The following is a 230,686-nucleotide window of genomic DNA, read 5'->3' on the forward strand; positions in this document are numbered from 1 at the left end:
ATGTCCACGACGACCACGTCAAATGCCAACTTTATCACGCAAGTGACTGCCCTTGCCGATTGCGTCGGTCAAACACCATTGGTGAAACTTCAGCGTCTACCTGAGCAGGAGCACATTACAAACGGTGCGGTTTTGCTCGCCAAACTTGAGGGCAATAATCCTGCTGGCTCTGTCAAAGACCGCCCTGCTTTTAATATGATTTACCAAGCGGAACAGCGCGGCGACATAAAGCCTGGAGATATGCTGATTGAAGCCACCAGTGGCAATACAGGCATTGCGTTGGCTATGGTCGCTGCGATGCGTGGCTATCCGATCACCCTACTGATGCCAACCAACTCGACTCAAGAACGCAAAGACGCCATGATTGCTTATGGTGCGACGTTGATTGAAGTGGACGAAGGTATGGAAGCAGCGCGTGATTTAGCATTGCAGATGCAAACGGATGGCAAAGGTATCGTCTTAGATCAATTTAATAATCCTGATAACAGACAAGCTCATTATCTAACGACTGGCCCTGAGCTATGGGCGCAAACTGCGGGTAAAATAACCCACTTTATTAGCTCAATGGGCACGACTGGCACCATTACTGGTGTCTCACAATACTTAAAAGAACAAAACCCAGCGATCAAAATCATCGGTCTGCAACCTGACGAAGAAGCGTCTATTGCCGGTATCCGCCGTTGGCCTGCCGCTTATATGCCAGGTATTTTTGATGCAGACTTGGTCGATGAAGTGATGGATATTGACCAACATATCGCTGAAGTTTATATGCGCAAACTGGCCAAAACCGAAGGTATCTTCGCGGGTGTATCTTCAGGCGCTGCTGCATGGGCTGCCGTACAGGTGGCTAAAGAAAATCCTGATGCCGTTATCGCCTTTATTGTCTGTGATCGTGGAGACCGTTATTTATCGACGGGGCTGTATAGTGTCGATGACAGCGTAGACAATGCAGCACCATAATCTCGAAACTAATTAGGTTTATCTATGTCACACGCCCTACCCTCCGACCCTATATTGGTCTTTGATATTGAAACTGTCGCGGATACAGCTGCCGCGCGCCGTATTTACCCGCAGCTGGCCGATCTAAATGATGCGGACGCACTGAGCGCATTGACAGCGCTACGTACACAAGAGGCTGGGCACGATTTTATGCGTTTGCCGCTGCAACGTATTGTTTGTATTTCGGCGTTATATATAAAAGATGGCAAGTTGTCGTTATTTTCGTTGACTGCAGATAAATTCAGCGAAAAGGAAATTCTCGTTAAATTCTTTCGAGCGTTTAGTGACATTGAAAAATTGCCACAGCTGATCAGCTGGAATGGTTCAGGTTTTGATATTCCGGTATTGATTTATCGCGCCATGCAGTATGACCTTTCAGCACCATGGCTGTTTGAAGAAGGCGAACGCATCAAAAACATGCGCTTTGATAATTATGTCAATCGCTTCCATACTCGCCATCTTGATTTGATGGACAGATTTAGCCAATACGGTGCCAGTCGCCGCGAAGCGATGGATATCGTCGCAAGCTTGTATGGACTTCCCGGCAAAACCAGTGTCGATGGCAGTATGGTTGGCGATCTTGTCAGCAATGATGATTGGCAGACGCTGTCTATTTATTGCGAGTCTGACGTGATGAATACCTGGCTAATCTATCTACGCTGGCTGCGTTTAACGGGTCAACTGTCCTCACAAGATTTTGATGCTTGGCAGCAGCAAAGCCATGACTATCTAGCAAAATATACCCAAGCCGATGGCAGTGCACGTCATCAAGAATTTATTGCTGATTGGTCATTTACGCCGTCAGTATAAGCATGATTCTTTGTACCAATCTCTGTACTCACCTTTTAGTTATTTATTATTTATTTAAGGCAGGTTTATGCAACCCACCGATTCAAAAACATCTACCGCAGCTGATGCAACGCTGCAGGCGAACGAGACCCAAACCATTACCATTCCACCTAACAAGAAAAAATCCAAACCGTCATCAAAGACCCGTCGCCGTCTAAAAGAAGCTGAACCCTTACCGTTTAATATTGATGGGTTGTCGCATGATGGTCGCGGAGTGGCAGTATATGGCAATGGTTTAGGTGAAGCAGAAGGTCATGCCATAGACAAGCACGGTAAAAAAGTCTTTGTCAGCTTTGCTTTGCCGGGTGAAAGCGCTTTGGTCAAGCTTACCAATAGCCGAACCAGCTTTGAAGAAGGTGACGCGATCAGCATCACTGCCAACCCAAATCCTGAACGCGTGGTACCGCCCTGCCCACACTTCGGTGTCTGTGGTGGCTGTAACTTGCAGCATTGGCAGCCAGATGCCCAGATTAATTTTAAGCAGTCTGTCCTTGCTGAAATGCTGATGCATCAAGCCAAAGCCGAGCCTGATCATTGGCTAGCACCTGTAATCGGTGATCGCCTCGGTTATCGCACCAAAGCAAGAATGGGTGTGCGTTATGTGACCAAAAAAGAAACCGCCTTGGTAGGCTTTCGTGAACGCTCAAGTAACTTTTTGGCTGAGCTAAATGAGTGTCATATCCTAGATCCCCGTATTGGCTTTGAGCTTGAAAATTTAAAAACTCTTATCAGCACTCTAGAGAGCCGTGACAAGATTGCCCAGCTTGAATTGGCGATGGGTGAAGAGATGCCAGACCTACCAGATGGCAACCAGCCAGTCGCCCTCATTGTACGCAACTTAGCGCCGTTATCTGATGCTGATGTAGAGAAGCTAAAGGTGTTTTTTGCCGCGCGCAATTGGCAGCTGTATTTACAGTCAAAAGGCGTTGACAGCATCCAGCGTATCGCCTTGACGGATGCTGATGACCTGAGTCAGAAATTTGGACGTTTGTATTACCAACTACCAGAATACGACCTTACTTTTGAATTTATCCCAACAGATTTCACCCAAGTTAATCTGTCAGTAAACCGTCAGATGACCAAACTTGCTTGTGATTTATTAGATCTAAAAGCCGGTGAACGAGTACTTGACTTATTCAGTGGTCTAGGTAACTTTAGCTTGCCATTGGCACGATTGGTTGGCGAGACTGGCTCTGTCGTCGGTGTTGAAGGTAGCGAGGCAATGACCGCACGCGCCGCTGACAATGCACGTCGTAATGGTATCACTAACACTGAATTCTATAGCCAAGACTTAACGCAAGACTGTACTGATAAGCCTTGGGCCAATCAGGGCTTTGATGCGCTATTGATCGATCCGCCTCGCTCTGGTGCGTGGGAGATTATGCAGTATCTGCCGAAATTTAACGCCGAGCGTATTGTCTATGTTTCTTGCAACCCTGCAACGCTTGCTCGCGATACAAAAGCATTATTAGAGCAGGGCTACCGTCTGACTCATGCTGGCGTAATGGATATGTTTTGCCATACTGGACATGTTGAGTCTATTGCGCGCTTTGAAAAGGTCGCTAATTAACATTCATTTTTTTCGCATATGTCCTTGTATGTATTGATAGGCATGCTATCAATACACTTTGCTTACTCATAGATTAGGTCAAAGTATGCTATTAAAGTAGCCGATATGTTAATCGATATGTTAATCATAGTGACATGAGCATTACAGAGCCTCTCTTGATTTGTCCTATTAAAATGAGATAATAATAGTCGTTCTTTCTATGCTTATAGAATTCGCATGTAGCAGTTATTAACACTCATAATCTTACATATTCTACGTACAACTCTATGGCTGCTAAAAATGGATTTTTAGCGGCTGTATTGATTTCTAGTTGCCCACTTATATATTGTATAAGTTTGGGTTTCGTACGTAGTAGATGAGGTTATAATCAATTCGAAATAGCTAAGAGGAGTCGGCTATGGTAAAAATTCGTGAAGGATTACCGTTGGTAGATGGACAGACCACACAAGCCGACAGCGCGACGTTAGCGGCACAGCTGGTTGCGAGTCAACGCTCTCATCAGTCTGCTAATAGCTATGCTCAAATTCCACTCGATATCAAATACCAACTGGCCACTCATAAGCTGCATACGACTTTTGATCGCTCTGCACAGCATGCTTACCACAGTCATGACCCAAATCTTGAAAATGAATATTTGGACAATCAGCTTTTAGATGATGCTCATATTCTCTCAGAAGAGGAGCTTGAAGCAATCGATCTAGACAATGCCAATATTGATGTACCTGCGTGGTTAGATAACGTGGCCAAGCGTATCGGCCAAGAGTCTGTGCCCAACCTCAGCGCTGCCTGTGACTTTATTCGTAGTCATATGAATACCAGCGAATCTGAGCGCTCCGGTGCTTATGTCACTGGTATCGGTATGACTGATATATTGACCTACCTTTATCAAGATGAAGATGCACTGGTTGCTGCGATGCTCTATCGCAGTGCCCGCAAATCAATCATCAGTCTGACTGAAATTGAGCAAAAATTTGGCAAAGACATCTCCACCTTGGTCAAAGATACTTTGGCAATGGGTAAACTGTCGGAAATTATCGAAAGCAACAAACGCTTAGAAGATCACTTCGTAAACAATCAGCGTGACCAGTTATCAAACATCTATAGCATGCTCATCTCCGTCACCAATGACGTGCGCGTAGTACTGATCAAGCTGGCTGAACGTACCTTCGCCATGCGCGAATTGACCTTTTCTCACTTAGAGCGGCAAAATCGAGTGGCACGTGAGGTCATGACGATCTATGCGCCACTGGCCCATAGATTGGGTATCGCCCAACTAAAATGGGAGCTTGAAGACCTCGCCTTTCGATATCTCGCCCCTGAGCGTTACAAAGAAATAGCCAAGCTGTTGTCAGAAAAACGCAGCGAACGTGAGTCTTATATTCAGCGTGTGCAAGATAAGCTCAATGAAGCCTTGGCGGAAGCAGATATCGCGGGTGAAGTGTCAGGACGCGTCAAGCACATCTATTCTATTTATCGAAAAATGAAGCTCAAAGGCTTATCCTTCGATCAGCTTTACGATATTCGTGCGCTGCGTGTGTTAGTGACCAATCCTTCCGACTGTTATCACGTTTTAGGATTGGTACACGGTCTGTGGCGCTATATCCCTGAACAGTTTGATGACTATATTACCAATCCTAAATCAAATGGCTATCGCTCGCTGCATACGGCGGTGATTGCCGAAAACAAATCGCTTGAAGTACAGATTCGTACCCATGAGATGCACTTTGAGGCTGAGCTTGGCATGTGCGCGCATGTCAACTATAAAGAAGGGCTAAAAAACAAAAAAGACAATTATCTCAACCAGAGAATCAGCTCACTGCGTCAACTGCTTTCTATCAATAATGAAACACGCAATCAGCCACGCTCATCCATGTTGACTGGTGATGAGCTAGAAGAAATAGAGTTCGACGAAGAAGAGCAACTGGTTGATTTTGATGAGCTTGAGCGCATTTACATCTTTAGTCGTGACGGTGATATTACCGAACTTCCAAAAGGCGCGACCGTCCTTGATTTTGCCTACTATGTACATACCCAAGTCGGTAACCGTGCGCAAGCCGCTCGGGTCAATCAACGCTATGTGCCTTTGACTTATCAGCTCAAAACTGGTGAGCAAGTTGAGATTATTACCAAAGCTTCTCGCGAGCCCAATCGTGATTGGCTGGTTGCCTCACTTGGTTATATTCATACCAATCGAGCACGCTCAAAACTGCGCCAATGGTTTAACAAGCAAGACCGCGACAAAAATATTGAGATCGGTCGGCACATGCTGAGTAAAGAGCTGGAGCGTTTATCCGTCCACCCCAACAGTATTGATTTAAATGATTACACTCAGTTTTTTCACGTCAATAATACAGACGACGTCATTGTTGGTTTGGTCACAGGTGATATCAGCCTAAACCAGCTGACCAGCCATATCTCTCGTCAGCTACACTTAGAACCAGAGAGACCTGAGGAAGATTTCACACCCAGTGTCGATGCTAGAGACGCTGGCAAAATTGATGCCTATAAAATTCATATCGACGGTCTGGACAATATCGAAGTCAACTTAGCAGGTTGTTGTCATCCTGTACACGGTGAGCCGATTGCAGGTTACATCACTTTGTCACGCGGCGTTAGTGTACATAATCGGGGCTGTCCAGAATATTTACGCCTTATTGAACGTGACCCTGAGCGCCAGATAGATGCTGCTTGGCGCGTAAAATCAGGTCGTTACCAACCCGTAGACATTCATGTAGAAGCTTATGATAGACGTGGATTGTTGCGCGACTTAACTCAAATTATTGACAAAGAAAATGTCAATATTCGTCAAGTTGAGACCCTGAGCAATGATGACAATATTGCCTTTTTAAAGTTTCATATTGAGGTGTCAGGATTGGCGCATTTGTCCAAGCTCTTAGCCAAACTTGAACAGCAGCATGGCATATTACATGCACGGCGTGCGGTTGCTTAAGTAAAACGCTAAGGCTTTGCGCAAACCTATCCATTTAATAATCGAGTTATTACCAAAAATACTATGCCTGAATTGCCTGAAGTAGAAACAACCAAAACCAGCTTAACCCCTTTATTGGGGCAACAAGTGATTGATGTAAAAGTATTCCAGCCAAAGCTGCGTTGGTCTATGCCTGACGACTTAGATGCCTTGGATGGTTATACCTTAGGCAGCATCGAGCGACGAGCGAAGTATTTGATATTAGAATTTTTACCTCCCTTATCTAAGAATAACGCTACTGCTGAGCTTGCTACATTGGCACCGCGGCAGCTTCTCATTCATTTGGGTATGTCCGGTAGTTTACAGCAGCACAGTAAGGGTACAGAGAAGCGAAAACATGACCATTTGGTGATGGTATTTGGTAGCACTGATAAAAAGCAAGTACAATTACACTATCATGATCCTAGACGCTTTGGCTCGGTGCTGTGGCATGAGGATTATGGTGCTAAGCTGTTAGATCACTTGGGTACTGAGCCTTTATCAGAGGAATTCACTGCTGATTACTTGTATCAGCTCATCCAACGCACGGATCTATCTGATAAAACCGCCATTGAAACTACGGCTGGTAAAAAAACAGCGAGTAAAGCAAAATCGAAAAAGCGGCCAATCATGCGAGCCATCAAATCCGTCATTATGGAACAGCAAGTGGTCGTTGGCGTTGGCAATATATACGCGACCGAAAGCCTGTATCTATCAGGGATTCATCCTGCGACCCCTGCTCATCAATTATCGTATGATGATATTGTTATTTTGGTCGATCATATTAAAACCATTCTACAAAAAGCGATAGCGCTTGGTGGCTCGACCTTACGAGATTTCACGGTCGCTAGCGGGCAAACCGGATATTTTCAACAGACTCTAAATGTCTATGGTAGACAGGGTGAAGCTTGTCCACACTGTCAAACGACGCTAGAAAATATCAAGCTAAATGGACGTGCTAGCGTTTACTGCCCCAACTGCCAGCCCTTAGCGTAGTAAGAGAAATGCTACGACATACTTGATAAGTATTAATGCTATCAAGCCTCACTGATACAGTAGAAAATATTTTTTAAGGTGAGTAAGATTGATGATTACCGTGGCTTTATCACACGCATTTTTGTTGCTTATTGGCCTACGTCTTGCTTTAATAGTGAAAGAGCTTACATAAATAGTGCAAACCATTTATTTATCTGTAATAATTAATCTATTTATCGTTGCCGCATTGCTTGTATAGGGAAATTGTCTCTGTATGAAAATAGCAGCAGCCATCCATTATACTGCTTACGAGTTTTAGGATATCATTATGACTGTTAAAGCCCATACACAGCGCACCGTCAAGCGCAAAATTTTTACCCTGATTACAAGCGTAAGCTTGATTGTGGCCAGTATGCAACCTGCTTTGGCAGCGATAGAAATAGATGAAGATGACTTTGGGCCTTCTTATGGCACTATGGCAGTAGATACTATCGTTGGCAAGCCACTGGGTTTAGTGACTGCCGTGGCTGGTACGGCAGCTTATATTGTCAGCCTGCCTTTTTCTCTAATCGGTGGTAACGCGGATCAAGCTCAGCAGAAGCTATTTGTAGAGCCTTGGGATGCGATGGGACGGTGTTTAGGCTGTACGGTTGCCGAAGACAACTACTATAAGTCACAAGTCAGCGATAACAATATCGTACGTATTGTCGTTGATCAACCGTCAGAGATTTTGATCAATACAAATGATTATGTGATAGTTACCCCTTAAGACAATCACTCCATCAAGCGATCATTCTACAAGATGAGCATCTGCTAAATATTCAAATTTATTTCAACACTGTCTAATTACTACTTACTGCCAACTAATTACTCCTAACAATTATTTATAGACCGACAATAAAAAAGGCTAACATGATGTTAGCCTTTTTTTTAGAAATTTATTGGTACTAATATAAGCTACTAAGCACCTTTCTTACGACCATGACGCTTACGCTCACTTTCAGTCAAGTAACGCTTACGTAGACGAATCGCTTTAGGTGTTACTTCAACCAATTCGTCATCTTGGATGAACTCAAGTGCTTGTTCAAGCGTAAACTTAACTGCTGGAGTCAACGTCAATGCTTCATCAGTACCACTAGCGCGAACGTTAGTTAACTGTTTAGCAGTCGTTGGGTTAACAGCCATATCATCGTTACGTGAGTTAAGACCAACGATCATACCTTCATATACTTCAAGCTGTGGCTCAGCAAATAATTTACCGCGCTTTTGCAAGTTGAACAATGCAAAGCCTAGGCAAACACCTTTAGCCATAGAAACGAGTACACCGTTAGAGCGGCCACCAACATCACCAATTTTCTGTGGACCATAATGTGAGAAGCTTGACGTCATGATTCCTGAACCTGATGTTAAGGTCAAGAATTCAGAACGGAAACCGATCAAACCACGTGCTGGCATAGTTGCTTCAATACGCATACGACCTTTGCCATCAAGTTCCATGTTAGTCATCTCGCCTTTGCGTAGACCAACCTGCTCCATGATAGAACCTTGATGCTCATCTTCAATATCGAACACAACGTTTTCATACGGCTCTTGTAATTTACCGTCAACTTCTTTAACGATAACTTCTGGGCCTGAAACACCCATCTCAAAACCTTCACGGCGCATGTTTTCGATAAGTACAGATAAGTGAAGCTCACCGCGACCTGATACTTTAAATTTATCAGGAGACTCAGTGTCTTCTACACGTAGTGCAACGTTATGAATCAATTCACGCTCAAGACGCTCACGAATATTACGTGAAGTCACAAACTTACCATCACGACCAGCAAACGGTGAGTTGTTTACTTGGAAGTTCATTGATACGGTTGGTTCATCAACCGTTAGTGCTGGTAATGCTTCAACGTTAGCTGGATCACAAATCGTATCTGAGATATTAAGTGCATCAATACCAGTGATACAAACGATATCACCAGCTTGTGCATCTTCAACATCAATACGATCAAGACCATGATAGCCCATGATTTTTAGAATACGGCCATTACGCGTGTTGCCATGCTTATCAATAACAGTTACTTGCGTATTAAGTTTAACTTTACCACGCTGGATACGACCAATACCGATGACACCAACGAAGCTATTGAAGTCAAGGCTTGAGATTTGCATGCGGAACGGTGCATCTGCATCCACTTGTGGTGGCTGCACAACATCAACGATTGTTTTGAACAGTGGCGTCATATCATCAGCTAAATCATCAGCTTCTAAACCCGCAATACCATTCAATGCTGATGCATAAACAACTGGGAAATCAAGCTGCTCATCAGTTGCGCCTAGGTTATCGAACAAATCAAAAATTTGATCCATTACCCAATCAGGACGCGAACCAGGACGGTCAATTTTGTTGATAACAACAATAGGCTTTAGACCTTGCTCGAACGCTTTTTGCGTTACGAAACGAGTCTGTGGCATTGGACCATCAACAGCATCAACCACTAGAAGTACGCAGTCAACCATCGACATGACACGCTCAACTTCACCACCAAAATCGGCGTGACCTGGGGTGTCAACGATGTTGATGCGATACTCTGTATCCGAAGATTTATCTGTCCAGCGAATAGCTGTGTTTTTGGCCAAAATGGTAATGCCACGTTCTTGCTCAATATCGCCTGAATCCATTGCACGTTCAGCAATGTTTGCACGATCGCCAAAAGTGCCAGATTGATGTAATAGTTTATCAACCAAAGTTGTCTTACCGTGATCAACGTGGGCAATAATTGCGATGTTACGCAGGTGTTTGATATCGTTCGCCATATAAAATGCTCTTTTCGTCTTAAAAAAAATGCAGTAGCAGTAAGCACCGCTGGATAAACTTTTACCATCAACCAGAGAGATATGACTACAGGACTTGTAAATGAGTACACAATAGGTGAATTCATTTAATTAATAGTAGTAAAATCAAATACCTATGCTGGAAAATCCATCGTACAGATAGCTATGCTAATGTACACTTTGTCAATCTACAAAGTGTTTGGGTCGATAGTATAACATTATTGCACGATAAATTTATGTAATAACTTACTTTTCTCAGTACATAAATAAAAAAAAGCCACCCATTGGGTGGCTTTTTTTGTAACGATATAGCTTAGAAGATAACTATCTAGCTATTATTTACTGAACAACCATATCTTTAGTTTGTTCAACAGTCATAGTTTTGTCACCAGTAATGATGGCATAAACACGACGGTTCATAGCGCGACCTTCTTCAGTGTCGTTTGGTGCGATTGGTTGGTCATAACCATAACCAACTGTTGATAGACGGTTTGGAGCAATACCAAATTCGTTAGTCAACATAGACTTCACAGCAACAGCACGGGCTTCAGACAGACGTTGGTTGTAACGTGCTGAAGGACCAGTTTTAGAAGCATGACCTTCTACGCGTGCAGTTGAGTTAGGATACTCACGCATTTTCTCTGCTACTTTAGCGATTTCAGGCTTGTACTGGTTTTTGATAGCTGATTTGTCGTTATCAAAGAATACACGAAGTTCCATTTTCAGTTCGTCAGTAATATCTACTGGTACTGGGCAACCACGCTCATCAACAACAACATTCATTGGAGTGCCTGGGCATGCATCGATGCTATCAGGTACGCCATCACCGTCAGAATCAAGATCAGATTCAACAATAACGATTGGTGCAGTATCAACCATAGGCTCTTCCATTGGAGGAACAGCTACTGTAGGTGCTAAATGGCCACCAAGTACAACTTCTAGACCGGCTAGAGCCATGCCTTCCCACCAGTTGTTGTCGAAGTTATGAATCGCACGAGCTTCACCACGTAGGCTTAACGCGTCGTTGATGCGATACATAGCACCTAGACCTAGGTTACCGATAGTGTCTTTTGAGCTTGATACTTCAGTACCAGCAGTAACTGTATTACCGTTAGAGTCGTCATACTGTTCTTGGTTTTCTACTTCGATTTTAGACTGACCAGCACCAACTAATACATAAGGCTTAAGTGCGCCATCAGTATAACCAGTAAATTCTTCAGTACCGATTAAGAAGTTACCAGAGATCATGGTTTGTTCAACGTCAAAACGGTTGATACCAGCATCTGCAGAATCTTCAGACGCTTCGCCATTCGTATTTGACACACCATACTCTACTTGGAACTGAGTAGAAGGAGTTAGTTCAATACCTAGTGCAGCACCAGTATATAAACCACTTTCTTTAGCGATGCCGCCGTTGCTGTTACCACGTGAGCCGTCACCGATTTGATTGCCATTGGCATCTTCATAAAGGTTTTTACCAGTACGTAGGATTTCACGCTGTTTGTCAGCTGTATCACTGATATCGTCAGTAACATGATAACCAAGTAACAATGGGCTAATAGTAACGCCAGCGTTAGCTGCTAGAGGCGCAGCTGCTACGGCAACCAGAGCTAGAGCGATTTTATTCAATTTCATGGACTTCCTCCAAAGGATAATTTTAGTGATGCGTTAAGCAAAACCACTTCTCAAGATGCTCCAGAATAGACATCTTTTACGAATTTTAAATGACAAAGCAAAACTAATTTAGAAGTAGCTTAGCGATTATCGATTCAGTTTACAACTTTTTTCGTTAACGAGCTACACATTATTACACGATAATGTCGTAACTAAAACACAATAACCAGCTTGAGTTACTGAGAACAAACACACCTTACGTTTTTTGCCTTTTATGTATGAGCTCGCAATAGACTTTCAACCGAAGTGTCTCTGTTGGTTGAGGGTATTTTAATACAACTGGTACTTTTTCTCTATTGTTAAAACTACCTATTCACTAATTGAAACATTTTTTGACAGTAGACATATATTCTGTTTATATTGTAATAACAAACATTAATCTAATTTTTATCTTTGGCTAAAATGATAAGTACATAGAATGATTAATATCTCAGCAACCTAAATATTATTGACGAGAATATTTAAGGACTTGAATGACAGCTATCAGACACACGCATTCTGACATAGAGTCAAATACATTATTTGTTACAAGTAATAATCCTATGGCTATAGTATATAAAATATCGTCAAATTACCAACAACTATCTGCATGTAGTTTACTTAAATTGGTTTTGGGTAGAAATAAGCTTACTAATCCAGCCGTCATGATGCAAGCGCCAAAGATTTGCTCTATAAGCACTGAACAGACTATCTTAAACGAGAAATCCACACTCGATAAGCGCGTTTTTAAACACTCACATCAAAATGGCTTTACATTAATAGAGCTCATGGTGACCGTAGCAGTATTAGCAATTATCATGATGATTGCCGCACCCGCTATCTTGACACAATTGGCACGCATGGAAGCTCAGCGTATCAGGTACGGAATAACAGACACGCTAAAATTAGCGAAAGCGGAAAGTGTCATTCGTCGCCAAAACTTATTAGTGTGTTTGTCGGACGGCAATGGTTTATGTCATAAAAACAGTAATAAAACCTTGTTGCTCTTTGTAGATAACAACGATAACCAGAATTTTGATAAAGGGACAGACGATTTGTTAGAAGAACAAACCTTAAACCCTAAATATGGCACTTTGCATCTGCGTGCAGGAAAACGTCGTTACGTCAAATTTTATGGTGATAGCGGTAAACCACGCGGGCATTTTGGGCATTTTAAGTATTGTGCAAACTCTACATACAGCCAGGTGATGTATCAAATATCATTCAGTCAAGGCGCCAATATTACTTTTAAGCCTAATGACAGCCATCCGACTGGGTGTGGTGACTAACATGCTTTGAGGTTAAAGCTTTTAAATTTTTTCATACTTTAGCTATAACTGATAGCGCTGTTGCTGCTGCCAAAGCAAGCGACTTTGTAGCGGCTGATAATCTAGGAGGTGGTCAATCAGTTGTCGATGCAAACGCGACCAAGCATTAAGTGTGACATCGCTTATTCCTTGCTCCACCATTATCACTATCTCACTACCCTCAAAAACGGCTCGCCCCATATCAGCACTTTCTAAAAACTCACCTTGCACAATCGGCACCAAACCGGCATCGGGTAAGAATCGATAAATACTCTGAGGCTCGATACTATCTTGAACATTATCCTGCGTTAGTGTCAAGGCAAAACCCAATTCGTTAAATAGATACTGCTCAAACTGCCGCAAACACAAGCGCAGCTCATTAGCCGTCAATGGCTGTTTTAGCCTATCTAAACTGTCTTGGTAATGTTGCCATAGTTTTGGCATCGGATCTTCGGTGGGCAATAAGCGCCATAGTATTTCGTTTAGATACAAGGCAGCATATTGATGTTGACCAGTGATGTTTTCGTAGGGAACGGCTTTTAACGTTTTCGCGGCATCGTCTTCTGGAAGCACGTCTGTCTGTACGACATGCTGAGGTGCAATATTAATCTGACTGAATGTCTTTAAATCCCGCTTACCCGTGGCAAACAGTTGTAAAGGCATAAATAAAGGCGCGCCTTTTTTACCAATCCCATGTATGACACCATGCTGCTGAGAAAATAAATAGTATAAGGCACGTTTTTCTTGATAAGGGCGCTGGTGTAACAAATAACCAATCAATGCTTCATTACGCATCTATCATTACCTCAGCGCTGATTATAAAAGGCTAATTTTAATCGCTATTAATAGCCCAAACTGGTCAATGCACGTTCGTCATCAGACCAACCACGTTTCACTTTCACCCACAGTGTCAGCATAATTTTTTTATCAAACAACTGCTCCATGTCTTTACGAGCATCCATACCCACTTGCTTGATGCGTTGACCTTTATCACCGATGACAATGGCTTTTTGACCACTACGCTCGACGTAGATAGTTGCATCAATAAAGGTACAAGCCTTACGTGGACGCCCTGTTTTTGGATCAGTGTGCGCAGGCTCATCTTTGAACCCATCAATCTGTACCGTTAAGTCATATGGGACTTCGTCACCGGCGCTACGCATGATTTTTTCGCGGATAATTTCACTGGCTAAGAAACGCTCTGAGCGATCAGTGATTTGCTCGGTATCATAAATAGGGGCAGCAATAGGTAGATGTGAGGCGATTACTTCTTGCAGGCGATCTAAGTTTTGGTTTTTCAAAGCAGATACTGGTACGATGTCGGCAAAATCAAAGCTGTCATTAAAGGTTTCCATCAGCGGTAAAACACTGCCTTTGTCCTTTAAGGTATCCGCTTTATTAATCACTAAAACTACAGTTAGATTAGTATCGCCAAGCTTTTGTAAAACTAACAAATCATCATCACGCCATTGATCTGAATCAACAACGAATAATACCAAATCAACATCTACTAATGCAGATACTGCGGCTTTATTCATACGCTCATTAATAGCACGTACTTCATTGCGATGAATACCTGGTGTGTCAACGAATACTGCCTGCATTTCATGATTGGACAAAATACCGTGGATGCGGTGACGAGTCGTTTGCGGTTTACGTGATGTAATGGATAATTTTTGACCCAATAAATGGTTCATCAAGGTCGACTTACCCACGTTTGGACGTCCAACGATTGCCACATAGCCAGCTTTAAAATCATCAGCCATACTCGCACTATTATTTGGCGAGAAAAACTCTTCGATGGCCAGATCATTTTCTACATCGTTGCTTTCTGCCTCATTATTTTCTGAGTGCTCGGAATTTAAGTCAGCACTTTTTAATTCAGCATTTTCTAGTATTGGTTTTACGTCTGTTTTTTGGGTCATAGCGTTGGTATTATCTTCATTGTTTGATGGCAAGTCAGTATGATTGCTCATAGGTTTATCCTGTGGGGTTTATCATCAGCTCAACAGTTTTACTGCTATCTAAAATAAAGTAGTATCAAATAAGATAGCAGCACCATGCTCGGCTTGAGAATATTTGCGGTTTTAAAATAAGTATTATTTAAAAATAACCCTTACTTAAAAAATATTATAAATTCATTTTTTGGTTAGAACATGCTTGGGATATCTAGATTACGAGCGAGTTTTAGGCAAGCTTGGGAGCTTATGCAGCTGATTAATCATCAGCTCTGCTGCTTTTTGTTCAGCAATACGGCGACTCTCACCCGATTCAGTAATATCAGGGCAGTTACTAATGTTTACCTGACAGCGCACCACAAAAATTTGATGCGGTGCATTGCCACGGGTTTCCATCAGCTCATAATGCGGCAAATCAAATTGCTTAGATTGTAGCCATTCTTGCAAGCGGCTCTTAGCATCTTTTAGAGCTTTCTGGTCATTGACATTATCAATCAGGTCTCCATACCATGAGAGCACGCAATCACGAGTAATAGTCATATCCTGACTGTCTAAGTAGATAGCACCAATCAGCGACTCTACGGCATCTGCTAATATAGAAGCACGATTACGACCACCACCTTTACGCTCACCTATCCCTAGTATCAAATGATTGGAAAGCTCTAGATTTTGAGCAATGATGACCAGCGATTCTTGGCGTACCAAAGTGGCACGCATACGCGTCAAACGCCCTTCGTTTTGACTGGGATAACGATGATATAGAGCCTCACCCACAATCATACCCAATAGTGCATCGCCCAAAAACTCTAAGCGCTCGTAGTTTTTTTTGCTATCAAACGAGCGATGAGTCAGTGCCAGCTTGGGAAGTGTTAGATTATTAAACACATAACCCAGCTTGCGCGTTAATATGGCCAAGCGTTGGATGAATTCTGAGCTAACAATAAGCGTGTCGACAGACGTGTTATTTGTTTGGGGAGTAGGAACCGCCTGAGAGTGCTGCGAAGTTGGTTTCATGCGTGGCTTGTGGTTATCCCTTTTGTTTTACTGAGGTAATTGGTTAATAATGACTGGTTAATAACGATTAGTTAATAAAAAAATATGGTCGTAAATTATGTTTGACGAATAAATAAGAAATGAGCTATACACTCATTCAGGCTACTCTGCCATGGTTGCGTCAATATCACCTTCGAAGCGATTGACAATATCGACATTACCGAAAAGGTTATTGGTTTGTTCGTATTTCTTATAGATAGCTAGCTGACCCGTCTTTTTATTAGTGAAAGTAAACACGTCTTCTGCATTGGTATCATAATCAGCATTGATAGATAACTGCCGATTCACACGCTCGACGAATTGCTTGGCCGTCTCACCTTTGTCATTGGCTTCTTTAAGCTCCATTCCTAAAAGCTTAGTCAGCTGATAATCACCGATCTGTGCTGGTACAATAGCAATCATCAACTTGACAGCAATACCGAGAACAATGATAAATAATACAATGCTAGTCACGCTAGCGCCGCGCTGGGTAGACAAACCAGATAACTGCTGCACCATAACACCTCTCAACGGGTAAATTGCTATATTTTTATTAGATACCTCAATAACACTAAGTATCCATTTATTAAACTATTAGACAGTCACAATGATTGGATATTTAACATTATCGGATCATCATAATAGTAGCACGAAACTATTGTCTATAAATAAACACGCTGTTGTTCCATGACTTTAATCAATAGAGCCATTACGCGAAAAGGTGGGTACGTTGAGACCGGGTGGCTTATGCATCCAAATATAAACGGCCTTGCCTGCTAGGTTTTCATCAGGGACAAAGCCCCAAAAGCGACCGTCAGCACTGCGATCACGGTTATCACCCATCACAAAGTAATTACCTTCAGGAACCGTAATACGCCACTCGTTCCCTTCTGAGCTAACCACTTCTGGTGACTGCTGCTGCAAAAACGGCCCGTACTGCGAACTATTCATACCATTCAAGTAGCGAACGAGATGCTCATGCTCACCTTGTGTTTCTTGAAAATATTGCGCCTCACCTTCTTCTTGTTGACCCATTGCTGCAGCGTTTTCTTCCGTAAGTACTTGCCCTGGTGCAATTTGTCCTGGGGGATACAGCTGTGCAGTAAGCTCAGCATTGGCATCAAAATCGATTGATTTGGTTGCTACCGGTACGTCATTGATAGCAAGCGTGCCTTGATCATAGCTGACCGTATCACCCGGTAAGCCAATGACGCGCTTGATATAATAAATACTTGGGTTTTCTGGGTAACGAAATACGGCCACATCGCCATGTTCAGGCGCGCCTGTATCCAATACTTTATTATAAGTCAGTGGTAAACGCACGCCGTAGGCATACTTGTTGACCGCAATAAAGTCGCCTGTATATAACGTCGGCACCATAGAAGATGATGGGATATTAAAAGGCTCAATCAAAAATGAGCGCACTATTAATACCACTGCCAATACAGGGAAAAAATCATAAGCCCAGCGTACCAATAAGCTCTCTTGACCGCGACCACGTGTTTTGCGCTGTTTAAACGCTAGCTTATCTAATAGCCAAATAATACCCAAGCCAATAGTTAATGGCACTAAAATCAAATTAAAATCGAAATCCATACTAAATTGCCTATTAACGAGCTGCTTATCTGACTATTTTAATTTATAAGACTAGCGATGATTATACGTATGTCAATATCTTAATCGACTTGCAATACTGCTAAAAAGGCTTCTTGTGGAATTTCCACATTACCCACTTGCTTCATGCGTTTTTTACCTGCTTTTTGTTTGGACAGCAGTTTCTTTTTACGAGAAACATCACCACCATAACACTTGGCCAATACATCTTTACGCATGGCTTTGACAGTGCTACGTCCAATGATTTGACTGCCAATAGCAGCCTGAATCGCTACATCAAACATTTGGCGTGGTATCAATTCTTTCATTTTAGTAACAAGCGCATTACCACGGTAACGAGACTGGGTTTCGTGCACAATCATGGCTAGGGCGTCGACTTTGTCGCCGTTAATCAGCACATCTATTTTGACCAGCTTGTCGACTTGGTAACGTTCAAAGTTATAATCAAGCGAGGCAAATCCACGTGACACAGACTTTAGGCGATCAAAGAAATCCATCACCACCTCGCCCATCGGAATATCAAATATCAGCTGAACTTGACGTCCCATAAAGCGCATATCAACTTGGACGCCGCGACGCTCAATACATAGCGTCATAACGTTACCCAAATAATCTTGCGGTACTAAAATCTGACAGCGGGCGATCGGCTCACGAAACTCTTCAATGTTATTAGGTTCAGGCAGTCTTGACGGGTTATCGACATAAATAATACTGCCATCTTTTTTTACAATCTCATAAATAACCGACGGTGCCGTGGTGATGAGATCCAAGTCATACTCACGCTCTAGGCGCTCTTGGATAATCTCCATGTGCAGCATACCCAGAAAGCCGCAACGGAAACCAAAACCAAGCGCATCTGAGGTATCTGGCTCAAAAAACAACGAGGCATCGTTAATTTGCAATTTTTGCAACGCTTCACGAAATTTTTCGAAGTCAGTAGATTCGACAGGGAACATACCGGCATAGACTTGCGGCGTTACCTGCTTAAATCCAGGAATACGATCAACATCAGGCGTTTTGGCATGGGTAATCGTATCACCAACGGGCGCACCAGCAATATCTTTAATCCCGGCAATAATAAAGCCAACTTCACCAGCTTCCAAAACACCCGTATCTAGAGGTTTTGGTGTGAAAACACCGATAGAGCCGACCAAGTGCGCCTCTTTGGTGGACTTGATATAGAGCTTGTCACCTTTACGTATGGTTCCTTGACGCACACGTACTAAAGAGACCACACCCAAATAATTGTCAAACCATGAGTCAATAATCAACGCCTGTAGCGGGGCTTCACGGTCACCGGTGGGTGCGGGAATAAAAGCAACCAAAGCCTCTAGTAATTTATCCACACCAAGACCAGATTTCGCTGATACACGTGGGGCATCGACAGCATCGATACCAATGATGTCTTCAATCTCTTGAATAACACGCTCAGGCTCAACTTGTGGTAGGTCAATTTTGTTTAAAACTGCCATCACTTCTAAGCCTTGATCGACTGCGGTATAGCAGTTAGCGACCGATTGTGCTTCCACGCCTTGCGCCGCATCTACGACCAATAGCGCCCCTTCACAGGCAGCCAATGAACGCGAGACTTCGTAAGAGAAATCAACGTGGCCTGGCGTATCAATAAAGTTGAGCTGATAGCGCTCGCCATTTGGGTGGTCATAAAACAAAGTCACTGACTGCGCTTTGATGGTGATACCACGCTCACGCTCAATATCCATTGAGTCGAGTACTTGCGCCTGCATTTCACGGTCTTGCAAGGCACCGCACATTTGAATGAAACGATCGGCAAGGGTCGATTTGCCATGATCAATGTGGGCAATGATAGAAAAGTTACGAATATTGGCTAATGCAGTCACAAAGCGCCTACTAAATTAAGGGTGATAGAATAATGATCGGTTCGCAAAAAGGGCTATAACATCCATTGCTGCGACGTACCGATATATGCAGGTATTCTAGCAGTTTTCCACTGTAAAGTAAGGCGATTTTATTAGTAGGAATTGGAATGGCTGCTGACACTAACGACTGAATAGCGTTAATGGTTAAATAAGCGCTTAATTTAGCTTTTTATAACGCAACGTTAAACGCTGTAATGAATCAAAGAACATTGATAGCCAACTCCTGCTTGATGAGCTATTTAGCCGTATCAGAGATTGCGCTGGTGTCTCTATTTGTTTGCTTTAGATATTTGTACATCCATGGCGATCGACCATAAAAAGCCCCATTGATTTGTGTCTGCTCGATCAGATACTCACGGAATCTTAAATAGAACTCATTGTCTGGGTCTTTAGGATGCTGCCAAAAATCATCAAGCGGCTTTGGGTCGGTCAGTTTTGGGGTGTCGTAAATCGCCCGACCCATCACCTTAGTAGGTTTTTTGTGGTATACCGACTGCAATCCTGTTGTACTGTTAATCGTCACCATGCCGATACTATGCTTCATCAAGGTTGGTAGATGCATATCGCAGCCATAAAAAACGCGGTGACTGACCTGATAGCGTGTGGCTAAACTGGAGACCAATTCACGATAGTCTCGATGACCACGATCTAAGGGATGGTGTTTAAATACCAATAACTGTGTCTGATTCGCATGACTTGCAAAGCTTGCAATGGCTTCATCAATAAACTGTACTATGTCATGATAATCACTATGATGGGTAATCTGCGAGTCATTATGGACTTGTAAGCTGATCAAGAAATAATTATCACTTTCTTGATTGGTCAGCCTCTTTTGTAGTTGTTTATCAGGTAAATACCCTCGCAATTTACGCCATGGCGCTTTGAGCCACGCGATTGCCTCTTGCCATGCCGTCATGCCACGGTAATGTGAATAATGCGGATAGCGGCTTTTGTATAGCCAAGCGATAATATAATAAACAATAGCGGCAATACTTAGCCGATAAAAGCGATTGTGCGTATAGATTGGATGGTCATTGGCCTTTTTGAGCGCTTTAATATCTTCAGTATTTAAGCGTGAATAGCCATTAATACCATACTCTTGCAAGGTAATATAATCAGGTCGTAAATAGCCTTCTTCAAACACAAAAAATGAGGTGCCTAATTTTTCACTGATACAGGACGCTTGCGTATGATGTGGGCGACAGTCGCCAAAACATACAATCGCATCAATATTATGCTCAGCAATAAAAACCTGCAACCAAGATGAAAAGTGCGCCAAAGTACCCGTATATTCATGCGTATTGGGATGGCTATAAAAAAAAGCATCGCCTGCATTAAAGTTTACTTTACTCACTTGAATATTTTGAGTTTGCAAAAATGTAGAAAAACGGTCAAAAAATCCGCCCATCTTTCCCTGTAACAGCAAAACGTGTCGATGAGTAAGCAAATGAGACATCGAAGCTGCCATAGTATTGAATTACCATTAATTGAAGGATAAAAGAGCAAAGCAAGAGTGGTCGTTAAACCGCGTGAATAGACATTAATTATCAATGATTATACCGAAAAAGCCCATACTTGTCGCAGTGGTTTTACATCACGTGTTTAGAGCAAATTAACGAAGCACGCTACGTAGACGCTGCTGCCATTGATGACGCTGCTGCATAAAACGGGTGGCAGCTTGGCGCTTCAACTGACTGGGTACGGCTGAAAGTTTCTTAGAAATAGAGATTGTTTTGACCGAATTATTATTTATTTCATTTTGAGTTGCGGCAAAAGCGTTATTTTTTGGCGGGTACAAGTAATCAATGACTTGCTCAACTTGCGCCAGCCCATAACCATCGGGAAGTCGATATAAAGGATAGTCTATCAACGTGCAATGCAGCAGTTGTTCAAGTGTCAATGCTGTGTCTCGTTTGCGCCTGCTTAGATACTCAGCTTTTAATGGTAGCTGTGCATCAATATCAGTCGTTAGGCCCCAGCCTGCATAAAACGGTAAACCGTAGCAAGTCACTTTTAAGCCACGTAACAAGGCTTCAAATCCCGTCAATGAACTCATGGTATGCACCTCGTCGACACCCTCTAAACAGTCCGGCATCGCTGTATCATAAGCGACCGCTTGAACTTGTTTTAGATGCGCCTCTCCTACCTTACCTACGCGCAATCCCGCCTCAACATCTGGATGAGGCTTGTAAATCAGATAAGCCTCTGGATTGTCTCGCTGTACACGCTCAATCAAGCCGCTATTGGTCTTAATTTCTGAACCACAATATTGCACCGATAAATCATCTTCGACTTGTCCAACGATAAGAATGCGGTGTTTTCCAGATACCTTTGCATTATGTACCCAAGAAGTATGCTGGCTATCAGCATTACCGATATCGGTCCCAACATTGTATTTACTCACCCGCTGACTAAGCAACTTATCTTGAAGTTGTTTTATACGCCTACTTTGCTGTGGGCTCATCGCCTGACAATGACGTAATAATGTTTCCAAATCTGACGGCTGCGTCGCGTCATAGTAGATACCTTGCTTGTCTATAACCACTGACAATGGCGCCAGCAAGGTCGCACCCAAACCGTTTGAGCGAATAAACCCGTCTTCCATGCAGTAAATAGATGGCATCTGTAAATGCTGTTGCTTGGAAAGCTTGGCCTGTAGTTTTTTTTGTATTTGTTGACGCTTCGCTAAACCCCATACTAATAGCGGTTGCTGATAATTGACGCGTAAGTGATCAGGGTGCAGCAAATTCTTGAGGCGTGGTTTGGGTTTTATAAACAGAGTGGTACGGGGCAGATGAACGAAAGCCTTCACAAACGGCAGCTTCCAGCGGCTAAACTCATATACCGTCAAATTACCCTCAAGGCGTCCTTGCCAATAGCGATTAGTCACTAGCCATTTAATAGCCGTGTCAATCTCGCAGGCTTGCTTGGTGGCTGGATCTACATAGCGACTGTAATCGATATAGGCGCTATAAAATAACGTTTCTAGCGTCGCAGATATTTTTTTAGCAAATGATGTAGGAAATGATTTAGGAAATAATGCAGGAGTTGAATTCCCCTTAGCCTCTCGTAGTTTGGTGGCAAGTTTTTGACGACGTTTCTCGACCGCTTTAAGCAGATTTTTGGGTGCACCGCTGTCATCGGTCAGTCCCCAGCCACTATACCAATTAACACCAAAGCAATGCACTATCTTACCAAGCATCAATGCTTCAAAGCCCATATGCGAGCTAACGGTATAAACATCGCTAACTTGCGTTAACAATTCGATAGGGTTAAGCGCCTGAGTTAATAGTCGGACGTTTTTTGGTAACTTTAAATTGGTCAGATATCCTGATTTTGAGGCAGGGTGAGCCTTGATCCAAATATGAGCATTTGGATGACTACGGCATGCAGATTTTAACATCTTCTTAAACTGACGTTTGTTCGCACCAGCACCTTTAATAGACGCGTCGCCAACCACTTGGTCAATTAATAAAACATGCGATGTTAAAGTGCTTTCTTTTGGATTTGGATTTGCTTCATTAGCCAACTTGTCCAATGATGGACAATCGATAACTGAGTTGTACTTGCTAAGCTTTTCGTCGCATATACGTACCATCAGTTGTCGAGCGCGTTCTTCATCTATACTTTTATTATTGGTCGTAATAGCCTTTTTAGTACGCTCAATAATCAGTTGATCAAGGCGTGAGCGCTGCGTTAAATCAAAGTAGATACCAATATCATCAGTGACGACGCTCAGCCCATAGCGGCTACTGAGCCCTGAATCTAACGACCGTAAAAAACCATCCTCGATACTTAATGTAGGAATATCTTGGCGTTTGGCAGCATGCTGTGCTCGTTGATAGCTTTTCTTATGACCCCAACCGATAAAGGCATCAGGGGCTTCAATGCCTATATTAAGGCGTTGTTGCAAGCTTGACCAAGGATACCAACGCTGAATGTCTGCTCGTAGGACGCTCGATAATAAAAGGTTATTACGGCGCATACCTTTACCGACTACCGCCAGACGTTTTGGTGCTTTGGGTTTTAATACCTCAGGTTTCAATACTTCAGGCTTCGGTAATGGCGACAATAGTGCATCATCAAAGGTAGACATTCCTTGCATCTCATCCTTATGCTTTACACTTTTTGCCATTCTCGATACCTTTATTAGTCATTATTAGTCATTGATGTCTCAATCTACATAACCAGTATGAACCGTTATAGATCTAATACAACCTTAGCCGCAATTGCCAATTGATAGATAATTTGCGATAAGCCACGAGCAATTTCCACACGCTTGGTTTTGACTTTCGGGAGCACCATAATCTCATCACCCTGCTGAATACGGTAGGCAGTGTTGACCACTTCACTAGCGCCATTTTGATGAATAATCAAAATTTCTTTAACGTCGGCATTATCAGAGAAACCACCAGAATTGGCAACATAATCACCAACGGTATAATCAGGATTAAAGGTAAGTGCGCCTTGTGCTCGTACTTGACCATTAACTGTAATGACTGATGTTTGCGCTGGTATCTCAATAATATCGCCTTGTTGCAGAATAATATCCTGCCACGAGTTTGGCACAACAACAATCTGACCATCAGTCTGTACATTACGCGCCTTGGCGACGAACTGCTTAACCAGTGCAGCATCATCTTGGCGTAGTGCTGCTTCTTCACGAGTCGTTGACTGAGTGGCTAGTGTTAACTCTTCCAAACGATCAAGCGATTCATTAATCATGCGTTTTTGTTGTTCAGCAACAGATTGACGATATATGGTGAGATGCGTCAGTTTCGCCAGTGGACTCGGCTGCAATTGAGGGACGATATCTTTTAGGCGAGCACCGTATGGTACAACCATCGCGCCATTACCCGTATGCGCACCTTTCACCTGTACAGCGATGGTGCCTGCATAGCGATCTGAGGTCACTACCATTTGATCGCCATTATAGACAGGGACATTCTGCGCTTCTGCAAGGGAATAATACTCTGCCGTTTGCGCTCGTCCTGCACTGCGAGTGATACTAACGTTGGTGGCATTCGCTGCTGGACTGGCCACTTGTAATACGTCACCAATGGTCAAATCATTCACATCAAATTCAAAGGTGTATTCATTCTGAACTTGCCCACCCACTACAAACGTTTTTTTCTGCGGCGCAACCGTAATCACATCGCCGTCACGAAACGCAAATGATTGTAATTTGCCCGCTAATAAAAAATCATATAAATTGACTTGCTGTAGCATCTGACCATTGCGTTTGATTTGGATATCAATGTAACTACCACGTGTTGGGTCGACACCACCTGCACGATCTAAATAAGACAACACCGAATCTGCGGCAAGCCCACCGTAGTAACCAGGTTGTTTGACAAAGCCAGTCACGAAAACTTTAACCGGTTGTGCTTGCTCTAAAGATGCATAAACACCAACGTTCGAGCGGTAAATGCGACTGACAGCACTCTTGACCACGTTTTGTAGACTGCCATTTTGCACACCAGAAATACGGACTGGACCAACATTAGGCAAAAAGATATTGCCTTGCGGATCAACAGTTGTCGTTGCCGCATATTGATAGGCACCCCACATCCGCACCTGTACATTATCACCAGGGTTGATCACATAGCTGTCGTTAAAGGTAGAGCCAGAAGTCGTCGAGAACGCACCACGAAATAACTGTTCGCCAAACATCAAATCTTGGGTATTGATGTCTTGATAAGGGCGTGTGGTGTTAATAACCGACTGACTCGGTAAGCTTGCTGCAGCGACTGCCTCTTGAGTCGTTGCTTGACCTGGCACACCGCCAGCAAAAGCTTGCGTTGAGACATTGATATTGCTGCGGTTTTGGTCTTGACTCATGCTATTGCTACTAGTGCCAAAGCTAGATCCTGATATTTGATCCGCATAACTGGTCGCTGCGAGTGCTGAGATGCTGGTCGCAGCCATCGTCAAGCTCATTACCTTAATCATCGTCACGATAGGACGTGGTTTTATGTTCATGCGTTGTATTCCTTTGCAGATCTGTCGATCATTACTGGTATCTGGTTTGTCAAAACTGCCTTGATCAAATCTAGCTACGATGGTCACGAACCACTGCCATCACTAAACGTACGAAGCCATAAAGCATCAAAAGCAATGCAAGCGATGTCCAAATGATATAAATGTGACGTGGATATGATGACTCTTCAGCCTCATAAGGGGTTGAAATCACAATCAAGTTTTTCATCTTTTTAAAGGCTTCTAAACGTGCCTTTTCAAGCGATGATAGTGACAACTTATATAGTTCAGTGGCAAACTCAACGTCGGCTTTAATCGTCTCAAACTGTACCGCTTGACGGTTCAATTTGGTGGTGTTTGGTGACGTCAATTTGGTTTGTTCTTGATTGATTTGCTCTTCAACCGCTTTTATCTGACTTCTTAATGACACCACTTGCGGTGCATCTGGATTCAAATAGCTGAGCAGTTGTCGCTCTTCTGTGCGTAATGAGCTAAGCTGCGCTTGTAAGCTACCAATCAGCTGATTAACAATTTGGGCATTGGCTTGCGGATCATAAATCTCATTTTCGTTTTGATAGTTAAGTAGCTGCTCTTTGGCATCATTCAAGCGATCTTGTGACTCATCGAGTTGCGTCTCTGCAAATACTAGCTGATCACGAGCAACTTCTTGTGAGATACGGTTTACAAACTGCTCAGACTCACTCAAAATCGCTTTATTAAGCTCAAAAGCATAAGCCGAATCAAAGGCCTCTGTCGATACTGAAAGCACATAGCTTTGTTCGTCAAGATTGATATGGACACGGCTTTTGAAATATTCGAGTAAATCTTCTTGCGAGGCATCAGGGTCAATTTCATTGAGAGGATCTGAGCCATCAACATGATAAGCTTCTCGGAACTTGAACTTGTTATCGAGGCGCTTCACAATATCGTTAGACAAGATATATTCAGTCAGATAGGTTGCATCTTCTTTACTGGTGCTATTCACACCCAATAAGGCCGATAAACCGCCACCAGATGGCACGCTAGATTCGCTCACTTGTTTTACGACCACATCAGCCGTCGAAATAAACCGCGGATGTGCAAGGGTCATGACATAAAATATCACTAGCACCCAAGGGAGGACCACCAAGCCAATAAACAGCGAGAAGTCAATTATCTTATTTTTTCGCTTTGTGGACATGCTCTTCATATACCTCAATCGCTTCTGTTGTGTCTTCAAAGACGTGTGCTGTTTGATCCATTAGCACAATACCAATATCGCAATTACGCTTAATATCACCGATGTTATGCGATACTATTAAAAACCCTGCTTGTGCACGTCTCGCTGCCAAAATCTCTTCACTACGCTTACGAAAAGCTGCATCACCAACGGCACCTGCCTCATCGAGCATATAGTAATCAAAATCAAACGCTAAGCTTAAGCCGAACGTCAAGCGTGCTTTCATTCCTGATGAGTAGCTCTTAACCGGCATATCGAAATAATTACCAATATCTGCGAACTCTTCAACGAAACGAATCTTTTCATCAATATAAGGACCACTAGAATAAAGACGACAAACGAAACGGACATTTTGACGACCTGTCAAGCTTCCTTGAAAACCGCCGGCTACCCCCACTGGCCAAGAAATAGTCGAGTTGGTGATAATCTCTCCGTGATCAGGCTTATCTAGTCCGCAAATAATACGTAATAAAGTTGACTTCCCCGCGCCATTACGACCAAGTAAACCGACACTTTGTTTATCACCAATGGTCAGATTTAAGTCTTTGAATAAATAATGCCGACCTTGCTTTGTCATAAATGACTTAGAAACACCTTTAATCTCAATCATTCGCTTGCCCTAAGTTAAAACGGATATCACACTTGATGATTTATTTAGAGCGTATTAGATCTCTTTCTACTGCTTTATACATCAATAAACCTAAGAAGTTTACTGCCACCATCCACTTTAAAAAATAACCTATATCAATATGATATGCAGGATAAGTAGGCGATAGTGCATTCCTCATTAACTCAATATTATGAACAAATGGAACATATAATAAATAACTAAAATACGGCTCTGGGATAATATGAATAGAATACATAATACCGGACGCAAAATATAAGATAGTAAAAATCAAACTGATAATTTTGCTAATCTCACCACCATAGTAGCCAACAACCATCATTATCATGGCCAAACCAAAACCAAATAAAAACAAGGTCAACCAGCAAAACAAGACTATATTTAAATGCGCAAGACTAATAGGGATACCGATAAAAGCAAGTATGACTAACAACAGTATAAAGGTGAAAAAATAAATCACTAGCTCTAAACATGAACGGGCAATAATGACATCAATGTGCCGTACCGAGCGATACATTAATAGACCTTGGTTGGCCTCAACTGCTCCTAACGATCGTATTGCTATCGTACTCATCATGCGAAATGGTACCAATCCTGCGACCAAAAACAGCATGTAGTCCATTCCTGGCAATACACGAGTCATAATAGCGCCAAATATTATTAAATAAATAGCAACTTGGAACATTATTTCTAATGGCGCCCAGAGATAGCCCAAGCGATAACCACCAAAGCGAGTTTGTAGTTCACGCATCAATAATGCATGAAATGCGGCACCCATGACTTTGAGGCCACTACGATGCTTGATCGGACGATAAGGAGGTAATTGTACAGACATGGCGTTACAGGACTTTACCGAAAACAGCCCCTATGATAAGTAAGCGCGACATAAGTTACAACAATTAATCTGTGTCTAAACAGATAAGCCTATGATTTAGTAAGAAATCAGCAAGTAATTAAAGTCAAAAACTCGATTTACCTACCATTGATAGATACTCACGTCACATATTTTAGGCAAAAAAAAACCAATCACGAAGGATTGGTTTTTTTTAATGTTACTAGTCTTGCTATAAATGGTGGCGATGAAGAGACTTGAACTCTTGACCTCACGATTATGAGTCATGCGCTCTAACCAGCTGAGCTACATCGCCATTTTAGGCTCGGTATTATGCCCAAGTTGACTAACCTCGTCAACCCCCAAAAGGCATTTTTTTCGAAAAAATATGGCATTTTCTGCAAATAAATACTCACCAACATACAGTAAGCATTTTATAAATACAATTTCAGCCATTAAAAAGGTTTGGTAAACCGATAAGCCGGGTTCTGTCGTGGACAATCATTCCTCTAGGCGTACAATCGCTCGTACGCTCAAGCAACCTACCCGCATCGAACGCGGGCCGCGCCATGCCGATGCCTATTTGGTCTTGCTACGCGCGGAGTTTACCATGCCGTGAACTGTTGCCAGCCACGCGGTGCGCTCTTACCGCACCCTTTCACCCTTACCGATGACATGAATATCTTGCGATACCTATATAAGCCAAAGGCGGTCTACTCTCTGCTGCACTGGTCGTCAAGTTACCCTGCCCAGCCGTTAGCTGGCACGCTGCCCTATGTAGCCCGGACTTTCCTCCCCTGCTCATCTGTTGCCAGTGTGCAGCGGCGATTGCCTAGTCTACCAAGCGCGCTAGTATAGCAAATCTAATCGCCGTCTAGGAATATCTTTTACGCTTATTTGTATTCACAAAGATATTATTCATAAACTACTTAAATAAAGTCCTTTGGCAAAGACCATGTCTGATACTTAAACGCTGTTTTAGTATCAGACATTGAATGGTTTTCTAAATGGGGTAACTGTAGCCAGTGTGTCGTTGGATAATATTGCTGTAGATGATTCTGTAAAAACTCAATCGTGCTATCGGCTATCTCGACATCAGTATTATCGGTATCGTCATGGATATGATTATAGACAACAGTATGAACCTGTAAGCCTCGCTGGGTAATAGCTTCGAGACTAAGTAAGGTATGATTGATACTACCTAAGCGACCCGAAGTAACTAAAAGAATCGGATAGCCTTGAGCAGCAATGTAGTCTAAGACGAATAGCTGCTCAGTAATGGGCACTAGCAATCCGCCTGCGCCTTCTAATAACACTACTTCATAATCAGCTTGCAAGCTTTTTGTAGCGTTCGTAATAACTTCAGGATCGAGTGTTTGTTTGGATAGTCTACTCGCAAGATGCGGTGAAGCAGGTTTTTTATAACGATAAGGACAAGTAGTAAAATCCAAATCACAAGGCTGTAGCGGTATGTCCATCAACGCGCGGTGCGTGATGATATCATCAGCAATACCCATTTCACCGGTCATTGGATTGACACTAACGCCCGTTTGGACTAACTTTTGAGTGATAACGTTTGTGCCTTGCTGCATTAAGGCTTTTGCAAGCATTCCAGTGGCATAGGTTTTGCCAATATCGGTATCGATACCAGAGATAAATAGCACGCTCATAGCAGAACTCTATCGGTCGTAGAAATTTGACCCAAGTAAGCAGTGACGACGGTTAGTAATGACTGGCATAACGTTACCAGCTCATCATCAGTGATGATGTAAGGCGGCATAATATAGACCAACTTACCAAAGGGTCTGACCCAAATACCATTTTCAATCAGCAATGTTTGAAAGGTCGGCATATCAACGGCTTCTTGCAGCTCAATCACTGCTACCGCACCCAAACAACGCACCTCAGCAACACCATTTAACATAGCAGCTGGAGCAAGTTGCTGTTCCATGACAGATTGCATATTGGCTGTACGCGCTTCAATATCATAGGACAATATTAAATCAATGGAGGCACAAGCAACAGCACATGCCAGCGGATTACCCATAAAGGTTGGGCCATGCATCAGTGCTGGATAATCGCTTTGGCTAATGGTATTAGCAATATGGCGCGTACATAAAGTCGCGGCAAACGTCATATAACCGCCCGTCAAGGCTTTACCAATCGTCATGATATCAGGGCTGATACCCGCATGCTCACAAGCAAACAGCTTGCCACTACGTCCAAAACCAGTGGCGATTTCATCCGCAATCAATAGCACATCATGTTCATCGCACAGTTGACGAAGCAATTGCAGATATTCAGGGCTATAAAAACGCATGCCACCAGCGCCTTGGATAATCGGCTCGATAATAAAGCCTGCCAGCTTATCGCTATGCTCATCAAAAAACGTTGTCAGTGCGGTGCGTTCTTCTTCCACTAAAACACGCTCAAACCCTAATGGCGGGGCAGGAACGAAGTACTGCATCGGTAATTGTTTGCCATACAAGCTGTGCATACCATTAATAGGATCGCAAACACTCATCGCATGCCACGTGTCGCCATAATAACCAGAGTGGGTTGAAGCAAACTGGCATTTTTGTGGACGCTTGGCGGCAATCTGATATTGCAATGCCATCTTAAGTGCAACTTCTACCGCAATACTGCCGCTGTCCGCATAGAAAATAGCCTCTAAACCATCAGGAACAATATCGAGCAGCTTTTTGCCTAAATCTATCGCTGGCTGGTGCGTCAAACCACCAAACATGACATGCGCCATTTTGCCCAACTGCTCAATCATCGCCGCATTTAGTTTGGGATGATTATAGCCATGTGCACTCGCCCACCACGACGACATGCCATCGATCAGGCGCGTACCATCTTCGGTGATGATATAGATGCCCTCTGCACGATCAATAACGATATTGGGATAAGTCGGTGGTAGGCTGGCATACGGGTGCCAAAGATGCTGCTGGTCAAAGTCGCTCGTTATCTGGCTTGCATTTATCGTCATTACATTGTCCCTAAAGCGCTTTAAATCCAGATGTTATCAATAGTATATGAGTCACTTATTGACCAGTAATGCGTTTGTATTTAGACATCAAATCACTTTCAGTTTCGACATGGTTAGGATCATGAGGAATACAGTCAACCGGACAAATAACCACGCATTGCGGCTCATCGAAATGACCGACGCATTCCGTGCATAAATCAGGATCGATGACATAGATATCATCGCCTTCTGAGATGGCTTCGTTTGGGCAGGCAGGCTCGCACACATCACAATTGATGCATTCATCAGTAATTAATAGCGCCATAAACTGCTCCTTATTGTTTATTATTAGCCTATATGCTGTAGCTATGAGCTTATTAAAGGGCTAGCTGTCTTTAATAGACAGTTTTTTTGTAAAAGCCTGTGCCACACACGGAGGGACAAATTTATTGACATCGCCGCCAAGTCTGGCTATTTCGCGAATCATCGTCGACGAGATAAATGAATAGTTTTGAGAAGGGGTCAAAAACACCGCTTCAAAGTTTTCGTCGAGCTCGCGATTCATATTAGCGAGCTGAAACTCATATTCAAAATCCGACATCGCCCGTAGACCACGCAATACCGCAGTGGCGTTTTTTTCACGCATAAAATCTACTAACAAGCCTTCGAAACCAATGACCGAGACTTGCGGTAAATCTTCGAACACGGTCTCTACTAAAGTGACGCGCTCTTCGAAATTAAATAACGGTTTTTTATGATGCCCTGAGGCAACGGCGATGACGACCTCATCAAACAGCTTGGTTGCACGCTTGACCAAGTCCACATGACCATTGGTAATCGGGTCAAAAGTGCCAGGATATAAAATTTTGGTGTGCAGCTTTGAGGAATTGGAAGTAATAGAGTGGCTCATAACATGGCTAATATAGTCGGTAATATTACGCCATATGCTAGCAAATTTTGCCCGAACTTAATACTTATCTGCTACATTTGTCCTAACAGCTGACTTACATTTTTGTGAGGTGCTTTGCTACAATAGGCGGTTCGACTCATCCGTCTTATTATTCGAATGTAAGATAATCCAATTAAACGGGTTAGGATGAGGAATTAGTAGGACTGGTCAGATAAGAACACGATACTTTTGAGTGATTCTTATGGAGAAATTATGTCAAAAAAATCAAAAAAACCGGAAAATCAAATTTGTGCGAACAAAAAAGCTAGACACGAGTACTTCATTGAAGAAACGTTTGAGGCAGGATTGTCGTTACAAGGTTGGGAAGTCAAAGCCATTCGCGCGGGCAAAATGACCATTACCGAAGCTTATATCATCTTCCGTAATAATGAGGCTTTTATATTTGGTGCGCATATTCAGCCGCTACTATCCAGCTCTACGCATGTCAGTCCTGATAGTATCCGTACCCGTAAACTGCTGCTCAATCGCCGCGAAATCGAAAAATTGATGGGTGCAGTTAACCAAAAAGGCTATGCCTGCGTGCCATTATCCTGCTATTGGAAAAACTCGCTGGTGAAATGTCAAATTGGCTTAGCATTGGGTAAAAAGCAGCATGACAAACGCAAAACGCTTAAAGATCGTGATTGGGAACGTGATAAGCAACGTGGCTTTAAACAGCATTTAGATTAATGGACGAATGAAATAATTCACTTTAATCTAAGGTAAAAAGGACGGCTCGATTAATTGAGCCGTCCTTTTTATCGCTTATCCATATTGTCAATCGTAGCTCCTACGCAACTTGTTTTTTGACTGAAGATGATAAGTTTTTGCGAGCGCGGCGCAGTTGACGAATACCATGAGTAACCAAACAAGCAATACCCAGCCAAATCAAGCCATAGCTATAAATCATTGCTGATTCAAATGGATTGCCCAACACGGTGATTGCCAATATGAATAATAATGCAGGCTCCAAATAACTCATCATACCGTAGACATTTACCGGCAGGATTTGACTGGCATCCACGTTGGTTTTCATGGCTAACACGCTCATGACACCCAGACCTGCCAGCATCATGATAAAAAAACCAGAGCCACTAACAAGCATTAAACTACTCGGTGCTATCAAAAACAAATAAGCCAAAGCAAATGGCGCGAATATCGTCAAATCGACCAATAATCCAGTCACAGCACCGATTCCTTGCAAACGACGCAAGATATAATAAATAGGATACGTACCGCAGACCCAAAGCGTTGCCCAAGAGATACTTTGCGTACGGATAATTTCACTGCCGACCCCTAATGCGGCAAAGCCAACCGCCAACCATTGCAGACGGCTTAACTTTTCGCCAAAAAAGACGCAGCCAAATATAACCATCATTAGTGGGAATAAGAAATAACCCATCGCAGTTTGTACACCTTGCCCATTCACGGGTGCCCACATAAATAACCAAAACTGACTTAAGAATATCGGCGTTGGTAATAACAACCACACCCATTGCTTCACAGTACCTAGCACTTTTAACTTATCAATATGAACACCTAAGCGCCCACTAATCAGCAAATATCCTATCAGTGCCGCCCACATCGCTAGCATACGCCAGATAAACACTTGCGTACCTGATAATGGCGCTAAAAAGCTGCTATAAGCATAAAGCACACCAAACAACAAATTCGACAGCACGGCCAACGCTACGCCTAACATTAATGTGCGCTGCTGTGCGCTACCTGCTGTCCAAATATTAGGCAGTGGTAAGCGCGAAACAGTCGTTGCGAGCGTATTTGCAAAGACAGTAGAAAGGATGGAAGTAGACATAAAAGCACCGTACATTTAAATAGATATTAGGAGACCAGCTATTAGCTTTGATTTGTCATGACTAAGCTTTTTTGAGCTCTAGGCTCTGATTGCTAAGCTTTGATTGTTGATCTTGATTAACAGCATCTATTTTACGAATTAATGATGAGATATTATTGCTATAACAACCTATTTATAAATAAATTTATCTTTTTGAGCACTCAAAACTGAATATTTTCTTATCTTTTAATTTATAGTGATAATAATGATAAAAACGAATAATGAAAGCATTTCATAGAAGGGAGAACATAATGAGCCAAATTTTAGATGATATCGATAAAGCTATTTTAAATCTATTACAAGACGATGCGACCTTGCCATTAAAAACGGTGGCAGAACAAGTGCATGTGTCTATCGCTACTGCCCAGCGCCGTATCCAAGCATTAATCAGCAACGGCGTCATTACCAAGCAGGTCGCTATCGTTGACCCAAATAAGGTGGGTTACGGACTGACTGCCGTGGTGATGATAGAGATGGCGCGCTCAAATACTTCGATGCAGCATCGATTTGAGCGCTTGATGAATACACAGCCACAGGTCATGAGCTGCTATGAAGTGTCAGGTGACGCGGATTTTATGTTGATGGTCAATGCCAAAAATATGAGTGATTACCATCGATTCACGACAGGTTTGCTCACTTATGAGAATAATGTGCGCAACTTTAAAAGCCAATTTGTGATGAATTTCACTAAAAGTGGTACAAAGATTTTATTGGATTGACGCTAGCATGATGATTTGTTTGCGATGAATAGAATTTTTATAAAATATTAAAATTGAGCGTTAGAGCGCGTCATGAACTAGCATAGGAACTCCTTCATAACGCGCCCCAGCACTAGATCAAAACAGCTTTTCGACCACTGCTTTTGGATGACGTTGTTTGGCAATCTCCGCCACCTGAAATAAGATGTTATCGGCCTCAACGGGCCCTGCAATATCGCACAGGCAGACGTAAGCCAGTTGAACCACATTGTTTAAAATATACATGTCATCGGGTACTACAGGACGACCACCATCTAAAAACTGACTAATGTTAAGCGTATGCCCTTTGAAGGTGCGTTCTTTCGAAACAGTTTGGTGCAAGGTTTGAAACAGACTGCGATTATCTGGTGCGGTCAATTGATTGCTAAACGCTTCCATTACCGTATAAAATGCTTGAACCGCTTCGGATTCAGACTTTTGTCCATTAACCGTCTTAGCCTCAGTAACTGCCTCAGTCAATTGATGACTGTCTGCTTGCATCGTATCCCAAAAACCTTTACGAATATCAGACTTATAGGCTTTTAGCTCAGGATAGCGTCTCGTTGCCTCCAAAACGCACTGCTGCATCATTTTTACGGAAACCGTAGAATACTGTCGCCATTGAGCCGTGAGAAGCAAGACTTCCTCAGGATTTAAATATTTTGCCAGTACTATCGCCATCGCGGACACGGTTCGTTCTACTGATTGAGTTTTAATAGTCATCAGTTTTCTCCTATAAATGCCGCTCTGTTAAACTTTTAGAATCAAACATCTGCTTTTGAAACTCGGGATAGCCTATCTCTGCATGCTCGGTATAGTCAAGGCCACGTTGCTCGTGGAGGCGACTGGCTTTTAAGCCGAAAGTCATATCAATGAGTTTATACATCACCAAACCTAAGCCCAAGGCCCAAGCGAGCGCCACACCCACACCTAGGGCTTGCACACCCAAGCGTGATAAGTTGAACAAATCCCCTGAATAGAACAATCCGGCCGCCAGTGTGCCCCATGCCCCGCCAAAGCCATGAACCGCAACTGCTGATACCACATCGTCGATTTTTAGCTTCAATAAAGCTTGGGTCGCTAGGATATAGACCACTGAGGCGATCGCACCAATGATAATTGCGAACACAGGCGTCGTCGTTGCACACCCTGCAGTAATGGATACTAGACCGATTAAACTGGCGTTGACACTATCGCTGAGCAAAATAGCTTTGTCTAAAACCCTCGATATGATCATATAGCTCACCACAGCACTGACAGCTGCGACGAAAGTATTGACTGCTATCAAACCAATATTCCCAGTAATTGATAATGTCGAACCGGCATTGAACCCGAACCAACCGAACCACAATATAAAGCCGCCAAGAGCCAGTAACGTCATGTTATGTCCTGCTATCAATCTAGGCGTGCCATCAGGTGCAAAACGTCCCAATCTCGGGCCAATGACCAAAATACCAGCCAGCGCCAACCAACCTCCAATAGAATGCACAACGGTAGAACCCGCAAAATCAATAAAACCAAGCTCGGTAAGCCAGCCTGTACCACCAAAATAACCACCCCAAACCCAACTGGCGAACACCGGATAGATAAGCAGGCAAATAAGACAGGCGGCTACCGCGTACCCAATAAATGACACGCGCTCCGCCATAGCGCCACTAGCAATCGTCACCGCTGTCGCTGCAAACATCATCTGAAAAAACATTAGTGCCCAATCAAGGTTAGACAGCTCTACTGGCATAAAATGATCAGTACCAAAAAACCCAGAGTCATTGGTGCCCATCATTAGCCCAAAACCTACCAAATAAAACGCCAGACCACCAATACACATATCAGTATAGTTTTTCATCATCACATTCACAGCATTCTTCGCCCGTACTGAGCCACTCTCTAGCAAGGCAAATCCTGCCTGCATAAAGAACACCAATACTCCGCCCCATATAATCCAAGCAATGTTTTGATATTCGAGCAATTGCGTCACCGTTAATGTGGCCTCCTCAGCAGAATTGGCACTATTGGTTGCCCCAGCCAGTAAACCGATCATCAACAGGATCTTGAATAATGACGACTTAAATAAAACAGATATCGCATCCAGCCTAAAAGATAATTTCTTCACACACTTCTCTCCAAACAATTATTCAGCAAATCAACATCTATTAATGCTCTACTCTTGCTAATCCATATAGACAAGTAGGCTCTAATAAAGAGAGAGAGCAAAACGTATGCCAAAATGCACTTTTTTCGTGAGGGAAATCACACTGCAATACTAAAATAGAAGCCCCCAGTATAAAGACCGTCTTTAGACCTACCGTCACCCCTAATACTAAATCTGGATTAGAATTAATCAACTATCCCATTTTGAATCATATTTATGAGAATAATGTGCGCAATTTTAAAAGCCAATTTGTGATGAATTTTACTAAAAGTGGTGCAAAGATTTTATTGGATTAGCAATCTCGACAAGCATTGGTTATTGAGTTAATTAAAAGTAGCTAAGTCGCGCTCAAACAAGGTACGATACCAACGAAAGTTTGGCCATAAACAATAGATACCACCTCAATAGTCCGTCGGTAGTAGACAAGGAAGCCTTAGCATGACTAAAAATACCCGTGCCATTAAAAAAGAAGAAAGTAATAATCCAGCACTAAAGGCATTAAGCTTCAAAACAGTGATAACAGGGGCGTCACTCGCAGCATTGCTCATCACCTCAGGCTGTGCCACCAGTTCATTATTAGACAGTGACAATCGAGTCAACACCACAACGACTAAGAGTGTGTTGTCTGAAGATCAAATTGTGGCTTTTGGTCGTCCTGCACAGGCATTGCCAAAAACGCCAAATGCGACAATGGTGATCGTCGGTGAAAAGAACAGCTATGTGCTGACCCAAGGCGGGACGGAAATGGTCAATTTACTCACCAATCTGACGCCAAAGAACATCCAAGTCGATAATGACATGAGCTTTTCTGTGCCCAATAATGACGGCTATTTTCAAGGAGAAATGAAGCTTTCTTACGCCAAACTAAAAGATGAGTTTAAACGTTCTGATTACCAGTTCTTTTTGCAAAATAATGGTCGCGAATGCACCTCAGCAAGCGATCAACGTATTCAAGCTCAGCGCTTTTGCTTTAGCGTTCCTGTCAAAGGCGCTATCTATCCGCAGGTCAGCAATTTAAGCCTAATTCAGTCGAACTATCGCGCCTTGACCAAACCTTATATGGTTAGCTTTCATACAAAGACACAGCAAGACCAAATCACTCGTAGTGGCGCAAATACGGCGCAAAAATTGGTCTTATTACCCTTTGCCCTAGCTTTTGATGTTGTGACTTTCCCATTGCAATTGTTAGACAATTAAAAAACTTGTCAGCCAATGCATTGATTACTTCCTGACTCATACTAACTCATAATCTAAAGCAAGAATGGTTCTGCATTTCCCAAAACCATTCTTGTTGATAGGCTGATAGATTGTCTTACACTATCAATAACTTATCGCCAATCGCCCCTCATAGAATAGGTCGCATAGTGAAGGCAATTCATGTTAAAATGAGCGCTTTTAAATTCGCCTTTATTATCAGTGAGTAATAAGGGACGTATTTTTAGTGCCATTTTCTAATTAACAGGTCCGCCCATGTCTGCCGATACCATTGCCCGCACTGCCTTTAAGCAAGGCACCAAGCCACTTTATGATTATGACAAACATTGGGCGAGCTGCTACGAGCCTGCGCCTTATCTACCGATGAGCCGTAAAGAGATGGACGATCTGGGCTGGGATGCTTGTGACGTCATCATCATCTCAGGTGATGCCTATGTCGATCATCCAAGTTTTGGTATGGCGATTATCGGTCGCTTGTTAGAAGCACAAGGCTTCCGCGTCGGTATCATTGCTCAGCCAGATTGGAAGAGCAAAGACGCCTTTATGGAACTGGGTAAGCCTGTCTATGCCTATGGCGTGACGGCGGGTAACATGGACAGCATGATCAACCGCTACACGGCAGATCGCAAAATCCGTAGCGATGACGCTTACTCACCAGGTAATGTCGCTAATAAACGTCCCGACCGTGCTGCTATCGTTTATAGCCAGCGCTGCCGCGAAGCTTATCCTGATGTACCGATTATCCTAGGCGGTATTGAAGGCAGCTTACGCCGTATCGCGCATTATGACTATTGGTCAGATAAAGTCCGTCGTAGTATCTTGCTGGATGCCCGTGCTGACGTCTTATTGTATGGTAATGCTGAACGCGCTATCGTCGATGTGGTGCATGGCTTGTCAAAAGGCTATAGCTTTGAGCAAATGAGTAAATTGCGTGGTACGTCTTATCTGTTGACACCGACACGCCGCCATTGGCAAGCTGGCATGACCGAAGTTGCCAGTAATGATGTCGATACCGTCGGCCGTGTCGATCCTATTATTAATCCATATGTGATGACTGAAGATATCGATAGCTGCTCAATCGAGCAAGACAAACCTAGCGACTCACCCGTTGGTCAAGCCATGACTGGAATGTCTGCTCAGTATCAAGGCTTTGTCGCGGAACCTGTCACCAATAAAGTCATCAACGCTGAACAAGTCGATGAAGAAACGCAAGTAGTACAAATGCGTGGCTTTAATAAGCCCATGACGGCGCGTAAACATAAACTCAAAATGCCACCACGTGAGCAAACGGTGATTCGACTGCCTGATTATGAGCACGTCAAATCTGACCCTGTGCTTTATGCCCATGCCAGCCGTATTTTGCATCTGGAAACCAATCCAGGGAACGCTCGTGCGCTGGTACAGCGTCATAGTAGCGGTGCTGGTAACTCGCACACTTCGATTGACGTGTGGCTGAATCCACCACCGATTCCACTCTCAACCGAAGAGATGGACTACGTGTTTGACTTGCCGTATGCCCGCCTGCCACATCCAAGCTATGGCGATGCGCGCATCCCTGCTTATGACATGATTAAGTTTTCGGTCAATATCATGCGCGGCTGTTTTGGTGGTTGTACATTCTGCTCGATCACTGAGCACGAAGGCCGCATTATTCAAAGCCGCTCAGAAGACTCTATCTTGCGTGAAGTGGAAGCGATTCGTGATACTGCACCTAACTTTACTGGCGTAATATCTGACCTTGGTGGCCCAACGGCTAATATGTATCGTCTCAGCTGTAAAGATGAAACGATTGAAAAGAACTGCCGCAAGCCGTCTTGCGTCTATCCTGATGTCTGCGAAAACTTGATTACCGATCACAGTAATTTAACCAAGCTGTATCGCAAAGCACGTGATATCAAAGGCGTGAAAAAAATCCTTATTGCCTCAGGTCTGCGTTATGACTTGGCAGTAAAAGACCCTGAATACGTCAAAGAATTGGTCAGTCATCATGTCGGTGGTTATCTAAAAATCGCCCCTGAGCACTCTGAAGAAGGCGTGCTATCGAAGATGATGAAGCCGGGCATGGGCAGCTATGATAAATTCAAAGCCATGTTTGAGCAGTACAGTCAAGAAGCAGGTAAAGAGCAATATCTGATTCCTTACTTTATTGCCGCGCATCCAGGCACGAAAGATGAAGATATGATGAACCTTGCGCTTTGGCTAAAAAGTCACGGCTACCGTGCTGACCAAGTGCAGGCATTTTATCCAAGCCCGATGGCGACAGCGACCACCATGTATCACACCCATAAAGATCCGCTACATAAGGTCAGTCGTGATGAAGGTGACATGGATATCGTCAAATCTGGCAAGCAGCGTAAATTGCACAAAGCCTTTTTGCGCTTCCATGACCCAAAAAACTGGGTAATGTTGCGTAAAGCATTGCAAGATATGGGTCGTAGCGATTTGATTGGTAAAAATCGTGGTTGCTTGATTCCACCATTTAACGCCAGTTTAGAAGGTCGCGATGCCGCACAAGACAGTTACCAATCGGCGCGCAAAAAGAACAGCCGCTTAGGTAATGATTCGGTGAAGCGCAGCAATGGCTCAATCAATAACAATGTCGTTAGTAAGAATACCAAAAAGAAAGTGAGCAAAGGTAATTTCCAGACACAGCATACGGGTCTGCCACCACGCAAAACTAAGTAACTAATTCCGCTGACCAAACTTATAAAGTGAACTTGGTCAGCGACAGCTTAGGTATCCTTATCAATAAAAATCGCCCATCGGCTCTCAAGCTGATGGGCGATTTTTATTTGCCTAGGTAATTGTGAGTGTCTATAGTCAGTGAAAAAGTCAGTGAAAAGTAATATCGACACATGACGCACTGGTGATATCAATTTTTCTTGCTTGCTTGCTTGCTGTGCCTGTGCCTGTACCTGTGCAGACAAAGGCTACAAAAAATTAATATCAGCAGCATCGTATTTTTTTTGGGGTATTTTAACTATGGGGCGTCCCCTAAATGACTTATTATCCGAATAACGTCTCACTTAAATTAGAAATTACATTAGTCATCGGTTAAGTAAGAAAGCTAATAGGTAACAAACAATTTCTAACATTGTGCTGACTGTATTTTCGCTACTATGGCGCCATATGCTTAACGCATTATTAAGAACAGTTAAATGAATCAAGTTAATACTTTGGAGAAAACGATGAAAACGATAACTAAAATTGTAACCGCCCTACCAGCCCTTGCCCTACTGAGTGCTTGCGCCACTACCGCACCGACTACCCCAGATACCACTGACACCCTTGTTCCAGAAAAAGTGACAGCCGCTTATGATCGTATGGCATCAGCGCCTTATACTTGTACTGATGACAGCAAAATCATGGCAAAGCAGTCTATTAATAAAAAACAAGTGATGCTAAACGCGACATTGCCTAAAGCAAATTGGGCAGATCAACCAATCATCTTAAATGGTGAGGTAAAAGGCGATGTAGCAAGTTACGTCAATGAATCAAATCCAGAAGCTGTCTATGCATGGCACATGAAAGGCGACAAAGGTATCTTTGCCATCAAATGGGCAAATGGTAAAGAATACCAAGTAAACTGCCAAATATAGTCAGTAGCCACAAGCAAAAGCTATCATAAATAGTAAATAAATAAGCGAAAAAACAGTCATCCTATGGTGGCTGTTTTTTTGTGCGCATTTTTTAAGAATATACCAGTTGCTTCGATATTTTCATATTCAATATTTTTACAACAGGCGCTCGTTTGCTGCATTTCGCTAGAGAACCATACAGAAAGCTGTCAAACTAGGGCATATTAATCATGACCAATAATAAAAAGGATAACTCGATGGCTAAGCGTCTGATAAGTATGATGGCAATTGCAAGTATATGGGCGCTGACAGGCTGCAATAACGCTGCCGATTCTGTTGATGCTACCGACCAAACCCCTGAGGCAGCAGCAACAGAAGCAAACTCATCGACGCCAAAAGGCGAACCAGCAGCCGATGCGATAGACTGGTCATTGGTAGACAGTGGTGAAAAGCCTGCTGATCCCACTAACTATCAGTATCCGTTTGCGCTCGATAGTCAAAACGTCCGTGATTATGCGGATTACTTCAAAGTGGATGCTGCGACTGCTCAACACAACCTCACAATAAGTATGGCAAGTAACGAAGCACTATCGAAAGCCTTGGATCAGCTGAGTGAGACCTATGTCTCACATGAAGTAACCGATGGCAATGAGATGACGCTTATCATTCATACCACGCCCGATGTCGCTGCTAGCAGCTACGATTATGTGCTGTCTGATGACTTTGCTAAAGGGTTAGTGCTACCTATCGTGATACAGCCAGATGGTAAGAAAGGTGATGCGAAGGCGCATAGTGAGATGGTGGAGTAGAAGTTAATAGCGTGTGTTTTTATTTATATGACACACGCTATTAAAGAAGATTAAGTCTGACGATATGGATTGTTTGAGAGTTCAATTTTTATATTGGTATCGCATAACAGCTTTGCTAAATAAGGTTGATACTGAGTAGCTGCTGGGGCAATATAGATTTTATCAAGATGTAACTTTACATCTGCTTCATATTCAACGTATAGAAACCTACCAAACTCCATTTTAACTTCAGGTCTATCAAGTGAAGTAATATAAATCATTCGACACTCTTGCTCCTCCTGAAAAGCTATATGCTTAATTAAATACTTTATTGGTAGTAATATCCTATCTAGTAAAATATTTATTTCTGAAGTTTTCGATTGATCTAGCTTACTTACAATGTCCATAGCTTTCTGATACGTACCTTTCAAACACTCAAACCATATCAAAAACTCATTTGTCTTTTTATCAATATACTTTTTATACTTTATCCATTTTATATCAGCTTCAACACGGTCACTAAATTCTCTATAAAAAGTAATCTGATTGCGTTGTGCTAAATGTATAAATTGAGAACTAGGATCTATATAAACACAACGTATTACTGGCTGTTGACTAATTTTTTCCTTAGATACTTCTTCATCCAAGCTTCTTTCAGTTGCGATAAATGACACTTGATCAGGGTGATCATTTTCTTTAAAGAAATCTTTATTGAATATCAAACTAACACCAGAAGCTTCCTTATAGTCTTGCTTACCATAAAGTCTGAACTGGTTTAAACTATCATGATTAAAAGTAAAGCATCCAATAAATGTCTGATATTCACCATCAAACCTTACTCCACTATCTCCATCTTTACTCTCGTTCTTTAGATAACCCTCAAGTAACTTACCTTCACTAGGGTCATTAACATTATGAATAGTGTTTAGTCGAAAAGAATTAGTATTTGGATTATGTAGTAAAATGTTGGCCACTTCAGTTGAAGTATAATGTGCAAGCTTACGCTCTGCATGCAACTGTTTCTTTCCTATACTATTGATATCAATCTTTAATATAGATAATATCTTATATACAAGATTAGATATTTCAAAGATATTTCTACCCAGTTCCTCAAAACTTCTATCTAAAATTAAATTGCATATATCTATTTTATTTTTTGCTTCGTAAGGGAACTTGTTTTTTACGAAGACGAAACTGCTCTTAGCATGTTCTATATCTACTAAGCTATCACTTTCTAAAAGTATATCTCCTATAAAGAACTGAGCATTCTCATAAATACTTTTATTCTCTTCAAGTCTGATACTATTGAACACCTCTAGTGCTTCTTCCTTGTAATTTTTATTCAACAAAATAGTAGCTATGAGAAATTTCGCATTCGCTATACTTATTTTATTTCCATCACCGCTTATTATTATTCTTGCTAATTTCTTAATTATTCCACGAGTATATTCATCTGGAATTTCTTTTAACTTATCAATGATTTTTCTATCACTTTCAGTCATACCCTACTCCCCAACCATCGCCAAAAACTCTTCCTCACCCACGATTTTCACATCCAGTTTCTCTGCTTTGGTCAGTTTAGAGCCAGCCTTATCCCCTGCTAGTAGCGCAGTCGTTTTTGCCGAGATGCTGCCTGATACCTTCGCGCCTAACGCTTGCAGTTTAGCCTTGGCTTCATCACGTGCCATTTTTTCAAGTGCACCCGTAATCACCCACGTCTGCCCATCAAGTGGCAAGTCTTCAGCAGCTTTTTGCTCAACCTTATCCCAATGCACACCCGCTTCAAGCAGCGAATTGATCACTTCGATATTGTGTGGCGCACGGAAGAACTCGTAAGCCAGCTCGGCAGTGATAGTGCCAACGTCAGGGGTTTTAATTAGGGTTTCGATACTGGCTGCCATTAGGCTATCGAGGTCACCAAATTGCTGTGCAAAGTTTTGTGCCGTGCCCTCACCCACACCGCGAATACCAAGTGCATAAATGAATCGTGCTAGCGTGGTATGTTTGCTGGCTTCGATAGCGCTAATGATGTTTTGTACGGATTTTTCACCCAATTTTTCTAGCGTGACGAGCTCGTCTTGGTGATTGTGCAATTGGTAAATATCTGCAACCGTCTTGACCAAACCATGCTCAAAGAAGCTGATGAGCCAACTCGCACCAAGCCCATCGATGTCCATCGCACGACGCGAGACAAAGTGAATCAGCGCTTCTTGCTGCTGCGCGGGGCAAAATAGGCCGCCCGTACAGCGTGCCAGTGCTTCGTCTTTTGGCAGGACGACAGGAGAGTCGCAGACAGGACAGGTAGACGGCAGCGTCACTGGCTTTGAGTCTGCTGAGCGCTGGTCATGCCACACGCGAGTAACTTTTGGGATGACATCCCCTGCACGGTGGACGCTGACCATATCGCCTGCACGCACGTCTAAGCGCTGAATCTCACCAAAGTTATGTAGAGTGACATTACTGACGGTGACGCCGCCGACTTTGACGGGTTCAAGCTTACCCACTGGGGTAATCGCGCCGGTACGTCCGACTTGCCATTCGATATCGTTTAGACGCGTCATGACCGTTTCGGCAGGGAATTTATAAGCGGTGGCCCAGCGTGGCTCGCGTGATAGAAACCCAAGCTGCTGCTGCAATGACAGGTTATTTACTTTAATTACCATGCCATCGATTTCAAACGGCAAATCACTACGCATATCGATCACAGACTCATAATAAGTCTGTGCCGCGCGTGGGTTTGCGACCACTTCTACCGCACTGACAGTAAAGCCAATGGTTTTTAGCCACGCCAAGCCTGCTGACTGCGTTTCGATGGTTTCAGGCAATCCCTGATTGATAGAGTAAGCATAGAACGCGAGTGGACGACTGGCTGCTATAGCTGGATCTAGCTGGCGCAAACTTCCGGCTGCAGCATTACGTGGATTGGCAAAGGTTTTATTTTCACTCTCTTCTGCTAGGCGATTGAGACGATCAAAACCTGCCTTGGGCATCAGTACTTCACCGCGCACTTCTAGCAACTCGATGTCAGCAGCATCCGCGAGCCAAAGTGGTAAGTTGCGAATGGTCTTGGTATTTTGGGTAATATCCTCGCCCGTTTGCCCATCACCGCGCGTGACGGCTTGGACAAATTTGCCATGCTCATATTTTAGCGACACGGCCAATCCATCGAGCTTTAGCTCCATTTCATACTCAGGGTTTTTTTGCGCATCATTTAGACGGTCATTGACGCGGCGCATAAAGGCATGTAATTCGTCATAGTCAAAAACATTGCCCAGTGACAGCATGGGGATGTCATGAGTGACTTGAGTAAAGGCAGATAGCGGCATGTCACCGACTTGATTAATCGGACTATCAGGCTGTACCAACTCAGGATGCGACTCTTCTAACGTGACCAAGGAACGACGCAACTGATCGTATTCGCTGTCTTCTAAGATGGGATTGTCGAGCACATAATAGGCATAATTGTGCTGCTTAAGAGCATCTATAAACGTGCGCATTCGGATGACGATATTATCGCCAGTATCATGAGCCGCATTTTTATTGGTTTCAGTTTGAGCAGCGCTCGGTAAGATAGGGTCAGTCATAGTCGGCGTCTTTTATTTGCAATTCAAGATGTCGATATAATAACAAGTTTGCAGGATACTCGGTATAGCCAATCCTATATAAATCAGATACTGTGTCAGGCTCGCTCAGTCTACTATGTGTAGTACTTTCACTCACCTTCCTTGTATCTAAATTATCTTGAAGCGACTCTAGCATTTTGCAGAAACTAAAGCCCATTAAAAAAGGCAAATAACGTTAATCGCTATTTGCCTTTTTTAATGCTACTCATTTAATGCTACTCACTCATTGTATGAACTGGCGTTTAGCCCTCATAGTCGCGGACTTGGTTGCGTAGTTGCTGCTTGTATTCAGAGGTGATTGGTTCGTTCTCTTCATCCAGCATAATGGCATCCAAATCGCTTGCCATCATATAAGCAATGCTCATCATACTATCGAAGCTGCGCAATGCTTGTGGGTGTGGCAACGATAAAAATACCACCACACCAGTATAGGTATTGGTCGCGACACTATGCGGGTCAAATGGTGCGATACCACTATCGGTGATACCCATCATGCTAAACCACAGCATACCGGTGCCGTCTTTTTGCTCGTAGCGATGGAACATATTCATCGCGCCATAGCGCAGACCATATTTGTCAATCAGCGCCAATAAATCACGGCCACGGATAGTCGCCGTTGGACGGTCACGATATTGGTGCGGCAAGATGGTGATATTGATATTGTCTTTGGCATTGATCAATGGACCGTTTTGCGCGTCGTCGCCTGACTCTGATAGATGCTGATCCAGTATCGGGCTGTTGTCATCGAAGCTAGGCTCTTCTGCCGTGTCAATCGATGGCATCAGATTATCCGTTGCCGACATAAGGCTTGAAAACGCATCAGGCTCTTGCTCGATATGCATCTGATCAGCGGCTTCTACAAATTCAGCACTATCGGCACGGCGTTGCTCATCTTGCCAGCGCGCATAGTCAGCTTCATCGATGACGTCATGGTCGTCAGTTACGGTACTGCTATGCTCGGCTGTTAGCTGGGCGTCGACATTGGTATGCGTTTGCGTCAAAGGCTCTTCTTCAACGACGGCATCCAAGTAGCTACGATCTGGACCGATGCTCGTCTCGCCAGCGACCGTATCATCAAGGTCTGGCTGATCGACGATATTACGCTCGTGACGCGGTATGATGGGAATACCATTTTTGTCATAATTGACCACAGCAGCTTCGGTAGCAGCGCGGCGCTTAAAGCTACGAATGACCATAAACAGCCCTGCGAGCACGATAAACGCGGCAATGGCAATCAATATAAACTGAATAACGGTCATGATAAATACATCCTAGTATATATAACAAAAGGGAATACACAAACGAGCATAAATGGCAATATTCTAGCATGGCTGACCTATGTCGTCACCACATTGTGTACTTTATAACCAGTAAGCTTGGCTGAGGTCAAGCTTATTTTCATTTATGCCAATTGATTGATTATATTTGCATCTCGCTGATTCTCATAGCACTTTTAGTATCAGATTTTTGAGTCTTAGCTCTCTACATAACGCGCGGCTTCATCTAGCGAGACGCTGACTAATGTAGAAATACCTGCGCTTGGCATAGTAATGCCTTTTAGCTCGTCAGCAATCTGCATCGTCAGTTTGTTATGACTGATAAAAATAAACTGTAAATCATCTGCCAGCTCATGAATCAAACTGGTAAAGCGTTCGACGTTGGCATCATCGAGCGGCGCATCGACTTCATCGAGCACACAGAATGGTGCGGGATGCTGCTTAAATATCGCAAAAATCAAGCTCAGCGCAGTGAGGGTTTTTTCGCCACCCGACAGCACAGCTAGGCGACTATTACGCTTACCCTTAGGCTGTGCCATTAAAGTAAGCCCTGCTCGCCATTGCTCTGACTTGTATTTGTCAGCGGGGATATTGGCTGGCATATCGTCTGTGTTCAATGTCAAACTAGCTTGACCACCACCGAATACTTTGGCAAATAAATTGGCAAGCTCAGTATTGACCGCATCTAGCGTCTGCATAAACAGGTTCTTAGTCGTCTCATCAATAGACTCAATCGCTGCTGTCAACGTCTGCATACTAGCCGCAATATCTGCTGTCTGCTGCGCCAATGGCTCTAGGCGTTCATTGACCTCAGCCAACTCTGCCACTGCGGCGAGGTTGACTGGGCCAATTTTGCTTAGCTGCTGCTCAAGCTTGCTACGCTCAGCCTCAAGCTCAGCGATTTTGTCTGGACGTACACGGCGATCATGCGCAATAAAATCCGCGAGTAGGTTTGAGACACTCATCATTTGTTGCTGATGCTGCGGGTGCTGTGTTGAATGCGACTCCGATTTATATTTATGGCTCACCTTATAGTACGCTTCTAAAGCGTCATGAGTATGAGTACTCGCATCATCCAAACGCGCCATGCTTAGTGCCAACTCGGTGGCATGATTCGCAAGTTTACCCTGCTGAAATTGTAACGTATTTTGCACGCTATCCAACGCTGTCTGCTGCTGAGCATAGTCTTGTTTGAGTGCAGCCAATGCAGTATCACGCTCGGTCAATAGCACCTGCTGCTTATCTCGTGCTGTCTGCGCAGTTTGTAATAATGCTTGCAAGTCTGGTAGCTTATTCTGCTGCTTCTGATGACTTGCTTTTAGCTGCTGCTCACTCTGTAGCAATTGGTCATATTGCACAGTCGCCCGCGCAAGGCTACTGACACTATGCTCTAAGCGCATCTCGCTCTGCTGGATACGCAGCTGCAATGCTTGCCATGCATCATCATCGGCTTGGCGTGTACGATTTAGCTCACTGCGCTCAGCCTGTAGTTGCTGACTGGTCGCACGGGCATCAGATATTTGCGGCGTTAACGCTACTATCTGACTTTGAATATCTTGCTGCTCATGAGTGAGCGTTTTTAACTCTTGTTCTAACTCTTGTTGCTCTTGCTCAAGGGCAGATTTGTCCGCCATAAGACGCTGGCTATCTGCTTGTAGACGCTCAGCATTGGCGCGCTGAGTCGTTAGCTGCTGCTGATATTTATGTTTATCACGGGTGAGCTGATCCGCTTGTGCACGGGTTTCTTCTAGATTGACCGTTAACGCATCATAGTCGCGTTGATTCTTTGCAATGGTCTTTTGCGTTTCTTGTATTTTGGTTTCAAACTCATCTAGCAAATCTTCTAATGCTTGCAAACGGCTGCGCTGCTGCAAACGCTGTGTTAAAAACTGGCTATTGCTCTCACCTTGACTATCTTGCTCACCTGTAAACTTACTCAAATTAATCGTACCCTGACGACTGATGAGCCAACCGTCTGCGGTTAACAAAATAGCTGACGATGGCAATGCTTTTAAGATACTAGCAAAGTCTTCAAGAGTCTGCTGATTGCTCACTTCTGATTGCGCAATATACAAGTAGCACTGCTGCCAAAGCGCCAATGCTGGCTGCTTAATCAGCTGTGATAACGGCAAGACTTTATCAATTAAGCTGTCTGGTAAATGATTGATAAATGGCGTTGTAGCTACCTCATTCTTAGCAGGTAACCACAAGCTATGACCACTCTCTATTGAAGACTTATATTCTCTATTAGCCTGCTCATTTTGTGCTGTCTGATAAGTAACGATATCCGTTAGGTCACTCTCAAGCACTTGCCATAAGCTGTTCGCTTCCTGAGAAGCATCGTTCGTATTATCAACGTTTAATTGATTGGATTGGTTAGAGAACAGTACATGACTATCTAGCCATAATGCCAAGACACTATCGAGTAATGCCGCGTGCTGATGCCCTTTTTCACTCAGCTCAATCTGCTCACGTAAGGTGGTAATAGCCAACTCGTTATAGCGATTGACGACATTGCTTTCCGAGCTATCGTCTAGATTATCCGCTGTAGAGACAGAGGCTTGCTGTTGATTTTGCGGCGTAGGTTTTGGATGCAATATCTGATGCAGGGTATCATACTCACTGGCCAATACCGCGTGACGCTTCTCATGCTCACTCAACTCACGCTGCTGCGTATTCAAGCGCTGCTGTAAATCATGCGCTTGCGGTTGTAGTTCCGACAGACGCTCATCGACGCTGTCTTGTTGGCGCTCTATCTGCTGCAACTGTTTGTTTAGCTCTGCAACTTGCGTCTCTAACGTCTGCTGTAGATTTTGTGCGTCCGTTGGCGCTTGTTCATCAGAGCGCTTATCAGAGTCCTTATCAAAACCCTTATTATTGCTAGAGGTTGATAGCGACTGTTGTAATTGCTGCCATAGATTTTGCCAGTTTTGCTGGCGGCGCTGCCATTTGTCATGGTTCTGCTGATGGCGTTTTTGCGCTTGGCTATTAATGGCTTGCTGCTGCTCAAGCATGCGCGCATTATCTTGCAAGCGTGATAGCTGGTTTTGCGCGTCATGCCATGCGCGTTGTAACGGTTGCTCATTGCGTTTATGCGCGTCACGTTTACCCGTCAACTCACTGAGCTGTGGACGCAAATCTACCAAGATAGCCTGCTGCTCAGCTTGCTCGGCTTTTAATCGATCAATCTCGCTCACTGCTTGCTCACGCTGCTGATCCAAGCTCGTGAGTTGCTGCTCAATCACATTCAATTGTGATTTGGCATCGCTCAGCGCGTGCTCAGCTTGTTGATAGCCTAGCTGCTGCTGATAGTGAGCGCTTTGGGCATCGTCCTTGAGCCATTGCTCTTGGTTAATGTGCGTGGCGAGCTTATCTTGTTGCGCTTTTAGCGTCTCATATTCGGCTTGCAATGTAGCAACTTCGGCGGTGCTGCGCTCATGGGCTATTTTTTGCTGCTGCTGCGTATGCTTGGCTTGGTACAGCTGCTGAATGGCCAGTTTCTGCTTGATATCAGCAAGTGTTAAGGCCAATTCTTCATAACGCTGCGCACTGGCGGCTTGCTTCGACAAGCGCTTTTGTTGGCTGACCAGCTCGCTTTGCATGTCATGCAGACGTGCTAGGTTTTCTTGTGTTTTTTCTAGCTTCTTTTGCGTTTCTTCACGGCGCGCTTGATAGCGAGACACCCCTGCGGCCTCTTCAATGAACTCACGCAGCTGCATGGGACTAGATTCGACAATACGCCCAATCATGCCTTGTTCAATCACCGCATAACTACGCGCACCAAGCCCTGTGCCCAAAAACACATCGACCACATCACGGCGACGACAACGTGTGCCATTGATAAAGTAATCCGAGCGCCCATCCTTATTTACCTGACGGCGAACAGACAGCTCTTGGTACAGGTTAAACTCATGACGAATGCCGGTATGCTCATCTTGCGTATGCTCAAACGTCAGCTCGACACTGGCGACACTTTTGGCAGCTTTATCTTGCGTACCAGCAAAGATGACATCGCTCATCGCGCCGCCACGCAACTGCTTGGCAGAGGTCTCACCCAGTACCCAGCGAATGGCATCAATCACGTTGGATTTGCCACAGCCGTTCGGCCCGACAATAGCAGTGATACCATGGCGAAAGGTAAAAGTCGTTGGATTGGCAAAGGATTTGAAGCCTGCCAGCTTTAGAGATTTTAAACGCATGAAGAGTCAGTAAACTTAGCAAAAACAGGCGGCTATTCTACCTGAAATTGTAGTGGGTTTTTAGGGTTTGTGAACTGTTAGGTATAGTCTGATTTATATTTTTGAATCTCACTATATAATTCATCATATCTTTCATCAAACTTTACTTTTAGCGACTCCAAGTTATCTGAATTACTATTTGTAGAGTTATGATGGCGATTATATTGTGATACGAATAACGGATTCGCTACTTCTAAGAACCTCTTGCATTCATCAACTAATTTAGGAAAGTAGAGCACAGTAATTACCTCTATCTGTCCGCCTTTCTCGATAAACTCATTGATATTAATTTGCCTTGTTCCTTGCTGCTGTACATTTAAATCTAATGATCTTAAGATCATAGAAAAATCAATAAGTCTAAACACCAAGTCTTCATACTTTTGTCTTAGGAAAATTTGTTGCTCATAATCATACTCAGTTTTTTGCTTAGCAAGATTATGATCGTGGTCAGAGTTCTGTTTTTTAGTATCCTGCTTATACCTTTGAACATTCAAAAAGTAGTTTGCTACAAACGAAACTCCTCCTCCAGCTATCACACCGATAACACCAGCTATTAATGCGTCCACTCATATTTCCTAAAATTATGTCATCTAAAGTAGACGGAAAATTGGTATCCTTAAATCACCCCAATCCCACTCAATAATAACTGTCCACCAGCAAACACTAACAACACGCCAAACGCACGTTTAAGCATCAGCGCAGGCAATACATGGGCGAGCTTGGCACCGACTTTTGCCATCGCAAAGCTCGCCACTGAGATGCATAAAAATCCCGTGATATGGACAAAGCCTATCGTGCCCTCAGGTAGGTTGACCACGTCTTGACCAAACCATGCAAACCCTGCCGCGCCAGCCAATGCAATCGGTAGACCGCACGCCGCTGACGTGCCGACTGATTGTTTCATCGGGAGTCCCGCCCAGTTCAAAAACGGCACGGTCAAACTACCACCGCCAATACCAAAGATAGACGACGCCATACCAATACCTGTACCAGCACCAAACTGGACACCAGCAGAAGGCAATGGCTTGCCCAACTGTTCTTTGTTAGAGAAAAACAGCATCTTAATCGCAACCAAAAGCGCACCGATACCGATAATGGCTTGTAGTACCTTGCCGTCAATCATGTCCGCAACACCCGCGCCCACCAGACTACCGACGACCAAACCCAGTGCCATTTTTTTCCATACTTCCCAGCGTACACCGCCGCGCTTATTATGAGCAGTGAGTGAGCTAATCGAGGTCACAACGATGGTCGCCAGTGACGTACCAATGGCCAAATGTGTCACGACTTCTGGCGAAAAATCATATGCGGTAAAGATCCAGACCAGTGCGGGCACGATAATCATGCCGCCGCCAACGCCAAACAAGCCAGCACTTACGCCAGCAAACGCCCCTGCAATCACAAACCACACATATAGCATCATCGAATTAGCCTTTTATCTTGCTTGTATTTTGAACGGTATTTTTATCTTACTGATTTGCCTGTTTATGCACTTAGTGGCATCTTCTTAATTGCATTTGCCAAATCACACCCCAATCTTTATGCTGTCTGTTCGCGAAAACCGTCCAGTATATCAAAGATTATCCCAGCGACATTACTCAAGTAGAATAAACTTATGCCGATACTTAATCAATCATCTCACTCTGTGTCTGAGTCATTAACACTTGAGCATTTACCTGAGCTGAATCATCGCCATCTTACCAGTAGCGCGTCTACGAATAGCGAGCTAATAGCGAACGTACAAAATGGCACATTGAATGCGACCGAGATGCACCTGCTAACGGCTGAAACCCAAAGCGCTGGTCGCGGACAACACGGACGCTCATGGCAATCACCGCGTGGCAATGTCTACCTGTCTCTCTATCATCCTGTTCACATACCGGTTAGTGGCTTACTGTCATTAATCATCGGTGTAGAGCTGGCAAAAATGCCTGTCATCCAAATGCTAAATGAGCAATTGCACACGGATGGGCTGACGCCAATCGGTGTGAAGTGGGCAAATGATTTGGGCTTTTACCAAAGTCAAAATCAAAGCCAGAATCAGCCTCAAAGCCAATCTGCCTTAGATAGCGCTGATGTGCATAATACGGAATTAGACCAGCAGACGCTGCCGTTTAATAAACTTGCTGGGATTTTGATTGAACCCGTATCGCAAGCAGGCAAACTGGTTGGTTTGGTGATAGGTGTGGGTCTCAATGTCCAAGCCACTCCCACGCTAACTGCGCAAACCTCTGAAGGCATGAGTTATCAAGCCATCAGCTTACAAGATATTGCTGAGACTCTACAGCCAAAAGCGCAGGCTGCCAGTCTACCGAGCTTACGTGTGCTCTATCAGCAAATGAGTAAAGCGTTAATGGCTGCTATGACGCGCTTTGAGCACCTAAGTATAGAAAAGCCAACGGGACATCGTTATTATCTGGACAGCTTTTTGAAGCAGTTTGACTCGATGGATGCACTGAGCGATCTACGATTACGTGTGACCCAAGAGCATAACGGTCAAACGAATATACTCACAGGCCACGCTTGTGGTATCGATACACATGGATGTTTGCAATTGCGCCAAGATAACGGTAAGATTTCTGCACTTTTCACCGGACGCATCGACGTTATTCAAACGACTTAATCGTTTAATCAACGAGCACTAAAGTGCAGTAGCTATCAGGATAGGATGTTGATAATTGCTGCGCTATATAAAGGGAATTTTATGCTCTGGCTTGATCTTGGAAATACCCGCCTGAAATACTGGCTCACTGATGATATCGGTCAGATAGTCACACATGATGCCAAACAACATTTGCAGGCACCAGCCGAATTGCTGATGGGTCTGACGGATCGCTTTGAGCGTTTTGCTCCTGACTTTATTGGTATCTCATCTGTACTAGGTGACGAGCTGAATGCCAAGGTATCAGAGACCTTAAGCCGTCTAAATATTCCGTTTGAATTCGTCCATGTCGATGCCGCGCATGCGCTGATGAAGAGTCAATATAATGATGATCAGCTCGGCTGTGATCGTTGGTTACAAATGCTAGGCGCAGTCGATAAGAAAAAGCGTCAATGTGTGATTGGTTGCGGTACAGCAGTGACTATTGATTTGATCGATCACGCTGAGCATTTGGGTGGTTATATTTTCCCTAGTATCTATCTGCAACGGGAGTCGTTGTTTTCTGGTACCAAGCAAATCACCATCTCTAATGGGACTTTCGACAGTGTCAGCCAAGGTGTGACCACACAAGATGCGGTACATCGCGGCATACTATTATCAATCGTCGGTGCAATCAATGAAATTAGCCATCGCCATCCTAACTTTGAAGTTATCATGACGGGTGGTGATGCAGCCATTATCTCGCAGCATGTTAATCGCCCTGTACGCCTGCGTGATGACTTGTTATTAAATGGTCTGGCACGATATTTTGATCATAGTAAATAGCCAGTAGCAGGTATTATGAGCTTTCATAAGTTAGAAAAAAAAGCAGTACGTCTGAGGCGTACTGCTTTTTTATTTTACGATCAGAAAAGAGTTAAGGTCTTGCTAGTTACTGCCCTAATCCTTTCTTATTTAGTCTCGTTAAACAACTCACGACCGACTAACATACGGCGGATTTCACTGGTTCCTGCGCCGATCTCATACAGCTTAGCATCACGCCAGTAGCGACCAAGTGGGTACTCATTGGTATAGCCGTTACCACCAAATATTTGAATACCCTCGCCTGCCATCCACGTGGCTTTTTCAGCACACCATAAAATCACACTGGCACAGTCTTTACGTACTTCTCGACTATGACCGGCACCGCGGGCGTCCAACATATCGAGGTTTTTACCCACGGTGTACAAGAAGCTACGACCTGCCTGCAATATCGTATACATGTCTGCGACTTTGCCTTGGATAAGCTGGAACTCACCGATGGCTTGTCCAAACTGCTTACGATCATGGATATAAGGCACGACATTGTCCATCACTGCTTGCATGATACCGATAGGACCTGCGGCCAATACGGCACGCTCATAGTCTAGACCACTCATCAATACCTTAACGCCTTCATTGAGACCGCCTAAGATATTTTCACTCGGCACGGTGACATTGTTAAAGGTCATCTCACCCGTATGGCTACCACGCATGCCGAGTTTATCCAGCTTTTGTGCTGTGCCGAAACCTTCCATGCCTTTTTCAACGATAAAGGCTGTCATGCCTTTGCCGCCTAGCTCTGGATTGGTCTTGGCATAGACCACCATCACATCCGCATCTGGGCCATTGGTGATCCACATTTTGCTACCGTTTAAAATATAGCTGCCGTCTTTTTCTTCAGCTCTGAGCTTCATACTGACCACATCTGAGCCAGCACCAGTCTCACTCATAGCCAATGCACCGATGAACTCACCGCTGACCAGCTTTGGCAAGTACTTTTGTTTTTGTGCTTCACTGCCATTACGTTTGATTTGGTTGATACATAGGTTTGAGTGCGCACCATAGCTCAATGCTACCGATGCCGAAGCACGGCTAATCTCTTCCATCGCGACCATGTGTGCGACGTAGCCCATGTTAGAACCGCCGTACTCTTCAGGAACGGTAATGCCATGTAGACCGATGTCACCCATTTTTTGCCATAGATCCATAGGGAACTCATCGCTGCTATCAATCTCGGCAGCACGTGGGGCGATTTCATTGGCTGCAAACTGCTGTACCATATCGCGTAGGGCATCAATATCTTCGCCAAGCTGAAAATTCAATCCAGGTAAACTCATAACCATTCCTTGTGTTTTGATATTTTTAAATTTCGAATTTCAATCTGTTTTTTAAAACCACTGTAACTGTATTTATAATGTCATTTTTGAAGTCGTAGTCAATTCAATGTGAAAGTCTGACAAGGCAACCGAGTGTCGATATATATTGAATATTTCAAGCGAGGTTAACGCTGTCATACTTTTATAGTGGATTGACTATACTCATTAAGACTGGCGTTTATTGATGATGGCACGTGCCACGTTTGAACCATTTGGACGCTTTAAGAACGCACTGATACGCTCGCCTGCCACGACCAGTTTATCCAAGTCGATACCAGTGTGAATACCCATACCATGCAGCATATACACGACATCTTCGGTCGCGACATTACCCGTTGCGCCTTTGGCATAAGGACAGCCGCCCAGTCCAGCTACCGAGGTATCAAACTCACTGACACCCATTTGTAGTGCGGCTAGCGTATTACTCAATGCCTGACCATAAGTATCATGAAAATGACCCGATAGCATAGAGATATCAGCATATTCTAATGCAGCTTGTAACGCGCGCTGCACTTTGAGCGGTGTACCAACACCAATGGTATCAGCGATGCCAATTTTCTCTGAGCCAATCTCTATCAGACGCTTGGTCACATAGGCTACTTGGCTTGGATCAATCTCGCCTTCATAAGGACAGCCGACCGTACAAGAAATCACGCCTCGTACTTTGATCCCTTGCGCTTTTGCTGCTGCTGCCACTGGTGCAAAACGTTCGATACTCTCGTCGATACTACAATTAATGTTTTTTTGACTAAAGGTTTCACTAGCTGAGCCAAAAATTACTATTTCATCAGGACGATGCAAAATAGCGTTTTCAAAACCGCGCATATTGGGCACTAGGACTGAATAGCAAACCTCCATCTGCCGCGTAGGCGCTAGCGCGTCAAGCAGCGCGCTATTATCACCCATTTGCGGCACCCACTTTGGCGAGACAAAACTGGTCGCTTCCAGCTTTTTGACACCTGCCGCAATCAAATCATTGATAAGCGCTTGCTTAACCTCAGTCGGTACCGTCGTTGACTCGTTTTGCAAGCCATCGCGTGGACTGACATCAACGATGGTGACGTGTTTTGGGTATGCATTTTTCATACTTATCATCCTTTTTAATGCTGGCCTTTCTATAGTCGATTCAATTTAAAATAATACCGTATTGCTGGGATAGATTTTGCGAAGCCTCTGGAGCGCGAAGCGCACAGCAAGCGAGGAAAATGTATACCAGCAGAAAGCTATGTTGAACGTACTTCTTTTATATTGCACTGACTATATTATTCTTCCGTCAGCTATTCGCTTTCACTATCGATGCGTAATAGCTCGTCACCATCAGCAACCAAGTCACCTGCTGCAAATAGCAATTCTGCCACAACCCCATCCGTCGGCGCAGTAATGGTATGCTCAATCTTCATGGCTTCGATGACTGCTAACGGCTCACCTTTTTTCACGGTATCACCAACCGCCACTTTAAAGGCAACAACCTGTCCTGGCATCGGCGATTTTAAACTGCCGACCGCTGCGGACTCTTCGCCTACGTGCGCCATGATATCAACAAGCGTAATCTCGTCACGACCACTGTCTGTGAACACATAAACGGTCTCATTAAGTACCCAACTTTGCGCGCTAGTACGTGCACCATCTAACCATAACGTATGATTATTTTCGTCACTACTGGCATAGCTCACCTGACCTTCATAGACTGTTTCGGTCTGAGCAGCTATGTTAATATTGTCATTATCCTGCGTGTTAGCGATTTCTTTTTCAATAACGAGCGTAAAGCTGCTGAGATTTTCAGTGCCTTTTTTACTATCAGAACAATTCGCATTATGCCAATTGCTCAGGCGAGCCGTATAAGCATTCTCATCATAAACCAAGCTGAATGAGCGAGTGTAATCGTTATAAGCACGGAAGCCAGTAGGTTTGCTAAATGGATCGATATCTGACGCTTGCGTCGCCATCTCGCTCGCAAGCTGACGAGCAATGGCGGTCACAACTAGCGTGGATAAAGCTAAAGGCTGCTGATTAAAAATCGCATCACGCTCGTGCTCAATCAGAGCAGTATCGAGATTGGCTTTGCTAAAAGACTCTGTATTTAAAATATAGCGTAAAAATGCCGCGTTATTCGGCAAACCCACGATACGCGTTTGCGCAAGTGCTCGATCGAGCTTGGCTAATGCTTGCTCTCGCGTCGGCGCATGAACGATGAGCTTGGCAATCATAGAGTCATAAAACGGGCTAATCACATCACCTTCGCGCACGCCATCATCGATACGTACACCAGTACCGTCTTTATCAATCATAAAAGTGCTGTGTTCAGGTTTTTGATACGTAAACAACGTACCTGTCGCTGGCAAGAAGCTATTGTCAGGGTTTTCGGCACAGATGCGTGCCTCAATTGCATGACCGTTGATAGTTAGGTCCGCTTGGGTTTTTGGCAATGGCTGACCTGCCGCGACCAACAGCTGCCACTCGACCAAATCGACACCAGTGATCGCTTCACTGACTGGATGCTCAACCTGCAATCGCGTATTCATTTCCATGAAATAAAAATTCATAGAATCTTCACGCTGCTCAACGATGAACTCGACCGTGCCTGCGCCAACATAATTGACCGCACGAGCCGCTTCGATGGCAGCCGTTCCCATCGCCTCACGCATCACAATATCAACGCCCGGTGCGGGCGCTTCTTCTAATACTTTTTGGTGGCGGCGCTGTACGGAACAATCACGCTCAAACAAATGCACATAGTTGCCATGCGCATCACCAAATACTTGAATTTCGATATGACGTGGTTTCAGCGCGTATTTCTCAACCAACACTTTATCATCACCAAAGCTGGTAATGGCTTCACGGCGACAGGAGTCTAGCAAGTCAATAAAATCGCTGCTTTTTTCAACGATACGCATGCCTTTACCGCCGCCACCTGCACTGGCTTTAATCAAGACAGGATAGCCAATAGAGTCTGCCTGCTGCTGCAAAAATTCTGCATCTTGATTGTCACCATGATAGCCCGGTATCAGCGGCACGCCAGCTGTTTCCATCAACCGCTTGGACTCAGACTTGCCGCCCATGGCGCGGATAGCGTCGGCTGAAGGTCCGATAAATACCAGTCCTGCATCCTGACAGGCTTGCGCAAAATCAGCATTTTCGCTCAAAAACCCATAACCCGGATGAATCGCTTGTGCGCCAGTCTCAAGCGCTATCGCAATAATGGCATCGCCTTTTAGGTAGCTGTCTTTCGGTGCCGAGCCGCCCAAATAGATAGCCTCATCACAGACAGCCACATGCTTAGCTTCACGATCCGCATCAGAATAAACAGCGACGGTGCTGACACCCAGACGCTTGGCAGTCGCGGCTACTCGGCAGGCAATTTCACCACGGTTGGCGATTAGAATTTTAGAAAACATAACTATCCCTGTGTCTTGTCATTGTTATTTGACGTCTTGTCTATTTACCCATTTATATCGTTAGTCTGCTGTCAGCCAATCAGGCTTACGTTTTTGCAAAAACGCTTGTACACCCTCTTTGCCTTGCTTTGATGAGCGGATATCAGCGATACCTTTGACCGTATCGGCAATCAGTTCATCTGTAATAGGCGCACCAGCAACATCGTGTAATAGCTGCTTGCAGGTTTTGACCGCATCAGGGCTGTTTTTAACGACCTTATTACAGAACGCAGCTACTTCATCACTTAGCCACTCTTCGCTAACACGCTCATGGATAAAGCCAAGCTGACGTGCTTTTTTGGCATCAAATACTTCAGCACTTAAGACATAACGCTGTGACGCTCTAGCGCCTAGTGCTCGGATGACATAAGGGCTGATAGTGGCAGGTGCCAACCCTAAACGCACTTCGCTTAGGCAAAAATTTGCAATCTTAACGGCGATAGCCACATCACAGACAGCCACTAATCCCATGCCACCTGCATAAACATCACCTTGAATAGCTGCGACTGTTGGCTTCGGACATTCATAAATAGTTTTGAGCATTTGTGCCAATTTGTCCGCGTCTGCTAGATTTTCTTCATAGCTATAATCCGCCATGGCCCGCATCCAATTCAAATCAGCACCTGCACAAAATGCTTTGCCAGCAGCTGCTAGCACAATGACACGTACATTATCATCAGCACCAAGCGTACTGAATGCATCGGTTAGCTCAGCAATCATTTCATCGTTAAAAGCATTGCGTATCTCAGGGCGGTTTAACGTCACCGTAGCAACGTGCTGCTCCACTTTAACCAGTAGACTTTTATAATTTTTATCACTGTCTTTTTGCATAACTTTCTCTATATTTTTATGTAAATACTTAAACCAACGCTTGGTCAATCCATAATAATGTTAATACAAGGAAACCGAATGTAGATGTACAAATCGTACTTCAAATGAGGTTGATGCAGTAGTCGCTTATTATGGGAAGGCCTTAAAATTATTACATTCTAAAAACACCAAACGTCGTCTCTTCAATCGGTGCGTTATACGCAGCGCTCAATCCTAAAGCCAATACATGACGGGTATCAGCAGGGTCAATTACGCCATCATCCCACATGCGTGCGGTAGCATAATATGGATGACCTTGCTCTTCATACATTTCACGAATCGGCGCTTTAAATGCGGCTTCGTCTTCATCACTCCACGCCTCGCCTTTGCGGTCAAAATTATCACGTTTGACCGTTGCCAGTACCGATGCGGCTTGCTCGCCGCCCATCACAGAGATACGCGCATTTGGCCACATCCACAAGAAACGCGGGCTATAAGCGCGGCCACACATACCGTAGTTACCAGCACCGAATGAGCCACCGACAATGACCGTGAACTTTGGCACTTTTGCATTGGCGACTGCCATGACCATTTTGGCACCATGACGGGCAATGCCTTCGTTTTCGTATTTACGACCGACCATAAAGCCAGTGATGTTCTGGAGGAATACTAAAGGAATTTTGCGTTTACAGCACAGCTCAATGAAGTGTGTTCCTTTTTGCGCTGACTCACTGAACAAGATACCGTTATTAGCGATGATACCAACAGGCATCCCTTCGATATGAGCAAAACCACAAACCAACGTCGTACCAAAGCGTGCTTTAAACTCATCAAAGGCACTATCATCAACGACACGTGCAATTATTTCTTTGATATCAAATGGCTTGCGTTTGTCCGTTGGAATCACACCATATAGCTCTTTGGCGTCATAACGCGGCGGACGCGGTGTGATTTGATTAGGAATATTTTTCGCAGGGCGATTTAGATGACTAACGATATTACGTGCGATCGATAGCGCGTGGGTATCGTTTTGCGCTAGGTGATCGACCACGCCTGACAGTCGAGTATGCACATCGCCGCCACCTAAGTCTTCTGCAGTGACCTCTTCGCCAGTCGCTGCTTTGACCAGTGGCGGACCACCCAAGAAGATAGTGCCTTGCTCTTTGACGATAATAGATTCATCGCTCATGGCAGGCACATACGCACCGCCAGCGGTACAGCTGCCCATGACCACGGCAATCTGCGGAATACCCGCGGCACTCAGGTTAGCTTGGTTAAAAAAGATACGGCCGAAATGCTCTTTATCAGGGAATACATCGTCTTGATTCGGTAAGTTTGCGCCACCTGAATCGACTAGATAAACGCATGGCAGATGATTTTCTTGCGCAATCTCTTGTGCTCGCAGGTGTTTTTTGACCGTCATTGGATAGTACGTGCCGCCCTTTACTGTGGCGTCATTACAGACAATCATGCATTCAATACCATTGATACGGCCGATACCCGCAATCACGCCAGCCGCTGGAATCTCTTCGCCATACATATCATGTGCGGCCATCGGTGCCACTTCTAAAAATGGTGTACCCACATCAAGCAAACGCTCGACACGCTCACGTGGTAGCAACTTGCCGCGTGCTAGATGCTTGGCTCGTGCGCGCTCTGAGCCGCCTTGAGCGACTTTACGCAAGTGTACATACAAGTCATCGACTATCTCTTGCATCGCGGCACTGTTTTGCTGAAAGTCGCTTGAGTTTGGACTCAGTTTACTGGTTATGATAGCGCTCATGATATCCCTTTTTCTTTAATACGTAGATGCAAGTAGCTTTTTATGCAAATGATTCTAGCTACTGGTTATTTTAGTCTGGATTCGTATTCTTATTCGTATAGTCAGTTCAATTTATAATCGATACAGCGAGATTTGGGTGAATTTTTTGTAGTCTCTGTCGGCATAGGCACAGCAAGCTAGAAAAATTAATACAAGTCTCGCGTTATACCATAACGTATTTATTCCACTTGGTATCGACCATAACTTTTAATAAATTAGACATAATAGTCAGATTAACTATAATCCCAGCTCTTCTTTCATCTGCTCAATGATTTTATATTTCTGAATTTTGCCAGTGATGGTCATTGGGTATTCAGTGACAAAGCGATAGTAAGCTGGCACTTTATAATGAGCAATATGCTCACTACAGAATTGGCGTACTTCTTCTTCAGTCAAACAGCCAGATTCCTTAGGAATAATCCATGCAGCCAATACCTCGCCATACTTTTTATCAGGAATTCCGACGATTTGTACATCACGAATCTTTGGATGACGATAGAGGTAATTTTCAATTTCTACTGGATAGATATTTTCGCCACCGCGAATCACCATGTCTTTACTACGGCCAACGATTTTGACATAGCCATCTTCATCCATGGTTGCCAAATCACCCGTATGCATCCAGCCATCTTGGATGGCTTCGCGCGTTTTAAAGCGACTGCCCCAGTAGCCTTTCATTACTGAATAACCACGCGTGAGTAGCTCACCTGTTTCGCCCAGCGCCACGATTTCACCCGTTGCGGTATCGATTACTTTGACTTCAAGTGCAGGCTGTACCAACCCCACCGTCGATACTTGCTTATCAAGCGGCGTATGTTCATTGGTCTGGCAAGATACGGGACTGGTCTCTGTCATACCATATGCGATGGTAACTTCGCTCATGTGCATCTCATCAATGACGCGGCGCATGACTTCAATCGGACAGCTAGACCCCGCCATGATGCCAGTACGCAAAGTTGATAAATCAAAGTTTTCAAACTCAGGATGGTCGAGCTCAGCGATAAACATCGTTGGCACACCGTGCAGACCCGTACACTTCTCTTCTTCAACTGCTTGCAAGACTGTCAGTGGCTCGAAGCCATCGTTTGGATAAACGATACAACCGCCATGCGTGAGAATCGCTAAGTTACCAAGCACCATACCGAAGCAATGATAGAGTGGCACTGGAATACACAGCTTATCTTCTTCGGTGAGATTCATAGCCTCACCGATAAAGTAACCGTTGTTAAGAATATTGCGATGGCTTAAGGTTGCACCTTTTGGTGTACCAGTTGTACCACTGGTGAACTGTACATTGATGGCATCCGTATTTTTAAGCTGCGCCTGGCGCTCGGCAACACGGGGATCGTTGGCATCGCCTTCCGCCATCCATGCCGAGAACTTCTGCATAAAGCCGAACTCTTCATCAGAGTCTGGCTCATCAATCCAAATAATGCGCTCGATCGTCGGAATCTCAACCAAATCAAGCTGCGTATAGTCTTTATGATAAATCTCAGGGCACAGCTCGCGGATTAAACTGGCGTAATCACTGCTTTTGAAATGACGCATGAGCACAAGCGCCGAGCAGCCCAATTTATTCAGGGCATATTGCAGCTCAAAAGTACGATAGGCGGGATTGATATTGACGAGAATGACGCCAACTTTCGCGGTTGCCAATTGCATTAATAGCCATTCAGCATTGTTGTGTGACCAGATGCCGATACGATCGCCAATCTCAAGTCCCATCTCAATCATGCTACTGGCCAGCTGATTAACATGCTGCTGTAGCTCACGATATGTCCAGCGGATGTTTTGATGGCGCACGACCAGTGCTTCGCGCTCTGGATACTTGGATACGATAGCATCAAAAAAATCACCGATAGTCGCTTCAATCAGCGGCACATCAGGACCTTTGTCATAGCTTTGAGTTAGCGGTGCATTCGCTGAGCGTGCGCCCATGTTGATACTAGGAATATTATTTAAAATAGCATCGAAATCAACGTGAGTCGCATTCAAATCGGAATGTTGAGTCATAACGAGTCCTTTCGTTTTACTTTTTATAGTATTTATAGATAGTGCTTATTGATAGCCTGTGGGCAAGCTTTCTTCCTTGATCAGGTCTTACATAGCATTCAGCTACTATAACGCCATCAATGAAAGCGTGTCAACAATATCAATACAGTATGTATCATTTAATTAGTCATTAAATACTTGCACTTGGTAAAAGGTAGCATAGAATCATGGCAAATATTTGACATAAAAAAAACCAACCATACAATAGGTAGTATGGTTGGCCTCTTTAGCAATTAATGGCATCAATGCTTGATAGTTGCACTGCATAAGCCTTTCACACTGGATAATAGCTACTGCTCAAAATGCCAAATCACTCTAGACCCAACTCTTCAATCATTTGCTCAACGATTTTGTATTTCTGAATTTTTCCAGTCACGGTCATCGGATATTCATTGACGAAGCGAAAATAGGTCGGCACTTTATAATGAGCAATATGATCCTGACAGAACTGCTTTACCTCTTCTTCACTTAAGCTGTTCGGCTCTTTTTCAATAATCCACGCTGCAAGCACTTCACCGTACTTTTTATCAGGAACGCCAACGATTTGTACATCGCGAATCTTAGGATGACGATAGAGATAGTTCTCGATTTCTACGGGATAGATGTTTTCACCGCCACGAATAACCATATCTTTACTGCGCCCAACCACAGTGATATAGCCATCTTCGTCCATCACTGCTAAATCACCAGTATGCATCCAGCCATTAGAGATCGCGTCGCGTGTTTTAAATCGGCTGCCCCAATAGCCTTTCATGACTGCATAGCCATACGTGAGTAGCTCGCCCGTCTCGCCAATCGGGACGACATTGCCTGTTTCAGTATCGACAATTTTGACCTCAAGCGCTGGCAGCACCATTCCGACGGTAGAGACTCTTTTTTCGAGCGGGGTTTGTGAGCTGGTCTGACAAGACGCTGGACTGGTTTCGGTCATACCGTACGCAATAGTGACTTCGCTCATGTGCATCTTATCCATGACACGGCGCATGACTTCTATCGGACAGCTAGAGCCACCCATGACGCCTGTACGCAAGCTGGTCAAATCAAAACTATCAAAATCTGGATGATCAAGCTCCGCGATAAACATCGTCGGCACACCAAGCAAGGCGGTACATTTCTCCTCTTCGACCGTTTGCAATACGGTTAGCGGATCAAAACCATCATTAGGATAAACGGCGCAACCACCATGGGTTAAAATGGCTAAATTACCACCCACCATCCCAAAGCAATGATAAAGCGGTAATGGAATACACAGCCTATCATCGCAGGTCAGCTTCATTCCTTCGCCAAGAAAATAGCCATTATTGAGGATATTACGATGGCTTAAGGTGGCACCTTTTGGCGTACCTGTCGTCCCACTGGTAAACTGCACACTGATAGCATCGGTGTTCTTAAGCTGGGCTTGGCGCTCCGCTACACGAGGGTCGTTTGCATTACCCTCTGCCATCCAAGCAGAGAACTTTTGCATAAAATTAAAGTCCTCATCACTCTCTGGCTCATCAATCCAAATGATGCGTTCAATCGTTGGAATCTCAACCAAATCAAGCTGTTGATAATTTTTATGATAAATTTCAGGACATAGCTCGCGAATCATTTGCGTATAGTCGCTGCTTTTGAAATGACGCATCAATACCAATGCCGAGCAGCCCAATTTATTCAAAGCATATTGCAGCTCAAAAGTGCGATAAGCAGGATTGATATTAACGAGGATAACGCCGACTTTTGCCGTGGCTAATTGCATGAGCAGCCATTCAGCATTGTTATGCGACCAAATAGCGATACGATCGCCAATCTCAAGCCCCATCTCAATCATGGCACTCGCTAACTGATTGACCTTCTGCTGTAGCTCGCGATACGTCCAACGGATATTTTGATGGCGAGACACCAAAGCTTCACGCTCAGAATATCTATCAACAATCGCATCAAAGAAGTCTCCAATGGTCGCCTCAATCAGTGGCATATCAATGCCTTTATCATGGCTTTGGGTAAGTGGTGCATTTGCTGAGCGTGCGCTTATATCAACTTTTGGAACAGCATTGAGAATATTATTATTAATATCGAAATTGGTTAGCTGGGTCATAACGAGTCCTTTCGTTTTGCTATTTGGTGTTGGTCTTACTATACAGTTGCTTATGACATATCTATCTATAATCGTAGAAAGCAGAAATGCGCTACTAGCGTAAATACGATATTCTTCCTTGAATATTGTTTATCACTAGACATGATAGTTAAATCATACCTATCCAATATAGCGCCTTAAACAAAAGACTGTCAATCATATAGATACGGTATGTATCGATTATGATTGAGATAAAAAGCAAGATAGTCAAAGAAATCTAAAACAGCTACAAGGCAGCCGACCGCGGATTGTACATATAGTACCTCTAGGAAGGGTAACACCGTAGCGGTTTACTAGTTCGCTGACTATAGATATAAAAAAACCAGTGCTGCATTAAGATGGCAACACTGGCTATGATTTGTAATACTTTTACAATTATGCTTTAGGTATTACAGGTGCTTTGATCGTTACCGTTGCGCTGACAACCTCATTGTCGTCAAGCAAATCCATAATCAGCTCATCGTCGCTTTCTGTTTTAACTTGCCAATTACCCGTTGCTTGCGGTACACCCGTCACCATCACAGAGATGGCTTTATTTTTTAGGCGAATCATCGGTGGCTTATGCTCATAACCGCTGTGTTCATGACCTAAGATATCATCGGCAATAGTAGCAGCCTGCGCGCGTAATGGCGCAACATAACGACAAGCGACACCGTTGATAGACATACAGTCACCGATAGCATAAATGTGTGCTGCATTGGTACGCAATGTCGCTGCATCAGCCACGATACCAGTACGACGGTCGAACTCAACACCAGCAGCGGCAGGCAGCTTATCATCAACTGTTAGACCTGTACTGGCAATCACATGATCTACCATTAATGGTTCGATTGGCTCAGCAGTCGTACTGCCTGTCGCTGATGCTAGCGCCTCGTAACTGACCTGTAATTTTCCGTCACTGTCGCTACCATTGCTGCTATCACTGATACGAGTAATACCAGATACCTGACACCCTCCTAAGAAGTTAATCCCTTGTGACTTCACTGCTTGAGCGATACGAGCAGTCGCTTTTGGCGGTAGCATTTGTGAGAGTGGCGCATCGTTTAAATCAATGAGTGTCACCTGATGACCAGCTTTAAGTAAGTCCTCTGCAATCTCGGTCCCAACCATACCCGCACCGACGATGGCAACATGTTGACTGCCAGTGGCTAGCTTTTCTTGCAACTGTCCAAAGCGCTCAATATGATTGACATGCCAGACTAGATCCTCTGGCAAGCTTTTTGGGAAGATAGGATGCGCACCCATCGCTAGTACTAACTTGCCATAACTGATTGTGGCATAATCTGTGTTGGCTGGATCTGAGCGCTGTGCAGAGACTAGCTGCAACTGTTGAGTGGTCGTGTCAACATCCGTTACTTGCGTATTGGCAAGTAGCTTAACACTTGCAGCTTCTGCGGCATCAACGCCAGTGGCTCTTACCAAGTCTGCCGCACTTTTTTTTTGGCTAATGGCCATCGTCAGCATTGGTTTATGGTAACGATCGCCGCTATCAGCTGTTACCAACGTAATCGGAATGTCTTTATCTTTTGCACGAATGGCATCAATCACATGCCAACCTGCCAAACCTGCACCAATGATAACAATACTGTTGTTTGATACTTCTGAGTTTTCAGCGCTCATATTAGCTCCAATATAAATAAGAGATTATTTTAGTTGTTAGAATATTGACCGCTATTGTATCAGTAAACAGCTATTCACTCATCTACTCACTTATGTAACCAATCATATCGATATCACCATGAGATGCATCAAGTTATCACGCACAAAAAAAGCGCCTATTCGTTAATAGACGCTTTATATTTCATAGAGCTACATAATAAGAGCTACATAAATGGTTAGTGATTCAAAATCTTCGACAAGAACTGCTGTGCTCGCTCACTTTTCGCGCCTTCAAAAAACTCATCCTTACTACAGTTTTCTACAATATGACCTTCATCCATAAAGATAATACGATTGGCTACTTGACTAGCAAAGCCCATTTCGTGCGTCACACACATCATCGTCATGCCATCACGAGTCAGCTCTACCATGACATCAAGCACTTCTTGAATCATCTCAGGATCGAGTGCTGAGGTTGGCTCATCGAACAACATCGCTATGGGATCCATCGCAAGCGCACGCGCAATGGCAACTCGCTGCTGTTGACCACCTGATAGTTCCGCAGGATATTTATTGGCTTGAACCGTTAGGCCGACGCGATCTAGATACGCCATCGCCTTTTTCTTGGCCTCGCTCTCTTTACGACCCAATACTTTAATTTGTGCGACCATTAAATTATCGATGATGGTCAAGTGAGGGAATAGCTCAAAATGCTGAAACACCATGCCGACACGGCTACGTAGCTTCGGTAAGTTGGTTTTTGGATCACCGACAGAGATGCCGTTGACCATGATATTGCCTTTTTGAAAAGGCTCTAGCCCATTCACGGTCTTGATCAAGGTTGATTTACCGCTACCTGATGGACCACAGACCACGACGACATCGCCTTTGTGGACGTGAGCGGTACAGTCAGTCAGTACCTGAAAGTCGCCGTACCACTTGCTAACGCTATCTATCTCAACGACCATCTCACTGCTAGCATGACCACTATTTGTGACCAGTCCACCAAAGTCATTTGTAAACGTTTTAGCATCATTCATCATTGGCTCCTAGCCTTATTCTTACTCTTGCCCAATTGCAGTCGTGCAAAATATATTAATAATTAACGCAGTTAAATTTTGAAAGAGTTAGAGCCTATTAAATGAGATCAGATAACCATGTTCAGATAACCATGCATTGATCGACTCTAACGCTTAACAGTCCTTTATTAAAACCTTAACCTTTTCTGTACGCGTTGTACGCCTACCGAAGCCGCCAAGCTCAAGACAAAATACACCGCGCCAGCTCCTAAGATGTAAGGCGTCAATAGTCCCATTAGCTCACCACGTACGTATGCCGCTCGGAAGAAGTCGGTCAGACCAATAGCGAACACCAAAGTCGTATCTTGGAATAAGATAATACATTGCTGCAAAATCAATGGCAGCATTTTGCGAAAGGCTTGTGGCAAAATCACCAAACGCATCGTCTGCCCATAAGTCATGCCTAACGCTTTAGCCGCATTAACCTGTCCACTACCGATAGATTGAATACCCGCACGAACGACTTCTGAGAAGTAAGCCGCTTCGAACATCATAAAGGCGACCACACAAGAGGCAAAGGCCGCATCTAGTTGTAAATACTTACCCGCCACCCAAAAATAAATCATCGGTACGGCAAAGTAGAACCACAGTAGCACTAACAGTAGTGGTACCGATCTAAAATAATTAACATATAGCTTAGCGGGAATCTCTAATGCTTTGATACCTGATAAACGCATGAGCGCCAATACGGTACCTAAGCTGATACCACCGACAATAGCCAAAAATAGGACTTTTAGCGTGGTAATCATGCCACCCATTAAGCCTGGATAAGCGGTCGCAAGTTCGGTCATCATACTCATTTCTGACTCCCTGCGATAAGCCCTGGTACTCTTAATTTACGTTCGATTAGACCCATAATAGCGATGAGTGAGAGATTAAAGACGAGGTAAATAATCGTCGCATAAGTATAAATCTCAAGGCTATTCTGTGTGTATTCGCTGATGGTTTTGGTTTGACTGATGAGCTCCATGACACCAACTAGTGAGGCGACAGAGGCGTTCTTAAAACAGTTGGTCAGCTCAGAGCTAAGCGGCGGTAAGATAATACGGAATGCTTGTGGTAGCAGTACTTGCTTGTAAGCTTGTGGAATAGTAAAGCCTAGCGCATACGCTGCATTTATCTGTCCTTTTGGTAGCGACTCGATACCCGTACGTACTTGCTCGACGATACGTGCTGCTGTGAATAAGCCAAGCCCAATACTCGCTGAGAGCATCGCGGATGTATTCGGCGATAGATCTCTAAACCACCATTCTTGTAGCGCTGGCGTCAACCAACCAGGTGCCACATAAAACCAAAAAAATAGCTGCACGAGCAGCGGAATATTACGAAAAAAAGTCACATAGGCGGTGCCAATGCGACGAGCTGTTTTGTTAGGTAAGGTACGCATAATACCGAAGACAGTACCGACGACCATAGCAATGGTCCAAGCAATACTACCAATCAGTAATAACCAACCAAGACCAGTAATCATCCAGTGGATATAGAGCTCGTTGCCAATACCCGTATGCTCAAAGAGCACACCCCAGTTCCAGCTATAATTCATGATTGTCTCTCCGAACAGCGATTGAAAAACTTACGTATCAGATGAGCGATAAGTTCGATCTGAACACGTAAGCAAGCTAGATTGAAGGACAAATACTACTGTGCTGCTACTTTAGGCTGATCGCTATCATGTGGATTGGCGATAAGTGCTTTTAGGTTGTCTGACATCTCAAAGTTCAAGTTGACGTTCTTTGGTGGAATTGGGTTTAGGAACCACTTGTCATAGATGCTATTGATTTCGCCTGAGCTAAAGGTTTTGTTCAGCGCGTCGTTTACGACTGTTTTGAATTCAGGATCGTCTTTACGCATCATACAACCATAAATTTCAAATGATTGCGGTGTACCAACGATAACCCATTCATCAGGATTTTTAGCTTTGGCTTTTTCGCCTGCTAGCAATACATCATCCATCATAAAGGCATCAGCACGGCCACTTTCTAACATCAAGAAACCTTCGCCATGATCTTTAGCAGAGATGATATCGGTATCCATTTTTTTCTCGTCATTGTACTGACGAATATAACGCTCTGACGTCGTACCAGCGGTAGTCACCAGTCGCTTACCTTTTAGGTCTTCAAAGTCTTTGATACCAGAGTCTGCTTTGGTCAATAGACGTGTACCAATCTCAAAGAAACCATTAGAGAAAGCCACTTGCTCTTGACGCTCGACATTATTGGTTGTTGAACCACACTCGAAGTCGACCGTGCCGTTTTGAACCAAAGGAATACGAGTTTGTGAGGTGATCAGGTTATAACGAACTTCTAGATCTGGCATGTTGAGTTTTTCTTTAATACCCTCAACCACTTTCATCTCTAGATCATGTGCATAGCCCATAGGTTGGTTAGGATCATCGGCAACATATGAAAAAGGAATAGAAGAGTCACGATAGCCGACCACGATAGTGCCAGAATCTTTAATTTTTTGTAGCGTACCGTTCATAGTCTCTGACGTCGCTGCATCATCTGCTGGCGCATCGGTAGTGGTCTCGCTGCTGTTGCTACAGCCTGTTAGGCCCAATGCCATTAACACAGCTAAAGTCAACGGTTTGGAAAATGAGTAGGTCATGAAATACATCCTTTTATCACAAGATTAAATGAGTGCTTGGACGACATAGGTCTGGCTGACCTGACTGCCCCGCATCCGTACGGTTGTTGCTATTGTTTAACACAATGCAACTTAATGTTACTGTACAACAAATTCACGGTAGAGGGTGATTTTTTTTTGAGGGAAGTGTTATTTTGGAATCTATTTATTTTTTGGTTAAAACTCGATGGCTCACAGCTATTACACCACCACAGAGGTTCACAGATATCTGACGAGTCTATAAGGGCACTTATCGATCACTATTACCCGTAAGTGATAAAACAGTATGGTAACTGTGATTGATAAATCAGCAGTAATCCCCATAAAGCTAACAACTTCTTAATACTATAAATGACTTATGACACAAGATACTCAAGTCCCAAATACGGACAGCCAAACTGCTGGCAATCATGGTGACAACGACGTACGCCAACGTTTTTTTATTGAAGATTCGCCTGTACGCGGTGATGTGGTACGCCTATCACGCAGCTATGCGAGCACGATTGCCCAAAAGCCCTACCCTGAAGCCATTAAACGCCTATTGGGCGAGATGTTGACGGCAGCGAGTTTGCTTATCAGTACGGTTAAAATAAACGGTCGCCTGTCTATTCAGTTGCAATCATCAGACAGCGATAGCCTGCTGAATTGGGCGATGGCAGAATGCGATCAAGACGGTATCATCCGTGCGCTTGCCAGCTGGAAAAGCGAGACCGATGAGCAAGTGCAAGCTTGGAATGATATGACCCATGCCAAAGAAGCCTTTGCTGAGCTGGGCGCAACTGGACAAGGCGTCTTGTTTATCAACATTCAGCCTGAAGGTGGTGAGCCGTACCAAGGTATCGTCGAGCGTAGTCATGACAACTTGGCAGACTGCTTGGCACATTATCAGAAGCAATCTGCACAGATTCCGACGTTGATTAACCTCGCATCTGACGGCTTGCAAGCGGGCGGTATATTGGTACAAATGCTACCGCGTACGGCTGAAGAAACGGCTGAAGTCGAGCAAAATGAAGATGCTGGTATTGATGATGATTTATGGACGCGTCTGAGCGTTTTGACACGCACAGTCAAGGCGGAAGAGCTAACCACACTGGATGCTAACGAGATTCTATATCGCTTGTATCACGAAGAAAACATCGTCGCACCCGACCCTGCTCCCCTAGCATTTGGTTGCACCTGCTCGCGCGAAAAATGCGAGATGGCAATCGAACAAATTGGTGAAGCAGAGGCTTTAGACATCGTCGAAGAGCAAAACGGTACGTTTGAGATGGATTGCGGATTTTGCGGTGAAGTCTATAAGTTCAATAAAGATGATGTAGCAGCGATATTCGCTGAGTAAGTTTTTCATCACTATGGATTAGCCTTTATAGAAATAAAAAACCCCTCAAGTGTGATGCTTGAGGGGTTTTTGTTTTTGAGACGCCGTATATTTTATAACCTCAAATGCTGTAAAAATTTAAGACAATAACCTCTACACTGCCACATCTAAACTTCTAGGGTAAGAATATATGCGCGTTCTACCAGCATAGTCACTTCGTCCATTATCGAGCAACCATTCAACGACTTGCTCACGCACCCTTCTACTATGAATTAAGTTCATATGATTGACGCCATAAAATATTGCTTTGTGACCGTCTGGTACAAACAAAGCATGCTCGGCATCATCCTCGCCCAGCGCTGATGCGACCGATACCAAGCTGTCCCCTAGCAAATCTGTCACTTTAGACTCGTAATGCGTCTCGATCAAAGCACTGGCGACAAAATAGGTTTTGATACCACTTGGCAACCGTGCAGGGTGACGAAAGTCTTGCGGCAGCACATTACGACCTTCTAGAGAATTCCAGTCAGCATCACGAATACTACCATGACGCAGATCAATGATACCCGCACTACGCATATCACCAAGCTTGGCAAGCGAGCCTGCAAATGGCAGCTTGGCGATGATGTCTTGCACATAATTACCGATACGCTCCAGCACGGCGCCATGATGCGGCGAGCCTAGCGTGATGAGATTGCCCACTCGTTTTATCCAGTCTAGGCGCTCTTGCTCGCCATAAAACAGCGCGCTACGAGAGACCAAGCCGCCCATACTATGACCGATCAAATCTATCTGACTGATATTGGGGTTATTGTCGACCAAGTCTTGTAATAATTGACAGAATTTACGACCGCTGCGTGAGATACGTCTGCCTGTATTGTAGTCCAAGTACAGAACCGTGGTATCAGGCTGACTGGTATGAATGGCCGCGCCTAAGTCATTATTTTCTTGAGCTTGCCAGCTTAAGTGACTCATACATAGACCATGGCACAAAATAGCGACACGCCCTGATAGCGTTTCGCGTTGTAGATTGCCGTCTCTGTCGTATAGCACCATCGGAACAGCAAGCGCATTGTCATTATTAACGAGGTGATCACCCATGACGCCATTGATGACATTGACCAATTTCTTTAAAGAATCCGGCAATGGTCGTGAGCTTTTTTGATCGATCGCCCTTTTATAGATGCGTAGCACTGATGCGAGATTATTACCAACCATCAGCATAATATGGCGTATCGTCCCATAGATGCGTCCAGTGATACCACGTTGCCAATTGTTAACATTGCCTTCGTTAAAACGCCCTAGAGGACGCAAAATAACCTCACGGTGGATGGCTTCTACGATGTCAGTGACTTCAACCACACCCATCGTCGCCAGTTGGGCTAAGCCCTCAAAAAAATCAGCCAGAGAGACAGGCTCACGCGGCGTCGTCACATTATTATCATCTGCCAACAATTTGACCAGCTCATCGACATCGATGGCTTCAAGTTGATCTATTTGCTCGTACAAATCACCGTGCAGCGGCGGCATGTTATCGTCTGAGACGAAATGCGCCTCAAGTTCATGACGGGTGCGGGCATTACTGTAAGCGCTATCAGGGATAACACTATCAGCATAAGATAAATTTGGACGATTCATAATATTGAAACATTCAGCAAAGGGGATAGTTTTACATACTATCCTTTAAATGAGACAAATAGAAGGGAAATGATTTGACTTTCGGGTACGTTTCTTAGCAAATAACTTAATAATTTTATAAAGATAGGCCTTAGATGATGTCATTGATCTCATAAAACAAAAAAATCCCAAGCCATTACTTGGGATTTTTTAGACTGATTAATTTTTTATAAATCTGCTATATAGTGTTAATTGTTTATATAAATGACTCGGCCAGTATGACATCGCCATCCTCGCGCGTAATCATAACCGTAGCTGAGCGCGGCGTCTTGCCGCCAGCAATAGCACCCCATGTATTGCCAGGATGTTGAATATTGATAAATAACGTTTTGAAGTCTGGGGTCATGGTAATACCCGTCACTTCGCAGCCTTCGGGACCAACGAAAAAACGTTTGATATTGTCATCACTAGCAAGCATGCCGACTGGCGTTTGTTGCCCAGCCGAAGTGGTGGTCAGCGCACCATCACTCACCTTGCCCGGTAGCGCCGCCAGTAACATGCAGTTCGTGGTATCGGTATAAGCACCATCATCGGTCTGAATCCACAACACGCCACGTGGGTCAAAGTACAGGCCATCTGGCGAAGACAAATCATTGCTGGCATTTAACTGCGATAAATTCTCTGCGGACAAACCACTAGGCGCAGCAAACAGATAAATATCCCATTCAAAGGTCGTTGCCGCATGATCGCCGCCCGCTTCTGCCCAGCGGATGATATGCCCATTGTCATTGCCACGCGCTTTGCCACCTGCTTCATAGCTGCGCGGATTGGACGCTGAAACGGGCTGGTCGTCACGCTCGCCGCGATATTTATTATTGGTCAAGGTCACGTATACCTCGCCAGTCATGGGGCTGACTGACACCCATTCAGGTCGATCCATCTTGGTTGCACCTAGCGCGTCAGCAGCAGCACGGGCAAAGATTAAAACCTCATCCTGTCCATTGAAAGGCAGGTCGCGATTAGAAGCGTCCAGTCCATTTTGACCATGAATCAGTGCCTTCCATTCACCTCGACCATTTTCATTAAAGGTTGCAACGTAGAGCGTGCCTTCATTCATATACTTGTCGCCAGCTTTTAGGCCGCCACCGATATCCGAATTTGACCATGTGGCTTTGGATACAAACTTATAAATATATTCACCGCGAGCATCATCACCCATATAAAAGACCACGGGCTTGCCTTGCTCAACAGGCGCATAGGCACAGTTTTCATGAGCAAAACGCCCCAGTGCGGTACGTTTTTGAGGTACAGATTTTGAGTCAAATGGGTCGATTTCTGTGATATAACCAAAGGTATTAAAACCATTGCGGTAATCATCGGCAGCGCTTGCCCCAACAGCGGTCATGTCCCAACGTGAGAATTCGTCAGGGATTTTGGCGTCTTTGGCCTCTGGTGTGTGCCACAGATACTCCCAACCCGGAAAATTCTCCATAGCCCCGTAGCGTTCGCGCCCGTAGTTGTACCCAGCGCTCAATTGACTGGCATCTTGTCCACGCGCAAATACACCTAGGAAGTTCTCTTCGGTGGTCAGATACGTGCCCCAAGGCGACAATCCTGCACCGCAGTTATTATTGATGCCACGAGTCTGAAGGCCTGTCGGATCAAATTTGGTCTTGACCAAATCAGAACCAGCGACAGGACCAGCTAACTGCGCGGTCGTACTGCTGGTAATACGGCGATTGTATTTTGAATCAGCCACCATCTCATAGCCCGTACCGTCAGCACGTCTACTCATCTCGACCACCGCAACGCCATGGCAATTGACCTCTCGGCGCACATCGCTAGCAAGGCGACGATTTTGAAATATCGGGGCGGCAGTATCATCTTGGGTCACATAGTAGCCAAACGGACTCAATTCGTTACTATTCACGTATTCATGATTCATGACCAGCAGGCCATTGTCTGACGCTTTAGCATCATACGCACCGCCTTTCTTACCAAAGAACCACATGCCATCATGGTTGTCACCCATGCGCCATTCGAACGACTCGGCAGACTGCTCACGATTGTCTTTCCACTCATCGATACCAGAAATCAGTGGTGTACCCAGTGGCAATATCATCTCCGCTTTGTAGCCTTCAGCGACGCTCATCGTTTCGGCAGTGGAGTGTGCCACTGCGGTAAACTTCAAAGCTTCCGGACGCTTGAGATCACCCTGTGCAGGAATAGCAGCATTGTTGCCTGCGCTATTATTGACAGTATTATCGTCATCATCGTCACTACAGCCGACCAACGGTAACGCGCCAAAAAAAGCGGCTGCCGTCAATCCTGTGCCACCTTTTAAAATACTGCGGCGGTTCAAGCGGCGGCTAATAATGGTTTGAAAGTCGATATTATCGCTAGGGTTAGAGTCCTCAACGACTTCGTGGGCAAGCAGTTGCTTATTATTCAATACTGTCATTATCAGTCACCTTGCTGTTAGGCTGGATTGGCGTAAAAAAGCTCGTTGCGGCTGTATTTTGTCCGCCACAACAATACGAATTACACTTAAGTCTACTGAGCATTTATGACAGTACGTTGAAAGCTAGATGACAATTTGATGACAAGCTTTCTGATGATAAAATTTTACGGCAACAGATAAAACAAAAAATCCCAAGCGTTAACTTGGGATTTTTGATACTTGATACTTGATACTAATCTTAGCAAGTTTATTGCACTTGCGCCTGCCATTCATGCGCGTCCAATTTTAGCATGAGCTTATCGCCTGCGTGCAATATGCCAACGCCACTTGGCGTACCTGTCATAATCACATCGCCTGCTTGTAAGCTAAAGGCATGACTGATATTTGCCAATAATTCATAAACTGGAAACAACATCAAAGCGCTATCGCCGTCTTGCTTCAGCGTATCATTAATGGTCAACTGATAATGCACCTCAGTAAAATCACCGAACGCTTGCGGATCGATCCAGTCGGCGAGTACACAAGCACCGTCGAAACACTTGGCACGCTCCCATGGATGACCTTTTTCTTTTAGCTCAGTTTGCAAGTCACGCAAGGTCAAATCCAGTCCCAATGTCACCCCGCCGATCGCTTGCTGTGCTTGCTCAATCGTCGCGGCTGATAGGTCTGCCGATAGCTGAACACATAGTTCCGCTTCATAATGCGTATCGCCAAATACTTCTGGATTTGGGCGGATAACGCCTTGACGAATAGAAACCACCGCAGAGGCTGGCTTCATAAATAGCATGGGCGCGGCTGGCACTTCGTTGCCCAATTCGTGAGCATGAGCGGCGTAGTTACGACCAACGCAGACGACCTTTCCGATGGGCGCGCGTAAGCTCTGATTGGCATTCTCAGCGCTGTCATCATCATTGACACTTGCGGCAATGGCATTGACTAAAGACATATGTGGTGATTGGCTCATAATAGGGCGGTTCCTCAATTCAAGTGATTGTATCTAAATGGGCTAAAAATGGCTAAAGTTTGTCAAACATCGTCAAATAGCTGATTAATATCACGATATTATTTGCGCTATTTTCCTCGTTTGACGGCAACTTATCTCATTTTTAGCCCATTTTTAAAATGAGGACACGCCCCAGGCTCTCACAGCAAAATTATCAGATTGTATTAGCAAATTCAGCACTATCTAGCATAACGTTAGCGTTAAATCGTTTCAATAATAAGCCATCTGGACAAATAACTAAGGAATCGTATTGGTCATCACATCTGGTGGCACATAGCTGGCATGACGGTTCATTCTTTTTTCAAACAGTCTAAAGCTAAATAAGATCACCCATGACAATAACAAATAGACGATACCAGCCGCAAAGAACAACTCCATTAAGGTATAAGTACGCGCACTAATCGTACGAGCAACACCCGTGATATCCATCAAGGCAATGGTGGATGCAAGCGCACTACCCTTTAGCATAAAGATAACTTCGTTACTGTAGGCTGGAATCACAATACCAAAAGCACGCGGCAGGGTAACACGTGTCAGTTTTTGCCATTTTGACATGCCAATCGCATCGGCCGCTTCTAGCTCACCAATAGGAATGTTTTGAATCGCACCGCGAATGATTTCTGCCAAATAGGCACTGGTGTTGAGCGTAAAGGCAATAATAGCGCACCAATAGGCTTTGCTCAGTACCGGCTCCCATAAGAACGAATCACGTACCGCTTCGAACTGACCAAGACCATAATAAATCAAAAATATCTGCACCAGCAGCGGTGTGCCACGGAAAAAGAAAATATACAGAAAAGGAATTATCTGTACCACCCAGCTTTTAGACAGTCTTAACAAAGCTAAAACCAAACCAAAGAGCAGCCCGATAACACCTGATATTATCACTAGTTGAACGGTCAAAACCGCGCCGCCTAGTAAGTCAGGGATATGCTCAAAAATAACCTGCCAATTCCAATCCATAGTATCTCTCCTCTACCCTATGGTCGATTGACGTTGAACGGATTGACGGCTCAGCTTTTTGGCATAGCGCGCCGCTGGATTGGCACGCCATTCAAGCCACATCATAAAGCCCGTAATCAGCATGGTTAAACCCAAATAGATAATCGCCGCCGCCATATAAAAAGTAAACGGCTGCTGTGTTGACTGCGCTGCGCGCGAGGACTGATACATGATATCTTTGAGACCAACCACCGATACCAATGCCGTGTCTTTAAGCAACACCAAAAACAAATTGCCCAATCCTGGCAAAGCAATTTGCCAGACTTGCGGCAAAGTAATGCGATAAAAAGTCTGAAAAGGACGCATGCCAATCGCTTGCGCCGCTTCACGTTGCCCTATCGGAATCTCTTGAATCGACATGCGAAAAATTTCAGTCGCATAAGCACCAAAAGCAATCGACAATGCCATGACACCGCCCCAAAACGCACTAATCTCGACATAGTCGTTATAGCCGAACTTTTTGAGAATGCTCATCAGCAGTATAGAACCGCCATAATAGATAAACAGTACCAAAAGTAGTTCAGGAATCCCGCGCATCGTGGCGGTATAGACAGTCGCAAGCTTACGTAGCAGCCAAATATTCGACAGCTTCGCTGTGGCACCGAGCAGACCAAAAAACATACCGATGACCAAACTGGTCATGGCAAGTTGTATGGTGACGGTAGCGCCGCTTAATAAAAGCGCACCAAATCCTTGTAAATCAAACACAATTATCCACTCAGTCTCTTTATATTAGCAATGTTAGCAAAATATGAGTTAAAAGGATCAGCATCAATAGCTGAGCGCGGCCTAAAACCGTATCTTATATCAAATTGATACGGACAACCTAGTTAATAGCACAAAAAAAATATTTACACGATTATAGACGCGGTAATTGACACAGTAAAAATGAGCGCTGATTTTATCATACTCGCTGGACGCTATGTTAATACTGACACGTAAAAGCGCGCTCTAAATAGCTACTTATCCCTGCAAGAAGAAGAAAAATAAGCGAGATTTGACCAAAGTTGACAGTCGATAACCATTTAAACAACAGGAGGTCTTAATAACACTCAAATAACGGTATAAAAAACATAAGGCACTTCGCCAGCAAATAAAAAAGGACATTGCCATGATGGCGATGTCCTCGTTATTCATACTGCAATAGCGAATAGCACCATGATAGCAAATGGTTATTGCGCTGTGCTATCTGCTGCTGGTTGCTCAGTGTTTTCTACTGTCGCTGCACTGGTGCTGGCGGCTGATACAGTAAAGTATTTTTGATTGATTTTGTCGTAAGTACCATTGGCTTTTAGATTGGCTAATGATTCATTGAATTTCGCTTGTAGCGGATCGCCTGGGCGTACGGCTATGGCAAAATTATCATTGATATCAATCTCTTCACCTTTTAGCACATAGTTACTGCCTGATGGTGAGCTGAGCCATTCTATGGCTGGCAGTTTGTCAGATATCATCGCATCGACGCGACCTGAACCTAAGTCTAAGAACGCATTACTCAAGGTATCATAGAGCTTCATATTGGCTTTTGGATAGGTATCCTCTAACCACTGTGATGAGATAGTCGAGCGCTGCGCGGCAATAGAGTGCGCATTGATATCATCGCTATTGCTTGGATTAAAGCTACTGTCTTTTTTAGCCAAAAAAACCAAGGCATTGCTAAAATAAGAATCCGTAAAACTCACTTGCTGCTCGCGTTCAGGTGTCACCGACATCGCCGCGACGATGGCATCATATTTACCAGCCTTGAGGCCAGGAATAATACCATCCCAATCTTGAGCGACAATCTCGCAAGTGACTTTCATATCGTCGCAGATAGCATTTGCTATATCTACATCGAAACCACCCAGTGTGCCATCTGCATTGGTATAGTTAAAAGGGGCATACGCGCCTTCAGTACCAATACGTAATACTTCTTTTGTATCAGCAGCGGTGGCCTCGGTAGCTTCTGAACTGCTATCGTCAGCACTATCTTGACTATTGCTACAACCCGCTAACATAAAGACCGATACCATGCCCAGTAGCGACATTGACCAGCGGCTGGTCGTTACCAGTTTTTTGACTGGGGCACAAGTCATACTGCTGGCTGGAACAAGATAGTTGCTCATGATCATCCTTGATTTTTATATTAGAAAAACAACTTCGTAAAACAATGCTTGCCTGATACAGGCAAGCCTCGTATTAGTTGGTCGCGGCTTCTGTTTGCTCTTCTTCAGCAATCATCGCATTGGCATCGACATTGCCTTCGTCAACAACGACTACTTGCTCAACACTGCCAATAGCAGTCGCTTTTTGCGCGGCAGCCGTAGTGCTGGTGCCAAAATAACTGCCAGTGATTTGATCATAGGTGCCATTGGCTTTTAGCTCGGCCAACGCTGCATTAAACTTGGCGACTAATGGATCGCCTTTACGGAAGGCAATACCCATGGCATCATCGTTGGTGCTGATTTCTTGGCCTTTGACTTCGTAGTCTTTACCTGCTTCAGTTTTTAACCAGTCGATACCCGTTACTTTATCCGACATCATCGCGCGCACACGACCTGAGGTCAGATCCAGATAGGCATTGTCTTGAGTGTCATAAAGCTTGATATCAGCATTGTCATGTTCATCTTGTAGATATTGCGAGGCAACCGTTGAACGCTGTGAAGCGACTGGCTGACCTTCGAGACCTTCTACGCTGATATCATCACCTTTTTTACCGATTAAGATGATACCACTGTGAAAATAAGGGTCGCTAAATTCTACGACTTCTTTGCGTTCAGGGGTGATTGACATACCAGCGATGGTTGCATCAAACTTCTGTGCGTTCAGTCCTGGAATCAGACCATCCCAATCTTGCGAGATAACTTCACATTCTGCTTTCATTTGTGCACATAATGCGTCAACCAACTCAATCTCATAGCCAATCAGTTTGCCATCGGCATCTGTGTAGCTAAAAGGCTTATAGCTTGATTCGGTCGCAATTTTGATATTCAAAGGCGTATCGCTCGCTGCATCCGCTTCGGCACTGTCTGCTGGTGCTGAGCTATTATTACACCCCGCCAGCATTAGCATTGCTGCGCTTAGCGGCGCAAGCCACAAAGCTTTCTTAGTCATTGATGATGTCATTGAAATTGTCATACCTATTGTTCCTTAATATAGTTACCAGCCGTGTATTAACCCACTACTCGTTGATCGATACTGATTAATCAACGCACTTTCTTGCAAGCTCATTTATCAACGCTTACTGACCGAAGTTGATTTGCTCAAGACGTGCCAGCTCACCGTTACTACGGATTTCGCTAAGCGCTTTGTTGAAGTCGTCTCTGAGTGGGTCGTCCTTACGGACGGCAATGGCAATATTATCGTCATTGTCAATTTCGTCACCAACAACACCGAAACCTTCTGGATTGTCTGCTAACCATGATTTGGCTGAGACTTTTTCAGCCAATACTGCGTCACTACGTCCAGATTTTAGATCCAAATAGGCATTGTCATAATTATCATAAAGCTTAACGGTGTTGCCATCTTTGCCTTCATAATTATCTTGTAGATACGCACCAGGCGTCGTTGAGCGTTGACCGCCAAGCGTTAGGCTTTTGATCGAAGTAGGATCAAAGCTGCCTTTGGTATCGGTCAGCCATACCATGGTATTGGCGAAGTAAGGCTCACTGAAATCAACTTTTTCTTGACGCTCAGCAGTGATAGACATACCAGCGACCACAGCATCATATTTTTGTGCCAATAGCCCCGGAATAATACCGTCCCAATCTTGGGCAACGATTTCGCATTTGGCCTGCATTTGGTCACATAAGGCATTAGCAACGTCGATATCAAAACCTGCCAACGTGCCATCGGCATTGGTATAGTTAAAAGGAGGGTAAGCGCCTTCAGTTGCGATACGAATGGTCTTGCCAGCCGTTTCTGCCGCGGGTGCATCAGCGTTGGCACCAGCTGTTTCATCGGCAGGCTGACTACAAGCACTCAGCATTAATGCTGCAGTGACGGTCATCGATGACCATAATAGGCGAGAATTAGACATCATACATTCCTTAAATTCTAATGGGTTTTATAGGCGAGAATTAGACATCATACATTCCTTAAATTCTAATGGGTTTTAATGTAGGGCTCTGATATTTTGTTCTCTGACTTCCCTGCCAGACAAGAAATATAGATAGCAGAAGATACAAGCAGCCGTCATTATTGACCGCCTGTAAGCCTTTTGATAATACCTGAGTAAAATATCAAAAACAAACGTTTTGCATACCGACTGTTATTATTGGGTAATAAATAGCTAACGACAATTACCAATCAGAAAGTTGAGTGGCATGAGCGATATGTCATAAAAGATAGTCCACAATAAGCGGCTAACTGTTTTGACGATGCGATGCCATAAAGTCTTTGACACGCTCAGAGGTAGGATTGTCAAAAATTTGTTCGGGCGTACCCATCTCTTCAACGACTCCTTGATGTAAGAATACGACTTGGCTAGACACTTCGCGGGCAAAACGCATCTCATGCGTGACGATCAGCATCGTGCGCCCTTCTTCTGCTAACTCACGCATGACTGCCAGCACTTCATTCACTAGCTCAGGGTCTAAGGCGGACGTTGGCTCATCAAATAACAATACCCGTGGCTGCATAGCAAGGGCACGGGCAATGGCGACACGTTGACGCTGACCACCAGATAGATTGGCAGGGTAAGCATCTTTTTTGTCAAGTAAACCCACTTTATCAAGCAGCTGCTCGGCATCACTGATCGCTTGATCTTTTTTAATCTTTAAAACTTGCGTTGGCCCTTCGATGATGTTTTGCAAAATCGTTTTGTGCGGCCACAAGTTGAAGTTCTGAAAGACGAAGCCCACACGCGCACGCAAACTCTCCAGTTGCTTGATATCTGAGGCTTGTAGCTCACCTGATTTGCCAGGCTTTAACATCAGCTCTTCATTACCGATGATAATGCGACCTTGATTGGGCTTTTCAAGCAAATTAATACAGCGCAATAAGGTGGATTTTCCAGAGCCAGAAGAGCCCAAAATAGAGATCACATCACCATCATAGGCAGTGAGCGATACCCCTTTTAGCACTGCCAATGAGCCATAGCTTTTATGGACGTCTTGTAGATCTAAGGCGATAGGACGAGTCGGGTTTTTTGCAGTATCAAGCATGGTTCAGCAGGCTTCCAATATATATGAGTGAGAACGAAAATAAAAAACAGCATCGTATAGAGTATAAAGCAATGCCTTACATACCACCTTAATAGGATAGCGCGATGGCTAAGACACCATAAGAGAGGTATTGTCTCCTATAATGCAGAGAAAACGCAAACTTTGCGCAGCATTAGCTCATGAATCGTCCAATCGACTGCTGGCACAAAAAAAGCCCAAACCGCATTTAGGTGCTGAGCTTTATTTTATCACTTTAGTGTACTAGGCGTTGTTTTATCTGATGGTAACCTCGCATCTTAAATAGTGTTTATTGATAGTGTTTATTAATAGTATTTATCGATAGCCTGCGATTAGTACGTTGAAACATGCTCTGAGCTTTCAGTACCATCCAATACTTCTGCATCATCTGCGGTTGCTACTGCCACATCATCATTTGCACCAACAGCCATGCCATCATCGGCACTTGCAATGGCAATATCGTCAGAGCTACTTACAGTCGCGCTCTCCTCTACTGCTGTTTGTGCATCTACTGCCGGTTCAGTTTCCATTGGTGACTCATCTTTTTTGCCGCAAGCACTTAACGCCAGTGCCCCTGCGACCAGCCCAACTGTCAGCCAGCTTTTATATGCATATTGTTTAGTAGCCATGTCAATTCTCCATTATCTATGGTCTTTTGATTCAACACTATCTATCGATAGCGTTACTGTCTTAGTGCTTACTATACTGACGATACATCACGGCTACCTTAGTATTTACAGCACATTTCTGTTAAAGACACGTAAAGATAGAGTAGTGTATTGATAACAGTTATCCAATAAGAAACGCAGAATAAGACGAACAAAACAGCACCAGATAAGTCCTCATAAGCGCTTTGTAAAGCGGGCTCTGTTCACAAAATCATCTTTACTATCGCCTCAATCTCCTCTATGTTAAATAGCATAATGCCATATGGGCATCCAAAGCTGCTTTTTTTGCTAAATTTTCGCCTCTTTAGGCGCTTTTATCTATTTAGAACATGTATCACTATAAGGAAAAATTTATGACTCAATCAAACATCACAGACGTTACCACCTATATGCAATCTGTTGGTAAGCAAGCACGCGCGGCATCACGTGCCCTTGCAGCAGCCAATACGAGCGACAAAAACACCGCCCTTATGTCAATCTATGACGTATTGCTAGAGGCGAAAAAAGATATTTTGTCTGCCAATAAAATCGATATGGATAACGGTCGAAAGAACGACTTAGACGCCGCCCTACTTGACCGTCTAGAGCTAAACGATGCGCGCTTCGATGGTATGTTACAAGGTCTAAAAGACGTATCGGCGCTACCTGATCCTATCGGCGAAGTCACCGACATGACTTACCAACCATCGGGTATTCATTTGGGCAAAATGCGAGTACCACTCGGCGTGGTCGGTATGATTTATGAGTCGCGTCCTAACGTAACACTAGAAGCCGCCTCTTTAGCCTTAAAATCAGGCAATGCGATTATCTTGCGCGGTGGCTCTGAAGCTTTTGAATCCAATCAAGCAATCGCCAAATGTATCTTAGAAGGTCTAAAAAAAGTCGGACTGTCTGAGCACAGTGTGCAGGTATTGCAAACGACTGATCGCGCTGCTGTCGGCGAGCTGATTACGATGACTGATTATGTTGATGTCATCGTCCCACGCGGCGGTAAAGGTTTGATTGAGCGTATCAGCCGTGATGCCAAAGTCCCTGTGATTAAGCATTTAGACGGTAACTGCCACACCTTTATTGACAGTGATGCCGATCCTGAGATTGCTATCAAAGTCAGCGTCAATGCCAAAACGCATCGCTATGGCACTTGTAATACCATGGAGACACTATTGGTCGATGAATCAGTCGCGGGTGAGTTATTACCAAAAATTGCTGAAGCCATCATTCAAGCCGATGATGCCATGCAACTGCGGCTCGATGACAAGTCGCAAGCCATCTTGAATGACAATGCTGCGCTCAAGGGTCATCTATCTGCCGCAACTGCTGAAGACTGGGATACCGAATATTTAGCCCCTATCTTGGCGGTAAAAGTCTTGTCAGGTATCGACGAAGCCATCGAACATATCAATACCCATGGCAGCCATCATACCGATGTCATCATTACTGATAACTATACCAAGTCGCAACGCTTCATCCGTGAAGTCGATTCTGCCAGCGTCATGATTAACGCCTCTAGCCGCTTTGCTGATGGTTTCGAATATGGTCTAGGTGCTGAGATTGGTATCTCAACGGATAAAATCCATGCGCGCGGTCCTGTGGGTCTCGAAGGTCTGACTTCACAAAAATGGATCGTTTATGGTCATGGTGAGACACGCGCTTAGCTTATGGCGTCCCACCCTATCATCTACCGTTTAACTTAACGTATAATCCAAAAAAACGTCAGCTTAATTGCTGGCGTTTTTTTATGAATGACAATATGTTATATATGCTGCATACCCGTTATTTTGTATACAAATAATCTATAGGAAAACTGACCCATGCAAAGTGGCAAGATTAAGCACTGGAACCAAGATAAAGGCTATGGCTTTATCGATGTGGACGATCAAAATGAGGATGTGTTTTTTCATGTCAGTAAAGTTCGATTGTCACAGCCGATAACCGTCGGTCAAAGCGTCTATTTCAATAGTGTACGTAATGATAAAGACCAATTACGAGCCACTGAAGTCACGTCATCTTCACTGAGCATTGAACCAGACACTGACAATGACACTGCGTCAAATGTGCCCAAGCACATACCTAATAATGCCAAACGAAATAGCCAGCACAGCAGTCGCGTCTCAAATCGCAGTAGTCAAAACAGTAGTCAAAATAAGAGAAGCTTAGGCTCTACCCTATTTAGCCTCATCGCTATTATCGCCGTCGCGTTTTATTTCTTTGGTGACTTAAAATCTACTTTCTTTGCTGATGGTGTTGAGTCGACGACGATATCGGCATCTAAAAGCTCAAGCCCAGCAACCAACTCTGGTGTAACGGGTGATGCTCAGATAGCTAGGACGGTAGCACTCATTCAGCAAGGCGGGCCTTTTCCTTATCCAAATAAAGATGGCACGACGTTTTATAATCGTGAGGGCAGATTACCCGCGCAGTCGCAAGGCTATTACCGTGAATATACCGTACCTACCCCTAATGTGTCACATCGCGGCGCGCGGCGTATCGTTACCGGAGGCTATCCACCTACCGTTTATTACTTGACGGTCGACCATTATGAGAGCTTTAGAAAATTGGAGGTCAATTAAGATGAGTGAAGCCATCCACTATGTTAATCAAAACCACATTAACCAAAACGGTACAGCACTACATGCGGTCATTCCTATTGAGGCTGTTACCATACCCGTGGGTGACGCACTGGATAAAACCACGCTATTGACGAGTCTAGCCCGCGCCTGTGACTTCCCCAGTTATTTTTCGCACAACTGGGACAGCGCGTGGGACTGCTTGATAGATAGCGAGGTGGTGCATTTAACGCTTGATTTGACGGTGATAAAAAGGATTAATACCGAAGATTTCAATGTCTTTAAGAGCATCATTGAGGATGCCTATAGAGAATTTGGCAAACCACAACTGTGGCTCATTGTGCCGTCTGAGGACGAAGTCTAATCACTGAGCGTAGCTGATAGTCACCGATAATTAGTCGTAATCATAGAAACCTGAATTCGAGATAAAGCCATATTTATCCCGAATTCAGGTTAATTTATTTTATAGAAAGGATTAACCTATGGAGATTACCTTAAACGGTTATTACACATTGATATTAGCCACCTTGGTGCTGCTACTTGGCCGATTTTTGGTGAAGAGAGTCAAGTTTTTAGAAGATTTTAATATTCCCGAACCGGTTGCCGGTGGTTTGGTCGCTGCTATTATCGTCTATATTCTCAATATGGTTTGGGGGTATAGTTTTAATTTTCACCAAGGATTACAGACGGCGACCATGCTGATGTTCTTTGCATCTATTGGCTTAAGTGCTGATTTTGGCAGGCTAAAAGCCGGTGGTACACCCTTATTAATTTTCACTGTCGTAGTCTCCGTCTTCATCATTTTACAAGATATCGTTGGCGTGGCAATGGCAAGTGCCTTGGGGCTTGATCCTCTGCTCGGTCTAGTCACCGGCTCTATCGCCTTGACTGGTGGGCATGGTACGGCAGGTGCTTGGGGCATTACTTTAGAAGAAGACTACGGCGTGGTCGGCGCCACAACGCTTGGTATTGCTGTTGCTACTTATGGTTTGGTCGCAGGTGGTATCGTCGGTGGCCCTGTTGCCCGTCGTTTAATTAATCGACTTGGACTAAAGCCCGCACCTGCCAACCCACACCCTAGTGATATTGAAAAAGTCGCGGGCGCACAGTCGTTATATAGTACCAAGCATGACGAGGATAACGCGCACAGTGATAAAGAAATCTTTGAGAGACCAGATAGCATGCGCTTTATCACTGCGTCTTCTACTATCGAAACATTAGCGCTCTTTGCTGCGGCATTGGCTTTTGCAGAAGTGATGACACTGGTAGCAGAGGGCACATGGTTTGAGTTGCCAACCTTCGTTTGGGCACTGGCAGGCGGCGTTATCATTCGAAATGTACTAACGATGGTCTTCAATTTTGATATGTTTGACCGTTCGATTGACGTGTTCGGTAACGCCTCTTTGAGTCTATTTTTAGCCATGGCGCTGCTGTCTTTGAAGCTATGGCAATTGACTGATCTAGCCGGCCCTGTATTGATTATCTTGTTGGTGCAGACAGTCATCATGATTATTTATGTCTATTTTATTACCTTTAAAGTCATGGGTAAAAACTATGATGCGGCTGTTTTGTCAGCGGGACATTGCGGTTTTGGTATGGGTGCAACCCCAACAGCGATTGCCAATATGCAAGCAGTAACTGACCGCTATCTGCCTTCGCCCAAGGCCTTTTTGATTGTGCCAATGGTTGGTGCTTTCTTTGTTGATATTGTCAATGCCACGGTATTGCAGATATTTACGAAGTTACCGTTTATGTAGGCTGATGCTGTCACAGAGCAAAATTTAATAACTATCTAGCAAATAACGAATGTCAGACATCGAAAAGCCCGCCAAGACTAATCTTAGCGGGCTTTTTTAATTATCAAGTTATAATAGAATGTTCCATCAAACCCATTATTTAAACTTTTTAATTTCACCACTCTTCACACGAGCAACAAAGGAATTAACCTCTTTTTTCACAATTGGCATCAAGAAGTATAGACCGATGATGTTAAAGATAGACATCGCGAAGATGGCTGCATCTGAGAAGTCAATAACAAAGCTGAATTGTATAATGGTACCGATAACGACGAAGATAAGAAAGATGAGTTTATATATCACCTCGCCAACTTTACCTTCACCGAAGAGGTAAGTCCAAGCTTTTAGACCATAATATGACCATGAAATCATTGTTGAAAAGGCGAACAATACCACAGCTACGGCTAGGAAGTACTGGAAAATTGGTGCTGTTTCCATGAAGGCAGCACGGGTTAGATCCACACCAGTGAGCGCTTGAGTTTGTAGATTTGCTGCTGTATTCACGCCAGATATAGTAATAACCAACGCCGTCATAGTACAGATAACAACCGTATCAATGAAAGGCTCTAACAGCGCTACTAAACCTTCAGTAGCAGGTTCATTCGTTTTTACCGCTGAGTGAGCAATAGCGGCTGAACCAATACCTGCTTCGTTAGAAAAAGTCGCACGTTTCAAGCCTTGGATTAATGCCCCAATAAAACCACCAGCCACGCCAGCACCAGTGAAAGCACCAGTGAAAATCTCGCCAAATGCGGCGCCGATATGATTAAAGTTTGCAACCAGTACGATGACACCCATTGTGATATACAACAAAGCCATAAAAGGTACGACTTTTTCGGTAACGGTTGCTATGCGAGGCATACCACCAAGAATGACTGAACCGACTAAAATAGCTAAGCCAATACCGAAAAATAAACTGTAATCAGCAGGAATGCTAAAAGTAGAACTCATGACTGCAAAGGCTTGGTTACCCTGAAACATGTTACCAGCGCCAAACGCAGCCAATATACACATAAGGGCAAAACCGACGGCTAATACCTTACCCAATCCACCCATACCACGTTCAGCCATACCGCGACTTAGGTAGTACATAGGTCCACCTGATACGGCACCAGAAGGCAGGATCGTACGGTATTTGACACCTAACGTACACTCTACAAACTTGGAAGCCATACCGAACAGACCAACTATAATCATCCAAAAGGTAGCACCAGGTCCACCAATAGCAAGTGCCGCACCCACACCTGCAATATTACCAAGACCAACCGTACCTGACAAAGCAGTGGCTAGTGCTTGAAAATGGCTGACCTCGCCTTCTTCTTTGACAGCAGGGTTTGGATCAGTATATTTGCCTCTGACAATATCAAGAGACAACCCTACTTGACGAAACTGAATAAAGCCAAAATAGAAGGTAAAGACTAATGCGGCAACTAATAACCAACCCACAATTAGCGGAAAGCTTACGTCGCCAAGAGGTACTGAAAAGAAAATAAGATCGACGAACCAACCAAATATATTGGCCATAAAGCCATCGAGACCTGCTCCAAAAGCTGCTAGACCTGATTGTTGTTCTGCTGCTTGCGCAAAAGTAGTGCTAAGTAATAGCATCGTTGCGACTAAATATTGTTTTTTCATGTAAATCCCTTTAGTGAAAATCATATTTATATAATTATTTAATCAATTACAGCGATACTGGTACAAAGTGTAATTATTTATTGTACTTTGTATCAGTATTATTACTAAATGTTCAATGCCGACTATATACTAATACTTTTGTATAAACAAAAACATTTACACATTTTTCTCAATTAAACATCAACTTAGCGCTTTAAAGCTGATAGCCGAACTCAGTCAAGCTCACTATAATTATCGAAAAATGTCGGTAGTATTTTTTACTATAAATGACAGACTTAAATATAATTAAAAGAGCTAAATGACAATATCAACACAGGTTTGCGTTACATGATCTAAGACTTGTAGAGAGTAATAACAAAAAAACCGCTAAGCAAAAGCTTAGCGGTTTTTTTTATTACCATTCTAAAGTTTACTGATTCTTAGCATAGACTGGCAATTCTGCACAGATCGCCTCTACTTTACCACGTACTTCAGTAGCAACCGCTTCATCACCACGGCTGTCTAGTACATCACAAATCCAACCTGCCAAATCACCCGCTTGCGCTTCGTTGAAGCCGCGAGTAGTGATGGCTGGTGTACCGATACGAATACCAGACGTCACGAATGGTGATTTTGGATCGTTTGGTACAGCGTTTTTGTTCACAGTGATGTGAGCTTCGCCAAGCCATTTATCGGCTTCTTTACCCGTCATTTCTTGCTTAACCAAGCTGATCAGCATGAGATGATTTTCAGTACCACCAGAGATGATTTCATAGCCACGCTCTTGGATGACTTTTGCCATTGCTTGTGCATTTTTCACGACTTGCTGCTGATAGGTTTTGAAGTTGTCTTCTAACGCTTCTTTAAAGCAAACTGCTTTTGCCGCAATGACATGCATCAACGGGCCACCTTGGTTGCCCGGGAATACGGCTGAGTTTAGTTTCTTAGCAAGCACTTCATCACGAGCCAAAATCATACCTGAACGTGGGCCACGTAGGGTTTTGTGCGTGGTGGTCGTCACGACATCAGCGAACGGTACTGGGCTTGGGTAAACACCACCAGCGATAAGACCAGCGACGTGCGCCATATCGACCAATAAGTAAGCGCCGACTTCATCAGCGATTTCGCGGAAACGTGCCCAATCGACCACTTGTGAATACGCTGAAAAACCAGCAATAATCATTTTTGGCTTGTGCTCACGCGCTAAACTCTCTACTTGGTCATAATCAATAAGACCAGTACCATCTACCAATCCGTACTGTACGGCATTGTAGTTCAGACCTGAGAAGTTGATGTGTGCGCCATGCGTTAAGTGACCACCAGCGTCTAGGCTCATGCCCAATACCGTGTCATTTGCTTCTAGCAATGCTAAAAATACCGCAGAGTTTGCTTGGCTACCAGAATGTGGTTGAACGTTCACATACTCTGCACCGAACAATTCTTTTGCACGATCAATGGCCAATTGTTCAACGACATCAACATGCTCACAACCACCATAGTAACGCTTGCCAGGATAGCCTTCTGCGTACTTGTTAGTAAGGTCAGTACCTTGCGCTTCCATCACTGCTTGTGAGCAGTAGTTTTCAGAAGCAATCAATTCGATATGATTTTCTTGACGAATGCTTTCTGCAGCCATCGCTTCAGCAAGTACTGGATCAAACTCTTTGATAGAAATATCTTTAAACATAGTGATGTCCTAGGTAGTGACTTTCGTTAAAAGACGTTATTAAAAAACGTCATTGAAAATAAGCTATAGCCTACCCGCAATAAAACCATTACTGCGCCAACATCGCTTAAAGTACATTGGCACTTTTGTGCGTAGTTTACCAGTATTAGAGTTATTTTAGATTGGCTGTATTAGCGAAGATTAATAGGAGTAAGCGAGGAAATCGGTCTGTCATTGGCTTATCCAGTTCGGCAATAAATAAGATACGAGTGGGTATCGCTATCATCGCTTTAGACTAAGTGTAACATGAAATTTCATGCTGCGAGCGCAAAAAATCTCACCTTAAGATGAGTGAATTAAATGACCATATAACACAGATAAATAGCCAATAAAATAAAGGATTTACCCGCTCTAAATCAATAGAAAGCTGTCTATAACTCAAAAAACAGCCACCTGAAGATGACTGTTTTCAAATCTATTTTTTAATCTACAGTCATATGCATTTAATTAAAGCATGGCGCTAATGAACTATTGGATGCTGACCAATGGCTTAGAAACCCAACCTTCACCTTTATCACTTTGTACATGATAGTAGCCATTTTGTTCAGTGCCCATGTAAATCATAATTTCTTGCTGAGATAAGATAGCGATTGGGTTTGAAGCTTTATTGGCCTGTGAATGCAGTTTGGTACTTTGTAATTTGCCAGACAATATAGAACCAGAAACCAGCTTTCCCGTATTGCTCTGAGTGTTTTGAGCCACCGTTTCTGTAAAGCCTACTTCTTCGCCTAAGTCAGACACCGCTTGTTTGCTACCTCTGATGGTATCGGCCGTTCTACCAATTGAGCTGATGGTGTTTTGCACCTCATAAATACTATCCAAAAAACCAGCGTTTGCGTTAACAGATAAAGCAAGCAATGACGTGCTGACCGCTAGCAAGACCATGGATTTTGACGATACAGATAGCAACGGCTTTAATAAACTCATAAGAAGTTCCTGATGTTAAGAAAAGTATAAAAATGTTACCCGAATGTATTTATACCATATTCTTAAATTACCAAACAACTGTTAATTCCATAATAGTGCCAATTTGTCTTTTATGTATCATGCTTCACTTGTCATTTTCATAGCCACTCCAATTTGCTATGCATCATTGGCTAAGAATGCTGGCAAAAAGGTTTCGCTAATCATTAGCGTGCGCCCATACCAATCATAACGCGTTTGTCGTTGCCAGCCAGCATCGGTATGACTGATAAAACGCTGATTGGGTAGAGTGCGACGACGTTTAAATAAAACATAGCCGATGGGCGTGCCTTTTAGCTGTTGCAGCCGCCGCGCGTTGCCTTTTAGAGTCGATAAAGGAAAGATACTTTGCGCTTCTACCCACGGCTGCTCATCATTACCATATAACTGTACTTCACGTATCCACGCCAGTAATGGACGATTCAGCATTGAGCCTTGTAGCCCTAGTTGTCTTTTTTGTTGCAACGTTAAGGGTCGAAAGCCCTCAAAACTGCGTTCTACGCGTAATGGCTGCCCTGCTCTTTTTTCTAATACGGCAGTTAGAGAACCTTCGGCATTGAGCCAAGGCAATAGCTCAGAGGGCGGGATAAAAGTGGCAGGACAAGCATAAGAGTTACTGGACATAGTTAACGGCTAATAGTGAGAATTTAGAAATAAACGGCTGCGAGTGTCTGTTAATAAAGCGACATTAATAAAAGTCAATATTCGTAAAATCGAGCATTAATGATTGATATCAAACTCAGGCATATTATCGGCGTTAAATGGTAATGCTTCAAATGCCTGCTGACGATACTGTGCCATATGCTCACGATCTTTGGTACAAAAATCACCAATCGCAGGTACAAAGCGTGGATCATAGATACGGTGCAGCGAGTGTGTCGTCGTTGGAATAAAACCACGAACCAGCTTATGCTCCCCTTGCGTGCCGGGATCAAAATACCTCAAGCCTTGCTCGATGGCAAATTCAAGCCCTTGATAATAGCACAGCTCAAAGTGCAAGCTATCATACTCACCGAGCGCGCCCCAATAACGACCATATAAGGTAGCATTATTATCAACATCACCATCAGCCTTGTCGCTGTCGGCTTTATCGTATAAAAATAAGCTACTCGCGATAATTTCACCGTCGACATCCATGGCTTGCGCCAACATAATATGCTCAGGTAGGCTATCGGCTAACGCCATAAAAAAATCGAGCGTCAAATAAGGCTTTTGCCCGCGTATCGCATAAGTCATCACATAACAATGATAGAACGCTTGCCAGTCTTCATCCGTGATGTCATTACCACACTTACGCTGACAGCTAATGCCTTGCTCAGCGACCTTACGACGTTCAGCGCGGATGGTTTTGCGTTTTTTGGCTCTTAGTGTCGCCAAGAATCCGTCAAAATCAGCAAATGGCTGACTGTCTTGGCTGAGGTTTTGATTTTGCCATAAAAACTGACAGCCTTGACGCTCAAGTATCGGCATCTCAATAGGAGTGGACTCTACACCACTTTCTTGGGCAGCTATCGCAAGCTCTATATCGATTTCAGTGGGCATAGACGTGGTGGCAATAGATGCCAACTCAGGCGTGACAAACAGACCATGCCAGCTTGAGGCGCCCACTTGCTGAGCGAGATCATCAACACCAGCAATGGCTGTTTTGAGAATATCATCATTCAAATGCTCACCAGCTGCCAACCAAAGACGCTGACCTGTAATCGGTGTATAGGGCACGCTGGTGACCAGCCGAGGATAGTAATCGATGCCATAGCGTGCATAAGCCTCCGCCCATGAGTGATCAAACACAAACTCACCGCGATGATGACCCTTTATGAATACTGGCATGACTGCGACAGGTTGCAGGGCTGTGTCTGCCGCACTGTCTGTTACGCTATTGGCGCTATCAGCATAATCGGCAACACGATGTACCAGAATAAATATCGGTAGCCACCCTGCCTGCTCACCAATCGCTCCCGTGTCAGTCAGTATTTGCCAAAAAGCAAATGACATAAAAGGGGTATCTGGCGTTTGCCACTGTGCTTGGCTCTGCCAGCTGGTATCATTGAGTAGCGCATATTGTAAAGTCATAGTACCTACACTGTTTTTCGTAATGGTCTAGCCTACCAAATGTGAGTGCTTTTGCTGTCACAATTTGCAAAAATAACAATATTTCTTGAAATATTACGCAGCATGCCTAACTATCAAAATAGCATAAAAAAAGCCAGCCACACGAATGTAGATGACTTTACTAAACTAGGGCGTCCTCAATCTGAACGAAAATGCCTAAATGGGTTAAAAATGAGGACACGCCCTAACCGTTCTATTTTTATAAATAATGTGGCAAACCATTTGTCTGTTAATTGCCTTGATATTATGACTGTCGGTATCCGCTTTAACACTTCAAAAAAACGGGGTTAAAAAACGGGGTTAAAAAACGGTAATTGTACAGAAAAGATGATATCAAAGCCCATGACTGGTAGAATAAGGCTATTATTAGCTTAATATAATTTGTATACATGAGATATGAATAAAAATAGTACAATTGGTTCATTATGCGAGATTGACATCGCATAGGATCTATAGTGGGTTAATGATAACCAGCCAGCTATTTTCAGGCAGTTCTGCACAGAGAGTCTCAAAGAGGCGACTCATGATACATTTGATTCAATCACGATTCACTATCGCATAGAGTCTCTATAGAAATACCCATTTGTTTAAGCGTTAATATTAACTACAGCCTAAAGGGATACACTACTATAATGTCAAAAATTATTTATACAAAAACTGATGAAGCCCCAGCGCTAGCAACCTTGTCCTTCTTACCTATTGTCAAAGCATTTACCCAAACCGCAGGAGTTGAAGTTGAAACCACTGATATCTCTGTTGCTGCGCGTGTGTTGGCTGAATTCCCAGAATACTTAAATGAAGATCAGCGCGTTCCTGATAATCTAGCTGAGCTTGGTCGACTGACGCAAGATCCTGACACTAATATTATTAAACTGCCAAATATCAGTGCCTCTGTTCAGCAGCTAAAAGCCTGTATCAAAGAACTACAAAGCAAAGGCTACGGCATCCCTAACTTTCCAGAAGACCCAAAAACCGACGAAGAAAAAGAAATTCGTCAGCGTTATGGTAAGAGTCTAGGCAGTTCGGTTAACCCTGTATTGCGCGAAGGCAACTCAGATCGCCGTGCACCAAAAGCTGTTAAGAACTTTGCGCGCAAGCATCCGCATTCTATGGGCGAGTGGAAGCAATGGTCAAGTACCCACGTATCGCACATGCACAGCGGTGATTTTTACGATGGCGAACAGTCGATGACTTTGGATAAAGCCCGTAACGTGCGTATGGAGCTGTTACTTGATGATGGCACGACGAAAGTATTGAAGCCAAAAATTGCTTTGCTTGATAAAGAAGTCATTGACCTGATGGTCATGAGCAAAAAATCGCTGCTAGAGTTTTATGAGCAAGAAATGGAAGATTGCCGCGAAGCTGGTATCTTGTTCTCATTGCACGTAAAAGCCACCATGATGAAGGTTTCGCACCCTATCGTGTTTGGACATGCGGTTAGAATTTATTATAAAGATGCATTTGACAAGCATGGTGCTTTCTTTGACGAGCTAGGCATTAACGTCAACAATGGTATGGCTGATTTATACGACAAAATATCTGCCCTACCATCATCTAAACGTGAAGAGATCGAGCAAGACTTGCATGCCTGCCAAGAGCATCGCCCACGTCTAGCGATGGTTGATTCTTCAAAAGGTATTACCAACTTCCATTCACCAAGCGATATTATTGTCGATGCGTCAATGCCTGCCATGATTCGTAATGGTGGTAAAATGTGGGGCGCTGATGGCAAACTATATGATTGCAAAGCTGTCATGCCAGAGTCCACCTTCGCCCGTATTTATCAAGAAATGATCAATTTCTGCAAATGGCATGGTAACTTTGATCCAACCACCATGGGTACGGTTCCTAACGTAGGCCTCATGGCACAAAAAGCAGAAGAATATGGCTCACACGACAAAACCTTTGAGTCTAGTGCTACCGGTATTGCCCGTATTGTAGATATCGATACCGATGAAGTATTGCTTGAAAAGGATGTGGAAAAAGGCGATATCTGGCGCATGTGTCAAGTTAAAGACGACCCTATCCAAGACTGGGTGAAGCTTGCCGTCCGCCGTGCACGTGATTCAGATACGCCTGTCATCTTTTGGTTAGACCCGTACCGTCCACATGAGAACGAGCTAATCAAAAAAGTTAACATGTATTTGAAAGATCATGACACTGACGGTCTGCACATTGAAATCATGTCACAAGTTCGCGCCATGCGTTATACCTTAGAGCGTGTCGCTCGCGGTCTAGATACTATCTCTGCCACAGGTAACATCTTACGCGATTACCTAACAGACTTGTTCCCTATCCTAGAGCTAGGAACCAGCGCTAAGATGCTATCAGTCGTGCCACTAATGAAGGGCGGCGGTTTGTTTGAAACTGGTGCTGGTGGTTCTGCACCCAAGCACGTTGAGCAGCTGGTAGAAGAAAACCATCTACGTTGGGATTCATTGGGTGAGTTTTTAGCTTTGACTGAGTCGTTGGAGCATTTGGCCAAAAACGACAACAATGCTAAAGCGCAAATCTTAGCAGATACGCTTGATAGAGCCACTGAAACACTACTGCTAAATGACAAGTCACCGTCACGTAAAACAGGTGAGTTAGATAACCGTGGTAGTCACTTCTATCTGGCGATGTACTGGGCTGAAGAGCTTGCTGAGCAAGACCAAGACGCTGATCTAAAAGCGCAATTTACCCCATTTGCGCAAAAGCTGAAGAGCAATACAGACGCCATTATTAAACAATTTAATGAAGCTCAAGGCAAAGCGGTAGACATCAAAGGCTACTACTTCGCGGATGAAGCGTTGGCTGAAAAAGTCATGCGTCCAAGCACTCTATTCAATGAAGCGTTAGCATCGTTGTAATAGATTTAACTGGCAGGTCTCAAGTAACGTTACTTCTTCATACTTTTGCCGCTAGCGTCAGTTAAAAACAATAAAACACCCCACAGCTCTATAGAACTGTGGGGTGTTTTTTATTATCCGCAGATAAAGAGATATTAGTGCTTATATAGTCAGTGAAAAGTAATATCGATACATCACGCACTGCTGATATCAATTTTTCTTGCTTACTGTGCCTGTGCAGACAGAGGCTACAAAAAATTAATATCAGCAGTATCGTAGCCATTCTAAAATTCCTTGACCCTAGTTATAACATCAGCATAGAAAAATTTACCATAAAAAAGCCACCTACATGATTGTAGATGGCTTTTTTAACAGCTTATATCAAATTGCTTTTAGCTCATGATAAAGCGATGACTACGCATCCATATGCTTAATAATCGCCTTACCAAACTCAGAAGTACTGAGCAAGATAGCATCAGGCATCAAACGCTCAAAGTCATAAGTGACCGTTTTATTAGCGATAGCGCCTTGGATACCACTAATAATAAGATCGGCTGCTTCGACCCAGCCCATATCACGTAACATCATCTCAGCCGATAAAATCAACGAGCCGGGGTTTACTTTGTTCTGACCAGCATATTTAGGAGCAGTACCATGAGTTGCCTCATAGACAGCGATTGCGCCGCCTTTGTTAGCACCCGGTGCGATACCGATACCGCCCACTTCAGCCGCTAGGGCATCAGAGATATAATCCCCGTTTAGGTTAAGTGTGGCGACGACGGAATAATCAGCAGGACGCATCAGAATTTGCTGCAAGAATGCATCAGCAATGACGTCTTTGATGATAATGTCATTACCCGTTTTTGGATTTTTCATCGTCATCCAAGGGCCGCCATCTAACAACTCTGCATCGAAGCGCTCTGCGGCTAATTCATAGCCCCAGTCTTTAAATGCGCCTTCGGTGAACTTCATGATGTTGCCTTTGTGCACCAAAGTCACACTCGGCAAATCGTTATCGATAGCGTGTTGAATGGCTTTACGCACTAGACGCTGCGAGCCTTCTTTTGAGACGGGTTTGATACCAATGCCGCAATCTTCAGGGAAGCGAATGCTGGTTACACCCATCTCATCTCTTAAGAAATTGATAACTTTTTTGGCATCATCGCTGCCCGCTTTCCACTCGATACCCGTGTAGATATCTTCTGTATTTTCACGAAAGATAACCATATCCGTCAGCTCAGGATGCTGCACGGGGCTTGGCACGCCTTCAAACCAGCGTACTGGACGCTGACAAACATACAGATCAAGGTTTTGGCGTACAGCCACATTTAACGAACTAAAGCCACCGCCTACTGGCGTAGTTAATGGCCCTTTGATACTGATCACGTAATCTTTTAAAATCTCTAGCGTTTCGCTTGGTAAGTAATCACCATCGTAAATTTTAGCTGCTTTTTCACCTAAATACGCTTCCATCCAAATGATGGATTTTTTGCCGTGGTAAGCTTTATCAACTGCGGCATCAACCACCTTAACCATAACTGGAGTGATATCCACCCCAATCCCATCGCCTTCAACGAAAGGAATAATTGGATGATTGGGGACATTCAACGATAAATCAGCGTTGACGGTTACTTTTTCGCCGTCTCTTGGTACGATAACTTTATCATAGGACATGGATAAAACTCCTTGGTTGTATGTTGGACATCGCAAGTATACTGAGCACTCTGTTATGCTTTCGCCATTCTATTATAGGTATGCGTAATTAACGCCTGTTAGCTGAGCAAGCATAAGTGGCGCACTTACGACCTTATGTTTAATAGCCTTGTATCTAACCGTTTTACAAAACCGCTTTACACTCAAAGCTTCGAAATAAAAATTGGCAAAATAATACAATTAATAAGAAGAGAAAAACCCCTCTCACAAAAGTACCTGAAAATATAATGCCATGGACATAAAAAAAGAGAAACGACAAAAAAGCTGAGATAAAGTTAATAAATATCAATGCTCTGTAAGCTTGAGTACGCAATGAATGTCACATGTTATCCTAGCCATTGTACTAAGCTAAAGGTCTGAGCAATGATTTTTCTTGTGCATAGCTCATGTACAGATATCAATGTTATAAATACCACTATAATAACATGGTTTTATATTGAATATAAATTTTCATATCTATAGCCTACTTATGACAAGTTAATACATTATTTTTTATGTGTTTCCTTTTCATTAAAATGCCGTTAATTAAGTCATCAACCGTCTTATAATTGATCTGCAATCAGGGCGTGTTGAATACCTTTTTTTTGATTACTACTTTTCATCTTTCGCAATGATTCATCAATATCTTTATTTAGGAAATGCTACTTTATGTCGACCACCAATCTCGTTCTGTTCAATAAGCCTTACGGTGTGCAAAGTCAGTTCCGTGATGACAGCAACAACGACCACACCACCCTATCAGAGTATTTTACTGACAAGTCTTTGCGCGTGGCTGGTAGGCTGGATGCGACGTCTGAAGGCTTACTGATTCTGACGAGTGATGGCAGGGTTAACAAAGCCATTACCCATCCACCAAAGGCCAATGCTGGACGTAAGCAAGGTAAGACTTACTTAGTGCAAGTTGAAGGCATGCCTACTACTGAGCAACTTGATAAGCTTGGACAGGGCGTCATTCTCAAAGATGGCAAAACCCTACCTGCCGACATTAAACAGCTTAGTGAAGAGGATTTGCCTATGCCACTCTGGCAACGTGAGCCACCTATCCGTGAGCGTAAAAGCATACCGACATCATGGTTGATGCTGACGATTTATGAAGGAAAGAATCGCCAAGTCAGACGCATGACGGCTCACGTTGGATTGCCTTGCCTGCGTCTTATTCGTTGGTCAGTGGCAGGCTTCGAATTGGAGGAACTGGCAGTTGGTGAGTTTGTACGTATTCATTTAGACAGTGCGAAACTGAGGGAGTTGGGTGTCAGTAATTAACTTGCTCTGTCATCAGGCGTATTGACTGATGATAATGTACATAAGACCATAGACACATCGAAAAACGTCTAGGGTCTGTTGAACATTCAAATGTGGTACTGGCAGTGGCTACAAAAAATTTATACCAGTCACGCTGCATCTCTTTTATATTGACCTGACTATGCCTGTTTTATGTAGATTAGTGGTTTTATATAGATTAGTAATAAAATCTAGCAAATATATTACGACCTGTTAAACATAGCGTCTCGAACTGGTAAGGTTTATCTGTTAAGATTCAGCACTTTACTGCCTTGCTGTCATATTAGTGCCGTATTTTGCGTTTATTTACTGTTTAGCTTGTCTCTATAAGGATATGTCATGATTGCTTCTCGTCGTTTTGCCTTGTTCGCCACCAGCATTTCTGCTGCTTTTATTCTGAGCGCCTGTCAGCCAGCAACAGATAGTAGTGAGGTGATGCCCGCAGAAGAAGTGGCGGCACCAGCAACTGAGATGACGGCTGATCAAGAGAATATGGATGGTCATAATATGACAGACGGCGATGCAATGGCAGATGAGCAGCAAATGACAGACATTCTCAAAGACTACACTAAGTCGATGACAGGAATGCATGATGAGATGATGGTCGGTATGGCATACAACGATCCCGATACCGCCTTTGCGAAAGGCATGCTGGGGCATCATCGCGGCGCCATCGACATGGCAAAAATCGAGCTGAAGTATGGTACTGATGCAGCCATGCGAGAACTTGCGCAAAAAATTATGGTAGCGCAGCAAGCTGAGATAGACATTCTGAATAAATGGCTTGCTGGCCATCCTGATGCTGCCAAACCTAAGCCTAATACCCAAGCCATGCAACAAGCCTATGCCAAGAGTATGGACGGGATGCATGGTGATATGATGCTCGCTATTACCGATCCGCTACCTGATATGGCTTTTGCACGCGGTATGTTGCCACATCATATTGGCGCTGTAGACATGGCAAAGATACAGCTCAAATATGGTACGGATGAAGAGATGCGCAAGTTGGCTCAAGATATCATCGACGCCCAGCAGCCTGAGATTCAAGTGATGCAAAATTGGATTGCCGCTAACAAAATCGACAAGCTCAACAATGACACTATTAGTAATGACGCAACTAGCAATGACGCAACTGTCGAAAACGAAGTAGATGCTAAAGAACCTGCTGAGTAGTAGCCCACTACCTAGATACGGTCAATCAATATCAATAAATGTAAAACCCATAACGTCAAACCCCTGCTAATCATAAATGGTTAGCAGGGGTTTTTATCGAGTTGATACAGCTATACTTTTGATATATTTATACTTGCTGACGCTCCATGATATTAAGCCATGTCTGCCAGCCCGCCGGTAGTGGTAAACGGTCACCATTATCATCGAGCACTGGATCTGTCTTTGCCAAGTGTAAACTTACTTTATGCGGAAAGGTTTTCTCAGTCATGCCTTGCTGCTGTCCACTACTAAGCGCTGCTTTAGGTAATACGCTGACGCACATCAACTCATCACGACGAAACAGGTAACATTCCACATCATGCTCTGCCGTACTAAGCGACGCTAACTGCTTAGTGTCTGCCTTGATACCATCAATGGCGACAATAACATCATGCGCCGAAATACCAGCTTTGGCAGCCACACTGTCACGTGTCACGCGATTTACCTTGAGTCCAGCTGGTGTCTCATGACAGCGCATGCCCCAAGGCACATACTTGTCAGCAGTTTCCTTGGTATTGGTACGCATTTTTATACCATTTGCAGTCAATAGTGCTTCAATCGGTAACTCATCAACGCCATTAACATAGCGGCGCTCAAACTCTTGCCAATCGGCAAGCGACATAAACTGCCCGACAACCTTAGCCATATCGGCACTGCTGATACCAATCCGTCGGTTGTCATTCTGCGTTGCTTGGCTATAAAAAGCCTTAACCACATCAAATAAACGATAACGACCGTTGCTCTTTTCGAGCAAGGTTAAGTCCAAACAAAGCGCCACCAATGCGCCTTTATTGTAGTAACTGATCCCAGCATTACCTGTGTTTTCATCATTCCGATACAGCTTAATCCACGCATCAAAACTCGACTCAGCGATACTTTGATAGGCGCGTCCAGGCGTTTGATAATAGCGATTGACTTGCTCAGCCAGTAGCTTGAGATAGCTTGGCTTATCGATCACGCCTGATGCTTGCAACATAAAGTCATCGATATAAGACGTAAAACCTTCAAATACCCAAAGCAGTGGTGTAAAGGCTTCACGGCGCAAATCTACCTCTAACATAACATCTGGGCGTACGGTTTTGACCCACCACGCATGAAAATACTCATGACTACATAAGCCTAAAAAACGCTGATAATCACTGCTGGGTACTTTTGGTTCGTCAATACTCGGCAAGTCGCGACGCGGCGTAATCAGGCTGGTCGAATTAATGTGTTCAAGACCACCATAATCTTGTCCACTGGCAAAAGTCATAAAAGTATACTCATTAAAGGGTGCCTCACCCAGCCAATCTAGATAAGTCTGACAAATTTGAGTGACGTCTTGCTGTAGCCTGCCCATATTGGCATTATGCTTACCCGACAGATAAAAACGGTGAGGTAAGGTCTGATGCGCGTGATCTTGGACGATAAAATCAAATGTATCCTGCTCAGCGATTTCAAAAGGATAATCAATCAGCTCGTGATAGCTGTTTGCTTGTAGCTCATAACTGTATTGTCCATCCTCTTTCTGCTCATCCTCTTGCTGTTCATCAAGGCGCAGTTGCGTAGCGTCTAAACCACAGGATAAAAGCACGTGGCTTTCTTGTTTATCCGCCCAAAATGCGGCTGGCACTATTAAGCTGACTTGTACAGGCGTCTGCTCCTGCCCATCGACTGCTAATGCTAAAGAGGTGAAATTCCCGTATAGACGCTGCTGATCGACATAAGCGGTGCGCACGGATAAATCATAGCAGTAAACTTCATAATGAACATTTATTGTCTGAGCCGCCTTGACTTGTGGCAACTGCCAAGTGTGTTTGTCTGTCTTTATCGCGCGGTGCATCTCAGCGCTTTTATTATCGTCGTCCATAACTTGATAATGTACCGCAGTAATGTTTCGGGCAAACTCGCGCATCAAATAGCTACCTGGTATCCATGCTGGCAACCAAAGATTTGGAGCGTCTACGTTTGTAGTAAAGGTGAGCGACACATCAACCAAATGCTCAAAAAAACGCTCAAAATCGAATCGATAGCTAATATTAGGCACAGGTCGAGCAGCCTTACTGATTGAGGCAGTTTCTGTTGACTCATTATTAGCAGTGTTGGCGTCAGAAGTAGGCACGTTAGCGTTATTGGTCAATGAATTCATCGTCTTTCTCATCCTTATTTTTATCGTTATGGTAGAAGTCCTTGGCCGAAAATGCAACTGGCAGACCCTTTACAAGCAACCAGCTGTACGGTAAAGCATAGAAAATAGCGCTTATTTTCATAAATTATGACATTAATTGGCATTTTTTATGGTTTTTCCCTTGAAAGTTATGTGGGCCATCGCAATTAAAGATGCTAACTGCTAAAGTTACTTTAATAAACTGATGATAACTGACTAATGACGTGGCTATCTGGCTTGCCGATTGGCTTTTTTAGGTTTATTGCAACCGTATTTAATTTTTTACACAGATATATTTAGGATAATTTATGACTACTATCGCAAAAGACACTGCCGTCAAATTCAATTACACGCTAAAAGACGACGAAGGCAACGTGCTTGACCAATCACCAGAAGGTCAGCCACTTGCTTATCTACATGGTCACAGCAACATCATCCCAGGCCTAGAACAACAACTAGAAGGCAAATCTGCTGGCGAAAAAGTTAACGCTGTCGTTGAGCCTGCTGATGGTTATGGCGAATATCAAGAACAAGCCGTACAACATGTACCACGCGATAACTTCCAAGGCGTTGATGATATCCAGCCTGGCATGCAGTTTCAGTCAGAAGCGGGTGGCCAAGTAATGTTGGTTACGGTTACTGAAGTGAATGATGACGAAGTAGTTGTTGATGCTAATCATCCACTAGCTGGTAAGCGTTTGACTTTTGATGTTGAAATCCAAGAAGTACGTGCAGCGACTGAAGACGAACTAAGCCACGGCCATGTACATGGCGCAGGTGGCGTTGAACACTAATCTCTATTAGAGCATTAGTAAAACGCTTAAACGACAAGTAAGTAAGATGAAGCTTGTCGTTTATTCTAAAAGGTCAGTAGATACGTCTACTGACCTTTTTTTGTGTTCTATAGCTTATGGATTTCTATGGCTTATTGATAGAAAAGCACGTTCTTCCAAACGTAACAAAGCCGCGTAACGACGAGCGCTATGCGGCTTTTATTACCAACCATCCATGTTAACGCTATATGATACTTAATCCCGGAGTATCTTATAACTAGCAGGCATCCAGCCTTATTGTCCTTAATCAGCAAACCATCTATCCCTGACGCGATTTTAAGATACCAATCCCTAGTATCAATGAACCGTTTCGTTCAATCGTGCCGTACAGTTATAATCGCAGATTGATGATAAGTTAGTAAGAGGTCTAAGCGTCAATCCGTGTAAGCCTATGCTTACACGGATTTTTATTTGACCGCTTTTCTAGCTCACAGTGATACGCTTGCTAGAGACTGTCTTCAGGGCTGATCATTTTTTTTGAGTCCGCGCTGAGCATAATATAAGCCGCTTCATTGATAAAAGTTTCATCTTCAGGTAGCTCTGGGCGTTCATTGGCTTTCATTTGACTACGCTCTTCAAACTTCGCATCCATCGCGGCTTGATAGGTATTCCAATTGGCATACGGACGCTCACCTGTGGCGATGAGACGTTTATTCTCCGCCTCTAATGAACGCTTTTCGATCAGCTGCATCTTGGCGCGTCGGCTATTGATATCGAGCTTGACAGGTTTTTTCTCATCATCCATATTGCGAATATCGTTCAACGTTGATAAGTAAGTAAACTGTGGGTCTTTTTGCTGACGGATTGTAGACTGCTGATTCAGCGTCGCTAACGTATCGTTGGTAAATTTGCCTTCAGGCTTATAAGGTGCGGTTTTGATGGTATCCCAAGGCAGTGCTTTTTTCTGTGCGCGCTCACCAAAGGTCGCATCATCATAGATATTGACCAATTCGACATCGGGAACAACGCCTTTATTTTGCGTACTACCACCGGTGATGCGATAGAACTTGCGCTGAGTTAAAGTCGCAGAACCTAGCGCTAAATTGTCCAGTTGAATCTGAGCAGAGCCTTTACCCGTAGTGGTGCTACCGACTACCAAGCCACGGCCATAATCTTGGATAGCAGCAGCAAAAATTTCACTAGCAGAGGCAGATGCTAGGTTAGTAATGACGACCACCTTGCCATCATAGAGTTGTTCGCCACCATCATCATCACGGTACACCTGGATGTTGCCGCGATTGTCACGAATTTGTACCAGTGGTCCACTCTTGATAAAGAAGCCGAGCATTTTGGCCACTTCGTCTAATGACCCACCAGGGTTATTACGCAGATCGACCACGAGACCATCGATATTTTCTTTATTCAATTCTTTGAGTGCTTTTTCAGTATCGATACTGACGCTACGATAATCTTCTCCGTTACGGCGCGCCCGATAGTTCAAATAAAAGCTTGGTATCTCAAGGACACCAATACGTTTTGGCGTTTTATCGATATTAGGGCGCTGTACTTCTACAACGCGCTGGGTCACGCCTGACTCTTCTTGCTGAATGATATCCCGAACCACAGTGACGGTACGAGCGCTGGCTTCTGGGGCACTAGCCTGACGTAACTTGAGCGTGACTGAAGTGCCGCGCTTACCGCGAATAAGACTGACAATCTCACGTGTCGACCAACCAACCACGTCGATCATGTTTTTACCGTCTTTGGCGATCCCTACAATCAAATCATTGGGTTTAATCTGACCAGATTTGGCTGCTGGGCCACCATCCACCAGAGTCACAATACGCGTGTAGTCTGGGTTTTTACGATCAGGACGGATAGAGACGCCAATACCTTCTAACTGTAGGCTCGATTGGATTTGTAACTCGTTTGCTTGAACCGGTGCATAATAGTTACTATGCGGATCATAGGTCAGCATGGCAGTGTTCAAGATTGTCTCCATGATTTCATCATCTTTGAGACGCTTGAACTGCTCTTGTTGACGTGACAAACGATTGAGTAAAATCTCACTGGGCGTACGCTCGTCATTACGTACTAAATCCTGTCCACGAGTGATGTCTGGATTATTCAAGAATACTTGCTCTTTGGCTTTTTCGTCTTCTTGACCTAACGTGATACTCATCAACTGAAACTTCAACTGACGCGCCCAGTAATCACGCTGCTCTTTTTTGGTCTTGAAGTGACCGAGCTTTTCACGATCAAGTACGATAGTCTCATTGCTGGTCAAATCCAGATCCGTTTTTAGCATTTTGCTTGCCATGGCAAAATATTCGTTTGAGCGTTTACGATAGCGCTCAAATACCTCTATACCTGCAGACAGATCACCACGCTTGAGACGATCACCGAATTCGGCGGCATACTTTTTCTTTAGCTCATCGACATCAGACTGCAAAAACAAGGTATGGTTTGGATCAAGGCTATCAATATACATAGACAGAATCTCGCTGCCTGTTTTGCTATCGAGCGGCTGATTGAGATAATGGCTGCGATCCAGCAAGGCGGCTACTTGACGAGTGGTGACTTTTTGTTCAGGTGTTTGGACGAAACCTTCGGTGTTAGTATCTGCCACTGCAGTGCCGTAGCTTTGGGTGAGAATAAGACCGGCGATGCCCACTGACGCTGCACTGAGTAACCACTGTGCTGGTTGTTTTTTCATCATATATACCTAGTTATTTTAAGTTGAAAGTATTATCAATTGTCATCGAAAGTATTTGCTTGGTGAGTCCCTATCCATCAAATTTATACCAAACCAAAAAAGTACGATTAGCGGTGTCAAACTCGTTTAGTCTACAATGCGTAGCACTTACACTCGTTTTCCTTGCTACTCTAATTTTTGTGAATGGTATTAGTTATTTTTTTACGGCGCAGCCTTTTAAATACTTGGCTTTTTAGCGATATTAATTATCGGAAAAATACGACTCGCGTCTTGCGAAAAATCACTCAATACTAGCATGACCATAAATGCGTCATTGTCTCAATCTGTATAAGCAATATTACACTTTACCGCGGTACATACCAAACTTTCTATCACATTTATTGCTCGTGGCTACTGATCGCTATTTAACAGTTAATAGCCATTATTTTTGACCGATTTGACCAGCAGATTATACTCAATTCATAATAGCTGTCATAATATAACACTGAACAGTCGGTTGTATTTGAATCTGATATAAATGCAACTGCTGATATAACATAATAAGGATTACGCGATGTACGGCGTCTTAATGATTGATATCGATAGTACCGCACTGACTGCTGAAGATGTGAGTTTAATCAAGCAAGCTCAAGTTGGCGGGGTCATCTTGTTTGGGCGAAATGTCAAAGATGCCGCACAAGTACGCGCACTGTGTGACGATATACGCTATCACAATGCTGATATATTGATCGGTGTTGATCAAGAGGGTGGACGCGTCGCAAGGTTACGTGATGGGTTTAGCCCACTGCCAGCTATGGGGCGACTGGGTGACTTATTTAATCAAGATCCCAGCCATGCGCTTAGCTGTGCCTACGATTGCGGCTATCTGATGGCAGCAGAAGTGCTGGCCGTGGGCATTGATCTGAGCTTTGCCCCTGTACTCGACAGAGGTGGTATCAGCCAAGTCATTGGTGATCGTAGCTTCCATAAAGACCCGCAAGCCATTACCGCTTTGGCATCCCAGTTTATGCACGGCATGAAAGCGGCTGGTATGGCAACCACTGGGAAGCATTTCCCCGGTCACGGTGCCATCGCTCCTGATTCCCATGTATCAGAAGCCATCGATAGCCGTAGCTTAGATGAGATTATGAACAGCGATATGCAGCCGTTTGCCCAAACGCTGCCATGGCTTGATGCGCTGATGCCAGCGCACGTGATTTTTTCACAAGTGGATAATAAGCCAGCGGGATTCTCTAAAATTTGGCTCAAAGACATCATCCGTGATGCACTTAAATTTGATGGGGTTTTATTCTCTGACGATTTATCTATGGCAGGCGCGCAGGCAGCTGGAGATATTAGCGCGCGCGTCAAAGCAGCAATTGAAGCTGGTTGCGACATTGCCTTGGTATGTAATGATAGAATTGCCGCCCATGAAGCAGCTAAAGCAGCGCAAAACCTACCCTATCCCAATCAAAAACGCATCAAAACCATGTGTGGCACTATCCCCGTTTGGCAAGGTGACCTTGACGCTACTTGTCAGCAGTTTGACTACTGGCAGCAAGCAAAGAAAAACGTGACTCAGACCTTTTTTAATACGTCAACAGAGAGTACATCTGAGGCTAATAGTGAGCTAAAAGATCCTACTGTCTATAAATAACAGTCGCTCATTTTTTGGCAAATAAAAAACCGCACCTTTTCAGATGCGGTTTTTTGTATTAATTATTTTCTTACTATCAATAATTTTTTAAAGATTACCGACTAAAAACTACTGAGTATTCACTTGTGGATCTACTGCTGTACCACGACTTGCATCATCACTATCTGGCAATAGGTCATCATTGTTGCTGTCTAATGGATTCAAGTCAGGATCAAGCGCATCGTTGCTCATAATCATACCATCATTTGCACTGGTGGTCTCATCATTGACCACGAACTCAATACGGCGGTTGCGAAAACGACCTTGTTCTGTCGAGTTATCAGCGATAGGATCTGTTTCACCCATGCCTTTAGTGCTTAGTTTACTTGCATCAATACCTTGAGATACTAAGTATTCTTTTACAGATTCGGCACGATCGCGAGACAGTTTCATGTTGTAAGCGTCATCTGCTTGGCTATCAGTATGACCGATAATCATCAAATTCATATTCGGTACTTCAGTGATTATCTTAGAGGCACGGTCAAGGAATGATTTGTTGGCATCAGGAATAGACGCCGCATCTACTTCGAAGTTAATAACCTGCAAGCTCAAGGCGCGCGCCACATCACGTGGATCAGGGTTTTCACCAAGGTTGCTCATCGCGGTGTCGGCAGCAGTTAAGCTGTTGTCAATCTCACTTTGTGCGTCTAATGCACCTTCGGCTTTTACTGTCATCGCAGGCGCTGCTGCTTGCAAATCAGCGACCAGCTTGTCTAAAGTTGCCGCATCAGGTGCATTGACCGTAATGGTATCACCTTTTATGAGCATACTGGCATTCGGTACGTTTTTGACGATAGGCAAGATAGCAGCCAGCTGGGCGGCGGCAGGCATATCTATCGCAAAATTATCATCGACATCGGCACGGCAATTATTGGCTTCATCACCAAATGCACTGGTCAAGGCATTCATGACATTGGTCTGTAGCGTCTCGTTACCAACGTTCATACGGCAAGCATATAATTCACCGTTCTCACCTGTGGCGATACGTAATGACGCAGGCTCAACATCAGCGGCAACCGCTGTTGCATTACCTTCGGCGGCTTGCTCTTGGGTGATAGCAGGCGTAGCAACGGGCTCAGGATTTTCTTGGCAGCCTCTAAGCAATGCCCAAGCCAAAGCGCCTAAAATAATCAGACCAATGATGGGCAGCAGCGCTTTCATAAAACTGCCTTCTGTTTCTTCTTCGCGCTGAAGTGGTGCAGTGCTGACCGTATCAGAAATTCGTGCACCTGCAGGCGCAGCGGCAATCATACCTGCTGGCAAAACTGTGCTCGCCCAAGCAGGAATATGATGTTGGTAGCTAGCCGAATTATCGTTTAAAAACTGTGGCACAGGTGTCGTCCCTGCCAAGCTCTTTATTTCATGGTACGCAAGTGGTGCTGCCATCGCGATTAAACCGCGAGAAGCAGTGACATCGACATTGTGTTTGCCAGCAAGCTCACGAGCTATTTGGTCACGGTGTGTGCTGTCCGTCCATACGCGCTCATGAAATCCATGATCATCACGAGCGATATTCTCGTTAGAAAAGCGATCATGAGTATCTTTGTCTGCCAAGCGAGCGGCAAAAATAGCATAAAATTGCTCAAGCAAGTTTTTCTTAGCTGGGCTACGGTCATCTCCCAATACTGCGGGGCTTACCGTTCGCGTCAAATGGCTGATAACATCCATAATATAACTCTCCTATTAATACTTATTAGTATCAATCTATATAATTAAAATACTCAAAAATTTTGCTAAGAGATAAGAGCCGTAACCGTTAAAACCATCTTGGCAATATTCAATTTTCATTATTATAAAAGTATTAAGTAAGTGTTAACAATCAACACGTTGTTGTGCAAATGATACGTTAGGTAATGTTTCAGTTGTTACGCGTAACTAGAAAGACGACAAAGTACAAATCCCTAACATATCAATAGTGCTTTCGGTAGAAACAGAACTGTTTATTAAACAATGAAGTTAATATAGTAGATTCACTTTGAAACAAATACAGTGTGACTGGAATGAATTTTCGTAGCCTCTGTGATAGCAGCAAGCAAGGAAAATTTATACCAGTCGCACCTAACTGGTAATGTATCGATTTTATTCAGAACCGACTATAGCAATAAAACGACTTCATCTGATTGCTTATAACCATCACCTTTAGCCATCACTTTTTATAAAAGTATTGAGATGTAATATGACTCATACTACATCTCAATGGTCGGTCTAATCAGTTTCTTACTTGCGCGGGCTCAGCCACAATAACATTGCTGGCCATATTATCTACTTCAGACAAGGAGATAGGGCCTGATGGTCTACTATTTGTATTGTTTGTAAGCGCACGGCTATTGGAGTTATTCGGTAAATTGCTAGGCACATTAGTAAGATTGCCGTTATTGCTACGCACTGGTGTATTGCGGGCTGGTGCGGGCATCATACTATCACCAGTATCGTCATCTGTTGCTTGATACTCTCCAGCACCATTATTGTTTGCATTGTCGGCAAAATTATTACCATTAACGTTACTGTTACTGTTACTGTTACTGTTACTGTTATAAGCATTGTTTGCAGCGCTGGCATCGGATTCAAACTGAGGATTCTGACCATTCATAGCCGTCATATCACCTACTCCGTTACTATTATTGGGCAACGGTAATGGTGCTACACTATCGATCATCAGCGCTGGCGCTAACATACGTATGTCAGTGACCAAGCGTTGTAGGAGCATATTGTCTGGCGCTTCCAAGGTCACTCGCTCATTTTGTAAATGCAGTCGAGCAAATGGTGTTGATCTCAACATAGTCAGGATATTGGGCAGCACCTCTGCTGGTATACTATTCATACTACTGGCCACGCCTACCTGTATGGTTAACTCGCAAATACTTGCCTGCTCACCGAAACTTGTATTGAGTGCCTGTTGTAGTATGCTTTGCAACGCTTCATCCCCGACCGTTGCGCTACAAGTATATAGACTACCACTATCATCTACCCCAACGATTAGCTCAACTGGCGTTAAAACCTGTGCTGCTGGTTCAATGGTAGGCGGAACAACGACTGGGGCGGTGGCCACAGGTTCTACTGGAGTCATGTTAGGCTTAATTAACAGCGCCCATGCCGCAAAGCCTATCGCTACCATTGCCAGTATCAATAAAAACACCCGTACCAATAAATCATTGCGTTGATTACGGCTACGGACTTTCTCTCGCTTCATGCTGCCATTTTCTGCCAAATGATGGTCAGCAGGACTGGTATGCATAACATCAGTAAGATTGTTTAAATTGCTATTGCTATGCTTACTTAAATTCACACTAGTATTTGGATGAACACTGCTATTCTCTACGGCAGCTGCTGTCGACGGCGTTATCGCGGTTGTATCAGAAGCGCTGACTTTGTCCTTTGGCATATCTGGTACGGCTGCTATAGTAGCATCCGCTCTGACACTCGGTGCACCGGATGGTTGATGGATACTTTGAGAGGCCGTGATAAAAGGTGCTGACCATGTGGGTAAATACTGGCGCAAGGCAGATTGTTCTCTTTGCAAAAACGCAGGCAAAAACTGTCCATTCGCCAGTACTTTTAGCTCACGGTAGGCCAGTGGCGCAGCATTTATAAGTAACTGTACGGTAGCAAGCTCATCGATATGATGTGTGGCGGCAAGTTCCTGCACTAGAGTTTGCCGCATACTTGGGGCTTGCCATAGCTGCTCAAAGAGAGGAGTTTCTGGCACGCTATCAGCAACCACGACTTGATCCGATCTTAGCAACTGCGAATAAACTTCTGGCAAAGCCAAGCGGGCTACCAAAATCGCATAAAACTGCTCGAGGAGGCAGACATGGGCGACGCTGCTATTATCACCCAACACAGCTGGCGTGACATGTTGTTCTAGTTGCTCAATAATACTCATAACTGACGGCCTCTACCGGCTTTAATGTTTAAATATATAAAAGAAGTAAATCGTTTTTTTATCCGCTTTGCTTAATGCCTGTACTTTAAATGTCTGTACTTTATAAGTCGCGCCCTATAAAACGGCTGCGCTGTTGGTAGTTATTGCTATGCGTCGCTTATATGAACGACTTTATCTTATCTCAAATATATATGCAGACTTAAGTTTATTTTTAAGGCGCGGTAGACTGCTTGCTACAAATACATTTAGCATTAACGTTACGGTCAGTATACGAAGCATTACTTACTCTCTTTTATACACTGTTATATTGTTAATAATAAATGATTATTAAAGCACAGTTCTCTACATAATGGGTTTTTGACTTACCCTGATCGTTGCTGAATCGATGATCAGCAATCATTATGGGCACTGTCATATCACTACTTATTATTGATTGTCTTACCCAGTGGTTATTTAGCCATCGCATTTAGGCGGTTCACCCTGTTGTATATACCACAATCACACACTAGGCTCGGCCTAAGGATTACCCTTTGCTTAACCATACGACCCTTATCATCATTATCACTGTTATTGTCAGCTTGTTGGCTTGGCAAAACAAGACACTATTCAATCGACTCATTTTTTATCCACCCGCGGTAAATAATGGTCAATGGGATCGTTTTGTGACCCACGGTTTTATTCATGCTGACAGTATGCACTTACTGTTTAATATGTTTACCTTGTATTTTTTCGGTCGTGCTATCGAAGGGTTATATCAATCATTTTTATTCGGTTATGGTTTCGTGGTGTTTTATGTGTTGGCTATCATTATCGCGATGATTCCAAGTTATATTAAAAATAAAAACAATGCCAGCTATCTCAGCCTTGGCGCATCAGGCGGTGTATCAGCGGTATTATTTGCCTTTATCTTGCTGGCACCTTGGGAAAAAATCTATTTATTTGCAGTCGTTCCTATCCCAGCGATATTATTTGCTGTCGCTTACGTGGCTTATAGCATTTATGCGGACAAACGCGGTGGCTCAAACATCAATCACATGGCGCATCTGTGGGGCGGCGCGTTTGGCATAGTCGCCACTATTATTCTGGAGCCACAAGTGCTCCCGCATTTTTTAAACGCGTTATTATCGCCAAGCCTTTAAAGTATGATTTTTAGAGGTCTGTTTTAAGAAAGAAGCGTCACCTGGTTAAACCACTTAAGTAAGTGACGCTTAAATCTAAATCAGTTAAAAAAATTTAACTCTTTTTTAATTTCGTCGCGTTGCTCGGCATGTCGAGCAATTTTATACTTTAAGATTAGACAGTGACTTATGATTATAGATATTATCGGTGATATTCACGGTTATGCAGACAAGCTAGTGGGTCTGCTTACCCAGCTAGGCTATCGCCATAACGGACAGTACTTCGTGCCGCCAGCAGGTCATCGGGCATTATTTATCGGTGATTTGATCGACCGTGGGTCGCAGCAGTTGACCACGTTAGAAATCGTTTTTGCCATGCTGGATGCGAATGTTGCCGATGCAGTGATGGGCAATCATGAATACAATGCTTTAGCCTTTGCGACTCTCGACCCTAACAATCCTCAGGAATATTTACGCTCACACAATGAGACACATACGCGCCAACACGAGGCTTTTCTCGCAGAAGTGCCTTTTGGCTCCAAAAGCCATCGCTATTGGCTTGAGCGGTTATATGAAATTCCCTTATGGCTTGAAACTGACTATGCTTGCTTTGTGCATGCTTGTTGGGATGTGGACAGCATGGCGGTATTAGCACCCTTATTGACTGCTGATAACTGCTTAACACCCAAAGGACTTGTCGTAACTGCCCAAGAGCATAGCGAGAATTTTGAAGCGTTGGAGAGAGTATTAAAAGGTGTAGAGACACCGCTACCTGATGGCATGGTGATGGTTGATAAAGAAGGTACCGAGCGCACACGAGTGCGGGTACGTTGGTGGCTTGAAGGTCTTAACGAGCGTACGCTATATGAGGTTGCACGTGCCCCCTCCTCCGCATTGGCACAAATTCCAGTAGATGCTTTGGCAGAAAATATCAATTTTGCGCTCAAAACCGATAAACCTGTATTCGTCGGTCATTATTGGCTAACTGGGACACCTGAACCATTGAGTCCACAAGTTGCTTGTACTGATTATTCGGCAGCGGTAGATAGTGGTTATCTAACAGGCTATCAGCTCGATACCGAGCAGCCTTTGCCACTTAAAGCCAACAATTTTGTGCAATATCGCCATGATAAAGACCCAGTGATACAGTCATAATCGAAATACCATTTCACTCGCTTTAGCATTAATCGGCAAACTTGGCTTTACGAAGGCGGCAAAACTTTTGTATGATGGTCGTTTTGAGGATATCAAAGCATGAGTACCCAATCAGCTAGTGTTAACTCTGTTGAGCAAAACAGTCCAATCGCCTCTCCTGCTGGTCAACCAAAAGTTGGCATTATCATGGGCTCGCAGTCTGATTGGGCAACCATGAGCGCCGCTGCGCAATTGCTTGCAGACTTTGATATCGCTTTTGATTGTGAAGTGGTATCAGCACACCGTACGCCTGACCGATTATTTGACTATGCCAAAAATGCTAAAGGTAATGGTTTACAAGTTATTATCGCTGGGGCTGGTGGCGCTGCTCACTTGCCGGGTATGTGTGCCAGTCAAACGCCGCTACCAGTATTTGGTGTCCCTGTAAAATCCTCGATGCTCAGTGGTTGGGACAGCTTGTTATCTATCGTACAAATGCCAAAAGGTGTTGCGGTTGGTACTTTAGCAATTGGGGCGGCAGGTGCTTATAATGCAGCATTGCTGGCGATTCAAGTCTTGGCCTTGCATGACGACGCAATCGCTACTAAGCTGGATACTCTACGCCAAACACAAACCGAAACCATCCTTGCCAGCCCAACACCGGGCATTATCAACAGTTAAAAAGTACAACTGAGTTGATGATAGTTTCTAAAAAAACACGAAGACCCATTATCTGATTATAAATGTTCTAAACTTGATATTTATGCTTAGATGAGTTCTACTAAATACAAGGTGCATACAGTGCACCTTTTCCTATTTTAATAGATTAGATTTCAGATCTAAATAGGGTCTGTTGAACATTCAAATGTGGAACTGGCAGTGGCTATTTTTTAGACAATACGCAGTGAAATTTTTGACGCCTAGTCGTTCTAGGGTAGACAATTTCGCCATGTATTGGCACAAAATAGCCCTGCCCTGAAAGGCTGATGCTAAAATCACCCCAAACGTTGTTGTAAACCTAGCTAAGGTCTCGACATTATCGTCGGTTTACGCCTGATTTGATAAAACGTTTGATACGATTTTAGCGATCAGCAATCCTAATATTTGAATGTTCAACAGACCCTAAACCGAATACCCTTTATTCATTTTTAATTCAAAGAGCCTGCCATGACCACAGCGAACGCTTATCCTGTTACCCAAACCATTCGTACTATCGGTATTTTAGGCGGTGGTCAGCTTGGCATGATGCTTGCCGAAGCGGCCATGCCTCTAGGCTATCAGTGTGTGTTTTTAGAAGACAATGCCGACTGCCCTGCCAGCCTTTACGGGCGCGTCTTTCATAGCGAGCAATTAGAAGCCTTTATTGCCGCGGCCGATGTATTTACATTGGAGTTTGAAAACACACCGACGGCGACGGTTGAACAACTGGCCAATTTATCAACATCTGGTAGCAAGCAAGGTATGTTTCCGCCACCGATTGCCCTTGATATCGCCCAAGATCGCTTAAAAGAAAAGCAGATGTTTAATGCCCTTGATATCGCCACCGTCCCTTTTAAAGCAGTCAACTCGGAAGCCGAGCTACAGCAAGCTTGCAGTGAGCTTGGACTGCCCATCGTCCTCAAGACCAGCCGCGGCGGTTATGATGGCAAAGGTCAATTTGTCATTAAGCAAGACAGCGATATCAAAGCCGCCTGGCAAGACCTCAAAGACGCTGTCAGTGGTAAAGGTGAGCTGACACCAACGCCCGCGCCATTGATTGCAGAAGGTTTTATTCATTTTAGTCGTGAGGTCTCTATTATCGCGGCACGAGGACAGAACGGTCAGGTACGCTGTTACGATTTAGTTGAAAACCATCATCATCAGGGTGTTTTGGCCAAGACCCAAGCACCCGCGGTTGGGACTAGCCATTTATTTAAGCAAGCGACCGATGCGATTACCACGGTCATGAATCATTTGGGTTATGTGGGCGTGATGGCGCTTGAGCTGTTCGTTACCAAAGACGCGCGTGGCAATGACGCTGTACTCGCCAATGAGATTGCGCCGCGTGTACACAATTCTGGACACTGGAGTATTGAAGGCGCTGTTACCAGTCAATTTGAAAACCATATTCGTGCCGTGGTCAATTTACCATTAGGTGATACAGACAATGTTCATCCAGCGATTATGCTCAACGTCTTAGGGCAATATCCTGATATCAGCGCCGTGCTAGCTATCGATGGCGCACATTATCATAGTTATCATAAGGCTGAACGCGAGGATCGAAAAATTGCACACATCACATTGATGCCCAATGATGTTGCCGATTTAGAGCCTGCATTAGCCAAACTCGTCGCGGTACTTCCCAATAAAGTTGGTCTTGATAAAAAATTAGCCTCTGGTGTCATCGATAATCAGCCAAAAGTGACAGATCATTCGGCGGTTATAGCAGCTGATAAAACGTCTAAAGACAGCAACGACACGGTTAAAAATGATAACGCTATTAAAGACAGCCAAACTAAGCCAGTTATAGAGGCTAAATCAAAAACAGAGAAGGCTAAAAAATAATGCAAATTTGGGTGGATGCTGATTCGGTGCCATTAATTGCCAAAGATTTGATTATCAAAACGGCTGAACGGACGCAGACAATGGCTATTTTTGTCGCCAATCAGCCAATTAAGCTGCGTAAGTCTCCGTTGCTCATCATGACGGTAGTGCCATCAGGATTTGATAAAGCGGATGACTATATCGTAGAACAAATACAGCCAGGCGATCTTGCGATTACCAGTGATATTCCTTTGGCCAATGACATTTTGGACAAAGGTGGCATGGTACTGACCACACGCGGTATGGTCTATGACAAAAACAATATCAAGCAAAAGCTCAATATGCGCGATTTTATGGATACCATGCGCGGTACTGGTGTGCTAGAGCTACAAGAGATGAGTGGACAAAAACCATACGGCGACCGTGATAAAAAAGCCTTTGCCGATGGTCTAAATCGTTTAGTACGTTAATTTTTAATAATGCTATTTCCCTTCCACCCACTCTAAACCTCTCATAGCCTGTGCTCTTTGCAAACCGTATACAATCATAACCAAACACTATGCAATCGGCACGCTTCATAACGAAGTGTGCCAACCATTCTTGTTACGCTACATTCAGTTTTTACAACAACAGTAACGTACATAAGAATAGGAATGACTATGAAAATTTTAGTAATTGGCGCAAGCGGTCGAGTAGGAACAGATTTGGTCAAGCAGTTATTGGCTGATAATCACCAAGTGGTAGGCACGACCCGTCAACAAGAAAAATTGTTCAGTGATGACAATTATAGCCAGTTGGATTTAGACATTACGGCTCAAAAAGACGCGATTCAGAAGCAAATCGATCAAGATATCGATGCGGTTTATTTTGTAGCTGGTTCTGGTGGTAAAGATATCTTAGAAGTCGATTTACATGGTGCGATCAAAACCATGCAAGCGGTACAGGACAAAGGTATCAAACGCTACATCATGCTCAGTACAGTGTTCTCATTAGACACCAAAAAATGGGACGAGCTAGGACTTGGCGACTTAAAAGGCTATTACATCTCTAAGCACTATGCCGATCAGTGGTTGGTAAATAACAGCAGCCTTGACTACACTATCGTACAAGCAGCGGCGCTAAAAGAACGCGAAGCGACTGGCAAAATTATCGTCAACGACAACAATTCTGGTGAAAATTCGATTGCAGACGTTGCCGCTACTTTAGTGGCTGTATTAAACGCGAGCAATACAACCAAAAAAGTCTTTGGTATGCATAACGGTGAGACAGCAATCGATGAAGCTGTAGCCAGTGTATAAGCTTATTTGATAATAGCTCATAAAAATCTAACAATATTAGATTTTTAAAAAGCTTAAAAGAAGGGTCACTTATTTATTGGCGAGCGTTCAAACAGCCAATCGATAAGTGACCCTTTTGCTTTATACGGTATTCAAAATCAGTAAGGAAAGTGATTATTTAAACTGGGTACGCCTAACACTTTATCTCATTGATACATATAGTAAGAGCACTTTTAAACCGCTACGGTGTTACCCGTCCTAGATGTACTCAGTTTACTATCTGCGGTCGGTCGCCTTGTAGCGATTCCAACATTCCTTGACTATACAGTGTCGGCTATATTACGCCAAACCACTCGGAAACGGAATGACGTCCTCTAAGCTATTCGCCCCTGTTATCACCATGAGCAATCTATCGATACCGACGGCGATACCGCTACAGGGTATCAAGTCATCGGATGCTGCCAATAAGTGCTCATCGATTGGCATGACTGGCAGGTTATGACGCTGACGCAATTGATTGTCTTGCTCAAAGCGTGCCCTTAATGCCTGCCCATCTGCCAGCTCGTCATAAGCATTGGCAATCTCAATACCACTGATATATAACTCAAAGCGCTTAGCCACCTTATTACCGTCTTTATCTAAAGCCGTTTTTGCTAATGCTGCCGTTGCTGGCGGATATTCTATAATCAAAGTCGGTAGATCGTGACCCAAGTTTGGCTCGACTGCATGGCTGAACAATAGGTCCAACCAACTTTGACGAATATCTTCTTCACTATTGGTTGCGCTGCTTTCTACACTATTAAAATCAAAACCGGTCAACCCTTTATCCTCTGCCACTGCTTGTAGAGCGGCTAGACTAGCCGTCAGCGGATGTATGCCGACGAAGTCCATAAAGGCATCCACATAGCGGTAATGGTTCATCACAATCGGATAGCCATAGAGCGCTTCTAGTAGTTCGCCAAGCTCAGCCGCCATATCGGCTAAGCTATAATGTGGCTGATACCATTCCAGCATAGTGAATTCAATATTGTGACGTACGCCTATCTCATTATCTCGAAAAACGGGACAAATCTGATAAATAGGCACTTGCCAGCTAGCCAGTAAACGCTTCATGGCAAATTCAGGTGACGTATGCAGGTAATAAGTACAAGGTCGATCTTGATAGGTAACTTGCGCAGCGACGGACTGCAAAAAAGTATCTGTATTGCCAGCTTGCGACAGTAGCGGCGTTTGCACTTCTAGTACTTGCCGCTTATTAAAAAACTGACGAATATCCTGCATGAATTGCGCACGCTGCTGCGCCATACCTAGCGTCATGGTGGGTGCGTAGCTGGGCTTAGCATCTGGCTTAACAGAAGAATTGATTGATTGATTCATGACTATTTACTGTGGCTGATGAATAATAAAAATAGGTTTGCAAACTGAGGGTTGGCTTTAAAACTGCCATTCACGGCGCAAATGATAATCACGGCGCAGTTGATCAAAATCAGCGCCATTAACTTGTCCATCAACCGCCTGACTCCGCAGAGAAGCATCATCTTGCATAATGTCGTAGAACTTAATCAATCTATCTGGATGCGCCTTCAACTCAGACCATAAAAACATATTTAGTGGTAACAGTTTTTGCATAGACTGAGCAGGTGCGACCGCCAGTTTTTCACATAACGCATCATAAATAATTTGCGTGCCGCGCAGCTTCCCTTCTACGGTATAGCCAGCGATGTGCGGCGTGGCGATAGCCAATTTGGCCAACAAGCCTTCAGAAATCTCTGGCTCGTGCTCAAACACATCAAGCACCACTTGCCGCTCGTTACGCTCAATATCTGCTTCTAAATCACTCGCATTAACAACAGGTCCACGCGCGCTATTAATGAGCATGGTATGCGGCGACATCATTGCTAGAGCCTCGGCATTGATTAAATGACGCGTTGGATAATCACTGCCATTACTGCTTTGAAAACTTTGTCCAGCCGCAGCCTTTTTATGCGTACTTTTTTTGTCCGTGAGGGGCACATGTAAACTGACAACGTCGCTTTGGCTAAGCACTTGCTCAAAACTGGCATTATTCGTATCTGAAGGGTGTAATAACGGGTCATAGCCCAGTACTTGCCAGCCCAAAGCAGTCGCATACTGAGCGAGTGTACTGCCAATATTACCAAGCCCAATGATGCCCAAGGTTAATGGTGGCATTGATGATGTCATTAATAGCGTCGTTGATGGCTGCCAATACTGCGGACGCAGCGTTAAGATAGCCGTCAGTACATATTGGGCGACCGAATGTTTGCTACAGCCAGCAGCATTGGCAAAAGTGATATTGCGTGCAGCCAAATAATCTTGATCAACATGATCGGTACCGATCGTTGCAGAGCCAACAAACTCCACACTTTCATTATCAGCCAGTAACGCTTCGTTTACTGACGTTACAGAGCGTATTAACAATATAGTTGGCTGTAATTCGGCAAGCAATTGCGCATTGATATCACGTCCAGCCACTTTGATAATACTTACCGTCTGCTCAGTCGCCTGACCAAGCATAGTGGCAGTAAAAAACTCATCAAGGCTGGCGATATTACTATCCGCCAAAATAGTGATTCCTGTTACTGTATCCGTCATCGCGTTAAGCCTTATTAAATATCTTTATCGATCGGTATTTTATTCTTTATGACTCAGCTGCTTTCACTTTACTCATCAACCGCTGATTGTGTGTTTTTATCGCTCAGCATTATTTCTTGTGGGGCGAATATCTCATTTTTGTGTTGCGATATCCACTCACGCCATACCGCAAGACCGATAGCCAATACCACAGGACCGATGAACAGACCAACGAAACCAAAAGCTGTTAAACCGCCCAAGACCCCGATAAAAATAATGATGAAAGGAATCTTGGTGGCACCGCTAATCACGATAGGACGGATAAGATTGTCGACCCAGCTGATGACCAACACGCCCCACAATGCCAAACCAATACCTTCTACCGTATGACCCTGACTTAACAACCAAATCGACACCCCGCCCCACACAAATGGCGTACCAAACGGGATTAGGGCAATGATGAAAGTAATAATTGTCAGTAAAATAGGACTTGGCGCACCAGAGAAATAATAACCAATACCAGCAAGTATCGCCTGTGCCAATGCGGTCAGCCCAATGCCATATACTACAGCGCGAGTGGTCGTACCCACAGAGTCAATATAACCATCGATACGATTGCCAATGATGTTACGTAAGGCTTGACGGATTTGGCGAATCAAGCTTGTGCCATCACGATAAAAGAAAAACAGGGTCATCAGCGCCATACCGAGCTTGGCAAGACTACTGAACACCACATCAAAGGCGATTTTGCCATAATATAAATGGGACTGTACCCAAATACGAAACGCTTCTAGCGTCCCTTCAGGGTTCTTATTGATGCGCCACAGCACATCTTTGACTTGTTGACCGATAATCGGTAAATCTTTGACAGAATCAGGCACGTCCAAATAACCTACTTTAATACGATAGATTAAGTTGCTGATGATACTTAAGGCTTCCTGCTGCAAAATAAAGATACCGACCACGAGCGGCACGCCGATCATAAGAGAGATGTTCACGGTCATAATAGCAGCGCTAACGTTTGAGCTGAACTTTACGCGTTGGTGAAAAAAGTTATAAATAGGAAAAGTAACGTACGCTAAAATCGCCGCCCATAGTGCCGGTACAATAAAAAACTGTACCACTTGAAAACATAATATAAACAGCACAACCAATAAAGTAATGGCCAATAAGCGCTGAATAATAAATTCTTTTGTCCAGTTTTCTATCATAGTGTATAAACCAAAAGCGGACAGCAAAACCTCATACGGCATTGCTGCAAAGTTTATAAATAGGTGAACAGCAATCTACGGGCAATTTCCGTAGAGGGTATCCATTAGCGAGGGTGGTTGGCTATAAATATACAGGTCAATATTGGCTACAAGTAAGCTTGCCTCACGTCAACCGTAACACAGTTGATGTCAATAATGTCTTAGAAAATAGGACAAGAAGCAGACTACCTACCGACAGGTATTATGCAACAAAGTAGGTCAAATAAATAACCCTATGTTGTAATCTTTCCTTACAATTTTTTTGGGCTAACTTCACTGGACCGTTACGTTGTTAACCAAACCATCATACATAGAATGAATGCCGAAAAACAATAACCATTGAGTACTATTTGCTGTCACTTTATGAGTCACTATCTAGCAAGGTAAATCACTGGCGCGTTCTATTAGTATCAACAATTGATGTTATACTAGAATAATTGTTTTGAAATTTTAAGTGCCGCTACTTTAATTTGACCTTATTTATTTTCGTCATTATTAGAGCGCACCCTTTATCATAACCCTTCTTTATTCTTCCTCTCTAAACGCTATTAATGTCTAGTTTTTTAGAGTAGTGCAGCATAATTTGGGTCTGCTATATAAGCATTACATTGATGCTTATACAAGCGTTGTACGCATCATGCGAGTTCGATATACGAACTCACGGTTAAAAACAATGTAAAAAAAAACATGACTGACGCGCAATGCTTTGATGTAATTTCGGATTAATTTTTATTTTAAACCAACACTGATCCACCAAATTTTAAATACTATATTCATAGGAACAATAACAATGTCAAAAGACAATGATAACCCTAACCTTACTGCCTCAAATGAGGCGAGTAAGACCACTAAAACCAAAGACAGTGTTACTTTTGCTTTAGCCCAGTCACACTTCTTGGTCGGTGATATTACCGCCAATGCAGCAAAAATGCGCACGCTGGCACTAGAAGCTCGCGAGCAAGGTGCTGATGTGATTGTCTTTCCAGAGCTCGCACTATTGGGCTATCCACCCCAAGACTTACTGCTGCGCCCAAGCTTGTCAGGTCGCATCAAAAGCGCTTTATCTAGCTTAAGTGATATCGATGACATCGTCATGATCGTTGGCTATCCGCACGTCGATCACCATGGTACGTTCAACTCAGCAGCCATCCTGCATAATGGGCATCAAAAAGGCTTTTATCATAAACAAATATTGCCAAACTATGGCGTGTTCGATGAGCGCCGTTACTTTGACAAAGGTCGCAATCAAGTCCTATTTGATTATAAAGGCATCACTATTGGTCTACTCATCTGTGAAGATTTGTGGGAAAAAGGCCCTATTTCTGATCTCAAAAAGCAAGGCGCGGATCTGGTCATCAGCTTAAATGCCTCACCTTTCGAAATTGAAAAACAAGACAGTCGTAAAACCATGCTGACCAAACGCAGCCGTGAGAATGGCCTCCCCATCATCTATGTCAATGCTGTTGGCGGTCAAGATGACTTGGTCTTTGACGGTGGCTCTATGGCAGTGCAAGCTGATGGTAGCGTTGCCCACGAAGCGCCACGCTTTATGAACCAATTGCTACTCGCGACCTTAGATGTCAAAACTGCCAAATTCAATGCGCAGTCTAAAGCACCTTTGACCCTCAGCCGCGAATCAGAGATGTATCAAGCGCTGGTGGTTGGCTTGCGTGATTATGTCAATCTTTCAGGATTCTCTGGCATTATCGTCGGTTTATCAGGTGGTATTGATTCGGCATTAACACTTTGTATCGCAGTCGATGCCTTGGGTGCGGATAAAGTTTATGCGGTCATGATGCCCTACGAATATACGTCACCAATCAGCTTAGAAGACGCACAAGCACAAGCCCGTCGTCTAAATGTTTCTTATACGGTTTGTCCAATTTTTGATGCGGTCGAAGGCATTCGTCATACCCTTGCCCCGCTATTTAATAAATCACCTGCGGACACCACTGAAGAAAACATCCAAGCACGTGCGCGCGGTGTTGTATTGATGGCACTGTCCAATAAATTTGGACATTTGGTCATCACGACTGGCAATAAATCAGAGCTGGCAGTCGGTTATTCAACCTTATATGGTGATATGGCAGGTGGCTTCGATGTGCTAAAAGATGTTTATAAATCACAGGTTTATAAACTGGCCAGCTATCGCAACCGTCTAGAAGACACGCCTGTGATTCCTGAGCGTGTGATTACCCGTCCCCCATCAGCCGAGCTACGCCCTGACCAAAAAGATCAGGACAGCTTGCCTGACTATGACATCTTAGATGGCATTTTGATGTCTTATATCGATGAAGACATGGGCTACCAAGATATCGTGGATAAAGGGTTCGATGCTGACTTGGTCGCCAAGGTTATCCAAATGGTCGACAATAACGAATTTAAACGCTGTCAGGCACCAATTGGCACGAAGATCAGCCATAAAGCCTTTGGTCGTGAGCGTCGTTACCCATTGGTGAATAAATGGTCGATAAAAGGCTAGGTTGCAACCATTGTCTGACTGCTACAGTAAAGAAGTCAGACAATGACGACCTCCTTGTTTAAAAATCAATCTTTAATTATTGGCTGGGTGCTTGCCCAGCTTTTTTAGTTTCTGACTAGAATGTGTTGAACATTCACAAATAAGCTTTTCGCGTCCACAAATTGAACCCTTTATTTTTAACCTAACTACCCTACCTATTTCTATCCGAGTATCTCATGAGCTTGCTAACTGCTGGTGTGTTTATCTTTTTATTAATTGCGCTCAGCGCCCTTGTCTCCAGCTCCGAGCTAGCACTAGCCTCCGCCCGAAAAATCAAACTACAAGTGATGGCCAAAGAAGGCGAAGTGCGCGCGCTTGATGTTCTCAATATGCAAGAGCATCCTGGCAGTTTTATTACGGTGGTACAGATCGCGCTCAATGCGGTGGCCATTTTGGCAGGTGTTATCGGCGAATCAGCCATCAGTCCTTATTTAGAGCGTCTATTCGGTCATGAAGCGCTCGCCTCTGTTGTGTCATTTATCATCATCACCAGTGTTTTTGTGCTGTTTGCCGACCTGATGCCCAAACGTCTCGCCATGTCCAACTCTGAACCGATTGCTATCAAAGTTGTGCGGCCAATGATTTTTTTAATTTTTATATTAAAACCGATTATTTGGGTCTTTGATGGTGCAGCGAACCTGATTTTTAATTTATTGGGTATATCGACTGTCCGTCAAGATGAGATGACATCAGAGGATATCTACGCAGTGATGGATGCTGGTGCAGAAGCTGGGGTGATTAAACATCAAGAGCATCATTTGATCGAAAATATCTTTGAGATGCAAGAGCGCACAGTGACCTCAGTGATGAATCCACGCGAACACATCGTTTACTTTGATACCAAGGTCAGTACGGAACAAGTGGTTGAAGTCATGATCAAACAGCCACATAATAAATTTTTGGTCTGCCATGACGATGATCTAGAGCATATCATTGGCTATGTGGAGTCACGCAGTTTTTTAGCCTTGGTGCTTAACCAGCAAGAGGTCAGCTTAACAAACAAAGCCTTATTAAAACCGGCGCTGTTTGTGCCTGATACTTTATCTTTGTTTGAAGTGTTAGAGATGTTTAAATCAACCGGTGCTGACTTTGCCGTTATCATTAACGAGTATGCGTTGGTCGTTGGAGTAATTACCTTAAAAGACGTCATGAGTATTGTCATGGGCGAGCTGGTCACCCTAGAAGATCAGCCCATTGTTCAGCGTACTGATAACTCTTGGCTCATTGACGGCATGACCCCAATCGAAGATGTGATTCGCTCACTTGGTATCGTCAATCTACCGCACAGCCAGAACTACGAAACGATTAGCGGCTTTATGGTGTATATGCTACGCAAAATCCCGAAGAAAACTGACAGTATTGAATATGCCAATTATCGCTTTGAAATTCTTGCGACTAATAACCTCAAAATTAACCAGCTACTAGTGACTAAGCTCGAAGAAGTGGCTTAATCGACTCAACATGCACTAATCTCTACTACCAAATATGGCGGTGCCGACTCGCACCATGGTCGAGCCATTGGCAATCGCCTCTGCCATATCATCACTCATGCCCATACTAAGCGTATCCCAGCCAGTTAATTCTGGATGGTCACGCTTGATGGCTTCAAATAATTGCTTGGTGCGGCTAAAAGCGTCAGTGTTGGTTTTAGCAGGGATAATCATCAGTCCACGCAATTGCAGACGCTCATAACCTTTCATTGTGGTTATCAATTCCGGTAACTGCGCTGGCAAACACCCTGATTTGCTGTCTTCATTATCAATATTAAGTTGAATCAGAACGTTCAATGGCGGCAACTCGCTTGGACGTTGCTCATTCAGACGCTTCGCAATGATGTCGCGCTCAACCGTTTGTACCCAATCGAAATACTCGGCAATATCACGCGTTTTATTACGTTGGATACTACCAATATAATGCCAAATAATAGACTCGCCTATTGCTTGAGATTTTAGGGTGCTGATTTTTTCGATGGCTTCTTGCAGATAATTCTCCCCGAAGTGGCGTTGTCCTTGCTCAGCTAAAGTAGCAATCATCTCGGCAGGCTTGGTCTTAGAAACCGCAAGTAAAATAACCTCGTCTGATGCGGTATCTTTGGCTTGTTCACCTGCCTGCGTCATTTGTCGTGTGACCTGCTGCCAGTTATCAATAAGGCTTAATTTATCAAAATTATTTTCAGTATCTTTCATATACAGCTCACAAGGATAAAGGGTTCGATTATTTGTTTTGATTTTTATTAGGACTTTCATGAAAATCTTGCCATGAGCAAAATTTACACAATAAATAAATGACTGTCTAATTTTACATTTTCTTAGCCTAGTAGATGGTTAAATGCCAAGAGTCTTGTTATGATATTGTTACATGGTTTAACATATACTGCTAAAAATAATAGTAATAGTAACAACCATAGCCCAGCTCATCGCTAAATAACTGATCTAGCAGAGGATGATTGGTAAGGTTATCGTTTACAGCCTGCTGCTATGCTCTTTTTGTCTTACCCTTATTCATTGATAGGAATGCCTGATTATGGCTGAAAAAAACAATCTAAGCATCGAAGATCTGCTGCGCTTTACGGTCAAACATAAGGCATCAGATCTACATATTTCAGCCGGTATGCCAGCGATGATTCGGGTCGACGGTGAGATGACACGCATCAATATGCCCACGATGACACATCAAGTCGTGCATCAGCTGATTTATGACATCATGAACGATAAGCAGCGTGCTGACTTTGAAGAGTTTTATGAGACGGATTTTTCTTTCGAGATTCCCAACTTAGCGCGTTTTCGGGTCAACGCTTTCAACCAAAATCGCGGTGCAGGCGCTGTCTTTCGTACCATTCCTTCCAAAGTACTGACTATGGAAGACTTGGGTATGGGTGAGGTGTTCAAGCGTGTGTCAGATCTCAAACGTGGCGTCGTCCTAGTAACAGGTCCGACAGGCTCAGGTAAATCAACCACGCTCGCTGCTATGATTGATTATATCAATGAAACCCGTAAAGAGCATATTTTAACCATCGAAGACCCGATTGAATTTGTCCACGAATCTAAAAAAAGTCTGGTTAACCAACGTGAAGTACACCGTGATACCTTAGGTTTCGAGCCAGCGCTACGTTCAGCACTGCGTGAAGATCCTGATATTATCCTTGTTGGTGAGCTACGTGACCTTGAGACCATTCGTCTAGCCTTGACTGCTGCTGAGACCGGTCACTTAGTTTTTGGCACCCTACACACCAGCTCAGCGGCTAAGACCATTGACCGAGTGATCGATGTATTCCCTGCAGCGGAAAAAGACATGATTCGTGCCATGCTGTCGGAGTCGTTACAAGCGGTCATCTCACAGACTCTATTGCGTCGTCAAACTGGCGGACGAATTGCCGCGCATGAGATTATGCTGGGTACGCCAGCGATTCGTAACTTGATTCGTGAGAATAAAATCGCCCAGATGTACTCGGCTATCCAGACAGGTGCCGGTGATGGCATGATTACTCTAGATCAAACGCTTAAAAATCTTGTGACAAAAGGCACGATTAGCAAAGACGTTGCTCGTCCTTATGCCAAGCAGCCTGACGCATTTTTATAGCAGTGCTGATCTGATCAGAGCTACTAACTACTACTAATAGCCAGTGACTTTTTTATATACCTTTTTATACACCTTATTTATTTTTAATAGTCATGATTATTGATCTTTAAAAATGGACTTTAGACAATTTTTAATCGATTTACACCGAATGTAGGTAAGATATGGATATTGATAAACTGTTACAGTTAATGATCAATAAAAACGGCTCCGACCTTTTTATTACCGCTGATGTAGCGCCTTCCATGAAAATAAATGGGAAAATTCTACCCGTTGGTAAGACGCCCCTGAGCGCTGAGCAAACCATGCTATTGGTCAAAGGGGTAATGACGCCAAGTCAACAAAAAGAGTTTAAAGAGACGAATGAATGTCAATTTGCCATTACTGATGAAGCACAGCAAGCACGCTTTCGAGTCAGTGCCTTTGTACAGCGCGATATGGCGGGCATGATTTTACGGAAAATTGAGAATAAAATTCCAACCGTTGAAGAACTACGATTGCCGCCAGCATTGAAGGAGCTGGCCATGAAAAAACGCGGTATTATTTTATTGGTTGGCGCAACTGGCACCGGTAAATCAACCACTCTGGCTTCCATGATCGGTCATCGCAATCAAAACTCTCATGGTCATATTATTACTATCGAAGACCCGATTGAATTTGTTCATAAACACCGTGGTTGTATCATTACTCAGCGTGAAGTTGGTATAGACACCCACTCTTTTGAGGCGGGTCTAAAAAACACCTTGCGCCAAGCACCAGATGTTATTTTGATTGGTGAAATTCGTAACCGCGAGGTCATGAGTTATGCGATCCAATATGCAGAGACTGGTCATTTGGTATTCGCCACCTTGCACGCCAACAATGCCAACCAAGCAATTGACCGTATTATTCACTTTTTTGAAACCAGTCGCCACAATCAGTTATTTATGGATTTGTCGCTTAACTTACAGGCCATTATCGCCCAGCAATTGATTCCAACCCCAGACGGTAAAGGTCGGCGGGCAGCCATTGAGATTTTGCTAAACTCACAGCTGATCAGTGACTATATCCGTAAAGGCGAAGTCCACGAAATCAAAGATGTCATGACGCGCTCCCGTGATAGTGGCATGCAAACCTTTGACCAAGCGCTCTTTGATCTATACGAACAAGGTGAAATCACTTATAAAGAAGCCATTCTCCACGCTGACTCTCCTAATGACTTACGTCTCAAAATTAAACTGAGCAGTAAAAATGGTACGGCTAATTTAGACGAAGGTGCTGATAGCTTATCGTTGGATGTCAGCTAATCTGTAGCAAGTAAGCAAGTCACACAATAAAAACAGCCCTCATGATTGAGGGCTGTTTTTATTGTGATACCGCTGCTGTCTGCAAAAATAAATACTCTTAAGGCTATTATTTTGCGCTGTCGCGACATTCTTGATTGTTACAAATGCCGTACAACACCAGAGAATGACCCGATAGCTTAAAGCCATGCTCGGCGGCTACCTTGAGTTGTTGTTCTTCGATAATCTCGTTATGGAATTCGATAATCTTGCCGCAAACATCACAAACCAAATGATCATGATGCTCTGCCTGAGTGATCTCAAACACAGATAGATTGTTCTCAAAGTTATGGCGCTCAACAATACCTGCTTGTTCAAACTGCGTCAGTACTCGGTAGACGGTCGCCAGTCCCACATCTTCACCTTGTTCAATCAGTGCTTTGTACACCTCTTCTGCACTCATATGATGAAGCTCTGCGCACTCAAGCAACTCTAAAATTTTGATACGCGGTAACGTTACCTTTAATCCTGCTTTACGTAAATCTTGATTGGTAAAAGAAGCCATAATATCCCTTCTGACTGTTAAGTCTTAGCAAATAAAAACTAAAAAATATGAGGTAAATAATCGCCAGTGATTATTATTAATTAAATACTAAAGATCCAAATCTCAGTAGCCCAGCTTGTCTTGCATAAATTTTTAGCGTGGTTAAGGTATATAGATCTCACCGCAAGTCTATGAATTTAAAATATAAATAATCCAATGCCTTAGGTAGTGTTTGGTAAATAATGTCGTAAGTGGTAGGCAATTGCAAGTAAATGACGTATCATTTGTCCAAGATTGTCGGCAAGACCAGCACCAACACCCCTTGACCGTACCTAATCCATTTTTTATGAGTCATCTTACCATGATAAAGACATTAAATTTTCGTCCGTTAAGCCGTGCAAGTACATTACGCAAGATTGTCATGACCGGTATGCTTAGTGCCTCGGTTGTGATGTCTGGCTGCTCATTACTGAGTGTTTATAAAATTGATTTGCCTCAAGGGACAGCCATTACCCAAGTGCAAGCTCAAAAATTGCAAGTGGGCATGAATCAAAACCAAGTCCTCTATATTTTGGGTAGCCCAGCGATTAAAGACACGCTGGAGCCTAAACGTTGGGACTATATTTATGATTACAAAGCAGGCACAGAAGGCAGCCGTAAAGGCATCGCTGATGTCAAAAATGCCAGCCAGCATTTGGTTATTTACTTTGATGACAACGGCTTAGTCAGTCGCATCGAAGGCATTGAAACCCTTCCTGCTCAATAAATCTGATTATAAGTTTATGCTTAATGATTGTTAGGGTGTGTCTTCGTTTCAAAATAGCAGACTTAATAATGCTTAAGCTAAATAACAGTCCGGCTAAACCGTTAACTTCGAGACTTAGTTTTGCGCTGAGACATAGGATCAGCGCTTAAGCTGCGATAGACTTCTATTCGGTCGAACGGCTGCAATGGATAACTGAGCGGCTGCTTTTGGGCATATATCCCTACATGCCAACGCTTAGCTGCTGGCGTTGGCACTTGTTCCACTTCCTCACACCACCTTGCTAATGCTGGAAATTTCATCAACCAGCCTGCTTGCGCGAGTGCCTCGTACAAAGTAGTCCCTTCAGCGACTGATAACGTCAAATAATGCTGACGCTGCGCCTCTTCAGCATACGCCAGATAGACCGTCATTAGCTTACCCACTGTATCACCCAACCTATCAACGCCAATAATAGCGCCACTGGTACAACCAAACGTATCGCTATCCGCCATAGATTATAGAACGCTTCATTGCCAAAGTTTAGAGACTTGCGCAAATGACTGATCTTCATCTGCCAACCGGCGAAGATGGACAACAACAATACCGCGATACTACTGATAATAACCAATAGACCTACCAGCCATATAGTGGGTATGGCGATGACTAGTACCAGTGCTACCGAAAAAGTGACCACTAAGCTGACCAACAGCCCAAACTTATGCGCTAACTGCTGTACGCTATAATGTAGCAAATAGCTGGCCACAAACAACACCCCTAGCCAATATACCAGCTGTCCGATCGGTGGTAATGCCATACCACTGATAAATAATGCCACAATCCCAACCAACAATTGCACTATCCAGATGGGCAATACCAATTTGCTCGCACGATATTCTTGATTGGCACGAGTGCGTGCTGGTTTTTGTGCATTGATATTATTCACATCTACCGCTGTGACGACTTGCTTGGTTGATAAGTGTTGACCGAACCAATATAGCCCTGTACCTGCCCCCACACTGACCAACGCTAAAGCAACCGCGCGCGCCCATTCACCTAAGCTGATACCAGTCATCGCAAAATTAATATTTGGCAAACCATTTGCCACGCCTAGCACCAAACCTACTAGCATTAAACCTAAACCAATCGGTAAAGGCGTAACACCGAGTAAGCTCAATAAGATAGCAATGACCATCAATCCCGCAGCGATCGCAAAGCTGGGGACGTCAGGTGCACTATTAAGGTCAGTAAGTGCCGATACAATACCAGTGCTAGCACCTGATATAACTAGCGCAGCAATAACAATCGAAACCAGCGCTGCCAACCAACCAAAGCTGCGCCATAATGGACTTGCATCAGCCTCACGAGTGAGTTTCTGCATACCTGCGAACGGCGCATCGACACTACGATAGGCGAGCGCAATCTCGGCATATACCACGGGCAGTGATACTAGGACCATCGCCAAGAGCCAAAGCAACCAAAAGTCGATTTCACCAATGGCTGCAGGTGCAAACCAGCGAAACAATAATAGTGGTAACAGCGCTGCGATAAAATAAGAAGCATAGCGGGTCATCATAATCTAAATCCAAACGATCTAAAGTGAATAACGATAATTAATAATTATACAGACCAAGCAAAAGCATCTGTAGGTAGGCTTATAATCGTCTATATAATATAAAGGTATGTACAATATAAGGGACTGGCAGTTATAAAAAAACCCCGAAATCGGGGTTTAATAACTAAATAATGACTGACACGTAATCAGCGGCTTAATGGCAGTGTGCTATAAAGCAAACGCTGAAAATGCTTGCACTTAGTGAACAGCACTCACATAATCTGCCAAAATACGGATATCGCGATCTGATAGCTTAGAGGCTACCGTCTGCATCATACCTTTTTCGCCTTCTTTTGCCGCATCATTGGCACGTTTTTGATCATCGCTATCGATGTCATCTTCACGTCCAGCTGCACGGAACAGTTTTAGCTGAGTGGCGATATATTGAGAGTGTTGTCCACCTAAACGTGGAAACGCTGCCCATGTATTACCAGCCGCATCTGGACCATGACAACCTGCACAGCCAATAATGCCACGAGATTTGTCACCACCTAAAAACAGCTTGGTCGCTTCTTGGTTGGTTGCCGGATTACCGAAGCCAACTCCCCAAGGCGCTTGGCTAGCATAATAGCCTGCCACATTGGCCAAATCTTGCTGTGATAAGTTCGCCACTTGCGACTGCATAATACCGTTCTTACGGTAACCGGCTTTAAAGTTGACCAACTGTTTATAGAGATACTTAACATTTTGGCCGCCCAAATTAGGCTGAGCAGGAACCACACTGACACCATCAACACCATGACAAGCAGCACAGACTGTTTCTGCAATTTGCTTGCCAGCGTTAACGTCATATTCGGGAACAACAATAGCAGCTTGTACGCTGAAACTTGCAACGCATAAGCTGGCAGCAGCGATTAACTTTTTCATTGATACAAATCCTACTAACTCGGCGTAAGTATTATTTAGAGTGATTGCATCGACAAGCACATTGATATACGTCGCGCTACTATATAGCGAAGTCAGCATATATTTTATGGGTTGGTCACAAACAGTCTGAAAGTACTTACTAACATCAGGGTTTATTTTGGATTATTATAGCAAGACTTTATAGTATTTGCCTACTTAATCGTAGTAACCGCTGGTTTTTCTATTGGCGCTACTATAGGATGCTGCTTGAAAAACAAAAAGCGCATGAAGTGAGTGCTTCAAGCGCTTTATTTCTTTTATCTAAAATTTTGATCCAGCAGCTGTTATTTACTCATGTAGTCAATCAGTTTACGGTAATCATCATTGCTACAGTTATCACAAAGTCCGCCAGCTGGCATCTGTGTCATACCACTTTTGACTGAGTTAATTAGAGCTGGCATGCCTTTTTGTTGTATTAGCTGCTGCCACTTAGCACTGTCGCCTTTTTTGATAGCATTTAACGCGCCACTATCGTGGCAAGCTGCACATGAATTGTCGTAGGTTGTGGCAATATCAGCAGCACTGGCGCTGGTTGTCATGGCTGTCGTTAGGACAAGCGCTGCACCACTGCCAATTAGTAGACGGCAAGTTTTGGTAAAAAGTGTGGTGATTGCAGACATAGGGCACCTCCTTAATTTTTTCGTACGCTTAATTAGATATCAACTTAATTAAATACTATAATAAACGTTTTCCATTAAACATTGTAACAATATATGTCAATTTAGTATAAATGAATCGAGTTTGACTTTAGTAACGCTTTTTTATGCGAGGAAAACTTTCGCTAAGCGCTACTACACTTTAATGGTATGCTGTCATTTATATAAGACTAATCACCGTAATTTCAATAAGTAAGACGGTTAATAGTATAGAATAGTCACTGGTTTAAAACAGCGATTGTTATCAGCAAGAGCCACTCGTATTCTATCTATTTAATGCGTCGCTTTGATGATTAGCCAACCACCAATTCTCACTACCGTATCCAATTTTTTGCAGATTAATGAGCCATTTATGAGTACCCCGTTTACAGATGTCGCCGCCGAACATGCGGTGTTTAATACCAAATCACGCCAACGAATTCAGCAAACTGAGTTTATGACGTCAGCGCCTACTTTTCGCCTTTGTCCGCCTGATGTCGGGTTAGAGGTTGCTTTTGCAGGACGCTCAAACGCGGGTAAGTCCTCGGCCATTAATGCATTGACCAATCAGCGGCAGTTGGCGCGCTCGTCCAAGACCCCTGGTCGTACGCAGATGATTAACTTTTTTAGTATTGGCGACAAGCACAGACGTCTGGTGGATTTACCAGGCTATGGTTATGCTGCTGTGCCGCTGGAGATGAAAAAAGAATGGCAGGTCGAGTTGGAAGAATATTTGGTATCACGCTCAAGCCTAGCAGGCTTAGTGCTGATGACAGATATTCGTCATCCGCTCAAATTCTTTGATGAGCAAATGCTATTTTGGGCCAAAGAAGGTGAGCTACCCGTCCATATTTTGCTAACTAAAGCAGATAAATTGAAGTATGGTGCTTCTAAAAACGCCTTACTCAATACCCGTAAAAGACTGAAAGAGTTAGGTCTTAAATGTACCATTCAGTTATTTTCAGCCTTGAGAAAAGAAGGCCTCGATGAATTGGCTGGTGTGATGGGCAATTGGTACGATTACCAGCTTAATGACAACAAAATCATTGAATCCTCTTTTAATCTGCTTGATGATGACCCGCTCGAAGAAGAATTGCTCGAAGATAACGAACAGTCTGATAGTGGTCAGCCTGCTAATGAACAATCTAATAATGAGCTGCCAACTGATAAATAAATAGCAGACCATTAGTTAGGGCGTGTCATCAATTAGCACATTGATACATTTAGTGGTCTTAAAATGGTTAAATTTTGCCAAACATCGTCAGAAATCTTGTCAATATGTTCATATTTACGGTAATTTCTTTCTTGTTTGGTTGCAATTTTCCTCATTTTAAGCCTCACAATCTAAATGAAGACACGCCCTAGTAGCATTTTATAAAAATTGATAAAAAAAAGGGTTTATCGCTAATAGTGATAAACCCTTTTTTATTGTCATTTATCTGTCTGCTCTGAGTCTAGCCACACAACAGCTCAGCTAACGCTTGCGGTGTGTCAACTTGATAAGTAGGTAACTGGGCAGCCAACTCAGCGCTGGATGCTGTCCCGTAGTTAACAGCAATACTAGTCATGCCAAGTTTATTTGCCATTTGAATATCATAAATACTATCACCGATAAATACGGCGTCAGATACTGGCTGCTGCGTATGATTCAAGATATCCGTCAGCATCTGCGGATCAGGCTTTGAACCTGACTCATCGGCACAGCGGGTAATATCAAAATAATCATGACTTGCCGAAGCGTCCAGTACGCGATCCAGTCCACGCCGCTTTTTGCCAGTTGCAACAGCAAGCTTACGACCCTGCTGTTGCAAAGTCTTTAGCATGGTTTCTGTAGGGGCAAAGAACGGTGTGCGGTGGCTGTTTGGAATATAATAGTCAGCGTAGCTTTGTTGAATGGCAAGCTTTTGCGCCTCACTGGCCTGCGGATACAAAATCTCAATACCATTCATCAGGCTAAGACCAATGATGTCTTTGACGGCTTGATCGGTGGTTTGAAAGCCATGTGCCTCTCCTGCCACATGCATGGACTCAACAATCAGACCGATTGAATCCATCAACGTACCATCCCAATCAAAAATAACTAGTGTCTTGTCGGCTAAGCGATGATCAGACTGTTTATTCATGAGTTTGCCTTAGTAAATGGTGCGCATTTATTACAGATGCTAAAACGTCACACCGACTTATTGGTAGAAATAAATAAGTGAGCATGACGTTTAGAATCGATATTCAATTCTAGCTTATTCAGGCAATTTGGTTTGCTCTGGCAGCCAGTCAACCATCTCATCGGGCAATGGTGCCGTGATAGTTTTATAACCAGGAATGTCTAAGCGCCATGCATGCAAGCACAGACGATGCACGCCAGACTTGTCATGGACGTTATACTTACTGTCCCCTAGGATAGCATGACCAATATGAGCCAAATGCACACGAATTTGATGGGTACGACCCGTCAGCGGTTTAGCTTCTATCAAGCTGACTGGTTGACCGGCAATCATAAAACGTTCATGGACAATAATATCTGTCTGGCTTTCTTTGGACTGTACGTCCTGAGCCTCTACTTTAACGCGGCGCTCACCGCTATCAAGTGTGTAGCGTAGCAATGGCGCATCGATACGTTGCTCATTCAGGGCAGGTTGTCCTTTGGCAATACATAGATAATGTTTTTGAATAGTCTTATCGACCAAATACTGCTGCAATGTCTTTAGCGCTGAGCGTTTCTTAGAAATCATCAGCAGACCTGAGGTATCTTTGTCGATACGATGGATCAACTCTAGATATTTTTTACCAGTCACTTCACGCATGGCTTCGATGACGCCAAAATCAAGACCGCTGCCACCATGTACTGCAATGCCAGAAGGCTTATTAAGCACCAGCAGGCCATCATCTTCGTAGACCACACGTGCTAATAAGCTTTTGGCAAACTCGGTGCTGATGATGGGTTTTTCACGGGTAGCGAGTACCACCGGTGCGATACGTACCACGTCTTCACGCTGTACTCTATCATGGGCTTTACAGCGTTTATTATTGACTCGAATCTCATCTGAGCGAATCATTTTATAGATATGCGGTTTTGGCAAACCTTTTAGGCGGTTCAGCAAAAAGTTATCCAAGCGCTGGTCGTGCTGATGGCGAGTGACTTCAAGGTAATTAACCTTTCCAAAGTTACTAATCTCATCGTCGGCGCTTTGCGGACGGGTTTTGCTATTAAAAATAGCAGGAGCTTCATGGGTAGTTGCGTCGTCAGTCATTTTGGAGTTTGTCATTTTTAGTTAGGTATTTACACAAAGATTTGTTATAGTTTAACATGTTGAGCGCCAATTAAGCAGAGGTTGCGGCAATAATCCTTATTGTCTCAAACGACCGGTCGTCATCTTTACTACTTGCTAGTAACGAGGCATGCCTTGTTCCTCAAGCTAATTTTGCACGCATCATCTAATTTTTAGGACTAGATGCCAAGTAATACACGGCGTAGCGTCCAATAAGCGGTATTTATACCAAACATAATTGCTTTGATAATAGTGACAAACAAGTCCGTTTATCGAGCGATAGCAGTACACAACTACTCATTTAACGCACGACCACGACTTGATTTTTAATCATATTAGGCAAGCGCAGTTGAGCAAGTGACGGTAGTCCGATATTAAGAGTTTAGAGCTGCCTGAATATTGGCGGTCAAACAGATAAAATAGATGCATTATAAAAGAGATATACCCAACCGAGCTAATGAGCCGGTTACCTATTCTGTTTGCCAAGTACGCCCCGCTGAGCAACAGCGCAGTGGCACTCTTAAAATCAGATACCAAAATATATAGATGTTATAAGTTAAAATAATAGATAAAACAATTGAATTGATTTGAGCTAATATTGAGAGGTTCGCTGAATTTAACGGTTTGAAGTATAAACAGTACAGCGAATAAATTGTAACCATGTGGCAAGCGCTTCGATAGACTCTTACAAAGTATATTAAACGCCCTTCACCACTTTACATGTTAATCATCTTGGTAAAATTTATGGTGGCAAGGATGTTAATAGCCAAGCCTCTAAATCGATACAAAACGATTGGCATTCGGTGTTAATACTTTAGCGGCAATCATTGCGAGCCACTAAAACATTAACAGTAGATAACCTTACAGCCTTACACCCTGTATTAGTAGCTACTTAGAACCATCTGTCTGGTACGCTCAAACGTAGTCAATTCATTGTGAGTTAACAGGTAAGTTTTTTATGAGCGCCTCTTAATGCTCCTTTTTATTTATCCAACTTTATCTGAGCACGACGCTCCTCTCACATCTGGTATTTTTAGCTGATATCAATATTAGCGTCACTTGATACTACTACCTTCTTGCTTTGGTTATTTTTATATTGATCGCTGTCCAATTGGCAGTCTGAATACATCGTGAATGTGGCTTGCTATAAAAGTCATTTAACGTAAAAGTTTATCATTCAGAGTTTTTCAATATAATAGCCCTTCTTGTCGTTGTCCTGTGTACTCATAGGATAATAGTATGAAACGTATTCTGATCAACGCCACTCAAAACGAAGAAATTCGTGTCGCCTTATGTAAAGGCAACCATCTTTACGATTTCGATTTAGAAAACCGTACCCGCGAACAAAAAAAATCTAACATTTATAAAGGCCACGTCACCCGTGTCGAGCCATCGCTTGAAGCCGTGTTTGTCGAATATGGCTCACAGCGCCAAGGCTTTTTGCCAATTCGTGAGATTTCTGCTGAATATCTAAGCGGCAATCCTCGTGACGAAAACATCAAAAAATTGATCAAAGAAGGCGATGAGCTAATCGTCCAAGTCGAAAAAGAAGAGCGCGGCAATAAAGGCGCTGCCCTATCGACTTACGTATCATTGGCTGGACGCTATCTGGTATTGATGCCCAATAACCCTCGTGGTGGCGGTATCTCTCGTCAAATCTCTGGTAAATTACGCGAAGACATGAAGCGTATGCTGGGCAGTTTGGATTTGCCAAAAGGTATGAGCGTCATCATTCGTACTGCTGGTATCGGCAAAACCCAAGAAGACTTACAACATGATTTAAACCATCTGCTAAATATCTGGCAAGCCATCCAAGAACAAAACCAAAAATATCCATCACCGCGCTTAGTCCATCAAGAAGCGGGCGTCGTTACACGCGCCGTGCGTGATTATCTGCGTGATGATATTGCTGAGATTTGGATCGATAACGAAAATGCTTATATCGAAGCGGCAGGTTTTATCGATGCGGTCATGCCAAAACAAGCGGAAAAACTGCGCAAATACACCGATTACGAGCCGATGTTTTCGCGTTTTAATATCGAGAAACAAATCGAAACGGCTTATCAACGCGAAGTTCGTCTGCCATCAGGTGGTTCGATCGTTATTGACCAAACTGAAGCATTGGTCTCTATCGATATCAACTCTGCCAAATCTACTAAAGGCTCAGACGTCGCCGAGACCGCTTACCATACCAATTTAGAAGCAGCAGACGAGATTGCCCGTCAACTGCGCTTGCGTGATATGGGCGGCTTGATTGTCATTGACTTCATCGACATGAACGATAATAAGCACCAAAAAGAAGTTGAAAAACGTCTGGTTGATGCCACCAAATATGACCGTGCCCGCGTTCAATTTGGCGATATTTCTAAGTTTGGTTTGATGGAAATGAGCCGTCAGCGTCTGCGTCCGTCATTAGAAGAGTCGACCGGTTATATCTGCCCACGCTGTCATGGCAATGGCATGATTCGTGACTTGCGCTCGTTGTCACTATCGATTATGCGTCAGATTGAACAAATTGCGCTAAAAGAGCGTCAAGGTGAAGTGCAAGCAGAAGTACCGACAGATATCGCAGCATTTTTATTGAATGAAAAACGTGATGCCTTAGTATATCTTGAGCAAGACAGTGGTACGCGTATCACCATCTTGCCACACGCACATTTAGAATCACCGAACTTTAAACTGCACTTCAACCGTGACGGTTTTGCCCCTTCAAGCTACGAGCGTATCACTGATACTGCCCAAGAACACAGTGATCTTGGCTATAATGTTGATTGGCAAACGGCTGAAAAGGAACGTCCCGAACAGCAGCCTACCCGCCAGCCTCGTCAAACAAGAGATAGCAGCGCTACGAACCAAGCAACTAGCCCTACAACTACTGCACCACAGAATAGTGCTGAGCAGCAGAGCAGCACCGTCAATCATAGCAATGACCGCCGTAATAATACGAGCACTAATAACGCTTCATCGACGCACGCGCCACAAGATAATAAAGCGGCGAACGTTGCTGTTGCAGCACCTGCCGCTGCTATAACGACTCCGTCTCCTAGCGTCACGACGACTGCCCAACCACAAGCTGTTGCTTGGTTGTCCAATCTATTTGCGCAAGCCCCGCAGGCACAAACAACTAATAGCATCAGTAGTCGTGATGCGGCTGAAGCCATCGAAGCGCTGGTGAATAATGGTGCGCAAAGCTTAGGCTCTTTTGGACAAGTGGATAGCAGTGCGCTGACTGGCAATGCTCAGAATCCATCGCAAACGACTCAGCAAGACAATAGTCAAAAAAGCGACAATCAAGCGCCGAATAATAATACTAACCGTCAACAAGCACGTCGCAACACGGACGGTGATACTGACGACAACAGTGCTGAGGATAGAAGAAGACGTAAGCCACGCAAATCGAGATCTTCTAAGCCGCATCAAAGAAAAGAGCCGCGTGACGACACAAGCAATGATAACGTAGCCAGCAGTAGTGCCGATAGCAGCGCTGCCAGTAGCACTGATGACAAATCAGCTGACACCCAAGACAAACGTCAGCAGGATAATAGACGCACGAGTGATCGCAACCGTAATAATCGTCAAGATAACAGCCGTAATAGTAATAACAACGGGCATAACGATAGCAACCGCGACGATGCTGAGCAAAAAGACAGCAACACGGCAGATGAGCAAACCCGCTCTAAACGTAAGTCAAACACTCAGCGTAGTTCACGCGGTAAGCTTGAGCGCGGCGAGACGTTAACCGCTGATAATGCTAAACAAAATACTCAGAAAACGACTACCAGTGCTAACAAAAACCAAGCGAGCACACGCCGTAATCAAGATCCTAACGAAGTGGTGCTACAGGTCAATGAAGCAACCAATGAGCTTAAGAAACCAGAAGTGGTTCACTTATCTCTGGATGATAGTAAGCCTGCACAGGTCACTCATCAATCTGCTGAAAAACCAAGCTCGGCGCGTGACACTACGGAAGATGAAGCTACAAAAGAACGTAGAGAAGACAGTGCAACTCAGCAGAACGCTGCTAAAGAGAGTACTAACCAGCAAAACAGTCCAGTGGAAAGTACTGACAAGCATGGCACTAATGAGCACGGTACGAATCAGCACGGTAATAGCCAGAAAAGTACTCAGGTAAAAAGCTCTGAAGAAAAAATCACTGCAGAAAAAAGTACTGATATAAAAGATAACGCTCAACAGGACAATGAGCCTGTTAGTGATACGCAAAAAAGCAGTACACAAGCAAATACTGCCGAAAGCACTGATGCAGAAGTGAGCACTACGGCAGATCCTGCGCAACAGGCTGCACCTACAGACGACCGTAAAGCCGATGACAAAACAGCGTCGGTAGATGAGCAAGCAGCGTCTAAAAGCAATAGTGACAGTCAAGCTGATAGTCAGAAGCCAGTAACTACTGAGGCAGCTAACGTAGCAGCAGCACCAAGCGCGCAGAAAACTGACGATGACAACGCGACTACGGCCGCGACGCATACTAGCAGCCCTAGTAACTCAGCACTTGAGCTGACACATGACGCATTGTTTGCCAAACGCTACGTGACAGCTAAGAAGTTCGGACAAGCGAGCAATGACCCGCGTGTCGTTCGTAGTCAGCAAGCGCAATCTGCTGAGCAGCCTCAAGCAACTGAGCAAGCAGTAGCAAGCGCACCAACCATTCGTGGTTCGGTTGGTGATTTTGTTCGTAAAGCATTAACGGATGCAGAAAGTCGTTTAAAAAGTGATGGCGTCATTAGCTGCTTTATTGCTGCTATTGAAGCACATACGCAGAAAGCTCAAACGGCTGGCAATGGCACTAACGTTGAAGGCGATTCAAGCGAAAACAAAGGCGACGACAATGACTTTGCCACTCGTCGCTTTGACTTTAGCAACTACGGCTATCAGCCTTTAGCAGCGGATTACCTTGCCCGCTTTGAAGCAATGACGCAAGCGGTCAGTCAGTTTGCAGCGGCACAAGGCAAAACAGCCGTTGAGCCACGCGCTATTGGCAAACGTGCCAGCAACGATCCACGCGGTCAACATCCTGATTATCAGCAACCAGCTGTACTCACTATCCCTGATGAGCAAGCAGCGGAACCAACCGTTTCTGCTAGCGAGCCAGTCACTGAGTCTGAGCAAATCAGTAATGACGTTGATGCGCACAAGGTAGAAGCGACAGCCTTAGCCAATCAAACGCAAGCAGATGATGTTAGCGCTGATAGCGAGCAACTGCTAGAGGCAGAACAAGCGTTAGAGGAAACAAGCGTTGAAAGTCCTGACACCAAAAGCAATGATGTTGAAGAGGTTGAGGTGAAAGGTGCTGAGATGAAAGGTGCTGAGGTTGAACTTGAGCAAACTGAGCAGCCTATAGTAGAGCAATCAACGAAAGAAGAAATTCAGGCGGCCAAGTCAAAAACGACGATAGCCAGTTATAAGAACATGATTGAGAATGTAGCAGAGCAACTACTGCCACAAACTGGCATGTTTAATTTAACCACGCCCAAAGTACCAAAAGCACGCAGTCGTAAGCCAAAGACTGACCATAAAAAGCCGACGCAAGCTGAAAAGCTAGAGTCTGATGAGTCAGACAGCGAAAGCTAATCGTAGAGCTTCAACGTAAAAGCCCCAAAGCTATTCGTAGCTTTGGGGCTTTTTTATGTTAGATACTGACTGCTTGGAGCAAGCTATACATTAGTATGATCAGCGAGGTTGACGCTATAGTGATTTTATAGTGGGCAGGCTCCATATGCCAATCATGTTCAGTGCAATACCTTTAATGCGCAGAAGATGCGTCTTTATCCTTACCGCGTATTTTGCCAATGATGGTAAGAATGGCGACCATGACCACCCCTACTACTAAGCCAACTAGGCCATTTAACAGCGTCGTTGTCACACTTTCAAACATTCCAGTTAAATGCGCCAAGTTTTCGACACCATGGTATAAAAAGTCGATACCGTGTACCAAAATACCACCACCGACCAAGAACATAGCCAACGTCCCAGCGATAGATAAAAATTTCATCAGCTTAGGTGCCGCCGATACTAAAAATGCGCCCACCTTCTGCTTAATATTGCCCGATTGCTTCATCAGATGCAGACCAACATCATCCATTCTGACAATCCCAGCCACCAAGCCATACACCCCAACGGTAATCGCTATCGCAATAATGGAGAGTACCAAGCTTTTTTCTAGCAAGCTTGCCCCTGCGGCTGAGCCTAACGCAATGACAATAATCTCAGCAGACAGGATAAAATCCGTCCGGATAGCACCTTTGATTTTTCCTTTCTCAAAAGCGACTAAATCGACGGTTTCATCTGCATTGGCTTGCCGACGCGCATTTTGCTCCTCGTCGTGCGGTAAAATATGCGGCCAAAACTTATGGATGACTTTTTCAGCACCTTCATAAGCCAAGAATAGACCACCACACATGAGTAAAAACGTGACCAAAGGCGGATAGATAGTACTGATTAATAACGCTGCGGGTACTAAAATGAGCTTATTAATGAACGAGCCTTTGGCGACCGCCCAAACCACGGGGAGCTCACGACTGGCTTTGACACCTGTTACTTGCTCAGCGTTAAGGGCTAAGTCATCACCTAGCACACCAGCGGTTTTTTTTGCGGCCACTTTGGTCATGACCGAAACGTCATCGAGTATTACACTGATATCATCGAGTAGGGTTAATAAACTTGCACCTGCCATACGCGTTCCTTAGCGTGAATTCGCTTAAATTAGTAAATGTTGCAAAATGACGTTAATATTGTCATAAAAGTGATTATAAGCAATAGATTACCTAGACATGAGGCGATATTAAATAGTACAAATGTATTTTATTTTGTAAGGTTTAGCCGCTATCGATGCATTGTATTTACGAGTGGCATAAAGAACAGCCTTTAGAGATTATTAAAAAAAATATGTTAATATAACCTATATTATTACTTATCCTTTATGATCAATACATGCTATAAAACCAGTCAATGTTGCCCTTCTTATCATGCGACTTACTCGTCATGATGGATGGGTCAGAGAATACAAAAAATCCTTTTATTATGAACCCTTGATTAGGCGTGACTGCCTAAAGGAAACACCCTATGTCCTTCTCTCCTTTTTCTAAAGCCATGCCAACTGCTGATAAATTTTCACGCAACCCTTTGTCTCGGGTCATCATGGGTGCCTTATTAGTCATCGTCGCAGCCGGCTGCTCAAACAATAGCGCGGATGCCACCAATAATAATGCCAGCGTGGTCAACAGTGCTCAAGCCAAAACGAGCAATACCCCAACCGCTACTGGCAATGATGCCGCTGTAGTCACAGCGCTTCAGGCCAACTTAAACGCTTCTGGCATTGAAGAAAAAATCGTCTCAGCTGTACCGACAGATATGGATGGTATTTATTGGGTGACTGCTGAAGGACTGCCTGCTTTCTTTACTGATAAATCTGGTAAACACATTATTCAGGGTCAGATTATCGCTGTGGGTGACGCGGCTCCAGTTGATATCAGTGCGGCACTAGTCGCTAGTACCGCGCAAGAAGCGTTAAAAGCCGTCGATAAAAAAGAGATGGTGATTTATCCAGCAAAAGGCACGACCAAAGCCGTTGTTTATGCCTTTACCGATGCAGACTGTGGCTACTGTCGCAAACTACACTCAGAGATGGACGATATCAATGCGCGCGGTATCGAAGTCCGTTATTTGGCATGGCCACGCGGTCAAGAGTCAGTGCCAAAAATGGAAGCTATTTGGTGTAGTCAGGATCGAAAAGCTGCCATGAATCAGGCAAAAATGGGCGCCAATGTACAAGCGCCTAGCTGTGCCAATCCTGTACAAGCGCATATGGCTTTAGGTTCAAGGCTTGGGGTACGTGGTACACCTGCTATCTTCACTGAAGCAGGAGAGCAAGTGGGTGGTTATCTACCAGCCGCAGAATTGGCCCAAGCAGTCGGTGCTATTTAATCGACCGCCATATGATATTGTTGACCCCAGCGACATTGAGTAGACGTCACAAGCGCTTGTCGGTATGATACGATAAAGCGCGATGCAATATTAGCAATCCCATTTTTATTTGAGCATTTTTTATTCAACTATAATGAAGCAGTTAAACCGGCAGCACTAGATAATGCGCACAGACTGTACGTTTAGTACCGCAAGCTCATTTGACATTGCCACAGCGTTATACTCGCGTCATTATATTTAACCTCTTGAGGATACTGTGAGTAATTCCATCAAACTAGCGATACTTGGTCTGGGCACCGTCGGAACAGGCGTGATCAATCTAATCAACGACAATTTAGATGAGCTAAAACGCCGTAGCGGACGCGACATTATAATCACCGAAGTGGGTACGCGTCGTCAGCGTGATGATATTGATTCAAACATCATGCAAAACAGTGACTTGATGGCAATTGCGGCAAGCGACAATGTCGATATCGTTATCGAAGTGATTGGTGGCACTACCCTAGCCAAAGACGTCATCATGCATGCCATCAAAAATGGCAAACATGTCGTGACCGCAAACAAAGCATTGTTGGCTGAGCATGGCAATGAGATCTTCGCTTTCGCTGAAGCCAACAACGTCCACGTCGCTTATGAAGCGGCGGTGGCAGGTGGTATTCCTATTATCAAAGTGATGCGTGAGGCGCTTGCTGCCAACAAGATTGATTGGCTCGCAGGTATCATTAACGGTACTGGTAACTTTATCATGACCGAAATGCGTGATAAAGGTCGTCCGTTTGCCGACGTACTAAGTGAAGCGCAAGAGCTGGGTTACGCAGAAGCAGATCCCACTTTCGATGTCGAGGGCATTGATGCGGCGCATAAATTGGCGCTACTTGCCTCGATCGCCTTTGGCATTCCGCTACAGTTTGATAAAGTCTACTGTGAAGGTATCACTGGTATTACTCTGCAAGATGTCAACTATGCCGAAGAGCTTGGCTACCGTATCAAGCATTTAGGATTTGCAGTACGCCGTGATGGCCAAGGCAATGCTGATGATGCTGGTGTCGAGCTGCGCGTACACCCGACACTTATTCCACAAGACGCATTACTTGCTAACGTTAATGGCGTAAAGAATGCGGTGTTGGTCAATTCGCACCCGCTTGGGCAGACGTTGTATTGCGGTGATGGTGCAGGCGCTGGTGCAACTGCCTCTGCGGTGATGGCTGACGTCATGGATTTAGTCCGTGTCCTAGGCAATACTGACTGTGACGATCAAGGCAACAGCAATCAAAACAACCACGGCCACCATGTACCGCATCTTGCGTTTATTCCTGAACAGCTGTCAGACACGCCGATATTACGTGCTGAACAGATGATTACTGGCTATTATTTACGCGTCCATGCTTATGACAGTCCGGGCGTGTTAGCAGATATTACTCGCATCCTAAGCGATGCTGGTATCAACATTGACGCGATTTTGCAAAAGCCTGCTCATAAACTGGGTCAAGTACCTGTCATTATATTGACGCTGCCAGTGGTTGAAAGTCAGATGAATCTGGCCATCGAAAAAATCGAAAAGCTAGATACGATTACCGATAAAGTCGTTCGTATTCGTTTGGATGAGCTTGCTTAGGTCAGAAGTTTGGAACCGATGATTAATGGTTAATAATGGGTGCTTTCATAACTAGGATATGTCCTCATTTTGAATGCTAGAGCCTTCAATCATTGAGGCCTTTAAGTGATTAGCACCTTAGAAGTATTGATATAGAGAACAATAACGATACTTCTAAGCATGAGCTATAACCTTGAATAAAATCTAGAAGTACTCATATTATTAATTAATCACAATATTTTTGTTAAAACAAATGGAAAGGAAGAATAAAAATGTCAAATGATGCAATTGTAATTTTAAACGGCGCACGTACCCCAATGGGTGGATTCCAAGGCGCTCTAAAAGACGTGAGTGCGACCGACTTAGGTGCAACAGCGATTAAAGCCGCTGTTGAGCGCTCTGGTGTTAGTCCGGATAATATTGATGAAGTGATTATGGGCTGTATCTTGACCGCTGGTTTGGGTCAAGGCCCTGCCCGTCAGGCCATGCGTAAAGCAGGGTTGTCTGATGCGACTGGTGCTGTCACCATAAATAAGCTTTGCGGCTCAGGTCTAAAAGCAGTCATGCAAGCACATGATGGTATCAAAGCTGGTAGCTTTAATGTCGCGGTTGCTGGCGGCATGGAATCAATGACCAACGCACCTTACCTCATGCCAGGGTCGCGTGGCGGCTACCGCATGGGTCACAAAGAAGTCAAAGATCACATGTTCTTAGACGGTCTAGAAGACGCCGAAACTGGTAAGCTAATGGGTATGTTTGCTCAAGAAATGGCCATTGAAAAAGGCTATACCCGTGAGCAGATGGATGCGTTTGCTATCGAATCGCTGAATCGTGCCCTAACAGCTATCAAAGATGGTCACTTCTCAGACGAGATTGCAGCTGTTACCTTTGAAACCCGCAAAGGCGAGCAAACGGTCGATACTGATGAGCAACCAGCACTTGCAAACGCTGATCGCATCCCGACCTTGCGTCCAGCATTTGCGAAAGACGGTACGATTACTGCCGCTAATGCTAGCTCAATCTCAGATGGTGCTGCTGCTGTCGTAGTCATGAAAGAGTCACAAGCGCAGGCTGAAGGTCTTGATTATCAAGCGCGTATCGTGGCGACTGCTTCGAACTCACGCCATCCAAGTGAATTCACCATCGCACCGATCGGTGCAATCGAAAAAGTGTTGACGGGTGCTGGCTGGTCAGTGGCAGATGTCGACCTATGGGAAATCAACGAAGCATTTGCGATGGTCACTATGGCTGCTATGGACGAGCTAAAAATCGACCATGCTAAAGTAAACGTTGAAGGCGGCGCTTGTGCCCTTGGTCACCCAGTAGGTTGTTCAGGTGCGCGTATCCTAATAACGCTTATCAACTCTCTAAAACGTACTGGCGGTAAAAAAGGCGTTGCTACGCTATGTATCGGTGGCGGTGAAGCGGTAGCGGTTGCTATTGAATTGCCGTAAGCATCAACCGTACTGGAACGTCGTTTTTTAAATAGAACGCACGATCTGATCTTGTATGTATGTCTTACTCAAAAACCGCACTGCTAATTGCTCTGCGGTTTTTTTATGCATAAAACTTCTCAATATAGTCAGGTCAATATAAAAAAGAGACAGTGTGACGGATATAAATTTTTTGTCGCCTCTGCCTGCGTAGGCACAGCAAGCAAGAAAAATTTTTACCAGTCACGCATCATAATGTCGTGTATCCATTTTATTTAGTAGCGACTATAGATGAATAATGTTCTTTACAGTAAGAAATCCTTAACTCAAAAATATATATTTATCCTGTCTTTTACAGCCTATTACACGCGATTACTTCAAGCGCACACTTTGCTACCTTGCTCATGTATCTCATCTAAAATCATGATGTTATGATAATTACAAGTTGATGTAGAAGCTATTTAACAACGCTAGCTACAGTGCTTGATTTTAGGAAAGCAATAAAAGCTCCATAAAAATAATGATTGTTTTAAAAAATTTAGCTTTATGACAGAACCGTTAATCATTTACTCATATAAAAGGAAGATAATAATGAGCCAACTAATTCGTTTAAAAGATATTCAAGCTACCCACCGTGATCTTATTGGTGATGACTATTATGACCCAACAGGCAAAGTAGCTTATGGCGTCAATGAAGAAAAAATCGGTAAAATTGAAGGCGCTCTAGTAGAAGATACGACTGGTCGCATTCGTTATCTAATCGTTGATGCGGGTGGTTGGTTTAGCTCAAAAGAAGTATTAGTGCCAGCAGGTTTAGCACGTATCGTTGGTGATGACGTATTCTTTGATAGCTTAACGCAAGCGCAAGTAGAAGCAATGGACGTCTACGATCACGACTATCAGTACAGTTATAAAGAGCAATATGAAAAAGATCGTCAGTCATTCGTTGCTGACAGCGTACCAACAGAAGAGCGTATGGAAATTGCTGAGCATAACTACGAAGCGCCAAATACGCTAGAGCTGCTAGAAGAGCGTCTGACTGTTAATAAAGACCGTATCGTCGCTGGTCTGGTAAAAGTTGGTAAGCATGTCGTTACTGAAGAACGCAACGTCGATGTCGAGTTAGAAGAAGAACACGCTAATATCGAACGTACCAATGTCGACCGCCCTACGGATCGTCATATCGGTGACGTGAACGGTAATGAAAGTATTGAAGTAGAGCTATCAGCAGAACGCGCTCGCGTCGGCAAAGAAACCTACGTTTCAGAAGAAGTGAACGTTGGTAAGACGACTGAACGTCATACTGAAACCATCGTTGATACCATTCAACGTGAAGAGTTAGACATTGATCGTGATGGTAACGTGGTTGATCGTGAAGGCAATATTGTTGACCGCGACGGTATCACCGCTGAAGATGTACGCCGCGCTCGTGGCATGTAATATGCTAAAAACAGTCGCTGGTTGTTATAAATTAGATAAGCAAAAAAGCAGCAAGCGACCGTTACTAGCAGCTGAGTATTTTACTTAGCTTAGAAAGGCCAGAGCCCGTCTCTGGTCTTTTTTTTATATTAGATACTATCTTTTCTAACTTGGTGTAATTTATAAGTTCGTATAAATTTTCCTCGTTTGCTACGTACTTTATACTTTAAAGACTTCGAAAAATTATCCCACCAGCGCTGTTTTTTGAAATAAATCAACGATATGATGACGTTAACCGTCATTGGTAAAATTGATGTTCTATAATAAAAAATCTTGAACAATGTATTTTTGGAATCTATTTACTAATAACAAGGAAGACTAAAATGACAACTAATAATGATAATGACCGTTTAAACCAAGCAGTGAATACTGAGGAAACGCTAGCAACTGACACAAATACGCCTATTGCTGATCATGGTGTTGAAACTAAACAAAGTGGTGAAAATGAACTTACTGCGCCCAATCATGACAAAGATCCACTTACTGCTTTGAACCAGAGAGGAGATGGCGGGCGTTTGGAATTATTAGAAGAACGCCCTGTCATCAATAAAGAACGTTTAGATGTAGGCAAGGTAACTGTCACTAAGCACTCTCGAACCAAGACGATTCAAGTGCCGATTGAATTGATAGAAGAATATGTTACTGTCCGTACTGAGTATCATGATGCCGAAAGTCAGGATTTACTGTCGGGTAACTACGATGATAAAGACATACTGCGCCATGTTGAGCCATCACTTGATAGCAGAGCAGTTATCACTATCAATGATAAGCAGGTTGAAATCGGTGATGAGCCCGTAGAAATCATCTTATCGCGTCAAGTGGCGACCATCACCAAAGATACCTATGTCATTCAAGAAGTTGACGTCAACAAAAGCACGCATACGCATACTGACCGCATTGAAGTCGAGCTCAAGCATGAAGAGCTAGAGGTAACAGAGGAAGGGTTTTTGGAGCATGAGCGCACACCTACTCATAAAAAATAGATGGCCTTTGTGAATAACTCAAAAATCAGAGATAAAAAAAGCAACGACAACGTTGCTTTTTTCTTGAGAGCTTACTGATAACATTCATAAAAATGAGAGTAGCAAGGAAAACGAATGAAAGTACTACTTACTGTAGACTAGACGAGTTTGACGAAGCTAGGGCGTGTCCTCATTTTGCTTTTTGGATTTGGTATTATTATGATGTTTTTTTACATTCATAAGTGCTCACATTAGCGGCATCTGCACCTGCTGTTCGCATCACACCGGTTTCGCGCGCTTCATGTGCCACACGCCACTGAACAAAACCTGCTTTCCCATCCATACCAGTCGCGGCCTCAAATACTTCAGGATTGCTGGCATCATTGGTTTTCATCAAGGTTGCGGTTCCTTGAGCGGTAGCAAGGACCACTTGGTTATCAGCGTCTTTATAAGTCGCTTCAACTTGTAGTTCAGGGGCACACAAATAATTTATTTGTGTCACACCACCACTCACTGAGGCAACCGTATCGTTCTCTACCTGACTGGCTGACGCATCTGTAGGGGCGACGATCACATCATTAGGTTCGGCAGGGTCAGCAGACATAGGCACAGATTGTTCCGCACTTATATCGTCTTCTAGGCTTTGTTCAGGCTCTTGCTTTTGCTGACAGGCACCAACGGTTAGCGCGCCAGCCAATAAAGCTGTCATCGCAACAGAGGTACGCAACTGTTTTAATCGTTCTAAACTCATAATACTCTCCCAAATAGATATGCTAAACACTATAGCGTGTCCATAAATTCACGCCTATGCTGAATTTGTAAGTAATCAATACAAAGTGTCTGGGAATTTCATAAGCGCATGCTTTGAGCATAAAAGTACAGTTTAACCATAGAAAGACGGTCTAACGAATATAAGAAAGCCCCTATCTGAATTAGATAAAGGCTTTCTTATTGGTTTATCAGTCTATAAACACGAGATTATGGCAACTAATGACTAGATTTTGCCATGGCACTGTTTATACTTAAGTCCTGAACCACAAGGACAAGGTGCATTACGGCTGATGTTCATACCAGCGTAAGGGTTAGGCTCATTAGCATGACCACCATTACCAGCCACAGCAGCACTCATGCCAGCTGCCGCAACACCGCTCCGGTTCTGTGGTTGCGGTTGACCAGCTGGACTGTTCGAGCTACTATCCAAATTATCCACATCATCATGCTCGAATTGCATGCGCATATGCGCAGCATTCTCACGCTGCTGAATCTCTAACGCTTCTAACTCTTCTTTGGTTGGAATATGCACACGTGATAAATCTTGTACAGTTTCTGATTTAATCGCCCCTAGCATCATTTGGAACAACTCAAATGATTCACGCTTATATTCTTGCTCAGGGTTTTTTTGCGCATAACCACGCAGATGAATGCCTTTACGCAGCTGATCCATTTGCGTCAGATGTTCTTTCCAATGTTTATCTAGGCTCTGAAGCATAAAGTGACGCTCAAGCTGGGCAGCATCTTTTTCACCCATCTGCTCACGGCGACCATGATAATGATCCAGTGCTGTCTGAATGATTTTGGCGCGTAGCCCTTCTTCATCCAGGCGGCGATCTTCATCTAGCCAATCATTAATCGGCATTGATATCTTAAATTCATCTTCAAGCTCATCTTCTAGACTGTCAACATTCCATTGGTCATCGATAGAGCCTGGCGGAATAAATTGGCTGATCATGGCGTTATAGACTTCATGATGCATGATTTCAATGGCTTCTAACAAATCCATATCTGCTAACAAATCATCGCGCTGACCGTAGATGACTTTACGCTGCTCATTGGCAACATCATCATATTTGAGCAAGTTTTTACGCGCATCAAAATCGCGGCTTTCCACTTTACCTTGCGCGTTTTCAATCGATTTTGAGACCATTTTATGCTCAATGGCTTCATCTTCTTTGAGACCCATGGCACGCATCATATTTACGACACGATCGCCTGCGAAGATACGCATCAAGTCATCTTCGAGCGATAAAAAGAAACGTGACATACCAGGGTCACCTTGACGACCAGCACGACCACGTAGCTGATTATCAATACGGCGCGATTCATGACGCTCAGAACCAATGATATGCAAACCACCCGCGGCAACGACTTGGTCATGCCTAACTTGCCATTCCGCTTTGAGGCGCTTCATCTCTTCTGGGCTGACAGAGTCAATGTCTTCGATAAACGACTGCCAGTTACCACCAAGAATAATATCTGTACCACGACCAGCCATGTTGGTGGCAATCGTGACAGATGTTGGGCTACCCGCTTGCGCGATAATTTCTGCTTCACGCTCATGCTGCTTGGCGTTTAGAACGTTGTGCTTGACGCCTTCTTCATCGAGCAAATAAGACAATTCTTCACTGGCTTCAATCGTCGCCGTACCCACCAAGACTGGCGCACCTTTTGCTTGAATCTCTTTGATTTCGCGGATGATGCCTTTGTATTTGCCTAACTTGGTTAAGAAAATCTGGTCATCCATATCGATACGCGCAATCGGCTCGTGCGTTGGGATAACGATGACATCTAAGTCATAGGTTGACTTAAATTCTGCCGCTTCAGTATCAGCCGTACCCGTCATACCGGATAGCTTTTCATACAGACGGAAGTAATTCTGGAATGTCGTTGTTGCCAGCGTTTGGTTTTCTGCTTGAATTTCAGCATTTTCCTTGGCTTCTACCGCTTGATGCAGACCTTCTGACCAGCGACGACCAGGCATGGTACGACCGGTGTTTTCATCAACGATAACCACTTCGCCTTCATCGACAATGTAATGAACGTTTTTGACAAACACATGATGAGCACGAATGGCAGCTTGTACGTGAGCCAACAATGGCAAACGGCTTGGGCTATATAAACTTTCGTTTTCGCCAAGCTCGCCCACTTCAATTAAGAAGCGCTCAATTTTTTCATAGCCTTTTTCGCTAATCTCGATTTGACGATTCTTTTCATCAATCCAAAAATCTTCTTCTTCGTTGTTCTTGTTGGCTTCTTCGTCCTTTGAACGGATTAGCACAGGAATAATGGTATTAATCAACGCGTACATACGTGAAGAATCTTCGGCTTGACCCGAGATAATCAGCGGCGTACGAGCTTCATCAATTAAGATAGAGTCAATTTCATCGATAATACAGAAGTTTAACGAGCGCTGCTTTTTCTCGCCTAAACTAAACACCATGTTATCGCGCAGATAATCAAAGCCATATTCATTATTGGTACCGTAAGTGATATCGGCTTGATAAGCATCAATCTTTTCTTGTGGTGGTTGCTGCGAATAAATGACCCCAACCGTCATGCCCAAAAAGCTAAATAATGGACGGTTCAATTCAGCATCACGCGCCGCCAAATAATCGTTGACCGTGACCAGATGCACACCTTTACCGCTGATGCCATTTAGATACATGGCTAAGGTACCCATTAAGGTTTTACCCTCACCGGTTTTCATCTCAGCGATTTTGCCTTCGTGCAAGGTGATACCACCGATCAGCTGTACATCGTAGTGACGCATACCATTGACCCGTAGTGACGCTTCACGGCAAACGGCAAACGCTTCTGGTAACAATGCATCTAAGCTCTCACCTTTTTGATGGCGGGCTTTAAACTCTTCGGTTTTTTGCTGTAATTGCTCATCAGACAGGGCTTGTATTTCAGCTTCTCGTGCGTTGATCTTGCTGACCACTTTGCGCATGCGCTTTAGTTCGCGGTCATTTTTGGTGCCAACGACACTACCTATAATCTTTGATAACATAATTTTTTGACCTATGGAAATATTCGATAATTAGTGCGCATTAGCTAAGGTTTAGTGTGCTGCCTTGTCATCCTTGTCATCACCCGACTAAGTAACGCTTAACAAAGCACTGATTAACAAAGCACTCATGAATAAGATACTGCCTGATAACATGTCGCCTAATGAAGTATCGCCCAACTAAGTGTGCCGTCATTATATATGGTTATGGCGCTGATGGATACAAGGGCAACGAGCAGATATTTGCTGACGTAAAAGTGGCGCAGGACGTGTTAAAATAGCGCTTATACCTTTAAGGTACTTAGCTTTTGAACGCCTTGTTCAAAGCCATAGTTTGATGACTATTCATTCTTATAACCACATCATTTCACCCATCGTAAATTTATCTAAGAACCACAAGAGACCGTGCATGACTGTCAAACCAATCGCTCAAAGCCCTCATTCACCTGAACCGTTAGTCATAGGTGACGCCGTTTATCATTTAGCAGACCATACGCCGATGATGGTGCAATATCTAACCATGAAAGCCAATTATCCACAAGCGCTACTGCTGTACCGCATGGGTGATTTTTATGAGTTATTTTTCGATGATGCCAAGCGCGCGGCACAAATATTGGATATCACGCTCACTCGCCGTGGTACGGACAAAGCAGGCAACACAATTGCGATGGCAGGCGTACCATTTCATGCGGCTGACAGCTATATGGCACGGCTGATTGCGGCTGGGCAGACAGTTGTCGTCTGCGAGCAAATCGACGAATCAACCACTGGCAATGCGAGTAATAAATCCAATACGCCTACGATGGGCGATAAGCAAAAAAAAGATAAAAGCAAATCGACCGCTGGCAGTATTATGCGCCGTGAAGTGGTCAAAACTCTGACGGCAGGTACGATTACCGATGATGCATTAATTGCGCCAAACCATACCCCTACTGTGGTCGCCATTGATATTGCTATGCCTAAATCGAATAGCAATCAGCCACTACAAGCTGCCATTAGCCAAATGGATTTAGCCGCTGGCACGTTGACCACCCAAAGCCTGACAGCGGATAAAAATGATATCGAAGGCTTACAAACCCAAATGCTGACGGTGCTCGCACGCTTCGCGCCCAGTGAATGTATCATTAGCGAAGTACTCAGCGATAGTATTAGCGGTACTGATGCAGAATGGCTGCTATGGCTACGTCAAAATCTTGACTGCCCTATTATCGAAGTCGCTGCCAATGACTTTCATCCTGAGCATGCCAGCTCAACCTTATGCCAGCAGTTTGGCGTGCAACGTCTCGATGGTCTAGGAATTAGTGATGCACCGTTGGCGCAATCTAGCTGTGCTGCGCTTATTCATTATGCTCGGCAAACTCAGCAGCGTCATGTACCACAAGTCAATCAACTCATCGTTGAGTATAATGATGATTATCTGATTATCGATGCCAATAGTCAGCAAAACCTTGAGCTATTTACGCCTGTCAGCAACAGCGGCACTTCATTGATATCAGTGCTAAACCACTGTCAGACTCCGATGGGTAGACGATTGCTGGTACAGCAGATGAAGCGCCCTTTACGTCAGCATTCACGTATCAATATGCGCCTAAATGCGATAACCAGTCTTTTGCAAACAGACAATCAAACTGACGAAAATAAACAGCTGAAGCAAAACTTAGAAAGTAATTCACTAGTCAGTAACTTACGCGAGACCCTAAATGCCATCGGCGATATTGAGCGAATCAGTAGCCGAATCGGTCTGATGAGCGCCAAGCCACGCGACTTACGTAAACTCGCTGATGGTATCGCTAGTAGTGCGCAGATTACTACTCTACTGATAAATTCAGGCATTAGCCAAGAGCAGTCAGGACTGTTGCCGATGCTAATGCAGCAATTGCCTGACCAGTTGCCTGCGGTACAGTCCGTCGCCGAGCTGATTGAGCGTGCCATTATCGCGGAACCGCCTGCACACATTCGTGATGGTGGTATGTTAGCCGCAGGCTATGATAATGAATTTGATCGTTTGACGCATCTCCATGACAATATCCAAACGACATTGGATGAGATGGTAGAGCGTGCACGTCAAGAGAGCCAATTACCCAGCCTAAAAGTGGGTTTTAATAAAGTCAGCGGTTTTTATTTTGAACTGCCCAAAATGCAGGCAAAAAATGCACCAGCGCATTTTATCCGTCGGCAAACGCTCAAAAGTAGCGAACGCTTTATCACTGATGAGCTAAAACAGGTCGAAACAGAATATCTGAGCGCACAGACATTAGCATTGACTCGTGAAAAGCAGCTATATAATGAACTGTTAACCATTTTAAGCAGCCACTTAGCCGAACTACAACAGCTGAGCGCTGCGATCGCCCAAATAGATGTGCTTAGCAATTGGGCACAGCTCGCAACCATTTATAACTGGCAACGTCCAGTGATGAGTAACGATTCAAAAGATGATAGCGGCTTAAAAAACAATCACTCGAAGAATGGCTTGAATAATAACAGTCAAACCAGTATCGACATCAAAGCAGGTCGTCATGTCGTCGTCGAAGCCGTACTAAATCCAACTAACCTTGGAAATAGCACCAATCAAAACAGTCATGCAAAACATACTAGCCAGTTCGTTGCCAATGATTGCGCACTTGGTAGCGCTGGAAACCCTGAACGTCTATTGATGATTACTGGTCCTAATATGGGCGGAAAATCCACCTATATGCGTCAAACGGCTCTTATCGTCCTACTGGCGCATTGCGGTAGCTTTGTCCCAGCAGCGCGTGCTCATATCGGTGATATCGACCGTATCTTTACCCGTATTGGCTCGGCTGATGATTTAGCGGGCGGCAAATCCACCTTTATGGTGGAGATGATTGAAACTGCTAATATTCTCAATCAAGCAACGAATAAATCACTCGTATTAATGGATGAAGTCGGACGTGGTACGGCGACCACTGACGGTCTGGCAATTGCTCATGCCTGTGTCAATCGCTTGGTCGAGATTGGCTGCCTAACCTTATTTGCCACTCATTATTTTGAGCTGACACAATTGTCAAAGGATGGTGAAGCCAATCATGCTAACATTCGTAATGTCCATGTCGCTGCCAGTGAAGTTGATGGTCAGTTGCTACTACTACATCAAATTCGCGAAGGTGCCGCCAGCTCTAGCTTTGGATTACACGTCGCCAAGATGGCTGGCATTCCTATTCAGGTATTAAATGATGCCAAGCGTTATTTAGTAGACAACTTGAAAATAGATAACTTGAAAATAAATAGCGTAAAAATAGAAAATGAAAAAGTTGTTGTTGATAAAGTTGATGACAAAAATGAATTAGCTAAGTCAGTAAAGGATAAACGCCAGCAGGCTTATAATGGTCATCCTCTAGACCAAGAGGTGAGCCATACTACTCAAGCATCGAACACGCTCAATAATCCACAGCAAAATCAGCTATTTAGCTTACAAGATGAACTAAGCGCCATCAACCCTGACAATCTAACACCGAAGCAAGCACATGACCTTCTCTATCATCTTAAGAAATTCATTAGTCATTAAAGGGAATTGTCAAATAGCCTTAAAGGCGCTAAAATATGTCCTATCCTAATATAAGAATTTTCATCTATTTATTAGCTCAACCAATAACAGGTAGACATCACTATGACCTTTGTCGTTACAGATAACTGCATTCTTTGCAAATACACCGACTGTGTGGAAGTCTGTCCTGTGGACTGCTTTTATGAAGGCCCAAACTTCCTCGTCATCGATCCTGATGAGTGCATCGACTGCGCGCTATGCGAGCCTGAATGTCCTGCCAATGCTATCTTCTCAGAAGATGAAGTACCTAAAGATCAAGAGATGTTCACTCAGCTCAATGAAGAGCTGGCACAAAAATGGCCAAATATCACTGAGATGAAAGGCCAAATGCCAGAAGCTGAAAAGTGGGATGGCGTAGAAGGTAAGATTCAGTATTTGGAAAGATAACTTTCTCTTGAACACTGCTCAATGTGCTGAGACAACAAAAAACCACCTAATGGCATATGCGATTAGGTGGTTTTTATGATGAGCAAAGATAAAATACAGACTTAAGGCAGTATACGACAAGGCGTCCCATTAGGAACATCACATTCGATACGCGCATTAGAAGGTGATTTAGCTGTAGCTTCAATAATACCCCAAGTATCTAGTGTCCAACCTGTGGCATTAGTTATAGACTGACAAGCGGTTATAACTGGAGCAACAGGTACTGCACTAGTATCACTTTCGTCATTAAGTATGTAAAACACGTTGTTACTATAGTTTTTTGCTTCTGATAAACAAGCGCTCTTTCTAGCTTCTTTAATATATTGTTGATAATTAGGGACAGCTATGGCTATTATAATACCAACTATAGCCGTTACTATTAATATTTCAATGAGCGTAAAGCCTAGATTAGAATATTTTTTCATAATTAACTTTAGCTAATAATATTAGTAATTGGTAAGCAGTATTTATACCAACTAACACCTTAGAGATTTCCAAAGAAAAAGCCCAAAATTCGTTTGGGCTTTTTCTCACTTTAAACATTGTGGCTAATTATTATTGAGGAATCTTAGAGCCTGACTGACATTCAGCAGTAGTAGCTGACGCTGTTGTAGCAGCAGTACCAGTTGCATCTGCAGCAGCGAAAGTTACTCCACCTGCTGCCGTCAATGTAGCCGTAACTAAACAACCTTTATTAGCAGCAAAAAGCACTAGTGCTGTTTGTTCAGCTGCATCAGTACTTTTGAAAACTTTAGTTTCTGAACCCGGTGCTGTTATTGCAGCAGCATTAGCTGCTGTAGTAAGTTCAGTATTGAGCGAGTCACAGCCAATACCTGTTTGAATACAGGCCTGTGCTTTTGGTACGAAATTATTTACAGCACCTACTGTGGCTGCACCATAAGAATTAGAAACGTATGAGCGATAAGCAGGAACGGCGACTGCTGCTAGAATACCAATAATAGCAACCACGATCATTAGTTCGATTAAGGTAAAACCTTTTTGAGCAGTGTTCATAAGAACTCCTTTTTGGGTATATAAAGATAAGTGGCTATTAGCACTTTTTTATCTTTAGGGATATAGTTTGTTTTTTCTTACTAAAAGTGTTGCAGATAACGTACCAAAAATTCATTATCAGTGTTCTTATTGCTAAAATAGCACCAAAATCTTTAATACTGACATAATCTGAACTTTAAATGCCTTATTACTGTTATGAACGTTACTGCTAACTTACTAAAAATTGTCAATTGATATTATTAAAGGAGTATATAGTAAGTTAAACTGACAATTTTTGTCATCTATTATTAATTACTGCCATTCTTGATCCATGCCGCAATCAGTGCCTCGACATTTCTGTCCAACGCTATTTAGGGTAAGAGTACCGTCAGTTGTCATTCTGGTACCTGATATTGGCCTTGCTGTTAGCGTCCAATTGTCACTACCTAAATTATTACCCGCAACTGGCGATATAGTTATGTTATATATAGGTGTACCAGAGCTAGGAAAGGTTGTTCCCGCACCACTCACGGTATTACTAAATATCGTATTTAAAGGAATGCGATCGTAGCGCCTGTAAGTAATCTTGTTAGACTCTATTCTTGACGCTATCTGCTGCATCTCACTCATAGTATCTGCACGGATTCCTCTTTCTATATAACCCGTATAACTTGGATAGGCTATAGCAGCTAAAATACCTAGGATCGCAACGACAATCATGAGCTCAATTAAAGTAAAGCCTTTTTCTATTGATCTTACCATGTCGTCGCTCCTGCACCGCAGTTGAGATCGGATACCGCTATGCTCGTCGTACTACCACAGCGGAGTCCTCGGCTATTGAATAAGAAGTTGTCCGCCCCTGTTATATTGACAGGCGTGGCGAGCATCACCCAATTGTTGGCGAGCTGACCTGCGCCTTGTAGCGTGCTAAAAGCACCGCCATTGATGGTACCTAGAGTGATGGTATAGCGCGGATCGGCTGCAGGCAAATTGATCACCCCCGCGTTGCTGATGGTGTCTGTTCTAGGCTCGAAGCCTCTATAGGTCAGTGCTTTCGCGCGCCACTGCTCCAGCTCGACACTTAGCGTCATCATCTTGCGCTGTGCATCAGACTCAGCATTACGTACCACGTAAGCACGATAACTGGGTATAGCAATAGCAGCTAGGATCGCGATGATGATGACCACGATCATCAGCTCTATCAGTGTAAAACCTGACTGATTGCGCGTGTGTGTCATGATCATCCCTTAGTATTCCATCCACTGTAGTGGGTTTAGGCGCTTATCAGTGTTTAAACCATCGTCCACACCACATTCCGCCCCACTGCAGGTATTTAAGCTAAAGTCGTTACCATCAGCATCGACATAATTGGTGTCACAGTTACCATCTGGGCAGATGACTTTAGGCAAGCATTCTGCTCCCTCGCATCTATTCTTAATCAAAGTAAATATCGGTGTGTCGTTGTATTGACCCACCAAACTATCGACGATGCCTAAACCAGACGTTACATTCGCTCTCGATGTTAGCTCTCCACAAGCACCATATGGCAGACACGTGCGCTCTCGCTGTGTGGCACCGATGACGCCAGCACTACACTCCTTGATTTCTTGACCCTTATCAGGATTATATGCAGAAGATATAAGTACCCCATTAAGCGCATCTGGCTCATTGAACATTTTAAGCTTGTAGACGCCGTTAGTCTTAGAGTCTACTGGCGCGGCCGTTGGACTGTCAGCTACCCAATGCGTAAGCGGCATATACCAACCTTGTATTGCATTGCTCTTCATACGAGCTTCGATACCGCCACTTCCCAAGTCGGCGCTCGTGAAGGTCAACTTTTGTAGCTTGCCGTTACGATCGTTACCATTAACTTTGATCAGTGGCGTACGCAAGCTCATGGCAGGTGTCGCGCTTGTCTCGTAATGAAATAAGTCATTACGAGAGATATCCTTGTCTATGAAATTATATATCGCATTGGGTGTGTTTCTACTTGCATTGACTGGATTGCTACGGTCGCCTGTTCCTACCGTGACCATCGCTTGTACCCCAGTGTAACTACGCACAGTAGTGCTGGCGACATCATTGTAAGAATAGTCACCATTATAAAAAGTCACCAATGGACGTTCATAGATGCGAGGCGGTGCATCAGTGCCACTGGCTTGATCGCTAACATCTAACACCCTAACCACGCGGTCGATTTTAAAGTTGCTAGTATCCACTGTGTTATTGATATCTGCACGCCATACTTGACCGCCAAGATCCGCGAAGTATATATGATCGGTGAGACCATCGTAGTTGCGATCCATAGCGCGTACTTGAGTAACGACACTGTGCTTAAGCTCAGGCGCTTTTGAGTACTGTAGGCCCGATGAACGCGAGGTACTGTTGGCAGATGATCCACTATTACTCGCCCACCATAGCAGCTTGCCATTATTTTCATTGATGTTGATTTTGTCTTTTTTATTGGCCGCAGATTGGACGGCTCCCATCTGTACCATATATACTGAATTTCCTTGAGCATCGGCTTTGTTACTACAGCTTATATTGTTAGGATAAGACGTACTTAGCTTGAACTTAGCATCTTCATAGCAGGTATCATAGCCACCCGGTAAGAAGCTAACCATGACTCTTTTGCCACCGCTCATCACATAGCCTAGTGCTGGCTTACCCCACGTTTGACCCATTTTAGAAAAGGCCTTTTGTTCCGCAGTGGCTGTAGCGAGAAGACTGGTCACGCCATTGACAGTACTGCTGATATCTAATGCATTATTCTGTAGCTTATTAGCATAGTTTGAGCCGACACTATAGACCATCTTTGGCGCTGTGACATCAGTGACATCTAATGCATAGTAAGTCGAGCCTCCCATACGTAAGCCTCCTAATGCCAAGCTTTGATCTGCTTCATAGGAGTTGGTCGTGATGTTATTCGATGTGCTAGATATTGAGTTATAAGACACATAAGTCAACCAAGGCGCATCGACACCATAGGGGTAGCTGCCATCTTTGGCTGATCCTTGACTAGCTAGGGCATCGGGCTGCAGATCTAGTATTTGCTTAGGCACGAAAGTGAAGGTTTCTTTCCCTGTACTGTCGTCTACCATGTGCAGCGCACCGTCCATAGAGCCATAGATAATATAGTCTTTACGCGTACTAGGGTTAAATTTACCCGATGTATCGACTTCAATACTCTTAGTAATCAGCTGAGGTATAGAATGAAGAACACCTCCTACATTCTTAAGACCACGATCTTTAGTCGATGTAAGTGCCGTCGTATCTGATATTGTGGCATTATTAGGTTCGCTAAAACCCATGAACTTAAGTAGTGATACTTTTTGTGGATTAGTATAGCCATAAGGATTAGTTAAAGCATTGAAAGCAGTTAGAGCGCTAAAATTGACTGGTTTATTTGCTGTAACTTTTAGATTGGTCAAGTTACTACCGTTATCTACGAATAAATTGCGCGTACCGACAGTTGCGCCACCGTTTTCAAATATTTTTTGGAAAGTACCACCCACTTGCGGCAGTCCCATATCTGGTCTTAGGGTATCCGGGCGACTGGTATCAGTGATGGTATTCCATAGGTCATGAGTGTCTTCAGCGAAGTTGCCTTCATTATCTTCAAACACATACTTATCATCAGCACCAACCAGTGTCGCATTACTTACTTTGTACTTCTTGAGGTTGCCATTCCATAGATTGTTTGATCCTGGGATGGGTTCTAGTATCGGCAGATACGCGCGCTGTCGTGACCTGAGTCCACCTAAACTATCGAGAGGAATAGACATCGTACCGCTCGATATAGGGTCGATTTCGGCGGTACTCACATCTTCAATGAATTTTCTGACGCTATTAGCAATGTCTTCTGAGTTTTCAGTATAGTAAAACCCGCCTTCGCCAAAGCCTTCGCCCTTTTCGCCAAGCTTACATAAGTTTTGGGCATCTACACTGGTAACATTAGGATGATCACATTGATAGACTTGTATGGTCTCAGACACGCCATTCTGTCTGGTAATCGTTCGTGGTATTTTTCCTTGCTGAGCTAACTGCTTGTAGACACTACCAAAGCCTACCGTTGCTGTAGCAATAGGCACTCCTTTAGCATTACTTTCATTATACAAGGCTTGTGAATACTCACCACTACATTGCCATCCAGAATTACTGTTTGTATCACTTAGGGCAGAGTTACAAATATCACCTATACCTGCTCCTCCTACCAAACTTTGGTTCATCAAATCTTTAGTACTACTGTAAGAGTTATTAGGCTCTCCATCCGTCAAAAAGTACACACCATAGCCATCGCATTGCGTTGAATCATCAATGACAGGTGACTGATAGTTTAGTTTTGTTGGTGGCTGCTTAGTATTATCTGCTGAAAGAGAAAAACCACTCCATCTATCATCTACCCAATCTTTTGTTTCTTTTTTATAATAATATCGTCTCCCATCACGAATGAACGACTCATCGTAGCTACCTATTAGACTAGTGTTTATCTGATAGTCATAGACCTCATTTTGCTGTCTTGTATAATCGCTGCAGCTATAAACTTTACTTCCATTTATTATTTCTAACTCTGAGCTAGTACTTGAACATTTATATAAATCAAATCTATTATTATAATATCCATTTCTTAAATAACCAACTTCAGTGTAACGAGTTTCATAAACTGAACGTACAGTGGTATTGCCAAGCATATAAGCGCCTGCCTCGGCATAGGCATTGGCTATCGGAGTATTCGTTTCTGGTTGTAAACCCACTATCTTCTCTAGAATCTTTTTGCGATTCGCTAAGGTAAGATTAAGTATAGGTGCTTCAATTTTACCACCACCTTCAGTTTGGGATCGGTAGAAAAAACTGCCCATCCCAATTTTATATTTACTTAAATCAACTTGCTCACCAAAAGCATTTTCGCTTTTTGGATTCGCAAATAATGGCATTAGCGCCATCTTTAGACGCGACATACGATCATAGTAGTTTCGTCCATTTACCCTGCAGTAGGTTCTAGTGTAAGTTTTGCTCTCTGAAGTCACTCTACCGTTATCATCGTATATTCTTTCTGGAATACTCTCAAGAGAAACAGGGTTGCTCAGAGTGTAACCATTATAATTACAATAGTAAATCCCACCTCTAGATTGGGTTACGTTTAATCCTAAATTGCTATAATCCTCACTAATACTTCTAGGATCCATACTCCCAGAATTATCCAGCATCATCATGATAGAAGCATTACCGTAGGTCGCGCCTTGATATATTTCAAGATCTGAGCCATTAGACATACTGCTTGCCATACAACCGAGTATAGTCGCTGACAGTGCTTTTAGGTGCCATCTCTGTACGCCTATGGATGCTGTATGGTTTTTTATACTCTTTAGAATTCTCATGGTACCTACTCCTATCACTGCTATATTAGAAAAGTCACACCCTATCTCATATTCGTGACTTTGAATATTATTACTACCATGCTTTAACTAGTGCTAGCGATACAATTGGGTCCAACAGACTGGTTTGAATAGGTTTGCACTTGTGTCTGAAACGGTATATCTAGCGCTTCAAGGCACGTATCTACCGTATTGGTTCCCGTACGAGGCTGTTTAAGACATCCCGATAGCGTACTAGTACCTGTACTACTCGCATTGCCCAATGGTGCCTTTGATAACGCTGGTACGATTGAAGTTGCGTATCCGACCACTTCAGTACATTCAACAGTCCCTTTACCACTAGCATTTGGCTTCTCAAGATCGTTAGATGACGTGCCTTCGACTTCTTGTGCCCAGGCGAGTTGGGTATCTATATCGATGGGTCTGACAAAAGTCATCTGAGTCATCAAACGCCCTTCACTCACATAGCTGTCGCTGCTGTTTGGGTCACAGTAACCATTACTAGACTCAAGGCCGCCCGTTTTATTACGCTTACTCAACTCAAGGACACTGAAAAGTTTGTCGCCACGGGGTCTTACACAGAAGCTCACTTCCGAGCCTTCCATACCTGCTTGTGACATATATTCGTTTAAAGTATCGGTACTACTCGCCTGACTACTTAAAATGCGATCTTCTTTTTCGACTTTCATAAAAGCTGCATCATTAGACTGAAACAATAATTTGCCGACTTGATCTGCTGTCGCGACTTTTAGATCAGTCGTACTTTGTCTGACTGCAATAATACCGAAAATAATGATCATCACGAGCACTAACAATACGACGATAAGGACTGCACCTGACTGTGACTGCAACCCTACAAATGGTGTTCGATCTCTCATTGTTAGTCGATTCATCACAATCCTCCTCTCGCGTTTCGCAATAGTATCGTACCCTCATAGACATTTCTCAAAAACGTTCGATCATTTGTAGTCGCTGAATTCAGTGCTACGTTTGATTTGTCTAATACTGTAAAGCGCAAGCTGCTATTATCTTGCTCTGTAATCGTTGGACTGTTTGAGCGGGCAAGTATGCCAACTTGTAACTTAACGATGCGATTAGCTCCTATGCTTGTAGCCATATCTGATGCACTAGGAATGGATATATAAGCACTGTTGGCTCTGTCAGGAAATGTAGCATAATCTCTACTGTCTGCTAGTCCTAGCCTAGCTCTAAAGAAATCTACATTGGGTATGATAATCGTGCCTGTGCCAGCTAAGTTATTAGTTTTAGCGCCATCCGTAGGGTGCTGATAAGTGGCAATATCTATGCCTGTTGGGCTACTTGCTAAAGCCTCATTATAGTCATATATAGCAGAGGCACAGGCTAACCCTGCCATATTAGGTGTCATCGTGGTATCCAAGCGTACAAAATAGCGCTCAATGACATAAAAGTTGTTAGGTATAGAATCACCCTCACAATCAAACAGACCTGCTTGACCTACTTGATATTGGATCGTGAGTTGATCGCTATTTGTATTCGCCGCGCCAGCAATATTACTAATGCTGGTGGATGAGGCATTACGGGTTAGTAAGTCGGCTGAAATTGCATTGCCACTCAATACTAAGCCTGATAAATTATCTTCTAACCAGTTGCCACTGGTACCAGCTGGTGCAGTCAGCACAACACCGCCTTGAGGAGTTTCGTGGTTCAAGAAAAACTTATCATTGGTAGCTGTTGAGCGCGCACCGAAGTTGGCACGTCTGAGATGACGTTGAATTTGGGAGAAGCCAAATATAGCGTTGTCTTGAATATCTGAGCTTGCTTGTTGGCGACGACTATTGACTGAGCTAGTATAAAATATCTGTAGCGCAGCTGCTGAGATCAAAAGCCCTAATATCAAGGCAATCATTAATTCTATTAGGGTAAAGCCTTTAATGGAGTTGGTATAACTGACATTATTGATCGTATATCTGTCACTGGAGCTCTGAGTAAAGGGTGTCATATTATATCTCCATCATCATACACGTAGATTTAGGATGATATCGGCCACCTGCCTCAGTCACGACATTGTTCTCACTCACACGATTGGTTAGACAGTCAACATCTTCGTCTTCCCCTATGGTTGGAGTCGTAAGTCCCCATGCTGATATTAGACAATAAGAAAACATAATATTACTCGCAGCACTCGCGCCGGAACCACCAGTATTCGGACAAGGATGCATCTGTACTTCAAAATCATAATTGGCTAAATCAGTCTTAATATAGAAGCTTTCAGCCCTAGCTAGCTCCGCTGGTGTACAAAACGCTGCAGTGGTAACTGCTTGACCATCTAGTCCGCATTTTTTGTTAGGTGTGCTATTGGTACTTAGATTTATTTGGGTTTCATAGATCGATATAGAATCTGGGTTTGCATGTATTTTTTCGGCAATATTGCGCATCATCACTAGCGATTGGGTACGCTCAAACGATTCGTTTGTCGCCTTTATGGCTTGTACCTGTAAAGCACTATACCCTAGTACAGCGACTGTTAAGAGTAATAATGCGACCATAACCTCAATCAGTCCTACCCCTGTCTGTGTGTCTCTTACGCTCATTAGCAGCTCCCATTTACTATTGTGCTAATATTGGCAATCTTGGTAACACTTACTTGTTTTCTTGTCTCTTCAGTAGAAGCAATATCACATACGCTATAAGTAGCCTCTACGCCATTGGAGATTATTTTATTTGGTTGGAATATAATATCTGATCCTGCAGGAATGACATTAACAGTCACTTGACTGCGGTCATTGAGAGTGTACGTCGATATCACATTATTACCCGTATCCCTCAAAGTCATAGTATTATCAGTATTGTCATAAACGACGCTTATACCAGTACGGAGAATTATACTTTCGGCCTTTGCCTCTTTGAGTGCGCTTTCTATAGATGAGACTGTAGAGCTGACACGCTGATTGGCCAACTGATTACTGATACTAGGCGCTGCTATACTGACAATAATAGCAAGCACAGCTATCGTTACCATCAGCTCAATCAGGGTAAATCCTGAGCTGGTCATTCGTAATGGGTACGGTAGATTTTTCACAGATGCGTTCACATCAAATCCTATTTATGGCTGTATGCAGCCCTAGTTTCTTAATGGTGCTGAGCACCTAGTTTTTATGGTGGTAAAGCCTGTGCCGCTCATTTAATATCTTTAATAATCTGTACAGTTTTCCTGCAATTTCTATTCCATTTTCATTCATAAATAGCGTTGTAGTAACAGCTATAAAGTAATGCATAGAGAAACAACAAATTTAGCTAGAGTATATTCATAATATAGCGATAAGGTAACACATTAGCAACATAATAGTAGCCATCAATCAGATGGGAATACTTCTATGACTGACTACCATGCGCTAGAGCATAAGCAATAAGAGGATGTTTATGAGAGGTTGGAGCGTTATTGAGGGAGGTAATGCTAGACAAGCTATGTACTGTACGCCCTAACGCTTGCAGACTAGCACCGGTGGTGGCGACATCATCAAATAATATCAAGCGTTTATTGGGTGGTTTTTCAATTAATGCAAAAGCGTTGTCTAAATTACTCAAGCGTTCAGCACGCGTCAGTCCTTGCTGACTGATAGTGTCATCTATACGCTGCACCCCATGCCATAGCGGTATTTGCCAATGTTTGGATAGGTGCGCTGATAAAATACTAACGGGGTCAAAGCCACGTTTGATCAGGCGTTGAGCGGTGGTCGGCATGGCGACGATCATACTATTGTCGTGATGACAGCCGTGCGGGCGTGGGAGTTGACGCAAAGCGTGTAGCAATAGTGGCAGCTTGGTCATATCTTCGTGATGCTTAAACGCACGAATCGCTTGGCGTATCGGATAATCGTAATAGGTCGCTGCTTGGATAGAGAGCGCACTGCCCGCTGCAATGTCTACCTGAAAGGGTTTAGGTAACCAGCTTATGCTGTGATGGCAATGCGGACAGAGCAAACCGCTATTTAAACGCTTATCAAAAAAATAGCGCAGATTGGCGACAATCGAATGATTGTTAGGCAAAGAACCAGATATGGAATTAGCGGTATTTGACGAGTACTGTGACTCTACTATTTGGGATTTTTTTGGCTGGTCTTGTATCAGCTGAGATTGTGACACGCTTTGGTGAAGACGGCATAACTGGCAGCGTATACTCAGATACTCTGCCAGCCATAGTCCGGTTTGATAAGGTGCTAAGCGGTACATGCTTTATGGTCAGGATGAGTATTGATACTAAAAACCCTTCCAGTCATTAAGTACGATACCAAAGCCAATAGACGTGTTTTCATGATTATAATCGATGATAGACTCGCCATAACCTTGGAACAACTGCACCATACCATTGACGTTTTCTGACAACGGATAGATATAGTCGATTTGTGCAGCGCCCTTGTTCGTGCTTGGATTATAACGCAGGGTACCACTAAGGCTCTGTTGATCAGGCAAATCATACAAGAACTTGATATCGCCATAACCCATATAGTCTTCGATATCTGGATTGTCATCATCGCTGCTATTATCGCTGTTCACGCGAGCCCATAGACGCGGTATGACTGAAAGCTTACCCCACTCCGCTCCGGCCATCAAATAAGCACGATTCCATGAGCGTGATAACGGATCGTCTTGTCCATTAGAATGGTGAACAGCACCGACACCTAACATACGTAGACGGCCACCAAAAGGTAGGTCAGCTGCTACTGGTTGGGTCAAAAATATTTCAGGCTGATAATCAGTCGCGCGGAATGGGCGCGAGTTATCTTCGTTATAAACCTGCCAATGCGACTCTTGGGTATAACCAAACCACAAATCTGCACTGGTATCGAATAAATCTTGAGCAACTTTAGTCTTTAAAGACAACTGAAACTTCAGCTCAGTCTCACGTATGTCATTTGCAGACAAAGACTCTGTTTCTTGAGACGGTGTCCCTGGATTTAAATTGGGATCAGACGTATAAAATAGTGGTAACACGTAGGTTGGTCGATAAGGTCTGACCGTCCAAGTACCACGCTCGCTGTTCTTATCAAGGTCATAAGACAAACTAAGCGGCGTATACTTTTCGATATCGCCTTGCGTGACGCCTACGTTTTCTAAAACTTCTGCTTCTCTTTGCGTCAGTCCAACGGTATCTAGGCTCTCAGTAGAATCTGACTGATTGGCCAGTAAACCTGTATCGGTCTTATTGGCCTGCACAATATTCGTGGTATTCTCTTCAGCAAAGACGACTTGCGGGTTACCTGAAATGGTCGATTTGAAGGTTTTTGCCAAATCTAGCGGTTGTTTGGTACTCGTGTAGCTTGGCGTTTCGCCTTGCTCAGCTACCTTATCGAAGCAGGCCAGACGGGCAGAACTGGTCTGTACTTGCGTACATTCAAAAAACAACTTCGCCTGTTTGGCGACAAAGTCATTACTCGGCAGCTTACTACGATCAATAGGCGTATTAGGGTTTTTTAGACGTTCGTAAACCACTTGTGGAGAGTTGTCATTATCATATTCAAGCATAGCTTCTGCAACAGGTATCTCATTATAAACCTGACCGTCATTCGCCGCTTGTGCTTGCAAAGCCGTACAGCTTAAAGCGATACCCATAGCGATGCTCAGCTGAGTCTTTGACCCAAACCCTAAAGCCATAAGGCTTCGAGTCTGATGCTGGGGTGTAAGAGGAGCAAACATAAGTGTCCTTTGTCATGATTGGCATTGAAGCCAGTAGATTGTCTAATGCAGGTAGCATCAATAATAGCTAAGCTAAAGTTGGTCGTCAGTGATATAGATATGTGATTGAAAATTATTGGGGCGTGTCGCTCATAACCAGTTTTGGTAGCCATCGGCCATAGCATTGCTGCTTGAACATTGTTGCGTTATTGTAATAAAATTACTGCCATTATACTAGCGTTATCAAGACTTAATCTAGCATAGACTCAATTAATAATGACTTAACAGCCATAATGACAAATCCTTCTCTTTAAATAGTAAATGCGATCATTGTTAAGAAATAAGACACTGAACATATATTAAGAAATCGGTACAAAAAAACCAGCGTCTCCCTCAGCTTATTCGGCTGAGGGAGACGCTGGCTCATCGATGTATTTCTTAGTTAAATTGATCGTTCTTTAGAGCATCACATTTACTGTGTCTTATTCAATTCCGTCAATGTTTGCTCAAACTCTTGACGACCGATTTCACCGACTTGCTTATTCACCAATTGACCGTCTTGATAATACAATAGCGTTGGTGGACCAAACAATTGGTAACGTGCCAAGATAGCTTTTGAAGCATCCGTGGTTTCCGTGATATCTAAGCGCACCAATTGCCAATCTTGCATCTGCATAGGACGATTGTGGAATAGGTTTTTATCCATAATACGGCACTCAATACACCATTCAGCAGTGACATCGACAATCACTTTAGGATTAGCCGCGGTAATCACATCTAGCTCCGCAAGAGTGGTAATGCGCACATCATTAGCATTGCTACTGGCATTACTCACTCCAGTCGTCTGGCCAGTCGTTTGCGCCATCATAGGGGAAGTTAGTGAAGCCAGTGGATGCAGACTATCATCGTTACCCAACGCTGCACCGATAACCAGTGTCGTCGCCCAAATACCTGCAATCAACCCCAATGCTTGGGTCAGCATACGACCCTTGCCTATCCAGCTCCATGCCCATGTTGCTACGACCATAAACCATAGCGCCCAGACCAATAGCATGACTGGTGAGATAAAGACGCGCTCAATCATTAACAATGCCACGGCGAATAACAATAAAGAAAAGCCCAGCTTGACCCAATTCATCCACTCGCCAGCTTTTGGCATGATTTTGCCTTGCGTTGCCCCAATTAGGATCAGCGGTGCGGACAACCCAAAGCCCAGCATAAATAATGCGGCAAACCCTAATAGCGGACTACCAATGGTCGAGACGGCCAGTAATGCCCCGAATAATGGTGCAGACACACAAGGAGATACCACTAAGGCTGATAAGAAACCAGCAACCAAGCTACCACCCGTACTGCCCAACTTGCTATCACCGGCTTGACTTAAACCTTGCATTTTACTGGTAATGGCACGCGGTAGACGAATCGTAAAGACACCGAGCATATAGAGTGCTAGCAAAACGAATACAATGGCAAAGCTGATTAAGATAATGGGGTTTTGTAGCCAACCGATTATACCTAATGACTCGCCAAAGACAGCAATCACCGCGCCCAAGATACCGTAGGCAATAGAGACCCCTATTGCATAGCTGGTCGTTAAAATCACGCCTTTTTTGACTGTTGGATTTTTCTGACGGGCAACGATGTTAGCAACGATAGGCAACATTGGCAGCACGCAAGGCGTCAATGCCAAACCCAAACCTGCTAAGAATAGCAAGCCAAATGCTAGCCAAGGATGGCTCGCCAAACCAAAGGGATCGTTGTCGATAAAGTTATTAGATAATACGTTGTCGCTGTTGGTCGCCTCACCCGATACGTTGCTATCTGCTCTAGAGAGCGTATTCGCCGCAGCACTACCACCCAAAGAGTCATACTCTACAGCGCTATCATCAATTAGATCATAATCAATAGCACCATCGTCTGTCAGTGCTTGCTCTTTATCAGGCAAAGCATTGTCAAGAGCAGTTACAGCAATATCTTCTGATGTCGTGTTAGAGTTTATAGTTGAATTGGTTGTACTCGCAGGACTGTTGTTTGCAGTAGAGCCATTAGACGCAGCCTCTTTGTTCACAGCACTAGCATCGTCTGCCGTTATTTGTGCCGATGTGGCTACGATATCGACAGTCGTATTAATCTTTTCAGGTGGGTAGCATAGTCCAGCTTTCGCACAGCCCTGCCAGCCGACGACAATAGCGGCGTTATCTATATTTTTGCCACTATTATTCGTCAATGTGGTGGTAGCGATCATGTTTGCCTGATCAAACACCAACACCTTGCCAAAAGTTGGATCATCCATTGAATAGGGTGTTTGGCTAAAGGTGAACGGCGCGGCAGTCACACCCGCAGGTAGCGTGAGCTTAATTTGCTTTTTGTAGACGTAATGCTCAGGAGTGATATCAAAATTAATTGATAAACGCGTACCAGATTTGGTAGGTGTACTATCCGTACTGACTTGAAACGCCTGATTTACTGGCAAAAATTTTGACTGCCCAGCACTTTTATCGCTACTAAAGAGGTCGCTAAGCCCTGCCGCTTGCACCGTCATCGAGGTCGCTGCCAGACCGGTAAGTAGTGAACCACTAGCGATAGCAAGCGCTAAGACATATGATTTTCTTTGACGAGTAGTGGTGCTGAATGATGAGGAATTTCGTAATGTCTTGATGGACATGAATGGCTACCTATTATTACCGATATTTGAATCAATCTGCTTGCTGTTTGTCTGCGTGTTATCTGCGTGTCGCAGCAATGTTTATCTTCGTTTTAACTTTTTCTGGCGGATAGCATAATCCTGCTGTTGCACACCCTTGCCAACCAATAATAACGGGCACATTCTTGGCGCCTTTGCCATTGCTGGTAATCAGAGTCGTGGTTGCAATCACACTCCTTTGCGTAAATACAGGCACCTTGCCAAAAGTTGGATCATCGATTGAGACAGGTGACTGATTAAACGTAAACGGCGTGGCGCTCACTCCCTTAGGAAAACGTAAAGTGAGCTTGTCTTTATAGACATAATGACCCGGCGTAATCTCGAAAGCGATCGATAAACGCGTGCCTTTAGAAGTGGCTTTGGTACTGCTGACAACTTGAAAAGCTTGATCGACTGGCAAAAACTTCGATTGCGAGGCACTGTTGTTATTACTAAACAAGTCACTCAATCCTGCTGCTTGTACCGTCATGGAAGTCGCTGTCAGTCCAGTCAGTAGCGTACTACCCAACAAAACGAAAGACAATAAACAAGGTTTTTTGGCAGTAGCTTTGATTGTTATTGCTTTGCTTGTTAGCATTCTGCAAAATGGCGTATTAATTGGCATGGTTGTCTACCTTTGATTGCTGCTTTCAATGTTTAGAAGTTGGCTGGGTTAGCACTCAAAACCCAGCGCTACGATTAGCGCTGAACCTATCGACTTATAGTGGAATTACTTTAAAAAAATACAGTGCGACTGGGATGAATTTTTTGTAGCCTCTGTGATAGCAGCAAGCAAGCGAAATTTATACCAGTCGCACATAACTATTAGGGCGTATTGATTTTATTTTAAGTTGATCATATATCGAAATAACGTCGGATTTTTTTGACCAATGCATAAAAAATATCAACCAATAATGCCTTATTGATTGATATACATCGATCATTAACTGTGAGGTCGTAGATCCTGTTTTTTAAAACCGCTACCAGTTATTCTCTATTGTCAGTGGCGCTAAATAGTTTATAACTTGGCATAAATATCAGCATCTTGACCTTCACCGCCCTGCTGACCATCTGCCCCTAACGAGAATAAGTCATAAGGGCGACCTTCGTTACCCGGTGCCACATATTGCATCTCACTCTCCCAACCATCGGTTGGATAGCCACCTTTGATATAGCCACCATCAGGATAGTTTTTGGCATCCGCAGGCGGTGTCGTCAGAGCATCAAGACCTTGCGCAGTGGTCGGATAGCGTGAGTTGTCCACCTTATACATATCAAGGGCATTCGATACGGTCGCTAGTGCGGTTTCAGTGGTTTTGACACGCGCTTTATCGCTTTGCCCAACCACTTTTGGCACTACTAAACCAGCAAGAATCGCCAAAATCACGATGACGACCATAATCTCAATAAGGGTAAATCCTGACTGGTAATGCGCTTTTGCTGGACGGCGCTGCACCGATAATGGCGTTTGCTCACCCATGGTATCCGAAGGAGCTTGGTTTATCTCACGTTGCGGCACCGTCTTTCCTTGAAGGTTGTCAATCATAGTCATCGCTTTTATCATCGCTTTTGGGATCAGAGTAATTTAAATCGTAAAATGGCAGTCAAGTTGTATTGATTAGTCTTGAGACGATTATCACTATAAACCATGGTTTTATTTTTATCCAGCGCTGCGCTCATATTGTCATCACAGCCAGTATTCAGTAACGGCTGACATTGATGAGTATAATTTTGACCCGCTTTCACTATAGCGTGGTGCTTGAGTTTGCCATAGTAAAAATGCGACTCAGTCAACAATATACAACAGTAAGCAAATCTTAAGAAAGCTGGCGCAAGGTTTAGAAAGATATTAGCTAGCCTGCCAAATCATTCATATTCACAATCGGTAGCATCACTGCCATCACAATAATCATGACCACCACACCCATCAACACTAACATCAAAGGCTCAAGTAATGACAGCAAAGTACTAATAAAGTTGGTGGCTTCCGCTTCTTGCATATTGGCCGCGCGGCTGAGCATGTTTTCAAGCTCGCCTGAGTTCTCGCCACTTTTGATCATCTGTACCATCATCGGCGGAAAGTATGAAGATTTTTCTAACTGACTGGATAAGCTTGAGCCTTCTGTCACCCTATCGGCAGCAGTGATAATGGTTTTTTGAATATGCAAGTTGGTCGCAACGGCAGCGCCAATGTGTAGTGCCTCAATCAGCGGTACGCCTGAGCGCACCAATATCGCAAGGGTACTGGCAAAGCGTGCGGCATTAAGTCCCTTCGATAGCCGCGCCAATATCGGCAGTTTAAGCACGACACTATCTATCGTCAGCTTACCTGCTTGTGTCTGAGCAAAGCGATAGAACAAAAACGCCGTCCCTGACAGTACTAGCAGCATCAGCCACCACCACTGGGTAATGATGTTCGATAGGCTAAGTACGATTTGGGTAATCAAAGGTAGTGCTTGCTCAGACTGCTCAAAAACCTTGACGATTTTGGGCACCACGAAGCTCATCAAACCCATGATTACCCCGACTGCCATTACCATTAGCACAATCGGATAAACCATCGCACCTTGGATTTTCTTTTGCAGCGCAAAACGGTTTTCGGTGTAGTCTGCCAGCTGATTCAGGATTAAATCCAAATGACCGGACTTTTCCCCAGCAGCAATGGTAGCGATATATAACGGTGGAAAACTGGCCGCTTGCTGCAACGCACGGGCGAGGCTCAAGCCCTCTAAAACATGCGAACGCACGGCAAGCATTAAGGATTTGATATGGGTTTTTGGCGATTGCTTGGCGACGGCGGCCAGCGTTTCTTCAAGCGGAATACCAGCCGCGAGTAATACTGATAATTGACGGGTGAGCAGCGCCAACTCATAAGCCGATGGTTTTTTATAACGGCTTTTATGTTGATTTTGTCTGTCATTGACCGCACTGACCTCAACGGGTGTCCACTGCTTATCGCGCAGCTGCTGGCGTACTTGTCGCGCAGAATCCCCTTCAAGTAAGCCTTTTTGGACACCGCCGTGGTCGTCGAGCGCTTTATAATGATAAGCGGGCATAGCAGCGGATATCCTAAAGTAGTCAAAAAAGGGTTGGATTAGTGCGTAAATATCAGTGCGTAAATATCAGTGCGTAAATATCAATGCTTAAATAACGGCTGGCTTAGATAAAAAACCACTTAAAACAGGGGCGTTGAGTCGTTATTATCAGGCATCAAGCCTTGTAATAATAAAACATCCAGATGCTGCTGTTGCAATTTTTTATCAAAATCATTCACTTCAGCGATCAACATTCTCTCAATGCGTTTGTCACTGGCGAAAACACTAAGCCGCGCACAGATGACTGCCAGCTGATAGATACGTTTTTTACAATAACTGTCCAAGCCTTGTAGCAACCGCACCATATGCGGGGTTTCAAGACTGGCATACTCATAATCGGCAACGACCTGCTGACCAAGCGACGTCACGCTATAGCTAACAGACAAATGGGCGCAAAAATAACAACTGAATAAATAGCCGACGACATGACCGATGTAATAGCCACGGTCATAGGTAAAACTGCTGACGCCAAAGTGACTGAGTACATAACTGTTGAGGCTGGCTTGCTCTAAGATAGGCTTGCCGTGTTTAAGCTTGCCAACCGTTGCGAAACGCAATGGATTGTGACCATCCTGCATAGTTAGCTGCCAGCCCGCTGGCTGCTGTGCGGGCATATGGCGCACGATATCTGCGATAATATCATCGACCACATGCAGCTGCTGCCAAAGCCTTTCAAGCGCATCGGTATCCATTAGACCGCGCTTATCAAGCTGCTGTGCGAGTAAATACTGTTGATATTCGGTGAACTGTGCTTTTAGTGTTTGCACCAAATAAGTGGGTCGCGTGGCGGCAGACGCCATATAAAGTAGACGCGTACGTTCGTGCTGGGCACGATAGAGTGCCACACGCTGCTCGGCAATATTGGTTTCGTTGACAGCAAATTTTTCAATCTCTGCGTTTTCGATACCTGTGCTGTCAATCCTTGCGCTTTCACTCCCTACATTTTCAGAAGTGGGCAAGGTGAATAATGCCAACAACGCTGCTTTATCAGGAAAAATCGCTACCTTATTTTTTAGCTTATCTTCTGACAGAGGCTGATTGTGTCCGATATCATTTTTATCGATACTGCTGCTATTTTTGGCAAACGTAGAAGCGCCTTTTTGGTCATACGATTTTGCAGTTGGTTTTGCGGTCGGTTCAGTCATAACACACCATCAGCTTCAAAAATAAACATCGCTTGAGTCACCAGATATCACTGCCAGACAGTAAGATATAAAGCGCTAGAAGCAAGTGGTCGCACCTAGGCGACTCATCACTCCATAGTACCTGAACCTAAGCGCATTGTCAGCTTTACAGCAGCAAAAGACTCTTAATCAAATAACGCCATTTAGGTTTCGTTATCGAGTGAGAATATTCAGTATTCAAGCATATATAAAACAAAAAAAGCGTTAAGGTCGAATATTCAACCTTAACGCTTTACGAGGGTATTTTTGCGATGATGTTTTGTGATGGGATTAAAGACGCTGTCAGACACTAAGCCAGCAGCTGTCTTTGGTACTGTTGGCGATACGCTTTTGGCGACACCCCGTAGACGCGCTTAAAGGCTTGGCTAAAGGTCGAGTCCGACGCATAACCGACCAGCTCACTGATACGGCTAATACTGTTTTGCTGCAAACGTAAATAACGGGCGGCCAAACGCAAGCGATAATCGATTAAGTAGGTCAGTGGCGGCATACCGACAGTATCTTTAAAGCGCTGGGCAAAGCTGGAGCGTGACATGCCAGCGACCTCAGCAAGCGTCAGAATCGTCCAATTTTGGCTCGGTGCATTATGCATCGCGGCTAGCGCTTTGGTTAAAAACGGATCTTTCATCGCCTTTAACCAATTGTCTGTTGCCTCAGGTATGCTTTCGATATAAACGCGCAAACACTCAATCATCATAATACTTGCCCAATGATTGATCACTGCCGTTTTGCCCATGCGCTCATGCTGAGACTCTAAGGTTAAGAGTTTAATCTCTACATCAATGACCTCAAACCGACCATCGGTGTCATTATTGATCTCAGGCAATATCGATGGCAACACCGACAATAAAGGATTAACCATCTCTTTGTCGTATTTGCACTCAATCAGTATCAACGACGACTTCTCATCACCGTCACTTATCATATCAAGCGTATTGTCTTTGCAATTAGTGAGCAGCTCATCCAACGGCTTGGCATCATTCCCATGATGACTCAGCGCATAACTGACATGTTGATAAGCATTGGGAACCATGATGATGTCGCCGGCATGTGCCTCTCGTAAGCCATTGCCCACATCGATACAAAAGCTACCTGACATCACCAAATAAAATAGAATGGTGTCTTTTCTGGTCAGTGAATACGACCAATTACCCGAACCATTTAAACGATAATATTTTGTTTCAAACAAATGCACATTTTGTAGCAATACACTCAGTGCGTCCATCAATAACTTCCTCAATAATCTATGGCAGTTGATCTTAACCCTGCAAAATAAACCACCTAAGAGATATTACACAAGAGAAATCACTTATCGTGGACTGCACTTAAAATTATACGTACGCTAAACACATATCGAACCCGAATTTGTAGAAAGACCGTCCTTTATTGCCTCTGTAGAAATATTTAATATTAGCAGCATTAATAAGGCTCAGTACTCTAAATTAGCCACCCTCACCCATACCATCAAATCATTATTCTAAATTTTTAATGAATAGTTTATATTTACTTAATAATGAGCAGTTTACCCTAAAAGAAGTAGGGATATATGACTAAATAAAAGCCAAGCCCTATCAAAATTAAGCCTTGTTAAAACTAAGCTTTGTCAAAATCAACTGTGCTCATAAAATATTGGTGACAAAACACTGATAAGAAAATTAGCGACTAATAAATCCGTTGGTGATTTAAAAAACCAACACGGCATGAGCGAAAAGTAAGGGGTGACACGCGATCGTCTAACCAGAAGAAAATGGTCAGAGAATTGAAAAAATAAAGAAGTAAAAAATTAAGAAACAAAAAATGCAGACGAAAAAAAATGCCAACGAGGGCAATCAGTATTTATAAATAAGATAAGTAGAAAATAGTATTAAATAAAATGGGGCGACTGATGGGACTCGAACCCACGACAACCGAGATCACAACCCGGGGCTCTACCAACTGAGCTACAACCGCCATAACTATTTGCCAAGGAAGGCAAGATTTGCAGGCTAAATGGTGCGCCTGGCAGGATTCGAACCTGCGGCCACCTCCTTAGAAGGGAGATGCTCTATCCAGCTGAGCTACAGGCGCTCTTAAAGGACTTTTACAAATTTTGATCTGCTTATAATATTAGAAATTTATAACATCAAAAACAATATCATTATACATAAAAAAAAGCCTGTAAGGCTCTTAAAATAGATGGTCGGAGTGATAGGATTCGAACCTACGACCCTCTGGTCCCAAACCAGATGCGCTACCAAACTGCGCCACACTCCGAAATTCTCTATTATCACGATAGTTAAGTTGATTAATTCGTTATCGGCAATGCCGCTAACTGCTTAATGTTCCTCGCTATCGAGGTGCACATATTAAGGGGAAAAGACGATGCTGTCAACACCTATTTTCAATTAATTCATAAATTAACCAAATTTTATTGAAATTGTTTTAAATAGCCGTTTTTCGTTGCGAGTTATGGTTAGTGAAACACAGCAATGATAGCGTCTATCATTCTTGCAGGAGCTTACCGTTCAACGTGCCACTCAAGACATCAAAAGGCATAAGCCACAGCTTTGCCACGTTTGAGGGATTGCTGTCACTATCGCTGCTTCCTTGAACTTGTTGTCTGAGTGCTACCGGTTGCCTGATGTTACCTTGCACCGGATAGACCAACCACACCTGTCCTGCTTGATACGCTTGCGCATAACTGGTCAACTGATAGGCATCACTGGCACTGATTGCTCCTGAATGGCTCAGATGCTTCCACTTTATGTCGATCACATGGCTGTAGTTACGCGTTTTTTTTGCGCTAGCCGTGCCATGGCTATTTTTATAGGGAGTTTTTCTACCACTTTTATCCTCACGAATATCATTATCCGGCATCTGATAAATAAGTAAATCCGGACGGATAGATAAGCATGCCTGCCCTTCTGCATCATTTAGCCACACGCTTTGTGCTTGATGCAGTGCTTTATAATTTAAATTTAATTGCTCAAACATCGAAGCGATACGTAGGCTTGCCCATTGCTCAAAAGCTTGATTCATATCAATCAGCAGACACAAACGTGGTCGTGATGAAGATTGATTAGAGGATAAGTTGGTATCAAGACCGCTGCCTGTCTCTATATTTGACTGCTGCAATAGCCAATAAGCCAAATCTAGCAATTGCTGGGCGGCGTTTGCTTGTAATTGACTCAGGGGTTGCAGCGCTAGTTGGCGCTTTGCTTGCTGATATACCGACTCTAGTTGCTGCCGCTCATGGTAATTAAGCGCATGTACTGATTGCCAGAGCTGTATGGATTTCGGCGGCATGGCTGTTTGTAGGAGTGGTACCAGCCATACCAATGCACTCTTGATCACGCGATTGCTCAGCATATCTTGGCTCAATACACTGCGTTCACAGACGAACTTATGCGGTTGTACACTATTGCAGCGCAGTTGCTCTTTGATCAATAGCCGACCTTGTAGCGTTGCTTGGTTATCCACCTGAGCCTGATAATGCTGGGTCGGTTGATAATGTGCCAAACGCTGTAAAAACTGGTGCGCGAGCCAATCCGACAACGATGGCGCGCTTAGCGGCAGGGGCGTCATCTGCGCGTTAAATTGACCTAAGTTTTTTGTATTGGGCAGTTTGCTATGGTATCGGTTACTAGGATTAATCAAGTCGGACAGCATATTTTGTACCCATTGACGGGCTTGTCTGATATCGCTAGCGCTATTTTGATGAGGTTCAAAAGACTGCTGCTGTGGCGTGCGACTGGTAGACGCTGAGGCAATCATCTTGGGCAAAATCTCAAGCGTCATACCGCTGGGCAATAACACTATGCCAATATAATGCCCGACCTTTAGCTGCCATTGTCCCTGCTTGCGTTTGATAGTAAATACGGCAAACTCTTGCGCCATCAACCACTGAAAATCAGACGCTTGCAAAAAATCATGAACCATCAAACGCTGATGCTCAAATACCGTCATGATATTGGTATCAAGCGCCTTCATAGTAGCGCCAATAACATTACTGGCGATACTGTTATTGGCGCTACTGTTATTGGTGCTACTATTATTGGCGATACCATTCATAGGGGCATATGCGACGCTATTGATGAACAATTGGTAACCTTATTAATATAAACGCTGGTAGACAGCTAGATTGGTAAACTCACCTGTCCTTGCGAGAAAATCTTCATTAATCTTATAGCTACCAGTATGCATCGACTGTCCTAAAAAGGCATTGTGACCGCTAAATAATTGACTTGATGTCATAGTATTCGTCTGGTCATTTATTTCGTCATCCAAATGCTGACTAATTGCCGCTTGGCTATCTTGTATAAACTGCGCCTTCATCGGCTGCTGCTCATCTCTGAACACGTACTGCAAGATAGCGACTTGCCCGCCCGCCGCTTGTGCCAATTGTGGAATGATTTGTTCAATCAATGCGGTCTGTAGCTGCGCCAAACTCTGTACACCAAACAGAAATGCATGACCCAATCGTGCCTCCATCCCCAACGTTTGGCTAATGCGATTGTTTAGACCCGTCAGCAATTTGGTCAAATCTATGGATGCTGCTGACTGAGTGCTTTCTAAACTTTGATTGGCGTTGCCAAAAGCGGTGATAATGGACAACAGTTCTGGCTTTGGCGGACAGTCAATAAAGCGAAAGCGCCGACGCAAAGCCATGTCTAATGGCGCTAAAGAATGGTCTTGAATATTCATCGTGGCGTAGATATCGACATTGGCTGGCACACTAAAAGCGCGCCCAGAGTAGGCCAAATTAACACTCATAGCGTTTGCCGTGCCAGCTCGCTTATCTGCTTCAATTAGGCTGAGTAGCTCGCCAAATACCCGTGAGACGTTGGCACGGTTAATCTCATCGATCAGCATGGCATAGCGCCGTTTAGGGTCACGCGCTGCACGCTGACAAAGCTTGAGGAACGCGCCATCTTGAATAGCGTAGCTCATTTGTGCTTGGTTATTGCCCGTCTGCCCAGATGCCGCCATGACGGGACGAATACCTTCAACAAATTCTTCATAACCATAGGCCTGATGAAAACTGACCATACTAAAACGCTGGTCACTAAAAGCGTGGTGTTTGCTTGCGGTATTATCATGCTGCGCCTGCTGAAACTCTGCTAGTTTCTGCGATAAATCCTTTAGTAACAGCATGCTCTCAGGGAGCAAATACCATGCCCCGCTATTGTCTTTATCAAAGTAGGCCTGGCTAGCACGGTTCTTGTACGTAACCGTTTTTGAGCTGGTGGGACTGTGCATTTGCAGCACTGACCATGCCGTATTACTTAAATTTTTCTCACGTGCATTCTGTGCGGCTTTGGCGACAAAAAATTCATGACTGACGATTTCAGGTACTTTTACGAGGTCTTGTTTTTCGGAGTGAAAATCTAAAAACACCAAACATACCACATCACGCCAGCTTAGCGTTTGTAATAACTGTGCCAGCAAATCAGCCTCGTTTACTCTCGGCAAATCGTCAGTGTATTGCTGAGCGATTTGTAGCAACTGGTAGGTTTTACCAGTACCAGCGACGCCAGTATAAATAATATTGGTCGGCTCATGAATCTCTCTCTCAGGCATAACGTCGTCCAGCATCCAAAATGGGTATCAAAAAAACAATAAAATCGTGCTAAAATACCACTATTACAGCATGGTTATTTTTACAGCTAGCAGCTTAATCTAACAGATAGCTTCGTCTAAAAGTATTTCACAAGCTCTCATCACTCCTAATTACCCCTGATTACCCTTAATTATATGGCTACGTTACTGGCATTTTATAAGCGCGGTAGTTCATGCTAATAATAGTAGTGACACTTAGGTTAAGGTAATATGGTCGCAATAGCGGTGACGATAACCTCTACCTCACTTGCCACTATCATGAAAATTTATCATGCTAAAATCTCATCTAACTGACCTAAATAAGGAATTTTGTATGTCAGGATTATTAAAAAGACTCCCTAGTAAGCTGACCAATAAATTGCCAGCCAACAACACTGACAGCACAAGATCGCCAGTCGAAAAACCCAATAGCACCCTTAAGCCCGTAAACAATCAATTCACCAAACTCTTATCGGTGACTAAATATTTACCCGCTGGTGCGCGCTCTACTATTTTATCCAAAGCTTTTGGCAAAGTGGTGCCGTATGTGGGCACGACGGGCGTCTATTATGAAACAGTCGACCCCAATCAAGTCGTGGTCAGCTTGAATAATAACAAAGCCGTGCAAAACCATATTGGCTCTATCCACGCTGTTGCCATCACTTTACTGGCTGAGACCGCAACGGGATTTATTTTGGGTTTAAACCTACCTTCTGACCGTGTATTACTGATTAAATCTTACTCGATTAATTTTTATCGCCCGATTAAAAAAGGTCAAGTGGCCGCAGTGGCGACCTTGTCTGATGAGCAACGCTTGGACATTTTAAACACCCCAAAAGGCGAGATGGTTATTCCTTGCGTGATCCATGACCGCGAGTCTGACAGTGATCGCGACCCTATCGTGGTTGAAATGCTATGGGCTTGGGTGCCGAAATCAGAGTTAGAAGCACGTCGCCAAGGACAAAACAATAAGTCCAAAACTGAGACTGAGCAATCTAGTAACTCTGTTACTGCTTCCACAACAGACGACACTACAATCGAAAGTGATGATAATGCTTAAAGCAAGCGAGAGCCTAATCGCGACTGCACTATTTGGCAATTTTCTGCTTTACCTATAGTATCTATAGTGTACGTTTGATTCATAAGCTTATACCATTCACAAAAATAAGCGTAGCCAGAAAGACGAGTGAACGTACTACTTATTGTAGACTAAACGAGTTTGACGCCGCTAATCGTACTTTTTGGGTTTGGTATTATAATAAGGAAACAGCGATGTCCACACATAACTATAAATTTACTACCAACCTGTCCAAGGCGCTTTTAGTAGCTGCGTGCTCATTAGGATTTGCCGTTAGTGCCAATGCCGCGCCCGCAACTAATAGCGCAAGTATTGCGAAATCTAGCCCTGTCTTTTTGGGTGATGGTGGCAACTATCCGTTTTCAGAAGCGGTACGTGTCGGCGACACTTTATACATGTCTGGACAAATCGGTTTTAAAGATGGCAAATTGGTCAAAGGCGGGATCAAAGCGGAAGCAAAACAAGCTTTAGACAACATCCATGCCACGCTACTAAAATACGGCTACCAAAAGTCTGACATCGTCAAATGTATGGCGATGCTGACGGATATGGATGATTTTGATGATTTTAATAAAGTCTATAAAGCTGAATTGGCTAAGCCCTACCCTGTACGCTCTGCGTTCGGTGTCGCAGAGTTGGCCGCTGGTGCTAGCGTTGAAGTCGAGTGCATCGCTGCAAAATAGTAACGCTATTAAAAATAAGCCAAACTGGCTTTTTCCATGACGCGATTATTGAGTCAATTCACCTAACTTTTGATTCAATAATCGTTCTGCTTTAGACAACCATACTTTATACAATCATATCATCAGTGAGTGCGCTTTCTTTGGTCACTCGCAACACTTCTTCTAATGTTGTCCTGCCTGCGATGACTTTACGCAACCCATCAGCACGTATCGATGGTGTCTGCTGGCGTGCGTATTCTTCTAGCTCGTACTCCGCCGTATTACTATGAATCATCCGTCGCAAGGTGTCGTCAACGGGAACGACCTCATATATCGCGGTACGACCTTTAAAACCCGATTGATTACATTTATCGCAGCCCACTGGCTTGGGTAAATTGATGACCTCAGCTGCCAAACCTTCAACACCCAACGGTATGCCAATTTCTGTAAATAATTTTGCCTGTTCGCTATCAGCATGCTGCCACGTGTGGCAATGCGTACACAGCGTACGTACCAAACGCTGGGCGACCACACCGATGAGCGATGAGGATAATAAAAATGGCTCTACACCCATATCTTGCAAGCGTGTCACCGCACCGATGGCAGTATTGGTGTGCAAGGTTGATAATACCAAATGCCCTGTTAACGACGCTTGTACTGCGATTTCAGCGGTCTCTAAATCGCGAATCTCACCAACCATCACCACATCGGGATCTTGGCGCAACATCGCGCGCAGACTCTTGGCGAAGGTCATATCAACTTTATTATTGACTTGTGTCTGCCCAATACCATCGAGCTGAAATTCAATCGGATCTTCTGCGGTCAAGATATTACGGGTTTGATCGTTGAGGTCAGTCAATGCTGAGTATAGCGTGGTGGTTTTACCCGAACCTGTCGGCCCTGTGACCAAAATAATGCCATGGGGACGATGAATTAAACGTTTAAGCTCGCTATAGTCATTATCAGAGAGTCCCAAATAGGTCATATTAAGACGACCCGCTTGTTTATCGAGCAGACGCATCACGACCCGCTCACCAAAGCTCGATGGCAAGGTCGATACCCGCACATCTACTTCTCGTCCTGCTAAACGCAAACTGATACGCCCATCTTGTGGTACGCGCTTCTCAGCGATATCGAGCTTTGCCATGACCTTAATACGCGAGACCAATAGCGGTGCCAACTGGCGTTTGGGGGTGATAATTTCTTTTAACTCGCCATCGACGCGAAAGCGCACGACCAGACGTTTTTCAAAGGTTTCGATATGAATATCTGAGGCGTTGAGGCGAATCGCTTCGGACAGCAACGCATTGATCAGACGGATAATGGGCGCATCGTCTTGCTGATCCATCAAGTCTTCAGTCTCGGGCACGCTATCCGCTAAACTATCGAGGTCAGGATGATCTTCAAGCCCAGCAGCGATATGCTGTGATTCGCCCGTATTGCCTGCATAAGCGGCATTCATGCGTCTTTCAAAGTCATCGGCGCTGACGCTTTCGTAAGTCGGCACACCACGTATGCCCTGCTGCTGTAAAAAACGCACCGCCTCATTAATCGCTGGCAATGGCGTGGCTTTGGTCAGCACTAAAGTCGGTGGCAGCTCAGGATCAATAGCAAGAATGACCAAGAGTTGATGGCGTTTGGCAAAACTGTACGGCAGTTGCATCATATAGTCGACCTGATAAATAGATATAACGTCAGAAATAAAAGCCTTTTCATGCTTCACAAGGGCATTGTGCGCCTAATTGACTAAAGCAAAAAAGACTGCAAGTAAGCGCGCATGAGTTTGTTATAATAACATTTTGTTTTGAGCGAGTAGCATTTTATGTGGCTGGCTTATTTGCTAACCGCTTTATACTCAATAAGACTACCATGTGATTTCTTATTTTGCTGACAATGCGTTACTATTAGTTAGTCAGTAATTAGCCAGTCAGTCAGTAATTACCATCTACGAGTTGACGGCTACTAATTAATAACTAGTGATTAACACTCGCTTCTTAACGGCTTACATTGTTAACGCTTTTTTTGTCCAACCCTGCACCCTCGCTATTAGGATTCTCAGTTATGTCACAGGCTTCCACTGCTACCATCCCTATGCCACTTTCCCAAGACACCTTCACTGTCGGTAGTCGTACATTTTCGTCGCGACTGTTGGTCGGTACAGGCAAATATAAAGATATGACTGAGACAGGGGCTGCCATTGGTGCCTCAGAAGCAGAAATTGTCACCGTCGCCATTCGCCGCACCAATATCGGTCAGAATAGTGACGAGCCCAACTTGCTTGATGTGATCTCCCCTGATAAATACACCATTTTGCCCAACACTGCGGGCTGTTTTGACGCTGAAACAGCGATTCGTACTTGCAAGCTTGCTCGCGAATTATTGGGTGGACACAATCTGGTTAAGCTGGAAGTCTTGGGTGATGAAAAAACCCTTTATCCTAATATCATGGAAACCTTAAAAGCCGCAAGAGTGCTGATTGATGACGGCTTTGAGGTCATGGTTTATACCTCAGACGATCCAATTGTCGCGCAAGAGCTTGAAAGTATGGGCTGCGTGGCGATCATGCCGCTTGGTAGCTTGATTGGCTCGGGTCTTGGTTTGCTCAATCGCCACACCCTTAGTCTCATTATCGAAAACGCCAAAGTGCCCGTCTTGGTTGATGCCGGTGTCGGCACGGCTTCTGATGCAGCGATTGCTATGGAGCTTGGCTGCGATGGCGTGTTGATGAACTCAGCGATTGCCAATGCTCAAAACCCAGTGATGATGGCTCATGCGATGAAGCATGCTGTGTGGGCAGGACGTCAGGCTTTCTTAGCTGGTCGTATGCCGATGCGCAAAATGGCCACTGCCAGCTCACCGCAAACAGGCTATTTTTTCCAGTAGCTGTCGGCTGGGTTGCTGGTTGGCATAGCGTTTTTAATACATATTTTTAATGAAAAACCAGTGATAAACTAATAAGATAGAAACCACATAACGCTGATGGGTGCCATGACATTTTATTAAATCATGGTTTTAGTAGCCATCCAAATAGCCACTTATTGATGATGGTCAGTCCACAATAGTATCGATACAATAAGACTGAGTGTAAGCGATACCTTATTTAGCATGGCTTACGAGGTTATCGCTGTAGCGATTTTATAATGGGCAGACCATATATTTTTTATTGAAAACTTATCGCCATAAAAGGATTTATTATGCGACTACTCACCGCTGTTGACCAGTTATTCTTACTTCTTGAGTCGCGTAAACAACCCATGCACGTGGGAGGATTGTTCTTATTCGAGTTACCACAGGATGGGCAAAATGAGGATGGTGACTTTGTCAATCAACTCGTGCAGCAAATGCAAACCGCCACGGTACCGCCAAGCTTTCCCTTTAACCAAGTGCTCGACAGACTGGTGTTTTGGAAAGAAGATGAAGAGTTCGATGTGGAGCATCATTTCCGTCATGTCGCGCTGCCAAATCCCGGGCGTGTTCGTGAACTGTTGATGTATATCTCGAAAGAGCATAGCCGTTTGCTAGATCGCGCCATGCCTTTGTGGGAATGTCATATTATCGAAGGTATTTTGCCTGAATCCGAGGGTAGACCTGAACGTTTTGCCTTATATTTCAAAATCCATCATTCATTAGTCGATGGTGTTGCAGCCATGCGTTTGGTCGAAAAATCCTTATCACAGTCCCCCACTGAGCCTGTCAGTTTACCGATATGGTCATTGATAGCGCGTCATCGTAAGTCAGTGGATAAGTTATTACCCGCTGACCGCTCTATAACCAGTATCTTAAAAGAGCAATTATCTACCATCAAGCCCGTCTTTACCGAACTGCTCGACAACTTTAAGCATGGTGATGATGAAGGTTATGTCGGTACCTTTGATGCACCCATGAGTATTCTCAACCAACGTATCTCAGCCTCACGGCGCATTGCCGCTCAGTCTTACGACATGCAGCGCTTTCGTGTCATCGCTGATGCGTTTGAAGTTAACGTCAATGACGTGGTATTGGCTGTCTGTGCAGGCGCGCTGCGTCGCTACTTGCTTTCCATGAATGCCTTGCCGACTAAGCCATTGATCGGCTTTGTACCGATGTCTTTACGCTGCGATGAAAGTGCATCGGGCAATCAGATTTCATTTTTGATGGCAAATCTGGGCACGCACTTAGACGACCCAGCCAAGCGTCTACAATTGATTTATAAGAGTATGAATAGTGGTAAACGTCGCTTTAGACGTATGAACAAAGCGCAAATTATCAACTATAGCGCGATCGCTTATGCGTGGGAAGGTATCAACGTACTGACAGGTTTGTTCCCCAGAAAGCAGGCGTTTAACCTCATTATCTCAAATGTGCCAGGCTCTAAAAAACCATTATATTGGAATGGCGCACCGCTAAAAGCGCTATATCCAGCCTCCATTATCGTTGATGGACAAGCGCTGAATATCACGCTTTCTAGCTATCAAGATAAAATTGAATTTTGTATTACTGCTTGTAGTAAGCTGCTACCGCACGTTCAAGACATGCTAGGATTACTTGAGGAAGAGCTAATCTTATTAGAAGGTATCAGCGAGGCTAAGACTGTAGTGGCAAATTAATAAAGTATTTCAGCAATAAAATACCTAAGCTATTACGCAATAAAAAAGCTGGCACCATTATGGCGCCAGCTTTTTTTATGTCGAAAACTTGAAGGCTAGGAATACAATATTACTGACTCATCATTTGAGCACATATCACGCCATCACAAGTTTATCGATGATTTACTATACCGCGTCACCCCATATTGGGACAACCACTTGCATCAGTGGTTTTAGCAGCTTAATGTTGCACGCAAAGATAGAGCCTGAAGTCATTGAGTCGTGTGCACCAGTATGATCGACGACCACACCACGTGCCTCAGTGACGATAAGCTCACCAGCAGCGATGTCCCACGGCTTGATAGACATCTCAAAATAACCATCGAAACGACCAGCGGCCACATAGCATAAATCAAGTGCCGCTGAGCCTAAACGACGAATTTGACCGCCCGCTTCAGAGACTTTCTGTAGGCTTTCAAAATGCTCTTTCGCATAAGAGACAATCTCACCATTGCGCTTACGCTCAAGCGGATGACCCGTAGTAAATAGGCCACCGTCAAGCGTTTTGCGTTCGCTCACTTGCATACGGCGATTGTTCAAGCGCGCGCCTTTACCGCGGCTAGCAGAGAACATCTCATCACGGACTGGATCATAGACCACGCCATGTTGGGTGACACCTTTATGCTGTACAGCAATCGATACGCAGAACTGCGGCACACCATGGACGAAGTTTTTGGTGCCATCTAGCGGATCAATAATCCAGCACCAGTCAGCGTCTTCGCCGCGACCTTCTTGCATACCAAACTCTTCACCCAAAAACGAATGGTTTGGATAGCTGGCCTTTAGCGTCTCAATCGTCAGCTCTTCACTGAAACGATCAATACGTGTGACCAATCCATCAAGTCCTTTTGACTCGATGTCCAATTCGATTTTGTGGCGGTTTTGATGCGCATATAAAATCTCTTTACCAACTTTTTCAGCAGTACGTGCTGCGATGACGACCATGGGTTCCATAAATAACCTATTTGCTTGATGAATGAATATAAAAATAAGACTAACTTTGTGCCCACAACATGCCAATTAGACTAGCCGCATCACACCACATCTATGCGATTTAAAAACGTGTCTTTTATAAATAAAAACTTATAAACGACAACCGCATTATACTAAAATTGTTCGATAAAAACGAAAAAACCATTACGCTCACAAAACCAACCATTATTTTGGTGGTCGTCACGAACTGCGCAAGTTGTAAAAAAGTCAGCACCCACGGCTAAGTAGGCGTTATATCTATTGATCAAGCTATCTGTTTTTTTACTTAAACAGGTAGCTATCAAAACATTTTACGATAATAAGTTTTGTAGTTGGTCAACCACGCCTTGGACATCTAAACCACAATCAGCCCATTGCTCAGCTTGTGAACCATGCGCGATAAAGCGATCAGCGATGCCAATATTACAGACAGCCGGACGACTATTTTTGAAGGCTAGCGATTCGTTAAGCAAATACTCATTGACCGCACTACCTGCGCCGCCCATCGTCATATGCTCTTCTAAGGTCGCGATATGCGTGATACCTTGCTCAATTAAGGTTTCGAGCAATTTAGTATCTAACGGTTTTACCCAGCGCATATTGACCACATGCACCTGACAGTCTGGCTCTGCATTTAGTTCTGAATCATCATTGGCGATAGCTTGTGCTGCTTGCTGAGCCGTCGCAAACATCGTTCCAAATGCCAGTAGCGCCAGTTTATTAGGCGCATTGTCGTTACCTAATACCGCTTCTACCACTGCCTCGCCGATGTTATAAGTTTGTGCTGGTTGAGTAATAATAGCCCCAGTACCGACACCGCGCGGATAGCGTACGGCTGTACAACCTTGGTACTCATAACAGGTATTGAGCAAATGGTAGCATTCGTTCTCGTCTTTTGGCGCGGCAATCAGCATGTTGGGCACGCAGCGTAAAAAGGCAAAATCAAACACGCCTGCATGAGTAGCGCCATCTTCACCAACCAGACCCGCGCGATCGATAGCAAAGGTCACATCAAGGTTTTGCAACGCCACATCATGAATTAACTGATCGTAACCACGTTGCAAGAACGTCGAATAAATCGCCACGATAGGTTTAACGCCTTGGGTCGCCATACCAGCGGCCAGCGTCACCGCATGTTGTTCAGCGATAGCAACATCAAAAAAACGCGTTGGGAAATGATGAGCAAAGTCGATCATCCCCGAGCCTTCTTCCATAGCAGGCGTAATAGCCAGCAACTTATCGTCTGCCGCTGCTTTATCACATAAGAACTGACCGAATACTTGCGAGTACTTTAAGGCAGGCCTAGTTTTTGGAATGTCAGCTTTTGGAATATCAATTTTTGGAGTATTAGTTGCTGAAACTCTGCCTTCTGTAGATTTTGCTTCATCATCTTCAATAGGCAATTTACCGATAGCATGATAGCCAACTGGATCTAATTCAGCTGGCGCAAAACCCTTACCTTTAGTGGTATAAATATGGACTAACACCGGACCCTTTACTTGCTTGGCAAGCGACAATACTCGTAGCAGCTCAGGCACATTATGTCCGTCAAAGGGACCAAAGTAAGTAAAGCCAACCGCTTTGAATAAATTGTCTTCTAGCTGCGGCACATCGCGCATTTCTTTATGGCGTTTACGGCGGTCAAACGCTTGCATATCAGGGCGCTGGCATAGCACTGGCTCGCCTGCATCAGAGATATCAACTTGATAGCCTGATTCCCACAGCATGGCTAAATGCCGTGAAAAGCCACCGATAGAGCAAGATATCGACATGTCGTTGTCATTTAAAATAACCAACAGATCCGCATCTTGTTGCACCGCATCATTCATGGCTTCAAACGCCATACCACCGGTCATCGCGCCATCACCAATAATACAAGCCACGGTTTGCGCGCGACCTTGGTAACGTAGTGCCAGACTCATGCCTAGACCAGCTGAAATGGAAGTCGATGAATGCCCAACACCAAACGTATCGTAAGCTGACTCAGCACGCTCAGGAAAAGCGGTCAAACCGTCTTTAGAACGAATCGTTCCGAGCTTATCGCGACGACCTGTCAGTACTTTATGCGCATAAGCTTGGTGACCCACATCCCAAACGATCTGATCTTGCGGCGCATCTAATAAGTAATGCAGCGCAATCGTCAGCTCAACCACCCCTAAATTTGCACCGAAATGTCCGCCACTCTGACCCGCTGAATACAATAAAAAAAGCCGCAATTCATCAGCCAAATTAATAAGCTGCGCGGTAGTAAATTTTTTCAGATCAGAGGGCGTATTGATCGCATCGAGTAGCGGTGTATGAGGACGCACACGTGGAATCACTGCATACGTCTGTTGCAGACTGGATAGCTTAGCAGCAGACTCCATGGCTGACGCAGATACTGACTGAGACTGTGGGGAATAAGGTGACTGCTGCATAAACCGTACGATACCTACCAATCTGCTGACAAGGGATTACCCTAGAATATTACTATGGTTATCAATAACTAAGTGGCGTTAATAATAGTGGCGTTAATAATAGTGGCGTTAATAATAGTGGCGTTAATAATAGTGGCGTTAATAATAGTGGCGTTAATAATAGCAATAATCACGACACCATGATGGATGTCATTGACTATAAATTACTGATAGCGCTTATCGCTTATATAATGACGCATAGCAATAAGTACGCCGCCATAATAGACGACGATGGTCTTAACGCTGTGACACCAAGTATTGCTATTATGCCTCATTGTCTGGCATCAATATCAGACGTTAGTGACGACATAGTAATGTAAGGGCAAAGACTTGTCACTGTATCCGTTAAAATAGTATGGCATAATAGCATTATTTTTTAATTGTCGCTTTAATCATCGTGCGTCGTCTGTGAACTTTGTGTGTTTTTATAATAAGCGCTATAAACACGTTGTCTTCACGAACCGGTTATACTGATAACCTCTTAACCATAATAATATGGCTATGCCAAAATCCGCTACCGCCTCGATGATCGGCTCATGTAGGACATTAATGTCATATCAATTTATCACCAGCGCCACACTACCTACTCGTCACGGCGAGTTTGATATCCATATCTTTGAAAATGAAGACGGTCAAGAGCATGTGATGCTGACGGTCGGTCTGTCTGTGGTTGAGCAAAATAAAGACGCTGTCGATGTCTTGACGCAAAAGCAGGACACGCTAGCAGAACGACCTATCCCATTGGTGCGTATTCACTCTGAATGCTTGACTGGTGATGCATTTAGTTCATTGAAGTGTGACTGTGGCCCCCAGCTTAATACAGCGATGCAAGCGATACAAGAAACCGGTTACGGGGCAATTCTTTACCTGCGCCAAGAAGGTCGCGGCATTGGGCTGACCAATAAGATCCGTGCCTATGCGCTGCAAGATCAAGGGCATGATACCTTAGATGCCAATCTGATGTTAGGCTTGCCTGCTGACGCGCGCGTTTATGATATGTGCAGCCCGATGCTCGCCCATGTGGGCGTTGATGCAGTGAGACTGATCACCAATAATCCAGAAAAAGTTGCTTATTTGACTGCCCATGGTATCGATGTCGTGGAGCGAGTACCATTGGTCGTTGGCGTTAACGACATGAATGCAGACTATCTGGCCACCAAGCGTGATCGTATGGGACATTTACTCGATAAAGAATTCAATACCGCAATACACCTGAATAAATAGATATTTTTATGAACAATCAAAATTTAGACAACAATGCAAACCTCTTAACTACAGACTCTGCAAACCTAGAATCGAAAAAACCGGAATCGAAGAAAACAGTCACTCCGACCAGCGATGATATCACGCGCGTGCGTGCGTTTTTAGTCGATTTGCAAGCGCGTATTTGCCAAGCGTTAGAAGCACAAGAGCGCGACGGTGGAGGTACGGCAACTTTTGTTCCCGACGATTGGAAGCGTCCTGAAGGCGGCGGCGGTAGGTCTTGTGTATTGGCAGACGGTGAAGTGATTGAAAAAGCGGGAGTCATGTTTAGCCATATTCATGTCCATAACTTACCCGCCTCAGCCACCGCGCGTCACCCCGATATTGCAGGTCGCAAAGCACAAGCCATGGGTGTGTCATTGGTTGTTCATCCCAAAAATCCCAATGTCCCTACCAGTCATGCCAACGTACGCTTGTTCATCGCCGAAGCCGAGGGCGAAGCCCCCATTTGGTGGTTTGGTGGTGGGTTTGATTTGACCCCGTTTTATCCAGTATTAGCCGACTGTGTCCATTGGCACCAAGTCTGTCACGACCTATGCGCGCCCTTTGGCGACACTGTCTACCCTGACTTTAAACAATGGTGCGATGAGTATTTCCATTTGCGCCATCGTGATGAGCAACGCGGTATCGGTGGTCTATTCTATGATGATGTCAATACTGACAGCCGTGGCTGGGACTTTGAGACTTGCTTTAACTTTATGAAAGCCGTGGGCAATGGTTATCTTGACGGTATCATGCCGATTTTTGAACAGCGTAAAAATACGCCTTATACCGAAGCACAGCGTGAGTTTCAGCTCTATCGTCGTGGTCGCTACGTCGAGTACAATCTGGTCTACGATCGTGGCACGCTATTTGGGCTACAGAGTAATGGACGTATTGAGTCAATTCTAGTCAGTATGCCGCCGCTTGCCAGCTGGCATTATCGATTCGAGCCGGAACCTAGCACACCTGAGTTTGAGTTAACCGACTTTTACTTAAAACCGCGTGATTGGTTAGCGCTATAGGTGTTGTAAATATCACGGTATTCATACTTTTTGAAAATATTAAGAAGGTCAGCTACTATCGCTGGCCTTTTTTTATTGTCAGTACTGTTTAAACCACCCACTCTCTCGTCGTTATTGTAAAAAATATGTTGTGTAACTACCATACAATCATCGCAACCAACCATAAGCAGCCATACCTAAGTTAAGTTATACTTATTTAAAATATTACGAGGATATAACAACTATATAATTCCCATCGCCCAGATAACCGTTACAATAGAAGGCATTCTTTATTAGCAACTGTGCTCAAAAGAATTTTAGGCAGTATTTTGTATAACTATATTTTACGACAAAGCGAGCGTTTGTAATCGCGCTTACTATTAGCCAAGTTTAAAGGAGTAAGTCATATGGCACAGGTTTATACCAATAAATCTTTCAAATCTTTGGTTAGCATTACTTTGATGGCAGCTGCACTGGGTCTAACGGCCTGTAGCACCTCAACAGAATCTAACCCTGACGTGCAAGCGCGTCAAGACACTATGAAAAACTGGGGCGATGCAATGGGCGTCATGGGTGATATGGCAAAAGCACCTGACACATTTGATTCTGAAGTATTTAAAGAGCAAGCGGCATTCTTGGCAGAAGATGCCGCCAAGCCTTGGAGTCATTTTGAAGATCCAGAAGCGGTAGGTAATGCTACTGAAGCGGTTTGGTCTAATGCGGATGAGTTCCGTGCAGAAGCCGACAACTTTCAAAAAGTCACCGCTGAGCTAAGCGCTACCGCACAAACTGCCACTAGCATGGATGACGTCAAGCCTGCCTTTGGTCAAGTTGGTGCAAGCTGCAAATCATGTCATACAGATTTTAGAGCTAAAACTGAATAAATACCCGTTGATTGATAACAAAAAAACCGCCGTATCCTTTGATATGGCGGTTTTTTTAATGTCGTTTGAGAGATCGCTTACTTAGGCAATAGACTTGGCGACTCTATTGAACAAACAGAATTGCCTCATCAGTTCAACTACTCTGTCGCGGCTTTATTAACATCAATAGCTTGTTGCTCATTTTGTTGCTCATTGATTTTATTGACAATCGCTTTTACGGAGGGGTCACTCAAGTCGATAGTGCGTATCGGGAAAGGAATATTCACGCCTGCTGCATCAAGGGCCTTCTTAATTTCTACGATCACTTGATGAATAGAAGCAACTTTATTAGCCTGCGTACCATCTTCAATAAACCAGCGCACCATCAGATCCATAGATGATCCGCCAAATCCCGTTGCAATCACGCTTGGCTTAGATTTAGTGGAAACACTACCCACTTTATCCAATGCTTGCATAATCTCAGCTTTCGCCGCTTCGATATCATCTTCATAACCAATGCCGACCGCCACTTGTAAACGACGCTGTTTGTAGGCGGTATTGACAGTCAATGCTGAGGTATATAGGTCTGAGTTTGGAATAACGACTTGTCGACCATCATAAGTCTTGATGGTGGTTGCACGGATTTTAATATCCTCAACTGTACCCTCATATTCTCCAGAAACGATCTGATCGCCAATACGAAACGGCTCCGAGATGAGTAGCAAAATACCCGATAGTAGGTTTTGAAAAATATCTTTGAAAGCAAAACCAATCGCGACCGAACCAATACCGAGTGCGCCAATCAGCTTGGCAGGCGTAAATCCTGGTACGGCGATCACCATGGCAATCATGAAGCCAATAAAAATAATCAGCGCGCCGCCTACCCGTTGAAACACTTTGACCAAGTTCTGATGCCGACTACGGCTACCCAGCAATTTGTAGACGATTTTTTTGAAAACGATTGATAGAAACCAAAAAATCAGAACAACGATAATCGACGCTACAAAGTACGGAATACGCTCAACAAAGCCGATAAATATTCCATTCGCCGAATCAATAATACTTTGATAAGTAAAAACATCAGTCGTTGTCGCTGAGTTAATCGTCGCTGGATCAGCAGTAGTAGGGTTTGCCTCAGGGCTGGGCATGCAGGGATCACTCCTTAAATTATTAAACTTTTTTATTCATCAATGCTTATATTTTTTAACTGTCTAACATTTAGCGCATCAAATCTGCTTGTACGATTTCAATCCAGTAACCGTCTACATCTTTAATAAAGGCAATGTTTTTCATGCTGCCATCTTCTGGACGCTTTTTGAATTCGACGTCATTTTTATCAAACCAAGCAACCGCTTCATTTAAACTCGGTACGCTAAAGCAAATATGACCAAAACCTTGCGGATCTTGATTACCGTCATGATAGCTAAAGTCAGCCTTTGTCTCAGTACCGTAGTTGTGCGTTAACTCTAAAATACCACGCTGACGGAAGGCAAAGATTTCTAGATCATCGCCAGTTGGCAAGTTTTCGCGCTCGCTTTCGGTCAACTTGGCCAAGAAATATAAGTCGAATCCCATGTCAGGGAACTTCTTAACAGCAAGCAAAGTCATACCCAAAACACCGGTGTAAAACGCTAATGATTTTGCAGGGTCTTTCACGCGTAGCATCGTATGGTTAAAAGTGAAGCCAGTAGTTTTTGATGAGATTGACTGAACACCATCCGTGCTGACGCTGCTAGCAGGCTGGTTTATGATAGCGTCGTTATTGTTGTTAGATGAAGTAGACATAATTATCCTAATAGTTGAAGAGTTATTAATATTGAAAGACCAAAAAATCATGGTTGTCATGATTGGCCTAAAACTCTCATCATAATAAAAAATCGCGGGACTAGTGATAGGGTTTTGTAAGAGCTGATAGTCTATACAGTCAATCAATAGGGGTGTTTATATGAAATAACTCGGTGTAGCCGCACAAACCATACATCAAATAAGAGTAAGGCAGGCGCGACTTTATTAATAAAAGAATAATTATTAACTGTCTAAAAAACGCACTTTTCCTGTCTCTAAATCATACTCTGCACCAACGACCAATAACTGACCACTGCTGGTCAAATCCTCTAACGCTCGCGAACCATGCTTGAGCTGACTGACCGACATGCGCACGTTGGCACGTATCGAGCGATCGACCAGTTCATCAGCATCGACATCTTGCCCATTGGCAGTGGCGAGCTCATGAAGGTTGTAGACACTTGGGCGAATACGATCGACGATTGACTGTAAGTTTGGCGAATAATTTTGCTCAGGATTAATCAGCGCCTCGACGCAAGCAGTGACAGCGCCGCAATGCGAATGTCCTAAGACCACCACCAATTTTGTGCCAAACTTTTCGGCGGCAAACTCTACCGAACCGATTTGCGAAGGCGCAACCACATTACCCGCTACTCGAATGACAAACAAATCACCCAAGCCTTGATCAAATACAATCTCGACTGGTACGCGAGCATCCGAGCAACCCAAAATGATGGCCAGCGGGTCTTGATCGCTCACGAGTTCTGGACGTCGTTGCATCATTGGATCAGTGTTCGTCAGGCTATCAACGTAGCGCGCATTACCGTCTCTTAGTAGTTCGAGCGCTTCTAGACCTGTTTGTGGACGAGTATCATTAGGCATAAAGGGTCCTTGATTATCAAATGATTAGAATAATAAATCTCTGTTTTTGACCATGGCTGGCTAGGGCGTATCTTCATTTCAAAAATGGTGATAAAAATGAGATAAATTGCCGTCAAACAAGAAAAATAGCGCAGATAATATCGGGATATTAACCAGCTATTTGACGATGTTTGGCAAGATTTAGCCATTTTTAGCCATTTTTAGCCCATTTAAATGACTATCGAGTGAATTGAAGACACGCCCTAAGCATTTTGCCATACACAGCCGGCTCATTATATTTCTTAGCCACAAAATGATTGTATAGGAATAAAAGCAGAAAAATAATAAAAAAATCGCTTTTAATCTCGCTAGGGCGTGTCTTCATTTTAAGAACGATTATAAAAATGAGATAAATTGCCGTCAAGCGAGAAAAATAGCATGGATAGTCTCGGGATATTAACCAGCTATTTAACGATGTTTGGCAAAATTTTATTTTACAACAAAGTAGCATCGCTAACTTATAACGAACTGGCACTGACTTATATCCAAGGTTTGTTATAATACGCAGCAACCAAACCCTATTGATACCCATCGTTTATCCCCATACCAAACCACCTTGAAGGCAGTGCTTTAGACGTATAGCTGTACTGAAATGTTGGATGTTTAGGAACCAACCTTATGACCGAATCACCTTCAAACACGCACCAAGCTGCGGCGTCACTTGACACGGTACTGCTGCAACTGACGGGTATAAAAAAAACCTATGACCAAACCGAAGTATTAAAAGACATCAATCTCGATATCAAGCATGGTGAGTTTTTGACCTTGCTTGGCCCGTCAGGCTGCGGCAAGACGACATTGCTACGATTGATTGCCGGTTTTGAGCAGCCAAACGCTGGTGCTATCTATCTGGATGGCGTGCAGATGTCAGGCTTGCCAGCGGATAAGCGTCCGGTCAATACGGTGTTTCAGCAGTATGCCTTGTTTCCACATATGACCGTCGCCCAAAACGTGGCTTATGGTCTTAAAATTAAAAAAGTGCCTAAAGATGAGATTAAAACGCGCGTGCGCGACATGCTAGCAATGGTGCAATTAGAGCATCTCGCCAATCGTAAACCGCAGGATTTATCTGGTGGTCAGCAGCAGCGTGTTGCCATCGCACGGGCGGTCATTAATCGTCCTAAATTATTGTTGCTTGATGAGCCGCTATCGGCGCTCGACCACAAGCTACGTTTGCAAATGCAGTCTGAGCTTAAACGGCTACAGCGTGAGCTGGGCATTACCTTTGTCTTCGTCACCCATGACCAAGAAGAAGCACTATCGATGTCAGACCGTATTGCGGTGATGAAAGACGGCACCTTTCAGCAAATCGGCACACCTATCGAGATTTATGAAACGCCCGCGAATTTATTTACCGCCAAATTTATCGGTGAGACCAATCTATTCAAGGCAGAAGTCAAAGGCGTCTACGCTGACCAGCCAGATCGTGATGGCAAAGTCACTAACGGACGTATCGAAGTCGAAGTCTGTGAGGCGCAAGCGCAAGATGGCCCAACGACATTACGTAATTTGCGTCGTCCTGATTTTGCCAATGATGTGCAAGTAGGCGACATCGTCAATTTACTACTGCGCCCTGAAGATTTGCGAATTTATGATCCTAATGACGATGTTCATACTGGACTGTTTGGCCGAGTGATTGAAAGTAACTATAAAGGCAGCACTTTAGACTCGATTATTGAATTGGCAAACGGTCATATTATCAAGGCTTCTGAATTCTTTGATGAAGATGATCCCAGCTTTGATTATAAATTGAATGAAGCGGTCAAGGTCTCATGGGTTGATGGCTGGGAATGGGTGTTACCAGATGACAGTTCACTTGATCCCTCACTTGATCATTCAACCGCCAACTCAAGCGAACATCAAGGCATGTCTGTACAAAAGGATGGTAGCTGATGGCACGTACTAGCCGTTTCAATTTGGGCAGCAAAAGTCCATTTCGTACCGCCACGCTTTGGCTAATATGGGGTTGGCTACTGATATTTGCACTATTACCAAATATCCTAGTCATCGCTGTTAGTTTTTTGACCCGCGATAGCAGCGCTTTTATCAGCTTGCCGGTCAGCATCGACAGCTATGTACGCATAATTGATCCGTTGTATTTTGAGGTATTTGTCCATTCATTATGGATGGCAAGTATCACCACGGTTATCTGCTTGCTGCTTGGTTATCCTTTTGCGTGGCTGGTCTCTAAAGCCAAAACTCGCTGGCAGCCGCTGCTCATGATGCTATTGATATTGCCGTTTTGGACGAACTCTCTAGTACGCACTTATGCCCTCAAGTTATTGTTTGCTAATAATGGTTTGATTAATAAATTCTTGCTAGCGATAGGTGTGATTGATACTCCTATTGATATTTTATACACGCAAGGCGCGGTCATAGCGGGACTGACCTATTTGTTATTTCCTTTTATGGTATTGCCGTTGTATGCGGTCTTTACTGACTTGCGCAATGACATGCTACTCGCGTCGCAAGATTTGGGTGCATCGAGAAGGCAGACCTTTTGGCATGTGGTGCTACCACTCACAACACCAGGGATTATCTCTGGGGTACTGTTGGTGTTATTGCCAGCGATGGGTATGTTCTATGTGGCCGATATTTTGGGCGGCTCGCGCAACTTGTTGGTCGGTAATATTATCAAAAACCAATTTTTGGATGCGCGTGATTGGCCGTTTGGCGCAGCTGCCAGCGTATTATTGACCCTAGCGATGGCGGTATTATTACTCGCCTATCGTGCCAGTAGTCGCCGCATTGGCAAGACTGACTTTAATGAGGTGGCCTAATGTCTTATAGATCACCGAATAAAAAAACTCGTCCGCTTAAGATTGGCAGTATCGCCGCCAAAGGCTATCTCGGGCTGATTTATGCCTTGCTATATCTGCCCATTATCGTCCTAGTCGTGATGTCTTTTAACAAGTCAAAAATCGGCTACAACTGGGATGGCTTTAGCTTAAAGTGGTACGAATCACTATTTAATAACCAAGCCATGCTCGATGCATTTTGGCACTCTATTGTATTGGGCTTGGTTGCCGCGACTGTCTCGACTTTGATAGGAACGCTCACTGCCCTTGCCTTACACCGTTATAACTTTCGCGGTAAAGGCTTATTAAATGGGCTGTTATTTGTCCTGATGATGTCGCCTGAGATTGTATTGGCTATCTCATTATTGGCGCTGTTCCTACTAATCGGTTTGCAGTTGGGCTTTGTCTCACTACTATTGGCACACATTACTTTTTGCCTACCGTTTGTTGTGATTACTGTCTTTGCACGATTGAGTAGTTTAGATGAGCGCTTGATGGAAGCGGCACGCGATTTGGGCGCTAATGAATCGACCATGGTACGTACCGTGCTGATTCCCGTTATTTTGCCAGCAGTAATGGCAGGTTGGTTGCTCGCCTTTACCTTATCGCTAGATGACGTCGTGGTTTCAACCTTTGTCACGGGCCCTAGCTATGAGATATTACCGCTACGAATTTACTCGATGGTACGAGTAGGACTTAAGCCGGAAGTTAATGCTATTGGTACACTATTATTAGTCGCTTCTTTGATATTGGTCATTATCTCACAGCTACTGTTACGCAAGCGCTAGCTGTTGATGGCTCATTAATCATACGCTATGAATGAAAGTCAGCAACATATGTACTATAATGAATTTTTCTCAACTTAGCAGGCAGGTTGTCTTATGCTAGAGCTCCGCCATCTTAATACGTTAACTGCATTACGAGCGCATGGTTCACTTGCTGCGGCTGCCGATGAGCTGCATGTGACAGCTTCTGCGGTCTCGCATCAGCTAAAAGAGCTAGAGAATTATTACGATATTAGCTTGGTCAATCGCCGCACGCGTCCGCTGACTTTTACGCCAGCTGGCAAGACGGTATTGGCATTGGCAGACAGCATTATGCCGCAGGTCACTCGTACCAAATCCAATCTGAAACGCTTGGCACACGGTCAAGCAGGTAGATTACGCCTAGCATCCGAGTGTCACAGCTGCTTTGATTGGCTAATGCCGATACTTAATCATTATCGCCGCGAATGGTCGGATGTTGAGCTGGATTTTGCGACAGGTTTTGAGCCTGAGCCGCATCATTTATTAATAGAAGGTGATATTGATTTACTCATTACGACCAGTGATTTACCGATAGAGGGCATCAGCTATCAGCCGTTGTTTGAGTATGAGAGTCGCTTGGTGCTATCGCCAACGCATGATTTGGCGGTGCAGAAGTTTATTGAGCCGACTGATTTGACTGAAGAGACCTTGATTGCCTATCCAGTAGAGGCCAAGCGTCTCGATATTATTGCCAATTTTATGACGCCAGCGCAGGTCAGTTTTGATAGTATTCGTACGACAGAGTTGACGGCGATGCTGATTCAGCTGGTTGCTAGTGAACGCGGTGTGGCGGCATTGCCCGATTGGGTGGTTGCTGAATATGAGAAAAAAGGTTGGGTCGTCTCGCGACCGCTGGGTGATGGTGTGCATTGCCAGCTGTATGCAGCGACACGCACGTCAAGCCAAGATACCGCTTATATGCAAGGGTTTGCGAGTTTGCTACAAGGAATAGTAAAGCCGGTGTAATATTTCACTATTTACTAAATCATTCCAGTTAAGAAATATCGTTCGCTCTCTGACATTATGACGAGCGTTATGGTAAATGACGGTTCCCTAGTGAGGACTTGAACCTTGGTCTGTAGTCCCCGTGATTCCAATGGATATAGAATTTTATATTGAATCAATGTACATCTGAGTGTACTTAATGAGCTTGTGTTAATGGTTTTTTGACTAGGTTATTAGGTAGTCATTAATAGTCAGGACAATTCACCGTTAACTATTCGACATATGTTTCAGTGCTGGCAACCCAATAAAGGCTCATGTCTTCTTCTTTTAGAGATGCCATTTCAGTTGTACGGCCTTCATTATCAATAAACTCAATTAAGTACATAGGGGGATTTTGATCAAAAATATGTACTACAGTACCCAAATGACCTGCTCTGATATCGTCTTGAATATTTTTTGATACATTAATAACATCGTTTATATTCAATATACTGCTAATCCTTGTTTGTCATAAACTCTATTCTAGTTAAAATAGAAGACATGTTCATTAACCATGCCTTCTATTTTAACTAGAAAATTATAGACTAGCTCTAATGCGTACTAACCAGCTTGGCATAAGCTTTGCCCAATACGCCACCGAAGATTAAATGCAAAACTAAAGTAGCAATAGGAACCATTACACCACTAGGCATAGCCAAACCAAACAAACCATTGCCCATCATAGGCATAATAATGACCATCATCATAAGCCAACCAACCGTCCCGATGCCTAAGCCAATCATCGTAAAGTTTTTACTTCGATCTTTGCCAGAAAGTATCGCCATTGCAATACCATAACCGATAGAACCTACCATTATATGAGCTATCCAGGCTAAGGTGCGACTATCATTCATCATTGATGACAACATGGCAATGATATCTAAGTCAGGCATAATGCCCATCACGCTTTTTAACATCAATAGAAGCGACATAACCACGGTGGCCAAGAAGCCAGCAATTATTCCTGCAAGGTATTTATTCATTTTATATACTCCCTGTTTATAATATTTGGACCCAATTACTTCCTTAAATTGAGGCTTTAAATCTTATATATCATCACTAAATATATTATTTAAATCTAAACGGGTTAAGATACACATACAAGTCAAATTGAGTAATCACTCAGATATTTTTGTTATCTATTCTTATTTATAAAAGCCCTAGGTTATTTTATAGGTTACTTTGAGTCGTTAAGGAACGAATTAAATTCTATGGACTGTTCAAGCAAGCTACCGCTTAGCGCTCGCAGTTCATCGACTTGCTCTGGTTGTAGATGAAAAGTCGTTGGCATAGCATCAAATTTAGTCCGCTGATCTTTGTCTTTGATTTGATCAAAGGTCAATATGGAAAAGTGCACCTCTACCTGAGGCTCATTAGGGTCTCGCTGGGCGTTGACATGGTCTCCCCATTGCAAGAACTCTTTTTTTGCTAGTGATACCGTCTCATTATTTAACGTACCTAATGCTGTTTGACTAGAAGCTGAAATCGTCTCTAATAATCCTGGGTCTTCTCCATTTAATGACCATTTATGTTCGGGGTAGGTTTGGGCATTAGCAACAATCACCAGCACTCGTTTAACAGAACGCAATTGTTCAGGACTGAATGCGCCAGCCATATTAGGTACGTCGCCATACTGGTTGACAGGACTCATCATAGAGCCACGCACCCCCAAATTGTCAGTCACGCCACCATCTACCAAGCGTAGTATTGGCATCCTATCAGGATAGGAATAACGCTTTAAAGCACGAGCTATTCCGTAATTACGAGGTAAATGATCCTCTTGTCGCAACGCGTCATCGACCCATGGCTGATGACGCTGAGGACAATCAGAAAAATTGCGTAGCGCTATAGGGGCGAATATGCCAGGTACTGAGGAAGATGCCATCACAGCATTGGCTACAGGATATTTCGATAGGTCTGAGCACAGAAAATCAAACTGCTGCTGAGTGAATGAAAATGTTATGGCATTATTTAAGTCACTGGCATTGAGTATGACGTAAGGTAATTTGCCACGACTCATATCGGCAAAACTCTTTTGTCCAAATAAATTAAGATTTAAATCTTTCGCGACCAGATCGCCACGATTATAGTCAGAACGGCTGATAGACAGCAGATTTTTTGGGCTCAATCCTAGTCTTAGGAGACGAGACTGCCAATCCTCATACAAAAAATCTGACGCAAACTTCTCAAAAATTTTATCACCGAATAAACCATAATAAGCGGCTGTATAGCTACCGCCTGATACTGAAGTAATAACATCTACTTCATCTAGTAATCGGCGCTCTTTTCCCTCTATCATAACTGGCGTGTCGCGAAGTTTCTCAAGCACTCCATAGCTAAGCGCTGCTGCTCGTGTGCCACCACCAGAGAATGCTAACACAACGAATATGTCATCTGAGTTTTCAGGCAAACCATTGCGAAAATCGTAGCGATTTTCGGTGGTTCTTTCTATATCTGTTGATGGCTGGTTCCAGATGCGCTCGCTACAACCTATCAATAAGAATGAAGCCATAGCAATAGACAAACGAGATAAGATAAGGCTCAATCGATGCCAAAACTTTATTTTTGAATAGTGATAAATATGGCTACCTTTGATAGTAAATATGTTTAAGCTCATCTTTATCACCTTAAAGTGTTTTATCTACTATACAACTTATGCTCATTTTTTATCGCAGTTTCACTATTCAAAATAGCTGATAAGCAGCTTTGAGCCTATTAGAGATAGTGAATGATATATTAGGGTATACCCTATTGGAACCACCTAAAAAGTGCCAAAAACCAATTAATAGACCACTTAAAATAGACTGCAATAAAATAACTACTCAAATCAAACCATTAAGTGAGTAATATCTATCGAAGGTTACAAAACCAACTTAAACAAATAAAACCCCAGCGCCGTTGCCAATAATGTCAGTCCCACATGTAAACCGATGAGCGCCAATCCTGCCAGCAAACGGCCATCATTAATAAAGGTAAAGACCTCCGCGCTAAAAGTGCTAAACGTCGTCAGCCCACCCAAAAACCCAGTGATTACGAACAGTCTAACGTTGTCAGACAAGCCGCTACCCATCCGTCCGAACCACACTAGAGCGAGCCCTATTAACAAGCCGCCCAACACATTAGCGCCCAACGTACCTAGTGGTATCCAATGATGCAGCGGATTAAAGCGCGCAAGCCAGCCTCGCAAACACGCGCCCAGTGCGGCGCCTAAACCAATCGCAATCCACTGCATAGATCATCCTTAGGCTTAATAAAGGTTAACGAATAGCGTATTGAGAAAGTCACCTTTAAACTGCTGGTAGCTCTGTCATCGGCCAGCGCGGCACGCAGCTCACCGCCAAATCATCTGATTGACCCGCTTGCAGGCGCTCGTAACCGGCATAAGCAATCATCGCACCATTGTCCGTACATAACGCTGGCGGTGCATAATGGACAGTCGCGTTTATTTTGGCTAGCTCAGCTTCTAACGTCTCGCGCAAATGGGTATTGGCACTGACACCACCCGCAATCACCAAACGGCTCATCTCTGCTTGCTTGAGCGCTTTGATGGATTTTTTTACCAGTGTATCGACCATCGCGTGTTGGAAACTGGCAGCGATATCCGCGCGAACTTGTGGGTCGCTATCCGAGACATTACCCGAACCACCTGAGCATGGCGTGTCTTTGATTAGGTTATGCACGGCCGTTTTCATACCGCTAAAGGAAAAATCCAAACCACGATGTAACATCGGTCTTGGTAAACTGTAAGCATTTGGGTTGCCAGTCTCTGCCAGTTTGGCAATATTGGGACCACCAGGATAAGGTAAGCCCAACATTTTGGCGGCTTTATCAAAGCACTCACCTGCCGCATCATCTATCGATTCGCCCAATATCTCATACTGACCCACACCACGTGCGGCGATAAGCAAAGTATGCCCACCAGACACTAACAGCGAGACAAAAGGAAAAGCTGGAGGGTTTGCACCCATGAGCGGTGCCAACAGATGACCTTCCATATGATGGATACCAATCGCAGGAATGTCTAAGCCATATGCCAAGCTGCGTCCAAACAATGCACCCGTCATTAAAGCGCCAATAAGCCCGGGGCCTTTGGTATAAGCAATCGCATCGATCTCGCTTTTTTTGACGTCGCACTGCTCAAGCAACTCATTAAGCAAAGGCACCAGCTTGCGAATATGATCACGGCTGGCAAGCTCAGGTACAACGCCGCCGTAGAGTGCATGCAGCTCTATCTGTGAATACAATACCTGTCCAACCAGACCTTGATTGTCGCTGTTCATTTGCTCACTATCAAAAATCGCCAGTCCCGTCTCATCACAAGAGGTCTCTAAACCCAATACCTTCATACTTTTGCCTTTATACCTTTGTTTTCGAGCTGCTTTTTGCCGTTTTTTTATCTTACATCACTTTAGGAATTTGAATAGCGAATAAAATAAGCCAAATACTATTTCTAGTTCAACAAATAATTTTCGCACAGTCAGTCATATTCGTTAAGGTTGATATCAATAAAAAACGGGCATAAAAAAACCGCCATTGTCAGTCACAATGACGGTCAGTTTAACAAATTTCAATGGCTAATATATTCCATTAAGCCTCATTAGCTCACAGATGCTAGCATATAATCAACCGCTGCATGCACTTGCGCTTCAGTGACACCATTTACCGCTTGCGCTGGCATCTTATTAAAGCCTTTAGCGGAGTGACTATACAGCGTTTCTTTATCCTTGGTCAGACGAGCCGTCCAAGCCGCCGTATCGCCATATTTTGGCGCATTGAGCAAACCAGCAGCATGACAAACCTGACAGTTTGACTCATACAGTTTAGCACCAGCATCAGCAGCCAGCACTTCAGGCTCAGCAACAGTTTCAGGTGCTACCGCTTCTTCAACCATTATGTCGGTAGACTCTGTTTCTGCTTCAATTACAGGCTCAGGCGTCGTGATTTCAGGTTCTGCTACGACTGTTTCTTCAACGGCAGTATTAGCAGGTTCATTGGCTGCTGTACTCTCTTCAGTGGCCGTGTTATCGCCACTACAAGCACTCACTGCAAATATCACGCTCATACTGATTACAGACAATCTCAGTTTCTTCATATACGACTGTATATCAATCATGGTTTTACCCTTACTTAATAAGTCTGTAATCGGTTAATAATGCATTATATAAGCTCAAAATACTTGTCTATACTACTAATGAGTGTCTAAGAGTTCGTTCAGCACTAACTTATTCAGCAGTGGTTGCCGCTGCGTCTTCAGTAGCCATATCAGTGCTGTCAGTAGTCGGAGCAGCTGCTGTATCAGCACTATCGGTAGCCGTTGCTTCTGCCATATCAGTGTCAGCCATACCGGCTTCAGCAGTAGTAGCACCATCGACTGCCGTACCATCTGCAGTCATATCCGCAGCTGGCATCGGGGCGGTTTCTGGAAACTCCATTTCTTCAGCAGGTGGGCCATTTTTGATCGCAAGTGCCGCTGCTTCATCAACGCGATCTTTTGCATATACTTCATGCTCTTTTCCGCCACCACAAGCGCTTACGCTCGCACCCAAAGCAACGATAAACGCTGTGCTCAACACCGTACTTAATACTGTTTTTTTCATGCCAACATCCTCAATAAAATACACATAAAACGGTTCCTATGCTTACTAGGGTCTATTGAACATTCAAATATGGTACTGCCCTCCACTCGAGCACAGCTCTTGCCTTGCGAACGGGCAAAGCAGTGCTTTGCTCTATCCGTTCTCAAGGCTGATGCTAAAATTACCCCAACCGTTGTTGAAAACCTAGCTAAGGTCTCGACATTATCGTCGGTTTTCGCCTAGTTTGAGTTAACTTTAGCCATCAGCAGCCCTAATATTTGAATATCAAACAGACCCTATAATATGGAAATTATCATAGCATAAACTCCAACCAAACCGTTATAGACTGTAGGGACTTTTTATTCACGGTAAATTTTGTGCCCTGACTCAATCTAAAGCAAGACAGTTGCGCCTAAATACTCATCTAAGCAAATAACATATAGACAATAAACCATTAAAATCGTTGACTTTGTTGGTATTTTTTATTAAAATACCTGCCCTTGTGCTAATGCGCAAGAATTGTCCTAGTTTGAGCTGATGCCTGTAATCTTGAGATATTACGGCTAAATACTAATACACAGCCAAACTAATGCCCTTATATCTCATCCTAATCGAGGAGTCTTCATGCCTGCAGTTAAGGTTAAAGAAAACGAACCAGTAGATATCGCTATCCGTCGTTTCAAACGTGCTTGTGAAAAAGCTGGCGTATTATCAGACGTACGTAAGCGTGAGTTTTATGAAAAACCAACGCAAGTACGCAAGCGCAAAAAAGCAGCTGCCGTAAAGCGTTATAAAAAGAAATTACAACGCGAAACTATTCGTACCACTCGTATGTACTAATCAGTAATCTGATTTAGTTACGTACAAGCGCTACACTAACGCCACTGTTATCCATTGATATCAGTGGCGTTTTTTATGCTACAATTTTTGTTATTACTGCTGATACATTTTTTATCAAAGCTACTTTTTTTATTAAAGTCACTTTTTTATTAAAGCCCCGATCAGCAGGTTTTGCTCTAAAAACATAGCAAACAACATATGACAAATAGCATTTAACAGATAAATAAGGATGATAGCAGTGAGCCAACTTAAACAGACTTTATCAGACAATATCAAAGTTTCCATGAAAGCTCGTGAGCTTGAGCGCGTTAAGGTATTACGTAACGTACAATCAGTCATCAAGCAAATTGAACTTGATCGTCAAATAGTGCTCGATGATGCAGGCGTATTAGAAGTTCTACAAAAGCAGCTTAAACAACGTCAAGAATCGCTCGGTATTTTTACCGAAAACGACCGTGATGACTTGGCAACCAAAGAGCAGTTCGAGATCGATATCATCAATGAGTTCATGCCACAGCAAATGAATCAAGACGAGATCATGGCATTGGTAAATGCCGAGATTGCCACGCAAGGTGCTACTTCTATGCGTGATATGGGTAGTGTGATGGGCGTGCTAAAGAACAAAACCGCTGGTCGTGCTGACCCTGCGCTCATCTCTAAGCTGGTAAAAGAAGCTTTGCAAGGTTAATATTTTTTATGGTCAACATCGTTGCTTGAGACTGATGTGCCGTAGCTGTAAATGATGAACAGATAAACACAACCGCCTAAGGCTTAAAGTCTTTGGCGGTTTTTACGTCTTTAATTTCTGCATTTATGCTCGCCAAGAGCGGACGCGCACTATTTGCTTGCGCGGTCGTTTGCATGCTTTCAGCCAATCGTTTGGCCTGCGTTAAGGAAGTAAGCGCACTTTCATAGCGCCCATTCCATAGCTGATCATGGCTGCGATAGCGCAATGCGTTGATTGTCGCGATGTTGGCTAGCTGCGGGGAGTCAGTCGTTTTGGCAATTCTCTCATTGGCAAGTTGTAAGCTTTGCCATGCGTAACGATCGCTTGGTTGCTGCTGGGTCAAAGGTTTTAACAAGGCTTGTGCTTTGGTCGGCTGATTGCTGTTCGTCAACGCTTCGGCTAAATACAAGCGCAAATCACGGCGCTCAGGGTAAACACGCTGCTGACGCTCTAATACTTCGGCGGCTTGCTGCCATTTGCCTTGTTCATTCAGCATTTGGCTATGCGTAATCGACAACAATGGCTCTAATGACTGGCGCTGCGCCGCTGGTAACACGACAAGTTCCGCCAATATGTCATTGGCATCAGTAAAGCGTTGTTGCTCGCTATACCAAGTCATCAACGCCAATTTGGCCCCTAAGCTGTTTTTGGCAGCCGCTGTCAGTGTGGTCTCAGACGCATGCTTACCTGTACTTTGGACACGCCAATAAAGCAAATCAAACTGCACTTGATGACGCTGCTGCTGGCTTAATGACATGGCGGGATACTGCTGGGCGCGGCTCTGTGATTCGCTCAAACGTTCATTGCTTAAGGGATGCGAACGTACAAAACTGGGCAAAAACAGATTGGCTGTCTGATTAAGTTGGCTTTTTTGATTCATCGTGGCAAAGAATCTCGGCATCGCGCGTGGGTCATACCCAGCTTGGGTCATGATTTGCATCCCTACCCGATCGGCCTCGCGTTCGTTATTGCGACTAAAAGCCATGCTGCTATTCATTAGTGCTGTTTGGCTGCCCATCAGTACTGCTGCTGTGGCATCACCATCGACCGCTGATGCGGCAATCGCGGCCAGCATACCGCCTATTTGCATCAGTAAGGCTTTCTTACGTTCATCAACGCCACTCTCATAATGGCGTTGGCTAATGTGCGCCACTTCATGAGCGACGACACTAGCCAATTCATCCATACTACTCGCAGCCAGTATCGTCCCTGTATTAATGCCAATGACGCCGCCTGGCACTGCAAAAGCATTAATACTGGGATTGTCGATGATCACCAAGCCCAAGGGCGCTTGCTCACGCGCTTGTGCATTGAGCCGCCACGTCATTTCTTTAACCGTTTCTTGCACCCAAGGATCATGCTCCATTTTTGCGCGACCATTGATACGTTGTAATGACCACTCACCAAGCAGCTTATTTTGATACTGTTCCGCGAAGCTCAGTCCTTGCCCGCGTAAATTGGGTAAATCGAGCGCTTCTGCCGCTGGTGTTTGCCATGAGTTATAGGCAAATGGCGCAGCAGAATTTTCGCTACTATTGGCGCCAGTTGTCAGAGCCAATAATACAGCCGATAGCCCTAGTTTTATTGCATGAGGCATAAGCAAACGACCTGTTTTTTGTTTGGATACAAACAATATCATTTTCTGTATATCCTTAACGATGGCGCACTCATTCAATTTATTGCTGCCTTGTCTATAGTCGGTTCAGTATAATTTGGATACAAGGAAGGCGGGTGAAAGTACTACAAGTAGTAGACTAAGCAAGCTTGACACCGTATCCAATTTATAGAGGATTGACTATACCAAGCAGTGACTGTCTATTAGAATGATACAGATGCGCATCTTACCCACTTGATAATAACGTAATTTTGACTATACGAGCTTGTTTATACAAGGTCAATTCTAGTCTGTATTTAGCTACCAATAACTCGGCTGTGCGTCACTATTGTGCAACATGACAATGTAATTATTGATGGTCAATTTTTGGTTTGATTGTTGATAGCATTTTTAGCTGTCAGCCTTGAGTAGTCATTCTAGTGAGCCAAACATTACGATGACTATATTCAACTGCAACTGCATCGCGGCAATTTGCTATAATAACGAATGGTCGCAAAATGTCTACATTAGTGCCGTTTACTTAATAGACCAAACAGATTGATAAGTTAATATTAATAAATATGGTCTATTAAATTCTCTACGGCTACCAATTCAAGTTTTAATATCTCAAGGTTTTTTATGTCTGCTGACAGTCAGTTAATTACCACACAAGGGTCTTACTTTGTTTGTTTGTCAGCAAGTTTGCCTGATACGCAGCAGCATGTTATTAAAGAGTTATTAGACTTATTGTCTACTGGTCATACGGGTAATATTGAGTTGGATGGAACGACAGGCTCCGCTCAATCGATTCTTAACATAAAAAGTTGGGTAGACGGGCGTGGACTTGCCTGCCCGATGCCACTGTTAAAAACCAAAGTGGCACTACGCGATGTAGCAGCTGGCGAGTCGTTATATGTTGTGGCAACCGACCCTAACTCGAAAGCGGATATCACCGCTTTTTGTCAGCAAAGCCAGCAAGCTAAAACGACGCCTAGTTTGGGATTAACGATGAGCGAAATGACCGACAAAGTACTGGTTGATGGCGCTACATCACAGCGTTTCGATACAATATATCACTTCATCATTACCAAAACTGATAGCAACTAAGCGTCGCTATCCTTTACAATTACAACAATAAAGATTTTTATCTGACTGTTTGTTTATCTATTTAACCAAGGTCAAGAATATGGCTACTACCGCTAATGATGCTGCGAAAACACGTAAAAAAGATGGCGCAGCGCCTGAAAAAAACGAAGCGCGCGATGCAGCCCTAAAAGCTGCTGCGGCGCGTCCACCTTATGATGCTAGTGCATTTGAAGATACGAGCACTCGTGACTTAGTGCCAGCGATGCCGACGCATCTGTCAGCGCCTGGGGTCAATCTGGGCGCGTATATCAATACTGTGCATCAAATCCCTATTTTAACCCCGACGCAAGAGCAAGAGCTTGCCCATCGCTATTACGATGAAGGCGACGTAGAAGCCGCACGCTTGCTCGTTATGTCGCATTTGCGCTTTGTGATTCACATCGCGCGCAGTTATTCAGGCTATGGTTTACCACAAGCGGATCTCATTCAAGAAGGCAACTTGGGGTTAATGAAAGCCGTCAAGCGTTTTGATCCGAATAAAGGCGTGCGTTTGGTTTCTTTTGCAGTGCATTGGATCAAAGCGGAAATTCATGAATTTGTGATTCGTAACTGGCGCATTGTAAAAGTCGCGACCACCAAGGCGCATCGTAAGCTGTTCTTTAACTTACGCAGTCTTAAAAAGACCAATAACCAACTCACCCTTGAAGAAGCAGATGCCATCGCCAATGACTTAAATGTCACGCGTAAACAAGTGCTTGAGATGGAATCGCGTCTCACCTCTTATGATGCGTCATTTGAAGCACAATCTAGCGATGATGACGATGGCCGTTATGCGCCGCAGCTGTTCTTAGAAGATGGCATCGATCCTGCTGAGATGGTGGAAGAATCAGATTGGGAAGAAAACAACTCATCGGCATTGATTGCGGCGATGGATACCCTCGATGATCGTTCACGCGATATCGTTGAGCAGCGCTGGCTGTCTGAGCAAAAATCAACCTTGCACGAATTGGCAGCGGTTTACTCTATCTCGGCTGAGCGCGTACGCCAAATCGAAAAGAACGCTATGGATAAAATTCGTGAGGCGATGACTATCGATAGTGTCATTTTACCCAATGACATTCAGTAAATCGTCCCCTATGCGCTATTACCGCTGCGCTATTGACAGGCTTGAATAATAATACGAGTTTTTGCATGGTAAATTGGATAGGTATTGCAGCGATCAATATGGCCATTGCTGTTGGCTTAGGCGCGTTTGGGGCACATGGTCTCAAAGGTATGGTCAGCACTCAGCAGCTTGAGTGGTGGCATACAGCAACACTCTATTGGTTTGTCCATGCACTCGGTTTATTGCTCGTCGGTATACTTGTCCGCCTAAATTATACGACTCAGACGAGTGCATGGTTGCTACAAGTTGGCGTTATTATATTCGCTGGTAGCCTATATGCGATGACATTGGGCGCACCCCGTTGGTTTGGCGCAATCACGCCTATTGGTGGTGTTTTGATGATTGCAGGTTGGCTGTGGCTTGCTGTCTCAGCGTTCCGCTTGAGCAAGGTAGCCAGCTAAATATAGTCAAAATATTCTAAAAACGCGACGGTACTGCTGATATCAATTTTTTGTAGCCTCTGTCTGCGCAGGCACAGCAAGCAAGAAAAATTGATATCAGCAATGAGTGATGGTTCGATATTACCTTTCACTGACTACAGTAAAGTGATTAACAGCTGCGAAAAAGATAGATAATAATGATGTGACTGAACGATATGGTAAAAAAAGGAATTTTAACAATTAAGGAGTACATTTTATGAGTACCATTAGCGTTAATGGTAAACATCTACAGACCACCCATCAGACCGTGCAATTGGTTATCAATGAGCTAGGACTTAGCGAAGGTCGCTATGCGGTTGAAGTCGATGGAGATCTGATCCCAAAGAGCGAACTTGGTCAGCTACGTATCACTGAGGGGATGAATATTGAGGTGGTACAAGCAGTTGGTGGCGGCTAGCTATTCATTCATTGCATAGCGACCTCCAAAATACTAATTGAGCAACATCAGTAGCTACAACAAGCAAAAACTTATTAATAACATCCTATCTTTCGTTAAATGATGACGGGATGATAAGCAATAAAAAGACCTCAACGTTAGATACGTTTGAGGTCTTTTTTATTGCTTATTACGTCGTTACTCAATCAATGGGCTATTTATATTATTTATTCATATAGTCGATTCAATTTAAAAGTAGTACAAGGCAACCGAGTGTAGATGTATATGTGATACTTCAAGCGAGGTTAACGCTGTAATACTTTTATAGTGGAATGACTATACTATTTATGGGTTTATTAGCCACTATATATTGAGCATCAATCATAATAAAACTAAACGGCTGGCACTACATCAGCGCTGCTGAGGTCTTCATAGCGTCCATCACGCCCTGCACCCTGAGTCTTTTTACGCTCCTGACGGGTTTTATATTTACGTACTTGTCTATCAAGCTTGTCTGCCATCTCATTAATGGCTTTATACATATCATCCTCAAGCGCTTGGACAAACATTTCTTGACCTGAGACTCGCATAATCGCTTCGGCTTTATGGCTCTTTTTACCACCATCACTTGCGCCGCTATTGTCTAGCGATAAGATCACTTTAATACTTTGTATCTGATCGAAGTGACGCTCTACTTTTTCAAGTTTTTCGCGAACCGCTTTGTCCATTGCATCGGTAACACTGATATGGTGACCACTGATAGAAACATTCATATTATTGTCCTTTTATTTATGACTTACAATCAACAGATGAAGTGGCATTCCTACCCTTTTCATCTTGCCTTACCAACGACCACTACAAAATTTTCGGTAAAAACTGACGTATCCTTATATTGCCAATTTAGTATCGCCATTTTTTTACTAAAATAAAATTTTGCGTCGTTTTTGTCCTTGGTATGACTCTAATTTGTCATGAAAACCTGATAGTAGCAAGACAGTAAATTGTAATTAAATGTAATAAAAACTGTTGTTTCTTGCAGGTTTCTATATAATCAAAAAATTTTATTTTTTATATTTATAATCAGGTATATTGAAATTTTCCTGACTTTGAGGATAAGTCATTGAATTATGGCAATTAATATTTTTGCTTGCGCTGGGCAGATGAGCCAATATTCATCGCTTCACGATATTTGGCCACCGTTCGGCGAGCAATATCGATACCTTCAGAAAGCAGTTGATCTTTTATGCGATTGTCAGACAGCGGTTTTTTGGGATCTTCATCCGCTATCAGCTTCTTAATCATCGCGCTGATAGCCGTTGAGGAGATGTCGCCATCGCTACTACTGACATGCGATGAAAAGAAATGCTTGAGTGAAAACAAGCCTTGCGGTGTCAAAATGCTTTTGCTAGTGGTCAAACGCGAGACGGTCGATTCGTGCAAATCAACCTCTTCAGCGATGACTTTTAAGATAAGCGGTTGCATGGCCGTCGCGCCGTGCTGCAAAAACTCTTGCTGATAGCGCACGATACTGGTCGCTACCTTTAACAGGTTTTGATTGCGCTCTTCGATACTACGAATGAATAGCCGCGCATCGGTGAGATTTTCACGCAAATATTGATTGTCAGGGCTATCATCACCACGTTTGACCAAATTGGCATATTCTTGATTGACCTGTAGTTTTGGTAATGTCTCAGGGTTCAGTCGTACCTGCCAGCCATCTATTTGTGCAGTAGCATTGGCTCTGTTGCTATTATTGGTGTTCTGAGTATTGTGGCGACGAATAGGCGTGACTAGCACATCAGGGATGTCATAACTGGCAGGCGGTTGAGCGTAATCTGGCTGATTGCTTTGAAACAGCAAACCTGGCGAAGGGTTTAAGCTGCGTAATAGAGTGAGCGCAGGGGTAATGTGCTCAGGTGCCAACCCTGTCCGTTCAGTCAGCGCTTTGATATTATTACTGACTAAATGCTCACTGGCGGACAATAGCGCTTGCGCCTCTTTAAGATAGTCAGTATCAGCATCGAGCTTGACCAGCTGAATCGCTAGACACTCACTTAAATTGCGCGCACCGACGCCCAATGGATCGCACGATTGAATAACGCGCAGTACCGCCATGACTTCATCATGCTCAACGCGCTCCTCCCATTGATAAAAGCTCGCCATAGTCTCAAAGCTTTGTAACAACTCATCAATATCAAGGCGCACAAAGCCCATATCATCCATCGAGTCCATCAGATATTCTGCAATCAGCATGTCCGTCTCTGAGAGACGCTTGAAGTTAAGCTGCCAACGCACATGATCCTGTATCGTGGCGCAGGTAGCGCCTTGATAGCGATCAAACTCATCGTAATCTGATTTTGCTAAAGCACTAGAAGCACTGCCAGCACTAAAATGACTGGCATCAAAACGGTCAGTATCAAAGCGACTATCGTCATCACTGTCTAACGCTTGATAATCTGTCGCACCCTCATCGATACCTGACTGCTGTAGTTTATCGAAGCTATCCGCTGAACCATCACTATAATCACCCGTACTATCATCGTCATAGCTGGAGGTGGTTGATGAGGCGGTAAATGAATCAGCGCCAGCAGCTTGGTTCCAAGTATCGAGGGTTAATGGCTCGCTAAAGTCATCTACCATCGTATCGTTATTGCTCTCGTATTCGTCTTCCTCATCCTCGATACGTTCAAGCAGCGGATTACTATCCAGCTTGGCCTGAACCTCTTGTGCGAGCTCAAGACTAGAGAGCTGCAACAATTTAATGGCTTGCTGCATTTGCGGGGTGAGCTTTTGTGATGTACTTAGCGTGGTCGCCAATCCGAACGACATACTCATAGGTAGCTTATTACACTCCAATCGTGGTGATATAGTCTATAGTTAATTTACTCTAAATCAGATACAGCGTTTGGCTTGCTTAGCCTACTGTTTGTAGCACTTCCAATCACCTGCTTTGTATCTAAATTATGTTGAACCGACTATATGTTATGCTGATTAAGGTCGTGAGTTCATATTATCAGGTCATGACGATAGCATTTTTTGCCACAATTTTGCTATGATAATTTATACCCCATGCGCACGAGCTTTTAATACCTTTCTTATAAAAATACCGAGATACAGGTTTTACTGCCTGAATGCATTAAGATTTCAGCACATATAACCTGTTAATAATGACAAGCTTATTATGATAAGAAAGATGAAGTAAGCGCCTTGTCAGCTCAAGAATAACTGAGGAGCAAATTATGAATAATCCTATAAATAATACGCAATTCACCATTGCTGCGATCCAAATGAACAGTCAGCAAAACACGGATAACAACTTAGCGGATATAAAAGCCGCCATCATTGATGCCCGTGCCCAAGGTGCTCAGCTGGTTGTGTTACCAGAAAACTGCTGCAGCATGGGTGAGCAGTTTGCCACTGCTGAGCAATTTGATGCACTATCAGCGACGTTGGCGGATTACGCTCGTACCTACGGTATTTATGTGCTGGTCGGCTCTCTGCCCTGTGTTTATCGCCCAGATGGCATGGTCGTACCTGATGGTAGATTGCGTCAAGTCAGCCAGTTATTTGCCCCTGATGGCAAAAGGGTTGCACGCTATGACAAAATTCATTTATTCACAGCGACGGTGGCAGATAAGCAAGGCAACTATAATGAAGCCGCTACGTTTGAGCCGGGTACACAAACCGTCATCGCACCGATTGAGGTAAATAATGCCGTGTATCAATTGGGGATGATGGTTTGCTTTGATTTGCGTTTCCCTGCCTTGGCGCAGCGTTTGCGCCAAGCGGGCGCTGACATATTGAGCGCGCCGTCAGCCTTTACTTATTTGACTGGGCAAGCACATTGGTCGCTGTTGCTACGCGCGCGGGCGCTAGACAGTCAATGTATGGTCATTGGCGCAGCACAAGGCGGTGACCATCTCTACAAAAATGGGAATACACGGCAGACGTGGGGACATACCGCCATCACCGCTTTTGATGGTACTATTATAAATAGTTATGATGATAGTGCACTGAGTAAGCAGTCTATGGGCAAAGAAGCTGTTGTTCAAGAACAGCAAAATTATGAAATAGTCTTGGCAACTTTTGATAAGTCTGCCCAAGCGCAAGGTCGGCAAAAGATGCCTATCTTTGACTGCCATCGTTTGGCTTAAGGATAGCGCTGGTTTGTTTTAGAAGAAAGCTTTTAGAACTTTAGCCTTTATAAAATTTATATTCTACGTTGAGTCTTTATTATTCTGCGCATGAGTCGCGCGCGGATGGGCGCGATCATAGACTTGCGTAAGCTTAGCAAAATCCACATGGGTATAAATTTGTGTGGTGCTGATATCGCTATGCCCAAGCATCTCTTGTACCGCCCGCAAGTCGCCGCTGCCCGACAGCATGTGCGAGGCAAAGCAATGGCGTAATAGATGCGGATACATATTTTGCGCAATGCCTGCCCGCGTTGCCGCGACTTTTAGACGTTGTTGCACTGCTCGCGTTGACAAGCGTGTGCCCAATTTTTCACTGATAAATAACGCGGTGTCCATCTGCTCTACCCACAGATTACGATGCGGTAGATAGCGCGTAATCGCTTCTGCTGCTTTAATGCCCAATGGTACTAGGCGCGTCTTATTGCCTTTACCTGTCACTCGTACCCGCAAATCAGACAAATCCACATCTGCCATATCGAGCGCGACCAACTCGCCGACACGCAGACCGCTGCTATAAAGCAGTTCAAACATCGCTTTATCACGCAACCATAAGCGCGCTTGCTCCGGCGTATCAGGGATTTCTTGATCCAGTAGTTGCGTCAGTAAATCCACGTCAGCGATCGATGGTAGTGGTCGAGGACTGCGCTTAAGCTGATAGCCAGTCGTTGGATTGATGCGTGCCAAATCCTCCTCGATCAACCACCCATAAAAATGGCGGATGGCGGACAGCTCTTGCTGGACACTAGCAAGCGCGAGCTTATCTTCATCGAGTCGTTGGCTGATATGCTGGGCAAGTTGACGCTTATCACAGCGCGTCCACGTCAAGCGCTTGCCGCGTAAAAACAGCGCCAGTTGGTTCAGTCCCGCAAAATAAGCGGTCAATGTATGAGGTGAATGATTGCGCACTGACAAAGTGTTTAGCCAACGATGTACTGGTGCGAGCAGCTCTCGTAACGCGGCATCTGACTCTATAGTGGCTGCCAGCTCAGCGGATAGCCACGCTTTTGACTTAGAATCTACTGTAGGCGCTGTCGTCATTGTCTATCAGCTATCAGCACTGGGCTTGATGCCCGCTTGCGCCATCAGACCATCTGGGCTAAATACGCCCTCATAAACAAATGCCGTTGGCCCCGTCATCATGACCGAATAACCCGGCTGCCATTTGATAATCATGCTACCGCCATAGAGCTGTGCGCGCACATCTTCGCCTTCATCGAGCCAGCCTTCACGGATACCGACCGCCACTGCCGCACATGCGCCAGTACCACAAGCTTGGGTCTCGCCGACACCGCGTTCATAGACACGTAGACGAATATGACGCTGGTTCATCACTTGCATGAAGCCGACATTGACACGGTCGGGGAATGCCGGATGTGACTCAATGGCTTTGCCTAATGTTTCAACATCGGCATCGAGGACGTTATCGACTTTTATAACGGCATGCGGGTTGCCCATATTGGCAACATAGAGCTGCACAGGCGTCCCATTAACGTCTAGATGATAAGCGTTTTGGATTTTGGTGGTGGCTCTTGGGGTGAATGGAATCTCGTTTGGCTCAAATTTCGGCTTGCCCATATCGACTTCTACCCAACCATAACGGTCAGTGGTCAAAGAAATAATACCGCTCGCTGTCTCAACACGCAGACGCTGCTTAAATGACAGTTTACGTGCTTGCACAAAACGCGCAAAACAACGTGCGCCATTGCCACACTGCTCGACCTCGGTGCCATCAGTATTAAAAATACGATAACCAAAATCGACATCAGGGCGCATGGGTGGTTCAACCACGAGCAATTGATCGAAGCCAATGCCCAAATGACGATCACCCAACAACTGCACCAAATCCTTGGTTAATTCTAAGCGCTGGGTCACCAAATCGATGACCATAAAATCATTGCCCAGACCATGCATTTTTGTAAATTCTATGAGCATATCCTTGAGTCCTATCCTATTTTTATGTATGTGTTATATTAGCACGCTGTCAGATACAATCATAATTATCACCGCCATCAAATACTAAGTTATATTTATCCTTTAAAACCAATATCTTGATAAAGCTCTGCCATAAAAAAACCCACTATCAGTACGATAGTGGGTTTTTTTATATTCAAATGTCATGGAAATACTACTACTCGGCTTGCCACAGCGTTTCGTCTGCATATAACGCTTCAATGGTTTCGCGTTTGCGAATCAGCTGATGGCGATCATCGGCTACCATGACCTCACTAGCACGCGGACGCGAATTATAATTGCTACTCATGGTAAAGCCATAAGCACCAGCGCCCGTTATCGCTAAAACATCACCTGTAGCAAGCGACAACAAACGGTCTTTCGCTAAGAAGTCCCCTGTCTCACAGATAGCACCAACGATATCCCATGGCTGCGTACCGTCAGTGTCTAGACCATTCTGTGGTAACATTTCAGGAATCACTGCCATTTCAGCTTGGTATAAAGCTGGGCGAATCAAATCGTTCATCGCGGCATCAACAATGGCAAAATTCTTATGCTCGGTTGGCTTTAATACGTCAACTGTGGTCAATAAGATACCGGCATTGGCCACAATACTACGACCCGGCTCAAAGAATACTGTCAGGCCAAGCGCGCTTAATTTAGGTAATAACGCCTCGGCAAACTCATCGATAGACACGGGCGTTTCATCAATATAACGCACCCCTAAGCCGCCGCCCAAATCGATATGGCGTAGCTCGATACCTTTGTCGCGCAGGCTATGCACCAGTTCAATGATTTTATCGAGCGCGGCAACAAATGGCTCAACCTCAGTCAACTGCGAGCCAATATGACAATCAATCCCGACGATATCGATATGCGACAGTTCTGCCGCTTGTTGGTAGACAGTGGCCGCATCTTCATGGGCGATGCCGAATTTGTTGTCTTTTAAACCTGTTGAGATGTATGGATGGGTGTTGGCATCGACATCTGGATTGACCCGTAGCGATATCGGCGCAGGCTTATCAAGTGACTTTGCGACGTCATTGATTAAGGTCAGCTCGCTAATCGACTCGACATTAAAGCAGCCAATACCTTGGGTCAGTGCATATTTGATATCACCGCGAGTTTTACCCACGCCGGAGAATACCACGCGCGCAGCTTCGCCACCTGCTGCCAATACTCGCATCAGCTCACCACGCGAGACAATATCAAACCCTGCACCCGCTTGCGCTAGGATACCAAGCACGGCCAGATTGGAATTGGCCTTAACCGCATAACAAACCTGATGCTTTAGACTGGAAAAGCTATCCGTATAGGCTTGATAGACGTCTAATATCGCCTGTTTTGAGTAAACATAGCAGGGCGTGCCATAATGCTTGGCCAACGCTGCGACACTAACTTGCTCCATATATAAAGCGTCGTCGCGATAGTGCAGTGCTGGTAAGTGGGCAGTTAAAGCGTTAGGGTCGATATATAACCCTTGCTCAGTCTGGGTGGTAACTGACTCACCAATAGTAAAATCGGTTACGCCTGCGTGTTGCTCAGAATGACTCATATGCACATCTCTAATTTCATCAGGTTATCAAGGGTAAAGGTTGTCGGTTGCGGCGAGCAAGAACGGCTCTTTGACAAACAATTTTTCTATAAAATTAATAATCGTTAATATCGGTGCTCGGCTCAGGCAATACTTGCTGCTGTTCTAGGTAGCGCGTTTTTTGATAGTCATCATCATCGACACTAGCGAAGGCAGCGTCTTGTGGATTGCTGGTACTGTCGATTTTATCGGTACTCTCTTGCACGGTCTGGCTACTGGAGTCTACTAAATACAAATCGCCTTTTTGCCCGCAGCCTGACAAGCCCAACATCATGGTACTGCCAATAATGAAAATATAGAAGACACGGCGGCTACTGCTAACCAATACGTTAGTAGACTCAGACTTGGAGAAATGGGATTTAATAAGCATAGAATAGATGACCTTTAACATTGCAATGGTGTGGAGGCGCTAAGAGCAAGCAGTATTAGGGCTTGTCTTCAATTCAATCGATAGTCATCTAAATGGGCTAAAAATGGCTAAATCTTGCCAAACATCGTCAAATAGCTGGTTAATATCCCGATATTATCTGCGCTATTTTTCTTGTTTGACGGCAATTCATCTCATTTTTATCACCATTTTTGAAATGAAGACACGCCCTAGTTAAAACCAAATTAAAAATCGAGCACCAAAACAGGAGGATACGACAAGGTTTTAATCATAGCATTATTCTATAAAGCTGTGCGCATAGTGGCTATTAATAATGACCATTCATAATGGCTATTCATGGTTGCTATTCATAGTAATTGTGAATCACTCAAAAATTTATTAAGCGTTGGTATTATTTTGAGGGGTTACTTTATTTTGGATGTACTACATTACCTTTAGAACTATTACTAGAGCACCATTTTAGTTAGCAAATAGCGATTTAGCAGCTTTTTGACAAACTTTCTTACAATTTATATTGCTCATGGTTTTAGTGCTTTAGCAGCTATTAAACCCCAATGATACTCGGTGCACAGTTGTATTAATTACACGCTCAGTACTGAATTTAAACCTTATCGTGGTCGTGGTATAAGCACAAAAATATGTTACATTATAGCCCGACCTTGCAGCTGTGACGAGCGCGCTAGCAAGCGCCTCATCGACACTCGACAAGTATGGCCGTGCAAGAATGACCAAAATCAGCCCTATTTTTGTTTGACGGATGTCAGCATGAATACGGCTGGTTTTTGTTTATTTAACCCGTGTTAATCTATAATGATTCAACACTTATAAAATATAATCTAAGGATAGAGTATGAGCGCCAGCCTGACCACCACTTTTGATGATAAAAACTCTGACACATCAACCCTGACAAGTCCTACTTTAGTCCTTAATTGTGGCTCTTCTTCTATCAAATACGCGCTGATTAGTGATGACAACTCTACTCGTATTACTGGTCTTGCCGAAAACTTAGGTCTGGATACTGCCCGTATCAAACACACCACTCTAAATGGCGAAAAACTCGAAATCTCTATCCCGGGTGGTCGTCATAAATTGGCGCTACAAAAAATCCTTGAGCTATTAGAGCAGTACCATTTCATCGCGGTCGGTCATCGCGTGGTACATGGTGGCCGTGAATACTCAGCAGCTGTGCGAGTCGACGATCATGCACTCGCAGAAGTCAAACGCCTCAAGATACTGGCACCACTACACAATCCTGCCAATGCGTTGGGTATCGAAGCGGTGCAAGCCATTTATCCTGATATGCCGCAAGTTGTGGTGTTTGATACCGCCTTTCACCAAACGATGCCGCCCGTTGCGTTTCGTTATGCTCTGCCAAAGTACCTGTACGAAGAACACAAAATCCGTCGTTATGGTTTTCATGGCACCTCTCATGCCTATGTCTCAGAGCGTACCAGCCAAATCACGGAGTCTAAAGGGCCACATGGTTGGCTAACAGCACATCTCGGTAATGGCTGCTCGGTGGCTGCCGTATACGATGGCAAGAGTCTCGATACCAGTATGGGTCTGACCCCACTCGAAGGTCTGATGATGGGTACGCGTAGCGGTGATGTCGATCCTAGCTTGCACATGCATCTAAAACGTCAACTCGGTATAAGCTTAGAAGAGACTGATAAAATGCTCAATAGTGACAGTGGACTGCTGGGCATATCAGGCTTGTCTAACGATCTACGTACTATCGAGCAAGCAGCCAGTGAAGGCCATAAAGACGCGCAACTTGCGATCGAGATGTTCTGCTACCGCGCTGGTAAATACCTTGCCAGTCTAAGCTGTGCGCTACCGGAGTTTACCGGTATCGTCTTTACCGGTGGTATCGGTGAAAACTCAGTGACCACGCGTGCCAGCATCTTAGCAGTGATGCGTCATTTTGGTATCAAAATAGATGCGGACAAAAACGCGGATTTATCCCGTGGTAAAGAAGGCAGCTTCCATGCAGATGACAGTAGTATTGAGCTTTGGGTCGTACCAACGGATGAAGAATACCGTATCGCGCAAGAAACGCGTCAGGCCTTGCATTTGGTATAAGCCTATTTAGATATTATACTCAGCGTTTATCATTCCTGATGGTTATAAAAAACATAGAATAAAACGCTCAGTATTTTTTATGCTGCCAATAATAAATCGAAGTCTAAAACATAATAAATCGTAGGAAACCTTATGCAAACCATTTTACTTGTTCCCATCAGTCGCGGTATCGGTGTGACATCGGCTGCGCTTGGATTGATTCGCGCGTTTGACTATAACGGTATAAAAGCGGGCTTTATGAAGCCGTTTTTGCAAGATGACACCCTTGATAAACAACACAGCTTGGACAGCTCAAGTGCGTTGGCCATGCATGCCTTTGGTCTAAAGCCACCTCAATCTATCAGCCGTCAGCATGTCGAGCGCATGATCGGCGATGACAACCTTGATGATTTAATGGAAGAAGTCGTCGGCAATTATCATACGCTCGGCGATGATTATGATGTGGTCATTTGCGAAGGTTTGGTACCGACCACCGAGACCTCTTATGCCTCACAAATCAACCGAGCAATCGCTCATGCTTTGGATGCCAAGATTATATTTGTCAGTACCGCTGACATCAGCAAACCTGCCTATTTAGCAGACAAACTGGATGTGCACGCCCGTGAGTTCGGTGGTGTCATCGATTCGCGTACGTTAGGCGTGATTTTGATGCGTGTGCAAGATGTGCCCAACACTTTTGACAATCAACCTGTCGCACCTGGGGAAGCCGTCGTCAGCTTGGACCCGAACTTTATGCAAGAAGTTCAGCGCTTATCACCTTCGTTCAATACCGAAGCGTTTCGCCTCATCGGTGTGGTACCCTTTAGTGACTCATTATCTGTGCCGCGTACATGGGATATCGCTACAGAGCTTGATGCCACGTGGCTAAACATTGGGGAAGCCAAAACACGTCGTATCAACCGTATTAGCCTAACGGCGCGCTCAGTGTCACGCGTCAATGAAGTCTTTAAGCGGGGCACCTTAATCGTGGTGCCGGGTGATCGTGATGACTTGCTGCTGGCCGCTGGATTGGCCTGTATCAATGGGATTCCACTGGCAGGCTTGGTATTGACTGGCGGTATCACACCCAGCCCGACGGTTACAGAGCTTTGGCATTCAGCGCTCAAAACTGGCATCCCTGTCATGAGTGTCGAAAGCGACAGCTACGAGACGGTACAGAGCCTTGTACACATGAGCTCTGAGATTCCAAGCGATGATATTGATCGCGCTGAAGAAGTGGCTCGTTATGTGGCTGCGCACTTAGATCTAAGCTGGATTAAAGAATACTTTAGCCGCAATCATGAGCCGCGCTTGTCACCTTCTGCATTTCGCCATCAGCTGGTCAAAAAATCCCAGCAAGCCAAAAAACGCATCGTGCTCCCAGAAGGTTCTGAGCCACGTACCGTAGAAGCTGCCTGCATCTGCCAAAGCCGTGGCATCGCTAACTGTGTACTGCTTGCCAAGCGTAGCGATGTCGAGCAAGTCGCCAAAAACCGTGATTTGACGCTGCCTGAAGGTCTAGAAATCATCGACCCTGACAGCCTCGACATGAGCAAATATATCGCCGCCATCGTTGAGCGCCGCAAGGGTAAAACATCCGAAGATGTCGCTGCCGAATACCTAAAGGACACCGTGTACTTGGGTACCATTATGCTTCAGTTGGATGAAGTCGATGGTCTGGTTTCAGGCGCGATTCATACGACTGCTAATACGGTACGCCCAGCATTTCAGTTAATCAAAACCGCGCCGCAGTATTCCTTAGTATCGTCAGTCTTTTTTATGCTATTGCCTGAGCAAGTAGTGGTCTACGGTGACTGTGCGATCAACCCTGATCCCAATGCTGAAGAGCTGGCAGAGATTGCTATCCAGTCGGCTCAGTCTGCCGCAGCCTTTGGTATCGATCCAAAAGTCGCGATGATCAGCTACTCGACTGGCTCATCAGGCACAGGCGCGGATGTCGAAAAAGTCGCCCGTGCGACTCAAATCGTCCGCGAGCGTGCGCCAAACCTAAAAGTCGACGGCCCACTACAGTACGACGCGGCCTCTGTCATGAGTGTCGGCAAGCAAAAAGCACCGGACTCACCTGTCGCGGGACAAGCCAATGTCTTTATCTTCCCAGATCTTAATACGGGCAATACCACTTATAAAGCAGTACAACGTAGCGCCAACGTCATCAGTGTTGGGCCGATGCTACAAGGCTTAAATAAACCAGTAAACGATCTATCACGTGGTGCCTTGGTCGATGATATTATCTATACTATCGCGCTAACTGCTATCCAAGCCCATAGCGACTTAATTTAAGCGACTTAACTTAAGTGACTTGATTTAAGCGTCACACGGTTTTCTGATTAAAAGTTTAATGATTAGCAGTATATAACACCGCCGACTGTCACTATGATGGTCGGCTTTTTATTGCCATTTTAATGACAGATGCTCCGTTGCCCACTACAATAGCGCTATAGTCAGGTCAATATAAAAAAGAGACAGTGTGACTGATATAAATTTTTTGTAGCCTCTGTCTGCGTAGGCACAGCAAGCAAGAAAAATTTGTACCAGTCACGCATTATAATGTCGTGTATCTATTTTATTTAGTATCGACTATATCGTCTATTTTTAATCCATCATAACGTTTTCTTATCAGCCATTTGACCCATTTATTTATGCCAAACCTTACCAATGACCGCCTTGCAGAAAATACTGCTCCTGCCATTCGTGCCTACTTGGGTGGCTCATTTGATCCCGTACACAAGGGTCATCTGCAAATGGCGATGTACGTCTACCAGCATTTATTGCCAATAGCGAAGCAGCAACAGCGCGCACTGCATGTGTCCTTATTGCCCAATGCCCGCTCGCCTTTTAAAAATGAAAGCACCAACCCTAAGCACCGTTTGGCAATGCTAAAGCTCGCAACACTTAATACCCCACTACAGATTGATGAGCTGGAGCTGTGGCAAGCACCGCCCGTCTATACTATCGATAGCGTCCGCACCTTACGGCAGCGCTATCCGCATGACAGCTTGATATTTATTATGGGGATGGACAGTGCACGGAGCTTAGATAAATGGAAAGACGGACTCAGGCTGACGGATTATGTCGACCTCTGGGTTTTTAACCGTGGTGGCTTTTCTGACAATGATGACCATCTTTTTGACATCAATACACATCTTGCTGAAAAAAAACCAGCGATGCAGACGTTAGCTAATCTACAAACCCAGCTGCACGCCCAGTTACCTATTGAGATGCAAAATAAAATAACCGACTCTCCTGCTGAACTGGTCGCGCTATTTACACCCACACCCACGCAAACTCAAGCAGACAGTGGCGTCTTGAAAAATTCTCATCAAGGTCGCATTTATATAGACCCGCGTCCTATATCGGCCATATCGAGCACACAAATACGCCAGCAGTTACAACAACTGGGCAATCAACCAAATATAATGCCCTCAGCCGAAGCGCAAATCACATCTATCCCGTCAATAAATGATATCATTGGCAATACTGAATCCAATCCATTCGCTAAATGGCTAAATCCTGCTATTTATCAATAT

General features: G+C 44.0%; 178 protein-coding genes, 4 tRNA genes and 1 other RNA gene (1 of these 183 running past the window's edge). 66 read left to right on the forward strand and 117 right to left on the reverse strand.

What is annotated here, in order from left to right; all coding sequences use genetic code 11:
• The 6 genes from cysM (at position 1) to IE130_RS05065 (ending at position 8,130) form a co-directional block, all read left to right on the forward strand.
• Positions 1 to 960 carry a cysteine synthase CysM gene (gene cysM / locus IE130_RS05040; RefSeq protein ID WP_010201770.1) on the forward strand — a complete coding sequence of 320 codons (960 nt, stop codon included), beginning with the start codon at positions 1 to 3 and terminating at the stop codon, positions 958 to 960.
• Between the two features lie 24 nt (positions 961 to 984).
• Positions 985 to 1,809 carry a 3'-5' exonuclease gene (locus IE130_RS05045; protein WP_189582692.1) on the forward strand — a complete coding sequence of 275 codons (825 nt, stop codon included), beginning with the start codon at positions 985 to 987 and terminating at the stop codon, positions 1,807 to 1,809.
• Between the two features lie 67 nt (positions 1,810 to 1,876).
• Complete coding sequence (gene rlmD / locus IE130_RS05050; protein WP_189582707.1) at positions 1,877 to 3,418, forward strand: 23S rRNA (uracil(1939)-C(5))-methyltransferase RlmD; 1,542 nt, start codon at positions 1,877 to 1,879, stop codon at positions 3,416 to 3,418.
• A gap of 397 nt (positions 3,419 to 3,815) precedes the next feature.
• A complete protein-coding gene (locus IE130_RS05055; RefSeq protein ID WP_010201773.1) occupies positions 3,816 to 6,368 on the forward strand; it encodes a RelA/SpoT family protein in 2,553 nt (850 codons plus the stop codon).
• 63 nt (positions 6,369 to 6,431) lie between these two features.
• Positions 6,432 to 7,382, forward strand: a complete 951-nt coding sequence (gene mutM, locus IE130_RS05060; RefSeq protein WP_189582710.1) for a bifunctional DNA-formamidopyrimidine glycosylase/DNA-(apurinic or apyrimidinic site) lyase — start codon at positions 6,432 to 6,434, stop codon at positions 7,380 to 7,382.
• Positions 7,383 to 7,689: 307 nt separating this feature from the next.
• The gene (locus IE130_RS05065; protein ID WP_189582712.1) at positions 7,690 to 8,130 is read left to right on the forward strand and encodes a hypothetical protein; all 441 of its coding nucleotides are present in this window, start codon (positions 7,690 to 7,692) and stop codon (positions 8,128 to 8,130) included.
• Between the two features lie 191 nt (positions 8,131 to 8,321).
• Here the strand turns inward: IE130_RS05065 and typA are convergent, their stop codons facing one another.
• A complete protein-coding gene (gene typA, locus IE130_RS05070) occupies positions 8,322 to 10,169 on the reverse strand; it encodes a translational GTPase TypA (RefSeq protein ID WP_010201777.1) in 1,848 nt (615 codons plus the stop codon).
• 357 nt (positions 10,170 to 10,526) lie between these two features.
• Positions 10,527 to 11,822 (reverse strand): OmpA family protein, encoded by a 1,296-nt coding sequence (locus IE130_RS05075; RefSeq protein ID WP_189582715.1) that lies wholly within the window; start codon positions 11,820 to 11,822, stop codon positions 10,527 to 10,529.
• Between the two features lie 512 nt (positions 11,823 to 12,334).
• On the opposite strand from IE130_RS05075, the gene IE130_RS05080 reads away from it, so the two are divergent.
• On the forward strand, positions 12,335 to 13,129 hold the full coding sequence (locus IE130_RS05080; RefSeq protein WP_227676137.1) for a GspH/FimT family pseudopilin: 795 nt from the start codon (positions 12,335 to 12,337) through the stop codon (positions 13,127 to 13,129).
• A gap of 42 nt (positions 13,130 to 13,171) precedes the next feature.
• Here IE130_RS05080 and recO read toward each other — a convergent pair whose 3' ends face one another.
• The 18 genes from recO to coaD form a co-directional block, all read right to left on the reverse strand.
• The gene (gene recO / locus IE130_RS05085; RefSeq protein WP_189582718.1) at positions 13,172 to 13,942 is read right to left on the reverse strand and encodes a DNA repair protein RecO; all 771 of its coding nucleotides are present in this window, start codon (positions 13,940 to 13,942) and stop codon (positions 13,172 to 13,174) included.
• A 47-nt stretch (positions 13,943 to 13,989) separates the two neighbouring features.
• On the reverse strand, positions 13,990 to 15,123 hold the full coding sequence (gene era / locus IE130_RS05090) for a GTPase Era (RefSeq protein WP_189582721.1): 1,134 nt from the start codon (positions 15,121 to 15,123) through the stop codon (positions 13,990 to 13,992).
• A 198-nt stretch (positions 15,124 to 15,321) separates the two neighbouring features.
• The gene (rnc, locus tag IE130_RS05095; RefSeq protein ID WP_010201782.1) at positions 15,322 to 16,119 is read right to left on the reverse strand and encodes a ribonuclease III; all 798 of its coding nucleotides are present in this window, start codon (positions 16,117 to 16,119) and stop codon (positions 15,322 to 15,324) included.
• 141 nt (positions 16,120 to 16,260) lie between these two features.
• The gene (locus tag IE130_RS05100; protein WP_010201783.1) at positions 16,261 to 16,656 is read right to left on the reverse strand and encodes a DUF4845 domain-containing protein; all 396 of its coding nucleotides are present in this window, start codon (positions 16,654 to 16,656) and stop codon (positions 16,261 to 16,263) included.
• A gap of 174 nt (positions 16,657 to 16,830) precedes the next feature.
• Positions 16,831 to 17,733: a signal peptidase I gene (gene lepB, locus IE130_RS05105; RefSeq protein ID WP_189582723.1), complete on the reverse strand. Its 903-nt coding sequence runs from the start codon at positions 17,731 to 17,733 to the stop codon at positions 16,831 to 16,833.
• Positions 17,734 to 17,813: 80 nt separating this feature from the next.
• Entirely contained in the window at positions 17,814 to 19,610 is a 1,797-nt protein-coding gene (lepA, locus tag IE130_RS05110) for a translation elongation factor 4 (protein WP_189582726.1), read from the reverse strand.
• A gap of 274 nt (positions 19,611 to 19,884) precedes the next feature.
• Complete coding sequence (locus IE130_RS05115; RefSeq protein ID WP_227676138.1) at positions 19,885 to 21,105, reverse strand: capsule polysaccharide biogenesis protein; 1,221 nt, start codon at positions 21,103 to 21,105, stop codon at positions 19,885 to 19,887.
• A gap of 156 nt (positions 21,106 to 21,261) precedes the next feature.
• Complete coding sequence (locus IE130_RS05120; RefSeq protein ID WP_227676139.1) at positions 21,262 to 23,784, reverse strand: capsule polysaccharide biogenesis protein; 2,523 nt, start codon at positions 23,782 to 23,784, stop codon at positions 21,262 to 21,264.
• Between the two features lie 65 nt (positions 23,785 to 23,849).
• Positions 23,850 to 25,631 carry a polysaccharide biosynthesis/export family protein gene (locus IE130_RS05125; protein ID WP_189582732.1) on the reverse strand — a complete coding sequence of 594 codons (1,782 nt, stop codon included), beginning with the start codon at positions 25,629 to 25,631 and terminating at the stop codon, positions 23,850 to 23,852.
• A gap of 70 nt (positions 25,632 to 25,701) precedes the next feature.
• Positions 25,702 to 26,718, reverse strand: a complete 1,017-nt coding sequence (locus IE130_RS05130; protein WP_227676140.1) for a KpsE/RkpR family capsule polysaccharide export protein — start codon at positions 26,716 to 26,718, stop codon at positions 25,702 to 25,704.
• Positions 26,719 to 26,785: 67 nt separating this feature from the next.
• Positions 26,786 to 27,457: an ABC transporter ATP-binding protein gene (locus IE130_RS05135; RefSeq protein WP_189582738.1), complete on the reverse strand. Its 672-nt coding sequence runs from the start codon at positions 27,455 to 27,457 to the stop codon at positions 26,786 to 26,788.
• Between the two features lie 40 nt (positions 27,458 to 27,497).
• Complete coding sequence (locus tag IE130_RS05140; RefSeq protein WP_189582741.1) at positions 27,498 to 28,310, reverse strand: ABC transporter permease; 813 nt, start codon at positions 28,308 to 28,310, stop codon at positions 27,498 to 27,500.
• 236 nt (positions 28,311 to 28,546) lie between these two features.
• Positions 28,547 to 28,623, reverse strand: a tRNA-Met gene (locus IE130_RS05145).
• Positions 28,624 to 28,768: 145 nt separating this feature from the next.
• Positions 28,769 to 29,151, reverse strand: an RNA gene (rnpB, locus tag IE130_RS05150) — RNase P RNA component class A.
• 85 nt (positions 29,152 to 29,236) lie between these two features.
• A complete protein-coding gene (gene bioD / locus IE130_RS05155) occupies positions 29,237 to 29,977 on the reverse strand; it encodes a dethiobiotin synthase (protein ID WP_189582744.1) in 741 nt (246 codons plus the stop codon).
• Positions 29,974 to 31,299 carry an adenosylmethionine--8-amino-7-oxononanoate transaminase gene (bioA, locus tag IE130_RS05160; RefSeq protein WP_189582746.1) on the reverse strand — a complete coding sequence of 442 codons (1,326 nt, stop codon included), beginning with the start codon at positions 31,297 to 31,299 and terminating at the stop codon, positions 29,974 to 29,976. Before bioA ends, bioD begins: the two co-directional genes overlap by 4 nt.
• A 55-nt stretch (positions 31,300 to 31,354) precedes the next feature.
• Complete coding sequence (locus IE130_RS05165; protein ID WP_025651626.1) at positions 31,355 to 31,603, reverse strand: YfhL family 4Fe-4S dicluster ferredoxin; 249 nt, start codon at positions 31,601 to 31,603, stop codon at positions 31,355 to 31,357.
• 60 nt (positions 31,604 to 31,663) lie between these two features.
• On the reverse strand, positions 31,664 to 32,188 hold the full coding sequence (gene coaD / locus IE130_RS05170; protein WP_189582749.1) for a pantetheine-phosphate adenylyltransferase: 525 nt from the start codon (positions 32,186 to 32,188) through the stop codon (positions 31,664 to 31,666).
• 252 nt (positions 32,189 to 32,440) lie between these two features.
• Between coaD and smpB the strand changes: the two genes are divergently transcribed.
• Complete coding sequence (gene smpB / locus IE130_RS05175; protein ID WP_010201796.1) at positions 32,441 to 32,917, forward strand: SsrA-binding protein SmpB; 477 nt, start codon at positions 32,441 to 32,443, stop codon at positions 32,915 to 32,917.
• A 100-nt stretch (positions 32,918 to 33,017) separates the two neighbouring features.
• On the opposite strand, the gene IE130_RS05180 is transcribed toward smpB, so the two are convergent.
• Entirely contained in the window at positions 33,018 to 34,040 is a 1,023-nt protein-coding gene (locus tag IE130_RS05180) for an EamA family transporter (protein ID WP_189582752.1), read from the reverse strand.
• Between the two features lie 290 nt (positions 34,041 to 34,330).
• On the opposite strand from IE130_RS05180, the gene IE130_RS05185 reads away from it, so the two are divergent.
• Complete coding sequence (locus IE130_RS05185) at positions 34,331 to 34,798, forward strand: Lrp/AsnC family transcriptional regulator (RefSeq protein WP_189582755.1); 468 nt, start codon at positions 34,331 to 34,333, stop codon at positions 34,796 to 34,798.
• A 117-nt stretch (positions 34,799 to 34,915) separates the two neighbouring features.
• On the opposite strand, the gene IE130_RS05190 is transcribed toward IE130_RS05185, so the two are convergent.
• Positions 34,916 to 35,539, reverse strand: coding sequence for a hypothetical protein (locus tag IE130_RS05190; RefSeq protein ID WP_189582758.1), 624 nt, complete (start codon positions 35,537 to 35,539; stop codon positions 34,916 to 34,918).
• A gap of 10 nt (positions 35,540 to 35,549) precedes the next feature.
• Positions 35,550 to 36,857, reverse strand: a complete 1,308-nt coding sequence (locus IE130_RS05195) for an ammonium transporter (RefSeq protein WP_189584064.1) — start codon at positions 36,855 to 36,857, stop codon at positions 35,550 to 35,552.
• Between the two features lie 549 nt (positions 36,858 to 37,406).
• On the opposite strand from IE130_RS05195, the gene IE130_RS05200 reads away from it, so the two are divergent.
• The 4 genes from IE130_RS05200 (at position 37,407) to IE130_RS05215 (ending at position 42,570) form a co-directional block, all read left to right on the forward strand.
• The gene (locus IE130_RS05200) at positions 37,407 to 38,165 is read left to right on the forward strand and encodes a YidX family protein (RefSeq protein WP_189582760.1); all 759 of its coding nucleotides are present in this window, start codon (positions 37,407 to 37,409) and stop codon (positions 38,163 to 38,165) included.
• A 273-nt stretch (positions 38,166 to 38,438) separates the two neighbouring features.
• Positions 38,439 to 40,868: a YgiQ family radical SAM protein gene (locus tag IE130_RS05205; protein WP_189582763.1), complete on the forward strand. Its 2,430-nt coding sequence runs from the start codon at positions 38,439 to 38,441 to the stop codon at positions 40,866 to 40,868.
• 503 nt (positions 40,869 to 41,371) lie between these two features.
• Positions 41,372 to 41,782, forward strand: coding sequence for a hypothetical protein (locus tag IE130_RS05210; RefSeq protein WP_189582766.1), 411 nt, complete (start codon positions 41,372 to 41,374; stop codon positions 41,780 to 41,782).
• 209 nt (positions 41,783 to 41,991) lie between these two features.
• Positions 41,992 to 42,570, forward strand: coding sequence for a hypothetical protein (locus IE130_RS05215; protein WP_227676141.1), 579 nt, complete (start codon positions 41,992 to 41,994; stop codon positions 42,568 to 42,570).
• 50 nt (positions 42,571 to 42,620) lie between these two features.
• On the opposite strand, the gene IE130_RS05220 is transcribed toward IE130_RS05215, so the two are convergent.
• The 6 genes from IE130_RS05220 to IE130_RS05245 form a co-directional block, all read right to left on the reverse strand.
• On the reverse strand, positions 42,621 to 44,051 hold the full coding sequence (locus IE130_RS05220; RefSeq protein ID WP_010201806.1) for a DUF2971 domain-containing protein: 1,431 nt from the start codon (positions 44,049 to 44,051) through the stop codon (positions 42,621 to 42,623).
• 3 nt (positions 44,052 to 44,054) lie between these two features.
• Positions 44,055 to 46,133 (reverse strand): NAD-dependent DNA ligase LigA, encoded by a 2,079-nt coding sequence (ligA, locus tag IE130_RS05225; RefSeq protein ID WP_189582769.1) that lies wholly within the window; start codon positions 46,131 to 46,133, stop codon positions 44,055 to 44,057.
• A gap of 281 nt (positions 46,134 to 46,414) precedes the next feature.
• Entirely contained in the window at positions 46,415 to 47,431 is a 1,017-nt protein-coding gene (locus tag IE130_RS05230) for a cell division protein ZipA (RefSeq protein ID WP_189582772.1), read from the reverse strand.
• Between the two features lie 215 nt (positions 47,432 to 47,646).
• Positions 47,647 to 51,648 (reverse strand): AAA family ATPase, encoded by a 4,002-nt coding sequence (locus IE130_RS05235; RefSeq protein WP_189582775.1) that lies wholly within the window; start codon positions 51,646 to 51,648, stop codon positions 47,647 to 47,649.
• A gap of 77 nt (positions 51,649 to 51,725) precedes the next feature.
• Entirely contained in the window at positions 51,726 to 52,253 is a 528-nt protein-coding gene (locus tag IE130_RS05240) for a hypothetical protein (protein ID WP_189582778.1), read from the reverse strand.
• Between the two features lie 50 nt (positions 52,254 to 52,303).
• The gene (locus IE130_RS05245) at positions 52,304 to 53,107 is read right to left on the reverse strand and encodes a sulfite exporter TauE/SafE family protein (RefSeq protein WP_189584070.1); all 804 of its coding nucleotides are present in this window, start codon (positions 53,105 to 53,107) and stop codon (positions 52,304 to 52,306) included.
• Between the two features lie 195 nt (positions 53,108 to 53,302).
• Between IE130_RS05245 and IE130_RS05250 the strand changes: the two genes are divergently transcribed.
• A complete protein-coding gene (locus IE130_RS05250) occupies positions 53,303 to 54,310 on the forward strand; it encodes a biotin--[acetyl-CoA-carboxylase] ligase (protein WP_189582781.1) in 1,008 nt (335 codons plus the stop codon).
• A gap of 81 nt (positions 54,311 to 54,391) precedes the next feature.
• On the forward strand, positions 54,392 to 55,114 hold the full coding sequence (locus IE130_RS05255) for a pantothenate kinase (RefSeq protein WP_189582784.1): 723 nt from the start codon (positions 54,392 to 54,394) through the stop codon (positions 55,112 to 55,114).
• Between the two features lie 125 nt (positions 55,115 to 55,239).
• On the opposite strand, the gene IE130_RS05260 is transcribed toward IE130_RS05255, so the two are convergent.
• The 12 genes from IE130_RS05260 to IE130_RS05315 all read right to left on the reverse strand — a co-directional run bounded on the left by IE130_RS05260 (position 55,240) and on the right by IE130_RS05315 (position 71,985).
• The gene (locus IE130_RS05260; protein ID WP_189582787.1) at positions 55,240 to 56,427 is read right to left on the reverse strand and encodes an isovaleryl-CoA dehydrogenase; all 1,188 of its coding nucleotides are present in this window, start codon (positions 56,425 to 56,427) and stop codon (positions 55,240 to 55,242) included.
• A gap of 204 nt (positions 56,428 to 56,631) precedes the next feature.
• The gene (locus IE130_RS05265) at positions 56,632 to 57,552 is read right to left on the reverse strand and encodes a hydroxymethylglutaryl-CoA lyase (RefSeq protein ID WP_189582789.1); all 921 of its coding nucleotides are present in this window, start codon (positions 57,550 to 57,552) and stop codon (positions 56,632 to 56,634) included.
• Positions 57,553 to 57,743: 191 nt separating this feature from the next.
• Positions 57,744 to 59,861 carry an acetyl/propionyl/methylcrotonyl-CoA carboxylase subunit alpha gene (locus tag IE130_RS05270; RefSeq protein WP_189582791.1) on the reverse strand — a complete coding sequence of 706 codons (2,118 nt, stop codon included), beginning with the start codon at positions 59,859 to 59,861 and terminating at the stop codon, positions 57,744 to 57,746.
• Between the two features lie 60 nt (positions 59,862 to 59,921).
• A complete protein-coding gene (locus IE130_RS05275; protein ID WP_189582794.1) occupies positions 59,922 to 60,731 on the reverse strand; it encodes an enoyl-CoA hydratase/isomerase family protein in 810 nt (269 codons plus the stop codon).
• A gap of 151 nt (positions 60,732 to 60,882) precedes the next feature.
• The gene (locus IE130_RS05280) at positions 60,883 to 62,493 is read right to left on the reverse strand and encodes a carboxyl transferase domain-containing protein (RefSeq protein ID WP_189582797.1); all 1,611 of its coding nucleotides are present in this window, start codon (positions 62,491 to 62,493) and stop codon (positions 60,883 to 60,885) included.
• 276 nt (positions 62,494 to 62,769) lie between these two features.
• On the reverse strand, positions 62,770 to 64,545 hold the full coding sequence (locus IE130_RS05285) for an AMP-binding protein (protein WP_189582800.1): 1,776 nt from the start codon (positions 64,543 to 64,545) through the stop codon (positions 62,770 to 62,772).
• 349 nt (positions 64,546 to 64,894) lie between these two features.
• Positions 64,895 to 66,661 (reverse strand): AMP-binding protein, encoded by a 1,767-nt coding sequence (locus IE130_RS05290; protein ID WP_189582802.1) that lies wholly within the window; start codon positions 66,659 to 66,661, stop codon positions 64,895 to 64,897.
• 414 nt (positions 66,662 to 67,075) lie between these two features.
• Positions 67,076 to 68,320: an NAD(P)/FAD-dependent oxidoreductase gene (locus IE130_RS05295; protein ID WP_189582804.1), complete on the reverse strand. Its 1,245-nt coding sequence runs from the start codon at positions 68,318 to 68,320 to the stop codon at positions 67,076 to 67,078.
• Positions 68,321 to 68,535: 215 nt separating this feature from the next.
• Complete coding sequence (locus IE130_RS05300) at positions 68,536 to 69,267, reverse strand: amino acid ABC transporter ATP-binding protein (protein WP_037033768.1); 732 nt, start codon at positions 69,265 to 69,267, stop codon at positions 68,536 to 68,538.
• 239 nt (positions 69,268 to 69,506) lie between these two features.
• Entirely contained in the window at positions 69,507 to 70,178 is a 672-nt protein-coding gene (locus IE130_RS05305; RefSeq protein WP_189582818.1) for an ABC transporter permease subunit, read from the reverse strand.
• Positions 70,175 to 70,921 (reverse strand): amino acid ABC transporter permease, encoded by a 747-nt coding sequence (locus tag IE130_RS05310; protein WP_189582821.1) that lies wholly within the window; start codon positions 70,919 to 70,921, stop codon positions 70,175 to 70,177. Before IE130_RS05310 ends, IE130_RS05305 begins: the two co-directional genes overlap by 4 nt.
• A gap of 95 nt (positions 70,922 to 71,016) precedes the next feature.
• Positions 71,017 to 71,985: a glutamate/aspartate ABC transporter substrate-binding protein gene (locus IE130_RS05315; RefSeq protein ID WP_189582824.1), complete on the reverse strand. Its 969-nt coding sequence runs from the start codon at positions 71,983 to 71,985 to the stop codon at positions 71,017 to 71,019.
• Positions 71,986 to 72,361: 376 nt separating this feature from the next.
• On the opposite strand from IE130_RS05315, the gene hslO reads away from it, so the two are divergent.
• The gene (gene hslO / locus IE130_RS05320) at positions 72,362 to 73,342 is read left to right on the forward strand and encodes an Hsp33 family molecular chaperone HslO (RefSeq protein ID WP_189582827.1); all 981 of its coding nucleotides are present in this window, start codon (positions 72,362 to 72,364) and stop codon (positions 73,340 to 73,342) included.
• 132 nt (positions 73,343 to 73,474) lie between these two features.
• Here the strand turns inward: hslO and IE130_RS05325 are convergent, their stop codons facing one another.
• The 10 genes from IE130_RS05325 to IE130_RS05370 form a co-directional block, all read right to left on the reverse strand.
• Positions 73,475 to 74,959 carry an esterase/lipase family protein gene (locus IE130_RS05325; RefSeq protein ID WP_189582830.1) on the reverse strand — a complete coding sequence of 495 codons (1,485 nt, stop codon included), beginning with the start codon at positions 74,957 to 74,959 and terminating at the stop codon, positions 73,475 to 73,477.
• A gap of 235 nt (positions 74,960 to 75,194) precedes the next feature.
• A complete protein-coding gene (locus IE130_RS05330) occupies positions 75,195 to 77,399 on the reverse strand; it encodes a PhoX family protein (RefSeq protein WP_189582833.1) in 2,205 nt (734 codons plus the stop codon).
• A gap of 247 nt (positions 77,400 to 77,646) precedes the next feature.
• Positions 77,647 to 78,363: a fumarylacetoacetate hydrolase family protein gene (locus IE130_RS05335; protein ID WP_227676142.1), complete on the reverse strand. Its 717-nt coding sequence runs from the start codon at positions 78,361 to 78,363 to the stop codon at positions 77,647 to 77,649.
• A gap of 276 nt (positions 78,364 to 78,639) precedes the next feature.
• Complete coding sequence (locus IE130_RS05340) at positions 78,640 to 79,365, reverse strand: ABC transporter permease (protein WP_189582836.1); 726 nt, start codon at positions 79,363 to 79,365, stop codon at positions 78,640 to 78,642.
• Positions 79,366 to 79,377: 12 nt separating this feature from the next.
• The gene (locus IE130_RS05345; protein ID WP_010201853.1) at positions 79,378 to 80,112 is read right to left on the reverse strand and encodes an ABC transporter permease; all 735 of its coding nucleotides are present in this window, start codon (positions 80,110 to 80,112) and stop codon (positions 79,378 to 79,380) included.
• Positions 80,113 to 80,576: 464 nt separating this feature from the next.
• Positions 80,577 to 81,416: an ABC transporter substrate-binding protein gene (locus IE130_RS05350; protein WP_373299637.1), complete on the reverse strand. Its 840-nt coding sequence runs from the start codon at positions 81,414 to 81,416 to the stop codon at positions 80,577 to 80,579.
• A 166-nt stretch (positions 81,417 to 81,582) separates the two neighbouring features.
• Positions 81,583 to 82,521, reverse strand: a complete 939-nt coding sequence (locus IE130_RS05355) for a transporter substrate-binding domain-containing protein (protein ID WP_189582840.1) — start codon at positions 82,519 to 82,521, stop codon at positions 81,583 to 81,585.
• Positions 82,522 to 82,624: 103 nt separating this feature from the next.
• The gene (locus tag IE130_RS05360) at positions 82,625 to 83,425 is read right to left on the reverse strand and encodes a transporter substrate-binding domain-containing protein (RefSeq protein WP_189582843.1); all 801 of its coding nucleotides are present in this window, start codon (positions 83,423 to 83,425) and stop codon (positions 82,625 to 82,627) included.
• A 322-nt stretch (positions 83,426 to 83,747) separates the two neighbouring features.
• The gene (locus IE130_RS05365; protein ID WP_010201862.1) at positions 83,748 to 84,548 is read right to left on the reverse strand and encodes an ABC transporter ATP-binding protein; all 801 of its coding nucleotides are present in this window, start codon (positions 84,546 to 84,548) and stop codon (positions 83,748 to 83,750) included.
• A gap of 350 nt (positions 84,549 to 84,898) precedes the next feature.
• The gene (locus IE130_RS05370; RefSeq protein WP_189582846.1) at positions 84,899 to 85,195 is read right to left on the reverse strand and encodes a hypothetical protein; all 297 of its coding nucleotides are present in this window, start codon (positions 85,193 to 85,195) and stop codon (positions 84,899 to 84,901) included.
• Between the two features lie 392 nt (positions 85,196 to 85,587).
• On the opposite strand from IE130_RS05370, the gene IE130_RS05375 reads away from it, so the two are divergent.
• The 4 genes from IE130_RS05375 to gltS all read left to right on the forward strand — a co-directional run bounded on the left by IE130_RS05375 (position 85,588) and on the right by gltS (position 89,558).
• Entirely contained in the window at positions 85,588 to 86,889 is a 1,302-nt protein-coding gene (locus IE130_RS05375) for a glutamate-5-semialdehyde dehydrogenase (RefSeq protein ID WP_189582849.1), read from the forward strand.
• A gap of 156 nt (positions 86,890 to 87,045) precedes the next feature.
• On the forward strand, positions 87,046 to 87,804 hold the full coding sequence (locus IE130_RS14320; RefSeq protein ID WP_189582864.1) for a ribonuclease domain-containing protein: 759 nt from the start codon (positions 87,046 to 87,048) through the stop codon (positions 87,802 to 87,804).
• A 1-nt stretch (position 87,805) separates the two neighbouring features.
• Positions 87,806 to 88,165, forward strand: a complete 360-nt coding sequence (locus IE130_RS05385) for a barstar family protein (protein WP_189582867.1) — start codon at positions 87,806 to 87,808, stop codon at positions 88,163 to 88,165.
• A 118-nt stretch (positions 88,166 to 88,283) separates the two neighbouring features.
• Positions 88,284 to 89,558 carry a sodium/glutamate symporter gene (gene gltS, locus IE130_RS05390; RefSeq protein ID WP_189582870.1) on the forward strand — a complete coding sequence of 425 codons (1,275 nt, stop codon included), beginning with the start codon at positions 88,284 to 88,286 and terminating at the stop codon, positions 89,556 to 89,558.
• A gap of 135 nt (positions 89,559 to 89,693) precedes the next feature.
• Here gltS and IE130_RS05395 read toward each other — a convergent pair whose 3' ends face one another.
• The 5 genes from IE130_RS05395 to IE130_RS05415 form a co-directional block, all read right to left on the reverse strand.
• Entirely contained in the window at positions 89,694 to 91,232 is a 1,539-nt protein-coding gene (locus tag IE130_RS05395) for an alanine/glycine:cation symporter family protein (RefSeq protein ID WP_189582873.1), read from the reverse strand.
• A 409-nt stretch (positions 91,233 to 91,641) separates the two neighbouring features.
• Positions 91,642 to 92,898 (reverse strand): serine hydroxymethyltransferase, encoded by a 1,257-nt coding sequence (glyA, locus tag IE130_RS05400; RefSeq protein WP_189582876.1) that lies wholly within the window; start codon positions 92,896 to 92,898, stop codon positions 91,642 to 91,644.
• A 507-nt stretch (positions 92,899 to 93,405) separates the two neighbouring features.
• A complete protein-coding gene (locus IE130_RS05405; protein WP_189582879.1) occupies positions 93,406 to 93,864 on the reverse strand; it encodes an SH3 domain-containing protein in 459 nt (152 codons plus the stop codon).
• 156 nt (positions 93,865 to 94,020) lie between these two features.
• Positions 94,021 to 94,524: a chorismate--pyruvate lyase family protein gene (locus tag IE130_RS05410; protein WP_189582882.1), complete on the reverse strand. Its 504-nt coding sequence runs from the start codon at positions 94,522 to 94,524 to the stop codon at positions 94,021 to 94,023.
• 96 nt (positions 94,525 to 94,620) lie between these two features.
• Positions 94,621 to 95,973, reverse strand: a complete 1,353-nt coding sequence (locus IE130_RS05415) for a GNAT family N-acetyltransferase (protein ID WP_189582885.1) — start codon at positions 95,971 to 95,973, stop codon at positions 94,621 to 94,623.
• Positions 95,974 to 96,644: 671 nt separating this feature from the next.
• On the opposite strand from IE130_RS05415, the gene IE130_RS05420 reads away from it, so the two are divergent.
• A complete protein-coding gene (locus IE130_RS05420; RefSeq protein WP_189582888.1) occupies positions 96,645 to 98,864 on the forward strand; it encodes an NADP-dependent isocitrate dehydrogenase in 2,220 nt (739 codons plus the stop codon).
• Between the two features lie 393 nt (positions 98,865 to 99,257).
• Here IE130_RS05420 and icd read toward each other — a convergent pair whose 3' ends face one another.
• Positions 99,258 to 100,517 (reverse strand): NADP-dependent isocitrate dehydrogenase, encoded by a 1,260-nt coding sequence (icd, locus tag IE130_RS05425; protein ID WP_189582891.1) that lies wholly within the window; start codon positions 100,515 to 100,517, stop codon positions 99,258 to 99,260.
• Between the two features lie 687 nt (positions 100,518 to 101,204).
• Here icd and IE130_RS05430 point away from each other — a divergent pair.
• Together IE130_RS05430 and copM are read left to right on the forward strand one after the other, a co-directional pair.
• Entirely contained in the window at positions 101,205 to 101,819 is a 615-nt protein-coding gene (locus IE130_RS05430) for a pseudouridine synthase (protein ID WP_189582894.1), read from the forward strand.
• A gap of 357 nt (positions 101,820 to 102,176) precedes the next feature.
• The gene (copM, locus tag IE130_RS05435) at positions 102,177 to 103,010 is read left to right on the forward strand and encodes a CopM family metallochaperone (protein ID WP_189582897.1); all 834 of its coding nucleotides are present in this window, start codon (positions 102,177 to 102,179) and stop codon (positions 103,008 to 103,010) included.
• A gap of 127 nt (positions 103,011 to 103,137) precedes the next feature.
• Here the strand turns inward: copM and IE130_RS05440 are convergent, their stop codons facing one another.
• Positions 103,138 to 105,177 carry a M61 family metallopeptidase gene (locus IE130_RS05440; protein WP_227676143.1) on the reverse strand — a complete coding sequence of 680 codons (2,040 nt, stop codon included), beginning with the start codon at positions 105,175 to 105,177 and terminating at the stop codon, positions 103,138 to 103,140.
• Between the two features lie 326 nt (positions 105,178 to 105,503).
• Here IE130_RS05440 and IE130_RS05445 point away from each other — a divergent pair, with 326 nt between their 5' ends.
• Positions 105,504 to 105,989, forward strand: a complete 486-nt coding sequence (locus IE130_RS05445; protein ID WP_010201899.1) for an FKBP-type peptidyl-prolyl cis-trans isomerase — start codon at positions 105,504 to 105,506, stop codon at positions 105,987 to 105,989.
• 484 nt (positions 105,990 to 106,473) lie between these two features.
• Here IE130_RS05445 and IE130_RS05450 read toward each other — a convergent pair whose 3' ends face one another.
• Positions 106,474 to 108,684: a carboxy terminal-processing peptidase gene (locus IE130_RS05450; protein WP_189582900.1), complete on the reverse strand. Its 2,211-nt coding sequence runs from the start codon at positions 108,682 to 108,684 to the stop codon at positions 106,474 to 106,476.
• A gap of 553 nt (positions 108,685 to 109,237) precedes the next feature.
• Here IE130_RS05450 and nagZ point away from each other — a divergent pair.
• Positions 109,238 to 110,320, forward strand: coding sequence for a beta-N-acetylhexosaminidase (nagZ, locus tag IE130_RS05455; protein ID WP_189582902.1), 1,083 nt, complete (start codon positions 109,238 to 109,240; stop codon positions 110,318 to 110,320).
• Positions 110,321 to 110,428: 108 nt separating this feature from the next.
• Here nagZ and IE130_RS05460 read toward each other — a convergent pair whose 3' ends face one another.
• Positions 110,429 to 112,027 carry an OmpA family protein gene (locus IE130_RS05460; protein ID WP_189582905.1) on the reverse strand — a complete coding sequence of 533 codons (1,599 nt, stop codon included), beginning with the start codon at positions 112,025 to 112,027 and terminating at the stop codon, positions 110,429 to 110,431.
• 541 nt (positions 112,028 to 112,568) lie between these two features.
• On the reverse strand, positions 112,569 to 114,242 hold the full coding sequence (locus IE130_RS05465) for a hypothetical protein (RefSeq protein WP_189582908.1): 1,674 nt from the start codon (positions 114,240 to 114,242) through the stop codon (positions 112,569 to 112,571).
• 530 nt (positions 114,243 to 114,772) lie between these two features.
• Between IE130_RS05465 and IE130_RS05470 the strand changes: the two genes are divergently transcribed.
• The 6 genes from IE130_RS05470 to IE130_RS05495 all read left to right on the forward strand — a co-directional run bounded on the left by IE130_RS05470 (position 114,773) and on the right by IE130_RS05495 (position 120,315).
• The gene (locus IE130_RS05470) at positions 114,773 to 115,381 is read left to right on the forward strand and encodes a rhomboid family intramembrane serine protease (protein ID WP_189582922.1); all 609 of its coding nucleotides are present in this window, start codon (positions 114,773 to 114,775) and stop codon (positions 115,379 to 115,381) included.
• 168 nt (positions 115,382 to 115,549) lie between these two features.
• The gene (locus IE130_RS05475) at positions 115,550 to 116,515 is read left to right on the forward strand and encodes a metallophosphoesterase (protein WP_189582925.1); all 966 of its coding nucleotides are present in this window, start codon (positions 115,550 to 115,552) and stop codon (positions 116,513 to 116,515) included.
• Positions 116,516 to 116,614: 99 nt separating this feature from the next.
• Positions 116,615 to 117,175: a 5-(carboxyamino)imidazole ribonucleotide mutase gene (gene purE / locus IE130_RS05480; protein ID WP_010201919.1), complete on the forward strand. Its 561-nt coding sequence runs from the start codon at positions 116,615 to 116,617 to the stop codon at positions 117,173 to 117,175.
• A 486-nt stretch (positions 117,176 to 117,661) separates the two neighbouring features.
• Positions 117,662 to 119,038, forward strand: a complete 1,377-nt coding sequence (locus IE130_RS05485) for a 5-(carboxyamino)imidazole ribonucleotide synthase (RefSeq protein ID WP_189582928.1) — start codon at positions 117,662 to 117,664, stop codon at positions 119,036 to 119,038.
• Entirely contained in the window at positions 119,038 to 119,487 is a 450-nt protein-coding gene (locus IE130_RS05490) for a YaiI/YqxD family protein (RefSeq protein ID WP_010195720.1), read from the forward strand. Before IE130_RS05485 ends, IE130_RS05490 begins: the two co-directional genes overlap by 1 nt.
• A gap of 189 nt (positions 119,488 to 119,676) precedes the next feature.
• Positions 119,677 to 120,315: an NAD(P)H-binding protein gene (locus tag IE130_RS05495; RefSeq protein WP_189582931.1), complete on the forward strand. Its 639-nt coding sequence runs from the start codon at positions 119,677 to 119,679 to the stop codon at positions 120,313 to 120,315.
• Positions 120,316 to 120,633: 318 nt separating this feature from the next.
• On the opposite strand, the gene epmA is transcribed toward IE130_RS05495, so the two are convergent.
• From epmA to IE130_RS05510, 3 genes are all read right to left on the reverse strand, one after another.
• Positions 120,634 to 121,671 carry an EF-P lysine aminoacylase EpmA gene (gene epmA / locus IE130_RS05500; protein WP_189582934.1) on the reverse strand — a complete coding sequence of 346 codons (1,038 nt, stop codon included), beginning with the start codon at positions 121,669 to 121,671 and terminating at the stop codon, positions 120,634 to 120,636.
• Positions 121,672 to 121,728: 57 nt separating this feature from the next.
• A complete protein-coding gene (locus IE130_RS05505) occupies positions 121,729 to 122,907 on the reverse strand; it encodes a 4-phosphoerythronate dehydrogenase (protein ID WP_189582937.1) in 1,179 nt (392 codons plus the stop codon).
• Between the two features lie 68 nt (positions 122,908 to 122,975).
• Entirely contained in the window at positions 122,976 to 124,097 is a 1,122-nt protein-coding gene (locus IE130_RS05510; RefSeq protein WP_189582940.1) for an AI-2E family transporter, read from the reverse strand.
• 829 nt (positions 124,098 to 124,926) lie between these two features.
• Between IE130_RS05510 and IE130_RS05515 the strand changes: the two genes are divergently transcribed.
• Both IE130_RS05515 and paeA read left to right on the forward strand, forming a co-directional pair.
• A complete protein-coding gene (locus IE130_RS05515) occupies positions 124,927 to 126,618 on the forward strand; it encodes an NAD+ synthase (RefSeq protein WP_189582943.1) in 1,692 nt (563 codons plus the stop codon).
• Positions 126,619 to 126,833: 215 nt separating this feature from the next.
• Positions 126,834 to 128,108, forward strand: a complete 1,275-nt coding sequence (gene paeA / locus IE130_RS05520; RefSeq protein ID WP_010195738.1) for a polyamine export protein PaeA — start codon at positions 126,834 to 126,836, stop codon at positions 128,106 to 128,108.
• Between the two features lie 15 nt (positions 128,109 to 128,123).
• Here the strand turns inward: paeA and IE130_RS05525 are convergent, their stop codons facing one another.
• Positions 128,124 to 128,843, reverse strand: coding sequence for a YggS family pyridoxal phosphate-dependent enzyme (locus IE130_RS05525; protein WP_189582946.1), 720 nt, complete (start codon positions 128,841 to 128,843; stop codon positions 128,124 to 128,126).
• Between the two features lie 337 nt (positions 128,844 to 129,180).
• Between IE130_RS05525 and IE130_RS05530 the strand changes: the two genes are divergently transcribed.
• Positions 129,181 to 130,236 carry a type IV pilus twitching motility protein PilT gene (locus tag IE130_RS05530; RefSeq protein WP_010195743.1) on the forward strand — a complete coding sequence of 352 codons (1,056 nt, stop codon included), beginning with the start codon at positions 129,181 to 129,183 and terminating at the stop codon, positions 130,234 to 130,236.
• A gap of 161 nt (positions 130,237 to 130,397) precedes the next feature.
• The gene (locus tag IE130_RS05535; RefSeq protein ID WP_189582949.1) at positions 130,398 to 131,519 is read left to right on the forward strand and encodes a PilT/PilU family type 4a pilus ATPase; all 1,122 of its coding nucleotides are present in this window, start codon (positions 130,398 to 130,400) and stop codon (positions 131,517 to 131,519) included.
• A 106-nt stretch (positions 131,520 to 131,625) separates the two neighbouring features.
• Here the strand turns inward: IE130_RS05535 and fur are convergent, their stop codons facing one another.
• Complete coding sequence (fur, locus tag IE130_RS05540; protein WP_189582952.1) at positions 131,626 to 132,060, reverse strand: ferric iron uptake transcriptional regulator; 435 nt, start codon at positions 132,058 to 132,060, stop codon at positions 131,626 to 131,628.
• 325 nt (positions 132,061 to 132,385) lie between these two features.
• On the opposite strand from fur, the gene IE130_RS05545 reads away from it, so the two are divergent.
• Positions 132,386 to 132,805 carry an outer membrane protein assembly factor BamE gene (locus IE130_RS05545; RefSeq protein WP_051000695.1) on the forward strand — a complete coding sequence of 140 codons (420 nt, stop codon included), beginning with the start codon at positions 132,386 to 132,388 and terminating at the stop codon, positions 132,803 to 132,805.
• 101 nt (positions 132,806 to 132,906) lie between these two features.
• Here the strand turns inward: IE130_RS05545 and IE130_RS05550 are convergent, their stop codons facing one another.
• The 4 genes from IE130_RS05550 to IE130_RS05565 form a co-directional block, all read right to left on the reverse strand.
• Positions 132,907 to 133,227: an RnfH family protein gene (locus IE130_RS05550; RefSeq protein ID WP_227676144.1), complete on the reverse strand. Its 321-nt coding sequence runs from the start codon at positions 133,225 to 133,227 to the stop codon at positions 132,907 to 132,909.
• Positions 133,215 to 134,357, reverse strand: a complete 1,143-nt coding sequence (locus IE130_RS05555) for a hypothetical protein (RefSeq protein ID WP_189582954.1) — start codon at positions 134,355 to 134,357, stop codon at positions 133,215 to 133,217. Before IE130_RS05555 ends, IE130_RS05550 begins: the two co-directional genes overlap by 13 nt.
• A 237-nt stretch (positions 134,358 to 134,594) precedes the next feature.
• A complete protein-coding gene (locus tag IE130_RS05560) occupies positions 134,595 to 135,263 on the reverse strand; it encodes a c-type cytochrome (protein WP_010195758.1) in 669 nt (222 codons plus the stop codon).
• A 323-nt stretch (positions 135,264 to 135,586) separates the two neighbouring features.
• Positions 135,587 to 135,922: a c-type cytochrome gene (locus tag IE130_RS05565; protein ID WP_010195760.1), complete on the reverse strand. Its 336-nt coding sequence runs from the start codon at positions 135,920 to 135,922 to the stop codon at positions 135,587 to 135,589.
• A 388-nt stretch (positions 135,923 to 136,310) separates the two neighbouring features.
• Here IE130_RS05565 and yihA point away from each other — a divergent pair, with 388 nt between their 5' ends.
• Positions 136,311 to 137,111 carry a ribosome biogenesis GTP-binding protein YihA/YsxC gene (gene yihA / locus IE130_RS05570; RefSeq protein WP_201574455.1) on the forward strand — a complete coding sequence of 267 codons (801 nt, stop codon included), beginning with the start codon at positions 136,311 to 136,313 and terminating at the stop codon, positions 137,109 to 137,111.
• Between the two features lie 280 nt (positions 137,112 to 137,391).
• Here yihA and IE130_RS05575 read toward each other — a convergent pair whose 3' ends face one another.
• A complete protein-coding gene (locus tag IE130_RS05575) occupies positions 137,392 to 138,060 on the reverse strand; it encodes an HAD-IA family hydrolase (protein WP_189582960.1) in 669 nt (222 codons plus the stop codon).
• Positions 138,061 to 138,174: 114 nt separating this feature from the next.
• Entirely contained in the window at positions 138,175 to 139,185 is a 1,011-nt protein-coding gene (locus tag IE130_RS05580; RefSeq protein WP_189582963.1) for an RluA family pseudouridine synthase, read from the reverse strand.
• 1,257 nt (positions 139,186 to 140,442) lie between these two features.
• Between IE130_RS05580 and IE130_RS05585 the strand changes: the two genes are divergently transcribed.
• Positions 140,443 to 144,792 (forward strand): Rne/Rng family ribonuclease, encoded by a 4,350-nt coding sequence (locus IE130_RS05585; RefSeq protein WP_189582966.1) that lies wholly within the window; start codon positions 140,443 to 140,445, stop codon positions 144,790 to 144,792.
• Between the two features lie 172 nt (positions 144,793 to 144,964).
• Here the strand turns inward: IE130_RS05585 and IE130_RS05590 are convergent, their stop codons facing one another.
• On the reverse strand, positions 144,965 to 145,894 hold the full coding sequence (locus tag IE130_RS05590) for a DUF808 domain-containing protein (RefSeq protein WP_189582969.1): 930 nt from the start codon (positions 145,892 to 145,894) through the stop codon (positions 144,965 to 144,967).
• 389 nt (positions 145,895 to 146,283) lie between these two features.
• Here IE130_RS05590 and IE130_RS05595 point away from each other — a divergent pair, with 389 nt between their 5' ends.
• The 5 genes from IE130_RS05595 to IE130_RS05615 all read left to right on the forward strand — a co-directional run bounded on the left by IE130_RS05595 (position 146,284) and on the right by IE130_RS05615 (position 152,633).
• Entirely contained in the window at positions 146,284 to 147,144 is an 861-nt protein-coding gene (locus IE130_RS05595) for a DsbC family protein (protein WP_189582972.1), read from the forward strand.
• A gap of 256 nt (positions 147,145 to 147,400) precedes the next feature.
• Positions 147,401 to 148,759, forward strand: coding sequence for a homoserine dehydrogenase (locus IE130_RS05600; RefSeq protein WP_189582975.1), 1,359 nt, complete (start codon positions 147,401 to 147,403; stop codon positions 148,757 to 148,759).
• Between the two features lie 251 nt (positions 148,760 to 149,010).
• On the forward strand, positions 149,011 to 150,192 hold the full coding sequence (locus IE130_RS05605) for a thiolase family protein (protein WP_189582978.1): 1,182 nt from the start codon (positions 149,011 to 149,013) through the stop codon (positions 150,190 to 150,192).
• A gap of 570 nt (positions 150,193 to 150,762) precedes the next feature.
• Positions 150,763 to 151,611, forward strand: a complete 849-nt coding sequence (locus IE130_RS05610; protein ID WP_189582981.1) for a DUF2382 domain-containing protein — start codon at positions 150,763 to 150,765, stop codon at positions 151,609 to 151,611.
• 362 nt (positions 151,612 to 151,973) lie between these two features.
• Positions 151,974 to 152,633 (forward strand): YsnF/AvaK domain-containing protein, encoded by a 660-nt coding sequence (locus tag IE130_RS05615; RefSeq protein ID WP_189582984.1) that lies wholly within the window; start codon positions 151,974 to 151,976, stop codon positions 152,631 to 152,633.
• Between the two features lie 196 nt (positions 152,634 to 152,829).
• Here the strand turns inward: IE130_RS05615 and IE130_RS05620 are convergent, their stop codons facing one another.
• Both IE130_RS05620 and secA read right to left on the reverse strand, forming a co-directional pair.
• Positions 152,830 to 153,363 (reverse strand): hypothetical protein, encoded by a 534-nt coding sequence (locus IE130_RS05620; RefSeq protein WP_189582987.1) that lies wholly within the window; start codon positions 153,361 to 153,363, stop codon positions 152,830 to 152,832.
• 243 nt (positions 153,364 to 153,606) lie between these two features.
• Positions 153,607 to 156,399 carry a preprotein translocase subunit SecA gene (secA, locus tag IE130_RS05625; RefSeq protein WP_189583002.1) on the reverse strand — a complete coding sequence of 931 codons (2,793 nt, stop codon included), beginning with the start codon at positions 156,397 to 156,399 and terminating at the stop codon, positions 153,607 to 153,609.
• Between the two features lie 406 nt (positions 156,400 to 156,805).
• Here secA and mutS point away from each other — a divergent pair, with 406 nt between their 5' ends.
• Positions 156,806 to 159,922, forward strand: coding sequence for a DNA mismatch repair protein MutS (gene mutS / locus IE130_RS05630; RefSeq protein WP_189583005.1), 3,117 nt, complete (start codon positions 156,806 to 156,808; stop codon positions 159,920 to 159,922).
• A 102-nt stretch (positions 159,923 to 160,024) separates the two neighbouring features.
• On the forward strand, positions 160,025 to 160,348 hold the full coding sequence (gene fdxA / locus IE130_RS05635) for a ferredoxin FdxA (RefSeq protein WP_101205516.1): 324 nt from the start codon (positions 160,025 to 160,027) through the stop codon (positions 160,346 to 160,348).
• Between the two features lie 101 nt (positions 160,349 to 160,449).
• On the opposite strand, the gene IE130_RS14360 is transcribed toward fdxA, so the two are convergent.
• The 22 genes from IE130_RS14360 to IE130_RS05745 all read right to left on the reverse strand — a co-directional run bounded on the left by IE130_RS14360 (position 160,450) and on the right by IE130_RS05745 (position 184,931).
• Entirely contained in the window at positions 160,450 to 160,812 is a 363-nt protein-coding gene (locus tag IE130_RS14360) for a prepilin-type N-terminal cleavage/methylation domain-containing protein (protein WP_189583008.1), read from the reverse strand.
• Positions 160,813 to 160,942: 130 nt separating this feature from the next.
• Positions 160,943 to 161,401, reverse strand: coding sequence for a pilin (locus tag IE130_RS05645; protein WP_189583010.1), 459 nt, complete (start codon positions 161,399 to 161,401; stop codon positions 160,943 to 160,945).
• Between the two features lie 291 nt (positions 161,402 to 161,692).
• Positions 161,693 to 162,142: a type IV pilin protein gene (locus IE130_RS05650; RefSeq protein WP_189583013.1), complete on the reverse strand. Its 450-nt coding sequence runs from the start codon at positions 162,140 to 162,142 to the stop codon at positions 161,693 to 161,695.
• Positions 162,136 to 162,618: a type IV pilin protein gene (locus tag IE130_RS05655; protein ID WP_189583016.1), complete on the reverse strand. Its 483-nt coding sequence runs from the start codon at positions 162,616 to 162,618 to the stop codon at positions 162,136 to 162,138. Before IE130_RS05655 ends, IE130_RS05650 begins: the two co-directional genes overlap by 7 nt.
• A gap of 9 nt (positions 162,619 to 162,627) precedes the next feature.
• Positions 162,628 to 166,758: a pilus assembly protein gene (locus tag IE130_RS05660; RefSeq protein ID WP_189583019.1), complete on the reverse strand. Its 4,131-nt coding sequence runs from the start codon at positions 166,756 to 166,758 to the stop codon at positions 162,628 to 162,630.
• Between the two features lie 83 nt (positions 166,759 to 166,841).
• Complete coding sequence (locus IE130_RS05665; RefSeq protein WP_189583022.1) at positions 166,842 to 167,648, reverse strand: hypothetical protein; 807 nt, start codon at positions 167,646 to 167,648, stop codon at positions 166,842 to 166,844.
• Positions 167,648 to 168,736 (reverse strand): PilW family protein, encoded by a 1,089-nt coding sequence (locus tag IE130_RS05670; RefSeq protein WP_189583024.1) that lies wholly within the window; start codon positions 168,734 to 168,736, stop codon positions 167,648 to 167,650. The genes IE130_RS05665 and IE130_RS05670 overlap by 1 nt, the downstream gene beginning before the upstream one ends.
• Position 168,737: 1 nt before the next feature.
• A complete protein-coding gene (gene pilV, locus IE130_RS05675) occupies positions 168,738 to 169,328 on the reverse strand; it encodes a type IV pilus modification protein PilV (RefSeq protein ID WP_189583027.1) in 591 nt (196 codons plus the stop codon).
• Positions 169,328 to 169,828 carry a pilus assembly FimT family protein gene (locus tag IE130_RS05680; RefSeq protein WP_227676145.1) on the reverse strand — a complete coding sequence of 167 codons (501 nt, stop codon included), beginning with the start codon at positions 169,826 to 169,828 and terminating at the stop codon, positions 169,328 to 169,330. The genes pilV and IE130_RS05680 overlap by 1 nt, the downstream gene beginning before the upstream one ends.
• Positions 169,829 to 170,109: 281 nt before the next feature.
• Complete coding sequence (locus tag IE130_RS14195) at positions 170,110 to 170,967, reverse strand: ComF family protein (RefSeq protein ID WP_227676146.1); 858 nt, start codon at positions 170,965 to 170,967, stop codon at positions 170,110 to 170,112.
• Between the two features lie 27 nt (positions 170,968 to 170,994).
• Positions 170,995 to 172,431, reverse strand: coding sequence for a phospholipase A (locus IE130_RS05690; protein WP_189583030.1), 1,437 nt, complete (start codon positions 172,429 to 172,431; stop codon positions 170,995 to 170,997).
• Positions 172,432 to 172,882: 451 nt separating this feature from the next.
• On the reverse strand, positions 172,883 to 175,075 hold the full coding sequence (locus IE130_RS05695) for a cytochrome c biogenesis protein CcdA (protein WP_189583034.1): 2,193 nt from the start codon (positions 175,073 to 175,075) through the stop codon (positions 172,883 to 172,885).
• A gap of 58 nt (positions 175,076 to 175,133) precedes the next feature.
• Positions 175,134 to 175,718, reverse strand: coding sequence for a protein-disulfide reductase DsbD N-terminal domain-containing protein (locus IE130_RS05700; RefSeq protein ID WP_189583038.1), 585 nt, complete (start codon positions 175,716 to 175,718; stop codon positions 175,134 to 175,136).
• A gap of 393 nt (positions 175,719 to 176,111) precedes the next feature.
• The gene (gene gspG / locus IE130_RS05705) at positions 176,112 to 176,573 is read right to left on the reverse strand and encodes a type II secretion system major pseudopilin GspG (protein WP_189584089.1); all 462 of its coding nucleotides are present in this window, start codon (positions 176,571 to 176,573) and stop codon (positions 176,112 to 176,114) included.
• 373 nt (positions 176,574 to 176,946) lie between these two features.
• Positions 176,947 to 178,149 carry a type II secretion system inner membrane protein GspF gene (gene gspF, locus IE130_RS05710; RefSeq protein WP_189583041.1) on the reverse strand — a complete coding sequence of 401 codons (1,203 nt, stop codon included), beginning with the start codon at positions 178,147 to 178,149 and terminating at the stop codon, positions 176,947 to 176,949.
• A 119-nt stretch (positions 178,150 to 178,268) separates the two neighbouring features.
• Positions 178,269 to 179,333, reverse strand: a complete 1,065-nt coding sequence (locus IE130_RS05715) for a hypothetical protein (RefSeq protein ID WP_189583044.1) — start codon at positions 179,331 to 179,333, stop codon at positions 178,269 to 178,271.
• Between the two features lie 328 nt (positions 179,334 to 179,661).
• Positions 179,662 to 180,597, reverse strand: a complete 936-nt coding sequence (locus IE130_RS05720; RefSeq protein ID WP_189583047.1) for a helix-turn-helix domain-containing protein — start codon at positions 180,595 to 180,597, stop codon at positions 179,662 to 179,664.
• Between the two features lie 649 nt (positions 180,598 to 181,246).
• A tRNA-His gene (locus IE130_RS05725) sits at positions 181,247 to 181,322 on the reverse strand.
• Between the two features lie 40 nt (positions 181,323 to 181,362).
• A tRNA-Arg gene (locus tag IE130_RS05730) sits at positions 181,363 to 181,439 on the reverse strand.
• Between the two features lie 109 nt (positions 181,440 to 181,548).
• Positions 181,549 to 181,625 (reverse strand) — tRNA-Pro (locus tag IE130_RS05735).
• A 228-nt stretch (positions 181,626 to 181,853) separates the two neighbouring features.
• Positions 181,854 to 183,452 (reverse strand): McrC family protein, encoded by a 1,599-nt coding sequence (locus IE130_RS05740; RefSeq protein ID WP_227676147.1) that lies wholly within the window; start codon positions 183,450 to 183,452, stop codon positions 181,854 to 181,856.
• 12 nt (positions 183,453 to 183,464) lie between these two features.
• Entirely contained in the window at positions 183,465 to 184,931 is a 1,467-nt protein-coding gene (locus IE130_RS05745) for an McrB family protein (RefSeq protein ID WP_189583050.1), read from the reverse strand.
• Positions 184,932 to 185,283: 352 nt separating this feature from the next.
• Between IE130_RS05745 and IE130_RS05750 the strand changes: the two genes are divergently transcribed.
• On the forward strand, positions 185,284 to 186,009 hold the full coding sequence (locus IE130_RS05750) for a DUF4442 domain-containing protein (protein ID WP_189583053.1): 726 nt from the start codon (positions 185,284 to 185,286) through the stop codon (positions 186,007 to 186,009).
• 212 nt (positions 186,010 to 186,221) lie between these two features.
• On the forward strand, positions 186,222 to 186,710 hold the full coding sequence (locus tag IE130_RS05755; RefSeq protein ID WP_189583056.1) for a RidA family protein: 489 nt from the start codon (positions 186,222 to 186,224) through the stop codon (positions 186,708 to 186,710).
• Between the two features lie 106 nt (positions 186,711 to 186,816).
• Here IE130_RS05755 and gspE read toward each other — a convergent pair whose 3' ends face one another.
• Positions 186,817 to 188,355 (reverse strand): type II secretion system ATPase GspE, encoded by a 1,539-nt coding sequence (gspE, locus tag IE130_RS05760; RefSeq protein WP_189583059.1) that lies wholly within the window; start codon positions 188,353 to 188,355, stop codon positions 186,817 to 186,819.
• A gap of 425 nt (positions 188,356 to 188,780) precedes the next feature.
• Between gspE and IE130_RS05765 the strand changes: the two genes are divergently transcribed.
• Positions 188,781 to 189,572 carry a thiazole synthase gene (locus IE130_RS05765; protein ID WP_026037035.1) on the forward strand — a complete coding sequence of 264 codons (792 nt, stop codon included), beginning with the start codon at positions 188,781 to 188,783 and terminating at the stop codon, positions 189,570 to 189,572.
• Positions 189,573 to 189,883: 311 nt separating this feature from the next.
• Entirely contained in the window at positions 189,884 to 191,275 is a 1,392-nt protein-coding gene (locus tag IE130_RS05770; protein ID WP_189583062.1) for a WS/DGAT/MGAT family O-acyltransferase, read from the forward strand.
• A 165-nt stretch (positions 191,276 to 191,440) separates the two neighbouring features.
• Here the strand turns inward: IE130_RS05770 and IE130_RS05775 are convergent, their stop codons facing one another.
• Both IE130_RS05775 and IE130_RS05780 read right to left on the reverse strand, forming a co-directional pair.
• Positions 191,441 to 192,268: an inositol monophosphatase family protein gene (locus IE130_RS05775; RefSeq protein ID WP_010195855.1), complete on the reverse strand. Its 828-nt coding sequence runs from the start codon at positions 192,266 to 192,268 to the stop codon at positions 191,441 to 191,443.
• A 329-nt stretch (positions 192,269 to 192,597) separates the two neighbouring features.
• Positions 192,598 to 194,703: a 1-deoxy-D-xylulose-5-phosphate synthase gene (locus IE130_RS05780; RefSeq protein WP_264997213.1), complete on the reverse strand. Its 2,106-nt coding sequence runs from the start codon at positions 194,701 to 194,703 to the stop codon at positions 192,598 to 192,600.
• A gap of 588 nt (positions 194,704 to 195,291) precedes the next feature.
• On the opposite strand from IE130_RS05780, the gene ribA reads away from it, so the two are divergent.
• The 3 genes from ribA to IE130_RS05795 all read left to right on the forward strand — a co-directional run bounded on the left by ribA (position 195,292) and on the right by IE130_RS05795 (position 197,872).
• Positions 195,292 to 195,966, forward strand: a complete 675-nt coding sequence (gene ribA / locus IE130_RS05785; protein ID WP_189583066.1) for a GTP cyclohydrolase II — start codon at positions 195,292 to 195,294, stop codon at positions 195,964 to 195,966.
• Between the two features lie 8 nt (positions 195,967 to 195,974).
• The gene (hemF, locus tag IE130_RS05790) at positions 195,975 to 197,009 is read left to right on the forward strand and encodes an oxygen-dependent coproporphyrinogen oxidase (protein WP_189583069.1); all 1,035 of its coding nucleotides are present in this window, start codon (positions 195,975 to 195,977) and stop codon (positions 197,007 to 197,009) included.
• A 386-nt stretch (positions 197,010 to 197,395) separates the two neighbouring features.
• Positions 197,396 to 197,872 (forward strand): c-type cytochrome, encoded by a 477-nt coding sequence (locus tag IE130_RS05795; protein ID WP_189583072.1) that lies wholly within the window; start codon positions 197,396 to 197,398, stop codon positions 197,870 to 197,872.
• Positions 197,873 to 198,009: 137 nt separating this feature from the next.
• On the opposite strand, the gene IE130_RS05800 is transcribed toward IE130_RS05795, so the two are convergent.
• The 3 genes from IE130_RS05800 to IE130_RS05810 form a co-directional block, all read right to left on the reverse strand.
• The gene (locus IE130_RS05800; RefSeq protein ID WP_189583075.1) at positions 198,010 to 198,999 is read right to left on the reverse strand and encodes a mechanosensitive ion channel family protein; all 990 of its coding nucleotides are present in this window, start codon (positions 198,997 to 198,999) and stop codon (positions 198,010 to 198,012) included.
• 70 nt (positions 199,000 to 199,069) lie between these two features.
• On the reverse strand, positions 199,070 to 199,636 hold the full coding sequence (gene gloA, locus IE130_RS05805) for a lactoylglutathione lyase (protein ID WP_189583078.1): 567 nt from the start codon (positions 199,634 to 199,636) through the stop codon (positions 199,070 to 199,072).
• 243 nt (positions 199,637 to 199,879) lie between these two features.
• Entirely contained in the window at positions 199,880 to 200,518 is a 639-nt protein-coding gene (locus IE130_RS05810) for a carbonic anhydrase (protein WP_189583081.1), read from the reverse strand.
• A gap of 657 nt (positions 200,519 to 201,175) precedes the next feature.
• On the opposite strand from IE130_RS05810, the gene potA reads away from it, so the two are divergent.
• The 4 genes from potA to IE130_RS05830 all read left to right on the forward strand — a co-directional run bounded on the left by potA (position 201,176) and on the right by IE130_RS05830 (position 205,127).
• Positions 201,176 to 202,450 carry a spermidine/putrescine ABC transporter ATP-binding protein PotA gene (potA, locus tag IE130_RS05815; protein ID WP_189583084.1) on the forward strand — a complete coding sequence of 425 codons (1,275 nt, stop codon included), beginning with the start codon at positions 201,176 to 201,178 and terminating at the stop codon, positions 202,448 to 202,450.
• Positions 202,450 to 203,337 carry a spermidine/putrescine ABC transporter permease PotB gene (gene potB / locus IE130_RS05820; protein WP_010195883.1) on the forward strand — a complete coding sequence of 296 codons (888 nt, stop codon included), beginning with the start codon at positions 202,450 to 202,452 and terminating at the stop codon, positions 203,335 to 203,337. Before potA ends, potB begins: the two co-directional genes overlap by 1 nt.
• Complete coding sequence (gene potC / locus IE130_RS05825; protein ID WP_189583087.1) at positions 203,337 to 204,143, forward strand: spermidine/putrescine ABC transporter permease PotC; 807 nt, start codon at positions 203,337 to 203,339, stop codon at positions 204,141 to 204,143. Before potB ends, potC begins: the two co-directional genes overlap by 1 nt.
• Before the next feature lie 93 nt (positions 204,144 to 204,236).
• On the forward strand, positions 204,237 to 205,127 hold the full coding sequence (locus IE130_RS05830) for a LysR family transcriptional regulator (RefSeq protein WP_189583090.1): 891 nt from the start codon (positions 204,237 to 204,239) through the stop codon (positions 205,125 to 205,127).
• 250 nt (positions 205,128 to 205,377) lie between these two features.
• Here the strand turns inward: IE130_RS05830 and IE130_RS05835 are convergent, their stop codons facing one another.
• The 7 genes from IE130_RS05835 to IE130_RS05865 form a co-directional block, all read right to left on the reverse strand.
• The gene (locus IE130_RS05835) at positions 205,378 to 205,593 is read right to left on the reverse strand and encodes a DUF4926 domain-containing protein (RefSeq protein WP_189583093.1); all 216 of its coding nucleotides are present in this window, start codon (positions 205,591 to 205,593) and stop codon (positions 205,378 to 205,380) included.
• A 103-nt stretch (positions 205,594 to 205,696) separates the two neighbouring features.
• Entirely contained in the window at positions 205,697 to 206,128 is a 432-nt protein-coding gene (locus IE130_RS05840; RefSeq protein ID WP_189583096.1) for a DUF6789 family protein, read from the reverse strand.
• Between the two features lie 194 nt (positions 206,129 to 206,322).
• A complete protein-coding gene (locus IE130_RS05845; protein ID WP_201574453.1) occupies positions 206,323 to 207,762 on the reverse strand; it encodes a patatin-like phospholipase family protein in 1,440 nt (479 codons plus the stop codon).
• A gap of 243 nt (positions 207,763 to 208,005) precedes the next feature.
• On the reverse strand, positions 208,006 to 208,377 hold the full coding sequence (gene crcB / locus IE130_RS05850) for a fluoride efflux transporter CrcB (protein WP_189583099.1): 372 nt from the start codon (positions 208,375 to 208,377) through the stop codon (positions 208,006 to 208,008).
• Positions 208,378 to 208,432: 55 nt separating this feature from the next.
• Positions 208,433 to 209,491, reverse strand: a complete 1,059-nt coding sequence (gene tsaD, locus IE130_RS05855) for a tRNA (adenosine(37)-N6)-threonylcarbamoyltransferase complex transferase subunit TsaD (RefSeq protein ID WP_189583103.1) — start codon at positions 209,489 to 209,491, stop codon at positions 208,433 to 208,435.
• Between the two features lie 251 nt (positions 209,492 to 209,742).
• The gene (locus tag IE130_RS05860; protein ID WP_189583106.1) at positions 209,743 to 210,258 is read right to left on the reverse strand and encodes a c-type cytochrome; all 516 of its coding nucleotides are present in this window, start codon (positions 210,256 to 210,258) and stop codon (positions 209,743 to 209,745) included.
• 109 nt (positions 210,259 to 210,367) lie between these two features.
• Complete coding sequence (locus tag IE130_RS05865; protein ID WP_189583109.1) at positions 210,368 to 210,742, reverse strand: hypothetical protein; 375 nt, start codon at positions 210,740 to 210,742, stop codon at positions 210,368 to 210,370.
• Positions 210,743 to 211,345: 603 nt separating this feature from the next.
• Between IE130_RS05865 and rpsU the strand changes: the two genes are divergently transcribed.
• Positions 211,346 to 211,561 carry a 30S ribosomal protein S21 gene (gene rpsU / locus IE130_RS05870; protein ID WP_010195908.1) on the forward strand — a complete coding sequence of 72 codons (216 nt, stop codon included), beginning with the start codon at positions 211,346 to 211,348 and terminating at the stop codon, positions 211,559 to 211,561.
• Between the two features lie 238 nt (positions 211,562 to 211,799).
• The gene (locus IE130_RS05875) at positions 211,800 to 212,249 is read left to right on the forward strand and encodes a GatB/YqeY domain-containing protein (protein ID WP_010195911.1); all 450 of its coding nucleotides are present in this window, start codon (positions 211,800 to 211,802) and stop codon (positions 212,247 to 212,249) included.
• Between the two features lie 76 nt (positions 212,250 to 212,325).
• On the opposite strand, the gene IE130_RS05880 is transcribed toward IE130_RS05875, so the two are convergent.
• Entirely contained in the window at positions 212,326 to 213,885 is a 1,560-nt protein-coding gene (locus IE130_RS05880; RefSeq protein WP_227676148.1) for a M48 family metalloprotease, read from the reverse strand.
• A gap of 636 nt (positions 213,886 to 214,521) precedes the next feature.
• Between IE130_RS05880 and IE130_RS05885 the strand changes: the two genes are divergently transcribed.
• The 4 genes from IE130_RS05885 (at position 214,522) to thiS (ending at position 216,970) form a co-directional block, all read left to right on the forward strand.
• Positions 214,522 to 214,989 carry a sulfurtransferase TusA family protein gene (locus IE130_RS05885; protein ID WP_189583116.1) on the forward strand — a complete coding sequence of 156 codons (468 nt, stop codon included), beginning with the start codon at positions 214,522 to 214,524 and terminating at the stop codon, positions 214,987 to 214,989.
• Positions 214,990 to 215,230: 241 nt separating this feature from the next.
• Positions 215,231 to 216,094, forward strand: a complete 864-nt coding sequence (gene rpoH, locus IE130_RS05890; protein WP_201574459.1) for an RNA polymerase sigma factor RpoH — start codon at positions 215,231 to 215,233, stop codon at positions 216,092 to 216,094.
• 65 nt (positions 216,095 to 216,159) lie between these two features.
• Entirely contained in the window at positions 216,160 to 216,534 is a 375-nt protein-coding gene (locus IE130_RS05895) for a DUF423 domain-containing protein (RefSeq protein WP_189583119.1), read from the forward strand.
• A gap of 235 nt (positions 216,535 to 216,769) precedes the next feature.
• A complete protein-coding gene (thiS, locus tag IE130_RS05900; protein WP_010195929.1) occupies positions 216,770 to 216,970 on the forward strand; it encodes a sulfur carrier protein ThiS in 201 nt (66 codons plus the stop codon).
• A 371-nt stretch (positions 216,971 to 217,341) separates the two neighbouring features.
• Here thiS and hpf read toward each other — a convergent pair whose 3' ends face one another.
• Positions 217,342 to 217,722 (reverse strand): ribosome hibernation-promoting factor, HPF/YfiA family, encoded by a 381-nt coding sequence (gene hpf / locus IE130_RS05905; protein ID WP_189583122.1) that lies wholly within the window; start codon positions 217,720 to 217,722, stop codon positions 217,342 to 217,344.
• 361 nt (positions 217,723 to 218,083) lie between these two features.
• Positions 218,084 to 219,784 (reverse strand): RNA polymerase factor sigma-54, encoded by a 1,701-nt coding sequence (gene rpoN / locus IE130_RS05910; protein ID WP_189583124.1) that lies wholly within the window; start codon positions 219,782 to 219,784, stop codon positions 218,084 to 218,086.
• Positions 219,785 to 220,188: 404 nt separating this feature from the next.
• On the opposite strand from rpoN, the gene IE130_RS05915 reads away from it, so the two are divergent.
• Positions 220,189 to 221,103 (forward strand): nitrilase-related carbon-nitrogen hydrolase, encoded by a 915-nt coding sequence (locus tag IE130_RS05915; RefSeq protein ID WP_189583126.1) that lies wholly within the window; start codon positions 220,189 to 220,191, stop codon positions 221,101 to 221,103.
• A gap of 63 nt (positions 221,104 to 221,166) precedes the next feature.
• Here the strand turns inward: IE130_RS05915 and IE130_RS05920 are convergent, their stop codons facing one another.
• From IE130_RS05920 to lptM, 4 genes are all read right to left on the reverse strand, one after another.
• Entirely contained in the window at positions 221,167 to 222,183 is a 1,017-nt protein-coding gene (locus IE130_RS05920) for a tyrosine recombinase XerC (RefSeq protein WP_189583129.1), read from the reverse strand.
• A gap of 6 nt (positions 222,184 to 222,189) precedes the next feature.
• Positions 222,190 to 223,077 carry a diaminopimelate epimerase gene (gene dapF / locus IE130_RS05925; protein WP_010195942.1) on the reverse strand — a complete coding sequence of 296 codons (888 nt, stop codon included), beginning with the start codon at positions 223,075 to 223,077 and terminating at the stop codon, positions 222,190 to 222,192.
• 196 nt (positions 223,078 to 223,273) lie between these two features.
• Entirely contained in the window at positions 223,274 to 224,650 is a 1,377-nt protein-coding gene (gene lysA / locus IE130_RS05930) for a diaminopimelate decarboxylase (RefSeq protein ID WP_373299625.1), read from the reverse strand.
• A 94-nt stretch (positions 224,651 to 224,744) separates the two neighbouring features.
• The gene (gene lptM, locus IE130_RS05935) at positions 224,745 to 225,059 is read right to left on the reverse strand and encodes an LPS translocon maturation chaperone LptM (protein ID WP_189583132.1); all 315 of its coding nucleotides are present in this window, start codon (positions 225,057 to 225,059) and stop codon (positions 224,745 to 224,747) included.
• A gap of 867 nt (positions 225,060 to 225,926) precedes the next feature.
• Between lptM and IE130_RS05940 the strand changes: the two genes are divergently transcribed.
• The 3 genes from IE130_RS05940 to IE130_RS05950 all read left to right on the forward strand — a co-directional run.
• Positions 225,927 to 227,159, forward strand: coding sequence for an acetate/propionate family kinase (locus IE130_RS05940; RefSeq protein WP_189583135.1), 1,233 nt, complete (start codon positions 225,927 to 225,929; stop codon positions 227,157 to 227,159).
• Between the two features lie 132 nt (positions 227,160 to 227,291).
• Positions 227,292 to 229,439, forward strand: coding sequence for a phosphate acetyltransferase (gene pta / locus IE130_RS05945; protein WP_189583138.1), 2,148 nt, complete (start codon positions 227,292 to 227,294; stop codon positions 229,437 to 229,439).
• Positions 229,440 to 229,798: 359 nt separating this feature from the next.
• Positions 229,799 to 230,686, forward strand: the 5' portion of a protein-coding gene (locus IE130_RS05950) for a nicotinate-nicotinamide nucleotide adenylyltransferase (RefSeq protein ID WP_189583141.1). It continues 42 nt past the right edge of the window; the window shows 888 of its 930 coding nt (coding positions 1-888); its start codon is at positions 229,799 to 229,801; the stop codon falls past the right edge of the window.

This window comes from Psychrobacter glaciei (assembly GCF_014652895.1).
GTDB classification, from domain to species: domain Bacteria; phylum Pseudomonadota; class Gammaproteobacteria; order Pseudomonadales; family Moraxellaceae; genus Psychrobacter; species Psychrobacter glaciei.

Coding starts and splice junctions, on each gene's coding strand:
- cysM (WP_010201770.1), top strand. CDS start 1: ATGTCCACGACGACCACGTCAAATGCCAACTTTATCACGCAAGTGACT.
- IE130_RS05045 (WP_189582692.1), top strand. CDS start 985: ATGTCACACGCCCTACCCTCCGACCCTATATTGGTCTTTGATATTGAA.
- rlmD (WP_189582707.1), top strand. CDS start 1,877: ATGCAACCCACCGATTCAAAAACATCTACCGCAGCTGATGCAACGCTG.
- IE130_RS05055 (WP_010201773.1), top strand. CDS start 3,816: ATGGTAAAAATTCGTGAAGGATTACCGTTGGTAGATGGACAGACCACA.
- mutM (WP_189582710.1), top strand. CDS start 6,432: ATGCCTGAATTGCCTGAAGTAGAAACAACCAAAACCAGCTTAACCCCT.
- IE130_RS05065 (WP_189582712.1), top strand. CDS start 7,690: ATGACTGTTAAAGCCCATACACAGCGCACCGTCAAGCGCAAAATTTTT.
- typA (WP_010201777.1), bottom strand. CDS start 10,169: ATGGCGAACGATATCAAACACCTGCGTAACATCGCAATTATTGCCCAC.
- IE130_RS05075 (WP_189582715.1), bottom strand. CDS start 11,822: ATGAAATTGAATAAAATCGCTCTAGCTCTGGTTGCCGTAGCAGCTGCG.
- IE130_RS05080 (WP_227676137.1), top strand. CDS start 12,335: ATGACAGCTATCAGACACACGCATTCTGACATAGAGTCAAATACATTA.
- recO (WP_189582718.1), bottom strand. CDS start 13,942: ATGCGTAATGAAGCATTGATTGGTTATTTGTTACACCAGCGCCCTTAT.
- era (WP_189582721.1), bottom strand. CDS start 15,123: ATGAGCAATCATACTGACTTGCCATCAAACAATGAAGATAATACCAAC.
- rnc (WP_010201782.1), bottom strand. CDS start 16,119: ATGAAACCAACTTCGCAGCACTCTCAGGCGGTTCCTACTCCCCAAACA.
- IE130_RS05100 (WP_010201783.1), bottom strand. CDS start 16,656: ATGGTGCAGCAGTTATCTGGTTTGTCTACCCAGCGCGGCGCTAGCGTG.
- lepB (WP_189582723.1), bottom strand. CDS start 17,733: ATGGATTTCGATTTTAATTTGATTTTAGTGCCATTAACTATTGGCTTG.
- IE130_RS05115 (WP_227676138.1), bottom strand. CDS start 21,105: ATGTCTCATTTGCTTACTCATCGACACGTTTTGCTGTTACAGGGAAAG.
- IE130_RS05120 (WP_227676139.1), bottom strand. CDS start 23,784: ATGGCAAAAAGTGTAAAGCATAAGGATGAGATGCAAGGAATGTCTACC.
- IE130_RS05125 (WP_189582732.1), bottom strand. CDS start 25,631: ATGAACATAAAACCACGTCCTATCGTGACGATGATTAAGGTAATGAGC.
- IE130_RS05130 (WP_227676140.1), bottom strand. CDS start 26,718: ATGACCCTTGCACATCCGCGGTTTATTTCGACGGCTGATGTGGTCGTA.
- IE130_RS05135 (WP_189582738.1), bottom strand. CDS start 27,457: ATGATTGAGATTAAAGGTGTTTCTAAGTCATTTATGACAAAGCAAGGT.
- IE130_RS05140 (WP_189582741.1), bottom strand. CDS start 28,310: ATGTCTGTACAATTACCTCCTTATCGTCCGATCAAGCATCGTAGTGGC.
- bioD (WP_189582744.1), bottom strand. CDS start 29,977: ATGAGCGTGCTATTTATCTCTGGTATCGATACCGATATTGGCAAAACC.
- bioA (WP_189582746.1), bottom strand. CDS start 31,299: ATGACGATAAATGCAAGCCAGATAACGAGCGACTTTGACCAGCAGCAT.
- IE130_RS05165 (WP_025651626.1), bottom strand. CDS start 31,603: ATGGCGCTATTAATTACTGATGAATGCATCAATTGTGATGTGTGCGAG.
- coaD (WP_189582749.1), bottom strand. CDS start 32,188: ATGAGCCACTCTATTACTTCCAATTCCTCAAAGCTGCACACCAAAATT.
- smpB (WP_010201796.1), top strand. CDS start 32,441: ATGTCAAAAAAATCAAAAAAACCGGAAAATCAAATTTGTGCGAACAAA.
- IE130_RS05180 (WP_189582752.1), bottom strand. CDS start 34,040: ATGTCTACTTCCATCCTTTCTACTGTCTTTGCAAATACGCTCGCAACG.
- IE130_RS05185 (WP_189582755.1), top strand. CDS start 34,331: ATGAGCCAAATTTTAGATGATATCGATAAAGCTATTTTAAATCTATTA.
- IE130_RS05190 (WP_189582758.1), bottom strand. CDS start 35,539: ATGACTATTAAAACTCAATCAGTAGAACGAACCGTGTCCGCGATGGCG.
- IE130_RS05195 (WP_189584064.1), bottom strand. CDS start 36,857: ATGATCGGTTTACTGGCTGGGGCAACCAATAGTGCCAATTCTGCTGAG.
- IE130_RS05200 (WP_189582760.1), top strand. CDS start 37,407: ATGACTAAAAATACCCGTGCCATTAAAAAAGAAGAAAGTAATAATCCA.
- IE130_RS05205 (WP_189582763.1), top strand. CDS start 38,439: ATGTCTGCCGATACCATTGCCCGCACTGCCTTTAAGCAAGGCACCAAG.
- IE130_RS05210 (WP_189582766.1), top strand. CDS start 41,372: ATGAAAACGATAACTAAAATTGTAACCGCCCTACCAGCCCTTGCCCTA.
- IE130_RS05215 (WP_227676141.1), top strand. CDS start 41,992: ATGACCAATAATAAAAAGGATAACTCGATGGCTAAGCGTCTGATAAGT.
- IE130_RS05220 (WP_010201806.1), bottom strand. CDS start 44,051: ATGACTGAAAGTGATAGAAAAATCATTGATAAGTTAAAAGAAATTCCA.
- ligA (WP_189582769.1), bottom strand. CDS start 46,133: ATGACTGACCCTATCTTACCGAGCGCTGCTCAAACTGAAACCAATAAA.
- IE130_RS05230 (WP_189582772.1), bottom strand. CDS start 47,431: ATGACCGTTATTCAGTTTATATTGATTGCCATTGCCGCGTTTATCGTG.
- IE130_RS05235 (WP_189582775.1), bottom strand. CDS start 51,648: ATGCGTTTAAAATCTCTAAAGCTGGCAGGCTTCAAATCCTTTGCCAAT.
- IE130_RS05245 (WP_189584070.1), bottom strand. CDS start 53,107: ATGCTATATGTGTGGTTTGTGATTGCAGGGGCGTTTGCTGGCGTAAGT.
- IE130_RS05250 (WP_189582781.1), top strand. CDS start 53,303: ATGCCGATACTTAATCAATCATCTCACTCTGTGTCTGAGTCATTAACA.
- IE130_RS05255 (WP_189582784.1), top strand. CDS start 54,392: ATGCTCTGGCTTGATCTTGGAAATACCCGCCTGAAATACTGGCTCACT.
- IE130_RS05260 (WP_189582787.1), bottom strand. CDS start 56,427: ATGAGTTTACCTGGATTGAATTTTCAGCTTGGCGAAGATATTGATGCC.
- IE130_RS05265 (WP_189582789.1), bottom strand. CDS start 57,552: ATGAAAAATGCATACCCAAAACACGTCACCATCGTTGATGTCAGTCCA.
- IE130_RS05270 (WP_189582791.1), bottom strand. CDS start 59,861: ATGTTTTCTAAAATTCTAATCGCCAACCGTGGTGAAATTGCCTGCCGA.
- IE130_RS05275 (WP_189582794.1), bottom strand. CDS start 60,731: ATGCAAAAAGACAGTGATAAAAATTATAAAAGTCTACTGGTTAAAGTG.
- IE130_RS05280 (WP_189582797.1), bottom strand. CDS start 62,493: ATGAGCGCTATCATAACCAGTAAACTGAGTCCAAACTCAAGCGACTTT.
- IE130_RS05285 (WP_189582800.1), bottom strand. CDS start 64,545: ATGACTCAACATTCCGATTTGAATGCGACTCACGTTGATTTCGATGCT.
- IE130_RS05290 (WP_189582802.1), bottom strand. CDS start 66,661: ATGACCCAGCTAACCAATTTCGATATTAATAATAATATTCTCAATGCT.
- IE130_RS05295 (WP_189582804.1), bottom strand. CDS start 68,320: ATGAGCGCTGAAAACTCAGAAGTATCAAACAACAGTATTGTTATCATT.
- IE130_RS05300 (WP_037033768.1), bottom strand. CDS start 69,267: ATGGTCGTTGAGATAGATAGCGTTAGCAAGTGGTACGGCGACTTTCAG.
- IE130_RS05305 (WP_189582818.1), bottom strand. CDS start 70,178: ATGAGTATGATGACCGAACTTGCGACCGCTTATCCAGGCTTAATGGGT.
- IE130_RS05310 (WP_189582821.1), bottom strand. CDS start 70,921: ATGAATTATAGCTGGAACTGGGGTGTGCTCTTTGAGCATACGGGTATT.
- IE130_RS05315 (WP_189582824.1), bottom strand. CDS start 71,985: ATGACCTACTCATTTTCCAAACCGTTGACTTTAGCTGTGTTAATGGCA.
- hslO (WP_189582827.1), top strand. CDS start 72,362: ATGACACAAGATACTCAAGTCCCAAATACGGACAGCCAAACTGCTGGC.
- IE130_RS05325 (WP_189582830.1), bottom strand. CDS start 74,959: ATGAATCGTCCAAATTTATCTTATGCTGATAGTGTTATCCCTGATAGC.
- IE130_RS05330 (WP_189582833.1), bottom strand. CDS start 77,399: ATGACAGTATTGAATAATAAGCAACTGCTTGCCCACGAAGTCGTTGAG.
- IE130_RS05335 (WP_227676142.1), bottom strand. CDS start 78,363: ATGAGCCAATCACCACATATGTCTTTAGTCAATGCCATTGCCGCAAGT.
- IE130_RS05340 (WP_189582836.1), bottom strand. CDS start 79,365: ATGGATTGGAATTGGCAGGTTATTTTTGAGCATATCCCTGACTTACTA.
- IE130_RS05350 (WP_373299637.1), bottom strand. CDS start 81,416: ATGGTATCGGTCTTTATGTTAGCGGGTTGTAGCAATAGTCAAGATAGT.
- IE130_RS05355 (WP_189582840.1), bottom strand. CDS start 82,521: ATGACAATTTCAATGACATCATCAATGACTAAGAAAGCTTTGTGGCTT.
- IE130_RS05360 (WP_189582843.1), bottom strand. CDS start 83,425: ATGATGTCTAATTCTCGCCTATTATGGTCATCGATGACCGTCACTGCA.
- IE130_RS05365 (WP_010201862.1), bottom strand. CDS start 84,548: ATGCTTGATACTGCAAAAAACCCGACTCGTCCTATCGCCTTAGATCTA.
- IE130_RS05370 (WP_189582846.1), bottom strand. CDS start 85,195: ATGGCTACTAAACAATATGCATATAAAAGCTGGCTGACAGTTGGGCTG.
- IE130_RS05375 (WP_189582849.1), top strand. CDS start 85,588: ATGACTCAATCAAACATCACAGACGTTACCACCTATATGCAATCTGTT.
- IE130_RS14320 (WP_189582864.1), top strand. CDS start 87,046: ATGCAAAGTGGCAAGATTAAGCACTGGAACCAAGATAAAGGCTATGGC.
- IE130_RS05385 (WP_189582867.1), top strand. CDS start 87,806: ATGAGTGAAGCCATCCACTATGTTAATCAAAACCACATTAACCAAAAC.
- gltS (WP_189582870.1), top strand. CDS start 88,284: ATGGAGATTACCTTAAACGGTTATTACACATTGATATTAGCCACCTTG.
- IE130_RS05395 (WP_189582873.1), bottom strand. CDS start 91,232: ATGAAAAAACAATATTTAGTCGCAACGATGCTATTACTTAGCACTACT.
- glyA (WP_189582876.1), bottom strand. CDS start 92,898: ATGTTTAAAGATATTTCTATCAAAGAGTTTGATCCAGTACTTGCTGAA.
- IE130_RS05405 (WP_189582879.1), bottom strand. CDS start 93,864: ATGAGTTTATTAAAGCCGTTGCTATCTGTATCGTCAAAATCCATGGTC.
- IE130_RS05410 (WP_189582882.1), bottom strand. CDS start 94,524: ATGTCCAGTAACTCTTATGCTTGTCCTGCCACTTTTATCCCGCCCTCT.
- IE130_RS05415 (WP_189582885.1), bottom strand. CDS start 95,973: ATGACTTTACAATATGCGCTACTCAATGATACCAGCTGGCAGAGCCAA.
- IE130_RS05420 (WP_189582888.1), top strand. CDS start 96,645: ATGTCAAAAATTATTTATACAAAAACTGATGAAGCCCCAGCGCTAGCA.
- icd (WP_189582891.1), bottom strand. CDS start 100,517: ATGTCCTATGATAAAGTTATCGTACCAAGAGACGGCGAAAAAGTAACC.
- IE130_RS05430 (WP_189582894.1), top strand. CDS start 101,205: ATGTCGACCACCAATCTCGTTCTGTTCAATAAGCCTTACGGTGTGCAA.
- copM (WP_189582897.1), top strand. CDS start 102,177: ATGATTGCTTCTCGTCGTTTTGCCTTGTTCGCCACCAGCATTTCTGCT.
- IE130_RS05440 (WP_227676143.1), bottom strand. CDS start 105,177: ATGAATTCATTGACCAATAACGCTAACGTGCCTACTTCTGACGCCAAC.
- IE130_RS05445 (WP_010201899.1), top strand. CDS start 105,504: ATGACTACTATCGCAAAAGACACTGCCGTCAAATTCAATTACACGCTA.
- IE130_RS05450 (WP_189582900.1), bottom strand. CDS start 108,684: ATGAAAAAACAACCAGCACAGTGGTTACTCAGTGCAGCGTCAGTGGGC.
- nagZ (WP_189582902.1), top strand. CDS start 109,238: ATGTACGGCGTCTTAATGATTGATATCGATAGTACCGCACTGACTGCT.
- IE130_RS05460 (WP_189582905.1), bottom strand. CDS start 112,027: ATGGATGTTATCAGCCATTTGACGCGAACGGTAAGCCCCGCAGTATTG.
- IE130_RS05465 (WP_189582908.1), bottom strand. CDS start 114,242: ATGAGTATTATTGAGCAACTAGAACAACATGTCACGCCAGCTGTGTTG.
- IE130_RS05475 (WP_189582925.1), top strand. CDS start 115,550: ATGATTATAGATATTATCGGTGATATTCACGGTTATGCAGACAAGCTA.
- purE (WP_010201919.1), top strand. CDS start 116,615: ATGAGTACCCAATCAGCTAGTGTTAACTCTGTTGAGCAAAACAGTCCA.
- IE130_RS05485 (WP_189582928.1), top strand. CDS start 117,662: ATGACCACAGCGAACGCTTATCCTGTTACCCAAACCATTCGTACTATC.
- IE130_RS05490 (WP_010195720.1), top strand. CDS start 119,038: ATGCAAATTTGGGTGGATGCTGATTCGGTGCCATTAATTGCCAAAGAT.
- IE130_RS05495 (WP_189582931.1), top strand. CDS start 119,677: ATGAAAATTTTAGTAATTGGCGCAAGCGGTCGAGTAGGAACAGATTTG.
- epmA (WP_189582934.1), bottom strand. CDS start 121,671: ATGAATCAATCAATCAATTCTTCTGTTAAGCCAGATGCTAAGCCCAGC.
- IE130_RS05505 (WP_189582937.1), bottom strand. CDS start 122,907: ATGACGGATACAGTAACAGGAATCACTATTTTGGCGGATAGTAATATC.
- IE130_RS05510 (WP_189582940.1), bottom strand. CDS start 124,097: ATGATAGAAAACTGGACAAAAGAATTTATTATTCAGCGCTTATTGGCC.
- IE130_RS05515 (WP_189582943.1), top strand. CDS start 124,927: ATGTCAAAAGACAATGATAACCCTAACCTTACTGCCTCAAATGAGGCG.
- paeA (WP_010195738.1), top strand. CDS start 126,834: ATGAGCTTGCTAACTGCTGGTGTGTTTATCTTTTTATTAATTGCGCTC.
- IE130_RS05525 (WP_189582946.1), bottom strand. CDS start 128,843: ATGAAAGATACTGAAAATAATTTTGATAAATTAAGCCTTATTGATAAC.
- IE130_RS05530 (WP_010195743.1), top strand. CDS start 129,181: ATGGCTGAAAAAAACAATCTAAGCATCGAAGATCTGCTGCGCTTTACG.
- IE130_RS05535 (WP_189582949.1), top strand. CDS start 130,398: ATGGATATTGATAAACTGTTACAGTTAATGATCAATAAAAACGGCTCC.
- fur (WP_189582952.1), bottom strand. CDS start 132,060: ATGGCTTCTTTTACCAATCAAGATTTACGTAAAGCAGGATTAAAGGTA.
- IE130_RS05545 (WP_051000695.1), top strand. CDS start 132,386: ATGAGTCATCTTACCATGATAAAGACATTAAATTTTCGTCCGTTAAGC.
- IE130_RS05555 (WP_189582954.1), bottom strand. CDS start 134,357: ATGATGACCCGCTATGCTTCTTATTTTATCGCAGCGCTGTTACCACTA.
- IE130_RS05560 (WP_010195758.1), bottom strand. CDS start 135,263: ATGAAAAAGTTAATCGCTGCTGCCAGCTTATGCGTTGCAAGTTTCAGC.
- IE130_RS05565 (WP_010195760.1), bottom strand. CDS start 135,922: ATGTCTGCAATCACCACACTTTTTACCAAAACTTGCCGTCTACTAATT.
- yihA (WP_201574455.1), top strand. CDS start 136,311: ATGAGTACCCCGTTTACAGATGTCGCCGCCGAACATGCGGTGTTTAAT.
- IE130_RS05575 (WP_189582960.1), bottom strand. CDS start 138,060: ATGAATAAACAGTCTGATCATCGCTTAGCCGACAAGACACTAGTTATT.
- IE130_RS05580 (WP_189582963.1), bottom strand. CDS start 139,185: ATGACTGACGACGCAACTACCCATGAAGCTCCTGCTATTTTTAATAGC.
- IE130_RS05585 (WP_189582966.1), top strand. CDS start 140,443: ATGAAACGTATTCTGATCAACGCCACTCAAAACGAAGAAATTCGTGTC.
- IE130_RS05590 (WP_189582969.1), bottom strand. CDS start 145,894: ATGGCAGGTGCAAGTTTATTAACCCTACTCGATGATATCAGTGTAATA.
- IE130_RS05595 (WP_189582972.1), top strand. CDS start 146,284: ATGTCCTTCTCTCCTTTTTCTAAAGCCATGCCAACTGCTGATAAATTT.
- IE130_RS05605 (WP_189582978.1), top strand. CDS start 149,011: ATGTCAAATGATGCAATTGTAATTTTAAACGGCGCACGTACCCCAATG.
- IE130_RS05610 (WP_189582981.1), top strand. CDS start 150,763: ATGAGCCAACTAATTCGTTTAAAAGATATTCAAGCTACCCACCGTGAT.
- IE130_RS05615 (WP_189582984.1), top strand. CDS start 151,974: ATGACAACTAATAATGATAATGACCGTTTAAACCAAGCAGTGAATACT.
- IE130_RS05620 (WP_189582987.1), bottom strand. CDS start 153,363: ATGAGTTTAGAACGATTAAAACAGTTGCGTACCTCTGTTGCGATGACA.
- secA (WP_189583002.1), bottom strand. CDS start 156,399: ATGTTATCAAAGATTATAGGTAGTGTCGTTGGCACCAAAAATGACCGC.
- mutS (WP_189583005.1), top strand. CDS start 156,806: ATGACTGTCAAACCAATCGCTCAAAGCCCTCATTCACCTGAACCGTTA.
- fdxA (WP_101205516.1), top strand. CDS start 160,025: ATGACCTTTGTCGTTACAGATAACTGCATTCTTTGCAAATACACCGAC.
- IE130_RS14360 (WP_189583008.1), bottom strand. CDS start 160,812: ATGAAAAAATATTCTAATCTAGGCTTTACGCTCATTGAAATATTAATA.
- IE130_RS05645 (WP_189583010.1), bottom strand. CDS start 161,401: ATGAACACTGCTCAAAAAGGTTTTACCTTAATCGAACTAATGATCGTG.
- IE130_RS05650 (WP_189583013.1), bottom strand. CDS start 162,142: ATGGTAAGATCAATAGAAAAAGGCTTTACTTTAATTGAGCTCATGATT.
- IE130_RS05655 (WP_189583016.1), bottom strand. CDS start 162,618: ATGACACACACGCGCAATCAGTCAGGTTTTACACTGATAGAGCTGATG.
- IE130_RS05660 (WP_189583019.1), bottom strand. CDS start 166,758: ATGAGAATTCTAAAGAGTATAAAAAACCATACAGCATCCATAGGCGTA.
- IE130_RS05665 (WP_189583022.1), bottom strand. CDS start 167,648: ATGAATCGACTAACAATGAGAGATCGAACACCATTTGTAGGGTTGCAG.
- IE130_RS05670 (WP_189583024.1), bottom strand. CDS start 168,736: ATGACACCCTTTACTCAGAGCTCCAGTGACAGATATACGATCAATAAT.
- pilV (WP_189583027.1), bottom strand. CDS start 169,328: ATGAGCGTAAGAGACACACAGACAGGGGTAGGACTGATTGAGGTTATG.
- IE130_RS14195 (WP_227676146.1), bottom strand. CDS start 170,967: ATGTACCGCTTAGCACCTTATCAAACCGGACTATGGCTGGCAGAGTAT.
- IE130_RS05690 (WP_189583030.1), bottom strand. CDS start 172,431: ATGTTTGCTCCTCTTACACCCCAGCATCAGACTCGAAGCCTTATGGCT.
- IE130_RS05695 (WP_189583034.1), bottom strand. CDS start 175,075: ATGTCCATCAAGACATTACGAAATTCCTCATCATTCAGCACCACTACT.
- IE130_RS05700 (WP_189583038.1), bottom strand. CDS start 175,718: ATGCCAATTAATACGCCATTTTGCAGAATGCTAACAAGCAAAGCAATA.
- gspG (WP_189584089.1), bottom strand. CDS start 176,573: ATGGGTGAGCAAACGCCATTATCGGTGCAGCGCCGTCCAGCAAAAGCG.
- gspF (WP_189583041.1), bottom strand. CDS start 178,149: ATGCCCGCTTATCATTATAAAGCGCTCGACGACCACGGCGGTGTCCAA.
- IE130_RS05715 (WP_189583044.1), bottom strand. CDS start 179,333: ATGACTGAACCGACCGCAAAACCAACTGCAAAATCGTATGACCAAAAA.
- IE130_RS05720 (WP_189583047.1), bottom strand. CDS start 180,597: ATGGACGCACTGAGTGTATTGCTACAAAATGTGCATTTGTTTGAAACA.
- IE130_RS05745 (WP_189583050.1), bottom strand. CDS start 184,931: ATGCCTGAGAGAGAGATTCATGAGCCGACCAATATTATTTATACTGGC.
- IE130_RS05750 (WP_189583053.1), top strand. CDS start 185,284: ATGTCAGGATTATTAAAAAGACTCCCTAGTAAGCTGACCAATAAATTG.
- IE130_RS05755 (WP_189583056.1), top strand. CDS start 186,222: ATGTCCACACATAACTATAAATTTACTACCAACCTGTCCAAGGCGCTT.
- gspE (WP_189583059.1), bottom strand. CDS start 188,355: ATGATGCAACTGCCGTACAGTTTTGCCAAACGCCATCAACTCTTGGTC.
- IE130_RS05765 (WP_026037035.1), top strand. CDS start 188,781: ATGCCACTTTCCCAAGACACCTTCACTGTCGGTAGTCGTACATTTTCG.
- IE130_RS05770 (WP_189583062.1), top strand. CDS start 189,884: ATGCGACTACTCACCGCTGTTGACCAGTTATTCTTACTTCTTGAGTCG.
- IE130_RS05775 (WP_010195855.1), bottom strand. CDS start 192,268: ATGGAACCCATGGTCGTCATCGCAGCACGTACTGCTGAAAAAGTTGGT.
- IE130_RS05780 (WP_264997213.1), bottom strand. CDS start 194,703: ATGCAGCAGTCACCTTATTCCCCACAGTCTCAGTCAGTATCTGCGTCA.
- ribA (WP_189583066.1), top strand. CDS start 195,292: ATGTCATATCAATTTATCACCAGCGCCACACTACCTACTCGTCACGGC.
- hemF (WP_189583069.1), top strand. CDS start 195,975: ATGAACAATCAAAATTTAGACAACAATGCAAACCTCTTAACTACAGAC.
- IE130_RS05795 (WP_189583072.1), top strand. CDS start 197,396: ATGGCACAGGTTTATACCAATAAATCTTTCAAATCTTTGGTTAGCATT.
- IE130_RS05800 (WP_189583075.1), bottom strand. CDS start 198,999: ATGCCCAGCCCTGAGGCAAACCCTACTACTGCTGATCCAGCGACGATT.
- gloA (WP_189583078.1), bottom strand. CDS start 199,636: ATGTCTACTTCATCTAACAACAATAACGACGCTATCATAAACCAGCCT.
- IE130_RS05810 (WP_189583081.1), bottom strand. CDS start 200,518: ATGCCTAATGATACTCGTCCACAAACAGGTCTAGAAGCGCTCGAACTA.
- potA (WP_189583084.1), top strand. CDS start 201,176: ATGACCGAATCACCTTCAAACACGCACCAAGCTGCGGCGTCACTTGAC.
- potB (WP_010195883.1), top strand. CDS start 202,450: ATGGCACGTACTAGCCGTTTCAATTTGGGCAGCAAAAGTCCATTTCGT.
- potC (WP_189583087.1), top strand. CDS start 203,337: ATGTCTTATAGATCACCGAATAAAAAAACTCGTCCGCTTAAGATTGGC.
- IE130_RS05830 (WP_189583090.1), top strand. CDS start 204,237: ATGCTAGAGCTCCGCCATCTTAATACGTTAACTGCATTACGAGCGCAT.
- IE130_RS05840 (WP_189583096.1), bottom strand. CDS start 206,128: ATGAATAAATACCTTGCAGGAATAATTGCTGGCTTCTTGGCCACCGTG.
- IE130_RS05845 (WP_201574453.1), bottom strand. CDS start 207,762: ATGAGCTTAAACATATTTACTATCAAAGGTAGCCATATTTATCACTAT.
- crcB (WP_189583099.1), bottom strand. CDS start 208,377: ATGCAGTGGATTGCGATTGGTTTAGGCGCCGCACTGGGCGCGTGTTTG.
- tsaD (WP_189583103.1), bottom strand. CDS start 209,491: ATGAAGGTATTGGGTTTAGAGACCTCTTGTGATGAGACGGGACTGGCG.
- IE130_RS05860 (WP_189583106.1), bottom strand. CDS start 210,258: ATGATTGATATACAGTCGTATATGAAGAAACTGAGATTGTCTGTAATC.
- IE130_RS05865 (WP_189583109.1), bottom strand. CDS start 210,742: ATGAAAAAAACAGTATTAAGTACGGTGTTGAGCACAGCGTTTATCGTT.
- rpsU (WP_010195908.1), top strand. CDS start 211,346: ATGCCTGCAGTTAAGGTTAAAGAAAACGAACCAGTAGATATCGCTATC.
- IE130_RS05880 (WP_227676148.1), bottom strand. CDS start 213,885: ATGCCTCATGCAATAAAACTAGGGCTATCGGCTGTATTATTGGCTCTG.
- IE130_RS05885 (WP_189583116.1), top strand. CDS start 214,522: ATGTCTGCTGACAGTCAGTTAATTACCACACAAGGGTCTTACTTTGTT.
- rpoH (WP_201574459.1), top strand. CDS start 215,231: ATGCCGACGCATCTGTCAGCGCCTGGGGTCAATCTGGGCGCGTATATC.
- IE130_RS05895 (WP_189583119.1), top strand. CDS start 216,160: ATGGTAAATTGGATAGGTATTGCAGCGATCAATATGGCCATTGCTGTT.
- thiS (WP_010195929.1), top strand. CDS start 216,770: ATGAGTACCATTAGCGTTAATGGTAAACATCTACAGACCACCCATCAG.
- hpf (WP_189583122.1), bottom strand. CDS start 217,722: ATGAATGTTTCTATCAGTGGTCACCATATCAGTGTTACCGATGCAATG.
- rpoN (WP_189583124.1), bottom strand. CDS start 219,784: ATGAGTATGTCGTTCGGATTGGCGACCACGCTAAGTACATCACAAAAG.
- IE130_RS05915 (WP_189583126.1), top strand. CDS start 220,189: ATGAATAATCCTATAAATAATACGCAATTCACCATTGCTGCGATCCAA.
- IE130_RS05920 (WP_189583129.1), bottom strand. CDS start 222,183: ATGACGACAGCGCCTACAGTAGATTCTAAGTCAAAAGCGTGGCTATCC.
- dapF (WP_010195942.1), bottom strand. CDS start 223,077: ATGCTCATAGAATTTACAAAAATGCATGGTCTGGGCAATGATTTTATG.
- lysA (WP_373299625.1), bottom strand. CDS start 224,650: ATGAGTCATTCTGAGCAACACGCAGGCGTAACCGATTTTACTATTGGT.
- lptM (WP_189583132.1), bottom strand. CDS start 225,059: ATGCTTATTAAATCCCATTTCTCCAAGTCTGAGTCTACTAACGTATTG.
- IE130_RS05940 (WP_189583135.1), top strand. CDS start 225,927: ATGAGCGCCAGCCTGACCACCACTTTTGATGATAAAAACTCTGACACA.
- pta (WP_189583138.1), top strand. CDS start 227,292: ATGCAAACCATTTTACTTGTTCCCATCAGTCGCGGTATCGGTGTGACA.